General features: G+C 61.2%; 209 protein-coding genes, 1 tRNA gene, 1 pseudogene and 1 riboswitch (2 of these 212 cut by a window edge). Of the genes and pseudogenes, 123 read left to right on the top strand and 88 right to left on the bottom strand.

What is annotated here, in order from left to right; all coding sequences use genetic code 11:
- Positions 1–202, bottom strand: the 5' portion of a protein-coding gene (locus tag JMY24_RS20480; RefSeq protein WP_128584546.1) for a hypothetical protein. The gene continues 95 nt to the left of window position 1, outside the view; only the first 202 of its 297 coding nucleotides appear in the window; its start codon is at positions 200–202; its stop codon lies off the left edge, out of view.
- A gap of 223 nt (positions 203–425) precedes the next feature.
- On the opposite strand from JMY24_RS20480, the gene JMY24_RS20475 reads away from it, so the two are divergent.
- On the top strand, positions 426–1,370 hold the full coding sequence (locus JMY24_RS20475) for an IclR family transcriptional regulator (RefSeq protein WP_413231260.1): 945 nt from the start codon (positions 426–428) through the stop codon (positions 1,368–1,370).
- Positions 1,371–1,384: 14 nt separating this feature from the next.
- Here the strand turns inward: JMY24_RS20475 and JMY24_RS20470 are convergent, their stop codons facing one another.
- Positions 1,385–2,458 carry a porin gene (locus JMY24_RS20470; RefSeq protein WP_128598094.1) on the bottom strand — a complete coding sequence of 358 codons (1,074 nt, stop codon included), beginning with the start codon at positions 2,456–2,458 and terminating at the stop codon, positions 1,385–1,387.
- 440 nt (positions 2,459–2,898) lie between these two features.
- Between JMY24_RS20470 and JMY24_RS20465 the strand changes: the two genes are divergently transcribed.
- Genes JMY24_RS20465 through JMY24_RS20400 form a run of 14 tightly spaced genes read left to right on the top strand, consistent with a single transcriptional unit; the run spans position 2,899 to position 16,301 of the window.
- Positions 2,899–3,213 (top strand): non-heme iron oxygenase ferredoxin subunit, encoded by a 315-nt coding sequence (locus tag JMY24_RS20465; protein ID WP_201702751.1) that lies wholly within the window; start codon positions 2,899–2,901, stop codon positions 3,211–3,213.
- A gap of 1 nt (position 3,214) precedes the next feature.
- Complete coding sequence (locus JMY24_RS20460) at positions 3,215–3,526, top strand: recombinase-like helix-turn-helix domain-containing protein (protein WP_128598095.1); 312 nt, start codon at positions 3,215–3,217, stop codon at positions 3,524–3,526.
- 49 nt (positions 3,527–3,575) lie between these two features.
- Positions 3,576–4,679 (top strand): aromatic ring-hydroxylating dioxygenase subunit alpha, encoded by a 1,104-nt coding sequence (locus JMY24_RS20455; RefSeq protein ID WP_128598096.1) that lies wholly within the window; start codon positions 3,576–3,578, stop codon positions 4,677–4,679.
- Entirely contained in the window at positions 4,672–5,439 is a 768-nt protein-coding gene (locus tag JMY24_RS20450; RefSeq protein ID WP_201702749.1) for an SDR family oxidoreductase, read from the top strand. The genes JMY24_RS20455 and JMY24_RS20450 overlap by 8 nt, the downstream gene beginning before the upstream one ends.
- Before the next feature lie 26 nt (positions 5,440–5,465).
- Positions 5,466–5,993: a cupin domain-containing protein gene (locus tag JMY24_RS20445; protein ID WP_128584552.1), complete on the top strand. Its 528-nt coding sequence runs from the start codon at positions 5,466–5,468 to the stop codon at positions 5,991–5,993.
- A 32-nt stretch (positions 5,994–6,025) separates the two neighbouring features.
- Entirely contained in the window at positions 6,026–6,919 is an 894-nt protein-coding gene (locus JMY24_RS20440) for an alpha/beta fold hydrolase (RefSeq protein WP_128598098.1), read from the top strand.
- On the top strand, positions 6,920–7,813 hold the full coding sequence (locus tag JMY24_RS20435) for an IclR family transcriptional regulator (protein WP_128584553.1): 894 nt from the start codon (positions 6,920–6,922) through the stop codon (positions 7,811–7,813).
- A complete protein-coding gene (locus JMY24_RS20430) occupies positions 7,810–8,619 on the top strand; it encodes an SDR family oxidoreductase (protein WP_128598099.1) in 810 nt (269 codons plus the stop codon). Before JMY24_RS20435 ends, JMY24_RS20430 begins: the two co-directional genes overlap by 4 nt.
- On the top strand, positions 8,612–10,270 hold the full coding sequence (locus JMY24_RS20425; protein WP_128598100.1) for a thiamine pyrophosphate-binding protein: 1,659 nt from the start codon (positions 8,612–8,614) through the stop codon (positions 10,268–10,270). Before JMY24_RS20430 ends, JMY24_RS20425 begins: the two co-directional genes overlap by 8 nt.
- Entirely contained in the window at positions 10,263–11,093 is an 831-nt protein-coding gene (locus JMY24_RS20420) for an aspartate dehydrogenase (protein ID WP_128598101.1), read from the top strand. The genes JMY24_RS20425 and JMY24_RS20420 overlap by 8 nt, the downstream gene beginning before the upstream one ends.
- A 50-nt stretch (positions 11,094–11,143) precedes the next feature.
- On the top strand, positions 11,144–12,634 hold the full coding sequence (locus JMY24_RS20415; RefSeq protein WP_128598128.1) for an aldehyde dehydrogenase: 1,491 nt from the start codon (positions 11,144–11,146) through the stop codon (positions 12,632–12,634).
- Between the two features lie 14 nt (positions 12,635–12,648).
- Positions 12,649–13,614, top strand: coding sequence for a VOC family protein (locus tag JMY24_RS20410; protein WP_128598102.1), 966 nt, complete (start codon positions 12,649–12,651; stop codon positions 13,612–13,614).
- The gene (locus tag JMY24_RS20405) at positions 13,607–14,872 is read left to right on the top strand and encodes an NAD(P)/FAD-dependent oxidoreductase (protein ID WP_128598103.1); all 1,266 of its coding nucleotides are present in this window, start codon (positions 13,607–13,609) and stop codon (positions 14,870–14,872) included. Before JMY24_RS20410 ends, JMY24_RS20405 begins: the two co-directional genes overlap by 8 nt.
- Positions 14,873–14,897: 25 nt before the next feature.
- Complete coding sequence (locus tag JMY24_RS20400; RefSeq protein ID WP_128598104.1) at positions 14,898–16,301, top strand: MFS transporter; 1,404 nt, start codon at positions 14,898–14,900, stop codon at positions 16,299–16,301.
- Positions 16,302–16,420: 119 nt separating this feature from the next.
- Here the strand turns inward: JMY24_RS20400 and JMY24_RS20395 are convergent, their stop codons facing one another.
- The 3 genes from JMY24_RS20395 to JMY24_RS20385 form a co-directional block, all read right to left on the bottom strand.
- Entirely contained in the window at positions 16,421–16,882 is a 462-nt protein-coding gene (locus JMY24_RS20395) for a GNAT family N-acetyltransferase (RefSeq protein WP_128598105.1), read from the bottom strand.
- A 171-nt stretch (positions 16,883–17,053) separates the two neighbouring features.
- Entirely contained in the window at positions 17,054–18,157 is a 1,104-nt protein-coding gene (locus JMY24_RS20390) for an NAD(P)/FAD-dependent oxidoreductase (RefSeq protein WP_128598106.1), read from the bottom strand.
- Between the two features lie 130 nt (positions 18,158–18,287).
- A complete protein-coding gene (locus tag JMY24_RS20385; protein ID WP_128584562.1) occupies positions 18,288–18,491 on the bottom strand; it encodes a DUF3562 domain-containing protein in 204 nt (67 codons plus the stop codon).
- A 322-nt stretch (positions 18,492–18,813) separates the two neighbouring features.
- Between JMY24_RS20385 and JMY24_RS20380 the strand changes: the two genes are divergently transcribed.
- The 5 genes from JMY24_RS20380 to JMY24_RS39390 all read left to right on the top strand — a co-directional run bounded on the left by JMY24_RS20380 (position 18,814) and on the right by JMY24_RS39390 (position 22,990).
- Entirely contained in the window at positions 18,814–19,413 is a 600-nt protein-coding gene (locus JMY24_RS20380) for a cytochrome b (RefSeq protein ID WP_128598107.1), read from the top strand.
- 53 nt (positions 19,414–19,466) lie between these two features.
- Positions 19,467–20,918 carry a glycosyltransferase family 2 protein gene (locus JMY24_RS20375; RefSeq protein ID WP_128598108.1) on the top strand — a complete coding sequence of 484 codons (1,452 nt, stop codon included), beginning with the start codon at positions 19,467–19,469 and terminating at the stop codon, positions 20,916–20,918.
- A 120-nt stretch (positions 20,919–21,038) separates the two neighbouring features.
- Complete coding sequence (locus JMY24_RS20370) at positions 21,039–22,247, top strand: aromatic ring-hydroxylating oxygenase subunit alpha (protein WP_128598109.1); 1,209 nt, start codon at positions 21,039–21,041, stop codon at positions 22,245–22,247.
- 109 nt (positions 22,248–22,356) lie between these two features.
- Positions 22,357–22,566, top strand: coding sequence for a hypothetical protein (locus JMY24_RS20365; protein ID WP_236597463.1), 210 nt, complete (start codon positions 22,357–22,359; stop codon positions 22,564–22,566).
- A 7-nt stretch (positions 22,567–22,573) separates the two neighbouring features.
- Positions 22,574–22,990, top strand: coding sequence for a rubredoxin (locus JMY24_RS39390; RefSeq protein WP_128598110.1), 417 nt, complete (start codon positions 22,574–22,576; stop codon positions 22,988–22,990).
- Here the strand turns inward: JMY24_RS39390 and JMY24_RS20355 are convergent.
- A complete protein-coding gene (locus JMY24_RS20355) occupies positions 22,987–23,835 on the bottom strand; it encodes an oxidoreductase (RefSeq protein ID WP_128598111.1) in 849 nt (282 codons plus the stop codon). The genes JMY24_RS39390 and JMY24_RS20355 overlap by 4 nt on opposite strands.
- A 216-nt stretch (positions 23,836–24,051) precedes the next feature.
- Complete coding sequence (locus JMY24_RS20350) at positions 24,052–24,972, bottom strand: LysR family transcriptional regulator (protein ID WP_128598112.1); 921 nt, start codon at positions 24,970–24,972, stop codon at positions 24,052–24,054.
- 167 nt (positions 24,973–25,139) lie between these two features.
- On the opposite strand from JMY24_RS20350, the gene JMY24_RS20345 reads away from it, so the two are divergent.
- Both JMY24_RS20345 and JMY24_RS20340 read left to right on the top strand, forming a co-directional pair.
- Positions 25,140–25,907 (top strand): transporter substrate-binding domain-containing protein, encoded by a 768-nt coding sequence (locus JMY24_RS20345; protein ID WP_128598113.1) that lies wholly within the window; start codon positions 25,140–25,142, stop codon positions 25,905–25,907.
- A 40-nt stretch (positions 25,908–25,947) separates the two neighbouring features.
- Positions 25,948–27,063, top strand: a complete 1,116-nt coding sequence (locus JMY24_RS20340; RefSeq protein ID WP_128598114.1) for a succinylglutamate desuccinylase/aspartoacylase family protein — start codon at positions 25,948–25,950, stop codon at positions 27,061–27,063.
- Between the two features lie 78 nt (positions 27,064–27,141).
- On the opposite strand, the gene JMY24_RS20335 is transcribed toward JMY24_RS20340, so the two are convergent.
- Together JMY24_RS20335 and JMY24_RS20330 are read right to left on the bottom strand one after the other, a co-directional pair.
- A complete protein-coding gene (locus tag JMY24_RS20335; protein ID WP_201702747.1) occupies positions 27,142–29,289 on the bottom strand; it encodes a phosphocholine-specific phospholipase C in 2,148 nt (715 codons plus the stop codon).
- Positions 29,290–29,347: 58 nt separating this feature from the next.
- Entirely contained in the window at positions 29,348–29,659 is a 312-nt protein-coding gene (locus JMY24_RS20330) for a hypothetical protein (protein WP_128585282.1), read from the bottom strand.
- A 212-nt stretch (positions 29,660–29,871) separates the two neighbouring features.
- Between JMY24_RS20330 and JMY24_RS20325 the strand changes: the two genes are divergently transcribed.
- The 5 genes from JMY24_RS20325 (at position 29,872) to JMY24_RS20305 (ending at position 37,912) form a co-directional block, all read left to right on the top strand.
- The gene (locus tag JMY24_RS20325) at positions 29,872–31,839 is read left to right on the top strand and encodes an amylo-alpha-1,6-glucosidase (RefSeq protein ID WP_128598115.1); all 1,968 of its coding nucleotides are present in this window, start codon (positions 29,872–29,874) and stop codon (positions 31,837–31,839) included.
- A gap of 51 nt (positions 31,840–31,890) precedes the next feature.
- Positions 31,891–34,686, top strand: a complete 2,796-nt coding sequence (locus tag JMY24_RS20320; RefSeq protein ID WP_201702745.1) for an MGH1-like glycoside hydrolase domain-containing protein — start codon at positions 31,891–31,893, stop codon at positions 34,684–34,686.
- A gap of 87 nt (positions 34,687–34,773) precedes the next feature.
- Positions 34,774–36,393, top strand: coding sequence for a glucose-6-phosphate dehydrogenase (gene zwf, locus JMY24_RS20315; RefSeq protein ID WP_128598116.1), 1,620 nt, complete (start codon positions 34,774–34,776; stop codon positions 36,391–36,393).
- A gap of 4 nt (positions 36,394–36,397) precedes the next feature.
- Positions 36,398–37,300, top strand: a complete 903-nt coding sequence (locus JMY24_RS20310) for an ROK family protein (RefSeq protein WP_236597462.1) — start codon at positions 36,398–36,400, stop codon at positions 37,298–37,300.
- 42 nt (positions 37,301–37,342) lie between these two features.
- Positions 37,343–37,912 (top strand): YbhB/YbcL family Raf kinase inhibitor-like protein, encoded by a 570-nt coding sequence (locus JMY24_RS20305; protein WP_128598117.1) that lies wholly within the window; start codon positions 37,343–37,345, stop codon positions 37,910–37,912.
- A gap of 37 nt (positions 37,913–37,949) precedes the next feature.
- Here JMY24_RS20305 and JMY24_RS20300 read toward each other — a convergent pair whose 3' ends face one another.
- A complete protein-coding gene (locus tag JMY24_RS20300; protein WP_128598118.1) occupies positions 37,950–38,945 on the bottom strand; it encodes an aldo/keto reductase in 996 nt (331 codons plus the stop codon).
- A 208-nt stretch (positions 38,946–39,153) separates the two neighbouring features.
- Here JMY24_RS20300 and JMY24_RS20295 point away from each other — a divergent pair, with 208 nt between their 5' ends.
- Positions 39,154–39,891: a nitroreductase gene (locus tag JMY24_RS20295; RefSeq protein WP_128585277.1), complete on the top strand. Its 738-nt coding sequence runs from the start codon at positions 39,154–39,156 to the stop codon at positions 39,889–39,891.
- Positions 39,892–39,954: 63 nt separating this feature from the next.
- Complete coding sequence (locus tag JMY24_RS20290; protein ID WP_128585276.1) at positions 39,955–40,266, top strand: high-potential iron-sulfur protein; 312 nt, start codon at positions 39,955–39,957, stop codon at positions 40,264–40,266.
- Positions 40,267–40,288: 22 nt separating this feature from the next.
- On the opposite strand, the gene JMY24_RS20285 is transcribed toward JMY24_RS20290, so the two are convergent.
- Positions 40,289–40,639 carry a DOPA 4,5-dioxygenase family protein gene (locus tag JMY24_RS20285; protein WP_128598119.1) on the bottom strand — a complete coding sequence of 117 codons (351 nt, stop codon included), beginning with the start codon at positions 40,637–40,639 and terminating at the stop codon, positions 40,289–40,291.
- A 35-nt stretch (positions 40,640–40,674) separates the two neighbouring features.
- On the bottom strand, positions 40,675–41,148 hold the full coding sequence (locus JMY24_RS20280) for a GNAT family N-acetyltransferase (RefSeq protein WP_128585274.1): 474 nt from the start codon (positions 41,146–41,148) through the stop codon (positions 40,675–40,677).
- Between the two features lie 390 nt (positions 41,149–41,538).
- Between JMY24_RS20280 and JMY24_RS20275 the strand changes: the two genes are divergently transcribed.
- The 3 genes from JMY24_RS20275 to JMY24_RS20265 all read left to right on the top strand — a co-directional run bounded on the left by JMY24_RS20275 (position 41,539) and on the right by JMY24_RS20265 (position 43,656).
- Positions 41,539–41,952 carry a hypothetical protein gene (locus JMY24_RS20275; protein ID WP_128598120.1) on the top strand — a complete coding sequence of 138 codons (414 nt, stop codon included), beginning with the start codon at positions 41,539–41,541 and terminating at the stop codon, positions 41,950–41,952.
- A 109-nt stretch (positions 41,953–42,061) separates the two neighbouring features.
- A complete protein-coding gene (locus JMY24_RS20270; RefSeq protein ID WP_027778246.1) occupies positions 42,062–42,331 on the top strand; it encodes a DUF1488 family protein in 270 nt (89 codons plus the stop codon).
- A gap of 851 nt (positions 42,332–43,182) precedes the next feature.
- The gene (locus JMY24_RS20265) at positions 43,183–43,656 is read left to right on the top strand and encodes a hypothetical protein (RefSeq protein WP_128585272.1); all 474 of its coding nucleotides are present in this window, start codon (positions 43,183–43,185) and stop codon (positions 43,654–43,656) included.
- A 92-nt stretch (positions 43,657–43,748) separates the two neighbouring features.
- Here the strand turns inward: JMY24_RS20265 and JMY24_RS20260 are convergent, their stop codons facing one another.
- Positions 43,749–43,940, bottom strand: coding sequence for a hypothetical protein (locus JMY24_RS20260; RefSeq protein ID WP_236597461.1), 192 nt, complete (start codon positions 43,938–43,940; stop codon positions 43,749–43,751).
- Positions 43,941–44,270: 330 nt separating this feature from the next.
- Between JMY24_RS20260 and JMY24_RS20255 the strand changes: the two genes are divergently transcribed.
- The 4 genes from JMY24_RS20255 (at position 44,271) to JMY24_RS20240 (ending at position 46,906) form a co-directional block, all read left to right on the top strand.
- Positions 44,271–44,624, top strand: coding sequence for a YciI family protein (locus tag JMY24_RS20255; protein WP_128598121.1), 354 nt, complete (start codon positions 44,271–44,273; stop codon positions 44,622–44,624).
- Between the two features lie 151 nt (positions 44,625–44,775).
- Positions 44,776–45,189, top strand: a complete 414-nt coding sequence (locus tag JMY24_RS20250) for a YciI family protein (RefSeq protein WP_128585270.1) — start codon at positions 44,776–44,778, stop codon at positions 45,187–45,189.
- A 30-nt stretch (positions 45,190–45,219) separates the two neighbouring features.
- Positions 45,220–45,627, top strand: a complete 408-nt coding sequence (locus JMY24_RS20245; protein ID WP_128598122.1) for a VOC family protein — start codon at positions 45,220–45,222, stop codon at positions 45,625–45,627.
- 4 nt (positions 45,628–45,631) lie between these two features.
- Positions 45,632–46,906 (top strand): RNA polymerase sigma factor, encoded by a 1,275-nt coding sequence (locus JMY24_RS20240; RefSeq protein ID WP_201702743.1) that lies wholly within the window; start codon positions 45,632–45,634, stop codon positions 46,904–46,906.
- A gap of 119 nt (positions 46,907–47,025) precedes the next feature.
- On the opposite strand, the gene JMY24_RS20235 is transcribed toward JMY24_RS20240, so the two are convergent.
- The 3 genes from JMY24_RS20235 to JMY24_RS20225 form a co-directional block, all read right to left on the bottom strand.
- Positions 47,026–47,643: a LysE family translocator gene (locus JMY24_RS20235; protein WP_201702741.1), complete on the bottom strand. Its 618-nt coding sequence runs from the start codon at positions 47,641–47,643 to the stop codon at positions 47,026–47,028.
- Between the two features lie 12 nt (positions 47,644–47,655).
- The gene (locus JMY24_RS20230) at positions 47,656–48,234 is read right to left on the bottom strand and encodes a DUF4337 domain-containing protein (protein WP_201702788.1); all 579 of its coding nucleotides are present in this window, start codon (positions 48,232–48,234) and stop codon (positions 47,656–47,658) included.
- Positions 48,235–48,360: 126 nt separating this feature from the next.
- Positions 48,361–49,305, bottom strand: a complete 945-nt coding sequence (locus JMY24_RS20225) for an AEC family transporter (protein WP_128598124.1) — start codon at positions 49,303–49,305, stop codon at positions 48,361–48,363.
- Positions 49,306–49,459: 154 nt separating this feature from the next.
- On the opposite strand from JMY24_RS20225, the gene JMY24_RS20220 reads away from it, so the two are divergent.
- Together JMY24_RS20220 and JMY24_RS20215 are read left to right on the top strand one after the other, a co-directional pair.
- Complete coding sequence (locus tag JMY24_RS20220; RefSeq protein ID WP_128598125.1) at positions 49,460–50,326, top strand: LysR family transcriptional regulator; 867 nt, start codon at positions 49,460–49,462, stop codon at positions 50,324–50,326.
- Positions 50,327–50,425: 99 nt separating this feature from the next.
- Positions 50,426–50,965, top strand: coding sequence for a GNAT family N-acetyltransferase (locus tag JMY24_RS20215; RefSeq protein ID WP_128598126.1), 540 nt, complete (start codon positions 50,426–50,428; stop codon positions 50,963–50,965).
- A 40-nt stretch (positions 50,966–51,005) separates the two neighbouring features.
- On the opposite strand, the gene JMY24_RS20210 is transcribed toward JMY24_RS20215, so the two are convergent.
- Positions 51,006–51,740, bottom strand: coding sequence for a GNAT family N-acetyltransferase (locus JMY24_RS20210; RefSeq protein ID WP_201702740.1), 735 nt, complete (start codon positions 51,738–51,740; stop codon positions 51,006–51,008).
- Between the two features lie 117 nt (positions 51,741–51,857).
- Here JMY24_RS20210 and pdxR point away from each other — a divergent pair, with 117 nt between their 5' ends.
- The 3 genes from pdxR (at position 51,858) to JMY24_RS20195 (ending at position 54,637) form a co-directional block, all read left to right on the top strand.
- Positions 51,858–53,369: a MocR-like pyridoxine biosynthesis transcription factor PdxR gene (pdxR, locus tag JMY24_RS20205; protein ID WP_201702739.1), complete on the top strand. Its 1,512-nt coding sequence runs from the start codon at positions 51,858–51,860 to the stop codon at positions 53,367–53,369.
- 200 nt (positions 53,370–53,569) lie between these two features.
- On the top strand, positions 53,570–53,971 hold the full coding sequence (locus JMY24_RS20200) for a hypothetical protein (protein WP_128589115.1): 402 nt from the start codon (positions 53,570–53,572) through the stop codon (positions 53,969–53,971).
- Between the two features lie 66 nt (positions 53,972–54,037).
- The gene (locus JMY24_RS20195; RefSeq protein ID WP_201702738.1) at positions 54,038–54,637 is read left to right on the top strand and encodes a flavin reductase family protein; all 600 of its coding nucleotides are present in this window, start codon (positions 54,038–54,040) and stop codon (positions 54,635–54,637) included.
- On the opposite strand, the gene JMY24_RS20190 is transcribed toward JMY24_RS20195, so the two are convergent.
- The 3 genes from JMY24_RS20190 to JMY24_RS20180 form a co-directional block, all read right to left on the bottom strand.
- Positions 54,544–55,071 (bottom strand): GNAT family N-acetyltransferase, encoded by a 528-nt coding sequence (locus tag JMY24_RS20190; RefSeq protein ID WP_128589118.1) that lies wholly within the window; start codon positions 55,069–55,071, stop codon positions 54,544–54,546. The two genes, JMY24_RS20195 and JMY24_RS20190, sit on opposite strands and share 94 nt — an antisense overlap.
- A gap of 195 nt (positions 55,072–55,266) precedes the next feature.
- A complete protein-coding gene (locus tag JMY24_RS20185; RefSeq protein ID WP_128598161.1) occupies positions 55,267–55,638 on the bottom strand; it encodes a DUF6984 family protein in 372 nt (123 codons plus the stop codon).
- Positions 55,638–58,037 (bottom strand): DUF6531 domain-containing protein, encoded by a 2,400-nt coding sequence (locus JMY24_RS20180; protein WP_128598162.1) that lies wholly within the window; start codon positions 58,035–58,037, stop codon positions 55,638–55,640. The genes JMY24_RS20185 and JMY24_RS20180 overlap by 1 nt, the downstream gene beginning before the upstream one ends.
- Positions 58,038–58,175: 138 nt before the next feature.
- Here JMY24_RS20180 and JMY24_RS38435 point away from each other — a divergent pair.
- Positions 58,176–58,548: pseudogene (locus JMY24_RS38435) on the top strand (hypothetical protein); the annotation flags it as partial.
- Between the two features lie 68 nt (positions 58,549–58,616).
- Here the strand turns inward: JMY24_RS38435 and JMY24_RS20175 are convergent.
- From JMY24_RS20175 to JMY24_RS20120, 12 genes are all read right to left on the bottom strand, one after another.
- Positions 58,617–59,450 carry an AraC family transcriptional regulator gene (locus tag JMY24_RS20175; protein WP_128598163.1) on the bottom strand — a complete coding sequence of 278 codons (834 nt, stop codon included), beginning with the start codon at positions 59,448–59,450 and terminating at the stop codon, positions 58,617–58,619.
- Positions 59,451–59,581: 131 nt separating this feature from the next.
- The gene (locus JMY24_RS20170; RefSeq protein ID WP_128598164.1) at positions 59,582–61,093 is read right to left on the bottom strand and encodes a DHA2 family efflux MFS transporter permease subunit; all 1,512 of its coding nucleotides are present in this window, start codon (positions 61,091–61,093) and stop codon (positions 59,582–59,584) included.
- A 200-nt stretch (positions 61,094–61,293) separates the two neighbouring features.
- Positions 61,294–61,965: a glutathione S-transferase family protein gene (locus tag JMY24_RS20165; RefSeq protein ID WP_128598193.1), complete on the bottom strand. Its 672-nt coding sequence runs from the start codon at positions 61,963–61,965 to the stop codon at positions 61,294–61,296.
- Positions 61,966–62,047: 82 nt separating this feature from the next.
- Complete coding sequence (locus tag JMY24_RS20160; RefSeq protein WP_128598165.1) at positions 62,048–63,271, bottom strand: dienelactone hydrolase family protein; 1,224 nt, start codon at positions 63,269–63,271, stop codon at positions 62,048–62,050.
- Positions 63,272–63,313: 42 nt separating this feature from the next.
- Positions 63,314–64,954, bottom strand: a complete 1,641-nt coding sequence (locus JMY24_RS20155) for an AMP-binding protein (protein WP_201702737.1) — start codon at positions 64,952–64,954, stop codon at positions 63,314–63,316.
- Between the two features lie 60 nt (positions 64,955–65,014).
- Positions 65,015–65,410, bottom strand: a complete 396-nt coding sequence (locus tag JMY24_RS20150) for a RidA family protein (protein WP_128598166.1) — start codon at positions 65,408–65,410, stop codon at positions 65,015–65,017.
- Positions 65,407–65,850 carry an acyl-CoA thioesterase gene (locus JMY24_RS20145; RefSeq protein WP_128598167.1) on the bottom strand — a complete coding sequence of 148 codons (444 nt, stop codon included), beginning with the start codon at positions 65,848–65,850 and terminating at the stop codon, positions 65,407–65,409. The genes JMY24_RS20150 and JMY24_RS20145 overlap by 4 nt, the downstream gene beginning before the upstream one ends.
- Positions 65,847–67,055: an acyl-CoA dehydrogenase family protein gene (locus JMY24_RS20140; protein WP_128598168.1), complete on the bottom strand. Its 1,209-nt coding sequence runs from the start codon at positions 67,053–67,055 to the stop codon at positions 65,847–65,849. Before JMY24_RS20140 ends, JMY24_RS20145 begins: the two co-directional genes overlap by 4 nt.
- 1 nt (position 67,056) lies before the next feature.
- On the bottom strand, positions 67,057–67,908 hold the full coding sequence (locus tag JMY24_RS20135; RefSeq protein ID WP_128598169.1) for an enoyl-CoA hydratase family protein: 852 nt from the start codon (positions 67,906–67,908) through the stop codon (positions 67,057–67,059).
- Positions 67,909–67,932: 24 nt separating this feature from the next.
- Positions 67,933–68,505 (bottom strand): MarR family winged helix-turn-helix transcriptional regulator, encoded by a 573-nt coding sequence (locus tag JMY24_RS20130; RefSeq protein ID WP_128598170.1) that lies wholly within the window; start codon positions 68,503–68,505, stop codon positions 67,933–67,935.
- Complete coding sequence (locus JMY24_RS20125) at positions 68,502–69,275, bottom strand: SDR family NAD(P)-dependent oxidoreductase (protein ID WP_128598171.1); 774 nt, start codon at positions 69,273–69,275, stop codon at positions 68,502–68,504. The genes JMY24_RS20130 and JMY24_RS20125 overlap by 4 nt, the downstream gene beginning before the upstream one ends.
- Positions 69,272–71,644 (bottom strand): bifunctional salicylyl-CoA 5-hydroxylase/oxidoreductase, encoded by a 2,373-nt coding sequence (locus JMY24_RS20120; RefSeq protein WP_128598172.1) that lies wholly within the window; start codon positions 71,642–71,644, stop codon positions 69,272–69,274. The genes JMY24_RS20125 and JMY24_RS20120 overlap by 4 nt, the downstream gene beginning before the upstream one ends.
- A 914-nt stretch (positions 71,645–72,558) precedes the next feature.
- On the opposite strand from JMY24_RS20120, the gene JMY24_RS20115 reads away from it, so the two are divergent.
- From JMY24_RS20115 to JMY24_RS20080, 8 genes are all read left to right on the top strand, one after another.
- Complete coding sequence (locus JMY24_RS20115) at positions 72,559–73,101, top strand: alcohol dehydrogenase catalytic domain-containing protein (RefSeq protein WP_236597460.1); 543 nt, start codon at positions 72,559–72,561, stop codon at positions 73,099–73,101.
- 11 nt (positions 73,102–73,112) lie between these two features.
- Positions 73,113–74,243 (top strand): SMP-30/gluconolactonase/LRE family protein, encoded by a 1,131-nt coding sequence (locus JMY24_RS20110; protein WP_128598173.1) that lies wholly within the window; start codon positions 73,113–73,115, stop codon positions 74,241–74,243.
- Between the two features lie 372 nt (positions 74,244–74,615).
- A complete protein-coding gene (locus JMY24_RS20105; protein ID WP_128584521.1) occupies positions 74,616–75,764 on the top strand; it encodes a glutathione-independent formaldehyde dehydrogenase in 1,149 nt (382 codons plus the stop codon).
- Positions 75,765–76,111: 347 nt separating this feature from the next.
- Positions 76,112–76,987, top strand: coding sequence for a LysR family transcriptional regulator (locus JMY24_RS20100; protein ID WP_201702735.1), 876 nt, complete (start codon positions 76,112–76,114; stop codon positions 76,985–76,987).
- Positions 76,988–77,605: 618 nt separating this feature from the next.
- Positions 77,606–78,115, top strand: a complete 510-nt coding sequence (locus JMY24_RS20095; RefSeq protein WP_128584519.1) for a GNAT family N-acetyltransferase — start codon at positions 77,606–77,608, stop codon at positions 78,113–78,115.
- 117 nt (positions 78,116–78,232) lie between these two features.
- The gene (locus JMY24_RS20090; protein WP_128598174.1) at positions 78,233–78,625 is read left to right on the top strand and encodes a VOC family protein; all 393 of its coding nucleotides are present in this window, start codon (positions 78,233–78,235) and stop codon (positions 78,623–78,625) included.
- Between the two features lie 141 nt (positions 78,626–78,766).
- A complete protein-coding gene (locus tag JMY24_RS20085) occupies positions 78,767–79,303 on the top strand; it encodes a GNAT family N-acetyltransferase (protein ID WP_164853830.1) in 537 nt (178 codons plus the stop codon).
- A 158-nt stretch (positions 79,304–79,461) separates the two neighbouring features.
- Positions 79,462–79,917 carry a TIGR02594 family protein gene (locus JMY24_RS20080; protein WP_128598176.1) on the top strand — a complete coding sequence of 152 codons (456 nt, stop codon included), beginning with the start codon at positions 79,462–79,464 and terminating at the stop codon, positions 79,915–79,917.
- A gap of 18 nt (positions 79,918–79,935) precedes the next feature.
- Here JMY24_RS20080 and ftrA read toward each other — a convergent pair whose 3' ends face one another.
- Positions 79,936–80,949, bottom strand: coding sequence for a transcriptional regulator FtrA (gene ftrA / locus JMY24_RS20075; protein ID WP_201702733.1), 1,014 nt, complete (start codon positions 80,947–80,949; stop codon positions 79,936–79,938).
- 126 nt (positions 80,950–81,075) lie between these two features.
- Here ftrA and JMY24_RS20070 point away from each other — a divergent pair, with 126 nt between their 5' ends.
- From JMY24_RS20070 to JMY24_RS20050, 5 genes are all read left to right on the top strand, one after another.
- Positions 81,076–81,495, top strand: coding sequence for a rhodanese-like domain-containing protein (locus tag JMY24_RS20070; protein WP_413231258.1), 420 nt, complete (start codon positions 81,076–81,078; stop codon positions 81,493–81,495).
- Positions 81,496–81,766: 271 nt separating this feature from the next.
- Positions 81,767–82,699: an MBL fold metallo-hydrolase gene (locus JMY24_RS20065; protein WP_128598178.1), complete on the top strand. Its 933-nt coding sequence runs from the start codon at positions 81,767–81,769 to the stop codon at positions 82,697–82,699.
- A 297-nt stretch (positions 82,700–82,996) separates the two neighbouring features.
- Entirely contained in the window at positions 82,997–83,767 is a 771-nt protein-coding gene (locus JMY24_RS20060) for a bestrophin-like domain (RefSeq protein WP_201702732.1), read from the top strand.
- Between the two features lie 110 nt (positions 83,768–83,877).
- Positions 83,878–85,248 carry an MFS transporter gene (locus JMY24_RS20055; RefSeq protein ID WP_128584513.1) on the top strand — a complete coding sequence of 457 codons (1,371 nt, stop codon included), beginning with the start codon at positions 83,878–83,880 and terminating at the stop codon, positions 85,246–85,248.
- A 183-nt stretch (positions 85,249–85,431) separates the two neighbouring features.
- The gene (locus JMY24_RS20050) at positions 85,432–86,334 is read left to right on the top strand and encodes a DMT family transporter (protein WP_128598179.1); all 903 of its coding nucleotides are present in this window, start codon (positions 85,432–85,434) and stop codon (positions 86,332–86,334) included.
- 115 nt (positions 86,335–86,449) lie between these two features.
- On the opposite strand, the gene JMY24_RS20045 is transcribed toward JMY24_RS20050, so the two are convergent.
- On the bottom strand, positions 86,450–87,247 hold the full coding sequence (locus tag JMY24_RS20045) for an SDR family NAD(P)-dependent oxidoreductase (RefSeq protein ID WP_128598180.1): 798 nt from the start codon (positions 87,245–87,247) through the stop codon (positions 86,450–86,452).
- Positions 87,248–87,366: 119 nt separating this feature from the next.
- On the opposite strand from JMY24_RS20045, the gene JMY24_RS20040 reads away from it, so the two are divergent.
- Positions 87,367–88,314 (top strand): GlxA family transcriptional regulator, encoded by a 948-nt coding sequence (locus tag JMY24_RS20040; protein WP_128598181.1) that lies wholly within the window; start codon positions 87,367–87,369, stop codon positions 88,312–88,314.
- A gap of 36 nt (positions 88,315–88,350) precedes the next feature.
- Here the strand turns inward: JMY24_RS20040 and JMY24_RS20035 are convergent, their stop codons facing one another.
- Together JMY24_RS20035 and JMY24_RS20030 are read right to left on the bottom strand one after the other, a co-directional pair.
- Positions 88,351–89,004 carry a Vgb family protein gene (locus tag JMY24_RS20035; RefSeq protein WP_128598182.1) on the bottom strand — a complete coding sequence of 218 codons (654 nt, stop codon included), beginning with the start codon at positions 89,002–89,004 and terminating at the stop codon, positions 88,351–88,353.
- 9 nt (positions 89,005–89,013) lie between these two features.
- Positions 89,014–90,234, bottom strand: a complete 1,221-nt coding sequence (locus JMY24_RS20030) for a helix-turn-helix domain-containing protein (protein WP_128598183.1) — start codon at positions 90,232–90,234, stop codon at positions 89,014–89,016.
- Between the two features lie 129 nt (positions 90,235–90,363).
- On the opposite strand from JMY24_RS20030, the gene JMY24_RS20025 reads away from it, so the two are divergent.
- From JMY24_RS20025 to JMY24_RS20015, 3 genes are all read left to right on the top strand, one after another.
- Positions 90,364–91,131, top strand: coding sequence for a DUF899 domain-containing protein (locus JMY24_RS20025; protein ID WP_128598184.1), 768 nt, complete (start codon positions 90,364–90,366; stop codon positions 91,129–91,131).
- Between the two features lie 8 nt (positions 91,132–91,139).
- Positions 91,140–91,907 (top strand): DUF2182 domain-containing protein, encoded by a 768-nt coding sequence (locus tag JMY24_RS20020; protein WP_328809232.1) that lies wholly within the window; start codon positions 91,140–91,142, stop codon positions 91,905–91,907.
- Positions 91,908–92,019: 112 nt separating this feature from the next.
- Positions 92,020–92,529 (top strand): DUF1697 domain-containing protein, encoded by a 510-nt coding sequence (locus JMY24_RS20015; RefSeq protein WP_128598185.1) that lies wholly within the window; start codon positions 92,020–92,022, stop codon positions 92,527–92,529.
- Positions 92,530–92,619: 90 nt separating this feature from the next.
- Here JMY24_RS20015 and JMY24_RS20010 read toward each other — a convergent pair whose 3' ends face one another.
- The 6 genes from JMY24_RS20010 to JMY24_RS19985 all read right to left on the bottom strand — a co-directional run bounded on the left by JMY24_RS20010 (position 92,620) and on the right by JMY24_RS19985 (position 98,667).
- Complete coding sequence (locus JMY24_RS20010) at positions 92,620–94,359, bottom strand: ABC transporter substrate-binding protein (RefSeq protein WP_128598186.1); 1,740 nt, start codon at positions 94,357–94,359, stop codon at positions 92,620–92,622.
- Between the two features lie 126 nt (positions 94,360–94,485).
- Positions 94,486–94,767 (bottom strand): DUF2160 domain-containing protein, encoded by a 282-nt coding sequence (locus tag JMY24_RS20005; RefSeq protein ID WP_128598187.1) that lies wholly within the window; start codon positions 94,765–94,767, stop codon positions 94,486–94,488.
- Positions 94,767–95,579 carry a carbohydrate ABC transporter permease gene (locus JMY24_RS20000; RefSeq protein WP_128584506.1) on the bottom strand — a complete coding sequence of 271 codons (813 nt, stop codon included), beginning with the start codon at positions 95,577–95,579 and terminating at the stop codon, positions 94,767–94,769. Before JMY24_RS20000 ends, JMY24_RS20005 begins: the two co-directional genes overlap by 1 nt.
- Positions 95,569–96,465, bottom strand: a complete 897-nt coding sequence (locus JMY24_RS19995; RefSeq protein WP_088175542.1) for a carbohydrate ABC transporter permease — start codon at positions 96,463–96,465, stop codon at positions 95,569–95,571. The genes JMY24_RS20000 and JMY24_RS19995 overlap by 11 nt, the downstream gene beginning before the upstream one ends.
- The gene (locus JMY24_RS19990) at positions 96,462–97,586 is read right to left on the bottom strand and encodes an ABC transporter ATP-binding protein (RefSeq protein WP_128598188.1); all 1,125 of its coding nucleotides are present in this window, start codon (positions 97,584–97,586) and stop codon (positions 96,462–96,464) included. The genes JMY24_RS19995 and JMY24_RS19990 overlap by 4 nt, the downstream gene beginning before the upstream one ends.
- Positions 97,573–98,667 (bottom strand): ABC transporter ATP-binding protein, encoded by a 1,095-nt coding sequence (locus tag JMY24_RS19985; RefSeq protein WP_128598189.1) that lies wholly within the window; start codon positions 98,665–98,667, stop codon positions 97,573–97,575. Before JMY24_RS19985 ends, JMY24_RS19990 begins: the two co-directional genes overlap by 14 nt.
- Before the next feature lie 360 nt (positions 98,668–99,027).
- Between JMY24_RS19985 and JMY24_RS19980 the strand changes: the two genes are divergently transcribed.
- The 4 genes from JMY24_RS19980 (at position 99,028) to JMY24_RS19965 (ending at position 103,906) form a co-directional block, all read left to right on the top strand.
- On the top strand, positions 99,028–100,962 hold the full coding sequence (locus tag JMY24_RS19980; protein ID WP_128598190.1) for a putative bifunctional diguanylate cyclase/phosphodiesterase: 1,935 nt from the start codon (positions 99,028–99,030) through the stop codon (positions 100,960–100,962).
- Positions 100,963–101,106: 144 nt separating this feature from the next.
- Entirely contained in the window at positions 101,107–101,550 is a 444-nt protein-coding gene (locus tag JMY24_RS19975) for a hypothetical protein (RefSeq protein WP_128598191.1), read from the top strand.
- Between the two features lie 88 nt (positions 101,551–101,638).
- On the top strand, positions 101,639–103,327 hold the full coding sequence (locus tag JMY24_RS19970) for a purple acid phosphatase family protein (protein WP_128598192.1): 1,689 nt from the start codon (positions 101,639–101,641) through the stop codon (positions 103,325–103,327).
- Between the two features lie 138 nt (positions 103,328–103,465).
- Entirely contained in the window at positions 103,466–103,906 is a 441-nt protein-coding gene (locus JMY24_RS19965; protein ID WP_201702731.1) for a hypothetical protein, read from the top strand.
- A 56-nt stretch (positions 103,907–103,962) separates the two neighbouring features.
- On the opposite strand, the gene JMY24_RS19960 is transcribed toward JMY24_RS19965, so the two are convergent.
- The 3 genes from JMY24_RS19960 to JMY24_RS19950 form a co-directional block, all read right to left on the bottom strand.
- On the bottom strand, positions 103,963–104,727 hold the full coding sequence (locus tag JMY24_RS19960; RefSeq protein ID WP_201702728.1) for an enoyl-CoA hydratase: 765 nt from the start codon (positions 104,725–104,727) through the stop codon (positions 103,963–103,965).
- Positions 104,724–105,890 (bottom strand): CaiB/BaiF CoA transferase family protein, encoded by a 1,167-nt coding sequence (locus JMY24_RS19955; RefSeq protein ID WP_128596161.1) that lies wholly within the window; start codon positions 105,888–105,890, stop codon positions 104,724–104,726. Before JMY24_RS19955 ends, JMY24_RS19960 begins: the two co-directional genes overlap by 4 nt.
- Before the next feature lie 128 nt (positions 105,891–106,018).
- Entirely contained in the window at positions 106,019–106,909 is an 891-nt protein-coding gene (locus tag JMY24_RS19950) for a LysR family transcriptional regulator (protein ID WP_128596162.1), read from the bottom strand.
- 324 nt (positions 106,910–107,233) lie between these two features.
- On the opposite strand from JMY24_RS19950, the gene JMY24_RS19945 reads away from it, so the two are divergent.
- Entirely contained in the window at positions 107,234–108,547 is a 1,314-nt protein-coding gene (locus JMY24_RS19945) for an MFS transporter (protein ID WP_128596163.1), read from the top strand.
- A 242-nt stretch (positions 108,548–108,789) separates the two neighbouring features.
- Here JMY24_RS19945 and JMY24_RS19940 read toward each other — a convergent pair whose 3' ends face one another.
- On the bottom strand, positions 108,790–109,572 hold the full coding sequence (locus tag JMY24_RS19940; protein WP_128596164.1) for a hypothetical protein: 783 nt from the start codon (positions 109,570–109,572) through the stop codon (positions 108,790–108,792).
- A 341-nt stretch (positions 109,573–109,913) separates the two neighbouring features.
- Here JMY24_RS19940 and JMY24_RS19935 point away from each other — a divergent pair, with 341 nt between their 5' ends.
- On the top strand, positions 109,914–110,207 hold the full coding sequence (locus JMY24_RS19935) for a DUF1330 domain-containing protein (protein WP_128584095.1): 294 nt from the start codon (positions 109,914–109,916) through the stop codon (positions 110,205–110,207).
- Between the two features lie 83 nt (positions 110,208–110,290).
- Here the strand turns inward: JMY24_RS19935 and JMY24_RS19930 are convergent, their stop codons facing one another.
- The 3 genes from JMY24_RS19930 to JMY24_RS19920 all read right to left on the bottom strand — a co-directional run bounded on the left by JMY24_RS19930 (position 110,291) and on the right by JMY24_RS19920 (position 113,456).
- Positions 110,291–111,142 carry a carbohydrate ABC transporter permease gene (locus JMY24_RS19930; protein ID WP_128596165.1) on the bottom strand — a complete coding sequence of 284 codons (852 nt, stop codon included), beginning with the start codon at positions 111,140–111,142 and terminating at the stop codon, positions 110,291–110,293.
- Entirely contained in the window at positions 111,139–112,029 is an 891-nt protein-coding gene (locus tag JMY24_RS19925; RefSeq protein WP_128596166.1) for a carbohydrate ABC transporter permease, read from the bottom strand. Before JMY24_RS19925 ends, JMY24_RS19930 begins: the two co-directional genes overlap by 4 nt.
- Before the next feature lie 194 nt (positions 112,030–112,223).
- On the bottom strand, positions 112,224–113,456 hold the full coding sequence (locus tag JMY24_RS19920) for an ABC transporter substrate-binding protein (protein ID WP_128596167.1): 1,233 nt from the start codon (positions 113,454–113,456) through the stop codon (positions 112,224–112,226).
- 331 nt (positions 113,457–113,787) lie between these two features.
- Between JMY24_RS19920 and JMY24_RS19915 the strand changes: the two genes are divergently transcribed.
- The 3 genes from JMY24_RS19915 to JMY24_RS19905 all read left to right on the top strand — a co-directional run bounded on the left by JMY24_RS19915 (position 113,788) and on the right by JMY24_RS19905 (position 116,595).
- Positions 113,788–114,561, top strand: coding sequence for an SDR family oxidoreductase (locus JMY24_RS19915; protein WP_128584091.1), 774 nt, complete (start codon positions 113,788–113,790; stop codon positions 114,559–114,561).
- Positions 114,562–114,588: 27 nt separating this feature from the next.
- Positions 114,589–115,671, top strand: a complete 1,083-nt coding sequence (locus tag JMY24_RS19910) for an ABC transporter ATP-binding protein (RefSeq protein WP_128596168.1) — start codon at positions 114,589–114,591, stop codon at positions 115,669–115,671.
- Positions 115,672–115,734: 63 nt separating this feature from the next.
- Positions 115,735–116,595, top strand: coding sequence for a MurR/RpiR family transcriptional regulator (locus tag JMY24_RS19905; RefSeq protein WP_128596169.1), 861 nt, complete (start codon positions 115,735–115,737; stop codon positions 116,593–116,595).
- On the opposite strand, the gene JMY24_RS19900 is transcribed toward JMY24_RS19905, so the two are convergent.
- The 3 genes from JMY24_RS19900 to JMY24_RS19890 form a co-directional block, all read right to left on the bottom strand.
- Positions 116,592–118,130, bottom strand: a complete 1,539-nt coding sequence (locus tag JMY24_RS19900; protein ID WP_164853643.1) for a Fic family protein — start codon at positions 118,128–118,130, stop codon at positions 116,592–116,594. The two genes, JMY24_RS19905 and JMY24_RS19900, sit on opposite strands and share 4 nt — an antisense overlap.
- Positions 118,131–118,336: 206 nt before the next feature.
- A complete protein-coding gene (locus JMY24_RS19895) occupies positions 118,337–119,182 on the bottom strand; it encodes an IclR family transcriptional regulator (protein ID WP_201702726.1) in 846 nt (281 codons plus the stop codon).
- Positions 119,179–120,060: an IclR family transcriptional regulator gene (locus tag JMY24_RS19890; protein WP_128596172.1), complete on the bottom strand. Its 882-nt coding sequence runs from the start codon at positions 120,058–120,060 to the stop codon at positions 119,179–119,181. The genes JMY24_RS19895 and JMY24_RS19890 overlap by 4 nt, the downstream gene beginning before the upstream one ends.
- 262 nt (positions 120,061–120,322) lie before the next feature.
- On the opposite strand from JMY24_RS19890, the gene JMY24_RS19885 reads away from it, so the two are divergent.
- The 6 genes from JMY24_RS19885 to JMY24_RS19860 all read left to right on the top strand — a co-directional run bounded on the left by JMY24_RS19885 (position 120,323) and on the right by JMY24_RS19860 (position 127,020).
- Complete coding sequence (locus tag JMY24_RS19885; RefSeq protein WP_027778167.1) at positions 120,323–121,282, top strand: MBL fold metallo-hydrolase; 960 nt, start codon at positions 120,323–120,325, stop codon at positions 121,280–121,282.
- A gap of 73 nt (positions 121,283–121,355) precedes the next feature.
- Positions 121,356–123,074, top strand: coding sequence for an FAD-dependent oxidoreductase (locus JMY24_RS19880; RefSeq protein WP_128596173.1), 1,719 nt, complete (start codon positions 121,356–121,358; stop codon positions 123,072–123,074).
- Positions 123,075–123,117: 43 nt separating this feature from the next.
- Entirely contained in the window at positions 123,118–123,354 is a 237-nt protein-coding gene (locus JMY24_RS19875) for a DUF2783 domain-containing protein (protein WP_128584087.1), read from the top strand.
- A gap of 181 nt (positions 123,355–123,535) precedes the next feature.
- Positions 123,536–124,858, top strand: coding sequence for an MFS transporter (locus JMY24_RS19870; protein WP_128596174.1), 1,323 nt, complete (start codon positions 123,536–123,538; stop codon positions 124,856–124,858).
- A gap of 68 nt (positions 124,859–124,926) precedes the next feature.
- Positions 124,927–125,640, top strand: coding sequence for a 4'-phosphopantetheinyl transferase family protein (locus JMY24_RS19865; RefSeq protein ID WP_128596184.1), 714 nt, complete (start codon positions 124,927–124,929; stop codon positions 125,638–125,640).
- Positions 125,641–125,823: 183 nt separating this feature from the next.
- Entirely contained in the window at positions 125,824–127,020 is a 1,197-nt protein-coding gene (locus JMY24_RS19860; protein ID WP_328809231.1) for a YbfB/YjiJ family MFS transporter, read from the top strand.
- A gap of 30 nt (positions 127,021–127,050) precedes the next feature.
- Here the strand turns inward: JMY24_RS19860 and JMY24_RS19855 are convergent, their stop codons facing one another.
- Both JMY24_RS19855 and JMY24_RS19850 read right to left on the bottom strand, forming a co-directional pair.
- A complete protein-coding gene (locus tag JMY24_RS19855; protein ID WP_027778161.1) occupies positions 127,051–127,524 on the bottom strand; it encodes an Lrp/AsnC family transcriptional regulator in 474 nt (157 codons plus the stop codon).
- A gap of 559 nt (positions 127,525–128,083) precedes the next feature.
- On the bottom strand, positions 128,084–129,139 hold the full coding sequence (locus JMY24_RS19850) for a LacI family DNA-binding transcriptional regulator (protein ID WP_128584081.1): 1,056 nt from the start codon (positions 129,137–129,139) through the stop codon (positions 128,084–128,086).
- 197 nt (positions 129,140–129,336) lie between these two features.
- Between JMY24_RS19850 and JMY24_RS19845 the strand changes: the two genes are divergently transcribed.
- The 5 genes from JMY24_RS19845 (at position 129,337) to JMY24_RS19825 (ending at position 135,626) form a co-directional block, all read left to right on the top strand.
- Complete coding sequence (locus JMY24_RS19845; RefSeq protein WP_020068817.1) at positions 129,337–130,362, top strand: TRAP transporter substrate-binding protein; 1,026 nt, start codon at positions 129,337–129,339, stop codon at positions 130,360–130,362.
- 62 nt (positions 130,363–130,424) lie between these two features.
- Positions 130,425–132,311 (top strand): TRAP transporter large permease, encoded by a 1,887-nt coding sequence (locus tag JMY24_RS19840; protein ID WP_128596176.1) that lies wholly within the window; start codon positions 130,425–130,427, stop codon positions 132,309–132,311.
- 92 nt (positions 132,312–132,403) lie between these two features.
- Positions 132,404–132,943 carry a VOC family protein gene (locus JMY24_RS19835; RefSeq protein WP_087753039.1) on the top strand — a complete coding sequence of 180 codons (540 nt, stop codon included), beginning with the start codon at positions 132,404–132,406 and terminating at the stop codon, positions 132,941–132,943.
- Complete coding sequence (locus JMY24_RS19830; RefSeq protein WP_128596177.1) at positions 132,940–134,238, top strand: ribulose-bisphosphate carboxylase large subunit family protein; 1,299 nt, start codon at positions 132,940–132,942, stop codon at positions 134,236–134,238. Before JMY24_RS19835 ends, JMY24_RS19830 begins: the two co-directional genes overlap by 4 nt.
- Positions 134,235–135,626, top strand: a complete 1,392-nt coding sequence (locus JMY24_RS19825; protein ID WP_236597459.1) for a four-carbon acid sugar kinase family protein — start codon at positions 134,235–134,237, stop codon at positions 135,624–135,626. The genes JMY24_RS19830 and JMY24_RS19825 overlap by 4 nt, the downstream gene beginning before the upstream one ends.
- Here the strand turns inward: JMY24_RS19825 and JMY24_RS19820 are convergent.
- The 7 genes from JMY24_RS19820 to JMY24_RS19790 form a co-directional block, all read right to left on the bottom strand.
- The gene (locus tag JMY24_RS19820) at positions 135,623–136,423 is read right to left on the bottom strand and encodes an SDR family oxidoreductase (RefSeq protein WP_128596179.1); all 801 of its coding nucleotides are present in this window, start codon (positions 136,421–136,423) and stop codon (positions 135,623–135,625) included. The genes JMY24_RS19825 and JMY24_RS19820 overlap by 4 nt on opposite strands.
- 142 nt (positions 136,424–136,565) lie before the next feature.
- A complete protein-coding gene (locus tag JMY24_RS19815) occupies positions 136,566–136,721 on the bottom strand; it encodes a DUF3309 family protein (protein WP_128584074.1) in 156 nt (51 codons plus the stop codon).
- Between the two features lie 146 nt (positions 136,722–136,867).
- Positions 136,868–138,097 carry a YbfB/YjiJ family MFS transporter gene (locus JMY24_RS19810; protein WP_128596180.1) on the bottom strand — a complete coding sequence of 410 codons (1,230 nt, stop codon included), beginning with the start codon at positions 138,095–138,097 and terminating at the stop codon, positions 136,868–136,870.
- A gap of 86 nt (positions 138,098–138,183) precedes the next feature.
- Positions 138,184–138,798 carry a TetR/AcrR family transcriptional regulator gene (locus JMY24_RS19805; protein ID WP_128596181.1) on the bottom strand — a complete coding sequence of 205 codons (615 nt, stop codon included), beginning with the start codon at positions 138,796–138,798 and terminating at the stop codon, positions 138,184–138,186.
- A gap of 176 nt (positions 138,799–138,974) precedes the next feature.
- The gene (locus tag JMY24_RS19800; RefSeq protein WP_128584071.1) at positions 138,975–139,181 is read right to left on the bottom strand and encodes a hypothetical protein; all 207 of its coding nucleotides are present in this window, start codon (positions 139,179–139,181) and stop codon (positions 138,975–138,977) included.
- Positions 139,182–139,524: 343 nt separating this feature from the next.
- Positions 139,525–139,743, bottom strand: coding sequence for a hypothetical protein (locus JMY24_RS19795; RefSeq protein ID WP_128596182.1), 219 nt, complete (start codon positions 139,741–139,743; stop codon positions 139,525–139,527).
- Positions 139,744–140,221: 478 nt separating this feature from the next.
- On the bottom strand, positions 140,222–140,494 hold the full coding sequence (locus tag JMY24_RS19790; protein ID WP_128596183.1) for a hypothetical protein: 273 nt from the start codon (positions 140,492–140,494) through the stop codon (positions 140,222–140,224).
- A gap of 416 nt (positions 140,495–140,910) precedes the next feature.
- On the opposite strand from JMY24_RS19790, the gene JMY24_RS19785 reads away from it, so the two are divergent.
- Entirely contained in the window at positions 140,911–143,115 is a 2,205-nt protein-coding gene (locus JMY24_RS19785) for a serine/threonine protein kinase (RefSeq protein ID WP_201702722.1), read from the top strand.
- Between the two features lie 48 nt (positions 143,116–143,163).
- On the opposite strand, the gene JMY24_RS19780 is transcribed toward JMY24_RS19785, so the two are convergent.
- Entirely contained in the window at positions 143,164–145,173 is a 2,010-nt protein-coding gene (locus tag JMY24_RS19780) for an SUMF1/EgtB/PvdO family nonheme iron enzyme (protein ID WP_201702720.1), read from the bottom strand.
- A gap of 382 nt (positions 145,174–145,555) precedes the next feature.
- On the opposite strand from JMY24_RS19780, the gene JMY24_RS19775 reads away from it, so the two are divergent.
- From JMY24_RS19775 to JMY24_RS19735, 9 genes are all read left to right on the top strand, one after another.
- On the top strand, positions 145,556–146,059 hold the full coding sequence (locus tag JMY24_RS19775; protein ID WP_128584067.1) for a DUF4399 domain-containing protein: 504 nt from the start codon (positions 145,556–145,558) through the stop codon (positions 146,057–146,059).
- A 47-nt stretch (positions 146,060–146,106) separates the two neighbouring features.
- The gene (locus JMY24_RS19770; protein ID WP_128584066.1) at positions 146,107–146,541 is read left to right on the top strand and encodes a DUF4399 domain-containing protein; all 435 of its coding nucleotides are present in this window, start codon (positions 146,107–146,109) and stop codon (positions 146,539–146,541) included.
- Positions 146,542–146,829: 288 nt separating this feature from the next.
- Positions 146,830–147,114 (top strand): hypothetical protein, encoded by a 285-nt coding sequence (locus tag JMY24_RS19765; protein WP_128596185.1) that lies wholly within the window; start codon positions 146,830–146,832, stop codon positions 147,112–147,114.
- A 220-nt stretch (positions 147,115–147,334) separates the two neighbouring features.
- Complete coding sequence (locus tag JMY24_RS19760; protein ID WP_128596186.1) at positions 147,335–148,798, top strand: efflux transporter outer membrane subunit; 1,464 nt, start codon at positions 147,335–147,337, stop codon at positions 148,796–148,798.
- Between the two features lie 257 nt (positions 148,799–149,055).
- Positions 149,056–151,665 (top strand): FHA domain-containing protein, encoded by a 2,610-nt coding sequence (locus JMY24_RS19755; RefSeq protein ID WP_201702718.1) that lies wholly within the window; start codon positions 149,056–149,058, stop codon positions 151,663–151,665.
- Positions 151,643–153,016 carry an HlyD family efflux transporter periplasmic adaptor subunit gene (locus tag JMY24_RS19750; RefSeq protein ID WP_128584063.1) on the top strand — a complete coding sequence of 458 codons (1,374 nt, stop codon included), beginning with the start codon at positions 151,643–151,645 and terminating at the stop codon, positions 153,014–153,016. Before JMY24_RS19755 ends, JMY24_RS19750 begins: the two co-directional genes overlap by 23 nt.
- A 37-nt stretch (positions 153,017–153,053) precedes the next feature.
- Positions 153,054–153,806: a peptidylprolyl isomerase gene (locus JMY24_RS19745; RefSeq protein WP_128596187.1), complete on the top strand. Its 753-nt coding sequence runs from the start codon at positions 153,054–153,056 to the stop codon at positions 153,804–153,806.
- 43 nt (positions 153,807–153,849) lie between these two features.
- A complete protein-coding gene (locus tag JMY24_RS19740) occupies positions 153,850–156,906 on the top strand; it encodes a peptidase domain-containing ABC transporter (protein ID WP_128596188.1) in 3,057 nt (1,018 codons plus the stop codon).
- Complete coding sequence (locus tag JMY24_RS19735; protein ID WP_128596189.1) at positions 156,906–158,267, top strand: sigma-54 interaction domain-containing protein; 1,362 nt, start codon at positions 156,906–156,908, stop codon at positions 158,265–158,267. The genes JMY24_RS19740 and JMY24_RS19735 overlap by 1 nt, the downstream gene beginning before the upstream one ends.
- Before the next feature lie 34 nt (positions 158,268–158,301).
- Here the strand turns inward: JMY24_RS19735 and JMY24_RS19730 are convergent, their stop codons facing one another.
- Together JMY24_RS19730 and JMY24_RS19725 are read right to left on the bottom strand one after the other, a co-directional pair.
- Positions 158,302–159,072, bottom strand: coding sequence for a PP2C family protein-serine/threonine phosphatase (locus tag JMY24_RS19730; protein ID WP_128596190.1), 771 nt, complete (start codon positions 159,070–159,072; stop codon positions 158,302–158,304).
- A gap of 5 nt (positions 159,073–159,077) precedes the next feature.
- Positions 159,078–159,365, bottom strand: coding sequence for a hypothetical protein (locus JMY24_RS19725; protein ID WP_128596191.1), 288 nt, complete (start codon positions 159,363–159,365; stop codon positions 159,078–159,080).
- 464 nt (positions 159,366–159,829) lie between these two features.
- On the opposite strand from JMY24_RS19725, the gene JMY24_RS19720 reads away from it, so the two are divergent.
- On the top strand, positions 159,830–160,321 hold the full coding sequence (locus JMY24_RS19720) for a lecithin retinol acyltransferase family protein (RefSeq protein WP_128596192.1): 492 nt from the start codon (positions 159,830–159,832) through the stop codon (positions 160,319–160,321).
- Between the two features lie 53 nt (positions 160,322–160,374).
- Entirely contained in the window at positions 160,375–160,626 is a 252-nt protein-coding gene (locus JMY24_RS19715) for a hypothetical protein (RefSeq protein ID WP_128596193.1), read from the top strand.
- Here the strand turns inward: JMY24_RS19715 and JMY24_RS19710 are convergent.
- A complete protein-coding gene (locus JMY24_RS19710) occupies positions 160,623–161,501 on the bottom strand; it encodes a LysR family transcriptional regulator (protein WP_201702716.1) in 879 nt (292 codons plus the stop codon). The two genes, JMY24_RS19715 and JMY24_RS19710, sit on opposite strands and share 4 nt — an antisense overlap.
- Positions 161,502–161,600: 99 nt before the next feature.
- Here JMY24_RS19710 and bla point away from each other — a divergent pair, with 99 nt between their 5' ends.
- Positions 161,601–162,566, top strand: coding sequence for a class A beta-lactamase (bla, locus tag JMY24_RS19705; RefSeq protein ID WP_128596194.1), 966 nt, complete (start codon positions 161,601–161,603; stop codon positions 162,564–162,566).
- A 24-nt stretch (positions 162,567–162,590) separates the two neighbouring features.
- Here bla and JMY24_RS19700 read toward each other — a convergent pair whose 3' ends face one another.
- The 3 genes from JMY24_RS19700 to JMY24_RS19690 form a co-directional block, all read right to left on the bottom strand.
- A complete protein-coding gene (locus tag JMY24_RS19700; protein ID WP_128596195.1) occupies positions 162,591–162,941 on the bottom strand; it encodes a response regulator in 351 nt (116 codons plus the stop codon).
- Between the two features lie 5 nt (positions 162,942–162,946).
- Complete coding sequence (locus tag JMY24_RS19695) at positions 162,947–164,419, bottom strand: ATPase domain-containing protein (RefSeq protein ID WP_128596196.1); 1,473 nt, start codon at positions 164,417–164,419, stop codon at positions 162,947–162,949.
- A 419-nt stretch (positions 164,420–164,838) separates the two neighbouring features.
- Positions 164,839–165,339, bottom strand: coding sequence for a MarR family winged helix-turn-helix transcriptional regulator (locus JMY24_RS19690; protein WP_128596197.1), 501 nt, complete (start codon positions 165,337–165,339; stop codon positions 164,839–164,841).
- Positions 165,340–165,404: 65 nt separating this feature from the next.
- On the opposite strand from JMY24_RS19690, the gene JMY24_RS19685 reads away from it, so the two are divergent.
- The 3 genes from JMY24_RS19685 to JMY24_RS19675 all read left to right on the top strand — a co-directional run bounded on the left by JMY24_RS19685 (position 165,405) and on the right by JMY24_RS19675 (position 168,063).
- The gene (locus JMY24_RS19685) at positions 165,405–166,451 is read left to right on the top strand and encodes a phytoene/squalene synthase family protein (RefSeq protein ID WP_128596198.1); all 1,047 of its coding nucleotides are present in this window, start codon (positions 165,405–165,407) and stop codon (positions 166,449–166,451) included.
- A 68-nt stretch (positions 166,452–166,519) separates the two neighbouring features.
- Positions 166,520–167,710, top strand: coding sequence for an acyltransferase family protein (locus JMY24_RS19680; protein WP_236597458.1), 1,191 nt, complete (start codon positions 166,520–166,522; stop codon positions 167,708–167,710).
- Between the two features lie 104 nt (positions 167,711–167,814).
- Positions 167,815–168,063, top strand: a complete 249-nt coding sequence (locus JMY24_RS19675) for a hypothetical protein (protein WP_128596200.1) — start codon at positions 167,815–167,817, stop codon at positions 168,061–168,063.
- 305 nt (positions 168,064–168,368) lie between these two features.
- Here the strand turns inward: JMY24_RS19675 and JMY24_RS19670 are convergent, their stop codons facing one another.
- The 8 genes from JMY24_RS19670 to JMY24_RS19635 form a co-directional block, all read right to left on the bottom strand.
- A complete protein-coding gene (locus tag JMY24_RS19670) occupies positions 168,369–168,686 on the bottom strand; it encodes a DUF4148 domain-containing protein (RefSeq protein ID WP_128596201.1) in 318 nt (105 codons plus the stop codon).
- A 200-nt stretch (positions 168,687–168,886) separates the two neighbouring features.
- A complete protein-coding gene (locus JMY24_RS19665; RefSeq protein WP_201702715.1) occupies positions 168,887–170,407 on the bottom strand; it encodes an alkaline phosphatase family protein in 1,521 nt (506 codons plus the stop codon).
- Between the two features lie 110 nt (positions 170,408–170,517).
- Positions 170,518–171,213 (bottom strand): hypothetical protein, encoded by a 696-nt coding sequence (locus JMY24_RS19660; RefSeq protein ID WP_128596202.1) that lies wholly within the window; start codon positions 171,211–171,213, stop codon positions 170,518–170,520.
- A complete protein-coding gene (locus tag JMY24_RS19655) occupies positions 171,213–171,695 on the bottom strand; it encodes a glycoside hydrolase family 108 protein (RefSeq protein WP_128585103.1) in 483 nt (160 codons plus the stop codon). The genes JMY24_RS19660 and JMY24_RS19655 overlap by 1 nt, the downstream gene beginning before the upstream one ends.
- Positions 171,696–171,743: 48 nt before the next feature.
- Positions 171,744–173,213: a tetratricopeptide repeat protein gene (locus tag JMY24_RS19650; RefSeq protein ID WP_128596203.1), complete on the bottom strand. Its 1,470-nt coding sequence runs from the start codon at positions 173,211–173,213 to the stop codon at positions 171,744–171,746.
- Positions 173,214–173,553: 340 nt separating this feature from the next.
- A complete protein-coding gene (locus JMY24_RS19645; protein ID WP_128596204.1) occupies positions 173,554–174,417 on the bottom strand; it encodes an ABC transporter permease in 864 nt (287 codons plus the stop codon).
- A gap of 16 nt (positions 174,418–174,433) precedes the next feature.
- Positions 174,434–175,228, bottom strand: coding sequence for an ABC transporter ATP-binding protein (locus JMY24_RS19640; protein ID WP_128596205.1), 795 nt, complete (start codon positions 175,226–175,228; stop codon positions 174,434–174,436).
- A gap of 37 nt (positions 175,229–175,265) precedes the next feature.
- The gene (locus JMY24_RS19635; RefSeq protein ID WP_128585101.1) at positions 175,266–176,285 is read right to left on the bottom strand and encodes an ABC transporter substrate-binding protein; all 1,020 of its coding nucleotides are present in this window, start codon (positions 176,283–176,285) and stop codon (positions 175,266–175,268) included.
- 285 nt (positions 176,286–176,570) lie between these two features.
- Here JMY24_RS19635 and JMY24_RS19630 point away from each other — a divergent pair, with 285 nt between their 5' ends.
- A complete protein-coding gene (locus JMY24_RS19630; RefSeq protein WP_128596206.1) occupies positions 176,571–177,248 on the top strand; it encodes a response regulator in 678 nt (225 codons plus the stop codon).
- On the top strand, positions 177,238–178,632 hold the full coding sequence (locus tag JMY24_RS19625) for a sensor histidine kinase (RefSeq protein WP_128596207.1): 1,395 nt from the start codon (positions 177,238–177,240) through the stop codon (positions 178,630–178,632). Before JMY24_RS19630 ends, JMY24_RS19625 begins: the two co-directional genes overlap by 11 nt.
- An 86-nt stretch (positions 178,633–178,718) precedes the next feature.
- Here the strand turns inward: JMY24_RS19625 and JMY24_RS19620 are convergent, their stop codons facing one another.
- Together JMY24_RS19620 and JMY24_RS19615 are read right to left on the bottom strand one after the other, a co-directional pair.
- On the bottom strand, positions 178,719–179,882 hold the full coding sequence (locus tag JMY24_RS19620; protein WP_128596208.1) for an iron-containing alcohol dehydrogenase: 1,164 nt from the start codon (positions 179,880–179,882) through the stop codon (positions 178,719–178,721).
- A complete protein-coding gene (locus tag JMY24_RS19615) occupies positions 179,879–180,187 on the bottom strand; it encodes a putative quinol monooxygenase (RefSeq protein ID WP_128596209.1) in 309 nt (102 codons plus the stop codon). The genes JMY24_RS19620 and JMY24_RS19615 overlap by 4 nt, the downstream gene beginning before the upstream one ends.
- A 443-nt stretch (positions 180,188–180,630) precedes the next feature.
- On the opposite strand from JMY24_RS19615, the gene JMY24_RS19610 reads away from it, so the two are divergent.
- Both JMY24_RS19610 and JMY24_RS19605 read left to right on the top strand, forming a co-directional pair.
- On the top strand, positions 180,631–181,635 hold the full coding sequence (locus JMY24_RS19610; protein ID WP_128596210.1) for a TauD/TfdA family dioxygenase: 1,005 nt from the start codon (positions 180,631–180,633) through the stop codon (positions 181,633–181,635).
- 360 nt (positions 181,636–181,995) lie between these two features.
- Positions 181,996–184,224, top strand: coding sequence for an NADP-dependent isocitrate dehydrogenase (locus JMY24_RS19605; RefSeq protein ID WP_201702714.1), 2,229 nt, complete (start codon positions 181,996–181,998; stop codon positions 184,222–184,224).
- A gap of 188 nt (positions 184,225–184,412) precedes the next feature.
- On the opposite strand, the gene JMY24_RS19600 is transcribed toward JMY24_RS19605, so the two are convergent.
- From JMY24_RS19600 to JMY24_RS19590, 3 genes are all read right to left on the bottom strand, one after another.
- Positions 184,413–184,640, bottom strand: a complete 228-nt coding sequence (locus JMY24_RS19600; protein WP_128585098.1) for a hypothetical protein — start codon at positions 184,638–184,640, stop codon at positions 184,413–184,415.
- Positions 184,641–184,995: 355 nt separating this feature from the next.
- A complete protein-coding gene (locus tag JMY24_RS19595) occupies positions 184,996–185,826 on the bottom strand; it encodes an alpha/beta fold hydrolase (protein WP_128596236.1) in 831 nt (276 codons plus the stop codon).
- 164 nt (positions 185,827–185,990) lie between these two features.
- Positions 185,991–186,884: a LysR family transcriptional regulator gene (locus JMY24_RS19590; RefSeq protein ID WP_128596211.1), complete on the bottom strand. Its 894-nt coding sequence runs from the start codon at positions 186,882–186,884 to the stop codon at positions 185,991–185,993.
- 99 nt (positions 186,885–186,983) lie between these two features.
- On the opposite strand from JMY24_RS19590, the gene JMY24_RS19585 reads away from it, so the two are divergent.
- Genes JMY24_RS19585 through JMY24_RS19575 form a run of 3 tightly spaced genes read left to right on the top strand, consistent with a single transcriptional unit; the run spans position 186,984 to position 189,992 of the window.
- On the top strand, positions 186,984–188,288 hold the full coding sequence (locus tag JMY24_RS19585; protein ID WP_128596212.1) for a CitMHS family transporter: 1,305 nt from the start codon (positions 186,984–186,986) through the stop codon (positions 188,286–188,288).
- A 26-nt stretch (positions 188,289–188,314) separates the two neighbouring features.
- Positions 188,315–189,673 carry an acyclic terpene utilization AtuA family protein gene (locus JMY24_RS19580; RefSeq protein ID WP_128596213.1) on the top strand — a complete coding sequence of 453 codons (1,359 nt, stop codon included), beginning with the start codon at positions 188,315–188,317 and terminating at the stop codon, positions 189,671–189,673.
- 1 nt (position 189,674) lies between these two features.
- Complete coding sequence (locus JMY24_RS19575) at positions 189,675–189,992, top strand: AtuA-related protein (RefSeq protein WP_128585094.1); 318 nt, start codon at positions 189,675–189,677, stop codon at positions 189,990–189,992.
- 36 nt (positions 189,993–190,028) lie between these two features.
- Here the strand turns inward: JMY24_RS19575 and JMY24_RS19570 are convergent, their stop codons facing one another.
- Positions 190,029–190,739, bottom strand: a complete 711-nt coding sequence (locus JMY24_RS19570) for a FadR/GntR family transcriptional regulator (RefSeq protein WP_128596214.1) — start codon at positions 190,737–190,739, stop codon at positions 190,029–190,031.
- Between the two features lie 412 nt (positions 190,740–191,151).
- Between JMY24_RS19570 and JMY24_RS19565 the strand changes: the two genes are divergently transcribed.
- From JMY24_RS19565 to kdgD, 3 genes are all read left to right on the top strand, one after another.
- Positions 191,152–192,483, top strand: a complete 1,332-nt coding sequence (locus JMY24_RS19565) for an MFS transporter (RefSeq protein WP_128596215.1) — start codon at positions 191,152–191,154, stop codon at positions 192,481–192,483.
- A gap of 131 nt (positions 192,484–192,614) precedes the next feature.
- Positions 192,615–193,964, top strand: a complete 1,350-nt coding sequence (gene gudD, locus JMY24_RS19560) for a glucarate dehydratase (RefSeq protein ID WP_128585091.1) — start codon at positions 192,615–192,617, stop codon at positions 193,962–193,964.
- 63 nt (positions 193,965–194,027) lie between these two features.
- Positions 194,028–194,945: a 5-dehydro-4-deoxyglucarate dehydratase gene (gene kdgD / locus JMY24_RS19555; protein WP_201702713.1), complete on the top strand. Its 918-nt coding sequence runs from the start codon at positions 194,028–194,030 to the stop codon at positions 194,943–194,945.
- A 33-nt stretch (positions 194,946–194,978) separates the two neighbouring features.
- Here kdgD and JMY24_RS19550 read toward each other — a convergent pair whose 3' ends face one another.
- Complete coding sequence (locus tag JMY24_RS19550; RefSeq protein ID WP_128596237.1) at positions 194,979–196,487, bottom strand: MFS transporter; 1,509 nt, start codon at positions 196,485–196,487, stop codon at positions 194,979–194,981.
- Positions 196,488–196,919: 432 nt separating this feature from the next.
- On the opposite strand from JMY24_RS19550, the gene JMY24_RS19545 reads away from it, so the two are divergent.
- From JMY24_RS19545 to JMY24_RS19530, 4 genes are all read left to right on the top strand, one after another.
- Positions 196,920–198,551, top strand: coding sequence for a methyl-accepting chemotaxis protein (locus JMY24_RS19545; RefSeq protein WP_128596216.1), 1,632 nt, complete (start codon positions 196,920–196,922; stop codon positions 198,549–198,551).
- Between the two features lie 214 nt (positions 198,552–198,765).
- Positions 198,766–200,115, top strand: coding sequence for a saccharopine dehydrogenase C-terminal domain-containing protein (locus tag JMY24_RS19540; protein ID WP_236597457.1), 1,350 nt, complete (start codon positions 198,766–198,768; stop codon positions 200,113–200,115).
- A 9-nt stretch (positions 200,116–200,124) separates the two neighbouring features.
- Positions 200,125–201,999, top strand: coding sequence for a glutathionylspermidine synthase family protein (locus tag JMY24_RS19535; protein WP_128596217.1), 1,875 nt, complete (start codon positions 200,125–200,127; stop codon positions 201,997–201,999).
- 189 nt (positions 202,000–202,188) lie between these two features.
- A complete protein-coding gene (locus JMY24_RS19530; RefSeq protein WP_128596218.1) occupies positions 202,189–203,772 on the top strand; it encodes an alpha/beta hydrolase family protein in 1,584 nt (527 codons plus the stop codon).
- Positions 203,773–203,813: 41 nt separating this feature from the next.
- Here JMY24_RS19530 and JMY24_RS19525 read toward each other — a convergent pair whose 3' ends face one another.
- Positions 203,814–204,416 (bottom strand): methylated-DNA--[protein]-cysteine S-methyltransferase, encoded by a 603-nt coding sequence (locus JMY24_RS19525; protein ID WP_128596219.1) that lies wholly within the window; start codon positions 204,414–204,416, stop codon positions 203,814–203,816.
- A gap of 289 nt (positions 204,417–204,705) precedes the next feature.
- Here JMY24_RS19525 and JMY24_RS19520 point away from each other — a divergent pair, with 289 nt between their 5' ends.
- Both JMY24_RS19520 and JMY24_RS19515 read left to right on the top strand, forming a co-directional pair.
- Positions 204,706–206,091, top strand: coding sequence for a leucine-rich repeat-containing protein kinase family protein (locus JMY24_RS19520; RefSeq protein WP_128596220.1), 1,386 nt, complete (start codon positions 204,706–204,708; stop codon positions 206,089–206,091).
- Positions 206,092–206,185: 94 nt separating this feature from the next.
- Positions 206,186–207,148, top strand: coding sequence for a substrate-binding domain-containing protein (locus JMY24_RS19515; RefSeq protein WP_201702712.1), 963 nt, complete (start codon positions 206,186–206,188; stop codon positions 207,146–207,148).
- A 111-nt stretch (positions 207,149–207,259) separates the two neighbouring features.
- Here JMY24_RS19515 and JMY24_RS19510 read toward each other — a convergent pair whose 3' ends face one another.
- The gene (locus tag JMY24_RS19510; RefSeq protein ID WP_128596221.1) at positions 207,260–209,014 is read right to left on the bottom strand and encodes a methyl-accepting chemotaxis protein; all 1,755 of its coding nucleotides are present in this window, start codon (positions 209,012–209,014) and stop codon (positions 207,260–207,262) included.
- Positions 209,015–209,373: 359 nt separating this feature from the next.
- Here JMY24_RS19510 and JMY24_RS19505 point away from each other — a divergent pair, with 359 nt between their 5' ends.
- On the top strand, positions 209,374–210,390 hold the full coding sequence (locus JMY24_RS19505) for a transporter (protein ID WP_128584842.1): 1,017 nt from the start codon (positions 209,374–209,376) through the stop codon (positions 210,388–210,390).
- A gap of 167 nt (positions 210,391–210,557) precedes the next feature.
- Complete coding sequence (locus JMY24_RS19500; RefSeq protein ID WP_128596223.1) at positions 210,558–211,751, top strand: GGDEF domain-containing protein; 1,194 nt, start codon at positions 210,558–210,560, stop codon at positions 211,749–211,751.
- Positions 211,752–211,811: 60 nt separating this feature from the next.
- On the opposite strand, the gene JMY24_RS19495 is transcribed toward JMY24_RS19500, so the two are convergent.
- Positions 211,812–212,663 carry an NAD-dependent epimerase/dehydratase family protein gene (locus tag JMY24_RS19495; protein WP_236597456.1) on the bottom strand — a complete coding sequence of 284 codons (852 nt, stop codon included), beginning with the start codon at positions 212,661–212,663 and terminating at the stop codon, positions 211,812–211,814.
- Positions 212,664–212,835: 172 nt separating this feature from the next.
- Between JMY24_RS19495 and JMY24_RS19490 the strand changes: the two genes are divergently transcribed.
- Positions 212,836–213,828, top strand: a complete 993-nt coding sequence (locus JMY24_RS19490) for a LacI family DNA-binding transcriptional regulator (protein WP_128596224.1) — start codon at positions 212,836–212,838, stop codon at positions 213,826–213,828.
- 36 nt (positions 213,829–213,864) lie between these two features.
- On the opposite strand, the gene JMY24_RS19485 is transcribed toward JMY24_RS19490, so the two are convergent.
- Complete coding sequence (locus JMY24_RS19485) at positions 213,865–215,154, bottom strand: MFS transporter (RefSeq protein ID WP_128596225.1); 1,290 nt, start codon at positions 215,152–215,154, stop codon at positions 213,865–213,867.
- A 300-nt stretch (positions 215,155–215,454) separates the two neighbouring features.
- Between JMY24_RS19485 and JMY24_RS19480 the strand changes: the two genes are divergently transcribed.
- Positions 215,455–217,590: a hypothetical protein gene (locus JMY24_RS19480; RefSeq protein ID WP_128596226.1), complete on the top strand. Its 2,136-nt coding sequence runs from the start codon at positions 215,455–215,457 to the stop codon at positions 217,588–217,590.
- 6 nt (positions 217,591–217,596) lie between these two features.
- On the opposite strand, the gene JMY24_RS19475 is transcribed toward JMY24_RS19480, so the two are convergent.
- Positions 217,597–217,857 carry a hypothetical protein gene (locus tag JMY24_RS19475; protein WP_128584846.1) on the bottom strand — a complete coding sequence of 87 codons (261 nt, stop codon included), beginning with the start codon at positions 217,855–217,857 and terminating at the stop codon, positions 217,597–217,599.
- A gap of 417 nt (positions 217,858–218,274) precedes the next feature.
- Between JMY24_RS19475 and JMY24_RS19470 the strand changes: the two genes are divergently transcribed.
- The 8 genes from JMY24_RS19470 to uca all read left to right on the top strand — a co-directional run.
- Positions 218,275–218,832: an Hsp20/alpha crystallin family protein gene (locus tag JMY24_RS19470; RefSeq protein WP_128596227.1), complete on the top strand. Its 558-nt coding sequence runs from the start codon at positions 218,275–218,277 to the stop codon at positions 218,830–218,832.
- A 62-nt stretch (positions 218,833–218,894) separates the two neighbouring features.
- Positions 218,895–218,970 (top strand) — tRNA-Lys (locus JMY24_RS19465).
- A gap of 202 nt (positions 218,971–219,172) precedes the next feature.
- Positions 219,173–219,272, top strand: a riboswitch (guanidine-I (ykkC/yxkD leader).
- Between the two features lie 58 nt (positions 219,273–219,330).
- Positions 219,331–220,401: a putative urea ABC transporter substrate-binding protein gene (locus JMY24_RS19460; protein ID WP_128596228.1), complete on the top strand. Its 1,071-nt coding sequence runs from the start codon at positions 219,331–219,333 to the stop codon at positions 220,399–220,401.
- A gap of 33 nt (positions 220,402–220,434) precedes the next feature.
- Positions 220,435–221,250, top strand: coding sequence for an ABC transporter permease (locus tag JMY24_RS19455; RefSeq protein ID WP_128596229.1), 816 nt, complete (start codon positions 220,435–220,437; stop codon positions 221,248–221,250).
- Entirely contained in the window at positions 221,247–222,038 is a 792-nt protein-coding gene (locus tag JMY24_RS19450) for an ABC transporter ATP-binding protein (RefSeq protein ID WP_128596230.1), read from the top strand. The genes JMY24_RS19455 and JMY24_RS19450 overlap by 4 nt, the downstream gene beginning before the upstream one ends.
- Before the next feature lie 13 nt (positions 222,039–222,051).
- Positions 222,052–222,756 carry an urea amidolyase associated protein UAAP1 gene (locus JMY24_RS19445; RefSeq protein WP_128596231.1) on the top strand — a complete coding sequence of 235 codons (705 nt, stop codon included), beginning with the start codon at positions 222,052–222,054 and terminating at the stop codon, positions 222,754–222,756.
- A 14-nt stretch (positions 222,757–222,770) separates the two neighbouring features.
- Complete coding sequence (locus JMY24_RS19440; RefSeq protein ID WP_128596232.1) at positions 222,771–223,412, top strand: urea amidolyase associated protein UAAP2; 642 nt, start codon at positions 222,771–222,773, stop codon at positions 223,410–223,412.
- Between the two features lie 172 nt (positions 223,413–223,584).
- Positions 223,585–225,950, top strand: partial view of an urea carboxylase gene (gene uca, locus JMY24_RS19435; protein WP_128596233.1) — the 5' portion only. The gene runs 1,234 nt beyond the window's last position; 2,366 of the gene's 3,600 nt are visible here — the first part of the coding sequence; its start codon is at positions 223,585–223,587; its stop codon lies off the right edge, out of view.

The following is a 225,950-nucleotide window of genomic DNA, read 5'->3' as shown; positions in this document are numbered from 1 at the left end:
TCGCATAGCCGTCTACTGTCAATTCGAGTTCGTCGTGCGCTCGCAGATGACAGGTGGCGTTAGCGCCGGAGCCGTCTGCGAACTCGACGACCGCGACCACCGCGGCGGCCCCTCGCTCGGACTCTGGCAAGTGCGCTATGTGCACCGCACACCCAGGATAGAGATGCGAATCGGCAACCTGAATCTGCACGGAATCAGACATGAGCGTGGCCTCCGGACGCTTGAGCGGAACGAAGGCGTGGCAGCGAGGCCTCGCGCAGCGGACCGCATCAAAGCATAGCACCGCAAAGACGCTATGATGCTGATCTGACCTCGATGAACAGCAGAAAACGGCAGCCAAGATGGCAAAAGAAGAGCAGACAGGAGCGGGACGCAAGCAGGCCAAGCCACGCGCTATGGCAGCGCCGGCGTCGCATCACGAGAGCATGTCGTCGGCGCAAAAAGGCGGCGTTGATTCGACTCATTCGACCCGTTCCAACGCCAGCAGCGCCAGCACCGCCAGCACCATTGGCGCCGCTAGTACCGACGAAGACAGCGCCGGCGGCTCGACTTATCTCGTGCCGGGCCTGGAGCGCGGGCTGCGCATTCTCTCCGAATTCAGCGCGCGCGAGCCGGTGCTAGGCGCGCCGGAATTATCGAAGCGCATCGGCATTCCGCGCACTACCACCTTCCGTTTATTGCAGACGCTCGAAGCGCTCGGCTTTCTGGAGCGGGTCAATGGCGACCGTTACTTCCGCCTGAGCGTCGCAGTGTTGCGGCTCGGCTTCGAATATCTGAATTCGCTCGAATTGACCGACGTGGGCACGCCGATTCTCGAACGTCTGCGCGACGCCACGGGCCTGAGTTCGCATCTGCTGATCCGCGATCAGCGCGACGTGGTGTTCGTCGGCAAAGCGCAAACACATGAGCCGATGTTCAGTTCGGTAAAAGTGCACGTCGGCACGCGTTTGCCGGCGCATGCCACCGTGCACGGCCAGGTGCTGATGGGCGACCTTACTTTCGACGAGTTGCGTCAGTTGTATCCCGAACCGCAACTGGAGCGTTACACCGAGCGCACGCCGGCCACCGTTGAAGAGTTGTATGGAAGAGTGCGCGAGAGCGCGGCGCTCGGCTACGCGTTGAGCGAGGCGTCGTTCGAGCGGGGCATCTCCGTGGTGAGCGCGCCGGTGCGCGACCAGAGCGGCAAAATCGCGGCTGCGTTGACGGTCACGATCCCGCGTTCCGATCTCGGCGAGACCGAAGAGCGCGAGCCGCTCGTCACCGCCGTTTGCCAGGCGGCGCTCGAGTTGTCCGAGCGGCTCGGCCACCGTCCGCGCGCGGACGAACCGACAGTGATGCAGGCTCGTCGCAAACCCGTCGCGGCGAGCTAGTTCCGAGCGTCGGATCAGAACGAGTGGTGAATACCGGTCAGGATGATCGTCTGGTTCCGGCCACTCGACACGCCCGCCGTGAAGAAAGCGGCGTCCGTATTGGACCCCGCGCGCTCGTACAAAGCATTCACGTATAACTGCGTCGATTTGGACAACGCATAAATGTCGCCGATTTCAAACTGCGTCCAGCGGTGGCCGGCCAACGTCGTGGTTGCGGCGCCCCCGGCTACGCTGTTGAACGGCGTGAACTGATAATTCGCACCGACGTCGTAGCTCTGATACGTGTCCGAATGTCCGGCCGACTCCAGCTTCACCCGCGTGTACAAGCCGTGCACGAGCAGCTTGCCGAACTGATATGACGCGCCCGCGCCCATGTTCTGCACCTTGTCGGCGCTGTAGTTGGCTGCCGCGACACCCTGAAAAGTCGTAATGCCCGTAGTCACGATCGACGGCGTTCGATTGTGCTCGTTCGCATACGCTGCACCGGCCTTGAACGGACCGTTCGCATAGCTAAGCGCAAAACTCAACGTCTTGCCGGTCGAGAAGTTGGTGGTGTTGCCGAGGCCCATCATCGCGCCGACCGAAAAGCCGTTGAAACTCGCGGACCGGAACTTCACCGAATTGTCGAACGGCACGACTCCCGTGTCCGCGAGTTCGTCGATATTGCCGGGGTGGAACGCGTACCAGCTGGCGGCGAGATAAGCCGTGCTCAGCGGGCCCAGCACATCAAAGCTGAACGGCGTCTGATGGCCGAGTGTCACCGTGCCGATCTTGTCCGAACTCAGACCGACAAACGCCTGGCGATTGAATAGCGTGCCCGACTTGGCGAAGGCACCGGTGTTCGTATAAAAGCCGTTCTCCAACTGAAAGATCGTCTTCAGACCGCCGCCGAGATCCTCCACACCCTTCAGGCCCCAGCGGTCCGGCTGCATGTTGCCCTGTTCCTCGATCCACTTCGAGTGGCCGCCGACATTGCTGATATACGCGATCCCGGCATCCAGGCTGCCGTATAGCGTCACACTGCTCTGCGCCCATGCGCCTGTGGTTGCGCAGACTGCCGTCAAGCCGGCTGCAATGATGTGCTTCACCGTTGGTTCTCCTGATCTCACGACGAATCGCTCGCGCGAATTCCGACGTCCCTGATCCTTTGCTGTGGGGTTGATGCAGTCTGGGTTTATGCGCCAAAACTGCTACGCTTTATGTTCCACCTATGGGCGTTCGTATCGCCTATGGAAAAGTATAATGACTTCGAAACTGATCAAAATAAATTTTCGGTGTCCGTAGAAACCCGCATCTGCGCAGCGAGTTTCGAGCCCACAAAGCGCTCAAAGCCCCGCGCTGCAAGGCATAGCTCGTACGCGTGTCCGTCCTTGCAGTCCTCGCAATGATGTGTTGTGGACGCCACACTCAGTGTTTTCCCCTAACGCTCCAGATTTTTATTTTGTCCCGCCGATGTCGCTCCTATAATTATCCATACACGAACTGATGTTCCTTATGTGGAACACAGAGCTTCAGGAGAAGGCGAGAAATGACTGAACAATGGCGCTGCGCCGGCCATGCCGGCGACCTGTCCGAAGATGCGCCGCTCGAGTTCAAGCTCGACGGCGCGGAGATCGGCATCTACAAGGTGGGCGATGCGCTGTACGCGCTGGAAAACGTCTGCCCCCACGCGTACGCGTTGCTGACGCAGGGCTTTGTCGACGGCGATACCGTCGAATGCCCGCTGCACGAAGCCGTGTTCCATATTCCGACGGGCAAGTGCCTGAAAGAGCCTGGCGGCCGCGACCTGAAGGTGTATTCGGTCCGCCTTGCCGGCGAAGAAATCCAGATCAAGGTGGAATGACATGCGAGAGGTAGCCGTGAACTTCAATCCCTTCCTGAAGCCGTGGCTTGCGCCGCAGCCGAATAACGTCGCTGGCAAGGGCGTAATCGAAAAGCCGGGCGAGACAGAAAACTTCATCTGGCAAACGCGCAAGGCTGAGCCGACGCAATACGAAAACGACTTCGGCGATGCGCTCGAAAAAGTCTTTGAAGCCGGCGCGGTGGAGTTGCAGGAAGTCGTCGACGGTTTGAACGGCATTGGCTTTCGCACGCCGGAAGGCAATGCGTGGAACGCCGATCGCCTCGCCGCCGAATTCCGCCTGCTCGCCGAATAAGCGCGCTATTCCGAACACGTTTCCTCGCATCCGCATCCGGAGTCTCTTCATGACGTCCCCCGCTACAAGTCAACACGCGGCCGATCCGATCCAGTCGTATCTGGACCGCGGTCTCCGCAACTACTGGTATCCCGTCGCGCCGAGCTGGCAAGTCGGTGATGCGCCGGTCGGCATTACCCGCCTCGGCGATCAGATCGTGCTGTGGCGCGACAAGGAAGGCAAAGTCCACGCGCTCGAAGACCGCTGCCCGCATCGCGGCGCGCGTCTGTCGCTCGGCTGGAACCTGGGCGGCAGCGTCGCGTGCTGGTATCACGGCATTGAAATCAACGGAGGCGGCACAGTCACCAAGGTGCCGGCCGTGTCGGCATGTCCGCTAGAAGGACAGAAATGCGTGAAGTCGTACCCGGTGGAAGAACATGCGGGCGCGATCTTCCTGTGGTTCGGCGACGACGCACACAAGGAGCCCGCGCCGCTCAAGCTGCCGGAAGAACTGGTCGGCGAGGAATACGCGAGCTTCCTTTGCATGTCGAACTGGAAGTGCAATTACCAGTACGCGATCGACAACGTGATGGACCCGATGCACGGCGCCTATCTGCATGCAACTTCGCATTCGATGGCCGAAGGCGACAAGCAGGCCGACATGCGTGTGCGCAAAACCGAAACCGGCTTGATGTTCGAAAAGGTCGGCCAGCGCGACGTGAACTTCGACTGGGTCGAACTCGGCGAAACCGGTTGCCTGTGGATGCGCCTCGCGATTCCGTACAAGAAGAAGTTCGGCCCCGGCGGCAACTTCGGGATCATCGGCTTCGCCGTTCCCGTCGACGAAGACAACTGCCAGGTGTACTTCTGGCGTACCCGCAAGGTGCAGGGCTGGCAACGCGACGCATGGCGCTTCATGTATCGCAATCGCCTGGAAGGTCTGCACTGGGCCGTGCTGGAGCAAGACCGCTATGTGCTCGAAAGCATGGCGCCGAATGCGCGCGAGCACGAATTTCTCTATCAGCACGACGTCGGTATGACGCGCGTGCGCCGCATGTTGCGTCAGCGTGCGCAACAGGACTTCGCCGCGCTCGAAGCGCATCGCGCCGAAGCCGCGCAATCGGCTCAAGCCGGCACCGCGCAAACCGAAGCAGCAGGGCACAGCCATGCATAACAACGCGTCCGCGGCGCTCAACGGCCGGCGCGTCCTAGTGACAGGCGGCGCTCGCGGTCTCGGCGCGGCGTTTGTGCGCGCGCTGGTGCAAGCCGGCGCTCAGGTCGTGTTCGGCGACGTATTGCACGACGAAGGGCGCGCGCTGGCTGCGTCGCTCGCAGGGCAGGGCCACGCGGCGATCTATCTGCCGCTCGACCTCGCCGATCCGGAAAGCATCAAGCAATTCGCGGAACAAGGCGCGGCGCGACTCGGCGGAATCGACGCGCTGATCAACAACGCGGCCATCACGAATTCGGGCGGCAAGTTTGCCGACGAATTATCCGTCGATACTTGGGATGCCGTAATGAATGTGAACGTGCGCGGCACCTGGTTGATGAGTACGGCCGTACTGCCGTATTTGCGCGACTCGGGCCGCGGCAGCATCGTGAACATCGCTTCTGACACAGCAATGTGGGGCGCGCCGAAGCTGCTCGCATATGTGGCGAGCAAGGGTGCAGTGATCTCGATGACGCGCTCGCTCGCTCGCGAATTCGGCGCGCATCAAGTGACAGTCAACGCAATCGCGCCTGGCCTCACAGAAGTCGAGGCGACCGCGTATGTGCCCGCCGAGCGTCACGAGTATTACCTGCAAGGCCGCGCGTTGACGCGTGCACAAGTGCCCGACGACGTCACCGGGCCGGTGCTGTTCCTGTTGTCCGATGCCGCGCGCTTCGTGACGGGCCAGTTGCTGCCGGTGAACGGCGGCTTCGTGATGAATTGATCTTGTCGAATCGAAAGGAGAAAGAGATGGCGGACGCCGATATCGAACGCAAGTCGTGGGAACAACCCGCGGACGCGAGCTTTGCCCAGTGGCTGGACGGCCGCGTCGCGCGCCTGGAAACGCGCCGCTACGACTGGGACGCGCTGAAGTTCCAGGCTGACTACGACCCGAAGTATCGCCGCGCGCAAATGCGCTATGTCGGCACCGGCGGCACGGGTGTGGCGAAGGACATGAACACGGTCCCCGCAGGCGGCTTCACGTTTTCGACGATGGTGATTCCGGCCGGCAATATCGGACCGAGCCATATTCATATGGACGTCGAAGAAATTTTCTTCGTGCTGCGCGGCAAGATGAAAGTGATCTGCGAAAAGGACGGCGAAACGTGGGAAGCCGTGCTCGGCGAGCGAGATCTGATCTCAGTGCCGCCGGGCGTGTATCGCACGGAAGTCAACATCGGCGAAGAAGACGCGTTGATGTGCGTGATGCTCGGTTCGCCGAAGCCGATCACGCCCACGTATCCGCCGGATTCGCCGCTCGCGAAGCTCAAGCGCTAAGCCGTCCCTGTACCAACACCACGAAGGAAATCATGTCCGCAGTCCCGTCCGTTGCCGTCGATGCAAACGCCACGCTCGAAGCGCGCCTTGCGCGCTTTCCGGCCAGGCAAATCGAGCTGGCGCAGCAACGTGTGCTGAGCTATCGCGAAGCGGACGGCGCCGCTGCAAACGACGCGTTGCCGCTCGTCTTGCTGCACGGCATCGGTTCGGGCGCGGCTTCGTGGGTGCAGCAACTCGAGGCACCAAACGTGAACCGCCGCGTGCTCGCGTGGGACGCGCCTGGTTATGGCATGTCCACGCCGGTAGCACCCGAGTCGCCTGTCGCCGGCGATTACGCAAGCGTGCTGACGGAATGGCTCGATGCACTTCACATTGAACATTGCGTGCTGGTCGGCCATTCGCTTGGCGCGATCATCGCCGGTGCTTTTGCTGCGATGCATCCGCTGCGCGTGCCCGGTCTTTTGCTGCTATCGCCGGCAGGCGGTTACGGTGCGGCCAGCGCTGACGTCCGCGAGACGAAGCGCGATCAACGCCTCGCAATGTTGAACGAACTCGGCCCCCAAGGACTCGCCGACAAGCGCAGCGCCAACATGTTGTCCTCATACGCAAGCGACGAAGCCCGCGAATGGGTGCGCTGGAACATGTCCCGCGTCATTGCACGCGGCTACGCGCAGGCCACACATCTGCTTGCAAACGCCGACCTCGCCGCCGACCTCGCGCGCTTCAAAGGCCGCGTCAACATCGCGGTCGGTGCCGACGACACCATTACGACTCCCGCGGCCTGCGAGCGACTGGCGCTCGTCGCGGGGACCCAATTGCAAGTCGTGCCACGCGCGGGGCACGCCGGCTATATCGAAGCACCTGCCGCGTACACCGCGATCATCGACACGTTCTGCCGCGCAAGCGCCGGACAACGGAGCCAATGAATGACGCCCGACACCATCAACGAGCGTGACGCGGAAGACGACCGCAACGACAGCAACGACAGCAATAGCGACTCAGGCTACCGCGTGCCGGGTCTTGAGCGCGGCCTGAAAATTCTCACGGAGTTTTCGCCGCGCGAGCCGGTGCTCGGCGCTCCGGAATTGTCGCGCCGCTTGAAGATTCCGCGCACGACGGTCTTCCGTCTGCTGCAAACGCTCGAATCGCTCGGCTTTCTCGAACGCGCCGACAAGGACCGCAACTACCGGCTCGGCGTCGCGGTGTTGCGCCTTGGCTTCGAATATTTGAGCTCGCTCGAATTGACCGACCTCGGCTTGCCGATCATCGAAGCATTGCGCGACGAAACGGGCCTCACGACGCACATCGTGATTCGCGATGGACGCGACGTCGTATTCGTCGCAAAGGCGCAAAGCCACGCGCCGATTTTCAGTTCCGTGAAAGTGAACGTCGGCACTCGCTTGCCCGCGTATGCAACGACGCACGGTCAGGTGCTGATGGGCGACATGACGCTCGACGAGTTGAAGAAGCTCTATCCAGAGCCGGAACTCGAGCGCTTCACGAGGCAGACGCCCGCGACTGTGGAAGACCTCTACGAACGGATCCGCGACGACGCGCGGCGCGGTTTCGCGATCAGCGAGTCGTCGTTCGAGCGCGGCATTTCGGTGGTCAGTGCGCCGGTGCGCAACGACACCGGCCGCATTGTCGCCGTGATCACTACGACGATTCCGCGCCAGGAGATCGACGCCTCGCTGCTGGACAGCGGTCTCGTCGACAAAGTGCGCCGCGCGGCCGACGAACTGTCGCAGCGGCTCAACTACCGGCCGGGCAACGCGTCGAACGCGGGCAGCAAATACATGAAGGCATTGGGGCTCAAATGATTCGAATAGATCTGAACGGGCAGGTGGCGGTGGTGACGGGCGGCTCGTCCGGCATCGGCCTCGCGACCGCCGAACTGTTCCTGCGAGCCGGGGCCTCGGTTGCCATTTGCGGCCGCGATACGGAGCGTCTTGCGCAAGCCGAGGAGGCGTTGAACGCGCAGTTTCCCGGCGCGCAACTGCTCGCGCGCCGCTGCGACGTGCTCGACGCGGAAGACGTCGGCGCGTTTGCGCAAGCGGTGCAAGCGCGCTTCGGCCGTGCTGACATGCTGATCAACAACGCGGGCCAGGGCCGCGTGTCGACCTTCGCCGATACCAGCGACGAAGCCTGGCGCGAAGAACTCGACCTCAAATACTTCAGCGTGATCCGCCCAACCCGCGCGTTTCTGCCGATGCTGCGCGATACGGCTGGCGCAGGCAATAACGCGGCCGTGGTCTGCGTGAATTCGCTGCTCGCGCTGCAACCGGAGCCGCATATGGTGGCGACGTCGTCGGCGCGTGCGGGCGTGCAAAACCTCATCAAGTCGCTCGCGGTGGAACTCGCGCCGCAGCGCATCCGCGTCAATTCGATTCTGATCGGCATCGTCGAATCGGGGCAATGGCGCCGCCGTTATGCGAAGGAAGCGCAGCCGGGCCAGAGCTGGGAAGACTGGACCGCGGAACTCGCGCGCAAGAAAAACATTCCGCTAGGCCGCTTCGGCAAGCCCGAAGAAGCCGCTCAAGCGCTCTTTTATCTGGCTACGACGCTGTCGTCCTATACGACGGGCAGTCACATCGATGTTTCTGGAGGCGTTGCACGACATGTCTAATAAAACCACCGTTGGCGAATTGATCGCCGCTTTTCTCGAGCAATGCGGCGTGAAAACCGCGTTCGGCGTGATCTCGATCCACAACATGCCGATCCTCGACGCGATCCACAACCGCGGCAAGATTCGCTACGTCGGCGCGCGCGGCGAAGCCGGTGCCGTGAACATGGCCGACGGTCTTGCGCGCGTTTCTGGCGGCCTCGGTGTCGCCTTCACCAGCACGGGCACCGCGGCGGGCAACGCAGCGGGCGCGATGGTCGAAGCGCTGACTGCGGGCACGGCGCTGCTGCACGTGACCGGTCAGATCGAAACCGAATATCTCGACAAGGACCTCGCGTACATTCACGAAGCGCCTGACCAGTTGTCGATGCTCCAGTCGATCTCGAAGGCCGCGTACCGAGTGCGTTCCGTCGAGACCGCACTGCCGACGATCCGCGAAGCCGTGCGCGTCGCGCAAACCGCGCCGAGCGGTCCGGTGAGCGTCGAGATTCCTATCGACATTCAAGCCGCTGAAATTGAATGGCCTGCCGATCTGTCCGCGCCGCATATCACCACGCTCACGCATTGCAGCCAGCGCGTCGCGCGACTCGCGGAGCAACTGGCGAACGCAAAGCGTCCGCTGTTGTGGCTGGGCGGCGGCGCGCGGCATGCGGCAGAAGCGGTCGAACGCCTGGTCGCGCTGGGCTTCGGTGTGGTGACGAGCGTGCAGGGCCGCGGCGTATTGCCGGAAGATCATCCGGCGACGCTCGGCGCGTTCAACGTTCATCCGGCGGTCGAAAGTTTCTACAAGACGTGCGACGCATTGGTGGTCGTCGGTTCGCGCCTGCGTGGCAATGAAACGCTGAAGTACAAGCTCGCACTGCCGCAGCCGCTCTATCGGATCGACGCAGACGCGCTCGCTGACAACCGCGGCTATCGCAACGAGATGTTCGTTCACGGCGATGCATCGGCGGTGCTCGAAGAACTCGCCACGCTGCTCGAAGGCCGCGTGAAGGTCGATCCCGCATTCGCGCAAGACCTGGCCGCGGCACGCGAAAGCGCCGTCGCAGACGTGGGCAAGGGCCTGGGTCCCTACAAGCGCCTGGTCGACGCGCTGCAGGAAGCAGTGGGCCGCGACTACAACTGGGTGCGCGACGTCACGATCTCGAACAGCACGTGGGGCAACCGCATGCTGAAAATCTTCTCGCCGCGCGCGGGCGTGCATGCGCTGGGCGGTGGCATCGGCCAAGGCATGCAGATGGGTATTGGCGCGGCGCTCGCGAGCAGCGCGGCGAAAACCGTGTGCCTCGTCGGCGATGGCGGCTTGATGGTGAACGTCGGCGAACTCGCAACGGCTGTGCAGGAAAACGCCAACGTCATGATCGTGCTGATGAACGACCAATGCTATGGCGTGATCCGCAACATTCAGGATGCGCAATACGGCGGCCGGCGCTGCTACGTCGATCTGCATCAGCCGGACTTCGCGCAGTTCTGCGACAGCCTGAAGCTCACGCACTACCGCATCAAGTCGCTCGATCAGGCCGACGCGATCATTCGCGAAGGCATGGCGAAGACCGGTCCGGTGCTGGTGGAAGTGGACATGCTGTCGGTCGGCTCGTTCGCGACCGCTTTCGCGGGTCCGCCGGTCAAGGAAGAGGAGCCGGAACATGCGTGAAGCGGGCTACGCGGGGCACCACGCTCCCGTCGATGTCGCGATGATCGGCTTCGGCGCGATCGGCCAGGCGGTGTATCGCTCGGTCGCCGCCGATCCGGCGGTGCGTGTGTCGCACGTGATCGTGCCGGAGCGTCATATGGATTCGGTGCGCGAAGTGGTCGGCTCGACGGTGGACGTGGTGGCTTCAGTGTCCGCATTGAGCAGCCGCCCGCATTTCGCTCTGGAATGCGCGGGTCACAGCGCACTGGTCGATCACGTGGTGCCGCTGCTGAAAGCCGGCACGGATTGCGCGGTGGCGTCGATCGGTGCGTTGTCCGATGTAATGTTGCTCGACGCGTTGTCAGCCGCTGCCGATGAAGGCGACGCGACGTTGACGCTGCTGTCCGGCGCAATTGGCGGAGTCGATGCATTGGCCGCGGCGAAGCTCGGTGGCCTCGACGAAGTGCTGTACACGGGCCGCAAACCACCCACGGGCTGGCTCGGCACGCCCGCGGAACAGGTCTGCGATCTGAACGCGCTGAAGGAAGAGAAGGTGATCTTCGAAGGCAGCGCGCGAGAGGCGGCGCGGCTTTATCCGAAGAACGCCAACGTTGCCGCGACCATCGCTTTGGCCGGGCTCGGGCTCGACCACACGACAGTTCGACTGATTGCCGATCCGGACGTCACGCGCAACGTACACCGCATTCTCGCGCGCGGCGCGTTCGGCGAGATGTCGCTGGAAATGTGCGGCAAGCCGCTGCCCGACAACCCCAAGACGTCCGCATTGACCGCGTACAGCGCGATTCGTGCGCTACGCAATCGCGCGGCCCGCTGCGTGATCTAAGTGATTTAGACGATTCAAGCCAGCAGCTTGAGCAAACCGGAATGACCGACATGACTCACTTCGATACCAGCCTTGTGCCGACCGGCGATATTTTTATCGGCGGCGAATGGCGGCAAGGGCGTGGCAACCCGTATAAAAGCCTGTATCCGGCGGACCAGTCGGTCAATATGGAAATTTCGACGGCCAATGCAGACGACGCCCGCGAAGCCGTGGAAGCGGCCGATATCGCATGGCGTAAAGCGGATTGGTCGGGGTTGAAGCCGCATCAACGTGCGCTGATTCTGTACCGCATCGCCGATCTGATCATGGCGCGTCAGGAAGCGCTCGCGCAATTGCAGCGCCGCGACAACGGCAAGCCAATTGGCGAAACGCGCGTGCTGGTGGCCAGCGCCGCGAACACGTTCCGCTATTTCGCCGCATGCCTCGAAACGCTCGACGAAGAAGTCACGCCCTCGCGCGGCGACTACCTGACGATGAGCGTCTATGAGCCGATCGGCGTGATCGCTGCGATCACACCGTGGAATTCGCCGATTGCATCCGACGCTCAGAAGCTTGCGCCGGCATTGGCGGGCGGCAACGCCGTGGTGTTGAAGCCCGCTGAGGTGACGCCTCTGATATCGCTGGCGTTGGCCCGCATCTGCGAGGAAGCCGGCGTGCCGAAGGGCGTGATCAGCGTGTTGCCGGGCAAAGGCTCAGTGATCGGCGACGTGCTCGTGCGTCATCCGCTCGTGAAGAAAGTGTCATTCACCGGCGGCACCGAAGTGGGCCGCGGCATCGCGCGGATCGCTGCGGACAAGCTGATGCCGGTCTCGCTCGAACTCGGCGGCAAATCGCCGACCATCGTTTTCGACGACGCCGATCTCGACCATGCGGTCAACGGTGTGCTGTACGGCATCTTCAGTTCGTCCGGCGAGGCGTGCATTGCGGGCTCGCGTCTCTTCGTGCAGCGCTCGATTTACGACGCGTTCATGAAGCGTCTCGTTGAAGGCGCGCGCAAGTTGCGCGTGGGCGATCCGTCGCGTATGGAAACGCAGATGGGTCCGCTGATTACGCAAGCCCACCGCGAAACGGTCGAGCGTTACGTGGCGCTCGGTCTTGAAGAAGGCGGCCGTCTGCTGTGTGGCGGCGAACGCCCGGTTGGCGATGGCCGTGAACAAGGCACCTATTTTCAGCCGACCATTCTCGAAGGCCTCTCCAACAACGCTCGCATCTGCCAGGAAGAAATCTTCGGGCCAGTGCTGGTGGCGATGCCGTTCGACGACGAAGCATCGCTGCTCAAAGAAGCGAACAACAGCGTGTTCGGCCTCGCTGCCGGCATCTGGACGCGCGACTACAAGCGCGCTTACCGGACCGCCCGCGCGCTTGAAGCCGGCACCATCTGGATCAACACCTACAAGCTGTTCTCCATCTCGACGCCGTTCAGCGGCTGGAAAGAGAGCGGCATGGGACGCGAGAAAGGCCGGCTCGGCATCCGCGAATACATGCAACAGAAGAGCCTTTACTGGGGCTTGAACGACGCGCCGCTGGCGTGGGCAAACTAGGCAAGAGGCAGGTTATGACGATTCTCGGCATTGAACAGATTATCTACGGCGTGACGGATCTCGCTACCTGTCGCCGCTTTTTCGCGGACTGGGGCCTGAAGGAAGTTGCGCACGACGAAACGCATGCTCGCTTCGAAACGCTCAACGGCTGCACGATTCTCGCCGTCGATGCAAACGACCCGTCGCTGCCTCCCGCGTTCGAAGAAGGTCCTACGCTGCGCGAAGTGACCTGGGGCGTCGCGAGCAAAGAAGAGCTCGACGAATTGCGCGGACGCTTCGCCGGTCAGCCGGGTCACTTTGAAACCGACGACGCCGTTGGCTGCATCGACCCGAACGGCATGGCGATTCGCGTGGAAGTGACCCGCAAACGTGCGCTCGACATTCACGGCTCGCCGTCGAACGTGTGGGGCCAAACGTTGCGCGTCGATCAGCCGTCGCCAATCTATGAACGCGCCGAACCGGTTGAAGTGGGCCACGTCGTGTTCTTCACGAACAAGCTTGCCGAGCAGGAGAAGTTCTATCAGGAATTGCTCGGCTTCGAAATGTCCGACCGTTATCCGGGCCGCGGCGCGTTCATGCGCTGCGCGCCGCACGGCGGTCATCACGACATTTTTCTGCTCGCGCTGCCCAACGGTAAGCGCGGTTTGAATCACGTTGCGTTCACCGTGCGCGACATCCACGAAGTTTTCGGCGGCGGCATGCATATCAGCCGCTGCGGTTGGGACACGCAGCTTGGGCCGGGACGCCATCCGGTTTCGTCGGCGTACTTCTGGTACTTCCAGAATCCGGCGGGCGGCCTGATCGAGTACTACGCGGACGAAGATCAACTCACGCCCGAGTGGCAGCCGCGCGATTTCGAGCCTGGCCCGACCGTGTTCGCCGAATGGGCGATCGACGGCGGCATCGACGGCAATACGCGTCGCCAGAAAAACGCGAAGGCGCCGGAAGGCAAGTTCATGACGGAGCGCAAAAATGACTGATGCTGCTACCGCAAAGGCGCAAGCCGCGCATGCCGAACTCGAAGCGCCGCGCACGATTGTCGTGATCGGCGGCGGCCAGGCGGCTGGTTGGGTCGTGAAGACGTTGCGCAAGGAAGGCTTTGACGGCCGCCTCGTGATGATCGCCGACGAAGTGCATTTGCCCTACGAGCGCCCGCCGCTTTCAAAGGCAGTGCTTTCGGGCGACGCGGATATCGACACAGTACGTCTCGTGAAGCCCGACGATTTCGACGCGCTGAACATCGAAGCATGGCAGCCGGATTGCGCGACGTCGATCGATCGCGAGCAGCGCATTGTGCGCACGCAATCAGGCCGCGAAGTGCAGTACGACCGCCTTGTCATCGCGACGGGCGGCGCGGCGCGACGCTTGCCGGAATCGCTGGTGAATACATCGCACATCGCCTATCTGCGCACACTCGACGAAGCCGTTGCGCTCGGCGAGCGGCTGCGTGCAAGCAAGCGCGTTCTGGTGGTGGGCGGCGGCTGGATCGGTCTGGAAGTCGCGGCGACAGCGCGCAAGCTCGGTGTGGACGCAACCGTGGTGGAAGGCGCGCCGCGTCTTTGCGCCCGCTCGTTGCCGCCGATGGTGTCGGATTTTCTCCTGCAACTGCATCGCGCGAATGGGGTTGATGTGCGCTTGAGCGCTGCGCTCGCGAAGCTCGAAGATCATCCGAACGACGCGAACCGCATCCGCGCAACGTTCGCCAACGGCTCGACGCTCGACGCCGATTTCGCGGTGGCCGGCATCGGTCTGACTCCGCATACGGCCTTGGCCGAAGCAGCGGGCGTCAAGGTGCAGGACGGCATCGTGGTCGATCATTTCGGCGCGACCGACGACCCGCGCATTTTCGCGTGCGGCGACGTGGCCAATCATCCGAGTGCGTGGCTCAAACGCCGTGTGCGGCTGGAATCGTGGGCCAATGCCCAGAATCAGGCGATTGCCGTAGCAAAAGCGCTGCTCGGCACCTTCGAACCGTACGCGGACATTCCGTGGTTCTGGTCGGATCAGTACGACGTCAATCTGCAGATTCTCGGCGACATTCCCGCCGATGCGCAGCTTGCAGTACGCGGCGATCTGCCGGGCAAGCGCGCAACGCTTTTCCATCTGGAAGACGGCGCCATTCGCGGCGTAATCGCTATCAACACTCCACGCGAGCTGAAGCTTTCGCGCAAGTGGATGAATCAAGGCCGGACGATCGACCTTGCGACACTGACCGACGCCTCAACGGCGCTTGCCTAACCACATCTACGGACGGCACTACGGCATGAGAACCATCGACAACACAATTGCGGAGCGCAGCGGTGCGGGCGTCTCCGGGCCCGTGACGAGAGGCTCGATCATCGCGCGACTCGAGCGGCTGCCGAAGAATGCAATGCAGGTGCGAGCGCGAATTCTGATCGGTCTGGCGACGTTCTTCGACGGCTTCGACGTGATCGCGATCGCGGCCACGTTGCCGGTTCTGATCGCGAAGTGGCATCTCACGCCGTGGGAAATCGGCTTTCTGATCGGTTCAGGTTCGGTCGGTCAACTGATCGGTGCGTTCGTGTTTCCGTGGTACGCCGAGCGTCATGGGCGCGTGCGCGCGATTGCGTTGAGCTCGGGCATTATCGGCATTACGAGTATTGCCTGCGGATTTGCGCCGACGTTCGCGGCGTTTGTCGTGCTGCGTGTGATTCAAGGGCTTGGGCTCGGCGGCGAATTGCCTGTCGCGGCGACCTACATCAACGAGATTAGCCGTGCGCATGGGCGCGGCCGCTTCGTGCTGTTGTATGAGATCGTTTTTCCGGTGGGGCTGCTGGCGTCGAATGCGTTGGGTGCGTGGATCGTGCCGCGTTTTGGCTGGCAAGCCATGTATTACATCGGCGGCATGCCATTGATTCTGTTCTTCGTGCTGCGCAAGCTCGTCCCTGAATCGCCGCGTTGGCTCGCCGAACGTGAACGCATGGCCGATGCCGATGCCGCGGTGCATGCGTTCGAGCGTGCCGCGAAGGGTCCGCTGCCGCCGGTCGCGCATTCGGCCGAGTTCGAAGCGATGGCGAATCGTCATCCGAAGCGCCGCATGGGCGATCTGTTCGGTCCGGCCTACCTGAAGCGCACCATGGCCGTCGCGATGTTGTGGATCACGTGCGGCTTTATTCAGTATGGTCTCTCGACCTGGCTGCCGACGATCTATCGCACGATTTATCACGCGCCGCTGCAATTGGCGCTGAATCTGGCGGTGGCCGCTTCGGTGCTTGGCGTGGTCGGATCGTTGACGTGCGCGTTGCTCGTGGACAAGGTGGGCCGCAAGCCGATCATTAACCTGTCTTTCGTGGCGTGCGCGGTGTCGTTGCTGCTGGCAGGCGTGTTCCACGAGTCGTCGGTGTATGTGGTGGCGACGTTCTGCGCGTTCTCGCTGGGCTTCCTGGCTTGCGGCTTTATCACGGCTTATGTGTACACGCCGGAGTTGTACCCGACCAGCATTCGAGCAATGGGTTGCGGTGTCGGCGGCGCGTGGCTCAAGGTCGCGGCCATTTTTGCACCGGCCATTGTGTCGAAGACGATGATCGGCGGCAATTTGCAGGTGGCGTTTTATATTCTTGCCGCGGTGCCGTTTCTTGCGGCGGTGGCGGTGCATTTTCTGGGCATCGAGACCAAGGGTAAGGTGCTCGAGCAGTTGGAAGCCTGAAGACGGGTTTCGGTGGGCGGTGATGTAGTGCCGCAATTGCAGAGGACGAAAGGCGCACTGGGTGGTGCGCCTTTTGTTTTTTGACGTGCTCCGGCATTTCCTGCACTACGCTGCACGCATCACATCTGCTTCCGATACACCACAAACCCCGACTTATCCGCCACCGTGTCATACAACCGCATGGCGGTGTGATTCGTCTCATGCGTTTGCCAGTACACGCGTTGCGAACCATCAGCCTTCGCGCGCGCGTACACCGCTTCGATCAACGCGCGGCCCACGCCCTTGCCGCGCTCGGACTCCAACGTGTACAGGTCTTGCAGATAGCAGATCGGTCCCGCCAGCGTCGTATGACGGTGATAAAGAAAATGCACGATGCCGATCAACTCGCCATGACGTTCGGCGACCATCGCATGCATCGGTTCATAGCAATCGAAAAACCGGCCCCACGTGAGATGCGTGATTTCACGCGGCAGTGCGGTCTCGCCAGAGCGGCCATAGAACGCGTTGTACGCATCCCATAGCGGCAACCATGCGTGGAAATCCTGGTGTGTGACGGGGCGGATCTGAATCGTGTCGGACATGCGCGGCTCCTTGTCGATGAGCGAGCCATCGCCCAACGCCATGAAGTGCTTTCACATATCGAAGCAGACGCCGGCTCGCAAACCGCCAGCATAAGAAAATCAGCCGGCTATTGTTAGCTCCACCGCATGCCTCGGATTTGGAACCACGCGTCGTCGTAAAAGCGGGAAGCCTCACACCGTCTCGGCTCTGAGCCATTGCGCGAGCGCGGCGTCGTCATCGGTCTGAACCGCATGCGCGACGCGAAGCCCCACCGCCGCACCGAATTGGTAGCCGTGCCCCGAACAGCCGCACACCGCGAGTGTCTTGCCGACGCGCTTCGAAAAGAACCGCTGGTCCGCCGCGAACGTGTAAGCGCAGGTTTCCACCTCGGTGACCGCGTATTCGTCGATGCGGCTAAACGGCGGCGCGAAGAGTCGACGCAAGCGGTCCCCTTCGCCGGGCGCCGCAGTGCGGTCGGTTTCGGCATCCGGCACCGGCTTCTTCAGTGCGCCCGCACCGAACTTCAGATCGGCACCGTCGATTGGCGGCAACACGTAGCCATTGCTCGAACCGCCAATGTCGACGATCGCCGGTGCGTTGGACCACGCGTTCTCCAGATCCGCGGGCGGCGTCAGATATGCTACTACGTTGCGGTGAATCGCCAGGTTCTCGGCAAGCGCGGGAAGGAGCCGCAACGTCCACGCACCGGCAGCTACCACGAGCCGATCCGCGTGGACCACGGTGCCGTCGTCGATATGCACGAGCGCCGTGGCCGCATCGATTGCAACCGCCTTCGTATGCATGCGAATGTCGACGCCGCGCATTCTGAGCCACGCTTTGACATCGTGCGCGATACGCCCGCTGAAGAGCGCGCCTCCGTCACGATCGAGATACGCGTAGCGAAACGCGGCGGCGTCGAGGAACGGATAACGCTCGGCGGCTTCGCGGGCATCGAGCCGTTCGTATTCGAAGCCCACGCGGTCGAGGCTCATACGCCATTGCTCGGCGCTGTCGCCTGGGGATTGTGAAATGCCAAGCGCGCCGCAATTCGCATAGTGGGAAACGCCGAGATCGTCCCACAGCATGTCCCAACTATCGAACATCTCAGCGATACTCTCCGCATAGCCGTCGGCGCCGTCATACGCGCGGCAAATCATGCCATGCGTGTCGCGCGACGCGGCAAGCGGACTGGGTATCGAGCCCTGCTCGAGCAACGTGACGTCATGCCCCAGCTTGGTGAGCGACCACGCCGTACTTAAGCCGACGATTCCAGCGCCAACAATTGCCACCCGCATACCAATCCTCCGGTCGGTTGAACCGGGTAAGTCTAGCGCGGGAAAATAATTGCTGCGTTGGGTGTGTCGAAGCCGATTCAGCCGACAATTCGCATTGCATAAAACGGCGCCCGTCCGTGCGCCGCAGCGTTCAGTGCTTCCGATGCGAGGCGTCGCGAAGCGTGTTGCGGACTTTCTTAGCCGCGAAGAGCGGCACATAATCGAACACCCGCGCGTCGTGGCGATAGTCGGCCAAGGTGTCGGCATACATTTTGGAGACCGTTTCCGGCGGCGTATCCGTTTCCTCTGCAATGCTTCTGACCACTTCGTCTACGTTTGGCTCGGGTTGCGACATTGTTTATCTCCAGACAAGCAGCGGTTGAACGGGCGATGCGGCGATACGCGGGATTTTATTAGAGGATGTGATTCGCGTCGCCGCCAATTGAATCGGTCTATCGCGCGCCATCTGCCACAGAGATTTTTTTCTTGCGGTGCGAATTTCACTGACCTAGTGCGAGCGCCAGGCACTGAGGCGGCTTGAAATAAGCGGAAACAGAACATTAAGCGGGTTTCGGAATAAAACGGCACACTCAGGGGTTCTTGTTTCCTGAATGGCACGCTACGGAACACCGCCCAATCGAAGGCTTTGCAACGATCTCTCTCAGGCCGCACCACTTATGAACATCCACGCCGAACCCTTGATTAACCAGACCGGAACGCCAGCGCGCTCACGCTACACGCGCACGGCGATCACGCTGCACTGGCTTATTGCGCTGCTCATGATCGGCAACGTCGCGCTCGCTCTGAGCGCGGATTCGCTGCCCGACGACTGGGTGCGCCCGGTAATCAATACCCACAAGTCCATCGGCATCACGGTGCTCGGTCTCGCGCTCATGCGCATCTTATGGCGCGTGTCGCACAAGCCGCCGCCGCTCCCGCGTGAGTTTCCGTCGTGGGAGAAAGTCGCTGCGCATCTTGCGCACTTTCTGCTGTATCTGCTGATGATCGGGCTGCCGCTCTCCGGCTGGTTGCACGATTCCGCATGGAAGGACGCGGCCACGCATCCAATGCGTCTGTTCGATCTGTTTCCGTGGCCGCGTATAGGCTACGTGATGAACCTTGATCCCGCACTGAAGGAAACGCTGCACGACCGTTTCGGCGCGTTGCATACGTGGCTGGGCTACGCGCTGTATGCATTGCTTGCCATGCATATAGGCGGCGCGCTGAAGCACCAGTGGATCGATCGAAAGTCGGTTCTGAAGCGCATGATGCCCTGAGCACCGCTTCGCTCATTCTTTAAACCGCAGCAACGACCGGCCCGTTAGTTACCTTGAAACAAAACCTGGAACAGGCGTTCGCGCTTGCATCGCCCCGTATCGTGCCGCGCGGCACGACGCTTTCGAGCACGTTGATTCATGCGAGCGTCGTTGCCGTGTGGCTGCTGCTATTCGCGCGTGCCTTCTTTCTGCAAGGCGTGGTTGCGTGGTCCACAGGTATCGCGTACGTGATCTACGACACCGTGCTGCTCGCGTTCGTCACGTGGAAAGCGTTGCCGCTCATGCGTCGCGCGGCGCCGCTCGAGCCTGACTACGATCGGCGCAGCTTGCCGGACATCGGCGTGGTTGTCGCGTCGCATAACGAGGCGGCCGTGCTGCCGGTCACGATTGCGGCGCTGTTACGGCAGGTTCACGGCCCGGCGCAAATCGTGATTGCCGACGACGGCTCCACCGATCACACACACGCGCTGCTTACCGAACGCTTCGGCCTCGTCGCGCCCGCCGAGGGCACGTTGAGCGCGCCCAGTTCGCTTTATCCCAATCTCTTCTGGCTGCGTATGCCGCACGGCGGCAAGGCGCGCGCGCTGAACGCCGCGATCACCGTGATGAGCACGGACACCGTAATGACCGTCGACGCCGATACGCTTCTCGACGACGACGCCACTTACGCAATGCGCGCCGCTTTCGCAAGCGACCCCAAGCTCGTGGCCGCGGCCGGCATCCTGGTGCCGGTTTGCGGCAAGTCCGCGACGGGCCGTGTGCTGCAATGGTTCCAGACCTACGAATACATGCGCAATTTCATCGCGCGCTTTGCGTGGATGCGCGCGGACAGTCTGCTGCTGGTTTCGGGCGCCTTCGCTTCATTCAGGCGCGACGCGCTGCTCGACGTCGGCGGCTTCGATCCGCAGTGTCTCGTCGAAGACTACGAGCTGATACACCGGCTGCGTCGCTATTCGGTCGATCATGGCCTCGGCTGGGACGTGCGAGTGGTTGGCGACGCGCATGCGCACACCGACGCGCCCGACAACCTCGGCAGCTTCCTGCGTCAACGGCGGCGGTGGTTCGCCGGGTTCCTGCAAACGCAGTACTGGAACCGCGACATGACCGGCAATCGCCGTTATGGAACGCTCGGCATGCTGATGCTGCCCGTTAAGGCGCTCGACACCATGCAACCCATCTACGGCCTGACCGCTTTCGGATTGCTGCTCGCGTTCGTGTTCGGCGGGCACGGCGCAATCGTCGTGTCGATCTTCAGTGTAATCGGGCTGAAAACGGCGATCGACCTGGCTTTTTACCTGTGGAGCGTCCATCTCTACCGGCGCTGGACCGGCAAGCGCAGCGGCTCCAGTATGGGCATGGCGATGCTGGCTGCCATCGCGGAGCCGTTCACTTTCCAGCTGCTGCGGCACCTCGGCGCGGCGCTCGGCTGGCTACACTTCCTACGCGGCGGGCGATCGTGGGGCGTGCAGCGCCGCACTGGGCTCGTCGCTCGCGACGAGGCCTAGCGGCGCGGTGTTTTGACCCCGCCGGACCCATGCCGTCCGCGGTTCGAGTAGACTGACGACGATTACGGCCGCGAGATGCGGCCGCCTACTTTATCCGCACGTGCACGGAGGCTCTACACTATGCATGCTGTTCCCCCGCTCGAACAAAACACCGTCGAGGCGTCCTCAACGCATGCGACATCGCCTAAAGCCGCTCCCACGCTGGGCCACGCGGCCAACGACGCGCCGGTCCGAGACCTGCGCCGCGTCGGCATACATCCCGACTATTGGTATCCGCTCGCGTGGTCGCACGAAGTGAAGCGTGGCAAGACACATGGCGTGACGTTTGCGGGCGATCCGATCGTGCTCGCGCGCACCGAATCCGGCAAAGTATTCGCGCTCGAAGACCGCTGCGCGCATCGTCAGGTGCCGTTGCACCAGGGCGTGGTCGATGGCGAGTCGATTCGTTGCGGCTACCACGGTTGGACCTATGACTGCTCGGGCAAGTGCATCGACGTGCCGTACCTTGGACGCGAGCGTTTGCCGAACGGCGTGCGCTCGTATCCGTGCCGGGAAGTGGAAGGCCTGATCTTCGTATTTCCCGGCGACCCGGCAATGGCCGAAATTCGCCCGCTGCCCACACTCGGTTCCGTGTCCGACAAGAAGTACAAGACGCGGCGCTTCGGCCGTCCTGTGAATTGCCACTACTCGTTCATGCACGAGAACCTGATGGACATGAACCATCAGTTTCTGCACCGCCGCCAAATGGGGCAGATGCGCGCGCGTTCGCTCGGGCGGCGGCGCGGCGAAGGCTGGGTCGAGGTCGATTACACGTTTGCGCGCATGGCCGGTCAGCAGCCGATTGGCGAGGCGATCGTGTTCGGCCAGAGCCGCAAAACGGGCGGCGACAACGACAAAGACGTGATGACGATCCGCACCGAGTATCCGTATCAGACGCTGCAGATTCGCACGTCCGAGCAGACGCTCGTCATGGACCTGTGGATTGTCTACGTGCCGCTCGATCGCGAGCAGCGCATTAACCGCACTTTCGGGCTGCTGTCCATTCGCAAGCCGGGGTTTCCGGGCGCGCTGAACCTCGCGTGGCCGCTGCTGGTGTGGTTCACTGAGCGCATCTTCAGGGAAGACCGCGAGATCGTCGAGGCCGAGCAACGCGCGCACGATTCGCAAGGCGCCGACTGGAACCACGAAGTGTTTCCGGTCATCAACGAACTGCGGGCGTTGCTGCGCGAAAGCGGTGCGCCGGATCAGGTGGTGGGTGCGGGCACCGGCGACACGGAAATCATCCGCTTCTGGGACTCACGCAGCGGCAGCCCGCTGGCGAAAACCTGAGCGGCGAGCGGCAGGCGGCTTTTCCGCCTCGCCGCGAATTAGTTCATCTCCATCGCGTAAGTAATCCGGTGCGGTCGACCGGCGATAATGGCAACCGGGTGGCAAGCGGGTGGCAACCGATACGCGCGGGTTTGCGCAGATCGGCATGCGCCGCACCGCGACCCGTGTACCATTTCGCTTTTTGATTCCTAAAGACCGCTCCGTGACCACGCAACAATTCCCCGCCGCATCGCGCAAACCCCTCACTCTCCTTCAATTGCTCGGCATCATCGGCGCCGCCGGGCTGATCGCTTCCGTTTTGCTCAATCTGCTGGTGTAACGCCGTTATGTACAAGAAGGGCGTGGCGGTAGAAATCCAGTTTTCCCCCGAGCGACTCAACGACGGCGCGGGCGACCCCTTCTGGATCGACCTGACGCAAGACGAAGCGCAGCAGTTGCTGGCAAGCCTGCAGGCGCGTTTCGCCGTGAACAGTTCGAGCACGCAGGCGCCGCTCGTTGTCAGCCTGGACGACACGCCGGCCTTGCAACCGCAAAGCACGCCGGAGTCGGCGGCCGTCATCGCCGCTTCGGCGGACGCCTTCAAGCAGTGGGTCTGCGTGATCTGCGGCTGGATTTACGACGAAGCCGCCGGCTTGCCCGAAGACGGCATCGCGCCGGGCACGCGCTGGGCCGACATTCCCGACGACTGGCGCTGCCCGCTGTGCGATGTGGGTAAGGAAGATTTCGCGCTAGTCGAGTTCTAGGCGTCGGGGTAATCGGCGCCCACGGTAGTCGCTTCCCACGCATCGAAGTCGCCGCGCATGAAGTCGAGCTTCTTGTGCGCCAGTTCCAGCGCGGTCTTGCCGAGCAGCAAACGCAGCGGCGGGCGCTCCGACAGCGCCGCATCGATTATCGCTTGTGCCGCGCGCACCGGATCGCCGGCCTGCTTACCGCTACGCGCTTCGGTCTGCTTGCGCCGCTCGCCGGCGGTGGCCGCATAGTCGTCGATAACGGTCGCCGACTGCTTGATTGACGGACCGGCCCAGTTGGTTCGGAACGGACCGGGTTCGACGATCAGCACGTCGATGCCGAGCGGCTTGACCTCGGTGGCGAGGGATTCTGACAAGCCCTCCACCGCGTATTTCGTTGCATGGTAATAACCGGTTGCGGCAAAACTCGTGAGACCGCCAATCGACGATACGTTGACGATCAGGCCGCTGCGCTGCTCGCGCATGACCGGCAACACCGCCTTCGTGATGTCGACGAGACCGAACACGTTCGTCTCGAACATGGCCCGCACTTCGTCATCTTCGCCTTCTTCGATCGCGGCCAGGTAGCCATAACCTGCGTTGTTCACGAGCGTGTCGATGCGGCCAAAACGTTGCGTGGCTTGTGCGACGACGTCTGCGATCTGCGCGCGGTTCGTGACATCGAGCGGCAGAACTAGCGCACGCTCGCCGTGCGGCTCGGCAATGTCTTTTACTTTGGATTCGTCGCGTGCGGTAACAACGGCGCGCCAGCCTCGCTCGAGTACCAGTTTTGCGAGTTCGCGGCCAAAGCCCGTCGAACAACCGGTGATCAGCCAGACGGGATTGTCTCGATTCATCATGTGGGAAAACTCCTGTTGATGTTCTGCGAGTTTGCCTTGCGCCTTTCGTTTGACTAACGCCTTGAATGTTGTTTGCGCCGGGCAGGGGGCTTTAATTGTAGTCGTAGGGCGGCGGCCTCGCTTTGGAGCGCTTCGTCGATCTGGATGCGGTACGGGTCGTTGGTGGACAGGCCGATACATGACCCGCTCGATGCCCGCGCCGCAAGTGGCGTCGTTTCAACGCGCTCTCACCGTACGTGTGTACGAGGCGATCATGGTCGCCAGTTCCTGGGCGGCGGGCGTGAGAGGAATGGCTGCGCGCTGCAGCAGGCAGACGGTCTGCTCGATGGCGCGCTCGCGGACGTCAATCACGGTGAGCGCACTCGCAAAAGGCCCTTGCTTCGCGACGATCGACGACTCCAGCGACAGGCAATCCGTGGCGCCCACGAGGTGCAAGGTCTCGTACAAGCCTTCCACGGTCGCGACGATTTCAGGCGGCGGCAAGCCATGACTTTCGAACAGATGACTCAGCCGGTTGACTTGCGGATCGTCGGTAAGATTCGGCGAGCGCGTCGCAATCCACGCGCACCCGGTGAGTTCCGCGAGCGTTCGCGCGCCGGCTTTCGGATGACCCTTGCGGCAGACAATGACCGGATCGGACGGATAGAGCGGCACGACCGAGAGATCGGCTGTATCGGTATGTTTCGACACCAGCGCGAGCGCGAAGTCCAACGTGCCTTCACGAATCCACGAGATCATCATGCGCGAGGTGCCGGTGCGCAGATGCAGCGCGACCTGCGGAAAGCGCGTGCGGAAGTCCATCAGCACGGGCGCCAATGCGTCGACGAGCGGCTCGGTGGTCATGCCGAAGCTGACCTCGCCCGCGTAGTCGCCGCGCAATTGCTGCACTTCCTGCTCGGCGCGTTCGCATTCGCCGATAATCGCCCCGGCGCGCTGCAACAGCCGCTGGCCAAGCGCGGTCAACGCAATGCCGCGATTCGTGCGGATAAACAGCGTTGCGCCCAACATCGATTCAAGGTTCTGCAACTGCTGCGTGATGCCGCTTTGCGCGACGCCCAACGCGCGCGAGGCTGCACGCAGGCTGCCGTGTTCGGCTATTGCCTTGAAGGCTCGCAGTTGGGAGATTGTCAACGCCATGTGAGCGTCCGTGTGGTAGTTCGCAGGGTGGCGCAGGTACTCCGCCGCCCGGGCCGCGTCCGTGATCGGCAAAGGTGATCATGATAGTCGGAACGGGACTTCTATGGAGCGCGGCACCGGCATACGATGGCTTCGCCACGATCCGTCCACTCGAACCTTCCGCTCCCATGAAACTTTCGCTGATGATCCTCACCGCCGCGCTGACGTTCAGCTGCGGCGTGTTTGCCGCTGAGTCCGGCACGCTGCGCCTGGGCATCGACCCGAGCTATCCGCCGATGGACTCCAAAGCGCCTGACGGCAGCCTCAAAGGTTTCGACGTCGATCTCGGCAACGAAATTTGCCGCCGCATTCAGGCACGTTGCCAATGGGTCGAACTCGAATTTTCGGGGATGATCCCGGCGCTTCAGGCACGCAAGATCGACGCGATTCTTTCTTCGATGGCGATCACGCAAAAGCGGGAACAACAAATACTGTTCACGTCGAAGCTCTTCCAATTCAAATCGCGGCTGATCGCGCGGCAAGGCTCGCCGCTCGCCGCGGGCCTGCAGGCGCTCTCAGGTAAACAGATCGGCGTGCAATCGGGCACGCAGTTCGAAGGTTATGCGCTCACGAACTGGGTGCCGCTCGGCGCGCATGTCGTCGCATACAAGAGCCAGGACGAAGTATTCGCCGACCTGCAAAACGGACGCCTGGACGGCGCATTGCTCGGCTCGGTCGAAGCTGATTTCGGTTTTCTGCGCACTCCTGCCGGCAAGGGCTTTGCGTTTGTCGGCGAACCGCTTTCAATGGGCGATCGCGGCACGGGCATCGGCTTGCGCAAGGACGAGACTGCGATACAGGCGTCGATCAACGCTGCGATTGCCTCCATGTTGAAAGACGGCACCTATGCGCAGATCGCAAAGAAGTACTTCGACTTCGACCCTTACGGCAACTGATGCCCGCGCGTCTCGCTCTTCAACCGAAAGCTTTCCACTCATGAACAGGCAATCGCATCCGCTTCTTTCGCCGGCTATCGGCACGCACCGCGAACTGGTGTCGTTTCACTTCGGCCCGGTTGGCAGCGGAGAAAAGATCTATATCCAGTCGTCGCTGCATGCCGACGAAACGCCGGCAATGTTGACCACGGTTCTGTTGAAGCGGCGTCTCGTCGAACTCGAACAGCAGGGCGCACTGCATGCACAGATCGTGCTCGTGCCGGTGGCCAATCCGGTGGGACTCGGGCAATACATACTCGGCCAGTTTCTAGGGCGCTTCGATCTTGCGAGCGGCAAGAATTTCAACCGGCATTTCCTGCAGTTTCCCAAGCTGATTGCGCGGGCTCGCGAAGCGCTAGGTGCCGATGCGGCGGAAAACGTGCGCATTGTTCGTCGGTTGATTGCAGAGGAACTGGCTGCGCAGAAACCATTGACCGAGTTCGAGTCTTTGCAATTGGCAATGCTCAAGCTCTCATTCGATGCCGACGTCGTAATAGACCTGCACTGCTCGCTCGAAGCCGCGATGCATCTGTACACGAGCGAGGCGGCGTGGCCGCAATTCGAACCGTTCGCGCGTTATCTTGGCGCACAGGCCTCCTTGCTCGCGACCAACTCGGGCGGCGAGGCCTTCGACGAAACGCACAGCCTGTTGTGGTGGCAATTGCAGCAGGAAATGCCCGCCGACAAGCCGGTGCCCAACGGCGCGATCGCCGTAACGGTGGAATGCCGCGGTCAGCGCGACGTTTCATACGAAGCGGCACAGCAGGATGCCGACGCGATCGTCGATTATCTCGTGTGGCGCAAAGCCATTCGACTTGAAGCGAAGCCGGTGCCGCCGCTGTTGACCGCCGCCACGCCGCTTGCGGGCAGTGAGCAGTTCTATGCGCCAGTGAGCGGCATTCTGATTCATCGCGCGAAAATCGGCGACACGATTCTCGTGGGACAGCCGCTGTTCGATATCGTCGATCCATTGACCGACGAAACGACCACGCTGACGAGTCACACGGAAGGCGTGTTCTATATGCGTCGCGCGATCCGCTTCGTGACGGCAGGCGCGCCTCTGGGTCGAGTGACGGGTGCGCGGCCGTTCAGAACAGGAGTGTTGTTAGGGGCGTGATTGGCGCCAGCATGCGAAGAGACTTCGGCAAGACGCGCAGACAACACGCGCCCAGCCGAAGTCTAAGCTTCATCCGCCTTAAGTCGCCACCAGCACCGGCGCGATTGCAGCCGGATCGCTGATACTCGGCCGGCCATTTTCGACGTGGCCTGCAACGCGGCGCGAGAAGCTCTCGTCGTCGTTACTCGTCACCGTCAAGTCGTACCAGTGATGGCTCGCCGCGAGCACCCACGCCTCTTCGATATGCGCTCCGGCCGGCACCAGCACCGGGCGCGGGCGCGCGCCATACGCATTGTCGGTCACCGTCAAACGCGCGAGCTTGCCGCCCTTGTTGCTGAACTTGAGGAACACGTTGCCGTTCGCAACATCGTATTGCACCTTCACTTCGGGCTGAGCGGGCTTCTCGTTGTGATGCCCCCCGGCAAGCTGCGATGCCTGCGTTGCCGCTACGTTGCCCGCGAATTTGCGCACGAAGCCGTTCGGGCCGAACACTTCGAATGCATATGCGCCATTAGTCGTCGTGAGATCGAACGACTCGCTGAGCGACTTGCCCGCTTCAACGGTGTAACGCCACGGACCGTCCGTGCGGTTCGTCGAGTACACATAGAAGTGCGCGCCCTGATCGCCGGTGTTGCCGATAGAAAGTTCGAACGTGCTCTTCTTCGCGTCGGCCTGGCCGTTCACATGCAGCTCGTACGGCAATGCGCGCGCGAAGCGGATGCCGCCTTCCTGCGGGTCGATCGCGCCCGGCGTCGCTGGGACGGTCGGCTTCGGCTGCGTCGCGCATTGGTTGTCGGCAATGGTCTTGTAGTTGCTCGTGTCGGGCAGCGGCGGCACCTTCGAATCCGGCGTGCGGAAATCGAACGCCGTCGTCAGGTCGCCGCACACAGCGCGACGCCATGCAGTTATGTTCGGCTCGTACACTCCAAAGCGCGTTTCGATGAAGCGGATCACCGACGTGTGATCGAACACCTGCGAGCATACGAAACCGCCCTTGCTCCACGGCGAGACGATCGTCATCGGCACGCGTGGGCCGAGGCCGTAAGGCAGGCCGTCGGCCGTATAGCTGCCGCCGCGACCCGGGTTGACCACGTTGTGAATTTCGCCTTCGGTGCTGACCGTCGACTTGCCTTGCGCGGGCGTGGTCGCGGGCTGCGGCGGCACCATGTGATCGAAGAAGCCGTCGTTCTCGTCGTACATGATGAAGAGCACGGTCTTGCTCCACACCTCCGGGTTCGACGTCAATGCATCCAGAATCTGCGACGTGTATTCGGCGCCATATGCGGGCGTGTATTGCGGATGCTCCGAGTACGCAGCCGGCGGGCACAACCACGAAACTTGCGGCAGCTTGTTGGCGAGCACGTCGGCTTTCAGATCGTCGATGGTGCGCACCGTTTGCGCGCGTTCGTACAACGGCGAGCCCGGCTGCGCGTTGATGAAGTTGCTGAAATTCTGCAGGATGTTGGTACCGTAATTTCCGTTCAACGGATCGGAGCCGGTCAGCCCTTGCTGATAGACCTGCCACGAAATGCCCGCGGCTTGCAGGCGCTCGGGGTACGTGGTCCACGAAAGCAACTGATAGTTCGGCGGGCCGTCGCCGTCCACCCAGTCGTTGTTGTCGAGCAGCGGCCCGCCGAACTTGCCGGTTGGGTCCACGGTGCCGGTCATCAGATACGAGCGGTTCGGGTGCGTCGGTCCCGGCAGCGAACAGAAGTATGCGTCGCACACGGTGAACGCATCGGCGAGCGCGTAGTGGAATGGAATGTCGCCGCGCAGGTGATAGCCCATTGTCATGTCGGTCTTGGTGGCGGGCCACTGGTCGTAGCGGCCGCCGTCGATCGCGGCATGCGTCTTGTACCAGCTGTGATCGAGGTCGCCCACGCATTGCGCGCTCGTCGTGGACGTATCCAGATGGAACGGCAGCACAGGTTTCGTCGGGTCCGCCTTCGACGGTTGATACCACACCGGCTTGCCGCTCGGCAGCGGAATCGGGAAGCGGTCGTTGTAACCACGCACTCCGCGCAAGTGGCCGAAGTAGTGGTCGAACGAGCGGTTCTCCTGCATGAACACGACGATATGTTCGACGTCGCGAATGGTGCCCGTGCGCGAAAACGCGGGAACGGCCAACGCATTGCGGATCGACTCGGGCAGCGCGGTCAGCGCGGCGGCAGCGCCGGCAGATGAAGCCACGGTCTGCAGGAAACGGCGACGGCTATTTGATGTCATCGAATATCACCTTCTGCGGGGGGAAAGAATAGCGCGCCGCGCGCGCCGGTGGAATCGGTCAGTTGCTGTTCGCGCTGTCGCCGGGTGCGTAATGCATGACGGGCGCCACTTGCTGGCTGTCGGCGGCGAGGCTGGCTTGCATGTTCTGCGTGATCGCGTCGGACGCGAGGGCGGGGTCTGCCGCGAGCGTCGACGACGCGTTGAGAGGAAATGCTGGCGAAGATGCTGCAGGAGTCGCCGCGTTGTTCGCCACAACGCCCGGCGATGAAGACGCATTAGCCGACGCGGAATCATCCGCGCCGCAGCCGGTTAGCGCTAACGTTGCGAGCGCAACGAACAGCGCACCAATGAGGCGTATGTCTCTTCTCATGTCTGCATCCAGTTTCGTGAAAGCGGATGCAGTCTCCAACCCTTTCAAGAAATAATTGTGAAACGTTTGCGAGTGGGAAAATTGACTCGCGGTTGTGAGTTCTTCGAAAGCAATCGGAAAGTGATAAGTAGGAGAATGGACACGTTAGCGCCATCTGCTTGACGTTCAAGCACACCGAAACATAGCAACCGCCTTGCACGAGTGCTCACGCCATGACACGCATTGAACGACCTTTCGACATGACGCGTCTCGAAGACGAATGGCTCGAAGCGGACGGCTTCGGCGGCTTCGCATCCGGAACCGTGGGCACGCTGCGCACGCGCCGTTACCACGCGTTGTTGTTGACGGCCACGCGAGCGCCGGGCGGCCGTGTCGTGCTCGTGAACGGTATCGAGGCATGGCTCGAAGCGCATGGCGAGCGTTATCCATTGAGCATGCAACGCTATGTGCCTGATGTGCTCTATCCCGATGCGGCGGCGAACCTGCTCGACTTCACCACGGAACCCTGGCCGACATGGCGCTTCCAGTTCAATACGGAAACGCTTGTCACAGCCGAAGTGTTCGTCAGCAAGGCGACGCGTGAGACGGTATTACGCTGGCGGTGGCAGCGCACGCAAGCAGCATCGCAAGCAGGCGCGCTTACGTTGAAAGTGAGGCCGCTGTTATCGGGCCGCGACTATCACGCGCTGCATCACGAGAACGCTGCGTTCGACTTCAGCGCTCAAGCCGGCAACGATGCCGGCTGCGTAAGCTGGCAACCGTATGGAGATCTGCCGCGTATTCATGCGACGACGAACGGCGTCTACACGCATGCGCCCGACTGGTATCGCAACTTCTGCTACGTTCGGGAGCAGGAGCGCGGGCTCGATTTCAGCGAAGACCTGGCAACGCCCGGCGTCTTCAGTTTCAATCTCGCAGATGCAGACGCAGTGATGATCCTCAGCGCGTCGGATACGACGACCGCACACGCTGCGGCATCGAGCCATGCCGATCAACTGGCCGGCTTCGAACAACAACGCCGCAATGCCTTCGGCTCGCGTCTGCAACGTTCCGCCGACGCCTACGTCGTGCAGCGTAACGAAGGCCGCACAATACTCGCGGGTTTTCCATGGTTCACCGACTGGGGCCGCGATACGTTTATCGCAATGCGCGGTTTGCTGATTGCATCGGGCCGTCTCGACGCTGCCGAGGCGATCCTGCTGGAATGGTCCGAAACTCTGTCCGAGGGCATGCTGCCTAACCGCTTTCCCGATTACGGCGATGCTCCGGAATACAACTCCGTCGATGCATCGCTGTGGTTTATCGTCGCCGTATACGACTATCTGGCGACGAGTCATGCGAGCGCCGCAACCACGAAGCGTCTGCAGCAAGCGGTCGAAGCGATCCTCGGGGGTTATACGCAAGGTACGCGCTTTAACATCAAGGCATCCGAAGAAGATGGTCTGCTATGTGCAGGCGTGCCCGGCATGCAGCTGACATGGATGGACGCGAAGGTCGGCGATTGGGTCGTGACGCCGCGTATCGGCAAACCGGTCGAAGTACAGGCGCTGTGGATCAACGCGTTGCGCATTGCAGCAACGTGGAATCTCAAATGGCAACCACTGGCCGAGCAAGCGTCGCAAGCATTTCTTAAACGCTTCATCGATCCGTCCACGCAAACGCTTTTTGACAACGTCGACGTGGATCATGTGACCGGCACCGTGGACCGCTCGATTCGCCCGAACCAGATTTTCGCGGTCGGCGGTCTGCCTTTTGCATTGCTCGAAGGCGCGGCGGCGCGCGCGGTGGTCGATCAAGTTGAAGCGCAACTGCTCACGCCGCTCGGCTTGCGCACGCTTGCGCCGTCGGACCCCGCTTATCGCGGCCGCTACAGTGGCGCGCCTTACGAACGCGATGGCGCCTATCATCAAGGAACGGCGTGGCCGTGGTTGCTAGGGCCATTCGTCGAGGCCTGGTTGCGCGTGCGCGACACTTCACCAGACTCGCGCCGGGAGGCCCGAACACGATTTCTCGATCCGCTGTACACGCATTTCGATCACGCCGGGCTCGATCACATTTCCGAAATCGCCGACGGCGATGCGCCGCATGCGCCTGCCGGCACACCGTTTCAGGCGTGGTCGCTTGGAGAACTGCTGCGTATAGAACACCTGCTTGCCGGGTTGGATCGCACCGGCGCGTAAACCGCGCTACGATGTGTGTCTCTCCGCCAAGCCCGACGCAAGGATGCTGTCATGCCACCGCTGCGCGCTGCCAATCTGTTAGACACCACTGAAGGCTCACGCCTGCATTCGGCGGATTGCGCCCACTGGCAGCGCTGGGGACCGTACCTCAGCGAGCGCCAATGGGGCACCGTACGTGAAGATTACAGTGCGGACGGCACAGCGTGGGACTACTTTCCGCACGACCATGCACGTAGCCGCGCGTACCGCTGGGGCGAAGACGGCATTGCCGGTTTCGGCGACGACACGCTGAGCTGGTGTGTGTCGCTTGCGTTGTGGAACCGCAAGGACCCGATCCTGAAAGAGCGGCTCTTTGGCCTCACGAATGCGCAGGGCAATCATGGCGAGGACGTGAAGGAGTTGTACTTCTACGTGGACGGCACGCCCACGCATTCGTACATGCGCATGCTCTACAAGTATCCGCACACCGCTTACCCGTATCAGGATCTGGTAGAAGAAAACGCGCGACGTGGCGGCGACATGCCGGAGTACGAGATTCTCGACACCGGTGTGTTCGACGACTTGCGCTATTTCGACGTGCAGGTCGAATACGCCAAGCATGCCCCAAACGACATCGTAATGCGCGTGACAATCGAGAATCGCGCGGATGAATCCGCGTCGCTCGATGTGCTTCCGCAAATCTGGGCGCGCAATTCGTGGTCGTGGAAAGAGAACACGGATAAACCGTCGCTCGTTGCGGGCACCGACCATAACGGCCACGCGCAGTTGATCGGTCATCAGCATGGACAAGAGCCGATCGTCGTGACGGCCTGGTCGAACGACGTGCCGCAAGTCACATGGCTGTTCTGCGAGAACGACACCAACGTGAAGCGCCTCTACGACATGGATTCGGAAGGTCCGTTCAAAGACGGCTTCAACGATTACCTCGTGCATGGCGACCAGCAAGCTGTGCGTCGCGAGCGCGGCACGAAAGCCGGCGCGCATGCGCCGATTGAACTCGCTCCGCACGGCCGCGCGGTGGTCTACATGCGTTGGCGTCCGGAAGCGAGCCCCGACGAAGTGCCGCTCAACGTGGATGCGCTCTTTGCGAAGCGGATCGGCGAGGCCGACGAATTCTACGGCGCGCTGCAACACAACATGGATGACCCTGACGCGCGCCTCGTGCAGCGTCAGGCGCTCGCGGGCATGCTGTGGTCGAAGCAGTATTACCGGTATGACGTGCATCGCTGGCTCGAAGGGGACCCTTTGCAGCCGAAGCCCGCGGCCGCGCGTAAGCGTGGGCGCAACGCGGACTGGATGCATCTGTGCAACGCTGACATCGTGTCGATGCCGGACAAGTGGGAATACCCGTGGTACGCGTCGTGGGATCTCGCGTTCCATGCAGCGGCGTTCGCGCTGATCGATCCCGCGTTCGCGAAGCGTCAGTTGCTGCTGCTGGTGAAAGACCGCTATCAGCATCCGAATGGACAACTGCCCGCCTACGAATGGGCGCTCGGCGACGCAAATCCGCCCGTGCATGCATGGGCTGCCTGGCGCGTCTATGAGATCGACCGTGCGCTCACCGGCAAGCCGGACCGCGATTTCCTCGAGCTGGTCTTTCATAAGTTGCTGCTCAATTTTTCGTGGTGGGTGAATCGCAAGGACGCCGACGGCCACAATATTTTTCAGGGCGGCTTTCTCGGCCTCGACAACGTGGGTATCTTCGATCGCTCGTCGCCGTTGCCAACCGGCGGTCACATCGATCAGGCCGACGGCACCGCGTGGATGGCCGCTTACGCGCTCGACCTGATGCGTATCGCGCTCGAACTCGCGTATGCGAACCATGTGTTCGTCGATATCGGCGTGAAGTTTTTCGAGCACTTCCTGTACATCGCGCAAGCCGTGAGTTGCGACGACGGCTGCGATACCGGACTCTGGGACAGCGAGGACGAGTTCTTCTACGACAAACTGCGCCTGCCTGACGGCAGCAGCATTCCCATGCGTGTACGTTCGATTGTCGGGCTCATTCCGCTTTTCGCGGTGCACGTGCTCGAAGAGCGTTTGCATGGTCACTTGCCTGGATTGCGGGATCGGCTTGTCTGGTTCCTCAGGCATCGTCCCGACCTCGCAAAGCTCGTCTCGCGCTGGAACGAACCGGGCAAGGGTAATGCGCTGCTGCTGTCGGTGTTGCGCGGGCATCGTATGAAAGCGCTGCTGCGGCGCGCGCTCGACGAGAGCGAATTCCTCTCCGATCATGGCGTGCGCGCGCTGTCCCGATACCATCGCGATCATCCGTTCGTCTTCAACCACAACGGCAACAGCTTTACCGTCAAATACCTGCCGGCAGAATCGGATACGCGCGTGTTTGGCGGCAATTCGAACTGGCGCGGTCCGGTGTGGATGCCGGTCAACTATCTGTTGATCGAATCGCTATACGAATTTCACCGCTATTACGGCGACGAATTCCGCGTCGAATATCCGACCGGTTCGGGCCAGAAGTTCTCGCTGTGCGAAATCGCCGACGAACTCGCCCGCCGCGCGACAACGCTGTTCCTGAAGAACAAGGACGGCGAGCGTCCGGTAATGGGTGCTTATCCTTTGCTGCAAGCCGACCCGCGTTCGAGCGATCTGGTTCTGTTCCATGAGTATTTCCACGGCGACAATGGACGCGGCGTCGGCGCTTCGCATCAAACGGGCTGGAGCGGACTCGTAGCGCTGCTGTTACAGCCGCGTGTCATGGCCGCTTCCGGCAGCGTGCCGCTCGCGGGCGAGGCGGGGCGCGCGCCGATTCCGACTGCGCCGTCGGCACCGGCACGAGAGGTCGAGCCTGAAACGGCGTCTGCGTTGGCGACCAGTTCCGTCAAATAGCGCGCTATCGTTTTGAACTGTGTGGCTGCGGGCGTGGTCTTTCAAGTATTGCCACGTCCGTTTCATTGGCTTCTTCAAGTGAATCCCATGCCGACTACACCGAATCCTCAAGCCGCTAATCCTTCGAACGCAGACGCTAACGGTAACGTTGCTGTCGAGCGGAGTTGCAAGGTCAGTGCCACTGCGCACGGCGAGCCGCCGTCGCCTGCGGGCAAACGACCCGCGCCGCCTTGCACGCTGGTGATCTTCGGTGCGGGCGGCGACCTTACGAAGCGCCTGCTGATGCCCGCGCTTTACAACCTCGCGGTGGACGGCCTGCTCGACAACGGCATGCAGATTGTCGGCGTCAATCATGGCGCGCGGGAGACGGTCGAGTGGCGCGAAGACCTGCACCAGTCGCTGCAAAAATTCGCTGCCGACAAGGCCAGCACCTTTCACGCCGGCAAGCTGGATGACAACGCGTGGGACTGGGTCGCGCAACGCCTCGAATATATGGCCGGCGAGTTCGAGACACCCGACACCTTCGCGCGGCTCAAGCAGAAACTCGCCCAGGCGCCGGGCGGCAATGTGATTTTCTATCTGGCGGTCACTTCGCGTTTCTTCAAACCGATCGTCGAGCATTTGGGCGAGGCAGGTTTGCTCAAGGAAGGCGATGGCTTTCGCCGCATCGTGATCGAGAAGCCATTCGGCACCGACCTGGCAACAGCGCGCGATCTGAATGCGCATATCCTTTCATACGCGAAGGAATCGCAGATTTATCGCATCGACCACTTTCTCGGCAAGGACACGGTGCAGAGCATTCTTGCCGTGCGCTTCGCCAACGCGCTATTCGAGCCGGTATGGCGGCGTGAATATATCGACAGTGTGCAAATCACGGCGGCCGAAACAATCGGCGTGGAAGGGCGCGGCAAGTTCTACGAGCAAACCGGCGCGTTTCGCGACATGGTGCCGAACCACCTGTTCCAGTTGCTCGGCATGGTCGCCATGGAGCCGCCCAATTCATTCGATGCCGAAGCCGTGCGCGATAAGAAGGCCGAAATTTTCGACGCCATCTTGCCGCTGACGCCGAACGACGTCGTGTTCGGTCAATACGAAAACGGCGCCACGGGCGTGGGTTATCGCGAAGAGCCGGATGTTGCGCCTAACAGCACGACCGAAACATATGCCGCCGCGCGCGTGTTCGTAGAAAATTGGCGCTGGGCTGGCGTGCCTTTTTATCTGCGCACGGGCAAGCGGCTTGCCGCGCGCCGCACGGAAATTTCAGTGCAACTGAAACCCGTGCCGTTCCGTTTGTTCCGCGACACGCCTGTCGACGCGCTTACGCCTAACGTGCTGACTTTGCGCATCGACCCCGCGCACGGCACGAGTTTCGACTTCAACGTAAAAACGCCGGGCCCGGTGATGCAGATCGGCCCGGTACAGTCTTCGTTCGATTACGGCGATTTTTTCACGGAACGCGCGAACGTAGGCTATGAAACGCTGCTGTACGACTGCATGCTGGGTGACGAAACATTGTTCCAGCGCGCCGACAGCATCGAAACGAGCTGGTGCGCGGTGGACGATGTGTTGCATCCGAAAACCGGCGGCGCGGTTCCGGTGCACGGCTATCCGGCCGGCAGCGAAGGACCCGCCGAAGCAGATGCGCTGCTGGCGCGCGACGGCCGCGCATGGCGTCCGTTGAAAGCAGGCGCGGTCCAGAAGAAGTAATGCCATGAAGCACAACCACACATATGGGGTAACCGTGGCGACATCCAAAGCAAAGGCGGCGAACGCGGCTAAGGCTGCTAAGGCGGCGAACGCGGCGAATGCGGCGAATGCGGCAAAAGCCGCACAAGCAGCAACGAGCGACGAGCGGATTCTCGCAATCGACGTGGGCGGCACCGGCTTGAAAGCGGCAATCATCGACGCGGACGGCAAGATGCAAACCGAGCGCGTGCGTGTGGCGACACCGCATCCGTGCACGCCGGATCAACTCGTAGATGCGTTGGCGAAACTCGTGGAGCCGCTGATCGGAAAAGCGCCGCCCGCGCTGATGTCGATAGGCTTTCCAGGCGTAGTGCGCAACAACCGCATTCTGACGGCGCCGCATTTCGGCGTGGAAGGTTGGCACGACTTTCCGCTTGCCGATCTGCTCGCGCAAAAGCTCGGCGGTTTGCCGGTGCGCATGATCAACGACGCCGAGATGCAGGGCTTCGCCGCGATAGAAGGCAAAGGGATTGAATTCGTCCTGACGCTCGGCACCGGCGCGGGAACGGCGCTCTTTCGCGACGGCGAGTTGATGCCTCATCTGGAACTTGCGCACCATCCGGTGAGCAACAAAGGCGTTGCTTACGACGAGTACATCGGCGACGCCGCGCGCGAAAAAGCCGGGAATAAGCGCTGGAACCGGCGCGTTGAAAAAGTGATTCGAATTCTCGATTCGCTCGTGAATTACGATAAGTTGTGGATCGGCGGCGGTAACGCGGCACGCCTGAAATTCGAATTGCCGGCGAACGTGGCGACGGTTTCGAACGATGCGGGCATTGAAGGCGGCGCGCGGTTATGGCATCCGCGGTCGGTGCGCGAAACGCGGCAGCTTCCCGAAGCGAATGCGCGCACTGGCGAATTCGAATAATTTCAACTCGCGCCAATCGCAAATAGCCCGGAGCAAGCAGCAATGATTCGAAAGAGTTACGTTGGCGCTGCGCGGCGCCTGATGTCTGCCAGCGTGGGCATGATGCTCGCCTTCACCGTGACTGCTGCATATGCGGCTGAGGCGTTCACGTTGACGTCGCCGGGCCTGGCCGACGGCGGAACACTCGAATCGACTCACGCGGCTAGCGCCAATAACTGCGGCGGCGGCAACGTGTCGCCGGCGTTGCAATGGCGCAATCCGCCCACAGGCACTAACAGCTATGCGGTGACGATCTTCGATCCTGACGGCGCGAAGGGTTTAGGCATCGTGCATTGGGTTCTATACGGCATTGCGCCTTCCGTTACCTCGCTCGGCGCGGGAGCCGCACCGCCGCCAGGCAGCGTCGCGGGAACGAATCGCACCGGTGGTCAGGGCTATTACGGACCATGCCCGCCGGTCGGTGATGTGCCGCATCACTACGTCGTGCAGGTCTATGCGCTCGATCTCGCGCCGGACGCGTTGCCGGCCGGCTTGACCAGAGACGCGCTGTTCGTCGCAATGAAAGATCACGTGATTGCGGCAGCCAGCACAGTGCTTCGATACGGGCGATGATCGCAGCTGACTTGCTGCCGGCGATCACCCGCCACGTTTAGCGCGCCGCGTCGCCCCACCGATATTCGACGCTGGCCTCGTCGAGTTGCTTCTTGATGTCGGTGTCCAGCACGAGTTCGGACGCTGCCAACGTATCGTTCAATTGCTCGGCGCGGCTCGCGCCGATAATCGCCGACGTGATGAGTGGGTTCGCCAGCACCCATGCAAGCGACATGCGCGTCAGCGACTCGCCGGTCGGCTCGACAATCGCTTTCAGCCGCTCGATCGTCTCGAACTCGCGTTGGTGCCAGTACCGCTCCTGATACATGGCGCCCGCCTTGCCGACGCTTTCAGTGAAGCGGCCCGTTGTGGGCGTTGCATCGAGCTTGTGCTTGCCGGTCAGCAAGCCGCCCGCGAGCGGGTTGTACGGCATCACTGCAAGTTGCTCCTCCGTGGCCAACGGCAGCAGTTCGCGTTCGATCTGGCGGAACAGCAGGTTATAACGCGGCTGCACCGAGACGAAGCGCGCCACCCTCAGCACGTCGGCGCGACCAAGCGCACGCGCGAGCCGATACGCAAGAAAGTTCGACACGCCGATGTAGCGCGCTTTGCCCGAGCGCACGATCACGTCCAGCGCTTCGAGTGTTTCGTCGAGCGGAGTGTTCGCGTCGTCGGAATGGAGTTGATAGAGGTCCACGTAATCGGTGCCGAGACGCTGCAGCGAGGCGTCGATTGCATCGAGCAGATGCTTGCGCGACGCGCCCTGGTCCCATGCCGAAGGGCCCATCTTGCCGACTGCCTTCGTGGCCAGAATGAAGCGGTCGCGCTTGCCCTTCAGCCAGCGCCCGACGATTTCCTCCGTGCGTCCCGCATTGCCCTCGCCGCCGCCGAGCGGATAAACGTTGGCCGTATCGATGAAATTCACGCCGGCGTCGGCGGCAGTATCGAGAATGCGGCGCGAAGCGTCTTCTTCGGTTTGCAGGCCGAAGGTCATTGTGCCGAGACACAAACGGGAAACAGTCAGGCCAGTGCGGCCGAATTTACGGTATTGCATGCACGACTCCGAAATTGAACGGAACGGGTTGCGATAGGGGATGCGGCAAGAAGCGTGCAAAGAGGATAAACGCAAAACGATAGTTGCGTTTGCAGGCGCGCACGCATGCATTGCAAACGTAAGCTGCGCGCTTGCCCGCTTGAAAATGGCCGCTCGCGCTAGAATCGTTGCAGCGCATTTGCTTACCGCTTCAACCGGAATTCCGACGATGACACGCCCAGCCGCCGCAGTTACGAACCACGCCACGAACCAGACCGCAAGCCAAGCGCAAAGCTTGGTGGATGCCGCGCTCGTCACGCGCCGCTCGGTCCGCGCATTTCTGCCGACGCCCGTGCCGCGCGCGGACATCGAGGCGATTCTCGAAGTGGCGAGCCGCGCGCCCTCCGGCACCAACACGCAGCCGTGGAAAGTCTATGTGGTGACGGGCGAGTCGCTCGCGCGTCTGTCGCAGGCCTTGCTGACGGCTTACGATCATCCGGAGCGCGACACGCTCTATCGCGAGGAATATCCGTACTATCCGCGCGAATGGGTGTCGCCTTACATCGACCGCCGCCGCAAGATCGGCTGGGATCTGTACGGACTGCTCGGCATTGGAAAGGACGACAAGGTGCGCATGCATGAACAGCACGCGCAGAACTATCGCTTTTTTGGCGCGCCTGTGGGTCTGTTCTTCACCATCAACCGCGTGATGGAGCGGGGCAGCTGGCTCGATTACGGCATGTTCATGCAAGCCATCATGACGGCGGCGCGCGGGCGTGGCCTCGACACCTGCCCGCAGGCCGCGTTCACGCCGTTTCATCAGGTGATCGCGGCTCAACTCGATCTGCCGCCCGAGGAGCAACTGGTGTGCGGCATGTCGCTCGGTTTCGCAGACGAAAGCGCGCCGGTCAACGCACTGCGCTCCGAACGAGAACCGGTTGAACGATTCACGCGGTTCCTCGATTGAACGCCTGACGATAAAACGGCCTGTGGTTCAGGCGCGTCCCACTGCGTGCATAGGAGTCGAATAATGAAAACATCGCGCCGCCATTTTTTATTGCTGGGCGTGAGCGCGGGCTCATCGCTCATGCTTTCGCGCCCGGCGTTTGCCGCCGGCGCGAACACACTTAGCGAGGCAGACCCGCAGGCGCAGGCGCTCGGCTATAAAGACGATGTGTCGAAGGTCGACAAGGCGAAGTATCCGCAGTACGCGGCGGGGCAAAACTGCGCGACATGTTCGCTGTTTCAGGGCAAGGCTACCGATGCGTACGGCGGCTGCACTCTGTTCGGCGACAAGCAGGTCGCCGCGCGCGGCTGGTGCAGCTCGTACACGAACATGTGAGCCGCGGGCAGCCGCGCATTCGTCATATCAACGCGCCGAGCACGAGCTCGTGCGAGCGGCCGATCCACACGGCGGCGTCACGGTGATCGCGCAGCGCGTCCCCGGTATTCGGGTGCACGAAAATGTCGAGCGCGCCGTGATTGAGCGTGAGCCAGCCGATGAGTTCGCCGAACTGCTCATGAGCGAAAGCCATTTGATACGACCACATAGGGTGGGGCCCGACCGGGCGCTCGTGAAAACGGCCCATCTGCAGCTTGCCATGCCAACGCGCTTCGATCTGCTCACGAAACGCCCAGGCGCTGTCGCGCGTCGCGGAATCGAAATAGACATGCGCGTGCCAGCTTTGAATCGCGGAAGTGTCACGAAGAGTCATGCTGAGCCTTTGGTGTGTCAGTCGTTATCCGCCATTTATTCTGCTTCAGTTTCCGCCGACGCGCGCGGCGCGCGCCTCATGTGAAACTGTCTTTCATCCTCGCCCACGATTTCGAAACCGAGCCGCTCGTATAGGCGCTGTGCCAGGTTACCTTTGAGCACCTTTAGCGCGACGGGCAATGCGTCGGCGTCGGCGGCGCGCAGCACTGTGCTGAGCGCTCGTTCGCCGATGCCGCGCCTTTGCAGCGCGGGCGCGATCTGCAATTGAACGACTAGCCATTCAGTATCAGTGCGATGCGCTTTGAGCAAACCGGCAGGCATGCCGTCGACACAAATGACACGCGCGGCGTCGTAACGATGCAGCAAACGCGCGAGGTGTTCGGCGTCGTCCGCAGGTTCGCCGACACGCGCGAGGTGTTCGGTCATCGTCGTCTTGCGCAATTCGAAGAGAAAGGGCTCGTCCCGCGCGACGGCGGGGCGCAGGGTCATCGCAGCTTCGTCGTCGGACATGTGGGAGCGGTGCCGGGTGCGGGTCCCGTTAGTAAGAATTGGCGCGAATTGTCACGCTGCCAGTGCTTTTTTACCATGCTAGCTTGTTCCAGTGCGCGCGCCTGCGCAGAGAATGTGGGTTGGCCGCCGCTCGCGCGGCTCACGAAAGCCGGAAGCGGCGCCGTGACTTTAGCCGCGATGCATCAGGCGCCGCCGATGTTTGCCGCTTGCGCGACACGCTGTGCACGCGCGCTCTGCGTGTCGCCGGAGCGTGAGCGCAACGCGTTTCGGTTTGATTGGCATGTGCCTTGCTTTTGCCCTACCCGCGGATTGCTACGCGCGCAGGTTCGAGACTTTGCGCGCGACACGCCGAAACGCCGGGAAACGGCGCCACTTGGCATACAACGAACAATGCTGAACACGAAACCACATGTTCTGACGCGCGCGATAGATGGCGACGCGATGACGCTCGTCTTCTATCCCGACACAGGCTGCCTGCGTTTCGCCGATTCACGCGGTGTGGTGTGTCACGAACTACGGCCGCCGCATTCCTGGTTTGCGATTTCGTCCGCGTTGCGCGAAGTGCGCGGCGGGACACACTCGATGTCCGAAGGCTTGAGTACGCTATTGCATGACTTCTGTGTGAAACGCTCGTGGTGGTTGAGCGGCCGAGCGCGCATGCCTGCATCGGCGAGCGCGCGAGCGTTTCCGCCGGCGCTTCGCCTCGCGCCCCGGCTCGCGTCTACGCCGGCGGTGTCGTCGGGAGATGCGGACATGCACGCGCCGTTGCGTTCGCTTACGATGAACGTGGCGGCAGCACAGTAGCGAATTCATCAGCCGAAAGATCGATGCCGGTTTGCGTGTCTATTCAGTTTTGTTCGGTGTCGTCCGTTTCAGTACGGCGGACGGCATAACCAACTTTGCGAGGTGGGCCATGGAGATTATCGAGCTTGAACCTAGCGTCTCGGCAGACGGGCGCGCGGTGATTTTCCAGCTTTCGGCGCGAGGACGAGACCTCGAATGCGCGGTGACGCGTGAAGCGCTGGAGCAGCATTTCTGGCTGCAACGCGGCGCTGCCGAGGACCGCATGCTGAAAACGTTTGCGGATGGCCGCAAACGCATCACAGCTGTCGCCGAAAGAAAAATGCTGGCACGTCCGGGAGATAGAGTCCTGTTGACGATCAGCGATTTTGCCGCGCGCTGATGGCGGTTCATTGCTGTGCACGCATCGTCCGCGTGACGTTGCGTGCGATCGCGTCGCGCTGAGTCTTGTGCGAGCGGGCGCTCGATCGCGCCGCCGCTCGCCGGCTTGTTCCGCCATTCGCGTGTGAGCCATTCACGCGGCTTGCGCATCCCTCCTGCATGCGTCCCCGATTGTTACGCCGATTCGTCAAACTGGCGCGGCAAATCCCTTCCTTTTGCCCAATTGCCTGAGCGCTCGCTCGCATAAACTGTTTTCCATGGAGCGACAAGTCACCGAGCTCCATCGACGCGGTCTTCCCCCGTGTTGTTTTGAACCGTACCGTTGATGGCAGTTTGCCGCGGTGTTCCACGCGGCAGGGCAGTAACGCAGCACGAAGTAGAAGCAGAACAATGGCGCAGTAGCAGGTGACGTAGCAACAACCGTTTTTGCAGTGCTGGTAGTAGTTGACCTGGCAACGACCGTTTTCCAGTAACAGTTGAAGTCGCAACGAAAGTCTCAGCAGTAGCAGTACAAGTACAGAAGATGTCTTCGCAACAGCAGCATAAGTAGCAAGACAGGTAGTAACAGCGTTTCAGTTTCGATGGTCACAGGTCGGCGAGCATCCACGCGCGAGCACGACTCTTCCATCCTGTCCGGCCCTGTTCTCTCGCGGGAACAGGGTTTTTTTTCGTCGATGCGATGAAGGCGCGCGACCTTCGCGTTTTAAGCCGGACTTAATATTCGCTTGCCATCATGCTTACACAGACTCACATTAGAGGCTGTCCAGCCGCCGGCGCATCGGCGGCACTCGTCGCCGGGAAATCATACCGATCGTGCGACGAAGCCGAGAGTTAGCGAAGGAGGTGAAACCTATGTCCAGTAAATCGCGAGTCCGCAAACACAATCCGCCGGCCATGTCGCCGCTGTTGCGTGCGCTGACCCAAAGCCGTAGCACGCACGCGCCGGTTACCGCTGCGATGCTTCTGCAGTGCTATGCGGCGCTCGACGCGTTCGAGCACGGCCACGGCTCGCGCGATCTGCACATGTCGTTGAGCCGGCATTTGCTCGTGTCACAGGAGCTTGCGCGCCTCGGCCTCGGCGAAGACGTTATCGACGATATCGAGAGCGGCCACGCCGCCATGGTCCAGTTGGACAGCCGCGAACAGAGAACCGGCGCGTGGACACTCAGTGACGACGAATACGCACGCCTGTGCACGTCGCTCGCGATTCTGGACGAGCAATTGTCCGTGGCATCGTTGAGCGAGATCGCAAACGCTCAGGCGCGAATGATCGAAGGTTTGATGCGGTCCGCGCGGACGAGAGCAATCGCCGAAGCGGTGCTCTGAGCGGCAAAAGCGCAAAGTGCAAAACCGCAAAACCGCAAAGCCGCAGATAAAACAAACGCCCCACACGGGGCGTTTTTTTCGTGCAGTGACGGTTAATCCTTGTACTGCGTCACATCGTAATAGCTGATCCAGTTCTGATTGCCGCCGAGTTCAACCAGACGCGAGCCGCCCGAGGTCAGCGCGGGGAACGGACAATTCGTACACGTGCGAGCGCCTTGCGAATTGGTTCCGGCGCTGACCGTCGTTTGATACTGCCCGAACGTGGTGTTATTCGGCTTGCCCACTGCAAAATCCCCGCGCGGTGTCGTTGGATTGAAAACGATGCGTATGTTTTCTCGCACTTCTATCGCCCGTTTATATGACGGCTAATGGTGCGTGGGGAGAATACTTCAAATCGGCGCAAGCGTGCCGCGCGGCAAAAGTAAATCCGCAAAGCCGGGGAGCTTACGAGTCTCCGTAAGAGCGCGCGGCTCCCCGCCGATTAGTCCGCGGTTCAGTCTTACCGGAACGATCCGCGCTTGTTAGACTGGCTTCCCGCGCTCACCCCAGGCGCGTTTTTCTGCCGCCATACGACTGCCGGGCGCCTGTCCGCAGCGCAATTTATTGGAGACGCCATGTCTTATATGCTGCTGATTGTCGAGCCTCCGGAACAACGCATCGAGCGCGGCGAGGCGAAAGGCCGTGAAGTCTACGATCAGATGGTGCGTTTCGCCGCCGACCTCAAGGAGCGCGGCCAACTGCTCGCGGTCGAATCGCTCACTTCGTCTCGCGACGCCGTGCGGGTGCAGGTGCGCGACGGACAGCCGAAACTGCTCGACGGACCCTTCGCAGAAGCAAAGGAAATGGTCGGCGGCTTTTTCCTTCTCGATTGCGACTCGCGCGAGGAAGCGGTCGCCATTGCGCAAGCCTGTCCGGCGGCCACCTGGTGCACCGTCGAGGTACGCAAGCTCGGCCCGTGCTTTGCATAGGTTGTCTGCGTCTCTTTGCTCGGGGTTTTCCCCAGGCGCCCAGCGTATCTGTCGAATCGCTCGCGCATTGCTCGTCGTGTGAGTAAGAGCAGGCCAATGCGCCACGCTCAACTACACAACCTCAAACCTCACGACGAAAGGAGAGACGGCGATGCGATTCATGATCCTGGTGAAGGCGACTGCCGCGAGCGAAGCCGGCGAAATGCCAGAAGCGTCCCTGATGGCCGCGATGGGCGCGTACCACGAAGAACTCGCCAGGGCAGGCGTGCTGCTGGACGCCACCGGCTTGCAGCCCAGTTCGAAAGGATGGCGCGTTCGTTACAGCGGCGGTCAGCGCTCGGTAATCGACGGTCCGTTTGCCGAAACAAAGGAATTGATCGCCGGCTACACGCTGATCCAGGTGCGTTCGCGTGAAGAAGCGATGGAATGGGCGCGGCGTTTTCCCGCGCCGTTCGGCGAACAGGCTGATGGCGAAATCGAAGTGCGGCAACTCTACGAACTCGACGACTTCGAGCCGAGTGCGGAACTCGAGCGCTTTCGTGAACTGGAAGCGGGCCGCCGCTGACTTCACGCCAACCGATTACTGGACTCCATCATGCACAAGCAGATCTTCGTCAATCTCGCGGTCGATAAACTCGAACGGTCAAAGGCATTCTTCAGCGCACTCGGTTTCAATTTCGATCCGCAATTCACTAACGATCAGGCGGCGTGTTTGATCCTCGGTGAAAATCTTTACGCGATGCTGCTGGTCAAGAACCTGTTCAAGTCCTTCACGCGCAAGTCGCTTTGCGATCCGAAGGAAAGCACCGAAGCGCTCGTAGGCCTGTCATGCGAAAGCCGGGGCGAGGTCGATGCGCTCGTCGCCAAAGCGCTCGCTGCGGGCGGCACCGCGCCGCGCGCGCCGCAGGACTACGGCTTCATGTACGGCCACGGTTTCGAAGACATCGACGGGCATATCTGGGAGCTGATCTACATGGACCCCAACGCGAAGGCGCCGGGCTGAGCCTGTGACGAAACTGGCCACTCACCGTGCCATCGAGGCAGTCTGGCGGATCGAGTCCGCCAAGGTCATCGCCTACGTCGCGCGGATGGTGCGCGACGTCGGGCTCGCCGAAGAGCTGGCGCAAGACGCGCTCGTGTCGGCACTCGAACATTGGCCCGACGCGGGCGTGCCCGACAATCCCGGAGCGTGGCTGATGGCGACCGCAAAGAATCGCGCCCTCGACCGCTTGCGGCAGGAAGCGTTGCACGCGCGCAAGCGCGAGGAGCTGGGTCACGACCTGGACGCGCTCGAGGCGCATGTCGTACCGGATTTCGTCGATGCGCTCGACGCCGCGCGTGTCGACGATATCGGCGACGACCTGCTGCGGCTCGTCTTCACTGCATGCCATCCGGTGTTGTCCACCGACGCGCGTGTCGCGCTTACGCTGCGTTTGCTCGGCGGCTTGACGACGGACGAGATCGCGCGCGCCTTTCTTGTGCCGGAACCGACCGTCGCGCAGCGCATTGTCCGCGCGAAGCGGACGCTGTCGGCGGCGAAGGTGCCGTTCGAAGTGCCGCAGGCGGAAGCGCGTGCGCCGAGACTCGCGTCGGTGTTGCAGGTGATCTACCTGATTTTCAACGAAGGCTATTCGGCAACGGCCGGTGACGACTGGATGCGTCCTGCGCTCTGCGAAGAAGCGCTGCGGCTCGGGCGCGTGCTCAGCGGTCTCGTGCCTGACGAAAGTGAAGTGCACGGCCTTGTCGCGCTGATGGAGATTCAGGCGTCGCGCACGCATGCGCGCACCGATGCACACGGGCGCCCCATTCTGTTGCTCGATCAGGACCGAAGCCGTTGGGACCCGCTTCTGATCCGTCGCGGGCTGGCCGCGCTCAACACCGCGCACGCGCTTGGCGGCGCGAGCGGGCCGTACGCGCTGCAAGCCGCGCTAGCCGCGTGTCATGCCCGCGCGCATCGAGCAGAAGACACCGACTGGGCGCAGATCGTCGCGCTGTACGACGCGCTTGCGCAGGTCGCGCCGTCGCCGGTTGTCGAATTGAATCGCGCGGTCGCGGTGGGTATGGCGTTCGGGCCGGCGGCAGGCCTGGAGATCGTGGATGCGCTCGCGGCAGATGCGGCGCTCGCCAACTATCACTGGCTTCCGAGCGTGCGCGGCGATCTGCTCGCGAAACTCGGTCGCATGGATGAAGCGCGCGCCGACTTCGAACGTGCTGCCGCGATGACGCGCAACGCACGCGAGCGCGAGTTGTTGCTCGAACGCGCGCGTGCGGTGATGCAGTAGGCTGCGCAACTTTGTGCGCATAAACCGGGCATAGCCACGGCACTGCGCGCGGCCGTTCGCCGACGATGGCGTTCTGCGAAGCGCAGTGGGAGGCGTTACCGAACACGCCATAGAACCCGCTAGCGGATCAACTGACGCACGCCCAGCGCGATGATCACGCCGCCGCACACGCGGTCGACCCATGCCTTGCTGCGTCGGTACGCGGACGCGATCCGCGCATGCGACAACGTGAGCGCAACGAAGCCATACCAGCTGCTTGCCACGACGAACACCATGCCCAGCATCGCGACGAAAGTGCCGACGCTCTCATGCGGCGGCGCCGCCGACGAAAACACCGCGGCAAAAAACGCGACTGACTTTGGATTCGCGATATTGGTCGCAAAGCCTTGAGCGAACGCCTGACGGACGCTGCCGCCAGGCGCCTGCGCATTCTGTTGCGGCTTGCCTGCGGAAGCCTTGACGATCAGCCGTCCGCCGAACCACATCAGATAAGCGGCGCCGGCCACTTTAACGGCGAAGGCCAGCCACGGAAACGCCGCGAACACAATGCCGACGCCGAGGATTGCGCAACTCGCCCAGAACAGATTGACGAGCACAATGCCCGCCACCACTGCAAGCGCTTCGGTGCGTGTGGCGGAGGCCGCCTTATGCGCGACCGCAACGAAGTTCGGACCGGGAATCACGACGCCGGCCACATATACGGATAACACGCCGAGAACGGCTGAACTGTCTACCACGCGAAGCTCCGGTCAAGCCGAGAAGAAGGCCACTGCACCGGTCGCGATGCCCGCTGCAGCGACCACGAACGACACATTGCGCAACCATTTTTTGCGCGTAAGCAGCGTGATCGCGCACAGAGCGATGGCAACCTGAATCAGCGTAGTGGCCTGCGCCCAGCGATGATGGCCATGCAGCAGCGTCTCGCTCTTCGCGTCGTTGTCGAGCACTTCTTTTTCGATCGCTTCAGCCTTCGCGCGGATCGGCTCTTTTTGCTGCTTGTACTTGTCGACGTCCGCGAGAAATTTCGCATGCGCGTCGGAATTGGCGATCGACAGCGCCGCGCCCAGCTCCGCGAGATTCTGCTTTTCGCCCTTGGCCTGGTAGTAGTTCCATTGGTTCGACGCTTCGGTCTTTTTGATCGCGGCTTCGTTCTTGTAGTACAGCGCGAGGTTCTCGCTGTTTCCGCTTTGATACGCGCACAACGCGCCAATCGTCGCGAGGACCGCCGTTATCACGGCCATGCGGCTCCCGAAAGAGTCCGCGTCGTGGTGGCCGGTGTGCTGCACCGCATGGTCGTGTGGACCATGCACTTCATACTCTTCAGGCATCAGATTCTCCGAGGCAAACTCTTTTGTCATATCCGGGGCTCGCGTGGACCCGGCGGCCTCAATCTTAGCGTGTGACGCTTCGACGATGGAGAAGTGTGCATCCTGCGAGTGCTTCGCTGCTTCGGTTCAGGTGCGATGGCCCATCCACAGCAGCAGGAGCGACAACGTCACGACAGAGCCTACCGTCGATAACAGAATTGTGCGCGAGGTGATGTGCGCTTCGCGTTCGTAGAACTCGGCTAGCATGAACGGGCCGGTGCCCGTGGGCAGCGCCGCGAGCACGACCGCCATTTCGACCAGCGCGGGCGAGAGCCGGAAGACGCGCGCCGCGAGCCACCATGTCAACGCGGGCTGCACGACCAGCTTGACGAGCGTCAGCAGCAACGCAATGCCGCGCGTACCTGATTCGGACGGACGCTTTTCGGCGAGGAACAAGCCGAGGCTGACCAGCGCGCAAGGACTGGCCGCGCCGCTCAGCATCTTCAGGAACGTCTCCGCGCTTGGCGGCATCGCCACGTGCAGACCGGCAAACAGCGCGCCGGCAATCGGCGACACGATCAGCGGGTTGCGCGCCAGCGAGCGCAGCACTTTCAAGCCGAGCCTGTGCGGTGTGCGTTCAGTCTGCAAGCCGACTTCGATCAACACGATGGCGCCTGCAAACAGCACGCATGCGACGAGTATCGTCGCGATGGTGGTGGGTGTCAGGCTCGCCTGGCCGAACGCAATCATGCCGAGCGGAAAGCCGATGTAGCCGGTGTTCGGATACGACGCGGCGATCGCGTCGACGCTCGCATCGGCGAGATGCCGACCGCTCAGCAGCCGCATGACGAGAATCACAGCAAAGACGCCGGCGCATGCAATCGAAAACGTGACGACAAACGCCGGCTGATACAACTGCTCCCACGTGGCGCGCGCCATGGTGTCGAACAGCAGCGCGGGCAGCGCGAGCCCGACCACGAAGCGATTGAGCTCCGATGCCGAGTTTGGCCCGAGCACGCCGCGCCGCCGACAGGCAAAGCCCGCGAATATGAGGCCGAAAACGGGGAGCAGGATCTCGAGAGTGGCTAACATCGGTGGGAAGCGCGCGAGCGATACGGCTTGGAACAAGGCGACCCGTCAGCGTAGTGATTTGCGTTGATACAATCAAATACCGTTTTTTGCTTCCGACGATACCTTTTATGCATCGCCACTCAAGTTAGGTGAGTCAGGTGAGTCAGGTGGAAATGTGATCGACATCAAGCCGTTGCGCTACTTCGTGACGCTTGCCGAGACGCGCCATTTCGGGCGGGCGGCGGCGCGCCTGAACTTGTCGCAGCCCCCGTTGAGCCGTCAACTCGCGGCGCTGGAAGCGAGCCTGGGCGTGATGCTGATCGAACGCAGCCCGCGCAGCGTCACGCTGACCGCCGCCGGCGAGCGCTTTTACGCGGATGCAAAGGCGATTCTCGCGTCGGTCGAACAGGCGGTGAGCAATGCGCAGGCAGCGGCGTCGGGCGACGCGGGCAAGCTCGCCATTGGCTTCACGATGTGCGCCGCCTATAACGTTGTGCCCGGCTATGCGCGGGCGTTCGGCGCGGCGTACCCCGAGGTCGCGCTGAATCTGCGGGAAGTGGTGTCGAACGATCTGGCCGCGCAGGTGGTGGCGGGGCACATCGACGCGGCCATCATGTTTCCTCACGTGCCCGACAAGGGACTCGCCACGCGCACGGTTTTGCGCGAGCCGCTTTGCGTCGCGTTATCGCGAGGTCACCCGCGGGCTCGCGCGCGGCGGCTCCAAATCGCGCAACTCGCCGGCGAGCCGTTCGTGCTGGCATCCGCGGAAGTGGCGCCCACTTTACGCGCGACGATTCTCGACCATTGCCGCTCGGGCGGCTTCGAACCGGACATTCGCTTCGAAGTACAGTTGCAACAGACGGTGCTGAGCCTCGTCGATGAAGGGGTGGGCGTCGCACTCGTGCCTGCTTCCATGCGCAAGGCGCAGCTTGCCGGCGTGGTGTTCAAACCGCTGGTGGACGCGCCTTTGGTCGAACAGGTGCTGGCCTGGTCGCCGGCGAACCGGAATCCGTGTCTGGCGCGGTTTCTGGAGTTGGCCTGAGTGCGGCGTGGGCAAGCGCAATAATTTTTTTCGGCGAGGAATCTGCGATCATCGAACGCACTCGCCTTCGAGCTAACTCGCCGCTTCGCTGCTCTTTCAATGCCGACACAGCCGCCCATTCTCACCACCGCCCGCTTGATCCTACGCGCTCATACGCGTGACGACTTCCCCGACAGCCACGCGATGTGGTCCGATCCCGAGGTGACCCGATATATCGGCGGCAAGCCTTCTACGCGCGAGGAAGCGTGGGCGCGTTTGCTGCGCTACGCCGGCCATTGGGCGATGCTCGGTTACGGGTATTGGGTCGTGTGCGAGAAGGAAAGCGGGCGTTTCGTCGGCGAAGTGGGTTTTGCCGATTATCAGCGCGATATCGAACCTTCGCTGGCGGGCACGCCGGAAATCGGCTGGGCTTTGAGCCCCGCACTGCATGGCCACGGTTATGCGACGGAAGCCGTGCGTGCCGCGTTGAATTGGGCAGACGAAACATGGCCAGACGCGGAGACGGCTTGCATCGTTGCGCCGGAGAATGAAGCTTCGCTGCGAGTCGCGCACAGGGTCGGCTATCGCGAGTACCTTCGCACGACATACAAGGGGCAGCCGACCGTCATGCTTCGGCGCGTACCTCGTGCGACGACATAAGCCGGCGCGAAGCCGGCTTATTCAACCCATCGAGCGTGTGTCACTGAGCGTCGTTAGACGCTTTTTGTCGCGCTATCAGATCCGCTAGCCGCTCGATCTGCCGGCCTTCGGCGTCGAAGTTCGCGTTATCGAGCCAACGCGTATAGCTTGGACGCAGCGCCGGCCATTCTCTGTCGATAACCGAAAACCATGCGGTGTCCCGATTGCGCTGACGATAAACAATCGCCTGGCGGAAGATGCCCTCGAACGTGAAGCCATAGCGCAACGCCGCAGCACGCGACGGCTCGTTCAGCGAATCGCATTTCCATTCGAAGCGCCGGTAGCCGAGCTCGTCAAACACGTATTGCATCAGCAGGAACATGGCTTCGGTCGCCACGCGCGTTCGCTTCAGACGCGGCGAGTAGGTGACATGCCCCACTTCGATCACGCCATTAGCGGGATCGATGCGCATCAGCGCCAGCGTACCGACCGCTTTCCCGCTTGCCACGTCGATCACCGCGTAGTGCAGCGGATCAGCCGATGCGGCGATGCGCGTCAGATGCTCACGATAGGCGTCGACCGTTTCAAACGGGCCGGTTGCGAGATAGGTCCAGTCACGGGCATCGGCTGCCGAGCGGTACGCGTCGAACAGGTCCGCCGCGTGAGCTTCGACGTTGACCGGTTCGATCCGGCAGGAGCGGCCGGCTAGCGGCGCCCGCGCGGGCGGCTTTGCGCCGTTCCAGTCGGGCAGCGGGGCTCCGATCGGCTGTTCGAACGCGTTACGTCGGGGTTCCATGTCTGCACTCCAGGCTTCTGGGGTTATCGTTGGTCACAGAGAACATCATGAACGATACGGCAATCGTGGTATGTTAAAAAGATCCATCACAACCGCATCTGATAGGTCCAGCCGTCCATGATCGAGATTATTGGCCCGCTTGCTCATACAGCCGCGAACCGCGGCGTCGGCGCTGGCGTCGGTATCGGCGACGCGCAGAAGCCCGCGCCGCTGCAGAAGCAATTGATCGAGCGTTTGCAGCAGGCGATTCTCGGCGGGCGCTTGCCGGCCGGCTCGCTGCTGCCGTCGTCGCGACTGCTTTCAGCGGAAATGGGTGTGTCGCGCAACACCGTGGTCATCGCCTATGAGCACCTGGCGGCAGTCGGTTATGTGGTGGCCGACAAGAAAGGCACGCGTGTGAGTCCGCTGTCGAGCCGAGCGGCGCGTGGCGAGCCGCCCGTACGATCTGCCCCGCCGAAAGTGGCCTACGCAGCCCGCGTCGGCCAGTTCACGGCGACGCGCACGCATGTGGATGCTGCGTTGCCGCTCACGCCTGGCACGCCGGCGCTGGACCGCTTCCCGTTGGCCGCATGGCGGCGCGCGCTGGAACGTTCGATGGAGCGCGCGCTGCCGCTCGCGCTCGGCTACGGCACGCCGGCAGGTGAGCCGGCGTTGCGCGACGCCATTGCCGCGCATTTGCGGATGGCGCGCGGCGTGCGCTGCGAAGGCTCGCAGGTCGTGATCACCGAAGGCGCGCAGGAGGCGCTGAACCTATGCGTGCGCCTCTTTACGAATCCCGGCGACGTCGCGTGGATCGAGGACCCCGGTTATCGCGGCGCGAAGGCGGCTTTCAACCAGGGCGATCTGACAACGGTGCCCATGCCCGTCGACGTTGAAGGCATGTCCGTGCCGTCCGGCGCATGGCGCGCGCATCCGCCGAAACTGATCTACACGTCGCCCGCGCACCAGTATCCGACGGGCGCGGTGTTGTCGGTGGCGCGGCGGCTGGAATTGATCGCCGAGGCGCGCCGCTGCGGCGCGTGGCTGATCGAGGACGATTACGACGGCGAATTCCGCTACGCCGGCGAACCGATTGCGAGCATGCAAGGGCTCGTCGACGACGCGCCGGTTCTGTACGTCGGCTCGTTCAGCAAGACGATGTTCCCGGCGCTGCGCATCGGCTTTGTCGTGTTGCCGCAGGCGATTGCCGCGCACGTCGAGGTGGCCTTATACGAAATGCTGCGTGGCGGGCATCGGCTGGAGCAGCTTGCGCTCGCGCATTTCATGGAGAGCGGCGAGTTCGGGCGGCATCTTGGCCGCATGCGACGGCTGTATCGTGAGCGGCAGCAGGCGCTGCGCGAAGCGCTTAGCGAACACTTCGCGTCGTCGGAGATACTGGGCGGCGATTGCGGTATGCATTTGACACTTCGCATGCCGCCGGGCATCGACGATCAAGCGCTTATCCAACACGCGTTTGCGAAAGGGCTAAGTCCGCGCGCGCTTTCCGGATTTGCGCTCGAGCCGCACGCCGGAACGAACGGCCTTGTAATCGGCTATGGAAATACCTCCGCGGAGGAACTGGCGCCGGCCGTGCGGACCCTGTCCGAGCTCGCTGCCGGCATGGAAAAACCGCGTCGGCGCCGGGCGTGAGTTTTAGCGTTTGTCCGCGCGGCCCATGTCGCGCTATCGTGTCGTTTATGCGCGGCGGTTGCGAACAGGCAATGTCGACGGATCGCCCGCATCATGTTCCGCGCGCCGTCTGGCGCGCGTCGCCGGATGGCCGTGCAGTCCGGGCATGAAGCATCCCTTTGGTGTGGTTTTCTATGACGATTTATCCGATTGGAGATGACATGAAGGAAATCGAACCGACCCCGTGGTTTGAACTGGCCGCTGACTTGCCCGCGCGCGACGGCTGGTACGAGGTGCAATTGGCGAGCGGGGACACGGCATTTGCCAGATTCGGCAAGGGCGAGTGGACCGAGAAGCCAGACGACGAGTTCACGCACTGGCGCGGGCTTTCCGCCGATCCATCGCAGGCGGGTAAAGGCGACGCTGAAGGTGAGGCGACAGCAGCCGCCGACGGGGCCGAAGCCGCCGCTGAGGCCGGCGCCAAAGGCGCAGACGAACCCATCGACGCCGAGGCCACCGCGGCGAACGGCGTACGAGCTGCATGGAACGCGTTCTTCCCCGGACTTGGCGAAGAGCAGCACAAACCGGTGGACGCCGTTCCCAACGGAAAAGCGCCGCATTGATGCATGCGAGGGCGGCGGCTTACGGGTTGCCGCCCCGACACATCCGACCTTCGGACAAAACAAAGTATGACAGTTACGCGGGAACCGGTGGCATTGCCACGCGCCACGCAGTTACTCAATCATGGACCGGTCACCATTGTCACGAGCGCGCATGAGGGCCGCTCGAACGTCATGGCGGCTTCATGGGCAATGCCGCTCGACTTCGATCCGCCCAAGGTAGTGGTCGTGGTGGACAGCCGCACGTTGACGCGGCAATTGATCGAAGCAAGCGGTGTGTTCGGACTGCAATTGCCGAGCCGCAAATTCGCCGCGCAGACGCTCGCCGTAGGCACCAACGCGGGGCTGGAACTCGACAAGTTTTCGGCCTTCGAACTCGAAACCTTCGCCGCGGAAAAAATCGCCGTGCCGATGCTGGCCGGCTGCATCACGTGGATGGAATGCAAGGTGATTCCCGACGATAGTCAGCGGCACGATCTGATTATCGGCGAGGTGGTGGCGGCCTATGCGGACAGCCGCGTGTACTCGAACAACCGCTGGCATTTCGGCGACGATCCCGATCTTCGCACCTGCCATTACGTCGCCGGCGGGACGTTTTTCGCTACGGGCGACGCGTTCGAAGTTTCGCCTGCGGCAAATGCCCTGAGTGCGTCGCCTGCGAGCCGGTAACGAACCCATTCGCTTTGCGCGCTCGCGCCGATCGATTCATAGAAGCCGATGGCGGGCGCATTCCAGTCGAGCACGCTCCATTCAAAGCGGCCACAGCCGGTCTCGCATGCAATGCGTGCGAGGTGGCGCAGCATCTGTTTGCCGGCGCCGCTGCCACGCGATTTCGGCGATACGTACAGGTCTTCCAGATACAGGCCTTTCTTGCCGAGCCACGTCGAGTAGGAAAAGAAATAGACGCAGAAGCCGATGGGCTCGCCGTTCATTTCGCAGATGAGCGCCGTGGCTGTCGATGCGGGGGAGAAGAGGCTTGCTTCGACGTCTTGCACTGTGGCGACGACTTCGTGCTCGGCCTTTTCGTACACCGCGAGTTCGGTGATGAAGTTGAGGATGAGCGGGGCGTCGGCTGAGACGGCGGGGCGGATGTGGATGGTCAAGGTGAGTGCGCGGATGCGGCTGTTGGGGTCAGAGAGTTGAAGTTTAGCCGGGATGCGTAGGCCACGGGTTGAGCGCGTCCTCCTATTCCCAGTTTTACCAATTACCCCCTACATCTGACAAACAGCGCGGCGAAGCAATTTCGCTCAGAGGGCTCCGACGAAGGTGCAATGTGCACCTTCGTCGGAGGCTCGCGGTTACCCGTTAACCGGTGAAGGTTTTTCGACTATTTGCAATGTGGTCCAGTTTGGGCCCTGCAATTCGCCGTCCGCCCAACGAATGAACTCAAGTTCCACGAGCCGGTTTGCCGGGTCCGCAAACAGCAAGACGCAGACAGGTTCGCCGTCCGCATCAGCCAGCCTTCCCTCAAATGGGAAAGTGTGCTGGCCGATATAAGGGGGCCGTTCGTAGCCGTCGATGTGAAACAGGATCAGAGACTCGTCCTCAAGCTGCGGCTCCGCGTGAGCGTTCGCCAGGTCGGAAAGAAGTTCCATGCTTTCCGTTGGTGAGAGCCGAGCGGCAATAAGCTTGATGAAGGTCTTTTCGTTTTCGGTCAGTTCACGAAGCATCAATGCACCACGAAGATTGTTCCAACGCTGATCTGACCGTCCGCTCGCATGTAAGCTCTGAATTCTACAGGTAGACCATCGACTGTAATCTGTTTGATTGTGTTTGTGTCGGGGACCATATCTGATCTCATTGCACTAATCTCATCGGCTACCTGTGCCTCCGCATGGTCAAGGTTCAGACCGTCCCTGACCGCGCGATTTATATAATGCTGCCTTTTGAATACTATGGCGCCCGCTTCGGAGGCACCGGCTGGTTTGCATTGTTTCGCCTCAGTCGCCCGCGGGATACCTTGCTTGTTTACCCACATTGGGTCGCGAGCGAGTTGAAAGATCTCCCAAGCGAAACGCGCCCCAGCATACATGATGCATTCAGGGCATACAGGCTGCAGCCCAACCTCCTGCTCGTAACCCAAACGTTTGATAATGCCGAGAACGGTTGGCGTCGTTGAAGCAGGCGCGATGCCAGATTCCACGCGTTCCAGCCACGAATCAATCTCCTCATCACTGATCGCCAAGTCGGGGCCGAGGTTGGTCGACACAGTGCCTGTGCGTGCGATCAGCGCGCCGTCTGCTGAATAGCTATAGCTGATCTTCAGCGCACGTTTGACGTTACCATTGCTTGGACTCGCGTCCTCATAGTAATTGAAGCCGATCAATCGTCCGCGAGCATCGTAATAAGGATTCGCAACAAAGCCTGGGCTACTGAACTGAATGATCCGGTGTGCTGAATCTCTAAGAGTGATCGCCAGTAAGTTGCCCGTAATCCTATCGTTGATCGAGCGGAGGTTTCCGGTCGCATCTTGCGTTATTCCCCATTCTCCTGTCCGCTCACCGTTGTCATACCGTTGAGCGAAGATCAACCGGTTTGACGTGTCGTATGCCATGCCGTATGTCCGTGTGGACCCTTCGGCCAAGCTTGCGGAGAATCCGGCCTCCCCTGTCGCATCAGTGGTCCGCCTTTCGCTGAGGCCGGCAATATTCCCGTTCGCGTCGTATACAAACGTACGTAGCCACCCCGGCGTTGCGACCATATACGGGCGCAGACTGACCGAGTCGGCGTAGCTCACTGAAGTAATGGATATCCCGCCAGCGCTTGTTGTTGACACGGACTGGATGGGACGATCGTTGTCATCGTACTTGTACTGAATGTTCTTGCCGTACGGCGTGGCCTCGTTGGCCAGTTTTCCACCGGCGTCCCAGCCCATGCCGTATCCGGCGTCGCTCCCTGTCGCGCGTACCATTCCGCCGAATGTGGCGAAGTTCAACATCGTCGCGCGCTGACTGGTAGTTATCGTCGACGCATTCGGGCCATACGAGAAAGCCACGTTCTGCTGCGCATTCGTGTGCGTTACAGAAGTCGCACGCCCCGTCGGGTCGTAAGTCCAAGTTGCTACACGTGTGCCTGTTTCGTCTAACACACCAGTTAGAGCGCTCGTGAAGCGAGGGTCTTCATAAGCATAGCGGTGGATCGTTTCATCCGGCCAACTCACAGATACAAGGTTGTTGTAGCCATCGTAGCTATATCGTGTAACGTTGCCGTTTGGATCCGTGATTTGAGCAATGCGCCACTTCGAATCGTAGGTCAAGCGAATGGCAAGGTCATAGTACGGATTCGACCCTGGTGCATGGTCTGTAATCGCAATCAATAAGCCGCTGGCCGGCGCAATAGATGCGGAGGTATTGGCATCGCTATACGTAAGTGTTGTCGTCCTGCCATCGTGTTCCGTTACAGACAGCAAGACTCCTTGCGACGAATAAACCTCGCGGGAACCGTTAGTTAAGTCCTGAAGCGTCCACGATGTGGAGCCTTGGGTCAGTGATAGCGGCGTTCCGTCTGCAGAACGCCATCCGCTGGAGACTTTGTTGAAAGTCAGCGGGTTTGCATCGCCGCGGTAGGCAGTGACCTTGGGGGTAGTACCGTTAGCACCTGCGAGATTCAACTGACGCTGCCAGTTATGAACCCAAAGTGAGCCGAAGCCGGAATCCGTTCGCATAACCGGACGAGCTCGGTAGGTCCTGCTGAAGACAAAGGGTCTGTCGTCACCGCTGTGAAAGTCGACTTCCTTGATGGTTGTCGAACCTGAACTCGGGTAGACCGGATCGGCTACTGGACAGCTATTGTCTGCACTTGTGTCGTCGGGCGGCGTGCCGCACCACCTAGTGATCCGGGACGGCTCGTTAACGCAATAGTGATTTGAGAGATTGATGGGGGTATTGCCCCACGCGTTGGCAAAACATGTCGAAGCCCCTTGTATCGCGCCGGATCGGACATAAAGAGGAGCGCAGACTCCATCGCCTCCATCTGCGCTTGCTCCAGTAGCGACCATGAGCATTATGAATGCAGCCAGCAAACGAGCTTTTATGCCGACGAGTCCAAGGATATCCCAGCAGTTTTTCATCGTTTTCCTTATATTGTCGGTGGTGCGAAGCACCAGCACGCTATAAGGAATTTGAAGGCATGAAAATCCGACAAGTCCTAAAAAGGCATTGGATCGGGCTGAAAGTCGTTCGGCCTACGAAAAGTGTACGAAAAAGGCAGACGTCTGACTCAATTCGACACACTGATCAGACTCGCGTCCACGATATGTAGGAATCTTGCAATAAAGCGCGACGAGCGTCAGCGTCGGCAGAAGATGCTCGAATTGTTGGTGGACACAGCAGAGCAATGTCAGCAGGAACTTGAATGCGACCGCGAGTTGTTCCAGGTCATCGCATTGGATGCAAAGGGCGTCCCGCAGAGCCGCATGACCGCGCGCCATGCGGCGAACCTGCTGGCGGAGGCATCGCAGAAGGGCGGCGCGCCCGAGGCCGCGGCAGACGGAAAACGCCGCAAACCATCGTCCGTGAAAAACGCCGCGACGTTGATGGTAGAGCTCGCCTCAGTCAACCGCCGCGCCGCAAAGACGCTGAGCTACAAAGGCAAAGGCGGGCAGGAACACAAAGCCCGCCTGACACGTCCATTTAAGGACCAACGCAGTTCACCCCTTCAAAGGCAACCATATCTCAAACCCGCCCATGCCACTAACCGGATCGAACTTCTCGTCATAGCGCTCGAAGTTGGGCGCATCGGCGGGAAGGTGTCCCGACGCCGGCAGCCACTTGTTCCAGATCGTGTTCCAGGTGCGCCGCACCGTCGACACATGCTCGCGATGACTGAACACCGCATACCTGTGCGCCGCAATGCGCAAGCGACTGAACTCGTCGGGCAACGCAGAGAAGTCGCTGACTTCGACGCCGCACAGGTAGTCCATATTGCCGGCGTCATCGGCGTTGTAGCAGACGCCATACGCCACGTCGCCCACCTGGCCCGGCACTTTGCCGAAGTTCTGGTTAAAGCGCTGCCACTGCGATGGAATCGCGGCCGAGCTCTCGCATGTATAGCGCTCGCTCAAACCAGCGACGAGAAACGGCTTGCCGTCCTCAAAGCGCGGTGGCTCGAGATTCGTGAGAAGAGTTTCATCCATTTTGATCGGCTCCACGATGACGAGATTGTCAGAATCGCCACGCGAGCGCAGCGCTTCGGGCGTGAGCCCGAATTGCTCGCGAAAGGCGCGCGTGAATGCTTCGTGAGAGCCGTAACCGGCGTCGATCGCAACCGTCAGTATGTCCGGCGCACCGTTAGCGAGCCGTCGCGCAGCTTCGCCGAAGCGACGCGCTCGCACGTAGCGCATGACCGGCACGCCGGTCGCCGCTTCAAAAGCACGCGCGAGGTGAAAGCGCGACACGCATGCACAGTTGGCGATGTCGTCGAGCGTGAGTTCGTCGGCAAAGTGGCTTTCGATAAACCACAGCGCTTTTCCAACCGGGTTCATAGCGACTCTCATGTGAGCATGAAGCCAGCATAGCCAGCCGCGCACAGCCGCGTTTGATCGTGCTTGCTGTTTTTCAATCGATGCAAGCAACACAACTGACTCATGCGCTCAGCCAGCGCCCCGCGCGACGCTCAGACGTTTTCCGCAGCGGCCGCATTACCCGTAGAGCGAGGACGCTCAGCCGAGGATAAACCGTGCCCATCGTCCGCATCGGCATGAGTAGCGGCATCTGCACCGCCCGGCCGTCCAGCACGCAGCAGCAAGCCGCCGATCACGCCCGCAGCCGCCGCGAAAATCGCGCCGAAGGCAAACGCCACGTGATAGCCGCTGTTGAGCGCGGCGAGCGCGCTTTGCTTCGCCAGCAAGTCACCGCTGCGCGCGGCCGCGAGACTTGCGAGTACCGCGAGACCCAGCGCACCGCCCATCATGAACGACGTATTGACGATGCCCGACGCAAGCCCCGAGTCGGCGGGATCGACGTCGCTCATTGCGGCGAGCAGCATCGGATTGAAGGCGATGCCCGCCCCGAAGCCGAGCAGCATCATGCCCGGCAGCACATCGAGCACGAAGCTGCCACCCACAGGCGCGCGCGCGAACAGCGCGAGGCCGCACGCGGCAACAAGCAGCCCCACCGTGAGCGGAATACGCAGGCCGAAGCGCATCACTACACGCGCCGACAGACCCAGCGAGAAGAACGCCATGATGAGGTTGGCTGGCAAAAACGCGAGCCCGACTTGAAGCGGTCGGTAGCCCAGCACGCGCTGCAAGTACAGTGCGGAAATAAAGAACCATGCGAACATCGCGGCGGCCCACAGTACGCCGACGACATTCGCCGTGGCCACGTTACGCAGACGGAACAGGCCGAGCGGCATCAACGGATGCTGAACGCGTGATTCGATGATCAGAAACGCCGCAAGCAACGCAAGCGCGACGAGCAACAAGCCGAGCGTTTGACCCGAAGTCCAGCCCGCTTCGTTGCCGTTGACCACGGCATACACGGCGAGCATCAGCGAAACGGTGACCGTCACCGCGCCGGCCACGTCGAGCCGTTCGCCGTGCGCATGACCCCGTGCGGAAGGCAGCAGCGCGACGCACAGCGCGTACACGGCAATGCCAATCGGCAGATTGACGAGAAAGATCCAATGCCAGCTGAGCAAGTTGGTCAGCAGACCGCCGAGCAGCACGCCGATGCTGCCACCGCCCGCGCAGACGAAGCCATAGACGCCCATCGCTTTCGCCCGTTCTCCGGGCTCGGTGAACAGATTCATGATGAGCGACAGCGACACGGCGGACACGATAGCGCCGCCCAAACCCTGAACGGCGCGCGCGCACACGAGCAAAATCTGCGAGTTCGCGAGGCCGCACGCGAGCGATGCCACGGTGAACAGCGTAATGCCGCCGAGAAACAGCCTGCGATGACCGTACAGATCGCCGAGCCGTCCGCCCAACAGCAGACAACCGCCGAAGGTCAGCATGTACGCGTTGACGACCCACACGAGCGACGTTTCCGTGAAGCCGAGATCCCCAGCGATAGACGGCAAAGCGACGTTCACGATTGTCGTATCGAGCACGATCATGAGCACACCGAGGCACAGCACGATCAGCGCGAGCCAGCGTTTGTTGTCGTGAATGGAATGGGTCATGCGGAAGCTCCTGTGCCGCGGTCGATGGGGATTGCCGGCGGCTTCGGGCATGATGGGCTGTATCGACGCGATGCCGAACGGGCCCGTCGCCCGGCACGATGTTGATGAGCGTTTCGGCAATGCGTCGAGAGCAACGGGTTTTTCAGTCTAGCACCCGCAAGTTTTGCGTCACAACTACGAATTCCTGGGCGGAATTCGAATCAATCGCCACCCAAAATTCCATACTCCCCGCCCCGCTCCAACGCCCGTTGATACGCGGCCCGCGCATGGATCCGCTGCAAGAACGCGGTGACCGCCGGCAACGCCATTCCTCCCTGCGCCGTAGCTGCCTCGAGCGGGAAACTCATCTGCACATCGGCGGCCGTGAACTCATCGCCTGCGAACCACTGGCTCTTTGCCAGTTCCTTCTCGATGTATCCAAAATGCAGCTTCAACTGCGGATCGACAAAACTCGTTTGCAGCGTAGCCGCAATCTTGCGCGCAATCGGCTTTGCAAAGAAAGGCATCGGCGCACTCGCGATGTGCCGCGCGATCAGCTTGAGCAGCAACGGCGGCATTGCCGAGCCTTCCGCATAATGCAGCCAGTACGTGTAACGCAAACGCTCAGGCGTGCCTTGCGCGGGCGCAAAACGCCCCTGCCCATACTTCTCCACCAGATACTCGATAATCGCGCCCGACTCTGCAATGGTCAGCCCATCATCGGTAACGACGGGCGATTTGCCGAGCGGATGCACCGCGCGTAACTCGGGCGGCGCGAGCATGGTTTTCGGATCGCGCTCGTAACGCTTCACCTCGTACGGCACGCCGAGTTCTTCGAGCAGCCACAAGACGCGTTGCGAGCGGGAGTTGTTCAAATGATGGACGGTCAGCATGGGTCGATAGATTGTGGCCAATGGAGCGTCACATCATAGGCATATTGCGCAGAGGCGGGCCTCTAGCCGCGGGACAACGTGGTCACACTCGCGACTTGCTTCCCATCAATTCGTTCGACGGCAACGTTTCGTCCAGCAATTTGCGCGCGCTTTCAATGCCGGCAACCGGCAGTCCCTTGGGATCGAGCAAGCCCACCTGAACGAGCACGCTAGCCTGATCCCAATAGATGTGCTCGTTATAAAGCTTGTCGCCGCGGAAGCACACGACCGCGAGCATCGGCACCTCGAAATATTTTCCCGTCGGCGCGACGCCTGGCAACAGCCAGTCGATTTCGCAGCTATGCGTGCAGCTGAAAATGAATTCGTCGACGATACGATCTGCGCCGATGGTCCGCGAAATCGGAATCAGCTTTGTATCAGGCGGATTCGAATTGACGAAGTGATGTGTATAGAACCGCTTGAGGTTGTCATGCCCGACACCGCCGGTCATGGTCGGCACGTGATTGACGTAAGGCTGCGCGACCATTGTCGGCATGACCGCTTCCACGTCGCGCGTGGCGAACTCGTGATAGCAATGCGCCTCCCACAGTGCGTTCAGATCGTAGACCGGTCCCAGCACTTTGCGCAGCAGCGCAAGCGTTCGCGAATACGCCATCATCGCGGCGGGCTTGTCGTATTGCGGACGCGCGGGCGCCGCAAATGCATGATCGCAACCGGGATACACATACTGCTCGATTTGCGGGCGTGTGCGCAATGCAGCGCTGATTCGTTCACGCGTTTCGGGCGGACAGAGCGCGTCGTTTTCGGGGAAATGGAACACCATAGGACAGCGCACGGCCGGCACTTCGTCCAGATATGCATCGAGGCCCACGCCGTAGTAGCTCACTGCACAATCGACATCGGTGCGCGCCGCGCTCAGGAATGCGAGCTTGCCGCCCAGGCAGTACCCGACCGCTCCGACCTTGCCGGCCTGCTCGGGCATGGCGCGCAATGCGGCAATGGTGGCCGCGATGTCGTCGACGGCGAGATCGGTGTCGAACCGGCTCAGGTAGTCGAGCGCCTGCTTCATGTCGGCTTCGCCGTAACCCAGTTCGATGCCCGGCGTTATCCGCCAGAACAGATCGGGCACCAGCACCACGTAGCCTTCCTCGGCGAAGCGCTGGGCCGTCGCCTTCATCGTGTCGTTGATGCCGAAAATTTCCTGCAGCAGAACGAGCCCCGGGCCCGAGCCTTGCGCCGGACGCGCAACGTAGGCGTTGAAACGGCCGCCGTCCTGGGCGACGACTTCAATGAAAGAGCCTGCCATGGATGTGTCTCCTGAGGTTTGCGAACTATAGCGAGGAAGAGGCTACGCCATCGTACGCAATTCGAAGCGCTTGAGTTTGCCTGTTTCAGTGCGCGGCAGTGAATCGACAAAAGCGACGACGCGCGGATACTTATACGGCGCCACCGCATTCTTCACGAAGTCCTGCAGTTGCGCGACGAGATTGTCATCGCGCGTATAGCCGGAGTTCAGCACTACGAACGCCTTCACGATTTGCCCGCGCGTTTCATCCGGCACGCCTATTACGCCGCATTCCGCCACCGCTTCATGTTGCAGCAAAACGCTTTCGACCTCGGGACCCGAAATGTTGTAGCCGGCTGAGACGATCATGTCGTCGGCGCGCGCCTGGTAGAAAACATAGCCGTCTGCGTCGAGATATACCGAATCGCCCGGCAAATTCCAGCCGTCGCGCACGAATTTCAATTGCCGTTCGTCTGCGAGATAACGGCAACCTGTCGGCCCGCGCACCGCGAGCTTGCCGATCGTGCCGGGCGCTACGGGTTGCATTGCATCGTCCACGGCTTGCACGACGTAGCCCGGCACCGCGCGGCCAATTGCATGCGGACGTATCTCGTCACCCTGCGCCGAAATAAAAATGTGGATCAACTCGGTGCCGCCAATACCGTCGATCATGTCGATGCCAGTGGCGTCGCGCCACAAACGCCGCGTCGAATCGGGCAATGCTTCGCCAGCCGACACGGTTTTTTGCAAGCTCGACACGTCGTAACGCGCGACGAGCGGTGCCATCTGCCGATAGAAGGTCGGCGCCGTGAACATGATGCTTGCGTGAAAGCGCTCGACCGTCTGCAATAACGTCTCGGGCGTGAGCTTCTCGATCAATACCGTCGACGCACCCACGCGCAACGGAAAGCACAGCAAGCCGCCGAGCCCGAATGTGAAAGCGAGCGGCGGCGTGCCGCAGAATATGTCGCTCGCCGAAGGCTTCAGCACATGACGCGGAAACAGATCGCACATGGCGAGGACGTCGCGATGAAAATGCATGCAGCCTTTTGGCGCGCCCGTCGTGCCGCTCGTGAATGCGATCAGACACACGTCGTCGGCTGCGGTATCGCATGCGGCGAAGTCGGCGGGCTTGTTGACCGCGAGCGTATCGAGTGAATCCACTGCGTCGTCATGAAACAGCAGCGTTTGCTTCAGGTCAGCACAATAAAATTCGTCCTGCGGATCGCTGCAACGCGCGAGTTCTTCGGTCAGGCGCGCATCGCAGAGCGCGGCGCTCACTTGCGCCTTTACGATGATCTGCTTCAATTCCTTCGCGCGCAGCAGCGGCATGGTCGGCACGGCAACCAGGCCCACCTTCAGCGCAGCAAGTGCAGCAACCGCCATTTGCAATGTATTAGGCCCCCGTAACAGAATGCGATTGCCCGGTTGCAAACCCATCTCATCGACGAGAACGTGCGCGCTGCGATTGACCATCGCAAGCAATTCGTTGTAGCTCGTAGCACGCGGCTCGCCGTCGACCAGTGACCAGACAGCGGTACGCTCGCCATGTCCTGCTTCGATCGTCCTGTCCAGAAGTTCCGTCGCGCAGTTGAAACGCGCCGGATAAGCGACATCTGAATTGTCCAGCAGAAAAACAGGCCATTGATCCTGCGGCGGAAGATTGTCGCGCGCGAAAGTATCGACGTGTGCTGACGGTTCCATCGTGGTCTCCCCGGTTTCAAGCCGGCTCTATGCGCTTCAGTTGACGAGGGCTGCGTGTCCTTACTGCGGAATGACGGCGGTTGCTTCGATCTCGACCTTGGCTTCGTCTTCGATCAGCGCGACCACTTGCACTGCGCTCATTGCGATGTCGTAGTCGCCGATCAACTCGCGAAACGCACGGCCTATTTCCTTTAACGAAGCGATGTACTCGCGCTTATCAGTCACGTACCACGTCAGGCGCACCAGATGCTCGGGTCTGCCGCCCGCTTCGTGCAGCACGGCAAGTACATTCTTGAGTGCCTGAATAGCTTGGCCCGCGAAGTCCGAGGTCTGAAAGCGCGCCTCTTCATTCCAGCCGATCTGGCCTGCAATGAACACTTGCGTGCCGGCTGCCGCGACGCCGTTCGCATAACCGCGCGGCTTGACCCAGCCGGCGGGAAGAAGAGCTTTTTTCATGTGCGTTGCGCCTCGCTGAATTCGGACTGTGGAGCGAATCTCGCCAGTGCATTGGCGATGTCGGTAGGAATGTCGATCGAACGGCCGCTTTCCAGCGAGGTTGTCACTAGCACCTGCTTTGCTCGAAACCGTACCTCGCCGTTGCAGTGACCGAGAATGTCGATGGTGATCGAGCGCCGGCCAATTGCGGAAACGGTTAGCGTCAGCATGATTGTTTCGCCCATCTGACTGGGCCGCGAAAACTCGCACTCCAGTTTGACGATCGGCAGGCCGATCCGGCGCTGGCTGATCATCTGCGCGTAGTCGACATGCAAACCCTCGTTGAACCAGTCCTCCACGAGGGCATTGGTCATCACCAGATATTGCGGAAAGAACACGATGCCCGCAGGGTCGCAGTGAGAAAAGCGGATACGTATGGGCCTTTCGAAGTGCGTGGTCATTTCGCTTGTTCTCCAGCGCTTGCCGCCGCATGCTCTTTCAACAGATCGCGGCCCACGATCAATTGCTGCACTTCCGTCGCACCTTCGTAGATACGCAGCGCGCGAATCTCGCGGTACAGCATTTCGACGGCGACGCCGCTTTGCACACCCATGCCGCCGTAAAGTTGAACGGCGGCGTCGATCACCTGCTGCGCGCCTTCGCTTGCGTGCCACTTGGCCATGGCTGCTTCGCGGGTCACGCTTTCGCCCTGATCGCGCAACCATGCCGCGCGATAGACGAGCAGCGCACTACTGTCTATGGTCAACGCCATTTGCGCGAGCTTCGCTTGCGTCAGTTGAAAATCGCCCAGGGTCTGGCCGAACATTTTGCGCGATGCCGCTCGTGCCAGTCCCTCGGCCATTGCATGTCGCGCGAAGCCGAGCGAGGCAGCCGCCACGGAAGTGCGGAAGATATCGAGCGTGCGCATTGCGAGCTTGAAGCCTTCGCCGGGTGCGCCGAGCATCTGGCTGCGCGGCACGCGTGCCCCTGCGAAATGCAGGCGCGCAAGGGGATGTGGCGCAATGACGTCGATGCGTTCGGCGATTTCCAGTCCCGGCGTATCCGCATCGACAATGAACGCGCTTATGCCGCGTGCGCCCGGCGCTTCTCCGGTGCGTGCAAAGACCACGTAGAAATCGGCGATGCCACCGTTCGAGATCCACGTCTTGTCGCCGTCGAGCACATAGACGTCACCGTCTTCGCGCGCAGCGAGCGACATGGCAGCGACGTCCGATCCGGCTTCCGGTTCTGACAACGCGAACGCCGCAATTGCGGTGCCGTTCGCCACGCGCGGCAAGTAGCGCGTTTTCTGTTCATGCGTGCCGCCGAGCGAGATCGCGCCGGAGCCAAGCCCTTGCATCGCGAGAGCAAAGTCGGCGAGGCCCGAATGCCTGGCTAGCGTTTCGCGCAGCAGACAGACGGCGCGCGTGTCGATCGTGTCGCCGTGGCCGCCATAGCCCACGCCGCCCACGCCATATTTCAACCAGCCGGCAGTGCCGAGTTCGCGCACCAGTTGACGACAGGTGGAATCCACATCGCCGTGTTCAACGTGCGATAAATTCGCCTGACACCACGCTTCGATACCCGCAGCCAGTTCGCGATGACGTGGTTCGAAAAAAGGCCACGCGAGCGCACTGTGCAGATCCACTTTTCTTTCTTCGCTCAACTCAGTCTCCCTCGAACACGGGGCGCGACTTCGCGGCGAACGCCTGATAAGCGCGCTCGAAATCGCGAGTGCTCATGCAAATGGCTTGAGCCTGCGCTTCGGATTCAATCGCTTCGTCGATGCTCATGCTCCATTCCTGGTGCAGCATCTTCTTGGTGATGCCGTGCGCGAAGGTCGGACCGGCGGCGAAATCGGCGGCAAGCTGTTGCGTGTCCTCGAGAAGCGCAGAAGGCTCGCAAAGCCGGTTATAGAAGCCCCATGCATAGCCTTCGTCGCCGCTAGCGGAGCGTCCCGTGAAGAGCAGTTCGGCGGCGCGCCCTTGACCGATGATGCGCGGCAGGATGGAGCACGCGCCCATATCGCAACCCGCGAGGCCGACGCGCGAAAACAGAAACGCGAGCTTGCTGCGTGCAGTGCCGAGACGCATGTCTGAGGCCATCGCGAGAATCGCGCCCGCGCCGGCGCATACGCCGTCGACCGCTGCAATCACCGGCTGCGGACAATGGCGCATAGCTTTGACAAGGTCGCCTGTCATGCGCGTGAAGAGGAGCAGTTCAGGCATCGGCAGATCGATCAGCGGTGCGATGATGTCGTGCACGTCGCCGCCCGAGCAGAAGTTTTCGCCCGCGCCGTGGATCACAACGGCCTTCACGTCCGTCGCATACGTGAGCTGGCGGAACAGATCGCGCAACTCGGCATACGATTCGAAAGTAAGCGGATTTTTGCGCTCCGGCCGGTTCAACGTGATGGTCGCGACTTTGTTCGCGACCGACCAGCCGAAGTGCTGCGCTTCGTAACCTGCGAGCGTCAGGCGATTACCGGCCAACAGCGCGTCGGCATTTGAATGTGGCATGTTTGTGTCTCCTGTCGCTGGGCGTTAGTCTTTCAAACTGTCCAGCAGATGTTTCTTCAATTTCCCGAGCCGCTGATGCGTACGCGACTTTTCCTCGAGACTGAGCCCGCCGAATAGTTCAACGACCCATTGCTCATGCGCGACCGCCATCCTGTCGAACGCTTTGCGGCCTGCGGGCGTAAGGCATACGCTGATCGAACGGCGATCGTTGGGGTCGGTATCGCGCGAGACCAAACCTTCTTTCTCGAGCTGATCAGTAATGCCGGTCACGTTGCCGCCCGTCACCATCAGGCGTCGGGACAGTTCCGTCATCTTGAGTCCTTCTGGATGACGCTCGAGTTGGGCCATCAGGTCGAAACGCGGCAGTGTAGTGTCGAATTCGTTACGCAGACGCTTGCGCAGTTCGGCTTGCACGAGGTTCGTCGTGGTCAGCATGCGCAGCCACAAGCGCAACCCCATGTGACTGTCCGCGCCGGTGCTCATTTCCAGATCCACGACGTTCTCCGCAGGCTTCGCAACGCCTTTGCGGTGCGCTTTCGCTTCTGCTGCCTTTGCATCGTTTGCTGCAATCTTCTTGACGTTGGCTGACCTGGTCACATTACTTCTCCACCGGAGATGGAAACGGATTGCCCCGTGATTGCATCGGAACCCGGTTGACACAGCCACAGCACGGCATTGGCAACCTGTTCCGGACTAACAAAGCGATGCTGCGGATTCGAGCGAAGCAGGCTTTCGCGCGCCTGCTCTTCCGTGCGCGACGTCTTGCTGGTGATTTGCTGGAGCGACGCGTGCAGCAGTTCGGTCTCGGTATAGCCGGGGCAAACGGCGTTGACCGTCACGCCCTTCGTGGCGACTTCAAGCGCGAGCGAGCGCGTGAGGCCGATCACGCCGTGCTTTGCTGCGCAATATGCGGCGACATACGCATAGCCAATTTGACCCGCCGTACTCGCCACATTGACGATGCGCCCATGTCTGCGTTCGAGCATGCCCGGCAGCACGGCGCGCGTGCCGAGGAAAACGCCGGTGAGGTTCACGTCGAGCATGCGCTGCCATAGCGTCATGTCGGTATGCGTGAACGGCGCGGCTTGTGCCTGGCCCGCGTTGTTGATGAGTATGTCGACGGCGCCCGCTTCGTTGAATGCTTTTGCAACGGACTCTTCTTGCGTGACATCGACCGTAACGCATGCAACGTCGCCCCATGCTCTGCATTTTTCACGCTGAGTTTCTAGCCGCTCCAAATTGCGGCCCATTAGCGTAACGCGCGCGCCGGCGTGCAGCAGCGCTTCGGCAATGGCCGCGCCGATGCCGCTTCCGCCACCGGTGACAACGGCATGTTGTCCCGCGAGGGAGGATTGAATCGAGTTCACGTGGTTCCTTCCGCGCGTTGTGCGCGCTCTTGCGCCGAGAGGCCGGCATTGGCCGCAACCTGCGCGCGTTCACGTTCCAGATTGCGTTCGAGTTGCGACTTCGCGGCGGTGTACTGGTTCGGCCATGTCACGTCGAAGTAGCCTATTTTTGCGGCCTCGTTCAATGTCCACGATGGATTCGCGAGATGCGGACGCGCGATCGCGCACAGATCGGCGCGGCCCGCCGCGATAATGCTATTCACGTGGTCCGCCTCCGAAATCGCGCCCACGGCAATCGTCGCGATGCCCGCTTCGTTTCGTACGCGATCGGCGAACGGCGTCTGGAACATGCGGCCGTATACAGGCTTTTCGTCCTTGCTGACCTGACCCGACGACACGTCGATCATGTCTGCGCCCGCCCGCTTGAACGCGCGTGCGATCTGCACGGCGTCGTCGGGCGTGGTGCCGCCTTCGACCCAATCGTTCGCTGAAATGCGCACCGAAATTGGCTTGTCCTGCGGCCACACTGCGCGAATCGCCTTGAAGACCTGCAGCGGATAACGTAGACGGTTCTCCAGCGAGCCGCCGTATTCGTCGGTGCGGTGGTTGGTCAGCGGCGAGAGGAAGCTCGACAGAAAATAGCCGTGTGCGCAGTGCAATTCGAGCCAGTCGAATCCCGCTTCGGCCGACATTTGCGTCGCGCGCACGAACTGCGCTTCTATTTCGCGGAGCTCGTCGTGAGTCGCTTCGCGCGAATGCTGGCTGATGCCCGGCAAATACTGCTGCGGCGATGCCGAGATGAGCGGCCAGTTGCCTTCGGCCAGCGGCTGGTCGATGCCTTCCCAGGCCACACGCGTCGATCCTTTCGCACCGGAATGCCCGAGCTGGATGCCGATTCTGGCGTTGGACTGACCGTGCACGAGGTCGACGATACGCTTCCATGCGGCGAGGTGCTCCGGCGCATACATACCGGGGCACCCGGGCGTGATGCGCGCTTCGGGCGACACGCATGTCATCTCGGTCATAACGAGCGCAGCACCGCCCATTGCGCGTGCGCCGAGATGCATCAGGTGATAGTCGCCGGCGATTCCGTCGACGGCTGAGTACTGCGCCATCGGCGAAACGACAACGCGGTTCTTCAGTGTGACGCCGCGCAACGTGAATGGGGTGAACATTGGCGGGATGGAATGTTTTTGCGGCGCGCGCTCTATGCCTGAACGCCGTGCTAGCCAATCTTCGAAGCTGGACACATAGCGCGCGTCGCGCTCGCGCAGGTTCTCATGCGAAATGCGCTGCGAGCGAGTGAGCAGCGAATATGCGAACTGATCCGGCTCGAACGATGTGTAGCGGTCCACGTGCTCGAACCATTCGGTCGAATTGCGGGCGGCGTTCTGAATGCGCAATACGTCGACGCTGCGCACGTCCGTGTAATGCTTTAACGCTGCATGCAAATCGCCAGGATGCGCGCCGATGCTATTGGCGAGTTCGATCGAATCTTCGAGCGCGAGCTTCGTGCCTGAGCCAATTGAAAAATGCGCGGTGTGCGCGGCGTCGCCCATTAGCACGACTGGCGTTTGCGTGCCGTCTGCATTGCTGCGCCAATGCACCCATTCTTCATTGACGACGCGCGGGAAACGAATCCACTGCGACGAGCCGCGCAAATGCGCGGCGTTCGACAATAGCGCATTGCCGTCCAGATACTTCGCGAAGAGCTTTTCGCAGAATGCAATGCTCTCTTCCTTGCTCATGTCGTCGAGTCCGGCGGCGCGCCATACACGCTCCGGCGTTTCGACAATGAACGTGGACGTTTGATCGTCAAAGCGATAGGCGTGCGCCTGAAACCAACCGAACTCCGTTTCTTCAAACGCGAATGTGAAAGCGTCGAACAGCTTTCGCGTGCCGAGCCAGACGAAGCGGCAATCGCGCATGTCCACGTTGGGCTTGTAGGTCGACGCGTATTTTTGACGAATTGCGCTGTTCGCTCCGTCGCACGCGACGATGAGATCGGCGTGGTATTCGGTGTCGTCGGTGACCTGCGTTTCGAACACGAGCTTAACGCCCAGTTCCTCGCAACGTGCCTGCAGGATATTCAGCAGGCGCTTGCGACCTATGCCGCAAAAGCCGTGGCCGGACGAGCGCACCTGGCGTCCGCGGAAATGGATTTCTATGTCGTCCCAATGATTGAACGCGTCGAGTATTGCGTCGGCGCTTGGGGCGTCGGCGGCGCGCAGATTGCCGAGCGTCTGGTCGGAGAACACTACGCCCCAGCCGAATGTGTCGTACGGGCGGTTGCGCTCCACGACGATGACCTCGTGCGCCGGGTTGCGGCTTTTCATCAACAGGCCGAAGTACAGCCCGGCCGGGCCGCCGCCGATACAGACAATGCGCATGCTGGTCCCCACTGTGAACTTTGCTGGTGGGATTAATTTAGGCCTAGATAGTTTAGGTGTCAAGCAAATATGCGAGGGAGGGTGCTGCATGACGCCAGCGTGGACACTATCAGCACTCGATCGAAAGGCGCTATTCGCGTCGCGATGGCTGCTGTCACTGTCGTCGAATTGGCCTTCCCGATCCAACTCGGCCGGTTACGACCGCAAAAGGGCTCGAACGGAGCACGCAATACTGTCCTACGATGAGGGGTGCGGAGCGCGCGGACCGTTCGCCGGATACAACCCATAGCGCAGTTCCGTGACTCAAGCGCATCCCGAATGCGGGTTCGAAGCGTCACGAACATCTGTAAGCGCACCGGTCGCACGGCCGGTCCGCGTCGCGGGCAGTAACCGGGCAAGGGTTGATTATGGCAAGCTGCATTGCGGCTTTGCGACGGGGCGAAACATCGCGGCGCGGCCGCCGTTCTTCGGATGCCTCGGCCGGTAGGCCGATTGAAAGCCTTTGTTGGATTCCCATCGCGCTCACTGCCGCGGCCATCATGAGGGGCCGCTCGGCCGCGGCTACGAATGGGACTCTGAGACCGTGGACCGGCCGGACGAGGGCATCAGTTGGCGCTCGCTCCTCGGCGCCACGATTCCGAACGAGGGATCGGTGGGCTTCCACCCCGCCCCTGCGGATCGCGGCACCGTCGACACCCTGCGCTTTCGCTTCGACGCGCCCCGTTGCGCGTTTGCCGACACGGTCCTTAAAACTCCCCGGAACCACGCCCTTGGACTTGGCCGCCGACGGGGCGCTGCGGCGCTTCAAGGGCCTCGTCGAAGCCGGTGAGATTCCGACCACTGTGCGTCAGCCCGCTGCTCGCGCCGACACGCGCTAAGGCGATCAGGACATGCGAGCACTTCACTGGAATGGCGTGAACGACCTGCGCGCTGGCACGGTCGGCGATCTTGAGATCGTCGACCCCCACGCCGCCATTCTGCGCGTCAGCCTGTCCGCGACATGCGGCTCGGATCTGCGCTTCATCGACGGCTATATCCCCACCATGAAGCCCGGCGACGTAATCGGCCACCAGTTCATAGGCGTGATCGACGATATCGGCCCCGAAGTGGAGCGCGTAGCGAACGGTGACCGTGTCGCGATTCCCTCATTGATTGTTTGCGGCCAATGCTGGTATTGCCAGCACGACCTTTACTCGCTGAGCGACAACACGCATCTCGAGCCCGAGCTGCAGGCGCTGCTCCGCGAGGCCATCATGGCCTGCGGCAAGGGCGTCACGCTCCCGGCTCCTTGCGCACGCCTACAAGGGCGACCAAAACCCCGCCTACCTTGCCACGCACCGCTTCTTGCTCGAGGACGCGCCGCGCGGCTACGACATGTTCAAACAGAAGACAGACGGCTGTGTGCACGGGGTGTTCGCGCCGTAAAGGTTGCCGTCCATAGCAAGCCCGCCGTGTAGAGGAGGTAAGCATGACCAGATTCGCAGCCGCGTCCGCCGCAGTGGCGATGATGCTCCTTGCCCATCCGGGCCTCGCACAGCATCGCGCCGGTCCATCTCAGGGCACAGCGCAACTGCAGCAGGTCGCCAGCTTTGAGCACCAGGTGACAGGAGTGACCGTTTCGACGGATGGACGCATCTTCGTCAACTTCCCGCGGTGGACAGAGGATGCGCCGATCTCCGTTGCCGAGGTGACGCGCGACGGCCAGATCAATCCTTACCCGGATGGCGAGTGGAATTCCTGGCGCAATGCCAAGAAGAACCAGGTGTCAGCCGGAGATCACTTCGTGTGCGTCCAAAGCGTCGTGACCGATGCGCACGGCAATCTATGGGTCGTTGATCCGGCCGCGCCAGCCGCAGCATTCATTGTGCCGGGTGGGCCCAAGCTGGTCAAGATTGATTTGAAGGAGAACAGAGTTACGCAGGTGATCCGCTTCGACGAAAAGGTCGCACCTCAGGGCAGCTACCTGAACGATGTGCGGTTTTCGCCGGATGGGCGACATGCCTACCTGACCGATGCCGGGGCCAAAGGCGCTCTCGTTGTTGTGGATCTACAGACGGGCAAGGCTCGACGGGTCCTTAACGGCCACCCGAGCACCCAGCCTGAAAAGGATGTGGTGGTGAAGACCGATGGGCAGGAGTTGCGCCGGCCCGACGGGCGTGGAGTCGAATTCGCCGCTGACAGCGTCGCGCTTTCTCCCGATGGGCGCACGCTCTATTGGAAAGCCCTGACCGGCCGGACCCTCTATCGCATCACCACGGATGCCTTGGAGAACCCACGTTTGTCCGAGAAGGACCTCGAAGCTCGTGTGGAGCCTGTCGCCGAAACCGAGCCGACGGACGGTCTTTGGATCGACAGACGCGGGAGGCTTTATCTGAGCGCGATCGAGCAGGATGCAGTCAAGGTGCGCGAAGGAGATCGCATCACCACCCTCGTACAGGACAAGCGGCTGCGCTGGCCCGATACATTCTCGGAGGGATCCGACGGGACCATCTACGTTACTAGCTCCCACATCCAGGACATGAACTGGTTCAAGCCCGAGGCCGGCCCGCGCCTTGAGACGCAGTTGTGGCGCATCGAGGAGACGCGCGCGCGGCAGTGACGCGGAGGCGGGACCAGTACATGCTGCCTGTTTCGACACCGGTCGACTATTCGCTGTCCGGCATCGGCCCATAAGGGTGACGCGAGGCGAGCACAGTAAGCAAAACACGGCACGATCGATCTGGACGACAACGTCAATTTGAGCACTTCGTCCATTTAGTTCGGACTGCTATAGGAAGCATTTACCTTTTTGAAAGGAAGAAATCTGCTGTGTGTCAGAACGACATTGGCACCGCCAACAAAGCAGAGCGGGTTGGAAGGAGAGACCAGAGAAGCTCCCGCAGGTATTGCCCGCGGGCTTTGCAGACACATCGCCGGCGGCCGGGCACTTCATGCGGCGCAGGCTTTGAAAGCTGTTTTTCAGGAGCAAACTATGAAAGCCGTTGTTTATCGCGGTCCGCGCCAGGTCGCAGTCGAAAACGTGCCGGACCCAAAAATCGAACGACCGACCGACGCCATCGTCAAGATCACCACTACCAACATCTGCGGTTCCGACCTGCACATGTACGAGGGCCGGACCGATTTCGAGCAGGGCCGCATCTTCGGCCACGAGAATCTGGGCGTGGTCCAGGAAGTAGGACCGGCGGTCGAGCGGGTCAAGCGCGGGGACTGGGTGTGCCTGCCGTTCAATGTCAGTTGCGGGCATTGCAAGAATTGCGAGCGCGGCCTGACGGCGTTTTGCCTGAGCGCAAACCAACCGGGCATTGCCGGCGGCGCTTTTGGCTTTGCCGACATGGGGCCATGGTCGGGCGGCCAGGCCGAATACCTGCGGGTACCATGGGCCGACTTCATGTGCCTGAAGCTGCCGCCGGATGCGGAGCAGAAGCAGGTCGACTACGTGATGTGCGCCGACATCTTCCCGACCGGTTGGCACGCGACCGAACTGGCCGGCATGCGGCCCGGCGACGCGGTGCTCATCTACGGCGCCGGACCGGTGGGGCTGATGGCGGCGTACTCGGCGATGATCAAAGGCGCCTGCAGCGTGATGGTGGTGGACTGCCATCCCGACCGGCTCAAGCTGGCGGAGTCGATCGGCGCGATCGCGATCGACTATTCAAAGGAAGACGCGGTGCAGCGGGTCATGGACCTGACCCATGGAAGAGGTGCCGACGTGGGTTGCGAGTGCGTCGGCTATCAGTGCCACGATCCGGCTCCTGAACGCCAGGAGCGACCCAACCTCACGATGAACAATCTGGTCTCATCAGTGAAGTTTACTGGCGGGATCGGGGTGGTCGGCGTGTTCGTTCCGGAGGACCCGAATGCAGCGGACGAACTTGAGAAGAAGGGGATGATTGCATTCGAATGGGGCAAGTGCTGGTTCAAAGGCCAGCACATCGCCACCGGCCAGTGCAACGTCAAGGCCTACAACCGGCAACTGCGCGATCTGATCCACGCGGGCCGCGCGAAACCATCCTTTATTGTTTCTCACGAATTGAAACTTGAGCAGGCGCCTGATGCCTACAAGCACTTCGACGTGCGCGAGCACGGCTGGACGAAAGTGGTCATTCACCCCGGAGGCTAACGGAGCCAGTAGGGTGGTCTCGATCACCGCGGCCAACGCTTTCGAGAGACGACGGCGAAGGTGATGGCGATCGCCCCACCCTGGGCATGGCTATCGTCTTCCGGGACGAGGTCAGCGAGGCGGGAGCGACGAGAGCGGCGTTCCTGACTGGTCGAATACTGCCGCGCCAAATCAGGTTCTCCCGTGTCCTCGCCTACTGCGACATCTGCGAGGCTTGGCCCACGTGGTTGACGCTTGGAGTTTGTCGAAGCCATTGGTAGTCGCTCGCAGGAAGATATATCCGTATTGAACAACTCGGACATCGATTAGTAAAATGAATGATTTGATCGATACGATAACCGGGAAGAATGGAACTCAAGCTGTTAAGGACGTTTTTGTCCGTCGTCGAACTGCGTCATTTCGGGCGGGCGGCGGACGCTCTGCACATGAGCCAGCCGGCGTTGAGCAAACAGGTTGGCGCACTAGAGGCGAGTTTGGGCGCGAAGTTGTTCGAACGGGGTCGTCATGGTGCGGAGCTAACGCCGTTCGGGGAAATCTTCTTGCCCGATGCACAAGCGCTCGTCGGCGACGCGGACGAGATTCTCGCGCGTGCGCGGGAGGCAGGCAGCGGCAGGCGCGGACATCTGCGGATCGGCATTTGCCTGTCCGTGCTAACAATTGCACCGCAGATCATTGCCGACTTCCGTCAGCAATATCCGGGCATTGCCATCGCGTTGAGCGACCTGTCTTCCGATGAGCAAACCCGCCGCATTCTGGCGGGAAAGCTAGATGTGGGCTTTATGCGGATGCCGTCGGTCGAGGGTCTTTCGTCGGCTCGTGTGATTGACGAAACACTGGCCCTGGCGTTACCCCCGGGTCTGGAGCGAGTGCGTCTTCCTGCCGATTTTGGCAAGCTGAATGACATGGGTTTCCTGGCGTTGCGGCGTGGGCGCGGGCCTGGACTTGCTGCTCAAGTCGACGCCTGGTGTCGCGAACAGGGCTTTGTACCTAATGTGACGCAGCAAGCCGATGATGTGCAGTCTGTATTGGCGTCTGTCGCCGCAGGAGTCGGCGTCGCATTTGTGCCCTCACGTGCGCAACATCTGCTTCGGAACGCTACCGTCCTGCCCCTCAGCGGAAAGCAAGCGAAATGGCGCGTGGGGCTTGTGTGGGCGGACGCGCGGAAAAATCCAGTTACTTCACGGTTCGTTTCTTTCGTGCGCGCCGCGCTGAAAGGCATCTAATTCTTCTTCCCTGCGTCGACTTTTATCACTAGACAAAGCTGCCGTTGGCCTGGAGCGAGAGAGCTCCATCGGCGGCTTTCGGTGAAGAGCCTGAACGCGCACAACCGGCTAATTTCGTCCAGTCGACACGACCGGGTAGATCGCTGAGAATCGCAAACACGGAGCCGACTTTAGACGAGGCCTGCAGCACTCTGTAATCCGCCTTGAGCGGAGAATTAATACGCATAGAGGAAATGAACGATGCGGTTCGTTGTCAACGATTCTGAGAATGCGCTACTTTCCCGATAACCTTGGTCTGGCTGCCGATCTATTGCTGCAAATGGGTTTCAGGGCGGCAAGGCCGCGTCGCGAGCTTGTGCCAGGAGCCGCGTAATACGATCGTGCGCTGAACCCATGCTGAACGATTCGACGCTCCGGGGCATGCGGCAAAGTTCGCTAACACAAGCCGGATTGACCCAGCGAAGTCCGGAGCCAGTCTCATCATCGCGACTACAAACCATAGCGCCGCGGTCTGTGACGACCATAGCAGGGAAGTCGGATTCAACACTGCGACTCCATGCGCAAACGACCACGGCGCGTGGGTCCTCTTTTTTTATTTTCCACCGTGAAGAGCCGAAGATGACCGAGCCGATAAGCTATCGACGCGCAAATGCCGACGACGTTTTGACAGTATGCAAACTGGGGCAAATTCTGAACGCGGTCCACCACCGGGCGCGTCCTGACATCTATGCAAATGCCACTCCAGAATTCGCTCGCGACGAGACGCACTGGATATCCAGCCTTCGTGGAGAAGATCGAGCTGTATTTCTCGCGGAGCAGGATAGCACTGCCGTCGGGTTTATCACGGTTCAAGTGATGCAGCCGACAAGTCCACTGCTGCAACCGATGACCGTTGGCCGCATTGGCTCAGTCGCTGTTTCGGAGCGACTGCGGGGGCGCGGCGTTGGAAGCACGCTAATGAAACTTGCCGAACAGTGGGCGCGAGAAAACGGTGCCAATGATGTGAGACTAACCGTTTGGGCGTTCAATGAGCAGGCGGTCGGTTTATATCGGGAACTCGGCTACGAGCTTCGTGCGTTCGAGATGGGAAAGCAACTGCCAATCGCCGGAAATATGCCTGTAGCTTGAGGCGATGCCTGGCCGATGGCCGACCTTCGACATCGGCACACGGTGGCGCGAAGGATCCAGCTTCAGACAACCGGTGTCAGCGATGCTTTCCATTGACCCGCTTCACAGGAACTTCCCATGCCAGCTAATGTGCTGCGCGTCGCACGCCCGACCAACGATCTCGACCGGGCCGCCAGGTTTTACACGCAGGCGCTCGGCTTCGACGTATTGGCCAGATTTGCAAACCACGATGGATTCGATGGCATAGTGCTCGGGCATGCGAACTATCCATGGCATATCGAACTGACGCACCAGCATTCAACGACCGTTGCAGATGCGCCAACGAGCGAGCATCTACTGGTGATCTACCTACCGGTTCGGGCGGATTGGGAGGCTGCCGTTCAAAGGATTCGCGCTTTAGGAATCGAACCGGTTCGCGCTGAAAATCCTTACTGGGATCGCGTCGGGCTGACTTTCGAAGATCCCGATGGTTATCGCGTGGTGCTGCAGAATGCGCCCTGGACTCTTTAGGGATACCGTGAATCTTCGAACCTTGTTTGGGAGAGTGCGGTTGCCACGCGGCTAAGACCGGCCTCGGCCCGGTACCAGCCGTTCCGCGGTCATTTTGGATGGGCGACAATGGGGCTCATTCCACCATTCGAGGCGTCGAGCATGCTGACGACCGTTTCGCTAACGCCTGACGACTTCCAGCGTTGGGCAGAACATTTAAATCGGCAGATTGCTGAATCAGGGCAGAATGGACGGCCATTTTTCTCACCTATGGAAGCCGTGGATTTCCAATCGCCCGAGCGTCGTGCCCGCTTCGAGAATGGGTTAGCGACGTCTCTACACCAGCCAGCATGGATGAGGGCATGGGCGGTGGAAGGACCGGACGCGAGCCTCGTCGCGCATCTTGACCTCAGCGGTTCCAGCATACCGTCCGAGAAACATCGCGCTACGCTCGGCATCGGCGTAGAGGACGCCTTTCATCGCAGAGGCATTGGGCGGGAGTTGATGCTAAAGGCCATAGAATTTGCTGCGCATAATGATATCGAATGGATCGACCTTTTTGTCTTCAGCGATAACCTCGCGGCAATCGGCCTTTATCGATCTTTGGGCTTCGTCAAAGTGGGCAGACGCAATGACAGGTTTCGTATATCCGGGCGCTCGGTCGACGACGTCACAATGACCCTGCGGACCAAGGGCTAGGTGACGGACTCGCTTCGGCCCAATACCGGCCGCTCGACACTAGCCAACAGATCGTTGACAATCCGAGTCTTGCCGTTGGGCCGTTCGTTACTCTACTTCGTTACTTCTCGTGATCTCACTTTCCGATCCTGAAAGCAGAACTCCCAAAGGGGACGCAGATGATTGAGCGGCATTGCGACCAGGAAACCGCGAGCAGGTTGACGCCCGTGTGGATGGACATCGCGTTCAAGGAGCGGGGCGTCAAGCGCTACGGCGTGGGTCAATGCAACCCGAGGATCGTCGAATATAACGAAAGCACGCAGCTTGCAGGCTACGACGACAAGATCGCGTGGTGTTCGTCATTTCTGAACTGGTGCATGAGGCAATCGGGCATTCCCGGAACGGGGTCGGCCTTGGCGCGCTCCTGGCTAACCTGGGGTAATGCGCTCGATGCACCCATATACGGGTGTGTTGCAGTGTTGACTGCGGATGACGCCGTCGAATGGAAAGGTCATGTAGGGCTCTTTCTCCGATCGGACGCACAGAACGTCTACTTGTTCGGCGGCAATCAGCTTGAAGAGGTACGGGAATTGGCCTATCCGCTCGATCGCGTGTTGGCATATCGCTGGCCGTAAGCGAAGCGCGCTGCACCTTCAACCCAAGTCCCGCGCGACCGTCCCCGCGATTCCAGAACCGAGTTTCTGAGCCCTTGCGCCATGCCCAAACTTCTCCCGGTATGCGGCCGGACTCGTGAGCGCGATACGTCGGAAGTGCCTGCGCATCGACTCCTCCGAGCCAAATCCCGCTAACTCGGCGACGCGGCCAATCGGCAACGGCGACTGTGCTTCGAGCATCTCACGGGCCACCGCCACGCGTTCACGCACAAGCCATTCGTATGGCGCCATGCCGGTGGCGTCATGAAATTGCCGTTGCAACGTGCGCGGACTCATTGCAGCGCGTTCTGCTAGCGAGCGCAGCGTGTGCGGCAAAGCAGGATGCTGGCGCACCCAGTCCATCAACCTGGCCAGGCGCCCGCTCTCGTCCTGCGGCATTGGACGCGGCACGAACTGCGCCTGACCGCCTTCCCGATGAGGCGGCACCACGAGCCTCTGTGCAACCCGATTCGCCACCGCTCCACCGTAATCGCGTCGCACCAGATGGAGCAACATGTCCAGCCCCGCAGCGGACCCCGCCGACGTGATGATCTGTCCTTCGTCGACATACAGCGCGTCGGACTGCACGCGCACTTGCGGGTAGCGCTGCTGCAGTTTCGCGGCGTATCGCCAGTGGGTCGTCACAGTCTTGCCGTCGAGCAAGCCGGCCGCTGCCAACACGAACACGCCGGAGCAGATCGAGCAAAGACGCGCTCCACGGCGGTGGGCATTGCGGAGCTTCTTCAGCAGCGCCTCGGGCGGCAATTCGTCCGCATCGCGCCAACCCGGCACCACGATGGTATCCGCGCGGTCGAGCAGCTTGAGCGTGTAGGGCGCGGCGACCGTGATGCCGCCCGCGGCGCGGAGTGGCCCGGGCTCAATGGCGCAAACGGCGAAACGATACCAGTCGACGCCGAGCTCCGGACGTTCGAGCGCGAACAGCTCGGTCACGCAGCCGAATTCGAAAGTACAGAGCCGGTCGTAAGCCAGCGCGACGACGAGATGAGTGTTCATGGCGTGATGTTACCGGAGATTGTCGATTACGCCACTTAACCGGTTCGCGACTCGACGCCAGAATGAGGCTCCTGGATCACTTCGCCAGGCGCTATGTTCATCCGAAAACTTATGCAGAGTTCAAACATGTCGACTACCAACGCCGTCACCGCCGTGCCCCCCGCCGACAGCGCAGCCGCGCTTGCCCACTTCCGCGCGGCGCTGCAATTCGAGACCGATTGCTCCGATGTCGCCAGCGCGCTCGCGAGCGGCACGCCCGGATTCGTGCTGCTCGACGTGCGCAGTCCGGCGTTGTTCGCGCAGGGCCATGTGCCGGGCGCGCTCAATCTGCCACACGGCAAAATAGTAGAGTCGAAGCTGGTGAACTATCCGCCTGATACGGTCTTTGTCACATATTGCGCGGGTCCCCATTGCAACGGTGCCACACGCGGTGCGATACGGCTCGCTCTGCTCGGGCGGCCGGTGAAGGTAATGATCGGTGGGATCACCGGATGGCTCGACGAGGGATTCAGCCTCTCTGCGAGCGAAGTCGAGAGGTCGCGTTAGACGGTGCAAAGCCGCGCGTGTCCCTATGCAACCGCTGCTCAATAACCCTGCCACTCGCATTGCTCTCATCGCCTGTCCACTGTCGATTGTTGCCGTTAGGACAACATGGTGAACACCTTCGAGGTGCTACTGGCGTTCGCCACCCCTAACTACAATCCGTCACACGCTCGGTCGAAAGGCGAGCAACCGAAGCGCGCGAAATTCGTGGTCGTGCTCGTGAGCCGCGCCGTGCAGTGCGGCTTGCCCCACTTAATCAACAGGACTATTGAAGATGAGCGAAACAACCCGCAATGTGCAGCCCGTTACCGCCAACCTTGGCAAAGAAGGTTCAGGCGAACTCGTGCCTTCCCGCTATGCCGTGCGCGTGGGTGACGTCGACGTGGTGCTGATCAGCGATGGCGTTCTGCCGCTGCCGACCTCCACCATGTCCACCAACGTGAGCGAAGCTGACCGCAACGAATGGTTCGATGGCCGCTTCCTGCAACGTGACATGTTCGACTGGGCGCTGAACGTCGCGCTCGTGCGCAGCGGCGAACGCCTGATCCTGGTCGACTCGGGCGTAGGCGACGGTTTCGAATACTTCTCGCGCGCCGGTCGGTCGGTGATGCGCCTGGAGTCGGCCGGCATCGACCTGGCCGCAATCACCGATATCGTGATCACGCACATGCATATGGATCACGTTGGCGGGCTGAACGTCGATGGTGTCAAGGCCAGGCTGCGCCCGGACGTGCGCATCCACGTGTCGCGCGCAGAAGTGGAGTTCTGGAAGAATCCGGACTTCAGCAGGACGGTGATGCCGGAAACGGTTCCTCCAGCGCTCCGCAAGGCTGCTGCAAAGTTCGTGAAACTGTACAGCGAAAACATCGTGCAGTTCGATCAGACCGTGGAAGTCGCAGCAGGCGTGTCGGCGCGCGTAACGGGTGGCCACACGCCGGGGCACTGTGTTGTGGATGTCGCATCGAAAGGCGAGAAGCTGACGTTCGTCGGCGACGCGATTTTCGAAGTCAACTTCGACAATCCCCAATGGCAAAACGGCTTCGAGCACGATCCTGAAGGGGCTGCGGACGTGCGCATCTCGCTGTTCAACGAAGCCGCTGAAACCGGCGCTCTGCTGGCCGCAGCGCATGTCGCCTTCCCGTCCATCGGTCACATTGCAAAGAACGGTGATGGCTTCCGTTTTGTGCCGGTTCAGTGGGACTATTGATTGGTTCTGGACTATCGGTCGTCTTCGTATAGATTGCATTGACGAGTGTCGGAAAGCCGCCGCGAGTTCACAAGACTCGCGGCGGTTTTGTCGTAAAACGACGAGCCGCCCGCGCTCTGGCAGCCGCCCCATTGCCGCCGCTGTAACCAACCTTATTGACTCGCATCACTGCCCGCGAGTCGTCGAAAGTTATGCGCAGTGGCTTGCTGCGCCGCACACGAGGTGTATCGTGTGAGGATTCTGCGCGTCTCGTCACCGTTGCCACACAGTCAGTACCGTTCATATCGGGAGAACAGCATGGCCGCACTCGTCGACTACCCCGCCGTTCTGTTTATTGTCCTGATCGTTATATTGATTGCCGCAGTGATTTGCGGAGAGGCAGTCTCAAAGCGTTTTGCCGAACTCCCCGACGACGAGAGAGAAGATTTCAAGGTCGTCCAGACCGCTACGCTGACATTGCTAGCGCTGATTATCGGCTTCAGTCTTTCAATGGCGGTGGGCCGGTACGACCAGCGAAAAAATCTCGAAGAGGCCGAGGCCAACGCCAACGCCGTTGGCACCCAATATGCGCGCGCCGATCTGGCTGACCCTGCCGTCGGTGCGGCAATGAAAAAGGCGCTCGTGCGGTATCTGCATTTGCGGCTGGACGACTATCGGACGCGCGATCCCGGGGAGCTTGCACGAATCGGCCGGGATACGGCTGCTGTCGAGTCGGAGTTATGGCGGCTCGCGACGCAGGTGGCGCGCGACCAGCCGACGCCAATAGGCGCCACGGTGGTCACCGGAATGAACGACGTGCTGAATTCACAGGACTACGCGGAGGCCGCTCGCATCAACCGTATCCCCGTAGGAGCCTGGTCTTTGATGTTCGTCATCGCCATGCTTGGTTGCGGCGTGCAGGGATATGGCGCGCGGGGAAGACTTCGAAGAAGTCTGTTGCTCGTCATTTTGCCCGCGACCGTTTCGTTATCGCTCGCGCTCATAGCGGACATTGATAGTCCGCGCGGCGGGTTGATCCACGTCCAGCCGCAGGACCTTTCGCGGTTGCTCAGAGCACTTGAGCGGTAGCGGCGCCACGCCATTTAATAAGCATGTCTGATCAAGGAGCGCATCACCGGAACCTCTGCGCGTGCCGGCGGTCAATATGAGATGTCGCCCTTTTTATCAGGGGATGCCAAATGACTGCCACTCAGCCGGGGGCTGCGCCCCTCTCCGAAGAAGACGCGCGGCGCCAGCTGCGTCGCGCCGTCATCGCCAGTACGATCGGTACTACGATCGAATGGTATGACTTCTTTCTCTACAGCACGGTCACGGGTCTCGTTTTCGCGAAGCTGTACTTCCCGCAATCGGACCCGTTGGTCGGCACACTTCAAGCTTTTCTGATTTATGCGGTCGGCTTCATAGCGAGGCCGGTCGGCGCGGCCATTTTTGGACACTATGGCGATCGCATCGGGCGCAAGGCTACGTTGATCGTCACGCTGCTGCTGATGGGGCTCGCCACGTTCGCCGTCGCATTTGTTCCTACGTACGCGTCGATCGGCATCTGGGGCGCCGTCATACTTACCGTGCTGCGCTTCATTCAAGGCGTCGGCGTGGGTGGCGAGTGGGGCGGCTCGGTGTTGATGTCGATGGAATGGGCCCGCACGAACGCGCATCGTGGCTTCGTCGCATCGTGGCCGCAATTTGGCGTACCGGCGGGGCTGTTTATCGCTAACCTCGCCGTGCTGGCCATGAGCGCGCTTTCCGGCGACGCTTTCCTCACCTGGGGCTGGCGTGTGCCTTTCTTCCTGAGCATCCTGCTGGTCGGGATAGGGCTTTATATCCGGCTGAATATCCTCGAGACGCCGATCTTTGCGAAGCTTCTCGCTGAGGGCAAGACCGAAAAGACGCCGATGCTAGAAGTCTTGCGCCGTCAGCCGAAAGACATTCTTCTTTCGGCCGTGGCGCGCATGGCTGAGCAGGCGCCGTTCTATATTTTCACGGCCTTCGTCTTCACGTATGGCGTCACGACACTCGGCGCGTCGCGCAATCTGCTATTGACCGCGGTGCTAGTGGCGTCGGTGCTGGAATTCGGCACCATTCCGCTGTTCGGCCATGTGTCTGACCTGATTGGACGTCGCCGCATGTACATGATCGGCGCGGCCGCAGCCGGCTTGTTCGGCTTCCTCTATTTCGCCATGGTCGACACGCGCAATCCGACGTTGATTTTCGTGGCCATCGTACTTTCGTTAGTACCGCACTCGATGATGTACGGCCCTCAGGCCGCATTGATCGCCGAGTCGTTCACCGGGCGGCTGCGATACAGCGGCGCATCGCTCGGTTATCAACTGGCCTCGGTGATTGCGGGCGGTCCTGCGCCGCTGATCGCGACCGCGCTCTTCGCTTACTATCATTCCGGCTACGCAATCGCGATCTATGTGTTTGTTTGCGGAGTGCTCAGCCTGATCGCCGCTTCGCAACTCGGCGACTACACGAACAAGGACATTTCGCAGGAGTACGACGAGCCGCGCTCGATGGGCGACAGCGGGCACGGTCATCGTCACGCCTGATCGTACGGTGCGGCGCAGCAAGGCCCACCGCACCGTGTAGATCGCGCTTTGCCGCCGGTGTTGGGCTTGTGCAATGGCGGCGATGCCTTCATGGTGCCGGCGCTTTCCGGCACCACGTAGTGTGACCCGCCAGCCCGTAGGTCTGTGAGATCATGCAATTCTCCATACGGATTGCGTTCTCACATGCCGACTTCCGCGACCACACACGGCAGTTCACTTTCGCTTGGCAGCGTCGGCACCATCCTTGCCTCGATGTTCTGCTTCGCAGTAGTCGATGCGCTGGCCAAGTCTGTCGCGCTGCAATATCCGGCGAACGAGGTCACGTTTTTCCGCATGCTTTTCGGCCTGTTTCCCGCCATTTTGCTGTGTTGCGGAGGAAGCCGCCCGCTGTCCGACCGCTTGCGCAATATCGACATCAAAGGGCAGACCGCGCGTGCGACCGCGCTCCTCGGCGCCTCGGCTCTGTTCTTCGCCGGCTTGCCTTATGTGCCGCTTAGCGAAGCGGTCGCGCTTGCCTATTCCGAGACGCTGATCGTCATAGTGCTGGCTCCGCTGATGCTCAACGAGCGGTTGACACCACGCGGCGCCGCGGCTGCGATTGTCGGTTTTCTGGGCGTGCTGCTCGTGGTCCGGCCGGGCGGCGCCCAGACGTCCTGGTTGGGACCCGTCATCCTGATGGCAAGCGCGTTCTGCGGCGCGCTCTCCATCGTCCAGATAAAACGCATTCGCCCGACCGACGACTCCGCCACCACGGTTCTCTTCTTCACCGCGATGGGCACCGTGGTCATGGGCTGCACGTTGTTCTTCAAATGGCGCACGCCTTCGGTGGACGCACTTCTCGTGATGGCCGCGCTCGGCGTCTTCGCGACAGCGGGCCAAATGCTGATGACGGTAGCCTTCCGCCGCGCGGATACAGGCGCGCTCGCTCCCTACAACTACACGAGTATCGTCTGGGCTGCGCTGTTCGGCTATGTGCTGTGGGGCGAAACGCTGGAACTTCTGTCGGTGGCCGGCATATTAATGATCGTGGGCAGCGCCATTGCGGTCGCGGTGCGCCGCAAAGCGCCCGAAGGACCTCTCGCCTGATGAGACGGCCTTCGGGTGCCGCATGCAATACAACTTGCTGCTAACCGGCGAATCGTGCCGCAAATGCAATCGCCGCGGTTCGCCTCGATGCGCGGCCAGTTTCCACCGTCGCCGGTCAAGCCGCCTTGTAACGCGGCGCCGGCGCATTGGTCGACAACAGCGAGAACATCGCGCGGCGCGCAGCTTCGTAGTCGTCCCACTTCTCGACCGCATGCAGCGACGGAATGGTGACCAGCTCGCCGCGATCAAAGCCGACCAGCGCTGCGTCGACCATGTCGTCGGCGGACATCACGATTGCCTTGTCGAGGTTTTCCAGCGGCAGACCACCCGTCTGCCAGAATTCGGTCGCGGTCGCGCCCGGCAGAACCGCTTGCACGTGAATGCCCTTGTCAGCCAGTTCGTGATTTAGCGACTGGCTGAAGGCCAGCACGAACGCCTTGCTGCCGCCATACACGCCGTTGAGAACCTCCGGCGCGATAGCCACGATGGACGCAATGTTGATCAACGCCCCCTTGCCACGCGCGACGAAGCCGGGCACGGCCGCATACGTGAGCCGCGTCAACGCGCTAACGTTGAGGTCGATCAAGCGCTGCATTGCATCGACGTCACTGTCGACTAGCGGCGTATGCGTGCCGACACCAGCGTTATTGACCAGAAGTGTAATGCTCGCGTCCTGTTTCAGTTTCGCTTCGACTGCCGCGAGGCCGGCTTTGTCGCCGAGATCCGCGTCCAGTATCTCGACGCTGCGGCGCGTTTCGGTCGTGATGCGACTGGAGAGCGCGGCAAGGCGCTCGCGGTTGCGGGCAACGAGCACGAGATCGTAGCCACGCCGCGCGAGGCGGTCCGCGTAGATTGCGCCCATGCCCGACGATGCGCCCGTAATCAGCGCTGTGCCCTTGTATGCTTCAGTCATGGTGTCACTCCTTTGCAATGAATCGTTGATGGCGTGACGGAATTCTGTCCCGTTTTGACGGCGGCGCAAATGACATATATGGTTAGGTTTCAGGACATACACTTGGACGGAGAACCGGCATGCACCGCGTGGGATATTTGCTGAGCGACGGCTTCCAGGTCATGGCGATCGCCACGCAAGCCGTTTTCGAATACGCGAACGTGGTAGTGGGCGAGCCGTTCTATCAGGTGGAGAATTTTTCGCCTGCGGGCGGCGAGGTGCGTTCGTCGCTAGGTATGACCGTGAGCACGAGTCCGCTTAGATCGCGGCGTCAAACGGACACGTGGATCGTCGCGGGCGTCAACGATCCGCTCGCGTCGCCGGCGCCCGAAGACGTGCTCGCGTTTCTCCGCAAAACCGGGCCGCGCGCACGGCGCATCGGCGGTATTTGCACAGGCGGCTTCGTGGTTGCTGAGGCGGGTCTGTTATCGCAGCGACGCGCCACGACGCACTGGGCTTACGCACGTGAAATGCAGAAGCGCTTTCCCGATGTTCGCGTGGAAGACGACCGCATTTATATCGTCGACGGTCCGATCTGGACGTCGGCCGGCATGACTGCCGGGCTCGATCTCGCGCTTGCGATGGTCGAAAAAGATCTCGGCGCCGAGGTGGCGCGCTCCGTTGCGCATAAGCTCGTCATGCACCAGCGGCGCTCGGGCGGCCAATCGCAGCATTCGGAAATGCTGAACCTCGCGCCAAAGTCGGACCGCGTTCAGAGCGCGTTGAACTACGCGCGTGAGAACCTGAGCCGGCCGCTTACCGTCGATGAACTGGCCGGCAAGGCGAACCTGAGTCCGCGTCAGTTCAGCCGTGTGTTTACGCTCGAAACGGGGCAATCGCCCGCGCGTGCTGTTGAAAGCCTGCGCCTCGAAGCCGCGCGCCTGATGATCGAGCAAAGCCGGCATCCGCTCGACGTCATCGCGAAAGAGACCGGCTTTCGCGACCGGCGCCATTTGCGCGAGGCGTTTATACGCGGGTTTGGACTGCCGCCGCAGGCGGTGCGCCGCGAAGTGCGTAGTGCCACGTGAAAACGCACGCGGTTCGCGGCACGAAGGCAGCGCCAATTAGCTGACGTCTCGCGTCTCGCGTTCCGGACGGCGCACGGCGCGCACCTTCCCGCTGTTTCCGCCACCGCAAAAGAACTGCCCGCTGCCATCGGACTCGAGGCCTGACACGCCGACGCCCTCGGGCATCTCAAGGCTTTCCAGTACCTCGCCGGTACGTGGGTCAATGTGCCTCAACTCGCTTGCATCGTCTTCCCAGGTGCCGTGCCAAAGCTCGCCGTCGACCCACGTGACGCCCGTCACGAAACGGTTCGACTCGATGCTCGAAAGCACCGCGCCGGTCTCTGGATCGACCTGATGAATTTTGCGCTCGCGATACTCGCCGACCCACAACGATCCCTCGGCCCACGCGAGTCCCGACGCGCCATTGCCTCCCGGCGCAGGGATGCTCGAAAGCACTCGGCCGGTTGCCGGGTCGATCTTGTGGATGCGGCCTGCGGCAATTTGAAAGAGATGCTGGCCGTCGAAGGCTGTGCCCGCGTCGGCGGCGATTTCGATTGCGCGCACAGTCTGGCCGCTCGCGGGATCGAATGCGTTCAACGTCTTGCCCGTTGCAATCCAGACCTGCTGGCCGTCGTAGGTGACGCCGCCTACTTGCTGGACGTCCGGGAACGGACCGTATTCGCGGATGATAGTGGCGTTTGATCGATTCATGCTGTCATCCTAATTGAGCGTGACGGGCGAGGGGAGTAACAACGTTGTCGCGAATCCGGACGCGGGCGGGGCCATCCAGCGGCGCGCCCGTCCTCGACCAAACGACTGGGCTTTGCCGACGGCCGCGAGCGAATCGAGTGTGCGCTGCACGGTGCGCTGGCTTGCGCCGAGTGCGAGCGCGAGCGCGGAGCTCGACCACGACTCGCCATCCGCGAGCAGCGCGAGCATTGCCGCATGAGTCTCTTCGACGGGCCGCGCGAGCACCCGAACCTCCTGCCCATCGCGCGGCGCCAATGCAAAGCCACGCGGCGTCGCGCTTATATCGGCCAACGTGCCAAGCATCGTGCGAAGCCGGCCGATCTCCACCCGCAGACGCGCGCGATGCGAGTCATCGGCAAGTCTCGTTCTGAATGCGCGTGCGATTAGCGCGTCGCGCGGCACATCGGCGGGCCATGCTTCGGCAAGCTGGTACGCGAGATTGAACAACACCGGGCGCCTTGCCAGCGACACAGCCGTGCCGGACTTCTGCACGACATTGCGACAGGCGTCGACCACAAACGCGTTCGACATCAGCAGTGCTTCAACCTCGTCAAGCAGCAGCAGCCGTTGTTCGCCGCGTGCGATCAGGCGCGCGGCTGGCAGGTTCAACGTATGCGATGCGCTTTCGACCTCGGCAATCAGCGCGGGAATATCCGCAGCTTGCGCCGCGTGCCTGGCTCGTGCGAACGCGGCGCGAGCCTTGTTGGCCTGCAAACGCCGCAGCGCAATGCCTGCCACCATTAGCTGATGCGCCGCCCTCAGCATGGGCGGCAAAGGCGCGAAATCGAGCGCGCCAAGCATGCGCTCAGCCTCGTCGATATGTCCGATCAGAACAAGCCTGCGAACCTCCAGATAGCCCGCATGCGCGGCATTGGCGCGGTCGCCGTGTGCTTCGAGCGTCGCGCGCGCAGTGGTGAGCGCTCTCGCCGGCCATGCAAGATCGCGCGACGCCAGCGCAATCTCCGCCTCCGCCACGACACATCTTGCGCGGGCCACGGCTTGCTTCGAACCGAACGCGCGCGCCGCGCTTCGCACGAGCGCCTTGGCCCGGATGAAATCGCCCAGTTGCGCCATCGCGATGCCGCGAAGCGCGAGCGCCGGGGCGTCCTCGCGTAACGCGACGCGCTTCAATGCGCCGAGCGGATCACCGGCAGCGAGCGCTTGCGCGGCGGCCTTGATTAGCGGGTCCATGTTGATTGAAATCGCGCCACACTTGTCACTCCCACCGTCCGGAATCCCGATACTAATCTAGCACGACCGCCAACCAGTACGTCGTATCGAAAGCGATCGAGCGACGAGTGAAACCGAACGGAGAGAACCATGACCACGACACATCCGACCGGGACGCGCGAGCAGTGGCTCGCAGCGCGCCTCGATCTGCTGAACGCGGAAAAAGAACTTACGCGACGCAGCGACGAAGTGGCGCGCCGACGCCAGGAATTGCCTTGGGTCCGCGTCGACAAGACGTACCGATTCGAGACCGGGCAGGGCATCGCATCGCTTGCCGACCTTTTTGGAGGACGCTCGCAGCTCCTCGTTTATCACTTCATGTTCGGGCCGGACTACAAGGCAGGGTGCCCGTCTTGCTCGTCGATTGCGGATGGCTTCGACGGCATCGCGATTCATCTGGCCAATCACGACGTGGCGCTGACGGCCATATCCCGCGCGCCGTTGGTGAAGCTGCAGGAATACCAGCGGCGCATGGGGTGGACGTTTCCGTGGGCTTCGTCGGCGGGCAGCGACTTCAACTTCGACTTCAACATCTCGTTCACCGAGGAGCAGCAGCGCGAGGGCACCGTCGAATATAACTATCAGCGCGGCCGTCACGCAATGGACGCGGTACCGGCTCCGGAGCCCGTCGCGCAATTCGCAGCGACATGCGGTACCGACGCATCCACCTACGCGCGCGACCGGCCAGGCCTGAGCGCCTTCGTACTCGAAGACGGCGCGGTCTACCACACGTATTCCACGTACGCGCGTGGACTGGACGGCCTGTGGGGCATGTACCAATGGCTCGACCGCGCGCCGAAAGGCCGCAATGAGACCGGCATCTGGTGGCGCCGTCACGACGAGTATGAAAAGCGCTGAGGTGCGTGATGAACCCCGGGCGCGCAAGCCAATGCGGCGACTTCGCGACGCGAGAATTCGGCACGCGCGCTTCTCGTTCGCGCGCGATCTTTTACGGTGTCTGCGCGTTGCTATTTGCACTCAGCGCGGCGGCAACCATCGTTGCATGCGTGTCCATGTCGACCATGGGCGACATGCCCATGCCCGGCGGCTGGACCATGCCGACGATGTGGATGGCCATGTGCGGCCGCACGTGGCCACGCATCGCGGCATCGTTCGTCGGCATGTGGGTCGTCATGATGATCGCGATGATGCTGCCGTCGCTCGCACCCGTGTTGTGGCGATACGGTGAGGCGCTTGGCAGAGCGGGGCACGCGCGAGCAGGGCTTATGACGTTGCTCGCCGGCGTCGGCTATTTCGCTGTGTGGGCCGCGCTGGGTGCGGCGCTCTTTGCGCTCGGCGCGACATTAGCGGCGCTTGAGATGCAGACACCCGCGATTTCTCGCGCTGTTCCCGTTGTAGCCGGCGTAATCGTGCTCGGCGCGGGTGCGTTGCAACTCACGGCGTGGAAGGCGCATTATCTTCGCTGTTGCCGCCACGCGGCGCCATACCGCCTTCATGCATTGCCGACGCGCGCGGTTGCCGCGATGCAATACGGTGTGCGCTTGGGTGTCCATTGCTGTTTCTGCTGTGCAAGCCTGACGGCGGTGCTTGCCGTGTCCGGCTTGATGGATCTGCGTGCAATGGCGGCCGTCACGGTCGCAATTTGCACTCGAACGCATGGCGCCGCGCGGTGAATTCATCGCGCGAGGCTTCGGGTTCGTGATTATCGGCGCCGGTTTGTTTATGATCGTGCGAGCCGCCTCGCTCGTGTAAAGACCTGTATTCAACATCAGAAAAACTCATTCGATGACCCGATACGTTGCTTTTCTGCGCGCCGTGAATGTCGGTGGAACCGGCAAGCTTCCTATGGCGGAATTGCGGACTATGTGCGAGTCCGTTGGCTTCACCAACGTACGGACGTACATCGCAAGCGGCAACGTGGTGTTCGACAGCAAGCTTGCCGAGGCATCGGTGAAAAGCCGGCTCGAGCGTCGCCTTGAAGAGTACGCGGGCAAACCGGTGGGCGTCGCGGTGCGAACCAGCGAGGAACTTGCGCAGGTGCTGACCGCTAATCCGTTCAAGTCCGCCGCGCCGAACCGGACGGTCGCGATTTTTCTCGACACAGCGCCGCCTGCCGACGCGCTCGCTCACGCGAGCGGCCAGCGCGAAGAAGAAATGGCGCTCGGCACGCGCGAAATCTACGTGCACTACAACAACGGAATGGCGGATACGAAGCTAAAAATCCCGGCCGCCAAAACGGGAACCGCACGCAACATGAACACGGTTGCCAGGCTTGTGGACATGGCGAATGAGTAGCGCATACGGCTTGTGGCATCGGCGGAAATAAAAAAGGGCGGCACGCGTGGTGCCGCCCGCTTATGAACCGCCAATTGCCAGATCAGCCGCTTAGCGCACCTTGCCCGCCTTCCACGCCGACAGCAACTGCTCGTACTTGACCGTCTCGCCCTTCGGCTTCTCGTTGCCGAGCTTCTTCCACGGCGCGTGTTGGTCGGACAACCACTTCGACGGATCGCTTGGCGGATTCAGCTCCGGCGCACACACTTTCATGCCGGCGCGTTGCAAACGGGACAGTACCTGGTCCATTTCCTTCGCGAGGTTATCCATTGCGGCCTGCGGCGTCTTTTCGCCGGCGACTGCCGTGCCGACGTTCTTCCACCAGAGCTGAGCCATCTTCGGATAGTCGGGCACGTTGTTGCCGGTCGGCGTCCACGCGACGCGTGCCGGGCTGCGATAGAACTCGATCAGACCGCCGTACTTGTCCGCGTTTTTCGTGAAGTAGTCGCTATGAATGTCGGAGTCGCGAATAAACGTGAGACCGACTATCGACTTTTTCAGCGACACGCTCTTTGCCGTCACGAACTGCGCATAGAGCCAGGCTGCGGCGCGCTGATTGGCCGGCGTCGACTTGAAGAAGGTCCATGAACCGACGTCCTGGTAGCCGTTTTGCATGCCGTCTTTCCAATACGCGCCGTGCGGCGACGGCGCCATGCGCCACTTCGGCGTGCCGTCCGGATTCGTGACATTGCCGGGCTTGAGCATCGACGCGGTAAACGCCGTGTACCAGAAGACCTGTTGCGCGATCCTGCCTTGCGCGGGCACCGGGCCCGCCTCGCTGAAGGTCATGCCCGACGCCTCCGGCGGTGCGTATTTCTTGAGCCAGTCGATGTACTTGGTCGTCGCGTAGACCGCCGCGGGACTGTTGGTGCCGCCGCCGCGCGACACCGACGCGCCCACCGGATGACAGCCGTCCGGCGTCACGCGTATGCCCCATTCGTCGACCGGCATGCCGTTCGGAATGCCCTTGTCGGCTTCGCCCGCCATTGAAAGCCAGGCGTCCGTGAAGCGCCAGCCGAGCGACGGGTCTTTCTTGCCGTAGTCCATATGACCGTAGACTTTTTCACCGTCGATGTTCTTCACGTCGTTCGTAAAGAACTCGGCGATGTCTTCATACGCGGACCAGTTCACCGGCACGCCCAGCTCATAGCCGTACTTCGCCTTGAATTTGTCCTGCAAGTCCTTGCGTGCGAACCAGTCGGCGCGGAACCAGTAAAGGTTTGCGAACTGCTGGTCGGGGAGTTGATAGAGCTTCTTGTCCGGTGCGGTCGTAAAACTCGTACCGATGAAGTCTTTGATGTCGAGGCCAGGGTTCGTATACTCCTTGCCTTCGCCCGTCATGTAATCGGAAAGCGGCACGATCACGCCGTAGCGATAGTGCGTGCCGATCAGATCGGAGTCGGAAATCCAGCCGTCGTAGATGCTTTGCCCGGATTGCATCGACGTCTGCAACTTTTCGACGACATCTCCTTCCTGAATGATGTCGTGCTTTACCTGAATGCCGGTGATTTCAGTGAATGCTTTCGCGAGTGTTTTCGATTCGTAGATGTGCGTGTCGATAGTTTCCGACACCACGTGTATCTCCTTGACGCCTTGCGACTTCAGTTTGGCAGACGTGTCGACGAACCATTTCATTTCGTCCATCTGCTGCTGTTTCGAAAGTGTGCTCGGTTGAAATTCGCTATCGACCCATTTTTGCGCTTCGGGCATACCCGCTGTTGCGTGATTCGCGAGGGCACCTGACACGATGCCTGCCACTGCGAGCGCGACGATCCGTCTCCTCTGTTGCATGGTCTTCTCCTGTGTCTTTCGTGCCCCTTGAATCTGGCCGGAGCCCGCTCGGGGCATCAGCGGAACCGGGAGTTGCGAGCCTTCATTGCGTGTGTCTGTGCGTGCGTGTCTGCGTGTGCCGACTCGCTAGCCTTTCCACATGATCGCGAGCAAAACGAGCACCGAGGCCGCGAATCCCGGCCACGAGTTCGAGCCTTCGGCGCTGATGCCGATCCATGCGAGGTTCACATACGCCGCCGCGAGCAGACCGATGAACAGACGGTCGCCGCGTGTGGTCGAGATGGGCAGAAAGCCCTTGCGTTCAGTCGTCGGCGAGCGCAGTTCCCACATGGTCATGCCTGCCAGCATCACGACAATGCAGCCGAAGAAGAGCGCCACTTCGGGCGTCCAGTACATCCACGTGAACATCAGACTCTCCCCATCGCAAAGCCCTTCGCGATGTAGTTGCGCACGAAGTAGATCACTAGCGCACCTGGAACGATGGTCAGCACACCCGCCGCTGACAGCACGCCCCAGTCCATGCCGGCCGCCGACACCGTGCGTGTCATCACCGCCGCGATCGGCTTCGCGTTCACGGAGGTCAGCGTGCGTGCGAGCAGCAGTTCGACCCAGCTGAACATGAAGCAGAAGAACGCCGTGACGCCGACGCCCGACTTGATCAGCGGCAGGAAAATCTTCACGAAGAAAGCGGGGAACGTATAGCCGTCGATATACGCTGTTTCGTCGATTTCGCGCGATACGCCCGACATGAAGCCTTCGAGAATCCACACAGCGAGCGGCACGTTGAACAGCATGTGCGCAAGCGCCACGGCAATGTACGTGTCGGTCAAACCGACGCTCGAATAGAGCTGGAAGAACGGCAGCAGGAACACGGCGGGCGGCGTCATCCGGTTGGTGAGCAGCCAGAAGAACATGTGCTTGTCGCCGAGAAAGCGGTAGCGTGAGAACGCGTAAGCGGCAGGCAGTGCGACGAGCACCGACATCACCGTATTCATCAGCACGTAGACGATCGAATTGATATAGCCCCAGTACCAGGACGGATCGGTGAAGATGATCTTGTAGTTCTCGAACGTCACGTGCTGCGGCAGCGTGGCGAACGTCGACATGGTTTCTTCGTTCGTGCGCAACGAGATCGATAACATCCAGTACAGCGGAATCAGCGCGAACAGCATATAAACGACGAGCACCAACGTGCGCATCCAGCGGCGCTTATCCTGCATGTTCGTCTCCTTCCGCAGCGGGGCCGCCTTTGCCTACACGGCTCATCCAGTTATAGAGAATGAAGCACAGCAGCAGGATGATGAGGAAATAGATCAGCGAAAATGCGGCGGCTGGGCCGAGGTCGAACTGGCCGACCGCTTTTTGCGTCAGGTACTGGCTGAGGAACGTCGTCGAATCGCCAGGACCGCCGCCGGTCAACACGAACGGCTCCGTGTAGATCATGAAGCTGTCCATGAAGCGCAGCAGCACGGCGATCATCAGCACGCCGCGCATCTTCGGTAATTCGATGTAGCGGAACACGGCAAAGCGGCTCGCGCCGTCGATTTCGGCGGCCTGATAGAACGCATCGGGAATCGCGCGCAGGCCCGCATAGCACAGCAACGCGACGAGCGGCGTCCAGTGCCAGATGTCCATCACCAGCACGGTGAGCCATGCGGCCGTGGGGCTCGCCGTGTAGTTGTAGTCGAAGCCGAGGCTATTGAGCCAATACCCGAGCAGACCGATATCCGGGCGTCCAAAGATCTGCCAGATCGTGCCGACCACGTTCCATGGAATCAGCAGCGGCATGGCGAGTATGACGAGCGCCGCGGATGCGCGCCAACCGGAAGCTGGCATCGCAAGGGCGAGGCCCACGCCGAGCGGAATCTCGAACAGCAGCACGCAAGCGGAAAATATGATCTGCCTGCCGAGCGCGCCGCGCAGATCGGGATCGGTCATGATGTTGCGAAACCACTCGGTGCCGACGAACACATGCTGTGTCGGGCTGATGATGTCCTGCACCGAATAGTTGACCACGGTCATCAGCGGCAGGATCGCGGAAAACGCGACGCAGATAAACACAGGTACGACCAGCAGCCACGCTTTCTGATTGACGGGCTTGTTCATCGCGCGGCCCCTTCGGAGATGCGTGCGTCGATTCTTTCGTCGTTGCAGAAGAACACCGTTTCAGGCGCGGCGAGGCGCAGCCAGGCCGGTCCGTCCACCACGCGAACATGCGGATCGAGCTTCGCGTTGAACAGATGGCCGTCGCATTGCGCTGTGACGAGCTGATAGTTGCCGAGCTGTTGCGCGCGCAACACCTGCGCCTTGACCGCACCCGCTTCGCTTTCCTGTGCGAGCCGCACGAACTCTGGGCGAATGCCTAATGTGAGCGCGGCGTTTGCGTGCTGGTGCGCATCTCTTAGCGTCGCGAGTGTGCCGGCGTCGAGAGCGAGCCGCTGCGCGCCGATTCTCGCGCCGTCCGCGTCAAGCTCGATTGGGCAAAGATTCATGCCGGGGCTACCGATGAAGTAGCCGACAAACGCGTGATCCGGCCTTAGAAAAAGCGCATCGGCGCCGCCCTTCTGAACGACGCGACCGTTTGTCATGACCACGACTTCGTCAGCGAAGGTGAGTGCCTCGACCTGATCGTGCGTGACGTAGATGAGCGTGAGCTTGAGTTGCTGATGGATTTTCTTCAACTGCCGGCGCAACATCCATTTCATGGCCGGATCGATCACGGTCAACGGCTCGTCGAAAAGGATCGCTGCGACGTCCTGGCGCACAAGGCCGCGCCCCAGTGAAATTTTCTGCTTCGCGTCCGCCGCCAGGTTGCTCGCCTTATGCGGCAGATCGCGCGTCATGTCGAGAATTTCGGCCACTTCGTGCACGCGCTTTTTCACTTCGGCTGCCGGCATTTTGCGGTTGCGCAGCGGAAACGCGAGGTTGTCGAACACGCTCATGGTGTCGTAGATCACCGGGAACTGGAACACCTGCGCGATGTTGCGCTCGCGTGCGCCCAGCGCGGTCACGTCGCGTCCGTCGAACAGCACCTTGCCCTCGGACGGCTTGACGAGACCCGACACGATGTTCAGCAACGTGGTCTTGCCGCAACCAGACGGTCCGAGCAACGCATAAGCGCCACCGTCTTCCCAGACCATGCTCATGGGTTGCAGCGCGTAGTCGTCGAGCGTCGCCGGCTTTGGACGATACGCGTGCGCGAGATTCTGGAACTCAATGCGCGCCATAAGCCGCCTCCGGGCTGGATACGAGCTTCGTATCCGCGCCGAACACAAACAGTTCGTCGGGGTCGATGAATACGTCGAGTTGCGTGCCGAGTTCGATCTGATGCACGCCTTGCAACTGCGCGACGAGATCAATGCCGCCATTGAGCGTGTGCAGGTGCAGATAGGTTTCCGAGCCGCTCAATTCGGCAAGTTCGAGCCGGCATGGAACGGCGATCGCACGCGATGTCTTCGCTGCAAGACGCAAGTGCCCGGGCCGGATGCCGATGCGGCATGTGCCGTTCACAGCGGTACCGCGGCGGATCGGCACGTCGATGCCGATCGGCAGTCGCGCGCTGCCGTTACCGTTCATTTCGCTCGTGAGCATGTTCATCGGCGGATCGTTGAAGACGGCTGCGGCGCCGACGTTGACCGGTGCGTTATAGACGTCGAGCGTCGGACCGAATTGCAGCACGCGGCCTTTATCGACGATCGCGGTATAGCCGCCGAGCAGCAGTGCTTCCAGCGGCTCGGTGGTCGCGTACACCACGGTCGTCTTGCCGTCCGCGAAAAGCGTGGCGAGTTCCATGCGCAATTCTTCGCGCAGCTTGTAGTCGAGATTGACGAGCGGTTCGTCGAGCAACACGAGCGATGTGCGCTTCACGAGCGCACGGGCCAGCGCGCACCGCTGCTGCTGGCCGCCTGACAGTTCGCTCGGCCGCCGCTCCAGCAGATGCTCGATATGCAGTTTGGCCGCGACTTCCTGCACGCGTCGGCGGATTTCGGCGGGATCGGTCTTCTGTAACTGGAGCGGCGAGGCGATGTTCTGAAACACCGTCATCGCCGGGTAATTGATGAACTGCTGATAGACCATTGCAAGGTTGCGCTGGCGCACACTGACGCCTGTCACATCCTGGCCGTCGACGAGCACGCGGCCCGCACTTGGCCTGTCCAGTCCCGCCATGACGCGCATTAGCGTGGTCTTGCCTGCCTGGGTGGGGCCGAGCAACACATTGATGGCGCCTGGCACGAGACGCAAATCCACGCCGTACAGATACGGTTGCCCGCCAGAAACGACACTGACTTGCTCCAGTTCCAGGACCAAATTGCTCTCCTTTCAGGCGCGAGATATGTCTGTGTGTCTGTGCGCCGTCCGCAAAGCCGGAGCTTCGCGGCGGGCATCAATTGGTTTGCACTCTGATTACATGCAGCAAACAGAATGTCCCTTTTGTTGGTTTGCGTTTAAATCGGGGTTAACCTTACGAAAGGCGGAAATAGAGAACCTTGTCGATTTGCGTCTCCGTAAGCCTCGACTAGCAGCCTGCCGCTTTCTCGGAATGCCCAACAATTGGGAAAGGCGATTTACGCCGACTCCTGGCCGATTTGACCTTTCGACTTATGTTTACGTAATAATCGGGACCCACGCTGCCCGTTCGATTCACTAACCATTAAAAATGCGTAGGTCATGGCTTTTAGCGAACCAAGGTCTCCATTTTTCAGGTGGATCGTCTCTTCCGCTCAGAACCTGAGCCCCGAGAACCGGCAGATACTCCTCGCCAATCTTTTCACGCGCACATCGTCAATCGTGTTCGCGTCGATCTGCGAAATCAGCGTCTGCGCGACTGCCTGCTATCTGTATCCAATCCTGCTATATGCGACTTGGACCGGCGCCGTTGTTTTGCTGCTCATGGTGCGTCTCTGGCTTATCTGGCTGTGTTGCCGCTGTAGTGCGCGCGGTCTGCCAACGCCTACCTCCTCGTTTGTGCTCGCGAGCATTGTGTGGAGCGCGTTGTTCGGCTTCGGCAGTTTGCTCTGCAATATCAGCGGCGACGCGACGCTTTTTCTGCTTGGCAACGTTTGCGCCGTCGGCGTCGTCGGCGGGCTGGCCGGACGCAATGCGGCCACGCCGCGGCTCGTCATGCTGCAGATCCTCTTCATTCTCGGTTTGCTGGGCGTTGGCGCGGCGTTGTCGCCCGGCTCGGGAAAACTCGTGCTGCTGTTTCAGGCGCCGTTCTGTGCCGCCGGTTTTCTGACCGTGGCGCTTCGCAGCAATCGCGATACGGTCGCGCTGCTGCTCGCGCGCGAAAACAGTCAGAGGCTCGCGCATCACGATAGCCTTACAGGCTTGCCGAATAGGGCGCGCATTAATGAATTGCTGCTGGAGCGCACGGCGGTGGGCGCGTCGCATCGCGAGCCATTGTTCGCTGTTCTATTGATCGACCTGGACGGCTTCAAGGCAATCAACGACAGCCTGGGTCATGCCGCCGGCGACCAGATTCTTCAGGAGGCCGCGGTCCGCTTGCGTGAAGTGCTGCCTGCCACCGACATCGTCGGGCGCCTTGCGGGCGATGAATTCGTGGTCATTTCAGAAGCACCCGACCCGTCCCGCGATGTGCGCGTGCTGGCGGACAGCATCGTCAAAACGCTGGCTCGGCCTTTCGCGTTGAGTGACGCGCTCGTTCATATCGGCGCGAGTGTGGGGGTTGCGCTGTGTCCCGAGCACGCTTCGACCGGGCCGCAGTTGCTGATTTGCGCCGACCGCGCGTTATACGCGGTCAAGCGCAGCGGCAAGAGCGCGTACCTGATTTTCGACGCGGAGCAGCATGTATCCGACGAAAACCTGAGCCTGCTGCGCAGCGACCTGGAAGGAGCGCTGCGTTCGTTCAGCGGACTGCGCATGGAGTATCAGCCGATTGTCGATGTGGCCAGCGGCTTTGTGACGGGCCGCGAGGCGCTGATTCGCTGGACGCACCCGACACGCGGCGAGCTGTCGCCCTCGGCTTTCATTCCGACTGCGGAGCGTACCGGCCTCATCCTCGCGCTCGGCGAATGGGCGTTATTGCAGTCCTGCAAGGAAGCGGTCATGTGGCGCGACAAGGTTCCCGTCGCGGTCAATGTATCGCCGGTGCAATTGCGTGAAGAGACGTTCGCCTCGATCGTTGCGGGCGTGCTTCGCAAGACGCGGCTTCCGCCCGAGCGTCTTAACATCGAGGTGACGGAGACGGTGCTGCTGAACGACGACGTGGTGACCCGGCGCAATATCTCGCGGTTGCGTGCATTGGGTATCGGCCTTGCGCTCGACGATTTCGGCACTGGCTTCTCGACCATGTCGACGCTCGTGCGTTTCACATTCGACAAGCTGAAGATCGACAGTTCGTTCGTCAAGGAGTCGGTGCATCGACGCGAATCTGCCGCGGTCGTGCGAGGCATCGTCGCATTGGCGCGCGAAATCGGCATGCCGACCACGGCCGAAGGCATCGAAACGGAAGAGCAACTCGACTTCGTGCGCCGTTCCGGCTGCACGCACGCGCAAGGCTTTTTACTCGGCAAACCGGTGCAAGGCTGCGAGATCGCGCGCATTGACGAAAAGCTTGCCGCGCAATCGGTGAATCCGGCCTAAGCGGGCACTACCGGTTTTTTGTCGTAGCGGGTCAGCGAAACAAAGACCGGTCTCTTTCGCAGCCGTGGCGAGCGGCAACGGTAAGCGTATGCTGCGCATTATGAGGCGGCGAATACGTCGCCTACATCCCACAGTGGGGGACATGTGGACTCGACTCTCAAATTCCAGCTACGGCTCACCGTCTCGCCAGAACTTGCCAGCGCCTTGCGCGCCGATTCTTCCGGCGCGGCGCAGGTTGCGCTTCAGAGGATTTTGCTTCGGCATAACGCGACCGTGATTTGTCAGTACGACGCATTCGCGGATTACGTGAGCGAGGCGGAGCGGCTTGGTATCGAGAAATATTCGCTTTATCAGTGGACGCGCGAGACGATCGAAAACCCGGAGAAGAAAGCGAAGTACCTGCGGTCGTTCACGGTCTACGTGAATGGCGAACAGATCTACGACGGGCAGACGGCCGATGAGATGGAGACCGAAATATTGGCGCTATGCAGTGGGAGCGGCACATCCGGCGGCATTAAAAGCGGTATCGAACGCGTTTCGAAGTTCGATACGAATCCTGCCAACAACCCACAGCCGCCCAGGCATTAGCGTTTGCCGTTTTCATTCAACTGTCACTGTTTCGCGACTAGGATCGCTGGTCAAAGACGCCAGTTCTTCCTACCCACAAAACATAGACATGTCGAACACAAAAAACGCTAAGGCTTCGCCAGCCGATCAGGGCGCTTCCATCGTTTCGCGTCGCGGGTTCCTGAAGTTCGCCGGCGCATCGGGTCTCGCTAGCGCCGCCAGCGCGCTCTCAACAGCGCGCGCCGCGAGCGGCACGCCGGACGGCACACCCGAGCAGGTACACCTCACCTGGGGCAACGATCCATGCAGTGAAGTCACGGTGTCGTGGGCATCGCTCGCGGCTGCCGTGAAGCCGCATTTGCGCATTGGCCGGGTTGGAGAGGGCAAACGGATCGTGCATGGCGTGCAGACCACGTACACCGACGGCCTCAATGGCGAAGTGGTATTCAACTATCACGCGCGCCTGCGCGACCTCAAGCCCGACACGAGCTACGAATACGAGGTCACGGCCGATAACGACAGCAACGCGGCGCAGCCCTTTAGCGGCGGCTTCCGCACGGCGCCGCGAGGCCGCGCACCGTTTCGCTGGACGAGTTATGGCGACCTCGCCACGCCCAATACCGGCTGGGTGCTGTCGTCGCCGCAAAGCCGCTTCGCGGTGCAGGCGGTCGAGCGCTTTCAACCGCTGTTCCACCTGCTCAACGGCGACCTTTGTTATGCGAATCTGAACCCGACACAGCAGCCCGAAGTGTGGCGCGACTTCGGCAACAACTGTCAAAGTTCGGCCGCGAATCGTCCGTGGATGCCGTGCCCCGGCAATCACGAGATCGAGTTTCACAACGGCGAGCAAGGGTTCGCGTCGTACCTCGCGCGCTACACGCTGCCTGATAATCACACGCGCTTTCAGGGGCGCTGGTACAGCTTTCGCGTGAGCTCGGTGCTGTTCATTTCGCTCGATGCAGACGACGTCGTCTATCAGGACGCCGCCGCGTTCGTGGCCGGGCCGGCACCGCTCGTGCCGGCAGCGAGCACGGGCAATCCGCCGATCGAGCCAGGCACGTCATTCTATGTGCGCGGCTACAGCGGCGGAGAGCAAACGCGCTGGCTGGAGAAGACGCTCCGCCACGCGACCCAGGACGACGACGTCGACTGGATCGTCGTGCAGATGCATCAGGACGCGTTGAGTTCTTCGAAGACGGGCAACGGTTCCGATAAAGGCATCCGCGAAGCCTGGCTGCCGCTGTTCGACCGCTATGGCGTGGACCTCGTGCTATGCGGCCACGATCACGACTATGAGCGCAGCTATCCCGTGCGCGGCTGCAATCACAACAAGGGCACCGATATCGCAACGGGTCGTCCCGTCGATACATTGCAGCCAAAGCCGGTGATGTCGGCGATTTCCGCGGGGGCGTCGACATTCGATACGAGCCACGGCACGATCCACCTGATTCTCGGCGGTGGCGGTACGAGCGCGCCACTCGACGTGTACGGTGTCGACGCGGGCACCGGCCTGCCGCAAGCGCGCATTTTCACGCGACCTAACCGTCCGGTTCCGGGCAGCACGGCAGGCACGTTCGTGCGGGCGAGCGCCGATGCGGTCGAAGACGCGATCTGGTCCGCGCAACGCGATACCGGCACCGGCTACGGCATCGCCGTGTTCGATCATGACCCGGGCCATCCGGGCGGCGAGACGACCATCACGATGAACTACTATCATGCGCCCGGCGCGGACCTGACGCCTACAGCGAACTATGAACTGTTCGAAACCATCGAACTGAAAAAGAAACGCAGGCGCTGACGCGCAGGCGGCTGCAAGAGCCAAGGACGGCGCGGCAGGATTTGTTACACGTCTTACCGGTACGCGATGAGGCGGTTACAGAAGCCTTTCGGATCGCCGGTTATACTCGCGCCGTCTCATAAAAACCAAAGACCTCTTATGTCGAAGCGAATTCTGAAAATTGTAGCTGTTGCAGCGCTCACGAGCGCGGCGTCGTTCTCGGCTATGGCCGGCGATATGAACAATGCGCTGGGCGGCGCGCTTGGTGGCGTAGCGGGTGCCGCATTGGGCGGCGCGGTCGGCGGCAGCACGGGTGCTGTGATTGGCGGCGCGGTGGGCGGCGGCGCAGGCGGCGCGGTGACGTCGAACCGTCGTGAGCGCACGGGCGCCATCGTAGGCGGCGCGCTGGGCGGCGGTGCGGGCACCGCAGCCGGCAACGCGATGGGCGGACGTGGCGGCGGCCTGATCGGCGCAGCCTTGGGCGGCGGCGCGGGCTCCGCGCTCGGCGGCAATATCTCGCGCTCCAACCCGTATGCCGACGACTACTCGCGCGATTATCGTTCGGGCAAGAAGCATCATAAGCATCGGCATTACGATTAAGCGGCGGGCCTGGGTGCTTCTGGACCGCACCGGCAATACAGGTGCGGTCCACGCACTCATGACTTCGAAGAGCCCGACGTAAACGCAAGCACCGCTTCCCTGAAGCCGGTGCTGCCATACACTTCTTCGATCAGGTCCTCATCGTCGAGTCGTTGTTCGACGACGATGCGGCGCAAGCTCTCCTTCACCGCTTTCTGCGTGACGGGCGAGAGCGCTATCAACCGTTGCGCGAGCGTATGCGCTGCCTCCTGCAGCAGGCCCGGCTCGCAGACCTGATAGACGTATCCGCAGGCCAGCGCTTCGTCGGCCGTCAGATAGTCGGCGAGCAAGAGCATCTTTTTGACGCGCGGCGTGCCCAACGCCGCCTGGAGCCGCGCGATGTTGCGCGATGAAAGCGTGTTGGACAGCGTCTTTGCAATCGGCGCACCAAAGCGCGATGCGTCGCTGCATATGCGGAAATCGCAGGCCGTGGCAAGCGCCAGACCGCCACCCACGGCCCAGCCGTCTATCACCGCTATGGTGGGCTTCGCGATTCGCTCGACCGTGCCGATCACGCGCTCGACGAACGCTTCGTACGCCACGCCATCGCGCCCATCGCGGAAGTCCGTGAAATAGCCGATGTCCGTGCCGGAGATGAAAGACCTGCCGCCGGCGCCGCGCAACAAGATGCAGCGCACGTCGCTATTCGCTTCACATTGGGCGACGAGTGCGAGTAGCGACTCGTACATGTCGAGCGTCATCGCGTTGTGCCGCTCAGGTCTGTCGATCACGATTTCCGCCGCGCCGGAACCGTCGACGCTGAGGCTAACCAGTTCGCTCATGACGCGGCTCCGTTGATCTCCGCGAAGATCTCATCGTTATGTTCACCCAGCAGCGGCGGATGGCGGCGCACGGTTGGCGGCGTGCCGAGCAGCTTGACGGGAAAGCCGATGTTCTTGACCTTGCCCTCGTTCGGATGGTCGATTTCCATACACATGTTGCGATGCCGCGCGTGGTCGCTTTCAAATGCTTCGGGATACGAAAGAATCGGTCCCGCTGGTATGCCGGCCGCGAGCAACACGTCCACCCATTCGCTGCTGTCGCGCTTGGCGAATTCCTGCTCCAGCACCTCGATCATCGCCTCGCGATTTTTCAGGCGCAGCGACACGGTCGCGTAATCGGTATGGTCGATCAGATCCGGCCGCTCCAACACGTTGCACAGCTTTGTCCACAGTTTCTGGTTCGTTGCCCCCATCACGAAGTAACCGTCCCGGGCCTTCACCGCCTGATAGGGCGCGCTCATCTTGTTGCTCGTGCCGAGCGGCGTGGGCGGCACGCCCGTGCCCCAATAGTCCGACATGTCCCAGATCGAGAAGGCCATGATGGAGTCGAACAGCGACGCGTCGATATGCTGGCCTTCCCCGGTTTTCTGCGCACCGATATAGGCCGACAGGAGACCGTACACAGCGAACATCGCACAGCCGATGTCGGCCACCGGTACGCCCGCCTTCACAGGCTTGCCGCCTTTGTAGCCGGTCACGCTCATCACGCCGGACATGGCCTGCGCCATCAGATCGAAGCCGGGCCGCGACGCCCATGGCCCGCTCTGCCCGAAGCCTGAAATGCTCGCGTAGACGATCTTCGGGTTGATCGCCTTGATCGACTCGTAGTCGATCCGCAAGCGCTGCACGACGCCGGGGCGGTAATTCTCCACGATGACATCAGCTGTTCTGGCAAGCTTATAAAACAACTCGCGCCCCTCGTCGCTCTTCAGGTCGAGTGTGACGGAGCGCTTGTTGCGGTTGAGGTTAAGGAACCCCATGCTGTCGGGACCCTTCATCTTGAAGCCCATCGAGCCGCGCGTCTGATCGCCTTCGGGCGGTTCGACCTTGATGACGTCCGCGCCCAGGTCGGCCAGCATCATGCAGGCGAACGGGCCCGCCATGACCTGGCTCACGTCCAGCACGCGAATGCCTTGCAGTGGTAGTTGCCTTGATTCCGTCATGTCGAGCTTCCTCCTGGATAAGTGGCTTTGTTGTAGCTCCACTGTCGCCGAGTGCGAGGGCTGCCGCAAGAATCGCCGCGTCATGGCTGGTTTCGCGGTTCGCGAAACCGTCGCCCGAGGTTGTTCGGCTAGGCGCCGCCCGCCAGCAATTGAGCCACGACGTTGCGCAGCGTTTGCTCCTGCGCGTGCCCTTCGACGCAGGACAACACATAGCTACGCCGGGACCAGTCTGCGTCGAGCTCGACAGAAGCGAGCGAATCCTCGGGATGGAAGCTCTGTAAAACATCGGGCGGCATCAAGCCAACGCCGAGACCGTGGCGCACCATGGCAAGCATCGTGTCGAAGCCGTTTACCGTGAAGTTGTTCGGAAACAGCCGCCCGCGGCTGCGATACGCGCGCTCGACAGCGGACAGCACCGCCGAGCCCTTGCCCAGACTCACAATAGGAAGGTCGAGAATATCGTCGACGCCCACGGGCTCCCGGTCGAATTCGAAATGCGCGCGGCTATACACCAGCACGAGCCGATCATCTCTATACGCGGACTTGTCCAGATCCAGAAAGCCGCTTTTCTTCTCGTAGATACCCACGTCGATCACTTTATCGCGCAGCAGTTGCTGCACGATTTTGCTGTTTTCCTCGACGATTTTCAGTGCGATGCGGGGGTACTTGCGCTGGATCGCGGCGATTTCGCGAGCGAGGAACTGAATGACGACCGCTTTCGGCGCGCCGATAATGATGCGTCCGTCGAGCCCATGATTGAGCGCCTGCGCGTCGCCTTCCATGCGGTCTATCAGGTTGTCGATCTGCCGGACATACTCCACTAACTTCGCGCCTGACTCGGTGATCTCCACGCCGTGAGGCACGCGCCTGAAGAGCTTCGCGCCAAGTTGATCTTCCAGGTCCGACACGCGCCGCGACGCTGCCGCGACTGCCAGGCTCAGCTTGTCGGCCGCGCGCGAGATGCTGCCTTCTTCCGCAATGGCCAGGATCAGCCGGACGGTTGTCGTGTCGAATTTCACTTTGTCTCCACTTGTATCGAACGATGATGGGCGCGGGCGTTGCCCGATAGTTTAGTGCGCCGCGCTTCCGTTGATTCACGCCGCCGTATTGCAGTCGTGCGATCACACAGATGGCGTGGCGGATCGACCGCCGCATTGGCCATAGCGTCCTAACGATAACGAAAACGCTATCGCCACATACCGTTTCGACATTGGAGCTCTTGCGTTCGCATCCGTACACTTGTCATTCAGTATGTGCATACAAGTACCGCGCCACGCTGCGCCGCACGATGCATACCGACAACGACGAATGGCCATTAACGCCCATCTAGACGGAGACACGTTTTGGACAAGCCCACCAGTTCGCTCACGGCCGCCGCAGTGCGTCCCGCTCGTTTTAACTTCCGTTGGCATGTGCTCATCTGGTTGCTGATCGGCGGGATTATCAACTACATGGACCGCGCGAGTCTTTCAATCGCAGCGCCGGGCATGATTCAGGAACTTGGTCTGACACGCACGCAGATCGGCCTGCTGGGTAGCGTATTTGCGTGGACGTATGCGGTTATGCAATTGCCGGCGGGCTGGGTGATCGACCGCTTCGGTGCGAAACGCGCTTACGCGTTCGCGATGATCTGGTGGAGCGTCGCGACGTGGCTTACCGGTGTGGTCGGGTCGATCTCCGGACTCATCGTGATGCGCGCGTTGCTCGCGGTCGGCGAGGCGCCGTGCTGGCCGACTTCGGCGAAGATCACTGCCGCGTGGTTTCCGGCGAAAGAGCGCGGCTTCGCGACGGGCGTATGGGATTCGTCTTCGAAGTGGGGGCCGGCGATCGCGCCGGCCATGCTGGTCGCGCTGATGGTCGCGTTCGGCTGGCGCTCGCTCTTTCATGTAACGGGCGCTTTCGGCATTGCCTTTGCGCTACTGTTCCTGATGTTGTATCGCAATCCAGTGGACAGTAAGCGTCTTTCGAAAGATGAGCGCGAATACATCGAAGCGGGTGGCGGCGGTCATGAACGGTCGCTCGTCAATTCGAAGCTGCGGTGGCGGTCGTTGTTCGCGCGACGCAGCGTGTGGGGCATGATTCTCGGCTACTTCTGCACGATCTGGCTGTGGAATATCTTCCTCGTGTTCTTGCCGCTCTATCTGCTCGACCGGTTCCACATTTCGTTCGCGCAGCTTGGCGTGTATGCGGGCATTCCTTGGGCGGGCGGCGCCCTCGGCGAGATTGCAGTTGGCTATCTTGCGAAGAAGATGGTGGACCGTGGATTTGCGTCGCCGATTGCCGCGAAGCGGTTATTGATTGCATGCTGCGCGGTGGGCGCCGCCGTGTGCGCAATCGCGTTGCCGTTCACTCACGCGTTGAACGTCACCCTCGCTTTGTTCACCGTCGGGCTCGCATTCATCGCGGCCGTGGTCGGTTCGGCGTGGGCATTGGCGGCGGACATTGCGCCGTCGTCGATGATTGCTTCTGTCAGTTCGATCCAGAACTTCGGCGGCTATTTCGGCGGTGCGTTCTCGCCGGTCGTCGCGGGGTTCATCGTGGACCGTACCGGTTCGTATGCGCTTGCGTTCATCTCAGGCGGCGCCATTGTCGGATGCGCGGCGCTGTTCTACTGGTTCATGGCTCGCGAACCGATCGTGGAGGACGAGGCTGCCTGAACAACACAATCCGAGAAAAGGCCCGCCGTCCGGGGAATGGCGGGCCGGAAGTCGACGGACGGAGTAGTCGTGGAATAGCGTCGACGGCATCCGGCGAAAACACGCCGAACTCAGTTGCTAATGAAGATGCGCGCCGAACACCTCGGCGGCTTCGGATGCCGCAGCGCGAAAACCACTATTGCCTTCAGATAGCGGGGTTTGCTGTCGCAAACAAAGCGGCAATCCGCTTGAGCAGTCGGCGGCTATTGCGTGCCCGACTGCCTCTGAGCGCCGGATGCAGGCGTCACTCGCGCCGACTCCTTGACCAGCTGATCGGTCATTGCCGCCGCGACAGGATTCGAGTTGCGCCGATTGATCGGCTCGCGATCCGTCACGGACGACGGCGGCGGCGGCGGCGACGGAGACGCGGGCGGCGGCGGCAATGACGGATCGAGCTTTGCCGACTCGCGGACGAGCAACTCCGTCATCAACGCACCGACGTCGCTGGAACCATGGCGGCGCAGATCTTCATGGCTCCGTGCGTCCTCCGCATGCTGCGTGGCCTTGGATCTGGCGCTGTAGCGTTGAGGCTGCGGTTGCGGTTGAGGCTGCGATTGAGGTTGAGGTTGCACCTGCGTCTGCGTCTGCGGTTGTGCGGGTTGCGCGAGCTGTGCTTGAGGTTGCATCTCCGCCGCTGGGATGTTCGCCAGTGTGGTGGCCGGTGCCGCCGTGGCTGCAGGCATCGTCGGCATAGGCGCCGCCGGTGCGGGCGCCCGCACATCCCCGCCACTCACAATCGTGCCGTTACTGGTCTTCGCGCTCGCATTCGCATTCGCGCTCGCGTCCGGCGAACCAGGACGCGCGATACTCCCCGCAATCACATGGCTCTCGCCGTAGGAGCGCGAATCGGTCGTGTCGGGCGCGGTCAGGGCCGCCTCGGCTGGAGGCGCCGACTTCCTGTCCTCGCGCGGATAAAATAAATAGCCGCAGACCACCAGGTCCGCTAGCACCAGACCGATAATCAACGTCTTGCCGGTATTCGTCATATCTAAACTGAAGCTTCATTCAAGGCAGAGTAAGGTCCATGATAAACGACGACTCGTTGCCTCACCGTGAAGGCACTCCGCTGCAAATCATGCAGGAGCGGCCAGCGTCGACGCATTACGTGGATCGTACGAAAGAGTTTCTATAGAAGTCCGCTGTTTGTCACCCGCCGCTATTCAACTTTTTGGGCCATCTTTTGCGGACATGTGGCGCTATTCGTAGAGGTGAGCGTCGGCACGGCGAATCTTTTGGAGAGACCGCGACGCATCGGGGCATTAAGGGCGCGTCGGAAATTCTCTGTTACGCTCCTCGACTCATGGCCAACACGCACAAGGAGCGTCAAATGAGCAAGGGGTATTGGGTAACCACGTATCGCAAGATCAACGACCCGTCGAAGCTGGCCGCCTACGGTCAGTTGGCGGGCCCCGCCGTAGCGGCGGCCGGCGGCAAGTTCCTCGTGCGCGGCGTCGCGGAAGAAGTTCACGAGCAGGGCCTGAAGGAGCGGACGGTGGTGATCGAGTTCCCGTCCTATGAAGATGCGGTCGCCGCGTATGATCGCGACGACTATAAGAAAGCGCTCGCAGCTTTGGGCGATGCAGTGGAGCGCGACCTGCGGATCGTTCGCGGCGCTGAATAACGCTGTTTATGGCGGCCGACTCGTCGACCGCCATGACTACTGCGCTGCTGCGGGCGTTGCACGTCAGCGCGGTCTCGTCAGATTTACTTCACCGCCCCCAGCGCCAGTCCTTTCACCAGATACCGCTGCAACCACGCAAACACAATCGACACCGGCAACGTCGCGCAAAGTGTAGCGGCCATCACCAGATGCCACTCCACCACATACTTGCCCGCGACCATATCGGTGACCTGCACGGTGAGCGTCTTGTTCTCCGGCGAGCGGATCAGCGTGTAGACAACGGCGAACTCATTCCAGGCGTTGATAAACGTGAAGATCGCCGTGACGACGATCGCAGGCACGGCAAGCGGTAGAAACACCTTGAAAACGGCCTTAGTGCGGCCGCATCCTTCGAGCCACGCTGATTCTTCAAGATCGCGCGGCACCGTTTGAAAATACGACGACAGCATCCAGACAGCAAATGCGATATTGAACGCCGCATAGGAGACGATGACGCCGATTTTCGAATCGACGAGATTGCCGTCGCCATAAGGAATCATGGCCGCGAGTCTGAACAGGCCGACCACCAGCAGAATAGGCGACAGCATTTGCGTGACGAGCAGGAACTGGCGATACGTTCCGCGTCCGCGGAACGGGAACCGCGCCAATGCGTAAGCCGCCGGCAGGCTCACTGCGAGCGCGAGCAGCGTCGAAAGCAAGCTGATTACCGTGCTATTGCGCAGCGCCACGCCGAAATTCGCGGCCTTCCACATATCGACGAAATTGCTCCACTGCCAATGCACCGGCAGCCAGCGCGCCGGATACACGAAGATCTCGGAAGCAGGCTTCAATGCGGTGAAGAGCATTATGGCGAAAGGGAACAGCACGACCACCACGAGCGGCGACAATGCGAGCCAGCACCACAGCGAGCGTTTCGCTTTTGCGCTGAGCGTCATGACGGTTCTCCTTCTTTCGCGGGCTGCAAACGCAGATACGCCATTGAGAAAACGAACAGCATGACCAGCATGATCAGCGAAACGGCTGCGGCTTCGCCTGGACGTCCGAGCCTGAAGCCGAGTTCATACAGATAAGTGACGAGAATATGCGTGCTGTTATCGGGTCCGCCTTGCGTCATCACCCAGATAATCGGAAACGAGTTGAACACATAAATGACGTTCAACAGAATGGTCATATTGATGAAAGGCCGCAGCAACGGCAGCGTTAGCTTGCGGAACTGCTGCCATGCGCTGGCGCCGTCGATGCGCGCCGCTTCGTAGATGTCGCCGGGCACCGATGACAATCCGCCGAGCAGAATTGTCACAGTAAATGGAATCGATACGAGAATGCCGACCGCGATCTCCACCGGAAACGCAAGTTCGGGAGTCGCGAGCCAATGAATCGGCCCTCCTATCAAGCCGAGGCGCTGAAGCGTGACGTTGACCATGCCGTAGTCGTCGTTGAAGGCCCAGCGCCACACTACGGCGGTCATGGTCAGCGAGACGGACCACGGCAGCATGACAATCGTTCGCGCGACGCCGCGTCCATAGAAATCCTGATTCAGCACGAGCGCAACGGGCACCGAAATCAGCACGGTGCCGCCCACCACGAACACGGTCCAGATTATCGTGCGCCTCGCCGCCGCGAGAAACGCGGGGTCGCCGAAGATCGTGTAGAAGTTCTGCAAGCCCGTGAAATCGCGAATCGCGCCGAAGCGCGACACTTCATGCAGCGATTGCCAGACAATGTTGAAAATCGGATAGCTGATGATAAAAAGCGCCAGCACGAGGCTCGGCGCAATCAGCAACCAGGGCGCTTGCAGGCGTGAAGAAGCGGAACGGCTCATACGTGCTCGATCGTGAGACGCGCCCGCACAACGGAGCGGGCGCGACGGAATGGGCCGAAAAGTCGATAACGGTCGATAACGGCCAGCATGACGGCCGGAATGCGCGCCGCGCTTTATATCCGGCTGCTATTGCAGCCGCGGCGGCGCGCGTCCCGAGTGCAGCGAATTACCGCAATCTCACCGCGTAGCGCCGGTCAATGACCGAGCGACTTGTTGGCTTGCGCGGCCGCCGCATTCAATGCGTCTGCGGGCTTGGCTTTACCCAGATAGATCGACTGCATTGCGTCGGTCACGGCCTTCGCGGTGTCTTCCCAGCCTGTCACGGTGGGCGCGAAGCGAGCCGTTGGCAGCAATGCGACGAATGCTTTTGTATCCGGATCGTTGAACGCCGGGTCCGACGATTCTGCCTTGGTGGTCGGCAGGAAGCCCTCGGTGGTCGTGAACTCGACACGCGGTTCCTTCGTGAACAGATAGTCGAGGAACTTCCATGCGGACTTCTTCACCTTCGAGTTTTTGAACATCACGATCGAGTCCGTGACCGCGTAGGTGGCGTGAGTGGTGCCCATCGGAATCGGATCGATACCGTACTTCAGGTTCGGCGCTTCCTTCTTGATCTGTTTAGCGAGGAACGGTGCGGAGATCATCATCGCAACGCGGCCTTGCTTGAAGAGGTTCTGCACGTCTTCACGGCTATAGCCGGTTACGCCAGGCTGCGTCAGACCCTGATCGATCATCGACTTGTACAGCGTCGCGGCCTTGATACCCGCAGGCGAGTTGAATGCCGCCTTGTTGTCCTTGCCGATTACTTCGCCGCCGTTCGTCCACAGTGCATAGTAAAAGTAGACGTCCGTTTCGATTTCCTTGCCCTGCAGGCCGAAGCCGGCAATGCCTTGCGCTTTCAGCTTCTTCGACGCTTCGATTACGTCATTCCACGTTTTAGGGCCGTCGGGATAGCCGACTTTCGAAAGCAGGTCCTTGTTGTAGTAGAGCGCTCGTGCGGAAGCCGCAATCGGCAGACCATAGACCTTGCCGTTGATCTCGCCCGGCGCGAGGAACGGACCGATGAAGCGGCCTTTGAAGCTCGCATCCATGTAGCCGTCGAGCGGCTCCGCCACGTCGTCCTTCACGAAGTCGAGCAGCCAGCGCGTGCCCACGATCGCGAGATCGGCGTTTGCGTTGCCGGAAATATCCGTCTGGAGTTTCTGTTGCAGCGTGTCCCAGTTCACGTCCTCGATCTTGATGGTCGTGCCGGGATTGGCTTTCTCGAAGTTGCGAGCCATCTTTTCGAAGTACGGCGCGGTCGCATCGCTGTAGTGCGCGACGGTCACGCGAACCGTGTCGGCGTGAGCCGCCACGGCAATACCTGCAAACGCGAGCGCCACGGCAACTTTGCCGAGCGCGAGGGAAGCACGGGCATGCAACGACATTTCTCTCTCCTGTGTCGACCTGGTTAGGGCTTGCGCACTTGCCAAGGTCCCATCAACGATTGGTGGGATGGTCCGCTGCCGTCGCCGGCCGCTGTGGTTGAATTGTTTGAAAAAATCCTACACGGCTAAAAATGCGTTGTCACGTAGGGTCTGCGATATTTCGTTCAGGGTGGTTTTGTGCATAAGATGCCTGTAGAGAAGGCATATTCTGCGTGTGGCATACGGTGCGAAACCCAATATTCGGGATGACGAAGAGTGGCGCAGCTTCCATGCTGTAATAAATTTACAGACGATTTGGATAGCGCGGCAAGCATGATTAGCGAGGGCGAAAATGAATCGTGTGGTGTTGGTGACGGGCGCTTGCGGCGGCATCGGCAGTGTGTTGTGCAAGCGTTTCGTCGAGCAGGGCGACACCGTGCTCGCGCTCGACATCGATGCGTCGGCGCTTGAGCGCTTGACGAAGCAACTCGGCGAAACGCAAGTCAGCCCGATTACGGTCGATCTCGGCGACGCGGCTGCGGTTCGGCAAGCGGTTGCAGCCGCCGTGGAGAAACGCGGACCGGTGGATGTGCTCGTCGCCAATGCGGGCGCGGCCGAAGGTTTGACGCTCGCCACGACCGATGCCGCGAGCTGGCAGCGCGACATTCATCTGAACCTGAACGGCACCTATCACACCGTCGAGGCCGTGCGTTCGTCGATGATCGAGCGTAAGAGCGGAGCGCTAGTGCTGATCGGTTCGGTGAACGGTTTGGCCGCACTCGGGCATCCCGCGTATAGCGCGGCGAAGGCGGGGCTGATCAGTTACACAAAGGCGCTTGCCGTGGAATTGGGCCGCTACGGCATTCGCGCGAACATCGTCTGTCCCGGCACGGTGAAGACGCAGGCATGGCAGGCGCGCGTCGACAAGAACCCGCAGGTGTTCGAGGATCTGAAGAAGTGGTACCCGTTGCGCGATTTCGCAACGCCTGACGATATCGCCGACGCGGTGCTGTTTCTCGCTTCGCCTATGGCCCGTGTGATCACCGGTGTAGCGTTGCCCGTCGACGGCGGACTGATGGCGGGCAACCGTCTGATGGCTCAAGAGCTGACGCTCGAATCGCTTTGATAGAAACCGCAAGACGATGAGGAAAGCATGGCAGCAGTGCAACTGAGCGGCATCTTCAAACGCTATGGCGACACGCAGGTCGTGCACGGCATCGACCTTCATATCGACGACGGCGAGTTCGTCGTGCTCGTGGGCCCGTCGGGCTGCGGCAAAAGCACGTTGATGCGGATGGTCGCGGGGCTCGAGGAGATCAGCGGCGGCGACCTGATGATCGGCGGCACGCGCGCGAATAATCTTGCGCCGCAACAGCGCAATATCTCGATGGTGTTTCAGAGCTACGCGCTGTATCCGCATCTGTCGGTGTACGAAAACATCGCTTTTGGCCCGCGAATCCGCAAGGAGTCCCCAGCCAATTTCAAGCCGCGAATAGAGGCCGCCGCGAAGATGCTGAATCTGGGCGGCTATCTCGATCGTCTGCCGCGTGCGTTGTCGGGCGGTCAACGCCAGCGCGTCGCGATGGGCCGCGCGGTGGTGCGCGAGCCGTCGCTGTTTCTGTTCGACGAACCGTTGTCCAATCTCGACGCAAAGCTGCGTGTGCAAATGCGCACGGAGATCAAGGCATTGCATCAGCGCCTGAAAAACACGGTGATTTACGTGACGCACGATCAGATCGAGGCCATGACGATGGCCGACCGCATCGTCGTGATGAACGCCGGGCGGATCGAACAGATTGGGCGTCCGCTAGATCTCTACGATCACCCTGCGAATCTTTTCGTCGCAAGCTTTCTCGGCTCGCCGTCGATGAATTTCGCCGACGGCGTCCTCGTGAACCGCACGCAAGGCTCGGGACTCGCATTGAAACTCGCGGACGGTGGCGAGATCGTGCTCGAAGGCGCGCCTGCTTCGGCGACGGTCGGCGCGAAGGTCACGCTAGGCGTGCGGCCCGAACACATCGAGACAATGGCGCAGACGCCCGACGCGGCGATGCAAGTGGAAGTGGTGGAGCCGACTGGCGCGGAAACGCATCTGTACGGGAAGATAGGCGGCGACACGTGGTGTGTGACGACACGTCAACGTTCGAAGGTCGAGCCTGGTGAGCGCGTCACGCTGCGCTTGCCGGCCGCTCACATTCACCTGTTCGATACGGAGAGTGGGCGCAGACTGGTCTGAGCCGCGTGTTGCCGTTCGAAGCTGCGACCGACGCGGAGTCATTTAACCCTTAAGGAACATCGGGTGTCCGCACCGAATTTGATTCCCCACATCCGCAGCGCACTCGCCAATTTGCGGCCCGCCGAACGCAAGGTCGCGGACATGGTGCTGAGCGACGTCGACTTCGCGATGCGCGCGAGCATTACTGAACTTGCGCAGCGCGCGGACGTGTCGGAGCCTTCTGTCACGCGATTTTGCCGCGCGATTGGCGCGCATGGTCTGCGCGACTTCAAGATGCAGTTGGCGCAGAGCGTGGCGGGCGGGTTGCCGTATGCGTCGGCGGCGATCGCGCGCGACGACGACGTGCAGACCTTGATGGACAAAGTGGGCGAGGCCGCCGTCGATGGCATTACGCATGCGCGGGGCGCGCTGGATCCGGCGGTGGTCGAAAGCGCCATTGCTGCGCTGTCGAGCGCACGACGCGTGTTCTTCTTCGGCGTCGGCTCGGGTTCGGGGCTAGTCGCGCAAGACGCGGCGTTGCGGTTCTTGCGTCTGGACATCGCAGCCACGGCTTTTACCGACGGTCACTTGCAGCGGTTGTATGCCGGCATGATGGAACCTGGCGATGTCGCCTTTGCCATTTCGCATTCCGGACGCAGCACGGAGGTGAACGAAAGCATCCAGATCGCGAAGGAGCGCGGCGCGACGACGATCGCGCTCACCAATGTCGGCTCGCGCCTCGCGTGGCTCGTGGATATACCGCTGCTGCTGCGCGTGCCGAGCCCGATCGATCCGAATACGCCCGGCGTCTCGCGGCTCGTGCATCTTTGCATCATGGACGCGCTTGCAATCGGCGTCGCGCTCAAGGCGGGGCCGAAGACGCTGGAGAAGATGCGGCATGCGAAGGCGAGGCTGTCGTCGCATGAACCGCAGACGGGGGATTAGGGGCCGGTATCGTCGGGGAACGCTTGCGTGATGGCGTGAATGATTTGAGCGCTCAGATCAGGTCGTTCGTCGAAAAGCGGATACCGTTTGCGCAAGCTATTGGAAATGCTGTTGCCGTTCTGCCGGACGCTACGGATGATGCTGTCAAGATCGTTGTCCGGGGCTTCGAGGAAGTTCTTGATGGCTCGCCGAGCTTCGTCGTTCGCGTGCAGGAAGCGCGCTTCATTTCGCATTTCCTGTGTCAGCGTTGAGTGAATTACTGCGGCCAGATAGCTGACATGCGCGGTGAGATCAGGGTAACGCCAGGCGGGCAATGCGTCGTCGTAGGCGTGAAAGTGCAGGTTGTATTCAACGCCGTCTTCGCCCCTCTCGTTTTTACCGAACGAGTATTGATCTGCGTAGTGTTTCATAAGCGGACGCGAGAACCGTTCCAGAACTTTGTCGTAGGCGGCTCGATCGCGCGTGCTTTGCGTGATCGTTGCAGAAACAGGCAAGATGATCGGTGCAGGCACTGCTCCGTCGCGGCGCAAAACGTCGTTGATAAGAAAGCGCGAAATGCGGCCGTTGCCATCGGCCATGGGATGCACATAGACGAAGCCGAACGATGCCGCCGCTGCCCGAACAATTGGCGCGCCCTCCGACGTACGTTCGAGAAACTGGCAGAGTCCGGCGAGCATCGCATCAATATGCTGCCAATGCGGTGCAATGTAATCGACCACGGGCTCATAGCGCGCGACATGTCCGACGTAAACCGGCGAGCGACGGATGCCGTAGCGCAGGGCAGATTGGCCGAGGATACCGCGTTGCAAGTCGATGAGCGCTTGCGAATCGAACGGATTGGCATGGCGTCCGCATTCGCTTTCCATGACAGCCGCGAAACGGCGAATGCGGTCCTCGTTATCCTGCTCATGCTCGATCAGAAAGCTTGCACGGCTTTCCTTGACCGTCAGCCAGACGGCGCTGCGCATGATCAGATCAACGCCATAGTCCGCCTCGAGTTTGGCAAGCGGCGCAGCGAGGTCATAGCTTTCCGCACGCCGGATCGCATCGATGCGTCGGATCAGCGGGCAGAAGTCGCGATTGCCCGGCAAATTGTCACGCACGCGCCAGCGCCGGTTATTGATCGCGGTGCCCACAATGAACTCGTCGGGGCTTAACGCGTCCACGTAATTTCCTCGGGACGCACTTGGTGCGTTGAGCGGCCGCGGCATCAACCATTCGTAGAAGAAGCAGGCGCGGCGTGCATAGGCGCCCGTCGGTTCCCTCGCAATCCATGCCTCCAACTCATTGCGGACGGAGTCGAGCGAATAGAGCCGCGCGAGGAATTCCAGATGGATTCCCTCGTACCGGAAAGCGAATGTCAGGTGATCAGGCAGAGTGGCAGCCGGGCGATAGGCTGCGGGATACACCTCCCGACGAATGTCGCCGTCGGTCGCAGACGAACGCATCCGACCGATTTCGCTCTGGACGGCAAACGGGTGCACGGGTACGACGCCGTAAGTGTTAGACAGCCATTGATATCCGATCTGCGGCATGAAGTTCAGTCCGGGATGTCTTGAGAGGAATGGGGGCAGGTTTTCCTTCAGTAGGAATTATGGGGCTCTCAAAACGATTAGGAATCGCACTTCTACTGAAAAAACGATTATATGCTGGCGTAGGCGCAGGCTTTTGGCTTATATCAGCATCAAAACGAGTGCGATACGCCGATATGCCAGAAAATCGCTTATCCAGTGGGTAGGACTCACCCCGCCCCCATCCACCCAAACCTCCGCGACAACCTCAACGTCGCCGCACACAGCGTCTGCGCGGGCCCGCCCGTCGCGTCGCTGTCGAAGCTGCCGCTCGGTCCCATCAACGCGAGCACGAGGCAAATGCTGCCTGTGTGGTCGAACACGGGCGCGGCCAGCGTGTCGATGCCGGGCACCGGCCGGCTCAGTGCACTGTCCATGCCGCCCGCGCGAATCTGCGCGAGACGCTGCGCGTACGCTTCCTTCAGCTTTGCTCCGTGCTTGTCCGCAAGAGCATCGGCAGCGTTCGCACCCGCTAGCCGCAAATGATCCTGCGCGAGCAGACCAGCACGCACATCGTCAGCCACATAGGCGGCGAACACGCGGCCGATCGCCGTATTCACCAGCGACATGACCGTCCCCACCCGCAAGCTCACATGCAACGGTCGCGCCGATTCCTCCAGCCGCACGACGGTCGGCCCAAGCGGACCGAGCACCGCCATCGCGACGCTCATAGCCGTCGATGCCGCCAGTTCGACCACTTCCGGCTCGGCTTCGCGCGTCGGCGAAAGTCGCTGCAGGCCGATCAGACCGAGTTCGAGCGCAAGCGGCCCGGCTTCGAAACAACCGGACGCATCGCGGCTCAGCAAGCCGATTTTCAGCAGGCTCACCAGATGCGGGAACGCTTTCGCCGGCGGCATCCCGGCTGCGGCGGCGAGATCGCGCAATGTCAACGGCCGCGCGGCCGCGACGAGCGCGGCCAGCAGGTCGCCGGTGCTGTCGAGCGACTGAATGCCGCGCTGCGGCTTCGCATCGGCGGAAGCGGGCGGTAAAGAAGAGGTATCGGCAGGAGCGGTCACGGTGCGGTCGATACAAGCAGGGAAGATCCGGCGCCAAGCTCACCGCCGATGTCGCGAGCCGCCGCGAGTAACGCGCGAGCGACGGGACCATCGGCGGCCACGTCGATTGCGCCGGTCGAGCCGATCACCGTCAACGCCAAGGCCAGACGACCGTCGTGAGCGAACACTGGCGCGCTCAGGCTGCTGATGCCCGGACTCGGCGCGTCGACGCTGCATTCCAGGCCGCGCGCGCGAATCCTGTCCAGCACCGCCTGAAAAACGGCGTCTTCGCCCGGTTTGGTGGACGTGCTTTGCGCGGCGCCCGACTGATTCGCCCACATCGTGTCGAGCGTCTCGCGCGGCAGATAGGCGCAAAACACGCGCCCCGTGGACGTGGCCGGCAGCGACATCACCGTGCCCACATGCAGATTTACATGCAATGGAAATCCCGCATGTTCGTAGCGGACGATGGTCGGCCCCTGCGGCCCCGCAATACAGATCGCGACGCTGAATCCGATCGCTTCGGCCAACGCGGCCACGCGTGGCACGGCCGCGCGAAATGCCGGTTGATTCTCCAGATGCAACAAACCCAGGCGCAACGACAGTGGACCGGGCTCGTAGCGGCCGGAGAGTTCATCGCGCTTGATGAGGCCAAGGCGGCTCAAGCTGACCAGATACGCGTGCGCCTGGCCCGGCGCGAGTTCGGCGGCGGCGGACAGGTCCGACAGTGCCAACGGTGCGCGCGCCCGCGCCAGCGCGAGCAACACCCGGCCGCCGACTTCGACGCTTTGAATGCCGCGCTGCGTCTTGCTGCCGTCCGTCATCTGGCTGCCGCCCGTGCCTTTGCTCGGGGCTGGTTTCGCTGCTTTGCCCACGCCTGTGTTCGTCCGAAAAAGCATCCATGTTAACCGAAGCCCAGCGAAGCCCAGCCGCAAACCTCGCTGTTCACACCCTCCATCTTAGAGGTCGGGAGATTTGCGTATAGCGATAGATTTCGCTATTGACAAATAAACTGACGCGGCCATAAGATGCATTCACCCCGATACACCGGCGCAGTCACAGAGTCAAAAACGGGGCGAGACAACCTTCAATACCGCCAGCCCGCGCCGAGGCGCGCCGCCGGCCGTCTCGCCTCACGTCCAACTTTTGAGGGAGACAAGCATGGCAAAGGCATTCGCATCCCAGGCCGATCTGGAAGTCAAGAAAGTCACGTGGACGCAATTGTCCGAGAACGCGTACGCGTACACGGCGGAAGGCGATCCGAACTCGGGCGTGATCATTGGCGACGACGGCGTGCTGATCGTCGATACCACCGCAACGCCGGCCATGGCGCAAGACCTCATCGCGAAGATTCGCAGCGTGACTGACAAGCCCATCAAATACGTCGTGCTTTCGCACTATCACGCGGTGCGCGTGCTCGGCGCGTCGGCGTATTTCGAGGAAGGCGCGCAGGAAGTCATTGCGAGCCGCGGCACATACGAGATGATTGTCGAGCGTGGCGAAGCGGACATGAAGTCGGAGATCGAGCGCTTCCCGCGTCTCTTCGCCGGCGTCGAAACCGTGCCGGGCCTGACTTGGCCGACGCTTGTGTTCGAAAAGGAAATGACGCTGTTCCTCGGCAAGCTCGAAGTGCGCATCGCGCATCTTGGCGCGGGTCACACGAAGGGCGACACGGTGGTGTGGCTGCCGTCGCAGAAGGTGCTGTTTTCCGGCGATCTCGTCGAATACGACGCGGCCTGCTATTGCGGCGACGCCCAACTCGAACAATGGCCCGCCACGCTCGAAGCATTGCGCGCGCTCAATGCGGAGAAACTCGTGCCGGGCCGCGGCCCAGCGCTGACCACGCCCGAAGATGTCAACAAGGGCCTCGATTACACGAAGGATTTCGTCACCACGCTGTTGCAGCAAGGTCGCGAAGCCGTCGCACAGAAGCTCGATCTGAAGGCCGCGATGGCGCACACGCGCAAGGCAATGGATCCGAAGTTCGGGCACGTGTTCATTTACGAACATTGCTTGCCGTTCGACGTCTCGCGCGCTTTCGACGAAGCGAGCGGCATCACGCATCCGCGCATCTGGACTGCGCAGCGCGACAAGGAAATGTGGGACGCACTGCAAGCCTGATCTGCATACGAATAGAAGCTAATAAAAGCAGGCAAGCACAGCAGAGCAAAGCGGAGAAGGACGGAGACACGAGATGAGCATCAACTACCAGACACTGTCGTTCGAATACCGGCCGTGCCGCGAACAGAACGTGCAGGACATGCACAGCGGCGCGGAGCAGACGGCCTATCCGGTAATCGTGGTCGGCGCGGGCCCGGTGGGCCTCGCCACGGCGATCGACATCGCGCAGCAGGGCGTGCCGGTCGTACTTGTGGACGACGACTGTTCGTTGTCCACGGGCTCGCGCGCGATCTGCTTCTCGAAGCGCTCGCTCGATATTTTCGATCGGCTCGGATGCGGTCAGCGGATGGTGGACAAGGGCATCAGCTGGAATGTCGGCAAAGTGTTCCTCAAAGACGAACTCGTCTATTCGTTCAATCTGCAGCCGGAAGCGGGCCACCATCGGCCCGCGTTCATCAACTTGCAGCAGTATTACGTCGAAGGCTTTCTGCTCGAACGCGCGCAGCAAATGCCGAACATCGAGATTCGCTGGAAAAGCAAAGTGGTCGGCGTGCAACAAAGCGGAACGCCGGGAACGTGCGACGCAGCGGTGACGTTGACCGTCGACACGCCCAACGGTCAGTACGCGTTGCGCGGCCGCTATGTGGTCGCCGCCGATGGCTCGCGTAGTCCGATTCGGCATCTGATGGGACTCGACAGCAAAGGCGTCACATTCAAGGATCGCTTCCTGATCGCCGACGTGAAAATGGAAGCGGACTTTCCGACCGAGCGCTGGTTCTGGTTCGATCCGCCGTTTCATCCGAATCAATCAGTGTTGCTGCATCGTCAGCCGGACAACGTGTGGCGAATCGATTTCCAGCTTGGATGGGACGCCGATCCGGTGCTGGAAAAAACGCCGGAGCGCGTCATTCCACGTGTGCGCGCATTGCTCGGACCCGATGCAAAGTTCGAACTGGAATGGGTCAGCGTCTATACGTTTTCGTGTTTGCGCATGGAGCGCTTCCGGCACGGCAACGTGCTGTTCGCGGGCGATTCCGCGCATGGCGTGTCGCCGTTCGGCGCACGCGGTGCAAATAGCGGCGTGCAGGACGCGGAAAACCTCGCATGGAAGCTGGCGATGGTGGTCGAGGGCAAAGCATCGGACGCGTTGCTCGACACGTATGCAAGCGAACGCGAATTTGCCGCCGACGAAAACATCCGCAACTCGACACGCGCCACCGATTTCATCACACCGAAGAGCCCCGTGAGCCGCGTGTTCCGCGACGCTGTGCTGAAGCTCGCGCGTCATCATCCGTTTGCGCGGCAACTGACGAACAGTGGCCGCCTGTCGGTGCCCGCAGTGTTGAGCGACTCGCCGCTCAATACGCCGGACATCGACAGCTTCGAAGGCTCGATGGTGCCGGGCGCTGCCTGTGTTGATGCGCCAGTGCAGGCGGCGCGCGAACCGGCGTGGCTGCTCGCTCATCTTGGCCAGCAATTTACTGGCGTGCTGTTCTGCGACGAACATGGCATCGACGCGCAAACCGAAACTGCGTTAAATGCCCTTCGCACAGGCGCGATTCCTTTGAAACTCATTGTGGTCACGCGTGGCGACGCACCGACGCCCGCGATAGCGGAAGTGAAGATTGTGCGCGACGCGGAAGGCCTGGCGAGCGCGCGCTACGACGCGCAACCGGGAACGTTCTATCTGATCCGGCCGGACCAGCATGTATGCGCGCGCTGGCGGCGGCTCGACGCGCCCGCGGTGGAGAACGCGTTGAAACGCGCGTTGTGCGTGGAAGGCACGGCCTGAAAACACCGCACGCGTAGCGATAAACAGAATCTGGAGACACAACATGGCACTGAACACGCAACCGAATCTCGCGCGTCCGGACGATTTCTACGAGGCGCTGATCGACATGCATCGCGACCTCGACGACGCACAAAGCCAGTCGGCGAATGCGCAACTCATTCTGTTGCTCGCCAACCATATCGGCGATCACGCGACGCTGCTCGAAGCGATCCGGCTTGCACGCGAAGGCGTGGCTGATGCAGCGACGCAAGGCGGCGAGACTCATCCGCTCGCTGCGTGATCCACCCTGCATGTAGCGTGAACGCGCGGCCGGCTCGTCAGGTCGCGCGCACTTCATCACGACCGTAGGGCGGTTCCGCGCATTCGCGCGCCGTCACCCCAGCAGATAACAACGCGGTGCATCAAGACGCCGGACCCGTGGGTCCGTCGGACCCTTCACGCCTCATGTTTGGAGATAACCGATGAGTCAATCCTTTGCCCCCGCGCTCGAGCCGAGTTCAGGCACTGCCGCGCATGACGATCTGCTGTATCGCAAAGTATCGCTGCGTATCATCCCGTTTCTGTTTCTCTGCTATGTCGTGTCATTTCTGGATCGCATCAACATTGGCTTCGCGCAATTGCAGATGAAGCACGACCTCGGTTTCAGCGACGCCATGTACGGTCTCGGCGCCGCCGTGTTCTACATCGGCTATGTGCTGTTCGAGGTACCCAGCAATCTCCTGCTTTCTCGATTCGGCGCACGCCGCACGTTCACGCGGATCATGCTGCTCTGGGGCGTGGCGTCGGTCGGCATGATGATGGTGTCGACGCCCGCGCATTTCTATGTGCTGCGCTTCATGCTTGGCGTCTTCGAAGCGGGCTTTTTTCCGGGCATCGTGCTGTATCTGACCTATTGGTATCCGGCGCGGCGGCGCGCGGCCGTGCTGTCGGTTTTCTTCGCGGGCGTCGCGGTTGCCGGCGTGCTCGGTGGCCTGGTGTCGGGCTGGATCATGCGTGATATGGGCGGCGTGCTCGGTCTGTACGGCTGGCAGTGGATGTTCGTGATCGAAGGCGCACCCGCCGTCCTGCTTGGGCTGGTCGCCGCGTTTTATCTCGTCGACGGCCCGCAGCATGCAAAATGGCTCACCGCTGGCGAGAAAGCGCAATTGATCGCCCAACGCGATGAGGACCGCACGGCATCGTCGCATTCATCACACTCGTTCATGCAGGCTTTGCGCAATCCGCGCGTCTACCTGTTCGCGTTCATCTATTTTTCGTTGACATGTGCGTCGTTGACGCTCAGTTTCTGGATGCCGCTGATGATTCGCGACTTCGGCATTCGCGATGTTCTCGCAATCAGTCTTTACAGCGTCATTCCGAATGCAATCGGGGCGGTCGGTCTGGTGTTGATCGCGCGTCATTCCGACCGGCGGGCAGAGCGTCGCCGGCATTTCGCGGTATGCACGATTGGCGGAGGCATTGCGCTCTCGCTTTTGACGCTGCATTTAAGCAGTTTTCCGGCGATGCTCGCGATTCTGTCGCTCGCTACGGTGCTGATCTTCTCTGCGCTGCCGATCTTCTGGACCGTGCCTTCGAGCTATCTGTCAGGCGCTGCGGCGGCGGGCGGCATTGCGTTGATCAGCAGCATCGGCATCACGAGCGGCATTGTCAGCCCGTGGGTGATCGGGCAGATCAAAACACACACCGGCAGCATGGATAGCGCGCTTTATCTGCTCACCGGATTGCTCTTCGCGAGTGGTGTCGCGCTATTGATCGGCGTGCCGAAAGAGGCAAAGAGGGCGTAAGGTCCGGCCGCTCCGAAGAGAAGCCATCATGTAGAGTCGCGGTAATTCCATTGCGCTCAATTCTTCCGATGCCTGCCACCGTCGAACCGCTTCCGCTTCAGCATCAAGGCCCGCCCGACGTTTCGTTGTGGCGGGTCGATCTGTGTTTCGACGCGTCGCTCGATGCCGTGGTGTTCGCGTCCCTCAGCCAAGACGAGCGCGAAAGAGCGCACACCTTCCGCCGCCGCGAAGACGCGCTGCGCTTCGCCTCGACCCGCGCGGCGTTGCGCGAATTGCTCGCGCAACGCATGGGCGTCGAAGCTCATGCCGTGCGCTTCGCACTCGATGCAAACCGGCGCCCACGGCTCGCGGATTCGACAGCGCCCGATTTCAACGTCTCCCATGCGGGCGCCTTTGGTTTGATCGCGATGTCTGATGTGCGGCGCGTCGGCGCCGATATCGAACAGCACAGCGACAGGTTCGACTGGCGTTCCATCATGAAGTTAACGCTCGATCCAGACGAGGCTGCGTGGATCGAGCGCCTCGATCCTTCCGAACAGATGGCTGCGTTCTACGACGCATGGACGGCGAAGGAAGCGCTCGTCAAAACAACAGGCGTGGGCATCACGCGAGGGTTGCAGCATCTCGCCGTGCTGCCGCGCGAAGGCAATCGCGTGATGCTGCGCAATGCCATTGCGCACGCCATGCGTGAGATAGCCGCGCAATGGATAGCGGCGCCGCATGGCTATGCAGCGTGCGTCGCGTGGTCACTGGCGCCGTTGCTGCCGCCGCTTGCGCAGTAACCGCGGGTTGTCGGTGCACGCTTTGCCGCGCGCCACAATGCAACTAACTGTCAGCCCCGCACCCCGTCTCCCGATATGATGACGTTGCGCGACAAAGCCGAGAACCACAACCGCTTAGCAGCAATGCCTCTCCATCCACACTAGCCCATGCCGACAAACCCGTCCGACGCTGCCGCATCCTCCATGGCCAACCACGCGGTGCAGCGCGTTCCTATGTTGATGCTGGCAGCCGCGTTGTCGTTGGGAAGCGCGATCGCGCTGGGCCTCGCGCGCTTCGCCTACGCGCTGCTATTATCGTCGATGAAACTCGACCTCGGCTGGACCTTCGCTGAAGCCGGGGCGATGAATACCGCGAATGCGCTTGGCTATCTGCTCGGCGCGCTGGCTTTCCCACGACTCGCGCGTCGCTGGCAGGCAGACAAACTGTTCGTGGCCGGCTGCGTGGCCACTGCGTTTCTCATGGCGGCCAGCGGCCTGCTTGCCGACACCAATTCGCTGCTCGTGTTGCGCGTGATCACTGGCGCGAGCAGCGCTGCGGTTTTCATTAGCGGTGGCGTGCTCGCCGCGCGGCTTGCATCGGCGAGTCCGCGCGATGCGGGCCTCGTTCTGGGCTTGTATTACGGGGGCACGGGATGGGGCATTGTCGCTTCGTCAGTACTGGTACCGTTGACCATTCTCAACCGCGTGCATGGCTGGCAGTTTGCCTGGTTTGCGTTGGCTGCCGCATGCGCGGCATTCAGCGTTGCCGCCGTCGGCGCGGCGCGCAAGATCGAGGGCGTGCACGCGGTGGCGGCACCGGCGCACCTGGCTAATACAGACGACGCCCCGCGCTGGCCGCAGTTCGTTCGTGCGCTCGGCGGCTATGCTCTGTTCGGCGTCGGCTATATCGGCTACATGACGTTCATTGTCGCGTTGTTGCGCAACGCGGGCATGAGCGCCACAGTCGTCACTGGTTTCTATCTGTTGCTTGGTATCGCGACGGTGCTTTCCGCGCGCCTGTGGTCAGGGCTGCTCGACCGCATGCGCGGCGGCCAGGCGCTCGCCGTGCTCAATGCGTTGCTTGCGGTGGCGACACTGTTGCCCGCGCTGTTCACGCAACCGTGGATCGCGTTTGTATCGGGCGCGCTGTTCGGCGCGACGTTCCTGTCCGCCGTTGCATCGACGACGGCGTTCGTGCGCCACAACCTGCCGACAAGCCACTGGGCAAAAGGCATCAGTGCGTTCACGATCGTCTTTGCGTTCGGACAGATCGTTGGGCCGATGGTGATCGGCTGGGTGTCCGACGGAGCAGGTCTTGCTCGCGGCCTCATCTATTCCGCGCTGTTGCTGGCGGGCGGCGCTGTGCTCGCCGCATGTCAAAGACCGCTGCGCCAGAATTGAATGCGTACATTGAATGCGAGCGGCGGCGCGTTATACCTGCACCGACGGAATGCTCTTCATGCAGCGCAGCGCAAACATCGAGCGGCTATGACGAATGCCCGCGATCTTGTATAGCTTTTCGCGCAGGAAGCGCTCATAACCCGCGGTGCCATCTACAGCTACCTTGACCAGGTAATCGTAATCGCCCGACACCAGGTACGCTTCGAGGACCTCGGTGAGTGTCGCGAGTTCGGCGCCGAAGCGCGCGAGCGCATCGTCGTCGTGACGGTCGAGCGTCACTTCGAGCAGCACGATATCCGCAAAGCCGAGCTTCTGCTGATCGAGCAGCGCGACATAGCCGCGAATGTAGCCTTCGTTTTCCAGTTGACGTGTGCGATTCCAGCATGCGGTGGTCGACATGCCGACCAGTTCAGCCAGCTCCGCATTGCTTAAGCGCGCGTTCTTTTGCAGCGCGCGCATGATCCTGCGGTCCTGATTGTCCAGCGCGCGATTTTTGGGGCTCATGGCCGGCTCGGAAGGTTGTTCGTCCAACTCTCATTCTATCGGAAGAACGTCCTAAGAGTCGCTACACCGCGTGTCGCATTCGGAAGCCTATCCAGAGCGGCGGCCGGTATATTTTCAGGGTGCATTCGTGCCCGGGACAACCGTCAGGATCGCCGACAAGCCGGCGCCACTCGCGGCCACAAGCTGCTACGGGTATAACGCTGCTTTTACCGAAGGCGGCAAGAGAGAAACTGCGACGCTACCGTATCGCAGAGAAGGCTCGCTCGGACACGAATGCATGTACCGCCAGGAGCATCGAAACCGCAATCAAGACCCGCATGAAAAAACGCGCGGCCACATAGGGGCCGCGCCACGGGATAGGTTTCGAGTGATCAATGGAAGATGAGGTACAGAATTACCAGCACGATTACCGGAACACCGAGAAGCCAGCCAAGTAGGTAAGGCATGATGTATCTCCTTTCGTATCGGGTTGGAACACGAAAGAGATTGAGCATCTTGCGTGCCCGGGTATCCGTGATCGCTGCATGGCGGCGCCCGGCATGCGCGAAAGTCCCATAAATCAAGGCAAATTCTCGCGCAACACGATGCTGAACTGCACCGGCTTCACGTCGCTCATTGCATCGCGCTTATCGCGCACGTTGCGGAAAATCCGCAAACAGTTTCCCACCATTGCCTGCGGAGTCTGTGTGATCAATGCGTCCATTGTTCCGTCGATTAGCAAGGCTCGCGTGTCCGGCGTCAGGCCGTGCCCTACGAAAAGAATCTTCTGTTCCGAGCGCGCTTCGACGATAGCGCGCGCCACGCCATCCGATCCGCCGCCACTGTTGTAAATGCCGGCGAGGTCCGGATGCTGCTCCAGCAGCTTGCGCGTCTGCACATAATTGCGCTCGCTATCATCCTGCCCTTCGCGCAGTCCAATTACGCGCACTTGCGGAAACGTGGATTCGATCAGATGAAGAAAGCCGATCTCGCGTTCTTCATGTCCGCGATAGTTCAGGCTGCCCGCGAGCATTGCTATCTTTCCGCTGGGCCGCGGGCCCATGAAACGCCCGAGCAACAATGCGGCAGTGCGTCCCGCTGAACGATTGTCGATACCCACGTAAGCCAGCCGCCGCGCATTCGACAGATCAGAAATTAGCGTAATCGCGGGCACGCCCTGGTCGGCCAGCGCATTGACTGCATCGCGCACCACAGGATGCTCGAGCGCCATGAACACGACGCCATCCGCGCGTTGTCCGTAATGCAGCAGACGGTCGGCCAGTTCTTTAGGGTTGAAACTTTCGACGTAATGCACGCGGCACTTCATGTCGAGCGCATTCCATTGATCGTGCGCGAAGTCGATATAGTCACCCAGCATGTGCAGATAGCGATTCGTGCCCGCGGGCAGCAGAAACGCGATGCGCATGGGTTTGGAGGCGCGCGCGGCAGGCGCTTCTTGTGTGAGCAGATAGCCGAGGTGCGCAGCCGCCTGCAATACACGCTGCGCGGTGACGGCGCGCACGCCTTCGCGGCTGTTGAGCACACGATCCACTGTGGCGGTGGAAACGCCCGCAGCGCGCGCGATATCCGGAATGCGGGCGCGTGCAGCGGTGGTGAGGTTAACCGGATCGGCCATAACCGTCCTTCGCAGAGTGGAGTCCATCAAAAACCATCAGGTTCGCGGTTTGACAGCGATTGCCGCGCACGCCTAGTCTTGCAGCTATCACTCGACAACTCAACGCACCTGATCGGAAGTCAGCGCGTTGCCAGCAAGTGATGATGTTTTTTGATGGATTCGACAGTCACATCAATTATAAGCAAGGAGACGCTCAAATGACCAACCTCGCGAGACGCGCGTTGCTGCGTGCCGCAGCCGCCGCGCCGGTGGCCGGCGCCCTCGGGTTTCCGGCGATCGTGCGTGCTGCATCCGGCCCGGAGTTCGTGTTCAAGTACGGCAATAACCTGCCGCTTACGCATCCACTGAACGTTCGGGCGCAGGAGGCGGCCAATCAGATCCGCGAGGCGTCGAAGGGGCGCATGGAGATCCGTATATTCCCGAACAACCAGCTCGGCGGCGATACGGACATGCTTGCCCAGGTGCGCAGCGGCGGCATCGAAATGTTCACGCCCTCCGCACTCGTCGTATCGACGCTCGCGCCGTCGGTCGCGATCAACGCCGTCGGCTTTGCGTTCAACGACTACAACCAGGTATGGGCTGCGATGGACGGCAAGCTTGGCGCATATGTGCGCGCGGCGATGCAGAAGGCCGGACTCGAATCGTTTGAAAAGATGTGGGACAACGGCTTTCGTCAGACGACCACCAGCAACGGACCGATCACGAGCGCGCAGAACATGCGCGGTCTGAAGATTCGTGTGCCGGTGAGCCCGCTTAGCATCGACATGTTCAAGGGACTCGGCGCCGCACCGACCAGTTTGCAATTCAGCGAAGTGTATTCGTCGCTGCAAACGCATATTGTCGATGCGCAGGAAAATCCGTTGCCTATCGTTCAGGTCGCAAAGCTCTACGAAGTGCAGAAGTATTGCTCGCTGACCAATCACATGTGGGACGGCTACTGGTTTGTACTGAATCCGCGCGCATGGCAGCGTCTGCCGAAAGACCTGCAAGGCATTGCGAGCGACGCGTTCAATCAGTGCGCGTTGAAGCAGCGCGAAGATGTGCGCAAGCTCAACGACGCGGCTGTCGCCGATCTGCAAAGCAAGGGTCTTGCGATCAACCGGCCCGCGCCTGATTCGTTTCGCGCGGCGCTACGTCAAGCGGGTTTCTACGCGCAATGGAAAGACAAGTTCGGCAATCAGGCGTGGGACCTGCTCGAGCAATCGGTCGGCAAACTGGCCTGATGCAGCGCCGCGCGGGCAAGCATCAGACGACGCGCGGCGCCCGGCCGCGAGGAGATAGCAGCATGTCGAATCACGTATTGAACGCAGCGGAAGCGGCTGTGCCGCTGCCGACGGTGAGCACCCCGCGCCGCTGGCTGAAGGTGCTCGACCGCGGCCTGATTTCGGTCGTCGAAGTGTGCGCGGCGTTGCTGCTTGCTGTGGAAATCGTAGTGATGCTGGCGGGCGTGGTGTCGCGCTACGCTTTGCACCAGCCTCTGGTGTGGTCGGATGAACTGGCCGGCATCCTGTTCCTTTGGCTCGCCATGTTAGGCGCTGTTCTCGCATTGCGACGCGGCGAACACATGCGTATGACCGCGCTTGTCAGCCGGTTATCGCCGGAGCGTCGCGCCTTTGTCGATACGCTTGCCATTGCTGCGTCGGTCGCATTGCTGGCGCTGCTGGTTGCACCCGCTTATAACTACGCGTCCGGCGAAGCGGCCATCGTCACGCCTGCTTTGCAGATCAGCAATGCCTGGCGTGCGTTTGCATTGCCGATAGGCGCCGCGCTGATGTTGGTCGTCGGCGTGATCCGGCTCGCGCAGACTTGCCGCATGCGCGACGTTGTTATCGTGCTCGTGATCGCGGCGCTCGTCGGCGCAGCGGCGGCGTTGGCAGGACCGTGGTTCCAGACGCTCGGCAAGGCGAATCTGATCATCTTCTTCGGAGGCGTGGTTGCAATCGGCATCTTCTCCGGCGTGCCAATCGGTTTTTCGTTCGCGCTGGCCACGTTCGGTTATCTCGGCCTTTCGACCTTCACTCCGCTGGAAGTGGTCGTGGGGCGCATGGACGAAGGCATGTCGCATCTCGTGCTGCTGGCGGTGCCGCTGTTCGTCTTTCTCGGCCTGCTGATCGAAATGACAGGCATGGCGCGCGCGATGATCCAGTTCCTCGCGAGCCTTGTCGGCCATGTGCGTGGCGGTCTGTCGTTTGTGCTGATCGGCGCGATGTATCTAGTGTCCGGCATCTCCGGTTCGAAAGTGGCGGACATGGCAGCAATCGCGCCCGTGTTGTTCCCGGAGATGAAAAAGCGCGGCGCGTCCGAGGGCGACCTCGTCGCCTTGCTTGCCACCACCGGCGCGCAAAGCGAAACCATTCCGCCGAGCATCGTGCTGATTACGATTGGCTCTGTCACCGGGCTTTCCATTTCCGCGCTCTTTACTGCTGGCATGTTGCCGGGCGCCGTGCTTGCGATCATTCTGTGCGTCGTCGTGTGGTGGCGCTATCGGAAGGAAGACTTGAGCGGCACGCAGCGCTTCAGCAAGCGGCAGATAGGCCGGCTCTTCATTGTGTCGCTGCCGGCGCTGGCGTTGCCGTTCGTGATCCGGGCCGCGGTGGTCGAAGGCGTCGCAACTGCCACGGAAGTGTCGACCATCGGCATTGCTTACTCCATGCTGATCGGCCTTCTCATCTATCGCCGTTTCGAGTGGCGACGCCTTCCCCGCATGCTCGTCGATGCAGCCACTTTGTCCGGCGCGATTCTGTTCATTATCGGCTGCGCCACCGCAATGGCATGGGCGCTCACGCAATCCGGCTTCTCGCAGGACCTTGCGCAATGGATGGGTGCAATGCCCGGTGGCAAATACGGTTTTCTCGCGGTGTCGATCGTGGTGTTCGTGATGCTCGGCAGCGTGCTCGAAGGAATTCCGGCAATTGTGCTGTTCGGACCATTGCTGTTTCCCATCGCTCGGCTTGCGGGCGTGCATGAGGTTCACTACGCAATCGTGGTAATTCTCTCGATGGGTGTGGGCCTCTTTTCGCCGCCGTTCGGTGTCGGCTACTACTCCGCGTGCGCGATCAGCAAGGTCAGTCCCGACGCGGGCATTCGTCCTATCGTCGGCTATATGGGGGCGTTGATCGTGGGGCTGATTGTCGTTGCCGCGATACCCTGGATTTCAACCGGCTTTCTCTAACCGCTGTCTATCCGTTCGACCTTCGGGCGCTGCATTTCCGCCGCGCCGGGGAGTCGCTCGTCTATCAATATTTGCTGCGTGGGGAGAATTTCATGAGTCGTTTCTTTGGCGAGATTCGTCAAGCGGGGTACGTGGTGCGCGATATCGAGGCCGCCATGGATTACTGGAGCCGCGTGCTCGGTGTGGGACCGTGGTTTTACAACGAACGTGTGCCCATTGAAAACTACACCTATCGCGGGCAATCATACGAAGTTCATAACTCCGTTGCGCTGGCGAACTCCGGGCCGCTTCAAGTCGAACTGATTCAGACAAGGAACGAGGCGCCCTCCATGTATCGCGATTTTCTCACTGCCGGCAATACAGGGCTTCAGCACAACGCTTACTGGACCACTTCGTTCGACGCCGACCTCGCGCGTTTGCAGCAGCAAGGCTTCAAGGTTGCGATGAGCGGCGAAGTCGGCCGCAATGGCCGCTTTGTCTACTTCGATACTGAGGATCATCCGGGGACGGTCATCGAGCTCTCGGAGATTGCGGGTCCTAAGGGCAAGCTCTTCGACATGATCTACGCAGCCTCACGCGATTGGGACGGCCGTGAGCCGGTGCGCCGCTTCCCGGATTTGAGCACGCTATGACCGACGCACAGCATCCGCATGGCGGCGATCGCGATTCGCTCGAAGCCGACTATCTGATCGAGACGCCGCTCGATCCCGCGCGCGTCGCCGAGATCATGGCGGGCGAGCAGTCGAGCGGGACTTTCGTGCGCGTAGCCAACGAAACCGACGCGTTGCGCGCGCGAAGCCGCGCGAGCGTGCTGCGCATCGACGAACTGGAGCCCGCGGCGCAGCCGAGTCTCCATAGCTCATGGCTCGCGCGCCAGGGCGCGCGCGGACCCTGGCGGCGCGCGCGCGTTACGCTGTCTTTTCCGCTTGCCAACATCGGCGCCAACTTGCCGACACTCGCCGCGACCGTCGCGGGCAACCTGTACGACCTTGGCGAAGTCACCGGCATGCGGCTATTGTCGCTGCGTTTGCCGGCGTCTTATCGTGCGCGCTTTGAAACTCCGCGGCATGGCGTGAAGGGTACGCGTGCGCTGACACAGGTAGCCGACGGGCCGATGATCGGCACCATCATCAAACCGAACGTGGGGCTGAGTGCGGAAGAAACCGCGGCACTGGTGCACGATCTCTGCGAAGCAGGCGTCGATTTTATAAAGGATGACGAAGTAAGCGCCAACCCCGCGCATGCGCCGCTCGCGGAACGCGTGCGCGCGGTCATGTCTGAAGTGCGCCGCTACCGCGAGCGCAGCGGCCGCCAGGTAATGGTCGCCTTCAATATTACCGACGACCTCGACGCCATGCGTCGTCACGCGGAACTGGTGGAGCGCGAGGGCGGCGCGTGTGTGATGGCGAGCATCAACTGGTGCGGCTTTTCCGCTATTCAGACGTTGCGTCGCGCCACGCCGTTGGTGCTGCACGCGCATCGCAACGGCTACGGCATGATGTCGCGCGATCCGTCGCTCGGCATATCGTTTCAGGCTTATCAGACGCTGTGGCGTCTGGCGGGCGTCGATCATATGCATGTACACGGCCTCGCCGGCAAGTTCGCGCAAAGCGATGACGAGGTAATTGAGTCGGCACGCGACTGCGCGGCGCCGCTTGCCCCAGGCTGCGATGACACGGTATTGCCGGCGTTTTCTTCAGGACAGTGGGCAGGCACCGCCCAAGCGACGTTCGATGCAATGCAATCCACCGACTTGCTGTTCATGTGCGGCGGCGGCATCCTCGCGCATCCCGATGGCCCCGCAGCCGGTGTCACGAGTGTGCGGCAGGCATGGGCCGCGGTACAGGCGCGCACGCCCGTGCCGGTCTACGCGGAGCGCATGCCGGAACTGCGGCGCGCGCTCGAGTTTTTCGGCGGCCGCGGGTGAACTCACACGACGACCCCAAGAGCAGCGGCGAGACCGGCGGCGGCCCGCAATACGCGTTTTACGGCGACGATTTCACCGGCGCGACCGATACGCTCGCGCATCTCGCACGCGCCGGCTTGCGCACCATGCTGCTATTGGCGCCACCGGACGCAACGCATCTGGGAAAGCTCGGCCCGCTCGATGCGATTGGCGTGGCGGGCGCCGCGCGTACGATGTCGCCCGATCAGCAGCGGGTCGAGCTCGCACGTGTCGGTCAGGCGTTTGCCAAACTCGGCGTACGCGTGATGCACTACAAGGTGTGTTCGACTTTCGATAGCGCGCCGGGAACGGGCAGCATCGGCGTAGCGATCCGCACGTTGCGCAACTATTGCGCGAACCCGCTTGTTGCAGTGATTGGCGGACAGCCCAATCTGGGGCGCTATTGCGTGTTTGGTGAGTTGTATGCAGCGGCCGGCGCTGACGATGGCGAATCGTCCATCTATCGGATCGATCGTCATCCAACCATGAGCCGGCATCCCGTTACGCCGATGAACGAGGCGGACCTGCGCGTGCATCTGCAGCGACAGGGCGTGGATAACGTGCAGTCCATCGACTGGCGCTGCTATGCGGCAGGCGACGCCGCGCTGCAAACCGAGCTGCAACGCCGGCTCGCTTTGCGGCCCGACGCCGTGCTGTTCGACGTGCTCGACGATTCGCATCTTCATGCGATTGGGCGCTTGCTGGCGCATCAGGCGAGAAGCGCCGCGCCGCTCCTTGCGGTAGGCGCGAGCAGCGTGGCGCAGGCGTATGCCTCCGCGCTTGGCCCATCGGCTGCGAGTGAAGCAGCGCCGCAGCGCGAGCGGTTGGCTCGTGCACGCAGTCCGGTATTCGCGCTGGCCGGCAGCCTGTCGCCGTTGACCGAGGTGCAGATCCGCGCCGCGCATTCATATCGCCGCATTGAACTGGACCCGCTGCAGATGACAGGTGAATCAGCACACGGCTATCTAATGGCGCAAGTGGCAGCAATCGCCGATGCGTTGGGCAATGGAAGCAATGTACTGGCCTTCACGTCGCGGCGCGAACCGGGCTCTATTGAATCGCCCGGCGCGTTACCGCAACTCGCTCACGCTTGCGCGGCATTGCTGAGGCAAGTGCTCGACGCGGTGAAGTTGCAGCGTGTCGGCATTGCGGGCGGTGACACGTCGAGTATCGCGGTGCGAGCACTCGGCGCATGGGGTTTGTCGTATCTTGCGCCGCTGTCGGCCGGCGTGAGCGTGTGCCGTGTCCACGCCGACAGTCCGCAACTGGATGGTATCGAGCTGATGCTCAAAGGCGGCCAGATGGGCGAGATAGATCTATTCGAAAAACTGCTCGAAGGTCATGACGACAACGAGCATACCGGCCTTTAACCATTGTCGACGAATCCCGGATAGAGCGTCATGCCGCCGTCGACAAACAAGGTGGTGCCTACAACATAGTCGCTTTCATCGGATGCGAGCCAGACGGCAGCCTTGCCGATGTCTTCCACTTCGCCTACCCGGCCATAGGGGATCAGTTCCAATAGTTTGTCGCGCGCCGCGCTCGTGTCCCACGCGTCCCGATTGATCTGCGTGCGAATCGCGCCGGGCGCAATCGAATTCACGCGGATGCGCTCCGGCGCCACTTCCTGCGCGAGTGACTTCATGAACATCTGAATCCCGCCCTTCGACGCGGCGTAGTTAACATGTCCGGCCCACGGAATCACCTCGTGGACCGAACTCATGCAGATGATCTTGCCAAGCGCTTTCGATACCGATGTCGGCCCGCGTCGACGGAATTCTTTTACGGCTGCCTGGGCGGTGAGGAATTGCCCTGTCAGGTTGGTGGCCAACACCGTTTGCCAATCGTCTAGCGTCATTTCGGCAAAAGCGCTGTCCTTCTGCAAACCCGAATTGGCGACGACGATATCCAAAGTGCCGAAGCGAGCGCGGCAGGCTTCGAACATCGCATCGATATCAGCGGGATTCGATACATCGGCCTTAACCGCGATTGCAGCGCCGCCTGACTGATTGATTTCATCGGCGAGCTTCTCGGCCGATTCAGCGTGCGAATGATAATTCAGAGCGACGGACGCGCCCGCATCGGCGAGCGCCTTTGCAACGCCATAGCCAATGCCCGAGCTTGCGCCCGTGACCAGTGCGAATTGATTGGCGAGTAACTTTTCCATCGCAATTCCTCGGGGTTGAACGAGCATTTCGTCTATGTACGAATATAGCGAGGCCGCCGGATTTGCGCGCAGTTCACTGCATCGCGATCCGGCGGCCGGGCCTGCGTGGACTTATTGAGGATGTGACCGCGTTACGGAACGGCTATACCACTCCGGCGACCAGCAGCACGATCACGACGATCAGCACGACACCGAGACCACCCATTGGTGCATAGCCCCATGAACGGCTATGCGGCCACGTCGGCAACGCGCCAATGAGGAGAAGAATCAGCACAACCAGAAGAATAGTTCCCAACATATATGACCTCCGCTTGGTTGATGGAGCTGCCTTTCGGTGGGCCTCGCACTTTAGATTGTCGTGCGAGGGACCAGGCAGCGTCGTGAACCTGTGGGAGCAAGCGTCGTGCCCAGCGCGGAAAGAGGCGGTCGCCGTGTTGGCTACGCTCACATTGCGGTCGTAGGTACGCTCCTGATGCGCGAAGCGATGATGTCCGCAATGAACGCAATGGCGAGCGCGACAGCGCCAAATGCAAAGATCAGCGCGTAGTTGTTATGCGAGTGCGAGAACAGATACGAGTAGCCATAACCACCGAGCGCCTGGAACAGCGCAAATGCGGTCGTCGCACGGCTCCACGAGGCCCGTTGCTCGGTGTGATCGTGCGGCACCAGTTCGTGAATGCGACCGAGCGCGAGCGGCACGATGCCCGGCGTGAAGATGCCGAGAATCACAGTCGCCAACCCAAGTACCCATGCATTGCCGGAAAGCGCGAGCATGGCAACGGCCGCCGCTTGCAGCAGCAGTGCAACGCGATAAGCCTTGCCGTAACCGATACGATGCGCAACGTTGCCCGCGATGACGGGTCCCACGATCGCGGCAAGCCCATAGAGCACCCAGTAGTCCGCGCCAATTGCCGCGCCTCGACCGAGGCCGCGCGCCACGTAATCGACGAGCAGGATCATTGCCGGCACGAGTCCGAGCGCGTTCGCTGCGTATTGCGCATACAGCACACGCAGCCCGAGATTACTGGCGTGTGAAGCGTGACCATTGCCGGCTGCTGCAACTGGTGCAGGCGGATTCGTCGACGGCCAGCCGAACCAGCTCACCGCGGTCAATGCGAGCGCGACTGCGCCAAGACCGAGCCATGCCGTTCGCAGCCCGAAGTGCAGCAGCTCGGGAATGAGCGTTCCAGACGCTGCAATGCCAAGACCCAGTCCGAGAAAGATCATGCCGCTGACAAAGCCGCGGCGCGGCGCGGGAATGTGCGGAAGAATCGAAGTCGCGACGAGCACCATGATCGCGCCGCCGGAGATGCCCGAAAGCAGACGCCACGCGAAGAACCAGCTGATCGAGAGCGGATATGCGCAGGCGAAGAAGGCCGCGGTCACAACAGCCATCAGCAGGCGCAGTGCGGTGCGGTTCGATAATGCCGACGCAAGCGGTCGGCCGATCAACGCACCGATCAGATAGCCCGCGAAGTTGGCGGCGCCGAGTGTCACTGCTTGTGACGACGTGAACCAGTGCGCCTGAATCAGTGACGGAATCAGCGGTGTATAGGCAAAGCGCGCGAGTCCAATTGCGACGAGGCTGCCGCACAGCCCGGCGAGCGTCGCGTAGAGCGAACGGGCGTCGAGCGATGTAGAGCCCGAAGAGGTCAATGAGGGCGCTGAAGACATGACGATTCCTTTACCGGCCAACGTGCTTAACGTGGTGTCGGCTGTAGGTGAAAATGCGATGGTGTGCGCCCCGTTAGGCGCGTGACTTAGACGCCGCTGGGTTTGGCCGGTAGCGGGGGCAAGCCAAGAAGCGCGAGAGCGGTTGCGGCAGCGCTCGTCAGCACATCTCGCTGCGGATCGACCCGCGCTAGCACGCGCATGCCTAGCACTGTGGCGAGCAGATGAGTGGCGGCGTCGGCGGCGGAAACGTTGGCCGCGATTGCGCCGCTCTTTTGCGCCGCGAGAAGGCAACGATAAAAGAACTCGCGAATCTCGGCGATCTCGGTCGCGACGAGCTTACGAAATGCTTCGTCCTCCGATGAAATTTCCAGCGCCGAATTAACCAGCATGCAGCCGCGTTTGTTCGGATCGGAGACAGACCGCTCGATTGTTTCGTCGAAGAAACCTGTAATGGCTTGGGCCGGCGGCACGGTGCTCTCGAAGCGCCTGATCCGCTCGCGCAGCGTGCAGTCCAGGTAGTGCTCGAGCGCGCGCAGATACAGCCCGCGCTTGTCGCCGAATGCGTTGTACAGGCTCGGCTGGGTGAGACCCGTCGATCTGACCAGATCGCGTGTGGAAGTCGCTTCGTAGCCCTTGAGCCAGAAGGTCGCGCTTGCTGCTTCGAGCACCTCTTGCTCGTCGAAACCACGGGGTCGCGCCATGATCAATGTCCTTTGCCGCCTGCCTGGCGGGTTCTGTATCGTGCGATATAGAACGGGATTATATATCGATCGATACAGAACGCAAGGGCAATTTTAGAGAGCGCGTGTCGGGACCGCCGCGCCCCGCCAGCAGGCGCGCGGCGCGGCGGTTTCCAATTGCGGACATCTCAAGCGTCCTACAGATAGGTGCCTTTAATGCGCCCCTCGAAGATGGCGGTGTTGACGTCGAAGTCGTCGACGTGGCCCGAGGCGCCGCCGTCGACTGTGACGACGACGGAACGGCCCCCGCGCACGAGTTTCATCTGCTCGGCGTCGAGCGTGGCTTCCTCGCGCGCCGCGTCCGCGCAGCGGGGCAGGTCCTTGATGATGACGGTGGATTTCATGGCGATACTCCTTGAAGAGGGCGGGCGAGCACGGCAGGGTGCTCGCATCTGTTTCTGCAAGGTATATGCCAATTTTGGTTCGGTGAACGCGGAAGGTGTCGTCTCTTCGGCAACGCAGCGCCAGGCAACGATGTGCGTGGCACGGCCGCGAGAAGTGGATTACGGAGAGCGAAAGATCGAGGCGAAGTGTGCGGACGTAGCCCACAGATCACGTCCGCAATGTTGGCCCGCGAGCACGCGGGCGGCGCTGGCCAACGGTCCGCTCGCTACGCCCCGCGCGACAAAAACAGAAGCGGCACGCGTCGATAACGCATGCCGCCGCATTGCTGATGTGAACGCGAATCTAGCCGCGCCGTCTCTCGCGCGTCGCAGCCACCTTTCCGATGGTCTGATGCGCGGCCGGAAAGCCGGGCGGATACTCGACGACCCGCGCGGATACCGGCACGAGTGGCGAGGCGCTTGTCGAACGTGCGCCAATGCGTGCACCGCCGACAATGGCGGCCATTGCCTCGCGGTCGAGTTCCACGCTGTTCGTGAGGTCGTTGATGAGAAGTCTGGCCATGGTGTGTTCGCCGAAGAAGCCGCGCGGTGGGACAGTGTAATGGTCTCGTCTGCGCTCGCGGGTGTCGTCAAGTGTGCTGAGGTCTCGTCGCACTATAAGTATAGGAAATCTGTTTTCTGCCTGCCTGGCGGATATGGGCAGGCGGCAGTAGGGACGCCGCCGGTCCTTCGCTACTGCACGCCGTCAAACCGATCACGCCGACGTCGTTGAGCGCGGCGATGCTTATGTATTGCAACTAGATGAGGTTCTGGTTCACCGAGCCGTTGACGTTGGCAATGCCGCTTAGGCCGCCTACAGAGGGCACGCCACCGGCGCGGCCGGACACCGCCGACAACGCGGACGGTCGAGATCACGGGCTCAGGAAAGATCGCGAATCAAGAGGGATGACATGGTGTTTATCCAACGTTGCGCGGAAGAAGAAAGCGATTGGCACGAGGCGGAGCGGCCCAAAGAAGCGGCCGATTCGCCTCGCCGCTTATCACACGTAGATGTTGTTGGTCGACGTGACCGACGGATTGATCGTCGAGGTGATGTCGGCAGCGAACGCAACATTGTTGCCGTTGGCGTTCTGGATGTTGAGCTCGTTGCTGATCAGTTGCGTCGCGTCGACCTTCTTGCTGTAGTTCGGCGCGTAGAGCGGGCTGAAGTTGAAGTACGACGTGGACGGGCCGAAGCCGCCGCGCACCGCGCTCATCGCCTTGCTGTCGAGTTGTTCGGTGATGGACAGGTCTTTGATCATCAGCGTGGTCATGGTGAGTCTCCTGAAAGGGAACGTTGCAGCTCTGCGGTTGGGTTCGAGCAACTTGTCTGCTCGAGTGTCGCTAATGCATGGCCCGTGCCCCATTTAGTCAAGGTTCCTAATAAAAGTATCGGGGCCCTTGTGGCCATGGCTCGCGGACCGACTCGCCGCATTCGCAGCTATCCGCGGCGAGCGGCGAATTCACAGCGAGTGGTGGCAGTCGCCCGACAACGCCTATGGTTCTGTTGGAACGTGCCCGACATCGGCCGCTCATGCATGGCGCGGAGCAATCCTGGTTTGCGAAAGCGCGGGCCGGGAGCTAGTATCGAAGCGGCACATGTAACTGGTTACGAAAGCTTTCCTATCGGCCACAGGAGCCTCGGTCGCGTGCGATCGGGATCTATGGCAGCGGCGGCATCTCGCACAAAATGGCTAGCCTTGCGCGTGTGATTCACGACTTCCAGAACGGCGAGCTGTCCCGTGACGAGTTCGTCGCTCAACTCGACAGCACGTTGGTGACCGGAGGCCTCGGTCCCACGCAGCTGCTGGATATGCTCGGCGCCGCGCATCGTAAAGCGCCGCTGCCGGAGGACATTTACGTCGAAGTGCGGCGGCGGATCGAGCAGTTGCGAGTCTCGAATGTGGCGGCCGGCGGCGACGAAACCGGCATACAAACTACGGTTGAGATTCCATCTGTGCGCTCCACAGGCGCAATGCCTGCGAGCGCTGGAGCGGGTGCGTCCAACGCATCCGGCGTGTCGGGACATGACCAGATCAAAGGCACTGGCGACACGCTGAACAACCGCTTTGTACTCGAAGAGTGCCTGGGCGTCGGTGGAATGGGCACCGTCTATAAGGCGCTGGATCTGCGCAAGCTGGAGGCGTCGGACAGAAAGCCCTATCTTGCGATCAAGGTTTTGAACGTTCAGTTTCGCGGCAATCCGAACTCGCTCGTCGCGTTGCAGCGCGAGGCACGCAAGGCACAGGTGCTCGCGCATCGCAACATCATCACCGTATACGACTTCGACCGCGATGGGCCTATCGTCTATCTGACGATGGAGTATCTGTCCGGCAAGCCACTAAGCCAATTGCTGCGCACGCCGGGCTACCAGGGCATGCCTGTACGGGCGGCATTGCCTATCGTGCGCGGCATGTGCAGCGCGCTCGCGTATGCGCACGAACGCGGATTTGTGCATTGCGATTTCAAACCCGCCAACGTCTTTCTCACGACGAATGCCGAGGTCAAAGTGATCGACTTCGGCATCGCCCGCGTGTTTCAGCGGCCGGAGGAAGAGAGCGATGCAACGGTCTTCGATCCTGGGAGCCTCGGCGCGTTGACCCCCGCATATGCGAGCCCGGAAATGATCGAGCATCGCGAGCCCGATCCGCGCGACGATATTTATGCGCTCGGCTGCATCACGTATGAGCTGTTGACAGGGCATCATCCGTTCGACCGGTTGTCCGCCACGCAGGCGCGCAACGCAGATTTCAAGCTGCAACGGCCGGCTAATCTCGATGCAAGGCAGTGGCGCGCGCTGCGCGCCGCGCTTTCGTTCGACCGCGCGACGCGCATGCCGAGCGTCACGCGCTTTATCGCCGAGTTCGACAACGAAGCGCGCGCCGAAAAATCCGGTGCGTTGGCGAAGGCGGGGCTCGCGGGCTTCGCGGTAATTTGCGCCACGGCTGTCGGCGTGTACGCGTGGAAGTCGGCGCCGAATCGTCAGAGCCAGGCGCAGTTGGGCGCGGGCTCGTCGCAGGGACGCGTCGATCGGGGCGCTTCGTTGTCGACGCAAGCGAGCGCAGCGGTAGCGACAACGGGCGTGGCGTCGACGAGTTCGTCAACGGGCGGGCCAACGGTGGCGTCAACGGGCCCGTCAACGAATGCACCAACGAATGCACCAACGAACGCGTCGACAACTGTCTCGCCGCCCGCACCGCCCCCCGCACCAAAGCCAGCATTAACACTCGCCGCCGTCACGCCGATGCTCGCGCAAGTGCCCTGTTCGGCGTTATCTGCTTCGACGCAGGACCACACGTTGACGGTGCGCGGCTATGTCTCGCAACGCTACGGCACAGCGCGTCTGAAAGATGGGCTGACGCCGCTGCCCGGCGTGGACGCGTTGAAGCTCGATGTCGAGCCCGTCGCGGACGATAAATGCGACACCGTGAAGGCGCTCGCGCCGTACTGGACGCAGAACTGGCAAGCCGGCCACATCGCCGGATTGCATGTGCGTCCGCCGAGCGGCCAGTTGAGTGAGGGCGATCCGCTGGTTGTCGACGTGAGCACGCCCGGCTATGACTCATACGTGAATCTCGACTATTACCAGCTCGACGGTAACGTGGTTCATATGGTGCCGAGCCCGCGCGCGAAGGACAATCAGGCGCCACCGCGTTATTCGGCGACGATCGGCAGCGCAGGCGACTGGGTTATTTCGAAGCCGTTCGGTTCGGAGATGGTCGTGCTTCTGATCACGCCCGCGCCGCTATTCGACAAGCCGCGCCCTGAAGCGGAATCGCGCGCCGAATATCTACGAGCACTCGACGCACGCCTCGCCCAGATAGGCGCGAAGTACGGCCGGGAGCGGATCGTCGCTGACTTCGCGCCGATCACCACGAAGCCTCACGCGCCATGAACCGCCCGTGCTCTCTGCTTAACCGTCAAAAGCGGTCATAGCAGCGCATCACTTCAATTCTTTGACCACGCGGAAGCCGTCCTGCGATTGGCGCACGCCTGCGCTGTATTTGAAGCGTGTCGCGCTGAGCATGTAGCCGCTACCTTCGCGCCACGAGCCGCCACGAATCACGCGCATGTCGCAAGTGGGGCTCTCCCACGCGCGGCCATCTGCGGGGGCGGACTGGTATGAGTTGTGCCAGCAGTCGGCGGTCCATTCCCAGACACTGCCGTTCATATCGTGCAAGCCATATGGATTCGGGGCAAAAGAGCCTGCCAGCTCGGGGCCTTCCTTGTGCCACGGCTCGCCGCAATCCTTACAGTTGGCGTTGCCCTTGCGCATCTGATCTCCCCACCAGTAAGCGGTTGTCGTGCCGCCACGGTCGGCGTATTCCCACTCCGCTTCGGTGGGCAGACGGTACGGCTTGCCGGTAGTTTTGCTGAGCCACTTTACATATTGCTGCGCGTCATCCCAACTGAGATCGCGGGCGGGAGCCGTCTTGTTCGCATTCGTTTCGGGAGTGAGCTTCGGGCACGCGTTCGCGGCGACGCATGCATTCCACTGCTCGACTGTCACCTCGTACTTGCCGATAGCGAACGGTGCACCAATCGTCACGTGATGAACGGGTTTCTCTGATGGATCGTCGCTGCTGCTGCCCATCAAGAACGAGCCGGCGGGCAACGCGATCATGATCGGACACGCCGCGCAATCGCGGCTTTCACCTGCGACCGGCGCACGCGCTGCGGGCTTTTGCGCGGCTGCCGCGACAGGCGGCGTTCCCGGTGCAGCAGCACTCGCAGCGGGCGGAGCAGAAACGGCGCGCTGTCGATCCGGCGTCGCCGTGGCGGGGGGCGTTGCAGGTGTTGAGGGACGCGGGGCTTGCGGGGCCGGTGTAGCCGATGGCGCTGCCGGTTGCGCGACGGGTGGCGCGGGCGAAGCGGCCGCAGGCGCATTCGATGCCGCCGCCCGCAAGCGATCTATGCGGGCATGCGCGAGCGTGGCGAAGCGCCCACTGGGATAGGCCTTCAAATACGCTTCGTAGTCGCCGGGATAGTTACTGTCCTTGATTGAATTCCAGAACGTGATTTCGTATTGTTCACTGCTGTCTTTTGGCAGAATGCCGCGGCTGTGCAGTGTTACGACAGTATCGTCACGGCTCGCCACATATGCGGCAGACGCTTTAACCGCGCTATTTCCCGCTTCTGCCGATGCCGTCAGCGACGACGCAATCCACGGACTCTGCTCGCCGCGCGTTACGTCACGCACCCGGGACGCAACGTTCGCAAGCAGGCTCATCAGGGGCTGTGCCGGTGCTTCGTCGAGTGCCCGCAGCAATGCATGTGTGTAGATGCCATGGTGTATGCCGTCCGCCGCAAAACCACCAGGCGCGGTTGCGTATGCAACGACAGTGTTTGGCGGAAGTGCGGACGCATCCGGCGCAACAGCGGCGGCGAACGGATTGTCGAGACAGGTATCGAGGAATACGAGCTTCAGTTGGCCATCGCGTGAGTGCATTGCTTGCAAGACGTCATTCAGGTCGACGGCCTGGCGAAGCAGCGAGGCCGGCGAACGCACGTCGAGTCCGGCGGGAATCAGCAGCGTCTGCCCGCCGATCCGCATGCCGTGACCGGCGAAATAGAATAGACCGACACCACCTGCAGTCAAACGCTCGCGTAGTTCGCCAATCGCGCGCTGCATAGCCGCTGGTGTTGCATTTGAAAGCACGGTCACGTCGAAGCCGAGCGCACGCAATCTTTTGCCGACAGCTTGTGCGTCGCGCGGCGCGTTCTGCCTTATAACGTCGTGTGAATTGCCGCCATACTCGCCATTGCCTATCACGAGTGCGATGCGTGTCGCGCCAGGGTAATCGCGCTCGGATGCGAACGGCGCGATTGCTCGGTATGCTGGAATCGCCCGGTCCGTCGCGCCGGTGCTTTCACGCGGCCCGGCGGCAAATGTATTGCCGCAATCCACCAGAATGGCCCCGGCCATCCACATCAGCAGGAATATTCGCCACATCTTCGCATCCTGTTTGTTCCGGACAGAACATAGGCATTCGCGCACAGCACCGTTCGCCGCTATACGTCGCCGCTGTACCTACCGTCGTGCACGTATGGGACCTGACGACGCCCTTTGGACCGTCCGCATTGCAACGTATCAACAACCATAGCACGCACTTGGCGGGTCACAACCAACACTTCTACCGAGTGCGCTATACGGTTAACGAGTGTGGCGTATCTTTTTGGCAAGTTACGTCCTAAGCTGATTCACAAAGCAACGCGGCACGGTCGTTTTAACTACGCGGCAGCCGCCTCGCGTGCGCGCCGCGAACGCAGCAGCATCGCCCCGCACTGCCTTGCGCAGTCGAGGTGGCCACGACCGCTCTTCGGGAGAGTGCGCTATGCGAATAACCAACGTCCCCGCTGTTCTCAACCGGAGTCTAACGGCCGCAACTCGGCTGCATGCATGGCGTGCGGTTTCGGGCACTGTGCTCGCCGTGATGATCGGCGGTGCGGCGCTGCCTGTCGCCGCATTCGCCGCGTCGACTGCATCGCCCACGGGTGCCGAGGAGTACATCATCTGGCCGCCCGACGGCGCCGTGATTCACGGCGGCAAGCTGTGGGTGCGCATGGGGCTGCGCAACATGGGCGTGTGCCCGAAGGGCGTCGTGTTTCCGAACACAGGGCATCATCATCTATTGATCGACACGGACCTGCCGGCGCTCGACCAGGAAATTCCATCGGACCGCAATCACCTGCATTTCGGCGCGGGTGAAACCGACGCGCGTATCGAGTTGCCACCAGGCAAGCACACCTTGCAACTGATTCTGGGCGATCACAATCACGTGCCGCACACGCCGCCCGTGTACTCGAAGAAGATCACCATCACCGTGCAGAAAGACTAGCGCGAGCCGCGCGTTCATCGCGGACTCCTCAGGACGGAGAGACGTTCATGTATAAGCTCATCGCAGTCGCGGCGCTGGTGGCGTCGGCGTCATGGGGCACGGCGGATTTAGCCGTGGCGGCGGGAACCCCGGCGCCTGCCGGCGCACACGCCTATATCGGCTATCCAAACGACGGTCAGGTGGTGCCAGCCAATAAGCCGTTTCGCGTGTGGTTCGGATTGCGTTACATGGGCGTGGCGCCAAAGGGCGTCAAGTTTCCGAACACAGGACACCATCATCTTCTGATCGACACCGACCTGCCGCCACCGGACCAGGAGATACCCTCGGACCGCAATCACCTGCATTTTGGCGCTGGTGAAACGGAGACCATGCTCCAGCTGCCGCCGGGCAAGCATACGTTGCAGCTATTGATGGGCGACTACATGCATGTCCCGCACGATCCGCCGGTGTACTCGAAGAAAATCACCGTCATCGCGCGTTGACGTGCTGCGCGCGTGGCATCAACAACGAGCGGCGCGGTGTCACGCGTTGACCAACCATCGCACGCCGGTTGTTGGTTGCAATCCATCAGGTCGAGGCAGACGCATCTTTGCCGCTGGCGGTATTTCAAGGCCGTGCTTCCCCGCAAACCCTTTGCTCAAGGCGCCTCTGCACATTTCTTAGGATAGGAAAACGAAACTGGCACAGCCTATGCGTTTGTGATGTTCGAGCAGACAAGATGCTCGAACCTAAACCGCAAGACTGCGACCTTCCCTTTCGGGAGATTTGCCATGAACACGCTGATGATCGAAGACCTGTCCATCACCGAACAACTCGACAGCAAGGCGATGAGTGCCGTGCGCGGCGGCACCGGCCATACGCATCCGTCGTTGTTGTATATGAACTTTGCGCCGGTGTTTGCGCCGAACAACAGCAAGAAGGTCGATGCGACTCAACTGATCAGCACGACGATAAACATTCAGAACGCCAACTGTAACAACGCAGCCTTCGTTGCCGGCGTGACGACCACAATCGATCCGCACGTGACGTCCAATAACAACATCTACATGTCGTAAGCGGCGCGAGCAGACGCCGCCGCCTGCCGGCCCATGCGTCCGCCCGCACCGATCCTCAAAAGTTCGCGCATCCAATCGTTCTTTTCACGCGACACCTCGTTACCGCACATCTCCGAGCCCATGTTCATGCACTGCTTCGATGGTGAAGCGGCGCCCGAGATGCTTTACTTGAAGCGTGCGCTTGCGTCGTGCAGTGAAGTGGGCGTCATCGGAGAAAATCGTGTCAGCGTTGCTTGATTCACTGGTCCGTCAGCGCTCGTTCAATCACTCCACCGCGGCGACGTTGCGCGGGCTGTGCGCGGCAACCGTATGCGCATTTTCATTGTGTGCGTGCGTCGACGTCAGCATGCCGGACTACAAGCGGCCCGATACGCCTGCCAAAGCGTCGTGGTCCGATCACAAAGGTTCACCGGTATCAGCGGCGGCCACCATCGAACCGGAATGGTGGAAGGGCTTCCACGATTCCACTCTCGATTCGCTGATCGATAAAGCCATCAGCGGCAATTTCGACATCAAGGTGCTGGCCGCTCGCATCGACGTGGCGAGCACGCAAATAGGCGAAGCCAAAGCCGGCGCGCTGCCGACGATGGATCTCGGCGCCGGCGCAAGTTTTCAGAAGACCACCGGGCAGACGTTCACGAAGCAGTACAACGTCGCGGCGCAGGTCAACTGGGACATCGATATCTGGGGCAAAGTCGAAAAGGGTGTGCAGGCGCAAAAAGCCGAGTTCCATGCGAGCGAAGCCGACTGGCGCGCCGGCTATCTGGAACTGGTGTCGAACGTGTCCAGCACCTATTTCCAGTTGCTTCAGTTCGACGACCAGATAGACCAGCAGCAAAGAACGCTCGTTACCAACCGGCAAATCCTGACGATCTACGAAGGCCAGCGCCGCAGCGGCCTCATCCCGCAGACGCAGGTGCTGCGACAGCAGGCAGAGATCAATCGCCTGACGAATCAACTGCTCGAACTGCGGCGCTCGCGCGATCTCGCGAATAACGCGCTGTGTACGCTGATCGGCGTACCTGCAGGCGAGTTTCAATTGCCCAAAGGCCATCTGCAGCAGCGCGTGCAACTGCCTGCGGTACCCGACGGCTTGCCCGCGCAACTTCTGGCGCGGCGCCCCGACGTGGTAGCCGCGGAGTTTAGAGTTCTGGAGGCGTACGACCTCGTCGGTGAGGCCAAGCTCGCGCAATTGCCGACGATCAGCCTGACCGGGCACGGCGGCACGGCGAGTTTCGCTCTTACTGATTTGCTCAAGTCATTCACGTACGGCTTCATGCCCAGTATCAACATTCCACTGCTCGACCCCGGAGTGCGCGCGCATGTGAAGGTGACGCAGGCGCAATCGACAGTTGCGGAGCAGCAATATCGTGCAACGGTGATGGGCGCATTCGAGGAAGTGGAAAATGCATTGGTCAATCTGAACGCGCATAAGGCGCAGCGAGTTGAATTGCAGCAAGAGGTCGATCGTCTGCAAATCGTGGCTGATCAGATCCAGTCGCAACTGAGGCTTGGTCTCGTGTCGCAACTGGAAGTATTCGAAACCGAGCGGACGCTGCTGGAAGCGCAGCAATCTTTGCTGGCCAACCATGAATTGATTCTGTCCGATACGGTACTGCTTTATAAGGCACTTGGCGGCGGCTGGCCAAACGTCGACGTGCAGGCGCAAGTGAAACAGCAATAGAGCAGCACAGCGGAAGTAAAGGAGCACTGAGCTAATCCGCAATGTGGCGAGTGTGAGCCTTATTCGAGCTTCACACCGGGCGCCCATTGGCTTCATAACCGACGACAGGGAATTGACACTCGCGATGCGTGACTTACAATCGTTGAGGAGCCGGCTTTGCAATGGCTCGCTAATAAAAGACCTTCTCGCCGTCGTCCTTCGTGCTGAACCCGCTGTGCTCTCGCAGCAGCGGGTAAACGATTAGTGATCCGGATAAAATGGCCGACGGTGGAACACCCATTGCAGAGGCACGCGCGACCGTCGAATCCGCTTTCGACGTGCTGTTGTCTCCGCTTGCCTCCGGGCAACGTCCTGCGCTGGACGCAATCCGCATTGTCGACAACCTGTTCGCGATTGGACGCAGCGAAGCGCCGTTCACCGATTACCCCGCTGAGCGGATCGCGCGTCTGTCGCGCCGTCACGCGCGGGTGTTCGTCGAGCACGGTGCCATTTATGTTGCGGACCTCGACAGCAAGAATGGCACGACGGTAAACGGCATTGCGGTGCGTCAGACGCCGGCGCGTGTGCGGGCAGGCGACGAACTGTGTTTCGGCGGCGAGTTGTGTTATCGCGTGAGCATTGAGCCGCGCGCGCGCATCGTGGCTGCGAGCAGCACGACCCACGCCCCCGCCTTGTTGCTCGTGCCACAGCGCGACGACCTCGAGCTTCAGCCAATCGAAGTGCAAGCGTTCCCGTTCCTCGTCAGCAAAGCCGATGAGGTTTTTTCGCGCTACAAGGACCGCTACCCGCATCAGGTCAATTACATTTCGCGGCGCCACGCGCATATCTTTCTGAAGGGCACGGAGCTTTACGTCGAAGACCTCGGCAGCACGAACGGCACATTCGTCGGCGGGAAACGCCTCGACGAATCCGCGCTGCCGCTGGCGGACGGCGACGTAGTTGCATTTGGCGGAGACCACTTCGTCTACAGGGTGACGCTGCAAAAACCGCCCGAAAACGAGCCGACCGTGACGCAACTGCTCCTCAATCCCTCAGTCGATGAAGCCGCGGACCCCGACAAAACGACGTTCGTGGGCGCGGCGCATTCGTTTCTCGACATCTTTTGCGTGGATCCGGCGCGCCAACGCGAGGACGAGATTAACGAGGCTGCGCACGCGTCGTCCGCACAAGCAAGACGCGCGTCGTCGGGCGGCGGGGCGGCGGTGGGTGTTGCGAAGGGCGCCAGTGGCGGGTACGGTGCCGACAGCGTCGCGAATGGGGCGGATAACAGCCAGAGCGCGAGCGTCTCGAAGCGCAGGCAGCGCCGCTGGCGCCTCGTCGCTAGCGAACTCGGCAAGGCATTTGCGGGCGACGATCGTGCGGGCATGAGGCGCGTCGCTGCGTGGAGCGGCGTGGCCGTGGTGGTGTTCGGATCTGTGGCGTTGGCGCTTTATCTGCGCGGATCACCCGAGCGCGAGGTGAAAAATCTGCTCGCGAGCGGCGACTATACGAGCGCCGTGAAGTCGGCGAAAAGCTATCTGGCGAGTCATCCCGCCGACACGAAAGTCAGCGCGCTCGCGAGTGAGGCGCTGTTAAAGGGGAGGCTTCCTGGCTGGCTCAATGCACTGCAAAAGGCGCAATTCGAACAGGCCGACGCGATGCTTGCCGACATGAAGTCGTTGAGCGCGAACAATGCGGATGCTGCGTCGTTGCTCGGCGAACTGCAATGGGTGGGCGATCTGGAGCGCTTCGTGGCCGGACGAGGCGGCGTCGAAGCGCCGATCCACATGTACGCGGATGAAGCGACTATAGGCGGCTTGTTGCAGCGCTGGGACGACGATCCGAAGAGTCATCAGCGTTCTCTCGACAGAATCGCGTCATATGTACCCGTTTTTTCGGAACCGTACGCGCGGGCCATGAGCCATCTGCGCAAGCTGGAGAGCGACGATTCAGTTTATCTCGCTGCAATCGAACGGTTAGACGGGACGATTCGCACCGAGTTGGCGCGCGACAAACCAGCAGCGCTGCCGTCTGTGCTGGATGACTATGCGCAACGCTATCCGCGCCTCGCGGGGCTCGACCGTGTGCGCGACGATCTGCGCCAATACACCGCATTGCTGGATGCCACGCTGGCCCGCGAATTGACCTCGCTGCTTTCGCTAATGAAAGCAGCGCGCTTCAGCACACCGCCGTTTCAGGAGCAATATCGGCAACTGGCCGCAACGCGTCTGCCATCGTCAGATGTAATCCAGCGGCTCGACGCGGTAGCCCAGGCATGGAAGCGCGGCGACGCGCAACAGGCGCTGGCCGGATTGCAGTCGATGCCCGCCGGCCCTTGGTCCGATATGCTGACCGCCGAACTGGCTCGTAAAAAAGCGTTGCTCAGCCAATACAGCGACTTGCAAAAAACGCGTGGCGGCAAGGATTACGACCAACGTCTGTTGTCGTTCTATGCGAGCCTCGATCCGTCGGCGGATGTGTGGTTCGCGCACTCGATCGAGAAGGACGTCGCCGCGTTGCACGATAAAGCACTGGCGCGCGCTCAAGACCTGATGCTGCGTGCGCAGAGCCTGTGGAAGCAATATCGCGCGAGCGGCTCCATCGGTGGCACACAGCGGCTCGAAGCCGGCATCTCGCCGGGATTTCGCAATGAGGCGCGTTTGCTCTCCGATGCTCAAACCGCAGCGCAACAGGGCATGCGCATCTATTCGCAGTTGAAAGCGGACCATCCTGCCGACTTCGACCGCCTGCTCGCGGATATCGAAGCCGAAACAAGCTTGCAGCGCCGCTCGCTCACCGAATTGCGCATGGTGCTGGATCCCGGTCTTCTCAAGGCGAAGCTGGCGTTGATTGGAGGCGAGCAGAGTGAAACGCGACAGTCACCCTAGGCCGCTTTCGGAAGCGCTGGAAGATCACAGCGTCGAAGGCATCGCGATACTGACCGCTGAGCCGGTGCGGCTCGCGCGCGCGCTGATCTGGGCAATGGTCGGGTTGGTGGTGGCGGGACTCTTGTGGTCATTCGTGGGGCGCGCCGATGTGATCGTCAGCGCACAGGGCACGCTATCGCCTGATTCTGAAGTGCGCCGCATCTATGCGCCTATCGACGGCGAACTGGCCGACCTCTATATCGCCGAGGGGCAGCCCGTGTCGAAGGGCGACGTGCTCGCACGGCTCAACGCGCGCGGCGCTATCGAAGCCGCGAGCAATGCGTTGCAGGCGCAACTGAAGCTCGAAGATGCGGAGCGGGACTGGAAGCAGTTTCCGCAAAAGAAGGCGCTACTGGAACGAAGAGCCGCCGCACTCAAGGCGCAAATGGAAGTCGAGGCCCGCCTGCATGAAAATCGCGTTTCGGAAGGCACGACCAAACTCGCGGAGGGGCAGAAGGCGGAACTCGACGAGGCGCGCAGCGTACTCGATAACGCGCGGCGCGTGCGCGAGGCGGCGCGCCAGGAACTGGACCGCTATTCACAGCTGTTCGCGCAGCCGGGCGGCGGCGGAATAGCCGAATTGCAGGTCGAGCAGAAGCGAACCGCCGCGATGGAAGCGGATAACGCCTACCGCGTCGCGCAATCGAAACTTGCCGAACTCGACTTCCGTTTGAGCCACGAATATGCAAAGGCGAATGCGGAACTGGAAACAAGCGGCCAGCAAACCACCGACCTTCAGCTTCAATACGACGCGGCGGTGCGCGACGTCACCGACGTCGAAGACAAGTTGCGGCTGCAACTACAGAGCGCGCGGCTTGTATCGGAAGCCGCCGCGCGGATCCGTTTCGAGAACATCGACAAGGACAATTTCCTGCTGATTCTCGCGCCAGTTTCAGGTGTGATTACCGATGTAACGTCGACTCAGCGCGGCGACAAGATTCAGGCGAACTCGCCACTCGGCGGCGTCGCGCCGAAAGACGCGAAGCCCGTGTTGAAGATCGAGATTGCCGAACATGACCGCGCGTTCCTGCACGAAGGCCTGCCGGTCAAACTCAAGTTCAACGCGTTTCCGTATCAACGTTACGGCTTGATCAGCGGCACGCTCGCTTACATTTCGCCGGCCACCAAGCCTTCATTGCAGGACAAACAGCCGGTTTATGAGGGTCGCGTCACACTCGATAAAAACTACTACGAGATTGCGGGCACGCGTTATCCATTGCGTTATGGCATGACAGCGAGTGCGGAGATCGTGGTGCGCGAGCGGCGGCTAATCGACTTGGGTCTCGATCCGTTCAGACAGGTGGCGGGTTGACCGTGCGGATCACACATCAACCATGGGAGCGGAGAACATGACCGCGATAGTGCGAATCGATGATGAAGTTGTCGACGTCAGCGAATTCATTCGTCTTCTTAAACTGACTGGCCAGTTTGAAAGCCTGATAGAGCAGATCGTGCGCGACAAGCTCACCGTGCATGCGGCGAAGAAGCAGGGCATCGCAGTCAGCGCCGACGAGATCCAGCAGCGCGCCGACCAGTTCCGCCGCGTGCGGGGCTTGCATCGTGCGGCCGATATGAACCAGTACCTGGATGTACTCAACGTGAGCCTCGACGAATTCGAGGTGTTCATTACCGATGGGTTGTACCAGGAGAAGATGCTCGAGGAGATCGGCAACGAGGCCGCCGTCAGAGACTACTTCGCGCTGAATTCACCGAAGTTCGACGCGATCGAGGTGAGCCACATCGTGCTCGATAGCGAAGGCAAGGCGAAGGAAATGATCTCCTATCTGCACGACGATCCCGACAGTTTCGCCGACATGGCTCGCGAGCATTCCATTGCCGATACGCGTGAGGCGGGTGGCGTAATAGGCAAGGTGCTGCGCGGCTCATTGAAGCCCGATATCGAGGCGAAGATCTTCAATGCTGCGGTGGGAGATCTGCTCGGGCCGTTCCCATCGGCTGATCGATCGTGCTTTGAAATCTTTGCGGTGACGGCCAAGTATCCAGCCACGCTCGACGCCGATGTCGCCGCCGAAGTCAGGCGTCTGCTACGCGAAAGCTGGCTGATCGCGCGTGCGCAGGAACATGTGATCGAGGCGCGCTAGCCGGGCGCAGAACTGAAAAGGCCGAATCGAGGTTCGCAAGCTTATGGATGCACCCCAGACCGCACCATCCGCCGCCGAGTTTCTCGCCTCGGTGGAAATACTGTCGCCTTTTTCTCGCGATGAGATCGACCGCCTGGCTGAATATGCACAGGCGCGCTTTTATTCGTTTGGCGAAACGGTGTGTTCAGCAGGGGAGACCGCCGACGGTCTATACGTGATTCGTTCGGGATCGGTGCGCATCTTTGTCGAGGAGAACGGCAAGGAAACGAGCATGGGAGTGCGCAAGTCGGGAGAAATCTTCGCCGATATTGCAATGCTCCGTACGTATGTGCATGAAGCCTCGGTGCGGGCGTCGGCGAAGACGGAGTTGCTGTTCATCCCGCGCGCCGCAATCGAGCCGGTGATCACCGGCAATCAGGCCGCGCTCGCTTTTGTCGCGAGCTATGTGGCGATCAATTCGGCCGGCGGCTTCGTCGCACAGTTGTTCGATTTGCGCGGCAAACTGAACAAGGCAGAGCTTGAAGAATATGTACGCAGCGTGGGTGTGAAACGGGTGGCCGCAGGCAAGGAGATTCTCAAGCAGGAAGCGCGCGACGACCGGCGCTTATACGTCGTGCGTCAGGGTGAAGTGCGCATCGTTCGGCATGAAGAGGGGCGCGACTATACGCTCGCCACACTCGGAGAAGGCGAAATATTCGGCGAGAAAGCGTGCTTGATGCGCCAGGAACAAATGGCCTCCGCGGTTGCTTCGACAGATGCCCGGCTGCTGGTTATTCCCGAGCGCACGGTTCATTTCATTCTCGAGCGCAATCCCAAACTGCGCGAGGTGCTGGACGAACGCATTCGTTACGTCGACCGTGAATTACAGCGGCAGAAGCGGCTTGAACAACGCCGTAAGTTACCGCTGATGCTGGACCTGCAGAGCAAGCCCGAGTTCGGCGAGAAAGTAATCAAGCGCTTTGCGCTGGTCGAACAGGCCGAAGAAATGGATTGCGGCGCGGCATGCCTCGCCATGATCTGCCGTCACTACAGCATTCCGATGACGCTCGGCAAATTGCGCGAACTCGCCAATGTGACGACGCAGGGCGCGACGCTCGACAGCCTTGCCCGTGCGGGGGAATCGCTCGGCTTCACCGCGCGTGGGGTGCAATGCACGTTCGATTCGTTACGTGGATTCGATCTACCGTTCATCGTGCATTGGGAGGGCTACCACTACGTGGTGGTGTATGGGCTCTCCACTGAGTACGTATGGGTCGCGGACCCGGCGCTGGGCTTCCGCAAACTGACCGTGGAGGATTTCGAGCGCGGCTGGAGCGGTACTTGTCTGCTGTTCACGGGCGGCCCTCACTTGCTGCAAATGTCGGCGGCGCGTTCACCGTGGATACGCTTTGTAGGCTACCTGAAGCCGTATAGAAAAATACTAGGGCACCTCTTTCTCGCGACGTTTGTGATTCAGGTACTCGGCGTGATCCCGCCGCTCATCATCCAGAACATTCTTGACGGCGTAATCGTGCATCAGAATGTGAGCTTGCTGCATCTGCTGATAGGCGGCCTCATTATTTCGAATGTGTTCTCGCAACTCATGTCGTCGATTCGCGCCTACCTCGCGAATTTCATGGTGCGCAACATGGACTTCGCGATGATGTCGCAGTTCTTCAAGCACACGTTGTCGTTGCCATTCTCGTTTTTTGCAAAGCGCAAAACTGGTGACATTTTTGCGCGTTTTCAGGAGAACCAGACGATTCGCGCATTTCTCACGGAATCCACCGTGACGACCGCGTTGAATCTGCTGATGGTGTTCATCTACTTCACGATCATGTTCGTCTACAACGTGAAGATGACGCTCGTGCTGATCGGCTTCGTCATTCCTATCATGGCGCTGACCGCTTTGGCCACGCCCAGAATCAAGAATTATGCGCGTGAGGTTTTCACCGCGTCGACGGAATCGAAGTCTTTTCTGATGGAAGCACTGGCCGGCGTCGAAACGGTCAAAGGCATGGGCATCGAGCGACCCGTGCGTTTGCGTTGGGAGAAGAAATATGCGAAAGCGCTGGAAGTGCAGTACCGTGCGCACGCTTTCAATATTCTCGTTGGGCTCGGCAGTCAATTGCTGAACGCTGCGACCACGATCGCGATTCTGTGGGTCGGCGCGAATCTCGTGCTCGCGCGCGAGATGACAATCGGCCAGTTGATTGCATTCAATGCATTCATGGGAAGCGTGCTCGGCCCGTTGATGGGACTCGTCGGCTTATGGAGCATGCTCAATGACGCGGGCGTCGCGATGGAGCGCCTTGGCGATGTGCTCGACATCGAGCCAGAACAGAGGCCGCAGGATTTGCCGTCACGCGTAATGTTGCCGGAATTGCAGGGCGAGATAAGCCTGAGCGGTGTCTACTTCCGCTACGGCGATGACGATGCCGCTTATGTGTTGGAGAACATCAGTTTCGACATCAAGCCCGGCGAACTAGTGGCGATTGTTGGACGCAGCGGCTCCGGCAAAACGACGTTAGCCAAGTTGCTGGTCGGCTTTTACGCGCCGACCGAGGGCAAGATGTCAATTGACGGTTACGACATCGGCGTGGTCGACAAAGCCTATTTCCGTGCGCAGATCGGCTATGTGATGCAAAGCAATCTGCTGTTCTCGGGCACGATTGCCGAGAACATAGCAAGCGGCGACGACGCACCGGACCGCCGCCGCATCGAGGAAGTGGCCAGAATGGCGGATGCACACGCGTTCATCAGCAAGATGCCGCTCGGCTACGAGCAGATTGTCGGCGAGCGCGGAATAGGGTTGTCCGGCGGTCAGATCCAGCGGCTGTGCATTGCACGCGCGCTGTATCACGATCCACGCCTGCTCGTATTCGACGAAGCCACGTCTGCGCTCGATTCGCAGTCGGAAAGCAACATTCTCGGCAATATGCACGACATTCTCAAGGGCCGCACCGCAGTGATCATCGCGCATCGGCTGAGCACGATCATGCGTGCCGACAAGATCCTCGTGCTCTATGAAGGGGCAATCGTCGAACAGGGCCGTCATGAAGAACTGATCCAGCGCGGTGGCATGTACTACCAACTGGTTCAGAAACAACTGAGTACGTGATGATGAAGATACTCGACCAGATTGAAGACATCAGTCCTGCTATTTCATATGCGGGCTTGATCGAGCGAATAGAGATTCTGCGCTCGACACTGCGGTGGTCGTCGCGGCTGGAGCGCACGGATATCGACAAGCTGCTCAGGCAAGCCACTTCGCTGCGCGACGAGGTCATGCAGCTCTCGCACAAAGAGCGCTTCGTGCAAGCCGCGGTGGCGGCAGAGCCCGAACAGCGAGCCGAGCAGTCGCGCGGTGCACGCAGGCAGGCGCTGCTCGAGCGCAGTTTCATTTTCGAGGGGACGTTCGGGGACAATCCGCACCTGCTCGAATCGCTCGAAATCGCCGAGAAAGCGGCGCCGACCGACTTGCCCGTTCTGATCGACGGTGAAAGCGGAACTGGCAAAGAGTTGATGGCCAAAGTCATTCACGCTAACGGATCGCGTTCGGATAAGCCGTTTATCTCCGTGAACTGCGGCGCGATTCCGGACAATCTGCTGGAATCGGAATTGTTCGGTCATCGCAAGGGGGCGTTTACGGGCGCTTCGAACGACCGTAAAGGGAAATTCGAAAGCGCGCATACAGGTACCATCTTTCTCGACGAGATCGGCGAGTTGCCGCTCGCGGGCCAGGTCAAGCTGCTGCGCGTGCTGGAAGCGCACGAGATTCAGCGCGTGGGTTCCGACGAAACCATTGCAGTCGATACGCGCATAGTCGCGGCAACGAATCGCAATCTGCGCAAGCTCAGCGAAGAAGGCAGGTTTCGCGAGGATCTGTTCTATCGGCTTAGCGTCATTCACGTGACGCTGCCGCCGCTGCGCGAACGCCGCGACGAAATTCCGCTGCTGATCGCATGGTTCGGTGACGAGGCGGCCGGCACGCTCAAACGCAGGCCCGTCAGATTGACGCCGCGTTTGCGGGACTTTCTGCTTAATTACGCATATCCCGGCAACATCCGCGAGTTGCGCAACGTGATGTATCGCATCTCGTGTCTTGCCGGGGATATGGCGGACATGGATCACTTGCCGACCGATATGCGGCCCGCGGCGCCGGGAGCAGCGGCGTTGCAAAGCGGCGCGAACAGCACAGGGCAACAACCGATCAGCGTGGCTAACCTGATGTCGCTAAGCGACGCGAAGCGCGCCGCGAGCGACGACGCGGAGAAAGCCTTTCTCGAGCGCGGACTGCGCGAAGTGAACGGCACGGTTGCCGAATTGGCGCGGCGCATCGACATGAACCGGTCGCATCTGCAAATGCTGCTGAAGAAGCACGGCCTGCATTCGAAAGACTTCCGCAACCGTAGCGCTCCGTCCTCGAACAGGAATGGCGCCGTCGAGCACGCCGAGGACGACGGCGAAGGCGACGCATAACGCCGCCAGCCGTCAATGTCGAGCGGCGTGCAGCTCACGGCGCCGGATTCAGGAGCGTTTTGTCCGCGGCGTGAGGGTCTTCGGCCCGTACCACGACCGCAGTAATGTTGTCGCGGCCGCCGCGCTCCAAGGCGAGGCTCACCAGTTGATCGGGCGCGTTGCCGTGTGCCGCCGTGGACAATACGGATAGCATGTCCTCTTCGCCGATCTCGTTGCTCAGGCCATCGCTGCAAAGCAGGAAGATGTCGCCGTCCGCGACTTCGATCGCATCGTCGTCGAGTTCGAGCAGGTCCGTCGCGCCCACGGCGCGCGTGATCATATGCTGCGCGGGATGATGCCGCGCTTCTTCGTCGGTAATCACGCCAAGCGACTTGAGCGCTTCCACCTGACTGTGGTCGCGCGTGAGTTGGCGTAACTGTCCGTCGCGAAGGAGGTAAAGGCGGCTGTCGCCGGCCCACACATAACCGCAAAAGCGATCGCAGGCGAGAAGCGCGACGACCGTGCTGCCGATGCGTTGCACCTGGCGGCGCGCGGCCTCGTCTCTCAACTGACGATTAGCGACCTGCAAATGTGCGCGCGCGTCGGCCATGAACGCCTTCATGCTGACGGGCGAGGCGAGCCGCTTCAATTCGTCGATGACGATGCGGCTCGCGAGATCGCCGACCGCATGTCCGCCCATGCCGTCGGCGACTGCCCAGCGTCCGAGTTCCGACTGGTCAAGGCAGGCGTCTTCGTTGATTTCACGCACGCGCCCCGCGTCGGAGCGCGCGGACGACGTCCATCGGAATAGGCTCGCACAGGTCACAACGGCTACACCATATCGTTTCTGCTGCGTGCGTCGGGAGAGACATTGATGTTCGAGTTCGCGCCAGTATTGCGCACGTCGACCGACTGGAACTGGTTGATCATCTGGTTAGCATAGAAGTTGTTGGAAACCTCGTACAGGTTCACGACCGGTCCAATGCTGGGCGTTTCCCGCACATAAGGTTGAATCCAGCCATACACCCAGGGCGCTCCGCCGCCGCCGCGAATCGCCGCCATTGCTTTACGGTCGAGTGCGAGGTTGAGTGAGAGATCGTTCACAGAAATAGAAGCCATGTCGTTCTCCGGTTGACCGCGTGCGCAACGCGCGCGGTTTCAATGGACCTGGACAGGGAGTATGCAAGTGTTATGCCGGTCGATGCGCGACGCCATGTGGATGGTTGCAATGCGTTGACTGGCCGGCCTTTCCGCTGATTCGGGCGCTGTGCGACCGGCGCCGCGCCACGCGATAGGTCGGCGCGCACCCAACATGCGCGCTTGCGAGCCGGTGTGGTGCCCAACACATTCCTGGCGCGTGGGCAGCTTCACGCCTGCATCCTGAATCGCCGTTCTGGCGGTGGCCGGGAGAGCGCCGCACGCCAACACATCGGCACATTTTCTGTCGCTTATCAGCCCACAGTTTTCTTCGTCAAGAAGGCCGCGTTCAGCGGAAAGCCCTATAAATAAAGGCTTTTACGCACATGGCCCGGATGATGCAAAAGACCTCGCAACAGTGTTGGAAAAACTACGCGAGGCCAGCCATGAACACGATCCATCTTAAGACGAGCGACACCCGCGGCGATTGGATGTCCACGATCGACTTGCCGATCGGCTCGCATCTCGTGTCAGCCCGCTGCGGTTATGAGCATCACGGCATCTACGTGGGCAATGGCCGTGTGGTTCATTACGCAGGCTTCGCCGGATCGGTGCATCGCGGTCCGGTCGAAGAAGTCGACCTCGATCGCTTCGCGGCAGGGCATCCGCTTTCGATTCGCGCGACTCCCCGTGCACGTTATGTCGGCGATGAAGCGGTGCGCCGCGCGCGCTCACGGCTCGGCGAAAACCACTACCGCCTGCTGACCAACAACTGCGAGCACTTTTGCGCGTGGGTGCTGCTCGGCGAAAGCCGCAGCGAACAGGTGCATTGCAGCTTGCGCCATCCGCGTACCGGCATGCATGTGCTGATGTGCCTCGTGAAGGCATTCGTCGAAAACGGCGCAAACAGCGGACGGCTTGCCGCACAGCTTGCGTGAGCTATCGGATCGACCTCGGGAATTCAAGCGTAAAGGGATGAAGGAGAACCATCATGGCTGCCGCTGAAAAGACCTTGCACTGGGCCGTCGACAAATGGCTCGCACCCACTCCGTCGATGCCCGCACGTGTAGTGGAGTTTTGCCACCACGCTTCACATCAGCGGTTCGTGCGTGTCGAAGCGCTGCGCCCGAGCGGCCTCTTGTCCATCTTCTTCTTTCGTCACGACGATGGCTCGTGGAACGTGTTTCCGCCGCAAGCAGAACGCCCTGCCATGAACGGCTATCGTCGCACCGGGCTTTGCTAACGCTGCATTTGTGCAGCCGCTTCCTTGATGAGCCACTGGCTGAACAGCAGCATCGCGGGCGTCATCGCCTTGCCCTTCAGCCATGTCAGCCAGTAACTGCCTGCCTGCACTTCGACGTCGAACGGTCGCACGAGGCGGCCCGTGTTGATCTCGTGATCGAACATCAGTGCGGGCGCAAGCGCGATGCCCGCGCCTTGCATGGCCGCTTCGACCATCAGCCGGGACGAATCGAACACCGGCCCGCGAATTGGACGCGGCGCAATGCCGGCGGCTGCGAACCAGTTGATCCAGTCGTCCGCGCGGTACGAACGCAACAGCGTTTCGTCGACGAGATCGGCTGGCGTGGACAAACGCGCGGCGATCTCGGGCGTGCATAGCAGCGCGAGCGGCGCGTCGAGCAGGCGTGTGGCGAGTGACCCGGGCCACGTGCCGTCGCCGAAGCGGATCGCGAAGTCGAGGCCCTCGGTGGCAAGATCCACCAGATTGTTATTGGTCAGAAGCCGCAGTTCGACAAAGGGATGTGCATCGCGGAACGATTTGAGCCGCGGCATCAGCCAGCCGACCGCGAACGTGCCGACCACACCGACCGTCAGCACTTCATGAAAGTGACCCCCCTCGAATTGTTTGAGCACCGCCTCGATGCGATCGAATGCGTCGGTCAGCACGGGGCGCAGTGCAAGACCTTCATCGGTCATCGCAAGGCCGCGTGGCAGGCGCTTGAATAGCGTGGTGCCAAGACGTTCTTCGAGCGTTCTGACCTGCTGGCTGACGGCCGCCTGCGTGACGTTCAGTTCGAGCGCGGCGCGAGTGAAGCTCAGGTGCCGCGCGGACGATTCGAAGGCGCGCAGCGCATTGAGCGGAAGATAAGGTCTCATAGCCGAGGCATAAGTTTTTCTTGTGAGCGCACTAACTTATCATCGTTTGTCAGTGAAAGCTGGAAAACCGATAGTTGCGGCTTCACACAAGGAGCTGCAATGGTCACGAGAAGAAAATTTGCGCGCGCGATGCTGGGCGTTTCGATAGTTGGCGTTGGTGGCGCTGCTAGCGCCGTGTTTCGAAGCGGCGATGCATGGGGCAAAGACGCCGGACCGATCAAGCGCACCATGGCGGCAACGGCGCGGCAAGAGTTCGCAAAGGCCGATACGATCCGCGCGCGGCTGCAGGAGATCGAAGCAGATAGTGGCGGACGGCTCGGTGTGTCGATCGTCGACACGGCATCGGGCCTGCACGCCGGCTTACATGCGGATGAGCGCTTTCCGATGTGCAGCACGTTCAAACTGCTCGTCGCCGGCGCGATATTGGCGCGGGTCGACCGAGGCGAAGAAGACTTGCAGCGGCGCATCGTCTACTCGCAAAGCGAGCTTGTGTCGAACTCGCCGGCGACTTCGAAGCATACGCGTGAGCGCACGGGCAACGCGGGGATGAGCGTCGCCGATCTGTGCAAGGCGGCCATTACGCTCAGCGATAACACGGCCGCCAACCTGCTGCTCGCGAGCTTCGGCGGTCCTGCCGCATTGACTGCGTTTGCGCGCAGTCTGGGTGACGGCATCACGCGTCTGGACCGCAATGAGCCCACGCTTAACGAGGGGACGCCCGGCGATCCGCGCGACACCACGACGCCGAATGCGATGCTCGGCAATCTGCGCGAGCTGGTGCTGGGCGAGCATTTGACTTCGTCGTCGAGAGCGCAATTGCTCGCGTGGCTCGCGGCCAATGAGACCGGCGGCGAGCGGATTCGCGCGAAATTGCCGAAAGATTGGGGCGTAGGCGATAAGACCGGCACAGGCGATCACGGCACTGCGAACGACGTGGCGATTGTGTGGCCGCCGGGACGCGGCCCCATTCTCGTCGCGGTCTATCTAACGGGAACTGCAGGCGACGCCGCGCGTTGTAACGCGGCGATTGCGGACGTCGGCGTGCTGGTGGCGCAGTCGGTTTAACGGCGGCGCGAACGGCCTGGGCCTTTACCCCGAAACCCGCTTGAGCATGGTCAGCAGCGCGTCGAATGAAATGGGCTTGCGCGCGTACTGGATAGACGGATTCGGCTGCACGGGAATGTCGGCGGCCGCGCTGCAGAGAATGACCGGAATGGTGCACAGGTCCGGATCGGCGTAGAGCGCTGCGCACAGTTGCAGGCCCGACATGACCGGCATCATGCAGTCCGACACGATAACGTCCGGTCGGGTCCTGCGTATCTGCTCGAGCGCGGCCGCGCCATTCGACGCGGTCAGCACCGTATAGCCGTGACGTTCGAGCAGCAGCCGCCATACCGTGAGGATGTCGAATTCGTCATCCACAACCAGAATGGTTTTCATGGGGGCTACGCCGGTCGCCGCGGCTGCAACGTCGCGGACAAGCCTGAGGCCGAAGACACCGCGGCGCTAAACGGGCTTTCAATGACATCCAGCCCCTGCGAGGAGATTACGAGCTCATGTGTGGACGGATCATGAGCGCTTTCGCGCTGCTTGACGATTGAGATTGCACGCCGCAGTCCTGCTTCGGTTTCGGCGTAGCGCAACAGTACGAGATTTTCCGTAAGTGCCGAAACACGCGTGCTTTTCGAATTGCCGTGGTCGGGGTAAAGCGGCATTTCCTCGGTCACGAGCGTCGTGATACCGGCTTCGCGCAACTGATGCAGCAATGCGTTCAGGAACAGCCCGAAGCGCTCGACGCGCAACGCGGAATCGCGGAAACCCTCCACGCCGTCGATCACGATGCGTGTCGCCCCGATCTGTCTGGCCGTGGCAAGCGCATTAGCGGCGATTTCGTCGACGGCAAGTTCAACAGCCGGCTGCCATTGAATGACAAGACGGCCGTCCTGGTACGCGTCGTTGAGCGGGATCGAAACGGCCTCGGCTTTGCCGAGCAGTCGTTGCGGTCCTTCGTAAGAGCCAAGGTATAGGCAACGTTCGCCGCGCGCGACACCCGCCGCAAGAAATTGCAGGCAAAGCATGGTTTTGCCAACGCCCGAGGGCCCGATCAACGTCGTGGTCGAGCCTTGTGACAGACCCCCGCCGAACATGATGTCGAGATGCGGCAAGCCGAAACTGATCCGGGTTTTCAGATCCACCGGTCCGCCCGGCGGGGCGCACTGCGATTCGAGACGAGGAAACATCAGGAGCCCGCTCTCGGCGATGCGAAAGTAGTGCTTGCCCATCAGATGATCGCGCGCGCGCAGTTTGTGTACTTCGATTTCGCGGGCGCGACGCATGCCGTCGCTATAGCGGTTGAGTTCGATCAGGCCGTCGACCAGGGTGTGCTCGGGATGCGGCTCGTTGCCGGACAGCGGCGCGAGGAGCAGCGTCGTGCAGTCCATTGCAGCAACGAGAGCATTGAGTTCGTGAATGAACTTGGACAACGACAGTTCGGTCTCGCTGAACTCGCGCGCGCTGCGAAAGCCATCGATGATCATCAGGCTCGGCCGATAATCGTAGATGCTCGATGCAATCAGTTTCAGGAAACCGTCCAGACCGTCCTGCATGAGTTCGTGATAACCGGAGACGAAAAGCATCTGCTGCGCGACTGCCTTTTCGTCGAAGAAAGTCAGGCGCTTAAGGTGCGCAAGCAACTTATCGTGCGATTCGGCGATCAAGGTCATGTACAGCACCTTCTCGCCCCGGCTTACCCGGTGAAAGCCGATCTGGCTGGATAGAATCGTCTTGCCCGCGCCGGCCATGCCTTCGAGAAGATAGACGCCGCCCTGGACCAGACCGCCGCCAAGAATCTCGTCGAGACCGGGTACGCCCGTTTCAACGTTGGCGCGAAGAGAGGTCTGAGATTCGTGAATAGTCATTGTGCTGTGTGGTTGAAATGCGAAGACAAGCGGCTCGCTGACGTCCGCCCGCAACCTGAACCTACCCTAGTGAGCAATGTACGTTCCTGGTTTTTGTCCGGCCTTGACTCATATGGAGGACTGGATGCCCGCAATTCTACGTGTCCGTCAAGCGCTTGACCACGGGCATATTGCCAGGTTTCAGCGGACGAGTGAGTCGATCGCGTTCCGATACGAACGCAGCAAAGCCAACCGAAAATGGAAAAAGTCGTTCTGCGAGGCGCACAAAGTACAAAACAGGTACGCGGAGCGCTACTTAACCGCATGGTGTTCGTCTGCCGGCGAGCAAGCATCTAGTCACGCCAGGGCCACGCTTCGCGCGCTCATGGGCAAGCGGCTATATTAGCCATCCTTAATAAAAGTTTGTGTGACTGTCGATGCTATCCGCGCAGGTTGCGGACAAAAGTTTCGAGGTGGCGCTGCACGGTGCCAGCCGCTTCTAATTCGATGCCTTCGAGCATCTGCTTTTCGATCGATTTAACCGCCTGCTCGCATTGACGCAACACGGCCCGTCCCTCGTCGGTTAATTGCAGCAGCACGATACGGCCATGCGTGGGATCCGGCTCGCGGCTCACCCAGTTACGGCTCGCCATTGCGTTCATCACCTCGTTTGCCGACTGGGGTGTAATGAACGAGCGTTCGGCAAGCTGCGCATTCGACGCTTGCCCCTTCGCTTCGAGAACGGACAGCGCGGTAAATTGCGCGAGCGTCAAGCCGAGCGGCGCGAGCGCTTCGCTCATACGGCGCCGCAGGATGCGGTCGAGACTGCCTATCACATAGGTCAGGCGCAGGGCCGGCCGGCGAGTACGGGTAGTGGCGGCTTCGAGAGTCGAATTCTGATTTTTGCTCATTGTCGGCACGAGATTCAGTCTATCCCGCATCTTATCGCGGCTTGCCGTATACAATTCGCCACCGCCTGAATTTTGCCAATACTGACATCGCACCCATGCCGAATCCGACCCGGGCTTTTCTTCTCGGCCCGCTCCTGAAAGGCGTTTCACGCTCGTTTTACCTTACGCTGCGCGTGCTGCCAGTGGGAATGCGCGACCCGATCGGCCTCGCCTATCTGCTCGCGCGCGCCGCCGACACGATCGCGGATACATCGCTGGTCGCGCCGGAACAACGCCTTCAGTTACTGCTGGCGTTGCGCGACCAGGTCAACGGCGTGTCGAGCGACGGTGCACTGTTCCAGCGCATGGCCGCGGAAGTCGCGGGCCAGCAGAGTCAGTCGGACGAGAAGGTGCTGCTGGAATCGCTCGGTCCCGCGCTCGACATACTGGCCCAGTTGAATGAATCGGATCGCAAGGCCGTGCGGGAAATCGTTTCTACGCTGACCGAGGGCATGGAGTTCGATTTGCGCGCGTTCCCCGACGAACGTTCGGGCCGCATAGCGGCGTTGCGCGAATATCCGGAGTTGGACCGTTATACGTATCTCGTCGCGGGCTGCGTCGGCGAATTCTGGACCACAATGACCTACGCGCATATGCCCGGCACGCTGAAAGAGCGGCCCGAGACAATGGCGAGCCGTGGCGTTCGATTCGGCAAGGCGCTGCAAATGACCAACGTATTGCGCGATTGCGGAAAGGACTTGCGTATCGGCCGCTGCTATCTTCCGCAAACGTTGCTGGATCAACACGGCTTGAGTCCACAAGACCTACTGTTGCCGGCCAATTCGCTGCGTGCGCGTCCGCTGATGATCGAGCTGTTGCGCACCACGCTCGATCATTTCCGTGAAGCGCTCGACTACACGCTCGCCATTCCGGCGTTTTCCGTGCGCTTGCGGCTTGCGTGTTTGTGGCCGATTCTGATCGGCCTCGAAACGCTGCTGCTGCTCGTGGACAACGAAGCGTGGCTCGATCCGCAAAAAGTGTCGAAGGTCCGCAGGAACACGGTGTATCGAATCATTGCGTCGTCGCTGCTGCTGGTCGGCTCGAATGCGCTGGTGCGTCAGTCGATAGAGCAGCGCATCCGGCACATAGAAGGGCGGTTTTGACCCAACTCGTGTGTGGTCCAACGTACTGATTAAAAGCATGCCGGGCCGTAGTTTGATCGACAAATTCTTTGTCCGATCAGACTCACATGGCGCCGCCCGAAAAACAGCATTGCGACACACTCGACCTGATCCGGGCATTGGCGGCGGGCGCTGTTTGCATCAGCCATCTGCGCAATCTGATGTTCGTCGACTACAGGTCCAGCGTGGGACTGGGCCTGGCGGGCAAGGCGTTTTATTTCGTCAGCAACTACGGGCACACGGCCGTCATCGTATTCTTTTTACTGAGCGGGTACTTTGTCGGCGGCTCGGTACTGCGCCAGGTCGCCGCCGGTACATGGAGCTGGCAGCGCTATCTGACTGAGCGCTTATCGCGCCTGTGGGTCGTGCTGGTGCCGGCGCTGCTGCTAACGTTGTTCTGGGACCGTCTTGGTATCCAACTCGCGGGCGGACCTTTCTATCTCGGGACTGAAGGCACATTCGATCAACAGATCAACGTCGCATCGCATCTGGGCCCGGCGACGCTCGCATGCAATCTCGTCTTTCTGCAAACCTTGGCGTGTGGCACATACGGATCGAATGGGCCGCTATGGAGCCTTGCCAACGAGTTCTGGTATTACCTGTGGTTTCCAGCATGCGTCGTGCTGTTACGCCGCCGACGGGGACTCGCCGCCTTTGCGATCGCCGCATTCGCGCTCGGCACGATGATCGCCTTCCCGTCGCTGCTGAGCGGTTTCGGATTGTGGCTACTCGGAGTGCTACTCGCGGTGCTCGAAAAGCGTTCTCCCGCGCGTCCCAAGCGGCCGGCCTTACCGTGGCTTACGCTCGTAAGCGGTGCGGTGTTTTTTGCTGCGCTTATTTGTACACGTCTCTTTCTGCTCGATAACGAGTGGATCGTCGGCGTGCCTTGCTTTGCGTTCCTTCGCTGCGTTCTGCTCGAGAATGTTCGCTTGCGTCCAGCGGTGTTGTCGCGAGCCGCAATTCTGTTTTCCAGATTTTCCTATTCGCTGTATCTCACGCACTTCTCGTTCATTCTTTTTGTGGCTGCGGTCGGTTTAAGGCACCGAATCCCGTTCGATGCAAAAGGAGTACTCGTGCTGACGGGAATGCTGGTTGCCTGCTACGTGTACGCTTTCGCGGTTTATCTGTTGTTCGAGCGGAACACGCGGCGCGTGCAGCAAGGCATATGGCGGCTGCGGTCCGGGCATACCAAGCCGGATGCAACAGCAGCGCATGGGCGCCAGCGCGGCACCATTACCTGACCTGGCTTGATCTAACCTGCATCAGCAGATAGGCCAGAATCGGGAAACCCCTAAGACCGTGTGCCGATGGTTCGCGTTAGTCTCTTCGAAAGAGGAGACAATCCATGAGGCAGGCGTTCAATATTGCGGTGGTGCTGTTGCTCGGCTATCTAATGGCGGATCGGGCGCTGATGCGCGCGCAGGCCGGCGAAGTCGGGACGATCACATGCCATCAGGGCGCGGAACTGGTCAAGGCCGGCGCGCTCAAGAAGGGCTTTGGAGATGTGGGAGCGAGCAGCCAGGGTGAAAATTTCCTGTCGAGCTGCCTCGTTACCGGGCGCGGGCAGGTGGGCGATCTGATCGCTCGCGATTGAGTCGGTCGATTCGGCTGGCGGATTAGCTGTTGCACACGCAACCGTTCGCGTGGGCAAAAAAAGCGCCTGGACCGACGAGTCCAGGCGAAGTCATCGGTAGCCGATGACGGAGGTAACGGATAACAAACTGGCCCGTGATCGGAACAACCGGTCGCGGGCCTATTCTTTTGCAACGGCTCAAACAGCTGGCGCTTTGCGGCATGGCGGGCGGTGGACTGCAACGACCTCCGCCGCGCCTCGGGGTCGACGTATCGCGTGATTCTCTGCGAGTTCACCTACCCGGTTGCCGGGTCTGGCTGTCGGGCTTAGTTGCCGAAGTAAATCGACTTGGCGCCCGTAGCCGACACCGCGCGGCCGGAGTCCGAAGAACCGTTTGCAACACCGCCATAGCTCGACACAGCCGGCTGCGCAGTGCCGTTCTGCGCGGCGACGCGAGCTTCTGCGGCTTGAATGTCGGCCGGGTAATAAGGATCCGAGCGGGTCGGCTCATAGCCGGCCTTTTCGAGTTGAATCAGTTCCGCGCGCACCTGAGCGCGGGTCACGGGCTGGTTGGACTGCGCAAACGAAGCGACAGGAGCGGCCAGCACAGTGGCGATAACAACGGCTTGAATAAGTGATTTCATGATGAACTACCTCCAGTTCTGTCTTTATCGCGCTACGAACCTTGTTGTTCGCAGCCAGTGATTACATTGTAGGTTTGCAAACTGGAGAGAGTAATGGTGCTTTTCGGTAAACTTCGTTGCTGAAATTGAGATAAACGGACGGCGGCGAGCCGGGCCGTTTTATCCTTCTGACGCCCCGGGAACCCGGCGTGTAGCTGCTGTCATTCGCTGCGGGTGTGCACGGCTTCGTTGGCGCGCTGCGACAGCCGCGTGAATGCGTGGTTGGTGCGCTCATCCCGCAGATCACGGACCTGATAGAAGTCTTTGCTAAGCCACTGCCCCAAGCCGATCAACGCCGAACCCAGCACGCTTTTCACGCGTACCCAGCCGTTGTCCGCGCGCGCAAGATTTGCCGCTGATACCACTGCATATGTCTCCAATCGGTCGAGCTCGATATGTAGAAAGTCCGCGAAATGGTGGAGCCCACGCTGATTGCTGTTCGACGCCTTCTTTTCCAGTTCCACGTGCTCCGGAATGAGCGATTGATTACTCACCCGAATGAACTGAGGCGTGTCGGCGCGGGGCGTGCCGATGGTGCGGATCGCCAGCCCGACGCTTGCCGAGGCTTCCGTGCGTTTGCCGAGCGGAGGCAGGCCCCACTTGTCGCAGAGATATCTCAGCACGCTGCAATGGTCGAATTGCGCGTGGCACACACCACCGTCGCACCACGGAGACACGAGGAGGGCGGGCACGCGTACGCCTAGCCGCGTGAAGTCGAACATGCGCGTGTATTCGTCGGGCGCGACCGAGTCTGACGGCGGCGGCACGTGGTCGTAGAAGCCACCGTGCTCGTCGTAAAGGATGACTAACAATGTACTTTCCCACAACGGCTGATTCGAACGCAATGCGTTGTAGGTGTCCGCGATCAGCTTTTCCGCCTTCATGACGTTATGCGGCGGATGATCGTCGTTCTGTGCCTCGCCGAAGTACTTGGGCTCTATTAGCACGAACTCCGGAAACGCATCGGCCGGCCCTGCCGCATCGGGAAAGAAATTGTCGAAATAGCGGTAGTTCGCGAGGTTCTCGGCTTTGCGCTGATTCTTGAATAGCAATGACGCGGGGAAGTCGTAGAAATAGACGGTCCAGGTTTTTTTAGCGTCGTTCAGGCGGTCAAATATCGTGTCTTGATCCTGCTCCGTGTACCACCTGGGATTGAGCGCGTCGAGGCCGGAAGGCATGCCCACCTGCCCCTTCGAAGTGCCGGAAAGCGCGAAGTAGCGGTTGGGCCACGTTGGGCCGGGCAGCGATGAAAACCATCTGTCGCATACGGTGAACTGCTCTCCGAGCGTGTGCAGCGCCGGCAGAAAGCCACGCGGGTAGTAGCCCATGATGTCCTGCCGCGCGGCAAGACTGCTCGTTGGATAGTCCTTAACGAAGGAGCGCACGAATCCGCTGTTGTTCGAGTCGATCTGACTGAGCACGGCCGAATGCCCATGATCCGGATCGAGCTTCATTTGCCGTGCGCGCGTGGGGCGAGGGAAGAAGGTGTGGCCTTTGCCGTCGTCGTTTGTTTTTGACGCAGCGTTGCGTACGCCGTCCAGATCCTCATGCACTTCGTCGAGGCAGCCCAGCATCTGGTCGAAAGAATGGTTTTCCATGAGCAGAAGAACCACGTGGCGAATCGGGTCGTTCTGCGCATGCGCTTGTTGTTGTGCCGCGTTGCCGAGTTGGACGTCGCCCATGTGCATCGCTCCACCAGTCCTATGCAAGACTGAACGTGAGAAGTCTCAGTGTTGCAAACGTAGCGCAAAAAGCGCTGCGACGAAAGCCCTGCGACGAAAGCCCTGTATCGCTATGAGACGCCAGAGAAAATCGGCCCTTGCCCACCGGGCGCCAACGGGTGGAACACTTCCGCGTGCGGCGTGGCAGCGGCCATATGCGCCGCTGCAACTGGGGGCGTTGCGGGTTCTCGCAAAGTCACTGCGCTGTCTGGTGTGATTGGTACGCTCGGTTTCGCGAGCAGTTCAGTCTTTCTCATCGATCCAACCGACGTGCCGAAGTAGTAGCCGATGATGCTGATCCAGGCCGTGCCTAATGCCCCGACGATCACGTTGACAAGATCCTTGTTGACTCCAGGCAAAGGCTGGAAAGCCATCAGCAGCAGGATGCCGAAGAAGCCGGCGGTGACCGCCATCGCGAGTACCTTAGGGACCCAATCGCCGTTGGCTAGCGACATTGCGCGTGCGCTGGCGCGGTCGCTGGTTTCGATACGCGCCATGTCCGTCTCGTGAGCAAGCCGCGCCTGTGCGGCGGTCACCACTAGTTGCTGTAACTGCAGCGCGTTGGCGCCTTCCGCCTGCTTGATCTTCTCCAGCGCGCCCGGATCGCTCAATGCCCGCTCAACCTCAGCGGGATTGCTGGGCGTGCCGAGCGAGTGAGAAATAATCGCGGCGGCGGCCGATACGCCGATACCGACAGGCCCGCCGATGAGCCCGGCAAGAAGCGGGGCGGTGCTGCCGATATTCGTCGCTACTTTCGACCAGTCCATCATGCTGCTCCCAGAAGAAGATTGGAGGCCATCCGTTCCGTCCAGCCTCGGCTAAAACTCGACCACGCGTGAAGATTCCTCAGATACCGCAGGCGATAAGCTGCGAATCGCATCACAAATTTCATGGGGTCCGTGTTCTTCACTGCCTCTAATGTGTCCGGCCCGAATTTGCCGTCTTCTATCGCGCCGGACGCTTTCTGCATCCACAGCACGACAAGTCCGCCGTTATAGTTTGCGTCGAAAATCTGGAAGGCCACACGCGGATCGAGTTCGTCGAGATGCAGCGGGTTCCAGTACTTTTGTTTGGCGATCTGCCTGGCGGTATCGAGCGGCAAGTCCTTCATCGCGCCGTTATATCCCTGGCTGCGCGCTACGTGGGCTGTGACGCCCCACATCGTCTCGCCCCCAGGATCGGCAGGATTGAAGGAATAACCGCCTTCACTTCCGATCAGCGCCTTGAATGCATCCTCGAAGTTCTCCATCGATGGTCTCCTCGCATTGAGTGTGGTGACGAACAGGTCGTGCTTCGGTCAAGCAATTGGCATTGCGTTCGGGCCAACGTTGCGGCTCGCTGGTTGCGAAGCTTCCAGGCGGTAATCTGCCGGTTGATTTGAAGCTGGTCGCACGCGTGCATCGTGTTTTGCCTGGCCAGCGTTGTTGCGATCCTGGAACGCCGCGCCGAATTGCGCGATGCGGATCTCTCTCGCTGACAATGCGCCCGGGTCGAGCCGGAACGCTTGCGTGAACTTGCTCGCTGCGCCGTGCAGATCGCCCTTCTTGTTTAGTGCCCTGCCCCATTCCGCGTAAGAGGGCGCGAGGTCGGGACGTAGGGAGACGGCGCGCGATAGCTTCTCTATGGCTTCGTCGTATTTGCCGATCGCGATGAGCGCTTCGCCCCAATCGTGGAGATTGTCGACCGAGTCGGGTTTCATCCGATACGCCTGCCTGAATGCATCCAGTGCTTCCACGTAACGGCCTGAATGCAATGACACGTCGCCGAGAAGACGCAGGTTTTCTGCTGTGGTCGCCTTACTCTTTGCTGCGGCTCGCAGTGCGTCAAGTGCATCGTCCAGGCGATGCTGCTGCTCGAGTGCGATGCCGAGGCTCGCGCGCAAAATCGCCGAGTCCTTATAGATAGTCAATGCTTCGCGCGTCTGCTGCTCGGCTTCTTTCGCGAGCCCTTGACTGGCGAGCAACCATGCCTTGCCGGCAAGCGCCCATTCGCTTTGTTCGGAAGCGGGCATGGCCAGGACTTCGTCATAGATCGAGACAATGTCGCCGTAATTGCAGTGCGCGAGTGAGCACTTCGTTCTCTGCACTTCGGAAAACAGATGGCTGGCGAGTATGTTCGGCTCGGCAAGGCGCATGGCTTTGACCGCAATGTCATGCACGAACGTCGTCAGATCGCTTCCTTCGAACCGCACCGTGCTCTCGCGGGAGTCGAAAGGGCCGCCTTCTATCTGCACGTGCGCGACGTATGAGTCCGCGCCGTCGTCGAGCCTGGCGATGCCGACGTGAACCACTACGTCCTTGCGTTTGACGATGCATTTGATAAAACGGACCGTGGACGCATAAGACATATCCTGACCGGGAATCTGGATGTCGGGCTGCGCGTCGTTATCGGCCATCGTATCGTGCGGAATCGACTCGGCGTCCTGCCCGATCTGCCTCATTGCGGACATGATCCGCTCAGCGAGGAAATTGGACGTATAACCGCGTGTCACTAACGATTGCGGCGCTTCGACCGGCGGCACCAGCAGTTGCCGCGTGAGCACGCCACGTAGGACAAGACAGAAAAACGCGATGGCGAGGAACGCGAAGACCCACGGCAAGACATACGGCCACAGTTCTTTCGGACCGCGACCGATAAAGCCCGCAGTTCGCAGACCGAGCCCAATCACACCGGAGAAGTGGTGACCATTACGCCGACGTGCGCCGCTTCCATGCAAAGGACGGCTTCGCAAATGCATCGACCGGCGTTGCGTTTGCACACTCGACATGACTCACCTCGGCTCGTTCGATGTTGGGAAACGCGCGACTTGCGGTGGCCGCTGTTATGCATCGAATGTGCCATGCGCGTGAACGGATCTGCGAACGGCATCTGCGAAGGCCGCCAGGCCGATGGCAAAGTGATCTGCGAAGAAGAGTGTCGTGCGTCGGCCAACTACCCACGCGTCAAAGTGTGCTGACGGCCAACAGCGTGCGCGAAGTCAGATGGTGGTGCACACGAGCGAATCGCCCGCAAAAGCAGGGACATCAGAATGCAAAAATGCCGTTCGGTCACTCACCGAACGGCATTGTTTTTACCGCCGCGCTTTCACACGGCAAGGTGGTTTAGGTCTAGACGGCTGCCGGCCGCCATTTCAACAAGCGCTGCTCGACTGCGGTCAACAAGTAGTCCGCTGCCAACGCGACCACGGCCAACACGATCATCGCGGCAAACACGCCGCTTGCGTTGAACGCACCTTGCGCGGTGGAAATCAGCAGGCCGATACCTTGTTTCGAGCCGAGAAATTCGCCGACCACTGCGCCGACGAGCGCAAAGCCGAAGCTCACATGCAAGCTTGCAAGAATCCAGCTCAATGCCGAGGGAATCACAACCGACGTGGTCACCTGACGGCGCGACGCTCCGAGAATCTGCGCATTCGCGATCATGTAGCGATCCGCTTCACGCACGCCCTGAAACGCATTGGCGAACACGACGAAGAACACCATCACCACGGCGAGTGCAACCTTCGAAGCCATGCCGAGCCCCAGCGCAATCACGAACACGGAGCCGAGCACCACACGCGGAATCGAGTTGGCGATCTTGATGTAGAGGCTGAACACGTCCGACAGCAGCTTGTTGCGGCCGAGCAGAATGCCGCAAAACACACCGGCGACGGAACCGATAATGAAGCCGAGCCCCGTCTCTTCGAGCGTGACCCACACCTGCGTGAGAAGCGGGCCTTGAGACGTGCCGTTCACGAACCAGTCGACGATCTGATCGAAGATCGCGGTCGGCATCGAAAAGAAGAACGGGTCGATCCACTTCAGGCGCGCGGACAGTTCCCAGCCGCCGAGCACGATCACCAGCACGGCGATACGCAGCGCAATCACCAGCGCCTGACGCTGCCGGATACGTTTTTGCGCGACCCGTTCGACCTGCGCGAGCGACGCGGCGTCGATGCCCGAGGGCATCATCTGTTGAGGGGTAGTAGACATGTTTCGCTTTCCTTGATTAACCGATCTGCACTTCTTCGCGCAGGTCGTGCCAGATGTCGCGCGAGATTTCAATGAAACGCGGGTCGTAGCGAACTTCCGACGTGACGCGCGGACGCGGCAGATCGATCTCGTAGACCTTCTTCAGCGTGGCGGGGCGCGCGGTCAGCACGAACACGCGGTCGGCGAGTGCAATCGCTTCCTCGAGATCGTGCGTGACAAACACGACCGACCCGGCGCCGCCCCACAACTGCAGCAACTCGTCCTGCATCAACGTGCGCGTTTGCATGTCGAGCGCGGAGAACGGTTCGTCCATCAACAGGATTTCCGGCCGGTTGATGAAAGTTTGCGCGAGCGCCACGCGTTTGCGCATGCCGCCGGACAGCTGATGCGGATAGTGCTTGCCGAACTTGTCGAGGCCCACACGGCGCAACCACTCGTTCGCTTCTTCGTAGGCGGCGGATTTCGAGCGGCCGCGATACAGCGGGCCGGCTGCGACGTTGTCGATGACGGAGCGCCACGGAAACACCGCGTCTGCCTGAAACACGAAGCCGATGCGCGGATCGATACCGTCAACCGGTGCGCCCATTACACGCACTTCGCCGGTAGTGGGCTTGAGCAACCCCGTAATCATGCTGAGCGTGGTGGATTTGCCGCAGCCCGTAGGCCCGACAATCGCGACGAACTGGCCGCGCGCCACCGACATGCTGAAGTCGCGCAACGCGATTGTTGCCTTGCCGTCCGGAGAAATGAAACGGCAGGACACGTTGCGCATTTCGATTGCAGGCGTCTCGCGTGACATAGGTTGGTTCATCGGCTGGTGCCTCGCAGTTTGCTTGATGTGGATGACGTTACTTCGCCGCGGTCTTGACCGGCGTTGCCACGAAGTCGTTCGTGTAGGTCTTGGCGAGGTCGATGTGCTTGCCCTTCACCGAGGGATTGAAAGCGGAGAGCACTTTCAACACGGTTTCCGGACCGTCGGCGGGCATCTTGCCGTCCTTCGTGAACATGGGCAGCGACGCCTTCAATGCGCCGACGTAAAGGTCCTTGTTATTGCCGTAGTAGTCTTTCGGCATCTTGGCCGCGATCTCTTCAGCGCTATGCGTGGCGATGAAATTCAGCGTCTTTGCGAAAGCGTGCGAGAGCTTCGCTGCGTCGCTCTTGTGCGACTCGGCCCACGCGCGTTGCACGTAGAAGCTCGAAGCCGGATAAGTGCCGCCGAGCGCTGCGCGCGTGCCTTCGAGCGTGCGCATGTCGACCAGTACTTTCGCGTCGCCGGTCTTCAGAAGTTGCGAGACCGTCGGCTCGGTCGTCATGCCGGCGTCGATGCGGCTTTGTTTGATGGCCGCGATAAAGCTATTGTCGGCACCTACTGGCAACAGCGTGTATTGCGTGGACGGCACACCCGCACGTTGCGCCAGGTATTGCGTGAGGAAGCTTGTCGAGGAGCCGAGGCCGGTCACGCCGAGCGTCTTGCCTTTTGCATCAGCCATGCTCTTGAAGCTGTCTGCCGCTTTCGTGGAGACCATTTCGACTTCGCCCGGCACCTGGCCGAAGATCACCAGCGCCTGCACTTCCTTGCCTTTGCTCTGCAGATCGATAGTGTGATCGTAGAAGCCCACTACGCCTTGCACCGCGCCTGCGAGCAGTTCGTTCTCGGCATCCACACCCGCCGGCTGCGAGAGAATTTCGACGTCGAGGCCTTCTTCCTTGAAGTAGCCGAGTTGTTCAGTCAGCTTGGCCGGCAGGTAAATGATCTTGGTGGCGCCGCCGACCATGATCGTGAGTTTCTCCGCATGAGCGGCGGCCGAAGCTGCGGCAAGGGCAAACGCAACACCGGACACAACGGCAATCTGGCGCAAGGTACGCATGAGGCAGTCTCCTGAGGTTTGGCCGCCGCCCTATGGACCATGCGGCGCTTTTTGAGTGAATGACGGCGATTATAGAAATCGGAAACCTTCTGGGAGCTTTCGACGGTGTCGGCAAATAGTGAGTGTTAACCCCGAACCGCGCGAAATCGTGCCGCAAACCGCGCGCAGCGCATGCACCGGAAGCTCCAGGCAAAACATGGAACTGTATGCTGCGAACCGCACGCGATACGCGCAGCGCCCTATTTTTACGGCACAATCGACGCCCTGACTCTCGCCGTTTGCGCCATGAAGCTGCTGCTTATCGAAGACAACCCCACGCTCGCTCACTGGCTCGCGAAGATGCTGGAACAGGAGGCATTCGCTCTGGACGCCGTGCAGGACGGCGACGCGGCGGACCGTTTGCTGCGCACGAATCACTATGACGTGATCCTGCTCGACCTCAATTTGCCGAAGTTGTCGGGCAAAAACGTGCTGCGCCGGCTGCGTCAGCGCGGCGACGCGACCCCCGTGCTGATTCTGACGGCGAGCGGTTCGATCGACGAGAAAGTGGAGTTGCTCGGCGCGGGCGCCGACGACTACCTGGTGAAGCCATTCGAAGTGCGCGAGTTGATCGCGCGAATCAAGGTGGCGATCCGTCGTCAGTCGCCGTCGAAGGCGAGCGAAGTAGTATGCGGCGACCTTGCATTCGACATCGACACCCGCCAGTTCACCTTGAAGGGCGCGCCGCTGAACGTCACGCCGCGCGAGCGCTCGGTGCTCGAAACGCTGATCCTGAGACTGGGCAAAACGGTGACCAAGCCCGCGCTCGTCGACGCGATCTTCACGCTCGCTGACGAGCCGAGCGAAGACGCGGTGGAGATTTATATCTCACGCTTGCGCAAGAAGCTCGACGGCAGTTCGGCGGCCATCATCACGCTGCGCGGGCTCGGCTATCTGCTGCGCAAGAAAGAAGATGACCAATAGTTTGCGCGTCCGATTGTTATGGTGGTTGCTGGTGCCGCTCGCATTGTATGTGTTCGTGACTGGCAAGGCCGAGTACGACAATGCCCGGCGAACGGCCGATCTGGTGCAGGACAATCAGCTTATTTCCTCCGCGCGAATGATTGCAGGCGAGGTGGAATGGGTCGACGGTTTCCTGCGCGTGGATGTACCGCCAGCAGCGCTCGAGATCTTCGCGTCGCCTTATCGCGATCAGGTGTTCTACAGCGTCAATGTGGACGACCGGCAACTGCTCGCGGGTACACCGGATTTTCCGCCGCGTCCCGCGCAAGCGGCCGATACGCCGGACCACTACGACACCGCGCTATACGGCCAGAACGTGCGCGCCGTGGGACTGGTACGGCTCATGTACGACAACGGCGCGACGCGCCGCGTGCGCGTCACCGTTGGCAAGACGGTGCGTTCGCGCGACGCAATGGCCGAACAACTATGGCAGCCGCAACTCGTGCGGCAGATCGAAATGATCGCGCTTGCCGTGGCGCTCGTGTGCATCGGTCTGACCTTCGAATTGCGTCCATTGATGAAGGTCAAGGACGAGGTCGCCGATCGCGATCCGATGCAACTCGAACCGATTCGCGTGGACCGTCTGCATACGGAATTGCGGCCGATTGTCGAAGCGATCAATCAGTGCATTGCGCGCCTCGGCGTGCAGGTCGCCGCACAACGCCGTTTTATCGCCGACGCCGCTCACCAGTTGCGCACGCCGCTCACGCTGCTCGGCACCCAGTTGCAGTTCGCGCGGCAGCAAGGCGGCGTGAATCCCGCGCTCGATGAAGCACTGGCCGCCATGCATCGCAGCAACCGTTCAATGGTCGGACTTACCAACAAGCTGTTGCTGCTCGCTCAGGCCGAGGCGGCGGACAACCGGCAGGTGATCGTCGAAACGGTGGATCTCGTGCCGTTGGCAATGGAAGTGGTGGAAGACCTCGCGTTGCTTGCGCAGGGGCGGCAAATCGATCTCGGCGCGGAGCTTTGCGATCTGGCGCCGGTGGCTGGACACCGTGGCCTGCTTCAGGCGCTGATCGCGAATCTCGCGGAGAACGCTATCCGCTACACGGGCAGCGGCGGGCACGTCACGGTCGCGGTGACCGCCGATGCGCACAGGGTTACCGTTAGCGTGATCGACGACGGCCCCGGCATTCCAGCCGAGTCTCGCAGCCGCGTATTCGAACCGTTCTTTCGCGCCTCGACCGATACGGAGGGCACTGGTCTCGGGCTCGCCATCGTGCGCGAAATCGCGGACGCGCATAAAGGCGATATCGCGCTTGAACCGGGCGAGGGCGGCAAAGGCGTGCATATCACCGTTTCTTTTCCGCGCGCGGCGTCGGGGCATTCGCGCGCAGGTTAGCAGCGCCGGCTATCGCGGCCGCCGGCGGCTGTATCGCGTTGAAAATCTCGCGCTCGCTGCTGTGCCAGTGTCGAAGTCAAAACGTATCAAAAGGCAGCGTTGTAAATCGCCAACGCATCGGCCTCGCTGACTGGCCGCGGATTATTCACGAGTAGTCGCGTTTGCAACATCGCGTCGCTGGCCATGCGTCCGAGCCCTTCACGCTCGATGCCGACATCGCGCAGTCGCGCCGGAATCGCTGTGGCGGCGATCATCTGTTCGAGCTTTTCGATCAGCGCCTGGGTCTTTGCTTCGGCGCTGCCTGTCGCTCCCGGCACGACCACGTCGGCGAGTTCCGCGTAAAGATGTGCCGCCGGTTCAGCGTTGAAGCGCAACACATGCGGCAGCACCAGCGCATTGGAAAGCCCGTGCGGCACGTGATAAATGCCGCCGATCGGATAGGCAAGCGCGTGCACCGCAGCCACCGGGGAGTTTGCAAATGCCTGCCCCGCGAAAGTCGCGCCGAGCAGCATTGCCTCGCGCGCTTCGCGATTGCTGCCGTTTTCGCACGCGGGCAGCAGGTTGCGCGAGAGCAGTTCAAGCGCCTTTATCGCGAGCATGTCGGATACCGGGTTCTTGAGATGCGCGGACGTGTACGCTTCGATCGCGTGAACCATGGCGTCGATGCCGGTGGCCGCCGTGGCGGCAACGGGAAGCCCGAGCGTGAGTTCGGCGTCGAGAATCGCCAGATCGGCGATCAGTTGCGGCGCGACGACGCCCATCTTCTTGGCCTCGCCGACTGTGACAATCGACACAGCTGTGACTTCGGAGCCGGTTCCCGCGGTCGTCGGCATCTGTACGAGCGGCAGGCGCTGCACCGTCACCTTGTTCACGCCATACATTTCACTGAGTTGCTGCTGTTGCTGTGGAGCGAGCACCGCGATGAGCTTGGCGACGTCCATCGACGAGCCGCCGCCCAAGCCCAGCACGATCTCGGCACCGGCGCTGCGCGCGCGAGCCGTCGCTTCAAGCACGATATGTTCTGGCGGATCGGCGATTACGTCGTCGATCACCGTCGCATTCCAGCCATGCGCCGCGAGATCGGCAAGCGCCGGGCCCAGTAAGCCGCTCTTGTGCAGGAAGCCGTCCGTCACGACACACAGACGTTCAAGCGCCGGAAACTGCGCGCGCAACAAAGCGCCGAGCCGACGAGCCGCGCCAAATTCGACTATCAGCGTGGGCACCGTTTGAAAGCGGAATGCGTTCGTCATGCTGCTTCTCCCGGCACCATATGGCTCGACACTTCGCGTCGCTCCAGCAATGGAACGATTGTGCCGAAACCAAGGCGCTGAAAATGTTCGGTATCGCGATGCTCGGCGAGGCCGTCCGCATCGCTGTACTGTTCGAGGATCACAAAATGGTCAGGCTCGAGCGGTGAGCGGAAAAATTCGTAGTAGAGGTTCTTCGGCTCCGCGCGAGTGGCGGCGGCGAGCTCGGTGAGATGCTCCACGATCGCGTCACCGTTGCCGGGCTTGGCGAAAAAATGCGCGATCACCTGCAGGTAGGCATTAGCCATTAGTTACTCCAACAAGACAGTAGTAGAAATCTCACAGTGCGAAGCCGATGTCACCGCGCGCCGCGGATATTGCCGATGCAGCGTGGACGCGGCGCAGAGCATCAGTTGTACCAGATTCGGATCGGCCGTTGAACGGCGAACTCGTCGTCCTTCTGCGTTCCGCAGGGGAGCCATCAGCTCTGCCAGGTCGTTCGAAGCGTATATTGAGAATGATTCGCGTTTACGTTAGATTGTGACCGTGTTTTTCGAGAGAACGAGCGTGCGCGCCGCCGATAAACGATGTCCGCGCAACGTCGAGCGCATGGAAGCACTGCGCGAACTTACGCGCTGCCGCTCGCTTTCATGATTGCGGCGCGCACATGGACGAGGCGGCTACGTCCAGCGCCGCATGACCGGGCGCGCCAGAACAGCGCCGGTACGCGGCTTCATCCCGAGGAATTCTTATGACCATGCTTTCGACTCCGCGGCCCACGCTCGCCGACCTTTCGATCGAGCCTGGGCTACCCACCGTCGTGTCACCGCGTACGGGCGAGGACATGTCGTTGAACGACGCCGCTCCGCTGCTGCATGCGATTGTCGACGAGACGCTCGAGCGCGCCGGCGGCGTGCTCTTTTCAGGCTTCCGGGTTGATTCGATCGATGCGTTTCAGGGTTTCGCGGCATCGTTCGGGCATCCGTTGATCGGTTACGAATTCGCGTCTACGCCGCGCAGCCAGGTTGAGGGCGCGGTGTATACGTCGACGGAATATCCGCCGCATCGCTCGATCCCTTTGCACAACGAGCAGTCGTACACGCGCGAATGGCCGTTGCGGATCTGGTTTCACTGCGCGCTCGCCGCGCGTTCCGGCGGCGCGACGCCGATTGCGGACAGCCGCGCGATTTATCGCGCGCTCGATCCCGCGCTCGTCGAACGTTTTGCGAGCCGCGAACTGCTATACGTGCGCAACTTCGGGCAAGGGCTCGATTTGCCGTGGCAGCAGGCCTTCGGCTCGGACGATCCAGCCGTCGTCGAGCGCATTTGCCGCGCGCGCGGCATTGAATGCGAATGGCGCGACAGCGAAGACGGCGAGTTGCTTCTGCGCACCCGTGAACGTTGCCAGGCGGTGGCGCGGCATCCGCGCACAGGCGAAAACGTGTGGTTCAACCAGGCGAACCTGTTCCATCTTTCGTCGCTCGATGAAGACATGCAGGATGCACTGATCGACTCTGTCGGCCTGGAAAACGTGCCGCGTAACGTGTATTACGGCGACGGCGCGCCGCTCGAAGCCGACGCCCTCGCGCAGATTCGCGGCGTGCTCGACGAGCAGCGGGTCGTGTTTCCCTGGCTGACCGGCGACGTGCTGATGCTCGACAACATGTTGACGGCGCACGCACGCGACCCTTTTGAAGGCCCGCGCAAGGTGGTCGTTGCAATGGCACAGAGCTACCGTCACGGCGATACGGTGTAGCGCGGCACGACAACCGCAGCACCGTGTTGAGCGGACGATCACGCCCGACAGAGGTGGGCCAGCGTTAATGCATACCATTCGCATTAAGACGAAATTCCCGCGCGTGAGTCATCTATAAGACATATGTCTTTAGACGTGAGCTAAATCGCTGAAAGCCTTGTCTGGCGGGCATCGCGTCACTTTCACCGGCTTTGTCGGCATGTTTGTTTAGCAGCGGACAGTGGAAAACGCGCATATACTCACGGTCGGGCCGTAAAAAGTAGTGCTGCGGGTCGCGCTTCGTTTTGCTGCTTCGTCGCAACTCGCTGGCTCAGCGCGTCCAACGCTCTGTCTCTCACTTCACCTAGCAAAGCATCAAACATGTCCACACCGCCGAAGATCATCTACACCCTGACCGACGAAGCGCCTGCTCTGGCGACTTACTCGCTGCTGCCGATCGTCAAGGCGTTCACGCGCTCGTCCGACGTGATCGTTGAAACGCGCGATATCTCGCTTGCTGGCCGGATCATCGCTGCATTTCCGGACTACCTGACCGCGGAACAGAAGGGTTCCGACGATCTGGCGGAGCTTGGTGGACTCACAACGCGCCCCGAAGCGAACATCATCAAGCTGCCGAACATCAGCGCTTCGGTGCCGCAACTGAAGGCCGCGATCACCGAATTGCGCGATCAGGGCTACAAGCTGCCGCCGTATCCGGACGTCGCCACGACCGACACGGAAAAAGACGTCAAGGCACGCTACGACAAGATCAAGGGCAGCGCGGTCAACCCTGTGCTGCGCGAAGGCAACTCCGACCGCCGCGCGCCGCTGTCGGTGAAGAACTACGCACGCAAGCATCCGCACAAAATGGGCGCGTGGGCTGCGGACTCCAAGTCGCATGTCGCGCACATGAGCGGCGGCGATTTTTACGGCAGCGAAAAATCGGCGCTGATCGCAGCGGCCGGTGCAGTGAAGATCGAATTGACGGCTGCCGACGGCACGAAGACCGTTCTGAAGGAAAAGACGCCGGTGCAGGCGGGCGAGATTATCGACGCGTCGGTGCTCAGCAAGAACGCACTGCGCAGCTTTATCGAAGCGGAAATCGCCGATGCCAAGAGCAAGGGCGTGCTGTTCTCGGTGCACCTGAAAGCCACGATGATGAAAGTGTCCGATCCGATCATCTTCGGTCACGTCGTGTCGGTGTTCTACAAAGACGTGTTGGCCAAGCACGCTGACGCGCTGGCGCAAGCGGGCTTCAATCCGAACAACGGTATCGGCGATCTTTACGCACGCCTCAAAGACCTGCCGGCCGAAACGGCTGCGCAGATCGAAGCCGACATCAAGGCTCAGTACGAACAGCGTCCGCAACTGGCCATGGTCAATTCGGACAAGGGCATTACGAGCCTGCACGTGCCGAGCGACGTGATCGTCGACGCGTCCATGCCGGCCATGATTCGCGAGTCGGGCAAGATGTGGGGCGCGGACGGCGCACTGCACGACGCCAAGGCCGTGATTCCGGACCGTTGCTACGCGGGCGTGTATCAGGCGGTGATCGAAGACTGCAAGAAGAACGGCGCATTCGATCCGGTCACTATGGGCACGGTGCCGAACGTCGGCCTGATGGCACAAGCCGCTGAAGAATACGGTTCACACGACAAGACGTTCCAGATTCCGGCGAACGGCGTGGTTCGTGTGACCGACGCAAGCGGCGCTGTGCTGATCGAGCAAGCGGTGGAAGCGGGCGACATCTGGCGCATGTGCCAGACCAAAGACGCACCGGTGCAGGACTGGGTCAAGCTCGCGGTGAATCGCGCGCGCGCCACCAACACGCCGGCCGTGTTCTGGCTGGACGCGGCTCGTGCACACGACGCGCAGATCATCAAGAAGGTCGAGCAGTACCTGAAGGGCCATGACACGAACGGTCTGGACATTCGCATCATGACGCCGGTCGAGGCAACGAAGTTCTCGGTTGAGCGCATCCGCGCCGGCAAGGACACGATCTCGGTCACAGGCAATGTGCTGCGCGACTACCTGACCGACCTGTTCCCGATCATGGAACTGGGCACCAGCGCGAAGATGCTGTCCATCGTGCCGCTTATGGCAGGCGGCGGCATGTTCGAAACGGGCGCGGGCGGTTCGGCGCCGAAGCACGTTCAGCAACTGGTCGAAGAAGGTTTCCTGCGTTGGGACTCGCTGGGTGAATTCCTGGCGTTGGCTGCGTCGCTCGAACATCTGAGCAGCGCGTATCACAACCCGAAGGCGCAGGTTCTGGCCAAGACGCTGGATCAGGCAACCGGCAAGTTCCTCGACAACGACAAGTCGCCGGCGCGCAAGGTTGGCGGTCTCGACAACCGCGGCAGCCACTTCTACCTCGCGATGTACTGGGCGGAAGCACTGGCCGCGCAAACGGAAGACGCCGCGTTGCAGGCGCAGTTCGCCGGCGTGGCGAAGGCAATGGCCGACAACGAAGCGAAGATCCTCGAGGAACTGCGTGCAGCGCAAGGCAAGCCGGTGGATATCGGCGGCTACTATCGTCCGAACGTCGAACTGACGAGCAAGGCTATGCGCCCGAGCGCCACGCTGAACCAGATCGTGGACTCGATCGCGTGAAGTGTTCGGCCATGTGCTGACACGTGTGAGGAGCGACGCAGGTGACAATGCACTTGTGCACGCTCTTGAAGACGCAGCCAGGCAGAGACCTAACGCCGCATGGAAGTAAGCGGTAAGCATGACGATGGCGCTCTCGAGCGCCATCGTCGTTTCTGGCTGCATAACGCGGACGCGCGTAATGCGGTCCGTCAGACGTGAACGATTTCCCAGTCGCTCAGTTTCTCCGGAATTTCGAGCGTCGAGGTGTCGACTTCAGACAGATGCGGGCAGGTCAAACCGCGCGCGAGATCGTCAGCCGCTTGTTGCGGGCTTGAAAACTCGCCGAGTTTGTCGTTGCCGTAGGATGCTTCCCAACCGTCCTCGCCCGGCAAAATGTAGAACGCTCCTTCGGTCGATCCAAAGCGAAAGCCTTTCATTTTTAGTCTCCCAATTGCCAATAAAAACCGCTGTGCAATGGCGGCTCCTTGCGTGGGATTCGGGGACTGTCCGACACCGTTTTGTCGCATCCAATCCACTGCACCGCATGGAGCGCCTGCTCTTGTAAAAGAGTCTATGTCAGCCGGCGACGGCGCAAGCGGTTGCGAAGAGGTTCGTTGGAACGAAAAATACACCGAAAAATCAGTGGGTTGCGCGTTTCATTTTGCGATGTGCAACGTGGGGCGACATTGCGAAATGACAGCTTTGTGCCACGCACCACGATTTTTTACGAAGCAAGGCCCCGTGTCGCATCGTGAAATTTCGGGGGTCTTGCAGATACACACCTGTATGCGTTCAGGACCGGCCTCGCGACAGCACGCGCTCCACGAACGTCAGCATCGCCCTATTGAACAGCGCCGGTCTTTGCAGCGGCGCGAAATGACTGACGCCGGGCAACAGGTTCAGGTCCGCGCCCGGAATGGCGCCGGCGAGATATTCGGCGTGCTCCCGTTTGATGAACTCGTCGTGTTCGCTCTGCGCGATGACAACCGGCACGGTGATTCGCGCGAGGTCGTCCGCAAAATAGTTGGGCTCAGTCTTCATCATTTCGCTGACGGCGGCGACGAATGCATCGAAGTCGTCGGGCGTGGCGGAAAGGTGTGCATAGTCCTGACGGTGCCGGCTGAAACAGCGGTCGATAACCGGCGTTCCTACAAATTCTTTTGTGCCGCCGGGATCCATGTTGCAGCCGAAGAAGAACACACCGGCAACGCGTTGCGGCGCCACCATGCCGAGCACCATCGCCACACACGCGCCGTCACTCCAGCCGACGATTGCCGCGCGTTCGAGCGCGAGCGCGTCCATTACGGCGAGGACGTCGGAGGCCATCAGTTCGTACTTGTACGGCCGCGCATCGCGCGTGCTGCGGCCATGGCCGCGGCTGTCGATTACCACCACGCGGTGGCCGGCAGCGAGGAGCGCCGGCACCTGATAACCCCAGTTGCCGCTGTGACCAAGTCCGCCGTGCAAAAGGATCACTGCCGTGCCGCTGCCGTGAGACGCGTACCAGATTCGGGCGCCTTCGTGCTCGACCCAGCCCGACTCGTTCGACGCGGGCAGCGGCGGCGCGCCGTGCGCTTCGAAGCGTTCAAGCGAGTCGTCGTTCGGTTCCGGGAAAGCTGCCATCGCCGTTGTCTCCTCTTCCATCTTCCATGCAAGTACTGTCATCGCAAGCGCCAGCCTGCCAGCACAGCGGCGCGCATAGCAACAAACCTACGAGATTCTGCTTGCCCCTTGCCCCTGCCGCCCCGCCGATTCTCGCGAACACACCGCAAACGCCCAATCGCCGTTCACTCTGAGTCGAGCTTCTCAATCAGCATCGCGACGAACGCTTCCGTGACGCGCGGCAACGTGCGCCCGCGCTTCTTGATCAGCGCGATAGGGCGCGTGAACGCCGGATCGTCGACGGGACGCACCACGAGTTCAGGCTCCGCCCTCACTTCGCGCGCCGACGCGGGCAGTATCGTCACGCCGAGCCCCGCACGAACCATTGCTACGGCGCTCATCATGTAGGTCGGCTCGCAGGCAATCTCCGGCAGGCAACGCGCGCTGGAAAACGCGCTATCGACAACCGCCCTCACGCTCGTGCCTTGCGCGGTCAGCACCAGCGGTGTCGCTGCAAGATCGGCAAGCGTGATGCGCCGCCGCTTCGCTAGCGGGTGCCGCTTCGGACAGACGACCACCAGTCTGTCGATGCCCGCATGCAGCACTTCCAGGTTCGCGTCGTCCAGAGCGCCGCCGGTTAATCCGATATCGGCCTCTTCGTTACGCACCAACGTATTGACCATGCTCGCGACCACATCGCGCACCTCGAAGCTCACGCGCGGTACGGTTTTCTTCAGGCTTTGCACGAGTTCGGGAAGCGAGCTTGCCGCGAAGGTCGGCAGGCAGGCTATTCGCACGGTGCCGCTCGCGCCGTCGCCGAGTGCGCGCGCGTCGATCAGCACATGCTCCATGTCGTGCAGCGACTTTTGCAGGAGCGGTAGCAGGTCGCGGCCCGTTGGCGTGAGGGCGACATTGCGACTGTTGCGGTCGAAGAGCCGCAAGCCCAGCGTTTCCTCAAGGCGCCTGATCTGCACCGTCAATGCGGGTTGCGAAAGATGCAGCCGCGTTGCCGCTTGCGTGAAGCTGCCCGTTTGCGCCACCGCGATAAACGCGCGAATGTCCCGAAGATTCAGATCCATGATTGTTTGTAATTGCTGCAATCAATTCATTTCAATTGATTTATCAGTGACCTGAACTTACGCTGGAACGCAGTAAAAAACAACATTGGAGATAAGCACATGCTGCCATTACTGGGGCTGGCCACCATCGTCGTGCTGCTCGGCGCCATTCTGTCGAAACGCATGTCGCCGCTGGTGGCGCTCATCATCGTGCCGATTGCCGCGTCGTTGATCGGCGGGTTCGGCTTTCAAACGAGCAAGTTCGTGATCGACGGGCTCAAGGGCCTTGCGCCGGTCGTCGGCATGTTCGTGTTCGCGATTCTTTACTTCGGCACCATTACCGACGCGGGCACGCTCGATCCGATCATCGACCGCATTCTGCGCGCGGTCGGCACGCGGCCCACGCGCATTGTGATGGGCACCACGCTGCTCGCGCTGCTGATCCATCTGGACGGCTCCGGCGCGGTCTGCTTTCTCGTCACGATCCCCGCGATGCTGCCGCTCTACGACCGTCTGAAGATGGACCGACGCGTGCTGGCCGCGGCCGTGTCGATGGCGGCCGGCATCAACTTCCTGCCATGGACCGGACCGATGATTCGCGCGTCCGCGTCGCTGCATCTGCCCATCTCGGCGCTGTTCAATCCGCTGATTCCGGTGCAGGCAATCGGCCTCGTCTTCGTGTTCGGCGTTGCATTCTGGCTTGGACGTCGCGAGGAAAAGCGGCTCGGTCTCGGCGCTGCGAGCGGTGCCGTGCCGATGCCAAAACGCGAACTGACGCCAGAAGAACAGGCGTTGCGTCGACCGAAGAATTTCTGGTTCAACATCGTGCTCACGCTCGTCGTGCTCGGCACGATGGTCGTGATGGGCGAAAAAATTCCGCCTGCGATCATGTTCATGGTCGGCCTGTGCGTCGCGTTGATGGTCAACTATCCGAACGTGGACATGCAGCGCAAACGGATCGACGCGCATGCACGCGCTGCATTGATGATGGCCGGCATTCTTCTCGCGGCGGGCGTGTTCACCGGCGTCATGCAGGGCAGCGGCATGCTCAAGGCGATGGCGCAAGCAGCAGTCGGCTTCGTGCCGCCCGCGATGGCGAGCCACATTCCCGTCGCGCTCGGCATTATGTCCATGCCGCTTAGTATGCTGTTCGATCCCGACTCGTTTTACTTCGGGGTACTGCCGGTTATCGCCGAGGTGGCGGGTCAGCTCGGCGTGCCCGCGGTGCAGGTCGGCCAGGCCGCATTGCTCGGTCAGATGACGACCGGCTTCCCAGTCAGCCCATTGACGCCCGCCACTTTCCTCGTGGTCGGTTTATGCGGCATCGAACTCGCCGATCATCAGCGATTCACGTTCCCCTTGTTGTTCGGCGCATCCATCGTGATGACGATCGCGTGCGTTGCGTTGGGGATATTCTCACTGTGAGCTTTACCGAAACAGGTGTGAGCAGCATGACAGCCACTCAGCATGAACGCCTTGTGCGAATCGGCGCGGGCGCGGGCTATTCGGGCGACCGTATCGAGCCCGCGGTCGAACTCGCGGAATATGGCGCGCTCGATTACCTCGTGTTTGAATGTCTCGCCGAACGCACTATTGCGATTGCGCAGCAGGCGCGCAGCAAAGACCCCGAACTCGGCTACGACCCGCTTCTCGAGACGCGCATGAAGGCGGTGTTGCCGGCCGCGCTACGCAATGGCGTCCGCATCGTCTCGAACATGGGCGCGGCGAATCCGCTTGCGGCGGCGCGCAAGACAGCAGAGATTGCGCGCTCGCTTGGGCTCGGCGACATCAAGATTGCGGCGATTACCGGCGACGACGTGCTCGATGCCGTGCGTGACGGCGACTTTCGCTTCGAGGAATCCGGCGAGCGGGTGGCGGACTACAAGTCGCGCCTCGTCTCGGCAAATGCCTATCTGGGCGCGAGCGCAATCGTCGACGCGCTCGCCGCGGGCGCACAAATCATCCTCACGGGACGTGTGGCCGATCCGTCGTTGTTCGTGGCGCCACTGATCCATGAGTTCGGCTGGCGTATGGACGACTGGCAGACGCTGGGCCAGGCGACGGTGATCGGCCATCTGCTCGAATGCGCGGGGCAAATCACCGGCGGCTATTTCTCGGACCCTGGTTTCAAGGATATTCCCGCGCTAGCGAGGCTCGGCTTTCCCATCGCGGAAGTGGGCGAGAACGGCGCCGTGGTCATCACGAAGCTCGCGCAAGCTGGCGGACGCGTGACCGAGGCGACGTGCAAGGAGCAGCTGCTGTACGAGATCCACGATCCGCAACGTTATTTGCAACCGGACGTGGTTGCTGATTTCTCGCGTGTGCATGTCGAGGAGGAGGCGGCAGATCGGGTTCGTGTGAGCGGTGGCAGCGGTGCGCCGCGCACGGACACGCTTAAGGTCTCGGTCGCATATTTCGACGGTTTCATCGGCGAGGGGCAGATTTCATACGCGGGCCCGGGTGCGCTGACGCGTGCCCGTCTCGCACTCGAGATCGTGCGCGAGCGGCTTGCACTGACTGGAGTTCAGACTCAGGAGTTGCGCTTCGACCTGACCGGCGTAAACGCCTTGCACGGCGAGACGCTTGCCGCTAATTCCGCGGAGCCCTACGAAGTGCGCGCGCGCGTGGCGGGGCGCACTGCATCTTTGGAGCAAGCTGTGCGCGTCGGCAACGAAGTCGAGACTTTATACACGAACGGTCCGGCGGGCGGCGGCGGAGTCACGAAGTCAGCGCGCGAAGTCGTTGCAGTGCAATCGGTGCTGTTGCCGCGCGAGCACGTTAAGCCGACGTTCACGATGGTGGAGGCGTGAGATGAAACTACGTGAGTTGGCCCATTCCCGAACCGGCGACAAGGGCAATACGCTGAACATCTCGGTGATCTGTTACGACGTGCGGCACTACGAGCATTTGCGCGCCATATTGACGCCCCAGCGCGTGAAGGCGCATCTCGCGGATGTCGTGCGCGGCAATGTCGCGCGCTACGAACTGCCGGCCATTGCGGCGTTCAACTTCGTGCTCGGCGAGGCGCTTGGCGGAGGCGTAACGCGCTCGCTCGCGCTCGACGCGCACGGCAAGTCGCTGAGTTCCGCGTTGATGAGCCTCGAAATCGACGCGCCGCCGTCGGTGTGAATTCGCCGGCGGCAATGCGCCGCCCTTCGTGCTGTGCTATTCGCCCGGCGCACTCAACTCATGCGCGCGTCGCAGCCTCTCGCGGCTGTTGCTCAAATGCATGCGCATCGCGGCGCGGGCGTCGTCGGGGTCCTGGCGCTCGATCGCAAGGTAGATGAGCTGGTGCTCGTTGAGCACGTTGCGCAAGGTCTCGATCTGGTCGAGTTCGGCAATCTCCGCTGAGCCAAGACGCGTGCGCGGACTGACCGCGCTTCCTAACTGGCTCAGTACGTCGAAAAAATAGCGATTGCCGCTTGCGCGCGCGATCTGCAAATGAAACTCGACGTCGTGCGCGAGCGTGTCGGTGCTGCCGCGTTCGAGTTCGGACTCGAAGCGCGCGAGCGCCGCGCGCATCTGCCTGAGGCTCTGCTCTGTGCGCCGCGCAGCGGCGAGCGCTGCCGACGCCGCTTCCACATCGATCCGGAACTCGATGATCGCCATCACGTCGAGCATGCTCGACAGATCGGCGGCGGGCAACTGCATGTTTTTCTCAGTGGTCGGCGCGAGCACGAACGTGCCGATGCCGTGACGCGTTTCCACCACCTTGGCCGCCTGCAGGCGCGAGATGGCTTCGCGCACGACGGAGCGGCTGACGGAGAGCTGCTTCATCATCGCGACTTCCGTGGGTATGCGGTCTCCTGGTCTCAGGACGCCGCGGCGGATTTCATCGGAAAGGGTGGCCACCACTTTCTCAGTTAGGCTGCTCATTGCTGTGGCTTGTTGACTAATCGGCTGAAAACGCGCGGGTTGAGGGTGCGCGGGACGTCTGGTGACGTCTGGACATTAGCCATCATAGCGTCTGTCGCGAAAATTCATGGCTCGCGCGATGGTGAAGCGGGTTGGCCGGCGCGGTTGTTCCTCGTTGTAGTGGGTTTATTGTCATCAGACGTCTTATTTTACCCGCTTTACCCACGTGCAGCCTTCCCGACGCGCTTTGTCACCCCACTAAACGGGCGTGCTAACAGGGGAGAAAGGGTAAACACCACATTGGAAACCGTCACATAACGGCGTTAGACTGTCATCAGACAACATATCTGTACGTCACTTTCCGCTTGCTGACTCAGCCAGCCGCCCGTGACGTCAGATCAAGACCGCTTGTCGGTCGCCACTGGAGACTCTCTTGACCTCTGCTCTCACCACCGCACTCGATCCATTGGGGTCCGCCGTCTCGAAGGTCAAGCGGCATGTGTTGCCGCTCTTCCTGATCATGTTCATCGCGAACTACATCGACCGGGTGAATATCGGCTTCGTCAACACCCACATGAAAACCGACCTGGGCATCGGCGCGGCGGCGTACGGGCTGGGAAGCGGGCTGTTCTTCATCGGCTACGCGCTGTTCGAAGTGCCTTCGAACGTATTGATGCAGAAGTACGGCGCGCGCGCGTGGCTGACGCGGATCATGGGCACGTGGGGTGTCGTCGCCGCGGCCATGGCGTTTGTGTCGAACGAAACGTCGTTTTACGTGTTGCGATTCCTGCTCGGCGTCGCGGAGGCGGGCTTCTTTCCGGGCGTGGTGTTCTATTTCACGCAGTGGCTGCCGCAAAAAGAACGCGGCAAGGCTGTGGCAATTTTTCTGTCGGGCTCGGCCATCGCTTCGGTGGTGTCGGGACCGATCACGGGTAGCCTGCTGTCCATTCGCGGACTCGGCCTGCACGGCTGGCAATGGATGTTCCTGATAGAAGGCGGCTTTTCTATCGTGCTGTGCGCGGTCAGCTGGATCTTCCTCAAGTCGCGCATTCGCGATGCTTCCTGGCTCACAGCAGAAGAGCAAGGCGTTCTCGAAAGCACGATCGCCGCCGAACAGGCGGAGCGCGTGGCACACGGCGGCGCGCATCTACCGGCGGTGAAGCTGTTGAAGGATCCGCAGATAGTGCTGTTTTGCCTGCTCTACTTCGCGATCCAGTTGACGATTTACGCGGCCACCTTCTGGCTGCCGACCATCATCCGCAAGATTGGCGGCCTGTCGGATTTCGAAGTCGGCATGCTCAACGCGATTCCGTGGCTCATCGCAATGGTTGCGATGTACTGCTTCGCATTGCTTTCGGCGAAGTGGCGTTTTCAGCAGGCGTGGCTCGCTGTGGCGCTCGTGATTGCGGCGTGTGGCCTCTTTGCGTCGACCTCGGGTAATCCGCTTCTGTCGTTCATCGCGATCTGCTTTTCGGCGATCGGCTTCAAGGCGGCGGCCTCGCTGTTCTGGCCGATTCCGCAGGGCTATCTCGATGCGCGCGTCGCCGCAGCGGTGATCGCGCTGATCAATTCCATCGGCAATCTGGGCGGTTTCTTCGCGCCCGCCACGTTCGGCTATTTGCAGCAGCACACCGGTTCGATCACCGGCGGACTTTATGGTCTTGGCGTGGCCTCGCTGATAGCGGCTGGGGCAGCTTTCCTCACGCGCAATCGGCGCGGCGAAGGCAACCTGTTGCGCGATCCGCTGCAAGGCAGCGCACACTGACCGCTGTTTCTCTGGCCGCCGCTCATGCGCCATGCGCGCAAACAGTTTACGTCCGGCACAGGTGGTGAGCGTGTTCGCACAATGCGTTGCTCATCACCGTCCGGCTCACCATCTCAACTGGTCTAGTTCCTATGTCCACGAAACCATCCATGTCGAACGATACGCCTACCGTTACTGAACTACGCGTCGTGCCAGTTGCCGGCCGCGACAGCATGCTGCTGAACCTGAGCGGCGCGCATGGTCCGTACTTCACGCGCAACATTGTGATTCTGCGCGACAGCGCCGGTCATGTCGGCGTAGGCGAAGTGCCGGGCGGCGAAAATATCCGTAAGACGATCGACGACGCGCGTCCGTTCGTCGTCGGTCAGTCGATCGGTAATCTGCAAGCTATCCTGAACAAGGTGCGCACGCAGTTCGCCGACCGCGATGCGGGTGGACGCGGCCTGCAGACATTCGATCTGCGCACCACGATTCACGCCGTGACCGCGCTCGAAGCTGCGTTGCTGGATTTGCTCGGACAGCATCTCGGCGTGCCCGTTGCTGCCCTGCTTGGCGAAGGTCAGCAACGCGACGCAGTGGAAATGCTTGGCTACCTGTTCTATATCGGCGATCGCAACAAGACGGACCTGCCGTATGCGAGCGGCGCCGATGGACGCGACGACTGGGACCGCGTGCGCACCGAAGAAGCATTGACGCCGGAAGCCGTGGTTCGTCTCGCCGAAGCCGCGCAAGCCCGCTATGGCTTCAACGATTTCAAGCTCAAGGGAGGCGTGCTGTCCGGCGACGCTGAAATCGAAGCGGTGACCGCGCTCGCCGAGCGCTTCCCGAATGCCCGCGTGACGCTCGATCCGAACGGCGCATGGTCGCTTGCGGAAGCGGTCCGCCTCTGTCGCGACAAACACGACGTGCTCGCGTATGCGGAAGACCCGTGCGGCGCCGAGAACGGCTATTCAGGCCGCGAAGTGATGGCGGAATTCCGCCGCGCGACCGGTTTGCCGACGGCGACCAACATGATCGCGACCGACTGGCGCCAGATGGGCCACGCGATCCAGTTGCAGTCCGTGGATATTCCTCTCGCCGATCCGCACTTCTGGACCATGCAGGGTTCAGTGCGCGTCGCGCAGATGTGCAATGACTGGGGCCTCACATGGGGCTCGCATTCGAACAATCACTTCGACGTCTCGCTCGCGATGTTCACGCATGTGGCAGCGGCCGCGCCCGGCAAGATCACGGCAATCGACACGCATTGGATCTGGCAGGACGGTCAGCGTTTGACGCGCGAACCGTTGCAGATCGTCGGCGGCAAGGTGAAGGTGCCGCAGAAGCCGGGGCTCGGCGTCGAACTGGATATGGACGAGATCGAGAAGGCGCACGCGCTCTACCAGCAGCACGGCCTCGGCGCACGCGACGACGGCGTCGCAATGCAGTACCTGATTCCCAACTGGAAGTTCGATAACAAGCGCCCCTGCCTCGTGCGTTGATTGCTTGCGACGCAGTCTATCGCCCGCTCATTCAACATTTGACGATATTCACGCCATATACAAATGACTTCACCGCAAGAACTTAAAGCGATCGTATCCGAAGGACTGTTGTCCTTTCCCGTGACCGACTTCGACGCGCAGGGCGACTTCCGCGCCGACACGTACGCGCAACGGCTCGAATGGCTCGCGCCCTACGGTGCGACCGCGTTGTTCGCCGCAGGCGGCACCGGCGAGTTCTTTTCGCTGACCAAAAGCGACTACACCAACGTGATTCGCACGGCGACTGAAACGTGCAAGGGCAAGGTGCCGATTCTCGCGGGCGCGGGCGGTCCGACGCGCGTCGCGATCGAGTACGCGCGGGAAGCAGAGCGCCTCGGCGCAAGTGGCGTGCTGCTAATGCCGCACTATCTGACCGAAGCTTCGCAGGAAGGGATTGCCGCGCACGTCGAACAGGTGTGCAACGCGGTGAAGAACATCGGCGTCATTGTGTATAACCGCGCGAATTCAAAGCTCAATGCCGATATGCTGGAACGGCTCGCGGATCGCTGCCCGAATCTGATCGGCTTCAAAGACGGCGTCGGCGAAATCGAGGCAATGGTGACCATTCGCCGGCGCCTTGGCGACCGCTTCTCGTATCTCGGCGGCCTGCCGACCGCGGAGGTTTATGCGGCGGCGTATAAGGCGCTTGGCGTGCCTGTGTATTCGTCGGCGGTATTCAACTTCATTCCGAAGACCGCGATGGAGTTCTATCGTGCGATTGCCGCAGACGATCATGCGACCACGTCACGGCTCATTGACGAGTTCTTCCTGCCGTATCTGGCTATTCGCAATCGCCGCGCGGGTTACGCAGTGAGCATCGTGAAGGCGGGCGCGAAACTGGTTGGTCGCGACGCCGGTCCGGTACGCGCGCCGCTGACCGATCTGACCGAAGAAGAGTCCGGGCAACTCGGCACTCTGATCGCGAAGCTCGGCCCGCAATAAGCGCTCTGTACGCGTTTCGCCGCGGGCTTGGCGCTACCCGCGGCGAAACACCACGTGCGAAATCCGCTGCACGAGCAAAGCAGCGGCGAGCGCCGCCACCGCGGTCAGCCACACACCGATGTGAATCGACTGCACCAGCGCATCGCGTGCGGTGTCGATCAATGCAAGCGTGTTCAGCCCTGACGGCTTCATGTCCGCGATCAACCTCAGGCGCGATGCTTCGTCGATCAGAATGCGCAGATCGACGAAGCGCGGCCGCCATTGCGACGCCGTCGGCTCGCCGAGCACGCTCATCGTCCGCGTGACGACATCGCGATAGTGGTGCTGCACGACCGTCGCCACGATGCTCGTGCCCAGCATGCCGCCCACCATTCGCGTCGATTGCAGCAGCGCGGTCGTGATGCCAAAGCGCTCGCGCCCCGCAATTTCCTGTCCGAACACATTCAGATTGTTGAGGATGAAACCCAGACCGATGCCGACCGCGGCCATCGGCAATTCGATCCACAGGTGCGGTGTTTCGGGATTCGCAAATGCAAGACCGATCGACGCGAACAGCAGCAACGCAAAGCCGATAGAGAGAATGCGCGTCGGCTTCTTCATGTGAATCACGATGCGCGTATTCAGCAGGCTGCCGAGTGCGATGCATGCGGCGATGGGCGTGGCGAGCAGGCCGGCCTGTTGCGGAGAAAGTCCGAAGCCGCCTTGCAGCAGCAGCGGCGCGAAGAAAATCAGCGAGAACATCACGAAGCCGGACAACATGCCGAGCGTGAACAGCGTGACGAGCTGTGAGTCTTTGAACAGATCGAGCGGAATGATCGGATGCGTGGCGCGCTTCTCGCACACGAACAACGCAATGGCGCCGACGATCACACACAGGGCAAGCGTGATGTTGCCGGCGGTCAAGCCGTCTTTCGGCACAGCTTCGATGAAAGCCTGCAGACCTCCGAGCACCGCGGCCACGAGCCCGGCACCGAGCCAGTCGATTTTGACCTCGCCGTCATGCGGCCGCTGAAAGCTCGGCAGATGCACCCAGATGAAGTAGAGCGCCGCCGCACCAACCGGCAGATTGATCAGGAACGTGGAGCGCCAGCCGAGGTGCTCGCTCATCCATCCTCCGAGCGACGGACCCGCCGCCGTGCCGATGCCGTACGCTGCGGCCATCACGACTTGCCAGCGCACGCGCGCGCGCGGGTCGGGGAACAGGTCGGGTATCGACGCGAACGCGGTGCCGACCATCATGCCACCCCCCACGCCTTGCAGGCCGCGCGCGATCACGAGAAACAGCATGTCGTTCGCGACGCCGCATAGCACCGAGGCTATCGTGAACGTGATCACTGCGGCAATCACGAAGCGCTTGCGGCCGAAGTAGTCGCCAAGGCGTCCGAACACGGGGACGGTTACGACCGACGCCAGCAGATACGCACTCGCGATCCACGCGTAGTACTCGAAGCCGTGCAGCTCCGCGACGATCGACGGCAGCGCGGTGCTGACGACCGTCTGGTCGAGTGCCACGAGCATGTTGACGAGACCGATGCCGAGCATCGCGAAGAGGGCGTTCCGGAAAGGCAGCGCGGTAGCAGCGGCGGTGGAAGTCACGGATCTGGGCAGGAAGGGCGATTAAGGTGAAGCACTAAGGGCGCGAGGTCTGGACAGGCGATGTGTCAAAGTTGTCTGACCACTTGTTCGTCATTATACGGGTTTGCCCCTAGCTAAAACTATTCCTCCTGGGTTGAAGAAAACTTAAGGGGGCACTTCATGCGCACACGCTAATCGCAATGGTTTGCGGCCGTCAGCAATTGATGCTTTCGATCTGAAAATCCGGCTTGTAGAGGGTTTGTCTCTACACATGCGGCCCGCATAGGTGCCGATAAATATGTCGAGTGGTCGTGCGATGCTGCCGCGCCGCCTGAACAATTAGAGGTGCGCGCAGCGGCCCATCGACCTCCTTCGACCGGACGAAACAGGAGCGCGAGCATGCATCGATTGAATTTCAAGCAGAAGCTCTGGGTGCCGCTCGTCGTCAGCCTGCTGGCGCTCCTCGCCGTGTCGGTGTCGGCGGCGTGGTTGTCGCGTGAGACGCGCGTTGAAGAGCGCAAGCACGACCTCGTGAATGTTGCGCACGTTGGGCTCAGCATCGTGAAGGAATATGCGGCGCTTGCGCAAAGCGGCGCGCTTAGCGAGGCCGATGCGCGCAAGCAGGCACTCGAGCGCCTGCGCGACGTGCGCTACGGAGAGGACGGCTACTTCCTCGTGCTCAACTCCACGCCGCGCATGGTCATGCATGCGATGAAACCCGCATTGGACGGCAAGGATCTCGCGGGCGCCGCGGACGCCGACGGCCGTCACCATTACGTGACGTTTGCCGCGACGGCGCAGGCACCGGAGGGCGGCTTCGTCGACTATGTGTTCCCGCATCCGGGTAATCCGCCGTCCGCCGCGGTAGGCAAGATCGGCTATGTCGTGCGTTATGCGCCGTGGGACTGGATCATCGCGACGGGCGCTTACGTCGACGATATCGACGCCGCGTTCAAAGAGTCACTGTATGTGCTCGGCAGCGTTTTCGGCGCGGTCGCACTGTTACTGTCCGCGCTCGTCGCGTTCACCAATCGCAGCATTCAACGCACGATTGGCGGCGACCCGGCCTACGTCGCGCAGGTCGCCGGTGAGATCACCAAGGGCAATCTCGTTATCCCCGTCGAGATTCGCGAAGGCGACGACTCGAGTCTTCTGCACACCATGCGGCAGATGCGCGACGCCCTTGCAAAGACCATCGTGCAGATAGGCGGCGCGGCCGAGAAGGTAGCGACCGGCGCGCGGGAGATTGCGGAAGGCAATACGGATCTGTCCGCGCGTACCGAGAGCCAGGCTGCGTCACTCGAAGAGACGGCGGCCAGCATGGAGCAGATGACTGCGATGGTCCGGCAAACGTCGGAGAGCGCGCAGACGGCGAGTCAATTGACGGCGAGCGCCGAGCAGATCGTCACGCAGGGCGGACAAATGGCGGCCGAGGCCGTGTCGACAATGCAGGAGATATCGACCGAATCGCACAAGATGGTGGAGATCATCGCGGTGATCGAAGGTATCGCATTCCAGACCAACATTCTTGCGCTGAACGCGGCTGTCGAGGCGGCTCGCGCGGGAGACGAAGGGCGCGGCTTCGCCGTGGTGGCCGGTGAAGTGCGCACGCTCGCTCAGCGCAGCGCGTCGGCGGCGAAGGAGATCCGCGCGTTGATCAGCCGCGCGGTGGGTCGCGTTGAGACCGGTGTTGAACTCGTCGACAAAACCGGTACGACGATTCAGGCGGCGAGCGACGCCATTGCGAAGTTGTCGGGCGTCATGCGCGACATCGCTGCGGCCGCCGCGGAGCAGAGCGCGGGCATCGATCAGGTCGGAGACGCCGTCACGCAGATGGACAGCGTCACGCAACAGAACGCCGCCCTCGTCGAACAAGCCGCGGCGGTGGCGCAAACATTGACCGAGCAGGCGAGACTGCTGGAAGCGTCGATTCATACTTTCCAGGTGCGAGACGATTCGCGTGGGGGTGGCGTGGGGGTGGGACGGGCGGCAGGAAACCATTGGGCGGGTTCCCGGCTACAGCCTTTGTAAGAGACGAAGCGAGTATTCCAATTGCATTCTGACCGACCGGAGCGCCGCTCGCAGAATGCCGCTCTCCAAGAAGGACAATTCGCCAATTGTCTGCAGCAAATAGCCAACATCGCAGAGGAATTATCGCGCTGTTAACTTTCCCTGTTTATCGCGGCAATGCAAAGGATTAAGATATCCGCCTTCGCTTATATCAGGCAGCCCAAGAACTAGAAGAATGATTCCTACACAGATCTTGATCGTCGGCTTCGGCTGTATTGGTCAAGCGGTCTTGCCCTTGCTTGAGCACGCATTCCCTTCAACCCCAATCCTCGTTGTGGACCGGGTACTGGACGAAGCACGGCTATCGATCATACGGCGTCACCAACTGAAAGCCATCGAGGCCACGGTTAGTGAGTCGAATTACATTTCTTTGCTTGGCTCCAACCTTTTGCCCGGCGGATTTCTCCTGAATCTGGCACCGAGTGTCAACAGTTGCGACCTCATCGAGTTGGCGCAAAGCCGCAGTACCTTCTATCTGGACAGCGGGATCGAACCGTGGGCTTATGAAGAGCAGGATTGGTCGCTGGTTACGAATCAAGCTCTCAGGTTTCGCTTGTTGAAATTTGCACGAGGCCGCGAGAACCGTGCGACCGCGCTGGTCGCACATGGCGCTAACCCCGGATTTGTATCGGTGCTGGTCAAGGAGGCGTTGCTTCGGCTTGCGCGAAAGGCCGAACTGCTCGCCGCTATTCCATCCGGACGTCAAGAATGGGCACAACTGGCTAGAGCGCTCGATGTTCGCGTCATACAAGTGAGCGAATACGATAGTCAGCATGCGGCGCTCCCCGCGCCGTACGAGTTCGCCAATACCTGGTCGCCGCAAGGGTTTATCACGGAATGCCTTCAGGACGCCGAGCTTGGCTGGGGCAGTCACGAGCCTCGGCTTCCCGATGCAGCGTATCGTCAGCCAGATGCTGGGGGCGCCGCGATTGCGCTGAGCCGGCCCGGACACCGTACTTGGGTGCGCTCGTGGTCACCGACGCACGGGCCGTTCAATGCCCGGCTGATCACGCACAATGAGTCGATTTCGATTGCTGAATATCTCACCTGCGAGTCTCCAGGTGAGTCTGCCTACAGCCCCACCGTTTACTACGCCTACCGGCCGACTGAGGCAACCAGTCTGTCGATGCAATGGCTCGATGACAGATCCGCTCACCGAATTTCGACACATCGCCTGATGAAGGACGACATCGAGTACGGCATGGATGAGCTCGGCGTCTTGCTGATGAGTTCGCGACATGGCGCGATCTGGTATGGCTCCCAGCTCGATATAAATCGTGCACGGTCTATCGCGCCGTATAACTCCGCAACCAGCCTGCAGGTCGCGTCCAGCATCACAGCCGCAATGCATTGGATTTTGAGCAACCCGGCGCGCGGCGTCATCGAATCCGATGCGCTTGACCATCGAACAATATTGGACGCTGCGGAGCATGCATGGGCTCCGTTATCGGCGCATTTCACCGATTGGTCGCCACGCATGGCAGACAACTCCTTGATCTTCGACCAATTCATACTGGAGCAATGAGTCGCTCTCATGAAACGCACGAAACAGATTCCACGCGCTGATTGGCCAAGCGAACTCGAGCGCATTGGCTTTCATTTTCACTCGCTCGATGAACATAACCAGCCACGCAAGGTCGATCGCAATACGTTCTACTACTGGCGCGAAGACGCCGCATACATGTTCAGCGAAGCTGAGATCGAGTCGCTGTACGCGGCAGCACTTGAGCTTAATTCGCGCTGCCTCGATGCCGTTCAGCATGTGATCGATCATGACCTGTTCTCGCGCATGGCAATAAAGCCGGAATTCGCCGATCTAATTCGCGCGTCGTGGGATAGGGACGAACCGACATTGTTCGGCCGGTTCGATATGACCTTCGACGAACACGGCGTGCCGAAGATGTATGAATATAACGCTGACACGCCGACGTCCATTATCGAAGCCAGTCTTGCCCAGTGGTTCTGGAAAGAGTCGGTTCAGCCCCGGGCGGACCAGTTCAACAGCTTGCACGAAGCGCTTATCTCCCGGTGGCGCTGGATCCGCAAGCATTATCCGAAGGCGAAAGTGCTTCACTTTGCCTGTGTGTTCGACAGCCAGGAAGATATCTGCAATGTCGAATACCTGATGGACACCGCGGTCCAGGCAGGGTGGTCGGTCAAACTCGTCGACATAATGAAAATCGGCGCAGATGCCACAGGGCGGTTCTACGATGCCGACGATCAACTAATCGAGGTTGCTTTCAAGCTGTATCCATGGGAATGGATGGCGCAGTCGGAATATGGTCCAAATTTGAGCCTCAGCACCGTGAACTGGGTCGAGCCGCCGTGGAAGGCCGTGCTATCGAATAAGGCGATACTTCCGGTCCTTTGGGAACTGTTTCCAGGCCATCCAAACCTGCTCGAAGCGAGCTTCGACGAAGCATCGTTTCACGGTCGTCCGCATGCGAAAAAGCCGATCTATTCACGTGAAGGCGAAAGCCTGACCTTGGTGGCCCCTGAAGGGCGCTTCCATAACCCGGGAGACTACGGCGACGAAGGTTTCATTTACCAGGCTTATTGTCCTGCGCAGCGGTTTGGCGATCTTTACACCACGCTCGGCGTATGGATTGTCGACGACGTGCCGAGCGGCTTGTGCGTTCGCGAAGAGGCTGGGCCCATCGCCAAAAACACCAGCTATTTCGTGCCGCACTTTTTTCCGAAAGATGGCAAAGTCGCCGCTACCGACATGCGTGAGGCTACGGAAAAAGACTTGCCGCTCCGCATGGCTGAACCGAAGAAATCAGGTGTGCCCAAGTTGCTGCTGATCGGCGCCTGTACGGTGTTGGCCGGTGGCGTGCTTGTGCACTCGTACTCCAATGGCGACGACGACAGCGAACTCGATACCGGTGTCCCGGTCACTCGTGCGAGCTATGACACACTTGAGGACTGCCTCGCCGACTGGACCACGACGGCGGACTGCACGGATGCGCCGATTGCCGGCGTGGGCGCGGATCTTACGGCCAGCGATACGGCCGCGAGCGCATCGGCGAGTACTGTATCCGGAGGCAGTGGCGGTTCGCATGCCGGTTCCGTTGCCCACTGGTATGGTCCGTACTACACACGCTCCGGCACTATCTACCACGCGGATGGTAGTCAGACTCAAGCGAGCAGCCAGCCAGGACCGCTCAAGCCGGCACTGACATACGATGCGGACGGCCGCCTGACGCAGTCTGTCGAGCCGGCTCCTGCGCACGCCGCGTTTATCGAGCAGGCTACTGTCACGCAACGCATTCTCAGCGGCCATTCAGCGACATCGATGCCGATGCACACTGCCGCCGTGATGTCGCGCGGCGGCTTCGGCCGCGGGGGAAGTGGATCGAGCCATGGCAGCGGTCATGGTTTCGGAGGCGGCGGGTCGTCGGGCGGGTGACGCTGTGGTTCCCGGCAGATCACATTGCGGTTTGTTTGCGATCTGGGGGCTTCCTGTCCGACGGCACAGGGCGTTTGCGATGGTGGGCCACGCAGCATCTATGCTACGGTTTCGTCCAGTGCCCTGACGTTCTTTGGCCGCGCACTGAGAGTAGCTGTCCGCTCGCCGATCCTCGACCCGGAGACCAGCATGCCACAAGCGACCCGCACCGCAGCCCTCGCATTGCTGTCATGTCTTGCGTTGACCATCGGCACATCGGCGCAAGCCGACTCATCGTGCGATCCGGCATGCGGCGCGCGCGGCCAGCTTCTCGATCATCGGGTCACGTCGAAGCTTAGCGCCGCCGAGTTGTCGGATCTGCTTGCATCGAGCCCCTCGGGGCAGCGCCTCATGCGAATGGCGGGTGCGCCCGCTTGCGGCGTCGAGGTCGTGTATTTCCGCTACCGGACTATCGGCGGGGCGGGGGAACCGACCACCGCAAGCGGTGCATTGATGACCCCGCAAGGCGAATCTCCGGCATGCGGCGGGCCGCGTCCGCTCATGTTGTATGCGCACGGCACCACCGCCTACAGCAAATACAATCTCGCCGATATCGAGCGATCCGACGCGGACAACGAGGGCGCCGGCGAAGGCCTCAGCGTGGCCGCGATGTATGCGGCTCACGGCTACATCGTGGCGGCCAGCAACTATGCGGGCTATGCCGGGTCCGATCTTCCGTACCATCCTTATCTGAACGCCGAGCAGCAGTCCGCCGATATGATCGACGCGCTGCACGCGGCGCGCGCGATGCTGAACGACGAAGGCTCGCCTACCGCCACGCGCGAGAACGGCAAGCTCTTCGTTACTGGCTATTCGCAAGGCGGTTTCGTTGCGTTGGCGACGCATCGCGCGCTACAAGCGGCGGGCGTCAAGGTGACTGCCTCCGCGCCGGGCTCGGGCCCGTATGCGCTTGCCGCTACCGCCGACGCCATCATTGCAGGTCAGGTCAGTCTCGGCTCGACACTTTTCACCACGATGGTGGTGACGGGCTATCAACATGCGTATAAGAACCTGTATCGCAAGCCGACGGAATTTTTCGAAGCCGCCCACGCGCACGATATCGAACGAGTGCTTCCGAGCGCACAACCTCTCGACATACTTTTCTCGCAACGCAAACTGCCGTCAACGCACCTTTTCAGCAGTACTCCGCCGGCCGCGCAGTTCGCGTCGGTAACACCGCCCGTATCGCCGTTTCTCACGCCGCCCGCATTGACGCCGCTATTCGCCGCAGGTTTCGGCGACGCCAACCTCGTGCGTAACGCCTACCGCCGCGCGCTTCTGGAAGACGCGGCGGCCAATCCCGATGGCGCTTTCCCCAATGCAAGCGCAAGCCTCGCGCCGGCGGCCAATCCCGCGCATCCGCTGCGGCAGGCGTTCAAGCGCAACGATCTGCGTAACTGGGTTCCGAAGGCGCCGGTCCTGCTGTGCGGCGGCGGCTCGGACCCGATGGTGTTCTTCTTCAACGCCCGTATCGAGCAGGCTTATTGGCTCAACGCCAAGGTGCCTGCGGGACTGACATCCGTGCTGGATGTGGACTCGTCCGCCACCGGACCCGACGATCCCTTCGCAACCGTCAAGCAGGGCTTTGCAAATGCGAAGGCATCGATTGCGCGCGGGGCCGTTGCCGCTGGCGCGACAGACGGGGGCGCCTCTGCCGTGTTGCGTTCTTATCACGGAGGGCTCGTTGCGGGCTCATGCATGATTGCTGCACGAGCATTCTTCGCGAACTTCTGAGTGCGCCTGCTTATAGCTTCAGCGACGCTACTCTGGCGCCGTCAATTGCCGAACAACGAGCTTTGCATGCCGCGAGGAGGCACGGGGCGTGCGCGTTTCGCAGCGACATTGGCTGCGTCTGCGGGTGCTTGCGCTTGCATATCCGCGGCGGCTTCGAGCGACGTCTGCCCCGCTTCCAGCGAAAGCAGCAGCATCTTGTTCGCGAGACCGCCCGCGAAGCCGGTCAGCTCGCCTGACGCGCCGATCACCCTATGGCACGGCGCCACGATAGAAATGGGATTTCTGCCGTTTGCCGCGCCGACCGCCCGCACCGCGTTGATATTGCCGATCTGCACGGCGATTTGTGCGTAAGTGCGTGTCTGGCCGAAAGGGATGGTCAGCAACGCGGCCCACACTTTCTTCTGAAACTCCGTCCCTTGAAACTGGAGCGCCAGATCGAACGTCTGCCTCTTGCCGGCGAAGTACTCATTCAACTGACGCTCGGCTTCGAGCAGAATCGGCCGATCGTCGGCTTGCATCGACTCTGCCAGACGCACGCGGTTCGGCTTGTCGTTTTCCCACAGAATGGCGGCCAGATGCTCGCCGCTGGCAACGAGCTTCAATTTGCCGACGGGAGAATCCATCAACTTGTAGGCGTAAGTCACTTATCTGCTCCTGCGATTGAAGTGAGACTGCGCGGCACGAGGCTGCAAATGCACGGATGCCGCACGCTGGCGGTGTCGCAATGATTCCAGTGTGGACTTCCCGCCTGCTGAAGACACTTCGGATCTTGCTGTCTATTTCGTCGTCAAGTATGAAGGATTTGTGCGCGAGACGGTCGGCTATCGCGAACCGGCAGCGTGGCTTCACGGTGCGCAACAGCACGTCACGATATGACTCAGTAGAATTGACCCTCCTGCACCACGGGCGCGGCCACCGGATCTTCTTACGACTGTGACAACAACACTGGAACAACTGCGAGCGGGACAGCTATCGGGCGCACGCCAACTGAAACTCGCGTGCGGGCTCACTGAGTTTCCGCGCGAGGTTTTCGACCTCGCCGACACGCTCGAAATTCTCGATCTCTCCGGCAATGCGCTGTCGGCATTGCCTGACGATTTCGCGCGGCTCCACAAGTTGCGCATTCTGTTTGCGTCCAACAATCCGTTCACCGAGTTGCCCGAAGTACTCGGGCAATGCCAGCAATTGAGCATGGTCGGCTTCAAGGCGAATCGCATCGGTACGGTTGCCGGCCATGCGCTGCCGCCGCGGCTGCGTTGGCTGATCCTCACGGACAATCAGATCGATGCGTTACCGCCGGAAATCGGTAACTGCGCACATTTGCAAAAGTTGATGCTGGCTGGCAATCGTCTGCGTTTTCTTCCGGAAGAACTGGCCGGGTGTTCGCGGCTGGAGTTGCTGCGGCTTGCGGCGAATCGGCTCGACGAATTGCCGGCATGGCTATTTCGCATGCCGCGGCTCGCGTGGCTCGCATATGCCGGCAATCCGTTCGGCGACACATTGGAAGCTGCCGCGTTGACCGATACGCCCATCGGCGAAATTGGCTGGGACGATTTGCGCCTGCAGGAGCAATTGGGCGAGGGCGCCTCGGGTGTGATCTACCGCGCCGACCTACGCGGGCGGGGTGGCGCATCGCGGTCCGTCGCGGTCAAGCTGTTCAAAGGCGCCGTCACGAGCGACGGTTTGCCCGACTGCGAAATGGCGGCCTGCATCCGGGCCGGCGATCACGCGAACCTGATTGCGGTCGCGGGGAAAGTAAAAGATCATCCGGCAAACGCGCACGGCCTCGTGATGGAACTGATCGAGCCGCAATTTCGCAATCTGGCTGGGCCACCGAGCTTCGAGTCGTGCACGCGGGACATTTACGCGGCGGGCGCACGCTTCGAAGTCGCCGACGTCGTGGATATGGCGCATGGCATTGCATCTGCCGCGTGTCACTTGCACCGGCGGGGCGTGATGCACGGCGACCTGTACGCGCACAACATTCTGCATGACGGCCAGGCACGTGTATTGTTAGGAGACTTCGGCGCCGCATCTTTCTATTCGACGGACAACCGCGAACGCAGCGTTGCGCTCGAACGTCTGGAAGTGCGAGCGTTTGGTTGTCTGCTCGATGAGTTGATCGACCGTTGCGATGGGAGCGACGGGAGCAATCGTTGCGATCGTAGCGATCAGCGCCATGTAGGCGATCCTGGTGCGCAACACCGCGTCGCTGAAAAGCTCGCGGTGCTGAGAGACAGTTGCCTGAGCGAAGACGTTCAAAGCCGGCCGCTTTTCGAGCAGATCGCATCGGATCTCCGCGCGCTGAAGGCTCGATGATGCTGAACTTGCAAGACGCTTGCGGGCCAGCCAGCTCGCATTCATCCGTTGGCGTCGATGCTGTTGTCGAGCGCCGCCGGCAAGGAGAGAAACCATGACGCAGGGAATGCGCCGCCGCGTGCTGATCGCCGGTGCTCTGGCTGCCGCCGGTCTCACGCGAGCGGCCGGTGCGGCAACGGTGGAAGGCGGCACGCCGAAGATCGCGCTCGTGCTGAAGTCGCTCAACGATCCCTTCACGGTCGCGATGGCTAATGCGGCAAAAAACTATCAGCTGCATTACGCGTCGCAATTCGCGTTGACGGTTCGCGGTACCGCGACGGAGACTGACACGGCCGGACAGATCCGTATCGTCGAGGATCTGATCAAGGCAAAGATGAACGCGATCGTGATTGCGCCGTCCGGCTCCAAAGCACTGACGGCCGTGGTGGCGCGCGCGATCAAGGCGGGCATCATCGTGGTGAGCATCGACAACCCGCTCGACGACGCATTGCAGGACGCCGCGAAGATCTCCGTGCCGTTCGTCGGACCGGACAATCGCAAGGGTGCGACGCTGGTGGCGAACTATCTTACCGAGCGGCTTCAGGCCGGCGACCAGGTGGGGATCATCGAGGGCATCGCCGCGGACCGCAACGCACAGGAACGCACGGCCGGCTACAAGGAAGTCATGAGCACGGCGGGCATGCAAGTGGTCGCGACCCAAGCTGCGGATTGGGAGTATGGCAAGGGCCGCGACGTCGCGACGAAAATGCTCGGCCAGCATCCGCAGATTCGCGGCTTGCTATGCGCGAACGACAACATGGCAATGGGCGCGGCGGACGCTGTTCGCGACGCAGGCCGAACGGGCGGCATCTACATCACCGGCTACAACGCGATTGAAGCGATCAAGCCGTTGCTTGCCGACGGCCGCGTGCTAGCCACGGTCAATCAGTTCGCAGACCGGCAGGCCGTGTTCGGCATGGACGTTGCGTTGAAAGCCGTGACTGAGCAGAGAAAGCAGCGCGAACTGTCGCGGACGATAGAAACGCCGCTGCAACTGGTGACGGCACCGAAGCGGTAAGCCGTTTGCCGCCCGGCAACCGAACGGCGAATGCGCGGCACTCCGACAAAGCGAACGGCAGACCGCCGGCTGCCACTCGCCTGAATAAGCGCCTGAGGCGCTGGACAACGTTTAGAAGGTATCCCAGCCGTCCGATCGGGTTGCAGCTCCGGCCGCGCTGCCAGCCCCAACCGCAGCGGCCGTAGCGGGGCGCAAGGTGGCCGCCGAAGTGCGTTTGTTCGCGATAGCCCTGTTGTTCGCAGAGGCGCTTCGTGCATGAGGCGCAGCGGAGGACACCTGCGGTGCCGACACCGCGGCGCCTTCGAGACGGAAGAACGACACCGACTGATTCAACTGCCGGCCCTGATCTTCGAGCGATTTGGACGCGGCCGCCGCTTCTTCCACCAGCGCGGCATTCTGCTGAGTGACCTCGTCCATCTGCGTGATTGCCTGGTTGACCTGTTCGATGCCGCGGCTTTGTTCGGCCGAGGCCGCCGCGATTTCGCCCATGATGTCGGTCACGCGCGCGACGGCCTGCGTGACGTCCGCCATTGTCATTCCCGCCTTGTCGGCGAGTGACGAGCCGTCCTGGATCTTCTGCACGGACGTGCTGATCAGATCCTTGATCTCTTTTGCCGCGCTCGACGAGCGCTGCGCGAGGTTGCGCACCTCGCTTGCCACCACCGCAAAGCCGCGCCCCTGTTCGCCCGCACGCGCGGCTTCGACGGCGGCATTGAGCGCCAGGATATTCGTCTGGAACGCAATGCCTTCGATCATGCCGGTGATCTCGGCGATACGCGTGGAGTTGGCGCTGATCTCGCCCATCGTCCCCACCATCTGGCCGACGACGCCATTGCCCTTCAACGCGACTTCGGATGCATTGGCGGACAAGGTGCTCGCCTGCTGGGCGTTTTCGGCGTTCTGTTTGACGGTGGCGGTCAACTCTTCCATGCTCGACGCAGTCTCCTGAAGGGACGACGCCTGCTGCTCCGTGCGCGACGACAGATCCACGTTGCCCGACGCAATCTCACTCGAGCCTGTCGCGATGCTGTCCGCCGCGTTGCGGACATTGCCGATCAGACGAACGAGGCTCGACTGCATCTCGCCCATCGATGCAAGTACGCTTCCTGCCGGTGCATTGCTCGCTCCAGGAACCGAGCGCAAGTCGCCCTCCGCGACGCGCCGCGTGACTTCCGCAAGCTCGACCGGCTCGGCGCCAAGCGCACGCAGCAAGCCGCGCGTGATGACGATTCCGGCCGCGACAGCGAGCGCAATAGCACCGAAACAGAACGCGATCAGCAGGTTGCGCTGATGTACAAACTGTTCCGCCGATTCCTGCGCCAACTGCATCGCATGATCATGCGTGGCGTCGGCGTATGCATTCGAAGCCTTGATCAATGCGGTGAGCAATGGCCTGCACTTGCCCGCGATTTCCGCGATCGCGGCCTCGTGTTGCCCGTTCACGGCGAGCCTGTCGATCTCTAGCGCGACCGGTCGGTAAAGCTGTTCGATCCGCGATATCTCGCCAGCCAGAGCACGGGCCTTGTCGGTCATGTCCTGTGCGCTCGCCACCATCGCACTGAATTTCTCAAGGTTGCTCTCCACTCGTTTCTCGGCATCGAGCACGGCGGCCTTTTCGAGTTCGATGTCGGCAGGTGACGAAACCAGCACCAGGTTGCGCACTGCCATTGCACGGTCGTCGACGGCGTTTCGCACCGACTCGGCCATCCGCGCGCGCGCATCGACGCCACTCATAAAGCCGGTGAAGCGCTCGTTCGCGTCGTTGAGCGCTTTCAGCGATATCGCCGAGACGATCAGCACGACGACAGCCAGTGAACCGAATGCGACAGCCAGCTTGGCCTTTTCCGACAGGTTACGAAAATTCATGATCTTGGACTCCAGTCGCCACTTTTCTGGCCGAAAACTAAGTAAAGGCTTTCGATTCCCTTTAACACGAAGGGGCAGCAGCGCACGATCCCAATCATTTGCGCCGATGCTAAACGCAATAACGGCCCGCGGTGCGGCGGCAATAGGGCGACTACTTGTGGCAATGCAAGCGCAAAGGTTTGCGCGTCATTGATATTCGCTATGGAGCAATTGCTCAATCAGAAATCGCCATACTCCGGTGATTCCAAGGCAATATGACTATCGCGTGACCAGGTGATGGCGGCCATCGCGGCTTCATCTTCGGCTGGTAAATTGCGGGTTGTTATAAACCTGAAGCGGAAGCAGACATTGGACGACTTATGAAATCTGAACTTCTGCTGCAAACTTACGGCTCGGATTCCTCCGGCATCGTGTGCGGCTTTGTCTTTTCGCCGACGCAACCGGGCCGGCCCATTTCCGCCGATGACGCGCTCGAATGGCTGCATGCGCCGCACACCGACGAATTTCTATGGCTGCATTTCAACCTCGCGCACAGCGCGAGCGAACGCTGGATGCGAGCGCAGCTAGATTTGCCCGAGACTTTTTTCGACGCGTTGCAGGAGGGTTCGCACTCGACGCGCATCGAACAGGCAGACGGCGCGCTGCGCGCGGTGGTCAACGACGTCATGTTCAATCTCGAGTTCATTCCGTCGGAGATCGCCACGTTATGGATTTACGCGCACCAGCGAATCATCGTGACGGCGCGTCTGAAGCCGCTGCGTTCCGTGGACCGGTTGCGCGCGTCGGTGAAAGAAGGGGAAGTGTTCCGCTCGCCGGTGGAGCTGCTCGTCCATCTGATGCGCGACCAGGCCGACCTGCTCGTGCAGATCGTCCGCCGCACGAGCGCGGATGTGGATCGTATCGAAGACCGGTTTCTCTCTCAGCGGCCCACGCAAAACCGGCTCGATCTCGGCGCGATGCGACGCATGCTGACTCGTTTGCAGCGGATGCTTGCGCCAGAGCCGGGTGCAATTTTTCGCCTGCTCGCAAGACCGCCTCGCTGGCTTCATCCTGAAGACGTGCAGGATTTGCGTGAATCGACGGAAGAGTTTTCAGTCGTGCTCTCCGACATGGCAGGTCTGATCGAACGTGTGAGGCTATTGCAAGAAGAGATCATTTCCCGGCTGGAAGAACAGAATAACCGTACGCTATTCACGCTCACCCTGGTCACGGTTCTCGCCATGCCGATCAACATCGTCGCGGGGTTCTTCGGTATGAATGTGGGCGGCATTCCGTTTGCCGAGAACCACCACGGTTTCTGGGTGATGGTGGTGCTCGTGGCCTGCTTCACGGGACTGACGGCCTGGTGGGCCTTTCGACGAAGAAAGGACCGATAGCACGGCGCCCAGGCGCGAGTCGCGCACACTATTGCCGACGCACTGGATGCCGGGAGAGCGGCAGCATCGAAACAAAGTCTGTCCGGACGAGGGCTGTGCCAACGGACGCTATAGAAAAATCAAAGGCCGCACGCCGCGTGTGCGGCCAACAATAATGCCAAAAGACCATGTCCAGTTCCCTTGCGCTGCTCGCTACCTTGTTCGTCTCATGTCTATCGAGCGCGGCTGTGCTGGGTTACCTTGCGCGATGTAAGGTGGCCGGATTACGTCGCTGGCTTGCCGCGCATTGCCTGTTCGCCGTCGCATCCGGGGTGCTGTTTCTCGCGCATGCTCGCCCTTCGGCGGCCGTGATGCTTGCATCGTGCATGCTCGTGCTTGGCGGCGCACTACTCATGCTGCAAGGTTGCCGCGCGTTCGTCGGCAAGCCGCCGTGCCGGACAGGCGAGCATCTCGCGTTAGGTGTGTTCGTGGGCGCCGTGGTGTACTGGACGTGGGAGTCGCCGAACGTCAGTGCGAGAGCCGCGGCCATGTCGTTCGCGCTTGCGTATGCGCGCATCGCCGTAGGGTGGACGCTCTGGAGTTCGCGTGTGCGTGAGCGGCCGCAATACGGCTACTGGCTCGTGCTTTGCGCGGCGCTTGTCGGCGGAATCGTGTACTTCGCGCGGGGCGTTCGGAACGCTTTCTTCGCCGATCCGTCGATAACCTGGCCGACGCATGTCGCTCCGGATTTCGCCTTTCTCGGCATCAGCATTCTTTCATTGCCGCTCCTGTCGATCGGCCTCGTGATGGTAGCCAACGACCGTCTGATGCAACAGGTCGAGAAGCTGGCCAGTTTCGACGAGTTGACCGGCGCCCTGGTGCGTCGCGCATTCATGACTCGCGGCGCTACGCTTTCGCAGACGGCACGCGCGGCGCACACTGAACTGTGCGTCGCGATCATCGACATCGACGATTTCAAAACCATCAACGATAGATACGGGCATGCCACAGGCGACCGCGTTCTTGCCGACTTCGGCGCCGAGGTGCATCGGCACATGCGTGCCGGTGACGTGTTCGGTCGCTTGGGCGGCGAGGAGTTCGCGATACTTTTCCCGCATACGTCGATGGCGGAAGCGGCTCGACTGGTCGGCAGCATGCTCGCCGCCGTCAGTTGCCCGCTGCCGGCTGCAAATGGCAAGCTGGCCTATGCGTTCAGCGCCGGCATCAACGAATGCGCTCAGGCGGAGAGTCTGAGCGACGCGCTGGCCGGCGCGGACGCAATGCTGTATCGCGCGAAACGAGCCGGCAAATGCCGGATCGAACTGGCGCGGACGGAACGCGTGAGCCACTCTGCGAACGATATGGCGCGCTCGGCGTATTAGCGCCGTGCGTTGCATGCCTGCACGCGGCGCTGTGAGCACACACTGCGCTACGTTGACGCGCTATCGCGAGTTTTCACGCTCGAGCGGCTCGCCCAGCACGAACGGTCCACCTTGAAAGCGCTGCGCCGGGTCGTCGCGCGAGCCGTCAGGCGCGGTTGCCGCGAAGCGTGCTGCAAACGGCGCGGAACTGTCGCGCGGATTGAAGCCAAGGAAACTGGCCTTGGTGTTGTCCCACCACTTGACCGGATTGTCCGACGCGCCGTACACCACCACATGCCCCACTCGGTTCGTGAACAGCGAGCAGCGCACGAGTTCGATCAAGTCGCGATAGCTCAGGTACGTGACGAGCATCCGCGGGTTCTTCGGCTCTTCGAACGACGAGCCGATGCGCATGCACACCGTCTCGATACCGAAGCGATCGTAGTAGTAGCGCGAAAGCGCCTCGCCGAAGCACTTGGTCACGCCATATAAGGTGTCGGGGCGTTGCGGCGCATCGGCGTCGATTACTTCGGTTACGGGATGAAAGCCGATGACGTGGTTCGAACTTGCGAACGCAATGCGCTGCACGCCGTGTTTGCGCGCCGCCTCATAGAGGTTGTACGTGCCGGCAATGTTCGCGCCGAGCAGGTCGTCGAAAGGGGCGTCGATTGAAATGCCGCCCAGATGCACGATTGCGTCCACGCCTTCCACCAGTTGCATGACCGCTGCCCGGTCCGCGAGATCCACCACGCTCGTCTCCTCATGCGGCGCGGGCTCGCCCAGGCTCGCAATGTCTGTCACACGAACGACATCGGCCCATTCGGCGAGTGCGCCGCGCAACTGGCGGCCCAGATTTCCGGCGGCGCCCGTCAGAAGCAGACGCCCGAAGGGCTTGCGTGTTCCGGCGTCGGGTTGAGTCATCGTTTGGCTCATCGGTGAAACTCCTGCAAGTAGCGTGGTTGGTTAGGTAAACGTTTTTGACAGCGAGCAAATCGACGGTATGCCGAGTGTTAGTGAACATCTCAGCGAACCCGAAAGGCCCGCATATGCGGTCTTTTCTGCGACAATCGGTTAACAAAGAGAAAACGTTACCTTCGGGTTCGGGATGAAAAAACTTTCTCCAACTATTCGCGACGTCGCTGCCGCTGCGGGTGTCTCGGTCGCAACCGTGTCGAAGTACATGAACGGCGCGCAGCGCTTCTCCGCGCCGGTCGAGGCTCGACTGAAGGCCGCGATCGAAGAACTCGGCTACCGTTCGAATCCGCTCGCGCGATCCATGATCACCGGCCGCACGCGCGCTATCGGGCTGACGATTCTCGACATCAGCAATCCGCACTTCACCAACGTCGTGAAGGGCGCGAACCGCATTGCGCTGCGCCACGATTACACGCTGCTGCTCGTCGATACCGACGAAAACCAGGCACGCGAACGGCCGTTGATCGAAGCGCTTGCGCAGCGCGTGGACGGGCTTATCCTCAGTTCGCGCATGTCCGACAGCGAGTCGCAATGGTTGCTCGATCTCGGCAAGCCACTCGTGCTGTTGCGGCACAGCGATACGTTGCCGATCCCGAGCGTGGGCATCGACAACCGGCTTGCCACCTACATGCTCGCGCGGCATCTGCTAAATCTCGGGCATCGTCAGATTGCTTACCTCGGCTTTGGACAGGCACGCATCAACGACGAGCGGATTCGAGGCGCACGCGAGTGTCTCGAAGAAGCCGGTCTGACGCTCGACGTCTACGACGCGCATGCGCCGACCGCTCATGCCGGCGAACATGCATGTTCGCGCGTGATGCTCGGTCCGCGCAGGCCGCATGCGGTGATCTGCTATAACGACCTGATCGCGCTTGGCTTCATGAAAGAGGCAGCGTCGCTCGGTATCAAGGTGCCGCAGGAGTTGTCGGTAACCGGCGTCGACAACGTTCCGTACGGCGAATACGCAGCGCCGGCGCTCACCACGGTCGATATTCAGAGCGAGAAGATGGGCGAGCTCGCGATGCAAAAACTGATCGACGCACTTGCGGGCCACGCCGAAACAGGACATTCGATGTTCGAGCCGAGGCTCATCGTCCGTGAATCGACGGCGGCCTGCGGCTGATACGCGTCGCGCTCTCACCTCACGTTTCTCGCGCTTTTACGCTTCGAATTTTGCCGGCGCCATGCGCGGCGTCAGCATGTGCATCACGGCAAACGCGATAAGGTACGCGAGCGCGCCAATCGCGAACAGCACCCAGTAGTGACCGGTGCGTTGCAGCACCTGCCCGATCACTTCCGAAAACAGCACGCCGCCAATCGAACCAGCCATTCCGCCGATGCCGACGACCGCGCCGAGCGCGCGCTTCGGAAAGAGGTCCGACGCCGTGGTGAAGAGATTCGCGGACCAGCCCTGATGCGCTGCGGCTGCGAGGCCGACGATCGCAACCGCGCCCCACAGGTTGTCGATCTGCGAGACGAACGCGATCGGCAGCACGCAACATGCGCAGATGAACATCGCCGTTTTGCGCGCGGCGTTCACGCTCCAGCCTGCACGCAGCAACGCCGACGAAAGCCAGCCGCCGCCGATGCTGCCCACGGTCGTCATCGCGTAGATGCAAACGAGCGGCAGGCCGATGTGCTGCATGTCCATGCCGCGCGACTCGTTGAGCCACTTCGGCAGCCAGAACAGATAAAACCACCACACCGGATCGGTCAGGAACTTGCCGATCAGGAACGCCCACGTCTGCCGCTTGCGGATCAGCACGCCCCAACCGGGAGCACGGGCGTTGACGTTGGCGGCATCGAGCGCTTCGACTTCGTCGCGGGCTTCTTCGAGTTCGTCGTCGTGTGAACGCGGTTCAGCCGAACGGTAAAAGGCGAACCATACGGCGAGCCACACAATACCGAGCGCGCCGATGATCACGAACGCCGAGCGCCAGCCGAACGCCAGTGCTAGCGGCGGGATGATCGCGGGCGCGAATACCGCGCCGATATTCGCGCCCGAGTTAAAGATGCCGGTGGCCAGCGCGCGCTCGCGCCGCGGAAACCATTCGGCGGTGGTCTTGATTGCGGCCGGGAAGTTGCCGCCTTCGCCTATGCCGAGCAGCGCGCGCACCATCGCGAAGCCGGTGACCGAGCCAACCGCGGCATGCAGCATCGCGGCAATGCTCCACAGGAGCATTGCAAGCGCGTAGGAAATTCGTGTGCCGAGCCAGTCGACGATCCGGCCGAAGCACAACAGTCCCACTGCATAAAACGCGGAGAACGCGATGACGATGCGGCCGTACTGCACCTGGCTCCAGCCGATGTCGTGCTGCAGCAGCGGCGCGAGCAGACCGAGAATCTGCCGATCCATGTAATTGATGACGGTCGCGAAGAACAGCAGCGCGCACACCGTCCAGCGATAGCGGCTGGCGGTACGGGCAAGACCGATTACGGCAGTTTGCATGAATGTCTCCGTCGCGCAGCCTCGCTCGTCGCGCCGCGCTATAGGTACCGGGCGACGAGCGCCCCAAGCCCGTCACGCGCGACGCAGCGCAACAGCGCCAAGTCGACGATTTGGACCTAATTAGGAAAACGTTTTTCTAAGCATAGAAGCTTTGCTGGCGCTTTACCAGTACTGAGTTTACCTAGGCTTGTGCGCACTGCCGCAGTGGTGCGAGCATGCAGATCTGACGAATAGTTAATCGTTTTCTTGGGATTTTCAGAGGCTAGTTGTGCTCCATCCAATTCCAATCAGGAGACAAACATGCGTTCCCCACGAAATTCCTTCAACGTGTGTGCCGCGAGTGCGCTGACACTTTTCATGACGGCCTGCGGAGGCGGCAGCGATGCGATCCAGCCGCCTGCCGCCACGCCCACGCCTTCTCTTCATTCAATCGTCTACGGCGCGAGCGATACGAGCGTCCCGCCCGGGACCGATGTGCCCATTACGATGATGGGTCAGATGCGAGCGCTGTTCGACCTGATCAGAAAGGCGCCGGACTTTACGCAAGTCGTGATGGATCTCGGCGACGGCAATCCCGTACACGTGCTCGACACCAACACCGGCGACAAGTTTTTGCCCGGCAAGCTGGCGCTCGGCCTTTCGTACATCCTGATCGATATGAAGGCGAAAGGCGACCCGAAATACGCGGACTATCTCGCGACGTACCAGAAGATCACCACCGCGATGATGAGCCAGACGAGCAGCGCGGATTACATGTACGCGAACACGTCGTGGGGCGAATACTATTACCTGGTTGCCCTGAACAATTTCAAGGCGCGCGGCATGCTGAACGAAGTATTCAGCGACGCGATGCTGGCGACGCTGCAAAACCGCCTGACATTTTGCGACATGTTCGGCGCCGATTCCAGCGGCAAGACCAACACATGCCCTGCTGCCGGCGTGCCGATCGACGTTGCCTCGCTCAATACCGCGCAGAACTATTACGCCGTGTCGTACGGTATTGCAGGACTACGGCAGAAGCTCGGCTGGAGCAATCCGACTTTCTCGTCTGCCACCGACCCAGCCGTTGCCACGATGAGCGCACGCGATGCATTGTTGTACACGCTCGCCAACCATATTCGCAACGACTCGTCCGGAGGTTTTTCGGACGAAGCGTCGAACACGCACACAACCTATTACGACAAGGCGCGCTTCGACAGATATAGCACGCTGCTGATCGGCGAAGTGGTGGAGCGCACACTGGAAATGGGCAATGAGGCCAATCTCACGCCGGAATTGAAGGGCTATTTGAGAAAATCGGTGGATCTCATTCTTCCGCAATTGAATGCCGACGGCGAGGGCTTCAACTACGGGCGTTCGATCGGTCCTTATGGCGATTCGGCGTTCATGGAAGTGCTCACTGCCGCAGCCAATGCGGGCGTATTGACACCGCAGGAAATGCAGATCGCCTATACATTCATTTATAAGGCGGCTCATCGCTACGAGACGTTCTGGTATGACCCGACGTTGCCGACTCCTTCGGTGAATATGTGGGTGAAAGGCCGTGGCACCGACACTTACCGCGGCAAGCCGCGCGTAATGGGTGAGAACTTCAGCCTGCTGCATCAGTACATGTACGTGGATGCGTGGTGGAGCAAGCTCGGCTTCAGCGGCAAGGCGCCTATGTCGGACTCCGACTTCCAGGCCTGGCTCGATGCGAGGCCTCGCTATACGCTCACCTGGTACAACCAGCCTAGCGATACCGCGCATCCGTACAGCGCGGCGCTTGTCACGGTACGCGACGGCAATCGGGTCATCAATCTGAACCTGAGTCAGGCGCCAGACTACAACTCGTACACGCCGTATTACCCTGTTCCTTTCTCCGACAAGCTCATCTACGGCACGACGGACCTCGGCTACGCACTGCTCATTCCGCAAGTGTCGTACAACGGCAAAACGTACATACCGGTCACGTACTATAAAAATCTGAACGTCACGGAAAGCAATGGCCAGGTGATCGTGTCGTTCGATACCGCGAAGTTCAGACAAGCCACAAAGAACGCAGCGTTTTTCACCGACCTCGATTTGCAGGCTCACACCGTTCTCACGTTCGGTCGGGGCACGCTTACGCGAACCGATACGCTAAGCTCGGCAACGCTGACCGGCAATCTGGCCGTCGAAACGGATTTCACATCGTTCGCCGATTTCCAGAAGACGACAACCAACAGCGACGGCTTCTCGGTTAGCTATGCCAATAGCAGCGCGACTGCTTACGGCACCACGGGCTTCGACGGTTGCGCGCTGTCCAACTTCGACACGGCGGGCGGCGCGACGAACCCATTGTCGACAACGCCAATCGGCCAGTTACATTCGAAGTTTGCGTGTACCACGCAGCCCTTCACGCTGAATGCGGGCGGCAATCGTACGTTCACGTGGAGTCTGAAGTACTCGAGCTAGCGTCCTTCAATGCGGCTGCTCGATCATCAGATAGCGGATCACGAGCGCGGGGTCGGCTATATCGAGTATCAGGCGCCGCAGGATGCGCTTTCGCATATGGTTCTCGTCGAGCAGCCACGGGCCGCCTGCGTCGCTTAGATAGCGGCACAGCGCGGCGCGCATTTCGGTGTCGGATGGCACGTTCAGGCGTACCGCGAGGAGCCCGGCGACCACGTCGTCGAGTTCCAGCGTCAGCGGACGCGAGTCGATGGTGAGCGTCAGTTCCATAGGTATTCGAACCTCACGCAAGGTGGCTGCGGCTCATGCAAAAAGCGGCTCCGCCATTCGCGAACCGGCGGCGGGCTGCGCGCAAACAGCGAGAATGGGTAACGCCCGCGGTTGCGGCGCACCCGTTGCCAGCGCGCTGGCGGAAAGCGAAATAAGGTTTCTTCGTGCGACTTCAAGAGGGTGTTTGCCGGGGAGTTTGTAACAAGATTTTTCGGCGGGCGAGGGTGGCCGGCGCGCCGTATCATTGTGCAAAACGCGTACTTGAAAAACCTTGGCCGCCAGCCTATTTTATTTTCGGCTCAGCAGTCGCGTTCCACGCGCTGCGTGTTTCGATTTGTTTGTCAGTGGACAGATTTCCCTGATCGGCGAGCTGGAGCGCGTGGTCCGGTTCGCCTCCAGGGGCGAAGGAGCAACACCATGAGCGATAAGAAATGGAACCCGTTCAAGTTTCTTCGCGGCTCAGGCCGCAAGCCCGAGGCGGAGAGTGCTTCGGCGCCACAGTCGAGCGAGCAATGGCGCGCGGCGTGGCCTGACATTTCGCGGCTCTTTCCTCGCGATCCGTGGCGCGCGGTCGAGGAGTTCTTCCACGATCCGTTTGCAGGCCGCGGCGCGCTCGAGCGATGGTTTGGCGACTTCAGTTCGTCGCGCTTCCAGCCGCGTATCGACGTGGTCGACGAAGGCAAGATATTGCGCGTGACGGTCGAACTGCCGGGCATGGAGCGCGAGGACCTGACCGTGAGCGTCGAGGACGGCTCACTCGTATTGCGCGGTGAGAAAAAGCAGGACGTGCACAGCGAGGAGGACGGTTGCTATCGGCTCGAACGCGCATACGGAAGGTTTGTGCGTACGATTCCCATGCCGGAGAACGCCGATCCCGAGCGCACACTGGCCAGGTTCGACAAAGGCGTGCTGACTCTAACCGTACCGAAGCAGGAGCCGACCCGAGCCGCGAGCCGCAACATTGAAATCGGCTAGCACGATGGGCATGGGCTTGCAGAGCTTATAAGCGCCCGGCGGCGAGCCGGCGCGAGGGGACCGGGCCGTTAGCTCAGCTGGTAGAGCAGCGGACTTTTAATCCGTTGGTCGGCGGTTCGAATCCGCCACGGCCTACCATCCAATCCGGTGTGGCCGGACCCGACCGGGCCGCCACGCCCGAAAAGGGTGCGCGTTGACGCATCGCAGTGCAGGTCATCACCGCGCGAGGGCACGAAAGACGTCTGACACGCGGAGAACCTGCAATCTCTTCGTTGGCACACTTCCCGCTTAAGAGAGTGGGCAAGGGGCCGGCGCATCATCCGGTTCGTCAAACAATTTGGAAATGGACGGCTAGGGTTCCGGCCTGCTTCTCGCAGGCGCTGGTCCGAGAGCTGTCGACCTCAGGCGAGGTTACACGGCGGGATAAAAGCCCGGGAGAGAACGCGATGTTTGCGCTGCTCCCTGCCGTCGCTAACCGTCCCCTCCGAGGTCAACCTCATGCGCAAGCTCGTTCGCTGTCTTGGCATTGCCGCCATCTCCCTCGCCACATTCGCCTCCAGTGCCGCGTTCGCCGCGGGTCGCAACGACTTCAAGGTTTGCTGGACCATCTACGCGGGCTGGATGCCGTGGGGCCAGGCGAAGACTCAAGGCATCGTCTCCAAGTGGGCCAAGAAGTACGGCATCAATATCGATGTCGTGCAGTTGAACGACTACGTTGAGTCCATCAATCAGTACACCGCCGGCAAGTTCGATGGCTGTGCAATGACCAATATGGATGCGCTCACCATTCCGGCTTCGGGCGGTGTCGATTCGACGGCGTTGATTGTCAGCGACTACTCGAACGGCAACGACGGCGTGCTCATGAAAGGCAAGGGCAAGCAGATCGCCGATCTGAAGGGGCAGCAGGTCAATCTCGTGCAGTTCTCCGTGTCTCATTACCTGCTCGCCCGCGCATTGGAAAGCGCGCATATGAGCGAGCGCGACCTTAAAGTGGTGAACACATCCGACGCCGACATTTCAGGCGCTTTCGCGACGCCCACCGTCCACAATGCGGTGACGTGGAACCCGATGCTCGCTGATCTGCGAGCACAGCCCAACGTGACCGAAGTCTTCGATTCCAGCAAGATTCCTGGCGAAATCATGGACATGATGGTCGTCAACACGAAGACGCTGCAGGCGAATCCGGCGCTTGGAAAAGCACTGACTGGCGCCTGGTTCGAAATGGTCGCGTTGATGCACAGCAACTCGGCGGAAAGCACGTCCGCTTTGACCGCAATGGCGAAAGCCTCCGGTACCGACCTTGCAAACTTCAGAGGTCAGCTTTCAACAACGGCGCTTTTCTACACGCCGAAGGCCGCACTGGATTTCGTCACCAGCCCCGACATGCCGAAGATCATGACGCGCGTCGCAAAGTTCTCCTTCGATCATGGCCTGCTCGGACAGGATGCCCGCAGCGCGGACGCCGTGGGCATGGCTTTCGATAAGAACGTCGTGGTTGGCAACAAGAACAACGTCAAGCTTCGCTTTGATCCGACCTACGTCGAGATGGCTGCCGCGGGCAAGCTGTAACACGAATATTCCCGGCTTAAAGAGGCGGTCACCATGAGATTGATCAATCGACATCCGAGCCGGATCGGCGGCCTGATGCTACTTCTGCTGCCGTTCGTCGTGCTGTTGGCTGTGTATTTCACGGGGTCCGCCGAGCGGCTCAAGCTCAATCCTGATGACAAGCTGCTGCCGAGCGCAGCGCAAATGAGCGATGCCGTGAAGGCAGTCGCATTCACCGAGGACAAGCGCACCGGTGAGTACCTGTTGTGGGCCGACACGCTGTCGAGCTTGAGACGACTCGGAATCGGCCTTCTCGTAAGCGCGGTGATTGCTCTTGTGGTGGCCGTGGCGACGGGCTCGTTTCCGGTGGTGAGTGCAACGCTCTCGCCGTTTGTCACGGTGATCTCGATGGTGCCGCCGCTCGCGGTGTTGCCGATTCTTTTCATCGTGTTTGGACTCGACGAATTGTCGAAGGTGGTTCTCATCGTCGTCGGCATCACGCCAATGATCATTCGGGACTTGCATGCTCGCGCTAAAGAGATCCCAACGGAGCTGTGGGTCAAGGCTCAGACGCTTGGCGCTACGAGCTGGACGTTGATCTTGCGGCTCGTGCTGCCGCAACTCCTGCCGCGATTGCTTGCGGCGATGCGTCTTTCGCTGGGAGCCGCATGGCTCTTTCTGATCGCGGCCGAGGCGATAGCGTCAACCGATGGTTTGGGTTACCGCATTTTCCTCGTGCGCCGATATCTGTCGATGGACCTGATTCTGCCGTACGTCGCGTGGATTACGCTGCTCGCATGGCTCACAGATGAATTGCTTCGCCGGATTACGCAGTGGTCCTTCCCCTGGTTTGGCGGAGGCGCGCGATGATCGAGGTCCGCAACGTCTGGAAAGAGTATGGCGATCAGGTTGTGCTTGAGCGCTTGAATCTGACCGTCAAGGAGGGTGAGTTCTGTTCGATGGTCGGCGCGTCTGGGTGCGGCAAGTCGACGTTTCTGCGACTTCTGCTGGGACAGGAGCAAGCGACGCGCGGCGAGATTCTGTTGGACGGACAGCCCCTGCCCGGCGAGCCGGATGCACACCGTGGCGTGGTTTTTCAACGCTACTCGGTGTTCGACCATCTCACCGTGCTGCGCAATGTGACGCTTGGACTGGAGCTTCCACGAGCGAAGTTCACGGGGCGACTGTTCGGCGCTAAACGACGTCGGGCCCGCGACGAGGCCGCCGCGATGCTCGAACGCGTGGGCCTCGGCGCCGCGACTGACAAGTATCCGCAGCAACTGTCCGGCGGTATGCAGCAACGCCTTGCAATCGCTCAGGCGCTGATGATGAAGCCTCGCGTCCTGCTGCTCGACGAGCCGTTCGGCGCGCTCGATCCCGGCATTCGCCGAGACATGCATGAGTTGCTGTCCGACCTGTGGCGCGAATCGAACCTGACCATCTTTATGGTCACGCATGACCTAAAAGAAGGTTTCACCCTGGGCAGTCGCGTGCTCGTCTTCGACAAGGTTCGGGTGGACCCGCAAGCGCCCGGAGCTTACGGGGCGCGCATTACCTACAACATTCCGCTCGACCGTAGCCGCGATTCCGTGTCCGCTGTTCATCTGGCCCAAGCGGCGGTGCAAGGCGCGTCGAATGTCGAAGCAATCTCGGACTGAAGGGAACGTGGACATGAATCTGTTACTTGAAGAAACCGTGCCCGGCGGCGGTCATACGTCGCTCATCGTCAAGCGCGGACAGTCGCTTCGCGTGACCGACTTGCGCGGTGGCGCAAACGTCAGCGTGATGATGGTCAATGCAACGGAAAAGAGCGAGCGTCTCAACCTGCCCGATTCGCTGAAGTGCCAGCACACCGCGAAGCTGACCATCGGCCACTGCCTGTATTCGGACATGGGCCGCGTTCTCGCTGCGATCGTGGCAGACACGTGCGGCTGGCATGACAGCATCGGCGGGGTGTCGAACGCTGACGAAGTCTTCGAGCAATACGGCAGCGGGCGCTACCAGGAATTGCGCAACTCTTTCTATCGCAACGGCACCGACAACCTGCTCGTCGAGATGAGCAAGTGGGGACTCACCATATCCGATTTGCTGATGACGCTGAACCTCTTCAGTCGTGTGGACGTTAGCGACGGCGGAACACTCAGCTTCGTGAAGGGAAACTCGGAGGCCGGCGATTACGTCGAGCTGTATGCGCCCATGAACACGCTGGTCGTGCTCACTGCGATCCAGCATCCACTGGACCCAGGCCCTGAATATTCACCGAAGCCTGTGAAGCTCGAATTGAGCGAGGCAGACCCGAGCGTGGCCGAAGTATGTCGCACCGCATGCGATGAGAACGTGCGCGGCTTTATCAATACCGAACGATTCTTTCTGTGAGCGGAGGGCTACTCATGACCAGCACACATGTTGTCAGTGACAAACGTCCCGAAACAGCGGCTTTCCGTCAGACCGTCGCGGCCGGCGAACCCTGGCTTCACGAGGTAAAGGCCGGGCGCACATTGCGCATCGTCGATCTCGAAGGCAATCAGGCGGTCGACACGCTTTTCTATAGTCTTGCCGACCCTCGCGAGCGTTTCGACCCGCAACGCACGCTGCGGCGTCAGAAGAGCCTGTACCTGACCGCCGGTTCCGTTCTGTATTCGAATCGCGGCAACGCGATGTTGACCATCGTTGCAGATACTTGCGGTCGCCACGATACGCTCGGCGGTGCCTGTGCGCAGGAGAGCAACACGGTTCGTTATGCGCTGGAAAAGCGATACATGCACAGCTGCCGCGACAACTTCCTGCGTGCTTGTTCGCATGACGGCCGTCTTTCCAAACAGGACGTCGGCGCGAACGTCAACTTCTTCATGAACGTGCCGGTGACTGCTGAAGGCGGCCTTACTTTCGAAGACGGCATTTCTGCGCCGGGCAAGTATGTCGAACTGCGCGCGGAGATGGACGTCATCGTGCTGATTTCGAACTGCCCGCAGTTGAATAACCCGTGCAATGCCTACAACCCTACGCCTGCGGAGTTGCTGATATGGGACTGAAGCGCGTTCGCAGTTTGATCTACTTCCTCCTGCTTGTTCGCTCCGGACGCTGCGTGACTTGCACCCGAGAACAACTGAATCTGGCAAATCGCTGACGCGACTTCAGCCGTGGACGACCGCGGCTGCAAATTCCCACGGCGGGACGACCCGCCTTTGAATCCGGGTTCCTCCCATGTTTGAGAAGATCCTCATCGCCAATCGCGGTGCAATCGCTTGCCGCATCCTCAGAACGTTGCGCGAACTCAATGTGACCGGAGTCTCCGTTTTCTCGGAGGCCGACAGGGCGAGCCGTCATGTGAGCGAAGCGCCGATTGCGCATGAGCTGGGCGACGGTCCCGCAGCGATGACCTACCTCGACTCGACGAAGATCCTCGAGATTGCTCGCAGCGAAGGCGTGCAGGCTATTCATCCGGGATATGGGTTCCTGTCCGAGAACGCAGCTTTCGGCGAGGCATGTGAAGCAGCGGGTATCGCCTTCATCGGCCCAACGCCCGCACAGTTGCGAGCATTCGGGCTCAAACATACGGCTCGGGAGATCGCGGGCAATCAGGGTGTGCCGATGCTCAACGGCACCGGCTTGCTGGAAGACTTGCCGGCAGCACTCAACGCAGCTGAAACCATTGGCTATCCGGTGATGCTGAAAAGCACTGCGGGCGGTGGCGGTATCGGCATGCGAGTGTGTTGGCATGCGGATGAACTCGGCGCGCATTTCGATGCGGTCAAACGCCTTGGCGAAAACAACTTCAGCGATTCGGGGGTGTTCCTCGAGAAGTACATCGAAAGAGCCAGGCATCTCGAAGTTCAGGTTTTCGGCGATGGAAAGGGAGACGCGATTGCGCTCGGTGTCCGCGACTGCTCAGTGCAGCGGCGCAATCAGAAGGTGCTGGAGGAAACGCCTGCGCCTTGCTTGCCGGAAGGGATAGCGGAGGCATTGTGCGATGCTGCCGTCAAGCTTGCAAAGGCGGTGGACTATCGCTCTGCCGGTACGGTCGAATTCGTGTACGACAGCGCCGCCCAGCAGTTCTACTTCCTGGAAGTGAACACGCGTCTGCAGGTGGAGCACGGTGTGACCGAACAGGTTTGGGGTGTCGACCTCGTTCGCTGGATGATCGAACTGGCGGCAGGAACACTCGCGCCTCTGAACGAACTCGCCGCAGGTCTCACACCGCGAGGCCATGCGATTCAGGCTCGGCTTTACGCCGAAGATCCGGGCCGCGACTTCATACCGAGTCCGGGCCTTCTCACCGATGTGGCTTTTCCGCAGGCCGACGGAAGTGCGCTGCGTATCGATACGTGGATTGAATCCGGTTGCGAGGTGCCGCCGTACTTCGATCCGATGCTCGCAAAGATCATCGCGTGGTCGCCGACGCGCGAAGAGGCGCGACACGCGCTGAACGATGCGTTGCAGAACACACGTATCTTCGGCGTCGAGACAAACCGTGACTACTTGCGCCAGATTCTCGACGACGAGCCTTTTGCTTCCGGAGAACCGTGGACCCGCTGCCTGGAAGGCCTCAAGTATCGAGCGAGCACCGTTGAAGTGGTCAGTGGCGGCACCCAAACCACGGTGCAGGATTTCCCCGGCCGACAGGGCTTCTGGGCCGTAGGCATTCCGCCGTCAGGTCCGATGGACGACCGCGCTATGCGGCTCGGCAATCGTCTGCTCGGCAACGCGCCGGAAGCGGCTGCTCTAGAGATCACGATGAGCGGGCCGACGCTGCGATTCAACACCGACGCCGTCATCGCCATTACCGGTGCGGACATTCCCGTATTGCTGGACGATGTAAGGCAACCGCTCAATACCAGCGTCTTTGTCCCGGCGGGTTCCGTGCTGGCGCTCGGTACGATTCGGGGCGCCGGCGCGCGCGCATATATGTGCGTGCGCGGCGGCCTGGACGTTGCGCTGTATCTGGGAAGCCGCAGCACTTTCACGCTCGGCCAGTTCGGTGGGCATGGTGGCCGCGCCATTCGCGCGGGCGACGTGCTTCACCTTTATCCACTGCAGGATACGCAAGCTGGCGCTGCGCTCGCCAATGTACCGAAGCTGGAGAGCGTTCGCACGATACGCGTGATCTACGGTCCGCACGGCGCGCCGGAGTACTTCAGTGCCCGTTACATCGAGCAATTCCTCGATACGGAGTGGGAGATACATTTCAATTCGAGTCGTACCGGCGTGCGCCTTATCGGACCGAAGCCGGAGTGGGCGCGCGAAGACGGTGGAGAAGCCGGGCTGCATCCGTCGAACATTCACGATAATCCCTATGCAGTCGGTGCCGTCGATTTCACCGGCGACATGCCTGTGATTCTCGGGCCAGACGGTCCGAGTCTCGGCGGCTTTGTCTGTCCGGTGACGATTATCGAAGCCGACCTTTGGCACATCGGCCAGCTGAAGGCAGGCGACAAGGTTCGTTTCGTGCCCGTAGAAATCGGATATGCGCGTGAAGCGGCACGCGAGCGCAACCGCGAACTGGAGAGCCTTGAGATTGGGCAATGCGCGCCAATCGGGAGACGCTCGTCGCTGACGTCTCCCATTGTTCT

This window comes from Paraburkholderia kirstenboschensis (genome assembly GCF_904848585.1).
GTDB classification, from domain to species: Bacteria; Pseudomonadota; Gammaproteobacteria; order Burkholderiales; family Burkholderiaceae; genus Paraburkholderia; species Paraburkholderia kirstenboschensis.
This window is presented reverse-complemented; position numbering and strand designations above follow the sequence as displayed.

What these genes read in the sequence shown, in the direction of transcription:
- JMY24_RS20475 (WP_413231260.1), top strand. Translation starts at nt 426, where the DNA reads ATGTCGTCGGCGCAAAAAGGCGGCGTTGATTCGACTCATTCGACCCGT.
- JMY24_RS20465 (WP_201702751.1), top strand. Translation starts at nt 2,899, where the DNA reads ATGACTGAACAATGGCGCTGCGCCGGCCATGCCGGCGACCTGTCCGAA.
- JMY24_RS20460 (WP_128598095.1), top strand. Translation starts at nt 3,215, where the DNA reads ATGCGAGAGGTAGCCGTGAACTTCAATCCCTTCCTGAAGCCGTGGCTT.
- JMY24_RS20455 (WP_128598096.1), top strand. Translation starts at nt 3,576, where the DNA reads ATGACGTCCCCCGCTACAAGTCAACACGCGGCCGATCCGATCCAGTCG.
- JMY24_RS20450 (WP_201702749.1), top strand. Translation starts at nt 4,672, where the DNA reads ATGCATAACAACGCGTCCGCGGCGCTCAACGGCCGGCGCGTCCTAGTG.
- JMY24_RS20445 (WP_128584552.1), top strand. Translation starts at nt 5,466, where the DNA reads ATGGCGGACGCCGATATCGAACGCAAGTCGTGGGAACAACCCGCGGAC.
- JMY24_RS20440 (WP_128598098.1), top strand. Translation starts at nt 6,026, where the DNA reads ATGTCCGCAGTCCCGTCCGTTGCCGTCGATGCAAACGCCACGCTCGAA.
- JMY24_RS20435 (WP_128584553.1), top strand. Translation starts at nt 6,920, where the DNA reads ATGACGCCCGACACCATCAACGAGCGTGACGCGGAAGACGACCGCAAC.
- JMY24_RS20430 (WP_128598099.1), top strand. Translation starts at nt 7,810, where the DNA reads ATGATTCGAATAGATCTGAACGGGCAGGTGGCGGTGGTGACGGGCGGC.
- JMY24_RS20425 (WP_128598100.1), top strand. Translation starts at nt 8,612, where the DNA reads ATGTCTAATAAAACCACCGTTGGCGAATTGATCGCCGCTTTTCTCGAG.
- JMY24_RS20420 (WP_128598101.1), top strand. Translation starts at nt 10,263, where the DNA reads ATGCGTGAAGCGGGCTACGCGGGGCACCACGCTCCCGTCGATGTCGCG.
- JMY24_RS20415 (WP_128598128.1), top strand. Translation starts at nt 11,144, where the DNA reads ATGACTCACTTCGATACCAGCCTTGTGCCGACCGGCGATATTTTTATC.
- JMY24_RS20410 (WP_128598102.1), top strand. Translation starts at nt 12,649, where the DNA reads ATGACGATTCTCGGCATTGAACAGATTATCTACGGCGTGACGGATCTC.
- JMY24_RS20405 (WP_128598103.1), top strand. Translation starts at nt 13,607, where the DNA reads ATGACTGATGCTGCTACCGCAAAGGCGCAAGCCGCGCATGCCGAACTC.
- JMY24_RS20400 (WP_128598104.1), top strand. Translation starts at nt 14,898, where the DNA reads ATGAGAACCATCGACAACACAATTGCGGAGCGCAGCGGTGCGGGCGTC.
- JMY24_RS20395 (WP_128598105.1), bottom strand. Translation starts at nt 16,882, where the DNA reads ATGTCCGACACGATTCAGATCCGCCCCGTCACACACCAGGATTTCCAC.
- JMY24_RS20390 (WP_128598106.1), bottom strand. Translation starts at nt 18,157, where the DNA reads ATGCGGGTGGCAATTGTTGGCGCTGGAATCGTCGGCTTAAGTACGGCG.
- JMY24_RS20385 (WP_128584562.1), bottom strand. Translation starts at nt 18,491, where the DNA reads ATGTCGCAACCCGAGCCAAACGTAGACGAAGTGGTCAGAAGCATTGCA.
- JMY24_RS20380 (WP_128598107.1), top strand. Translation starts at nt 18,814, where the DNA reads ATGAACATCCACGCCGAACCCTTGATTAACCAGACCGGAACGCCAGCG.
- JMY24_RS20370 (WP_128598109.1), top strand. Translation starts at nt 21,039, where the DNA reads ATGCATGCTGTTCCCCCGCTCGAACAAAACACCGTCGAGGCGTCCTCA.
- JMY24_RS39390 (WP_128598110.1), top strand. Translation starts at nt 22,574, where the DNA reads ATGTACAAGAAGGGCGTGGCGGTAGAAATCCAGTTTTCCCCCGAGCGA.
- JMY24_RS20355 (WP_128598111.1), bottom strand. Translation starts at nt 23,835, where the DNA reads ATGATGAATCGAGACAATCCCGTCTGGCTGATCACCGGTTGTTCGACG.
- JMY24_RS20350 (WP_128598112.1), bottom strand. Translation starts at nt 24,972, where the DNA reads ATGGCGTTGACAATCTCCCAACTGCGAGCCTTCAAGGCAATAGCCGAA.
- JMY24_RS20345 (WP_128598113.1), top strand. Translation starts at nt 25,140, where the DNA reads ATGAAACTTTCGCTGATGATCCTCACCGCCGCGCTGACGTTCAGCTGC.
- JMY24_RS20340 (WP_128598114.1), top strand. Translation starts at nt 25,948, where the DNA reads ATGAACAGGCAATCGCATCCGCTTCTTTCGCCGGCTATCGGCACGCAC.
- JMY24_RS20335 (WP_201702747.1), bottom strand. Translation starts at nt 29,289, where the DNA reads ATGACATCAAATAGCCGTCGCCGTTTCCTGCAGACCGTGGCTTCATCT.
- JMY24_RS20330 (WP_128585282.1), bottom strand. Translation starts at nt 29,659, where the DNA reads ATGAGAAGAGACATACGCCTCATTGGTGCGCTGTTCGTTGCGCTCGCA.
- JMY24_RS20325 (WP_128598115.1), top strand. Translation starts at nt 29,872, where the DNA reads ATGACACGCATTGAACGACCTTTCGACATGACGCGTCTCGAAGACGAA.
- JMY24_RS20320 (WP_201702745.1), top strand. Translation starts at nt 31,891, where the DNA reads ATGCCACCGCTGCGCGCTGCCAATCTGTTAGACACCACTGAAGGCTCA.
- zwf (WP_128598116.1), top strand. Translation starts at nt 34,774, where the DNA reads ATGCCGACTACACCGAATCCTCAAGCCGCTAATCCTTCGAACGCAGAC.
- JMY24_RS20310 (WP_236597462.1), top strand. Translation starts at nt 36,398, where the DNA reads ATGAAGCACAACCACACATATGGGGTAACCGTGGCGACATCCAAAGCA.
- JMY24_RS20305 (WP_128598117.1), top strand. Translation starts at nt 37,343, where the DNA reads ATGATTCGAAAGAGTTACGTTGGCGCTGCGCGGCGCCTGATGTCTGCC.
- JMY24_RS20300 (WP_128598118.1), bottom strand. Translation starts at nt 38,945, where the DNA reads ATGCAATACCGTAAATTCGGCCGCACTGGCCTGACTGTTTCCCGTTTG.
- JMY24_RS20295 (WP_128585277.1), top strand. Translation starts at nt 39,154, where the DNA reads ATGACACGCCCAGCCGCCGCAGTTACGAACCACGCCACGAACCAGACC.
- JMY24_RS20290 (WP_128585276.1), top strand. Translation starts at nt 39,955, where the DNA reads ATGAAAACATCGCGCCGCCATTTTTTATTGCTGGGCGTGAGCGCGGGC.
- JMY24_RS20285 (WP_128598119.1), bottom strand. Translation starts at nt 40,639, where the DNA reads ATGACTCTTCGTGACACTTCCGCGATTCAAAGCTGGCACGCGCATGTC.
- JMY24_RS20280 (WP_128585274.1), bottom strand. Translation starts at nt 41,148, where the DNA reads ATGTCCGACGACGAAGCTGCGATGACCCTGCGCCCCGCCGTCGCGCGG.
- JMY24_RS20275 (WP_128598120.1), top strand. Translation starts at nt 41,539, where the DNA reads ATGCTGAACACGAAACCACATGTTCTGACGCGCGCGATAGATGGCGAC.
- JMY24_RS20270 (WP_027778246.1), top strand. Translation starts at nt 42,062, where the DNA reads ATGGAGATTATCGAGCTTGAACCTAGCGTCTCGGCAGACGGGCGCGCG.
- JMY24_RS20265 (WP_128585272.1), top strand. Translation starts at nt 43,183, where the DNA reads ATGTCCAGTAAATCGCGAGTCCGCAAACACAATCCGCCGGCCATGTCG.
- JMY24_RS20255 (WP_128598121.1), top strand. Translation starts at nt 44,271, where the DNA reads ATGTCTTATATGCTGCTGATTGTCGAGCCTCCGGAACAACGCATCGAG.
- JMY24_RS20250 (WP_128585270.1), top strand. Translation starts at nt 44,776, where the DNA reads ATGCGATTCATGATCCTGGTGAAGGCGACTGCCGCGAGCGAAGCCGGC.
- JMY24_RS20245 (WP_128598122.1), top strand. Translation starts at nt 45,220, where the DNA reads ATGCACAAGCAGATCTTCGTCAATCTCGCGGTCGATAAACTCGAACGG.
- JMY24_RS20230 (WP_201702788.1), bottom strand. Translation starts at nt 48,234, where the DNA reads ATGCCTGAAGAGTATGAAGTGCATGGTCCACACGACCATGCGGTGCAG.
- JMY24_RS20225 (WP_128598124.1), bottom strand. Translation starts at nt 49,305, where the DNA reads ATGTTAGCCACTCTCGAGATCCTGCTCCCCGTTTTCGGCCTCATATTC.
- JMY24_RS20215 (WP_128598126.1), top strand. Translation starts at nt 50,426, where the DNA reads ATGCCGACACAGCCGCCCATTCTCACCACCGCCCGCTTGATCCTACGC.
- JMY24_RS20210 (WP_201702740.1), bottom strand. Translation starts at nt 51,740, where the DNA reads ATGGAACCCCGACGTAACGCGTTCGAACAGCCGATCGGAGCCCCGCTG.
- pdxR (WP_201702739.1), top strand. Translation starts at nt 51,858, where the DNA reads ATGATCGAGATTATTGGCCCGCTTGCTCATACAGCCGCGAACCGCGGC.
- JMY24_RS20200 (WP_128589115.1), top strand. Translation starts at nt 53,570, where the DNA reads ATGAAGGAAATCGAACCGACCCCGTGGTTTGAACTGGCCGCTGACTTG.
- JMY24_RS20195 (WP_201702738.1), top strand. Translation starts at nt 54,038, where the DNA reads ATGACAGTTACGCGGGAACCGGTGGCATTGCCACGCGCCACGCAGTTA.
- JMY24_RS20185 (WP_128598161.1), bottom strand. Translation starts at nt 55,638, where the DNA reads ATGCTTCGTGAACTGACCGAAAACGAAAAGACCTTCATCAAGCTTATT.
- JMY24_RS20180 (WP_128598162.1), bottom strand. Translation starts at nt 58,037, where the DNA reads ATGAAAAACTGCTGGGATATCCTTGGACTCGTCGGCATAAAAGCTCGT.
- JMY24_RS20175 (WP_128598163.1), bottom strand. Translation starts at nt 59,450, where the DNA reads ATGAACCCGGTTGGAAAAGCGCTGTGGTTTATCGAAAGCCACTTTGCC.
- JMY24_RS20170 (WP_128598164.1), bottom strand. Translation starts at nt 61,093, where the DNA reads ATGACCCATTCCATTCACGACAACAAACGCTGGCTCGCGCTGATCGTG.
- JMY24_RS20165 (WP_128598193.1), bottom strand. Translation starts at nt 61,965, where the DNA reads ATGCTGACCGTCCATCATTTGAACAACTCCCGCTCGCAACGCGTCTTG.
- JMY24_RS20160 (WP_128598165.1), bottom strand. Translation starts at nt 63,271, where the DNA reads ATGGCAGGCTCTTTCATTGAAGTCGTCGCCCAGGACGGCGGCCGTTTC.
- JMY24_RS20155 (WP_201702737.1), bottom strand. Translation starts at nt 64,954, where the DNA reads ATGGAACCGTCAGCACACGTCGATACTTTCGCGCGCGACAATCTTCCG.
- JMY24_RS20150 (WP_128598166.1), bottom strand. Translation starts at nt 65,410, where the DNA reads ATGAAAAAAGCTCTTCTTCCCGCCGGCTGGGTCAAGCCGCGCGGTTAT.
- JMY24_RS20145 (WP_128598167.1), bottom strand. Translation starts at nt 65,850, where the DNA reads ATGACCACGCACTTCGAAAGGCCCATACGTATCCGCTTTTCTCACTGC.
- JMY24_RS20135 (WP_128598169.1), bottom strand. Translation starts at nt 67,908, where the DNA reads ATGCCACATTCAAATGCCGACGCGCTGTTGGCCGGTAATCGCCTGACG.
- JMY24_RS20120 (WP_128598172.1), bottom strand. Translation starts at nt 71,644, where the DNA reads ATGCGCATTGTCTGTATCGGCGGCGGCCCGGCCGGGCTGTACTTCGGC.
- JMY24_RS20110 (WP_128598173.1), top strand. Translation starts at nt 73,113, where the DNA reads ATGACCAGATTCGCAGCCGCGTCCGCCGCAGTGGCGATGATGCTCCTT.
- JMY24_RS20105 (WP_128584521.1), top strand. Translation starts at nt 74,616, where the DNA reads ATGAAAGCCGTTGTTTATCGCGGTCCGCGCCAGGTCGCAGTCGAAAAC.
- JMY24_RS20100 (WP_201702735.1), top strand. Translation starts at nt 76,112, where the DNA reads ATGGAACTCAAGCTGTTAAGGACGTTTTTGTCCGTCGTCGAACTGCGT.
- JMY24_RS20095 (WP_128584519.1), top strand. Translation starts at nt 77,606, where the DNA reads ATGACCGAGCCGATAAGCTATCGACGCGCAAATGCCGACGACGTTTTG.
- JMY24_RS20090 (WP_128598174.1), top strand. Translation starts at nt 78,233, where the DNA reads ATGCCAGCTAATGTGCTGCGCGTCGCACGCCCGACCAACGATCTCGAC.
- JMY24_RS20085 (WP_164853830.1), top strand. Translation starts at nt 78,767, where the DNA reads ATGCTGACGACCGTTTCGCTAACGCCTGACGACTTCCAGCGTTGGGCA.
- JMY24_RS20080 (WP_128598176.1), top strand. Translation starts at nt 79,462, where the DNA reads ATGATTGAGCGGCATTGCGACCAGGAAACCGCGAGCAGGTTGACGCCC.
- ftrA (WP_201702733.1), bottom strand. Translation starts at nt 80,949, where the DNA reads ATGAACACTCATCTCGTCGTCGCGCTGGCTTACGACCGGCTCTGTACT.
- JMY24_RS20070 (WP_413231258.1), top strand. Translation starts at nt 81,076, where the DNA reads ATGTCGACTACCAACGCCGTCACCGCCGTGCCCCCCGCCGACAGCGCA.
- JMY24_RS20065 (WP_128598178.1), top strand. Translation starts at nt 81,767, where the DNA reads ATGAGCGAAACAACCCGCAATGTGCAGCCCGTTACCGCCAACCTTGGC.
- JMY24_RS20060 (WP_201702732.1), top strand. Translation starts at nt 82,997, where the DNA reads ATGGCCGCACTCGTCGACTACCCCGCCGTTCTGTTTATTGTCCTGATC.
- JMY24_RS20055 (WP_128584513.1), top strand. Translation starts at nt 83,878, where the DNA reads ATGACTGCCACTCAGCCGGGGGCTGCGCCCCTCTCCGAAGAAGACGCG.
- JMY24_RS20050 (WP_128598179.1), top strand. Translation starts at nt 85,432, where the DNA reads ATGCCGACTTCCGCGACCACACACGGCAGTTCACTTTCGCTTGGCAGC.
- JMY24_RS20045 (WP_128598180.1), bottom strand. Translation starts at nt 87,247, where the DNA reads ATGACTGAAGCATACAAGGGCACAGCGCTGATTACGGGCGCATCGTCG.
- JMY24_RS20040 (WP_128598181.1), top strand. Translation starts at nt 87,367, where the DNA reads ATGCACCGCGTGGGATATTTGCTGAGCGACGGCTTCCAGGTCATGGCG.
- JMY24_RS20035 (WP_128598182.1), bottom strand. Translation starts at nt 89,004, where the DNA reads ATGAATCGATCAAACGCCACTATCATCCGCGAATACGGTCCGTTCCCG.
- JMY24_RS20030 (WP_128598183.1), bottom strand. Translation starts at nt 90,234, where the DNA reads ATGGACCCGCTAATCAAGGCCGCCGCGCAAGCGCTCGCTGCCGGTGAT.
- JMY24_RS20025 (WP_128598184.1), top strand. Translation starts at nt 90,364, where the DNA reads ATGACCACGACACATCCGACCGGGACGCGCGAGCAGTGGCTCGCAGCG.
- JMY24_RS20020 (WP_328809232.1), top strand. Translation starts at nt 91,140, where the DNA reads ATGAACCCCGGGCGCGCAAGCCAATGCGGCGACTTCGCGACGCGAGAA.
- JMY24_RS20015 (WP_128598185.1), top strand. Translation starts at nt 92,020, where the DNA reads ATGACCCGATACGTTGCTTTTCTGCGCGCCGTGAATGTCGGTGGAACC.
- JMY24_RS20010 (WP_128598186.1), bottom strand. Translation starts at nt 94,359, where the DNA reads ATGCAACAGAGGAGACGGATCGTCGCGCTCGCAGTGGCAGGCATCGTG.
- JMY24_RS20005 (WP_128598187.1), bottom strand. Translation starts at nt 94,767, where the DNA reads ATGTTCACGTGGATGTACTGGACGCCCGAAGTGGCGCTCTTCTTCGGC.
- JMY24_RS20000 (WP_128584506.1), bottom strand. Translation starts at nt 95,579, where the DNA reads ATGCAGGATAAGCGCCGCTGGATGCGCACGTTGGTGCTCGTCGTTTAT.
- JMY24_RS19995 (WP_088175542.1), bottom strand. Translation starts at nt 96,465, where the DNA reads ATGAACAAGCCCGTCAATCAGAAAGCGTGGCTGCTGGTCGTACCTGTG.
- JMY24_RS19990 (WP_128598188.1), bottom strand. Translation starts at nt 97,586, where the DNA reads ATGGCGCGCATTGAGTTCCAGAATCTCGCGCACGCGTATCGTCCAAAG.
- JMY24_RS19980 (WP_128598190.1), top strand. Translation starts at nt 99,028, where the DNA reads ATGGCTTTTAGCGAACCAAGGTCTCCATTTTTCAGGTGGATCGTCTCT.
- JMY24_RS19970 (WP_128598192.1), top strand. Translation starts at nt 101,639, where the DNA reads ATGTCGAACACAAAAAACGCTAAGGCTTCGCCAGCCGATCAGGGCGCT.
- JMY24_RS19965 (WP_201702731.1), top strand. Translation starts at nt 103,466, where the DNA reads ATGTCGAAGCGAATTCTGAAAATTGTAGCTGTTGCAGCGCTCACGAGC.
- JMY24_RS19960 (WP_201702728.1), bottom strand. Translation starts at nt 104,727, where the DNA reads ATGAGCGAACTGGTTAGCCTCAGCGTCGACGGTTCCGGCGCGGCGGAA.
- JMY24_RS19955 (WP_128596161.1), bottom strand. Translation starts at nt 105,890, where the DNA reads ATGACGGAATCAAGGCAACTACCACTGCAAGGCATTCGCGTGCTGGAC.
- JMY24_RS19940 (WP_128596164.1), bottom strand. Translation starts at nt 109,572, where the DNA reads ATGACGAATACCGGCAAGACGTTGATTATCGGTCTGGTGCTAGCGGAC.
- JMY24_RS19935 (WP_128584095.1), top strand. Translation starts at nt 109,914, where the DNA reads ATGAGCAAGGGGTATTGGGTAACCACGTATCGCAAGATCAACGACCCG.
- JMY24_RS19930 (WP_128596165.1), bottom strand. Translation starts at nt 111,142, where the DNA reads ATGACGCTCAGCGCAAAAGCGAAACGCTCGCTGTGGTGCTGGCTCGCA.
- JMY24_RS19925 (WP_128596166.1), bottom strand. Translation starts at nt 112,029, where the DNA reads ATGAGCCGTTCCGCTTCTTCACGCCTGCAAGCGCCCTGGTTGCTGATT.
- JMY24_RS19920 (WP_128596167.1), bottom strand. Translation starts at nt 113,456, where the DNA reads ATGTCGTTGCATGCCCGTGCTTCCCTCGCGCTCGGCAAAGTTGCCGTG.
- JMY24_RS19915 (WP_128584091.1), top strand. Translation starts at nt 113,788, where the DNA reads ATGAATCGTGTGGTGTTGGTGACGGGCGCTTGCGGCGGCATCGGCAGT.
- JMY24_RS19910 (WP_128596168.1), top strand. Translation starts at nt 114,589, where the DNA reads ATGGCAGCAGTGCAACTGAGCGGCATCTTCAAACGCTATGGCGACACG.
- JMY24_RS19900 (WP_164853643.1), bottom strand. Translation starts at nt 118,130, where the DNA reads ATGCCGCAGATCGGATATCAATGGCTGTCTAACACTTACGGCGTCGTA.
- JMY24_RS19890 (WP_128596172.1), bottom strand. Translation starts at nt 120,060, where the DNA reads ATGCTTTTTCGGACGAACACAGGCGTGGGCAAAGCAGCGAAACCAGCC.
- JMY24_RS19885 (WP_027778167.1), top strand. Translation starts at nt 120,323, where the DNA reads ATGGCAAAGGCATTCGCATCCCAGGCCGATCTGGAAGTCAAGAAAGTC.
- JMY24_RS19880 (WP_128596173.1), top strand. Translation starts at nt 121,356, where the DNA reads ATGAGCATCAACTACCAGACACTGTCGTTCGAATACCGGCCGTGCCGC.
- JMY24_RS19875 (WP_128584087.1), top strand. Translation starts at nt 123,118, where the DNA reads ATGGCACTGAACACGCAACCGAATCTCGCGCGTCCGGACGATTTCTAC.
- JMY24_RS19870 (WP_128596174.1), top strand. Translation starts at nt 123,536, where the DNA reads ATGAGTCAATCCTTTGCCCCCGCGCTCGAGCCGAGTTCAGGCACTGCC.
- JMY24_RS19865 (WP_128596184.1), top strand. Translation starts at nt 124,927, where the DNA reads ATGCCTGCCACCGTCGAACCGCTTCCGCTTCAGCATCAAGGCCCGCCC.
- JMY24_RS19860 (WP_328809231.1), top strand. Translation starts at nt 125,824, where the DNA reads ATGGCCAACCACGCGGTGCAGCGCGTTCCTATGTTGATGCTGGCAGCC.
- JMY24_RS19855 (WP_027778161.1), bottom strand. Translation starts at nt 127,524, where the DNA reads ATGAGCCCCAAAAATCGCGCGCTGGACAATCAGGACCGCAGGATCATG.
- JMY24_RS19850 (WP_128584081.1), bottom strand. Translation starts at nt 129,139, where the DNA reads ATGGCCGATCCGGTTAACCTCACCACCGCTGCACGCGCCCGCATTCCG.
- JMY24_RS19845 (WP_020068817.1), top strand. Translation starts at nt 129,337, where the DNA reads ATGACCAACCTCGCGAGACGCGCGTTGCTGCGTGCCGCAGCCGCCGCG.
- JMY24_RS19840 (WP_128596176.1), top strand. Translation starts at nt 130,425, where the DNA reads ATGTCGAATCACGTATTGAACGCAGCGGAAGCGGCTGTGCCGCTGCCG.
- JMY24_RS19835 (WP_087753039.1), top strand. Translation starts at nt 132,404, where the DNA reads ATGAGTCGTTTCTTTGGCGAGATTCGTCAAGCGGGGTACGTGGTGCGC.
- JMY24_RS19830 (WP_128596177.1), top strand. Translation starts at nt 132,940, where the DNA reads ATGACCGACGCACAGCATCCGCATGGCGGCGATCGCGATTCGCTCGAA.
- JMY24_RS19820 (WP_128596179.1), bottom strand. Translation starts at nt 136,423, where the DNA reads ATGGAAAAGTTACTCGCCAATCAATTCGCACTGGTCACGGGCGCAAGC.
- JMY24_RS19815 (WP_128584074.1), bottom strand. Translation starts at nt 136,721, where the DNA reads ATGTTGGGAACTATTCTTCTGGTTGTGCTGATTCTTCTCCTCATTGGC.
- JMY24_RS19810 (WP_128596180.1), bottom strand. Translation starts at nt 138,097, where the DNA reads ATGTCTTCAGCGCCCTCATTGACCTCTTCGGGCTCTACATCGCTCGAC.
- JMY24_RS19805 (WP_128596181.1), bottom strand. Translation starts at nt 138,798, where the DNA reads ATGGCGCGACCCCGTGGTTTCGACGAGCAAGAGGTGCTCGAAGCAGCA.
- JMY24_RS19800 (WP_128584071.1), bottom strand. Translation starts at nt 139,181, where the DNA reads ATGAAATCCACCGTCATCATCAAGGACCTGCCCCGCTGCGCGGACGCG.
- JMY24_RS19795 (WP_128596182.1), bottom strand. Translation starts at nt 139,743, where the DNA reads ATGGCCAGACTTCTCATCAACGACCTCACGAACAGCGTGGAACTCGAC.
- JMY24_RS19790 (WP_128596183.1), bottom strand. Translation starts at nt 140,494, where the DNA reads ATGACCACGCTGATGATCAAAGACCTGTCCATCACCGAACAACTCGAC.
- JMY24_RS19785 (WP_201702722.1), top strand. Translation starts at nt 140,911, where the DNA reads ATGGCTAGCCTTGCGCGTGTGATTCACGACTTCCAGAACGGCGAGCTG.
- JMY24_RS19780 (WP_201702720.1), bottom strand. Translation starts at nt 145,173, where the DNA reads ATGTGGCGAATATTCCTGCTGATGTGGATGGCCGGGGCCATTCTGGTG.
- JMY24_RS19775 (WP_128584067.1), top strand. Translation starts at nt 145,556, where the DNA reads ATGCGAATAACCAACGTCCCCGCTGTTCTCAACCGGAGTCTAACGGCC.
- JMY24_RS19770 (WP_128584066.1), top strand. Translation starts at nt 146,107, where the DNA reads ATGTATAAGCTCATCGCAGTCGCGGCGCTGGTGGCGTCGGCGTCATGG.
- JMY24_RS19765 (WP_128596185.1), top strand. Translation starts at nt 146,830, where the DNA reads ATGAACACGCTGATGATCGAAGACCTGTCCATCACCGAACAACTCGAC.
- JMY24_RS19755 (WP_201702718.1), top strand. Translation starts at nt 149,056, where the DNA reads ATGGCCGACGGTGGAACACCCATTGCAGAGGCACGCGCGACCGTCGAA.
- JMY24_RS19745 (WP_128596187.1), top strand. Translation starts at nt 153,054, where the DNA reads ATGACCGCGATAGTGCGAATCGATGATGAAGTTGTCGACGTCAGCGAA.
- JMY24_RS19740 (WP_128596188.1), top strand. Translation starts at nt 153,850, where the DNA reads ATGGATGCACCCCAGACCGCACCATCCGCCGCCGAGTTTCTCGCCTCG.
- JMY24_RS19735 (WP_128596189.1), top strand. Translation starts at nt 156,906, where the DNA reads ATGATGAAGATACTCGACCAGATTGAAGACATCAGTCCTGCTATTTCA.
- JMY24_RS19725 (WP_128596191.1), bottom strand. Translation starts at nt 159,365, where the DNA reads ATGGCTTCTATTTCTGTGAACGATCTCTCACTCAACCTCGCACTCGAC.
- JMY24_RS19720 (WP_128596192.1), top strand. Translation starts at nt 159,830, where the DNA reads ATGAACACGATCCATCTTAAGACGAGCGACACCCGCGGCGATTGGATG.
- JMY24_RS19715 (WP_128596193.1), top strand. Translation starts at nt 160,375, where the DNA reads ATGGCTGCCGCTGAAAAGACCTTGCACTGGGCCGTCGACAAATGGCTC.
- JMY24_RS19710 (WP_201702716.1), bottom strand. Translation starts at nt 161,501, where the DNA reads ATGAGACCTTATCTTCCGCTCAATGCGCTGCGCGCCTTCGAATCGTCC.
- bla (WP_128596194.1), top strand. Translation starts at nt 161,601, where the DNA reads ATGGTCACGAGAAGAAAATTTGCGCGCGCGATGCTGGGCGTTTCGATA.
- JMY24_RS19700 (WP_128596195.1), bottom strand. Translation starts at nt 162,941, where the DNA reads ATGAAAACCATTCTGGTTGTGGATGACGAATTCGACATCCTCACGGTA.
- JMY24_RS19695 (WP_128596196.1), bottom strand. Translation starts at nt 164,419, where the DNA reads ATGACTATTCACGAATCTCAGACCTCTCTTCGCGCCAACGTTGAAACG.
- JMY24_RS19690 (WP_128596197.1), bottom strand. Translation starts at nt 165,339, where the DNA reads ATGCGGGATAGACTGAATCTCGTGCCGACAATGAGCAAAAATCAGAAT.
- JMY24_RS19685 (WP_128596198.1), top strand. Translation starts at nt 165,405, where the DNA reads ATGCCGAATCCGACCCGGGCTTTTCTTCTCGGCCCGCTCCTGAAAGGC.
- JMY24_RS19675 (WP_128596200.1), top strand. Translation starts at nt 167,815, where the DNA reads ATGAGGCAGGCGTTCAATATTGCGGTGGTGCTGTTGCTCGGCTATCTA.
- JMY24_RS19670 (WP_128596201.1), bottom strand. Translation starts at nt 168,686, where the DNA reads ATGAAATCACTTATTCAAGCCGTTGTTATCGCCACTGTGCTGGCCGCT.
- JMY24_RS19665 (WP_201702715.1), bottom strand. Translation starts at nt 170,407, where the DNA reads ATGGGCGACGTCCAACTCGGCAACGCGGCACAACAACAAGCGCATGCG.
- JMY24_RS19660 (WP_128596202.1), bottom strand. Translation starts at nt 171,213, where the DNA reads ATGGACTGGTCGAAAGTAGCGACGAATATCGGCAGCACCGCCCCGCTT.
- JMY24_RS19655 (WP_128585103.1), bottom strand. Translation starts at nt 171,695, where the DNA reads ATGGAGAACTTCGAGGATGCATTCAAGGCGCTGATCGGAAGTGAAGGC.
- JMY24_RS19650 (WP_128596203.1), bottom strand. Translation starts at nt 173,213, where the DNA reads ATGTCGAGTGTGCAAACGCAACGCCGGTCGATGCATTTGCGAAGCCGT.
- JMY24_RS19645 (WP_128596204.1), bottom strand. Translation starts at nt 174,417, where the DNA reads ATGTCTACTACCCCTCAACAGATGATGCCCTCGGGCATCGACGCCGCG.
- JMY24_RS19640 (WP_128596205.1), bottom strand. Translation starts at nt 175,228, where the DNA reads ATGAACCAACCTATGTCACGCGAGACGCCTGCAATCGAAATGCGCAAC.
- JMY24_RS19635 (WP_128585101.1), bottom strand. Translation starts at nt 176,285, where the DNA reads ATGCGTACCTTGCGCCAGATTGCCGTTGTGTCCGGTGTTGCGTTTGCC.
- JMY24_RS19630 (WP_128596206.1), top strand. Translation starts at nt 176,571, where the DNA reads ATGAAGCTGCTGCTTATCGAAGACAACCCCACGCTCGCTCACTGGCTC.
- JMY24_RS19625 (WP_128596207.1), top strand. Translation starts at nt 177,238, where the DNA reads ATGACCAATAGTTTGCGCGTCCGATTGTTATGGTGGTTGCTGGTGCCG.
- JMY24_RS19620 (WP_128596208.1), bottom strand. Translation starts at nt 179,882, where the DNA reads ATGACGAACGCATTCCGCTTTCAAACGGTGCCCACGCTGATAGTCGAA.
- JMY24_RS19615 (WP_128596209.1), bottom strand. Translation starts at nt 180,187, where the DNA reads ATGGCTAATGCCTACCTGCAGGTGATCGCGCATTTTTTCGCCAAGCCC.
- JMY24_RS19610 (WP_128596210.1), top strand. Translation starts at nt 180,631, where the DNA reads ATGACCATGCTTTCGACTCCGCGGCCCACGCTCGCCGACCTTTCGATC.
- JMY24_RS19605 (WP_201702714.1), top strand. Translation starts at nt 181,996, where the DNA reads ATGTCCACACCGCCGAAGATCATCTACACCCTGACCGACGAAGCGCCT.
- JMY24_RS19600 (WP_128585098.1), bottom strand. Translation starts at nt 184,640, where the DNA reads ATGAAAGGCTTTCGCTTTGGATCGACCGAAGGAGCGTTCTACATTTTG.
- JMY24_RS19595 (WP_128596236.1), bottom strand. Translation starts at nt 185,826, where the DNA reads ATGGCAGCTTTCCCGGAACCGAACGACGACTCGCTTGAACGCTTCGAA.
- JMY24_RS19590 (WP_128596211.1), bottom strand. Translation starts at nt 186,884, where the DNA reads ATGGATCTGAATCTTCGGGACATTCGCGCGTTTATCGCGGTGGCGCAA.
- JMY24_RS19585 (WP_128596212.1), top strand. Translation starts at nt 186,984, where the DNA reads ATGCTGCCATTACTGGGGCTGGCCACCATCGTCGTGCTGCTCGGCGCC.
- JMY24_RS19580 (WP_128596213.1), top strand. Translation starts at nt 188,315, where the DNA reads ATGACAGCCACTCAGCATGAACGCCTTGTGCGAATCGGCGCGGGCGCG.
- JMY24_RS19575 (WP_128585094.1), top strand. Translation starts at nt 189,675, where the DNA reads ATGAAACTACGTGAGTTGGCCCATTCCCGAACCGGCGACAAGGGCAAT.
- JMY24_RS19570 (WP_128596214.1), bottom strand. Translation starts at nt 190,739, where the DNA reads ATGAGCAGCCTAACTGAGAAAGTGGTGGCCACCCTTTCCGATGAAATC.
- gudD (WP_128585091.1), top strand. Translation starts at nt 192,615, where the DNA reads ATGTCCACGAAACCATCCATGTCGAACGATACGCCTACCGTTACTGAA.
- kdgD (WP_201702713.1), top strand. Translation starts at nt 194,028, where the DNA reads ATGACTTCACCGCAAGAACTTAAAGCGATCGTATCCGAAGGACTGTTG.
- JMY24_RS19550 (WP_128596237.1), bottom strand. Translation starts at nt 196,487, where the DNA reads ATGCTCGGCATCGGTCTCGTCAACATGCTCGTGGCACTCGACCAGACG.
- JMY24_RS19545 (WP_128596216.1), top strand. Translation starts at nt 196,920, where the DNA reads ATGCATCGATTGAATTTCAAGCAGAAGCTCTGGGTGCCGCTCGTCGTC.
- JMY24_RS19540 (WP_236597457.1), top strand. Translation starts at nt 198,766, where the DNA reads ATGATTCCTACACAGATCTTGATCGTCGGCTTCGGCTGTATTGGTCAA.
- JMY24_RS19535 (WP_128596217.1), top strand. Translation starts at nt 200,125, where the DNA reads ATGAAACGCACGAAACAGATTCCACGCGCTGATTGGCCAAGCGAACTC.
- JMY24_RS19530 (WP_128596218.1), top strand. Translation starts at nt 202,189, where the DNA reads ATGCCACAAGCGACCCGCACCGCAGCCCTCGCATTGCTGTCATGTCTT.
- JMY24_RS19515 (WP_201702712.1), top strand. Translation starts at nt 206,186, where the DNA reads ATGACGCAGGGAATGCGCCGCCGCGTGCTGATCGCCGGTGCTCTGGCT.
- JMY24_RS19510 (WP_128596221.1), bottom strand. Translation starts at nt 209,014, where the DNA reads ATGAATTTTCGTAACCTGTCGGAAAAGGCCAAGCTGGCTGTCGCATTC.
- JMY24_RS19505 (WP_128584842.1), top strand. Translation starts at nt 209,374, where the DNA reads ATGAAATCTGAACTTCTGCTGCAAACTTACGGCTCGGATTCCTCCGGC.
- JMY24_RS19500 (WP_128596223.1), top strand. Translation starts at nt 210,558, where the DNA reads ATGTCCAGTTCCCTTGCGCTGCTCGCTACCTTGTTCGTCTCATGTCTA.
- JMY24_RS19495 (WP_236597456.1), bottom strand. Translation starts at nt 212,663, where the DNA reads ATGAGCCAAACGATGACTCAACCCGACGCCGGAACACGCAAGCCCTTC.
- JMY24_RS19490 (WP_128596224.1), top strand. Translation starts at nt 212,836, where the DNA reads ATGAAAAAACTTTCTCCAACTATTCGCGACGTCGCTGCCGCTGCGGGT.
- JMY24_RS19485 (WP_128596225.1), bottom strand. Translation starts at nt 215,154, where the DNA reads ATGCAAACTGCCGTAATCGGTCTTGCCCGTACCGCCAGCCGCTATCGC.
- JMY24_RS19480 (WP_128596226.1), top strand. Translation starts at nt 215,455, where the DNA reads ATGCGTTCCCCACGAAATTCCTTCAACGTGTGTGCCGCGAGTGCGCTG.
- JMY24_RS19475 (WP_128584846.1), bottom strand. Translation starts at nt 217,857, where the DNA reads ATGGAACTGACGCTCACCATCGACTCGCGTCCGCTGACGCTGGAACTC.
- JMY24_RS19470 (WP_128596227.1), top strand. Translation starts at nt 218,275, where the DNA reads ATGAGCGATAAGAAATGGAACCCGTTCAAGTTTCTTCGCGGCTCAGGC.
- JMY24_RS19460 (WP_128596228.1), top strand. Translation starts at nt 219,331, where the DNA reads ATGCGCAAGCTCGTTCGCTGTCTTGGCATTGCCGCCATCTCCCTCGCC.
- JMY24_RS19455 (WP_128596229.1), top strand. Translation starts at nt 220,435, where the DNA reads ATGAGATTGATCAATCGACATCCGAGCCGGATCGGCGGCCTGATGCTA.
- JMY24_RS19450 (WP_128596230.1), top strand. Translation starts at nt 221,247, where the DNA reads ATGATCGAGGTCCGCAACGTCTGGAAAGAGTATGGCGATCAGGTTGTG.
- JMY24_RS19445 (WP_128596231.1), top strand. Translation starts at nt 222,052, where the DNA reads ATGAATCTGTTACTTGAAGAAACCGTGCCCGGCGGCGGTCATACGTCG.
- JMY24_RS19440 (WP_128596232.1), top strand. Translation starts at nt 222,771, where the DNA reads ATGACCAGCACACATGTTGTCAGTGACAAACGTCCCGAAACAGCGGCT.